212 protein-coding genes, 3 tRNA genes, 4 pseudogenes and 1 riboswitch (2 of these 220 only partly in view) are annotated in these 223,160 nt (G+C 62.3%); of the genes and pseudogenes, 108 read left to right on the top strand and 111 right to left on the bottom strand.

The features are described from left to right. Positions 1-776 carry the 3' end of a DHA2 family efflux MFS transporter permease subunit gene (locus ILFOPFJJ_RS14370; protein WP_173511197.1) on the top strand. The gene continues 886 nt to the left of window position 1, outside the view, so only the last 776 of its 1,662 coding nucleotides appear in the window; its start codon lies off the left edge, out of view; it ends in the stop codon at positions 774-776. Here ILFOPFJJ_RS14370 and ILFOPFJJ_RS14365 read toward each other — a convergent pair. Together ILFOPFJJ_RS14365 and ILFOPFJJ_RS14360 are read right to left on the bottom strand one after the other, a co-directional pair. Beyond that, on the bottom strand, positions 718-1,083 hold the full coding sequence (locus ILFOPFJJ_RS14365) for a nuclear transport factor 2 family protein (RefSeq protein ID WP_173511196.1): 366 nt from the start codon (positions 1,081-1,083) through the stop codon (positions 718-720). The two genes, ILFOPFJJ_RS14370 and ILFOPFJJ_RS14365, sit on opposite strands and share 59 nt — an antisense overlap. 151 nt (positions 1,084-1,234) lie before the next feature. After that, positions 1,235-1,612, bottom strand: coding sequence for a nuclear transport factor 2 family protein (locus ILFOPFJJ_RS14360; protein ID WP_173511195.1), 378 nt, complete (start codon positions 1,610-1,612; stop codon positions 1,235-1,237). Positions 1,613-1,683: 71 nt separating this feature from the next. Here ILFOPFJJ_RS14360 and ILFOPFJJ_RS14355 point away from each other — a divergent pair, with 71 nt between their 5' ends. Continuing rightward, positions 1,684-2,262: a TetR/AcrR family transcriptional regulator gene (locus ILFOPFJJ_RS14355; protein ID WP_173511194.1), complete on the top strand. Its 579-nt coding sequence runs from the start codon at positions 1,684-1,686 to the stop codon at positions 2,260-2,262. A 147-nt stretch (positions 2,263-2,409) separates the two neighbouring features. On the opposite strand, the gene ILFOPFJJ_RS14350 is transcribed toward ILFOPFJJ_RS14355, so the two are convergent. The 4 genes from ILFOPFJJ_RS14350 to ILFOPFJJ_RS14335 form a co-directional block, all read right to left on the bottom strand. Then, positions 2,410-3,072, bottom strand: a complete 663-nt coding sequence (locus tag ILFOPFJJ_RS14350) for a hypothetical protein (protein ID WP_173511193.1) — start codon at positions 3,070-3,072, stop codon at positions 2,410-2,412. A 178-nt stretch (positions 3,073-3,250) separates the two neighbouring features. Continuing rightward, positions 3,251-4,813 carry a glutamine-hydrolyzing GMP synthase gene (guaA, locus tag ILFOPFJJ_RS14345; protein ID WP_173511192.1) on the bottom strand — a complete coding sequence of 521 codons (1,563 nt, stop codon included), beginning with the start codon at positions 4,811-4,813 and terminating at the stop codon, positions 3,251-3,253. A 113-nt stretch (positions 4,814-4,926) separates the two neighbouring features. Beyond that, entirely contained in the window at positions 4,927-5,565 is a 639-nt protein-coding gene (locus tag ILFOPFJJ_RS14340; protein ID WP_173511191.1) for a 5'-methylthioadenosine/S-adenosylhomocysteine nucleosidase, read from the bottom strand. Further along, positions 5,562-6,014: a PaaI family thioesterase gene (locus tag ILFOPFJJ_RS14335; RefSeq protein WP_173511520.1), complete on the bottom strand. Its 453-nt coding sequence runs from the start codon at positions 6,012-6,014 to the stop codon at positions 5,562-5,564. Before ILFOPFJJ_RS14335 ends, ILFOPFJJ_RS14340 begins: the two co-directional genes overlap by 4 nt. A gap of 218 nt (positions 6,015-6,232) precedes the next feature. On the opposite strand from ILFOPFJJ_RS14335, the gene ILFOPFJJ_RS14330 reads away from it, so the two are divergent. After that, complete coding sequence (locus ILFOPFJJ_RS14330; protein WP_173511190.1) at positions 6,233-6,787, top strand: GNAT family N-acetyltransferase; 555 nt, start codon at positions 6,233-6,235, stop codon at positions 6,785-6,787. Here ILFOPFJJ_RS14330 and ILFOPFJJ_RS14325 read toward each other — a convergent pair. From ILFOPFJJ_RS14325 to ILFOPFJJ_RS14280, 10 genes and pseudogenes are all read right to left on the bottom strand, one after another. Then, positions 6,733-7,876, bottom strand: a pseudogene (locus ILFOPFJJ_RS14325) (DUF1513 domain-containing protein). The gene ILFOPFJJ_RS14330 and the pseudogene ILFOPFJJ_RS14325 sit on opposite strands and share 55 nt — an antisense overlap. A 77-nt stretch (positions 7,877-7,953) precedes the next feature. Further along, positions 7,954-8,943, bottom strand: coding sequence for a magnesium transporter CorA family protein (locus ILFOPFJJ_RS14320; protein ID WP_173511188.1), 990 nt, complete (start codon positions 8,941-8,943; stop codon positions 7,954-7,956). 212 nt (positions 8,944-9,155) lie between these two features. Then, complete coding sequence (locus ILFOPFJJ_RS14315; RefSeq protein ID WP_173511187.1) at positions 9,156-10,283, bottom strand: imelysin family protein; 1,128 nt, start codon at positions 10,281-10,283, stop codon at positions 9,156-9,158. Then, complete coding sequence (locus ILFOPFJJ_RS14310) at positions 10,283-12,115, bottom strand: di-heme oxidoreductase family protein (RefSeq protein ID WP_173511186.1); 1,833 nt, start codon at positions 12,113-12,115, stop codon at positions 10,283-10,285. Before ILFOPFJJ_RS14310 ends, ILFOPFJJ_RS14315 begins: the two co-directional genes overlap by 1 nt. Positions 12,116-12,161: 46 nt before the next feature. After that, the gene (locus tag ILFOPFJJ_RS14305; RefSeq protein ID WP_173511185.1) at positions 12,162-13,442 is read right to left on the bottom strand and encodes an imelysin family protein; all 1,281 of its coding nucleotides are present in this window, start codon (positions 13,440-13,442) and stop codon (positions 12,162-12,164) included. Between the two features lie 149 nt (positions 13,443-13,591). Continuing rightward, positions 13,592-14,881, bottom strand: coding sequence for an RsmB/NOP family class I SAM-dependent RNA methyltransferase (locus tag ILFOPFJJ_RS14300; RefSeq protein WP_173511184.1), 1,290 nt, complete (start codon positions 14,879-14,881; stop codon positions 13,592-13,594). A 137-nt stretch (positions 14,882-15,018) separates the two neighbouring features. After that, a complete protein-coding gene (locus tag ILFOPFJJ_RS14295) occupies positions 15,019-15,393 on the bottom strand; it encodes a septal ring lytic transglycosylase RlpA family protein (RefSeq protein ID WP_173511183.1) in 375 nt (124 codons plus the stop codon). Positions 15,394-15,854: 461 nt separating this feature from the next. Then, entirely contained in the window at positions 15,855-16,730 is an 876-nt protein-coding gene (locus tag ILFOPFJJ_RS14290; protein ID WP_173511182.1) for an SDR family oxidoreductase, read from the bottom strand. Then, complete coding sequence (gene queG / locus ILFOPFJJ_RS14285) at positions 16,718-17,890, bottom strand: tRNA epoxyqueuosine(34) reductase QueG (RefSeq protein ID WP_173511181.1); 1,173 nt, start codon at positions 17,888-17,890, stop codon at positions 16,718-16,720. The genes ILFOPFJJ_RS14290 and queG overlap by 13 nt, the downstream gene beginning before the upstream one ends. 10 nt (positions 17,891-17,900) lie before the next feature. Then, positions 17,901-18,593, bottom strand: a complete 693-nt coding sequence (locus tag ILFOPFJJ_RS14280; RefSeq protein ID WP_173511519.1) for a glutathione S-transferase family protein — start codon at positions 18,591-18,593, stop codon at positions 17,901-17,903. A 165-nt stretch (positions 18,594-18,758) separates the two neighbouring features. On the opposite strand from ILFOPFJJ_RS14280, the gene ILFOPFJJ_RS14275 reads away from it, so the two are divergent. Then, entirely contained in the window at positions 18,759-19,565 is an 807-nt protein-coding gene (locus tag ILFOPFJJ_RS14275) for an undecaprenyl-diphosphate phosphatase (protein WP_173511180.1), read from the top strand. A gap of 635 nt (positions 19,566-20,200) precedes the next feature. On the opposite strand, the gene ILFOPFJJ_RS14270 is transcribed toward ILFOPFJJ_RS14275, so the two are convergent. The 6 genes from ILFOPFJJ_RS14270 to dnaN all read right to left on the bottom strand — a co-directional run bounded on the left by ILFOPFJJ_RS14270 (position 20,201) and on the right by dnaN (position 24,983). Next, the gene (locus ILFOPFJJ_RS14270) at positions 20,201-21,181 is read right to left on the bottom strand and encodes a complex I NDUFA9 subunit family protein (RefSeq protein ID WP_173511179.1); all 981 of its coding nucleotides are present in this window, start codon (positions 21,179-21,181) and stop codon (positions 20,201-20,203) included. A 121-nt stretch (positions 21,182-21,302) separates the two neighbouring features. Further along, complete coding sequence (locus ILFOPFJJ_RS14265) at positions 21,303-21,590, bottom strand: DUF1330 domain-containing protein (protein WP_173511178.1); 288 nt, start codon at positions 21,588-21,590, stop codon at positions 21,303-21,305. A gap of 139 nt (positions 21,591-21,729) precedes the next feature. Next, positions 21,730-22,434: an orotidine-5'-phosphate decarboxylase gene (gene pyrF / locus ILFOPFJJ_RS14260; RefSeq protein WP_173511177.1), complete on the bottom strand. Its 705-nt coding sequence runs from the start codon at positions 22,432-22,434 to the stop codon at positions 21,730-21,732. 7 nt (positions 22,435-22,441) lie between these two features. Next, positions 22,442-23,023: a histidine phosphatase family protein gene (locus ILFOPFJJ_RS14255; protein WP_173511176.1), complete on the bottom strand. Its 582-nt coding sequence runs from the start codon at positions 23,021-23,023 to the stop codon at positions 22,442-22,444. 8 nt (positions 23,024-23,031) lie between these two features. Continuing rightward, the gene (pmtA, locus tag ILFOPFJJ_RS14250) at positions 23,032-23,634 is read right to left on the bottom strand and encodes a phospholipid N-methyltransferase PmtA (protein WP_173511175.1); all 603 of its coding nucleotides are present in this window, start codon (positions 23,632-23,634) and stop codon (positions 23,032-23,034) included. Between the two features lie 230 nt (positions 23,635-23,864). Next, positions 23,865-24,983, bottom strand: coding sequence for a DNA polymerase III subunit beta (gene dnaN, locus ILFOPFJJ_RS14245; RefSeq protein WP_173511174.1), 1,119 nt, complete (start codon positions 24,981-24,983; stop codon positions 23,865-23,867). A gap of 251 nt (positions 24,984-25,234) precedes the next feature. On the opposite strand from dnaN, the gene rsmI reads away from it, so the two are divergent. The 9 genes from rsmI to ILFOPFJJ_RS14200 all read left to right on the top strand — a co-directional run bounded on the left by rsmI (position 25,235) and on the right by ILFOPFJJ_RS14200 (position 34,397). Continuing rightward, entirely contained in the window at positions 25,235-26,164 is a 930-nt protein-coding gene (rsmI, locus tag ILFOPFJJ_RS14240; RefSeq protein WP_173511173.1) for a 16S rRNA (cytidine(1402)-2'-O)-methyltransferase, read from the top strand. Then, positions 26,154-26,522 carry a YraN family protein gene (locus ILFOPFJJ_RS14235; protein WP_173511172.1) on the top strand — a complete coding sequence of 123 codons (369 nt, stop codon included), beginning with the start codon at positions 26,154-26,156 and terminating at the stop codon, positions 26,520-26,522. Before rsmI ends, ILFOPFJJ_RS14235 begins: the two co-directional genes overlap by 11 nt. 94 nt (positions 26,523-26,616) lie before the next feature. Next, on the top strand, positions 26,617-27,915 hold the full coding sequence (locus tag ILFOPFJJ_RS14230) for an extracellular solute-binding protein (protein WP_173511171.1): 1,299 nt from the start codon (positions 26,617-26,619) through the stop codon (positions 27,913-27,915). Positions 27,916-27,917: 2 nt separating this feature from the next. Beyond that, on the top strand, positions 27,918-28,958 hold the full coding sequence (locus tag ILFOPFJJ_RS14225) for an ABC transporter permease subunit (RefSeq protein WP_246299613.1): 1,041 nt from the start codon (positions 27,918-27,920) through the stop codon (positions 28,956-28,958). Positions 28,959-28,968: 10 nt separating this feature from the next. Beyond that, positions 28,969-29,811 carry a sn-glycerol-3-phosphate ABC transporter permease UgpE gene (gene ugpE / locus ILFOPFJJ_RS14220; protein ID WP_173511170.1) on the top strand — a complete coding sequence of 281 codons (843 nt, stop codon included), beginning with the start codon at positions 28,969-28,971 and terminating at the stop codon, positions 29,809-29,811. Positions 29,812-29,874: 63 nt separating this feature from the next. Then, positions 29,875-30,993 (top strand): sn-glycerol-3-phosphate import ATP-binding protein UgpC, encoded by a 1,119-nt coding sequence (locus ILFOPFJJ_RS14215; protein WP_173511169.1) that lies wholly within the window; start codon positions 29,875-29,877, stop codon positions 30,991-30,993. After that, the gene (locus ILFOPFJJ_RS14210; RefSeq protein WP_173511168.1) at positions 30,990-31,982 is read left to right on the top strand and encodes an exonuclease/endonuclease/phosphatase family protein; all 993 of its coding nucleotides are present in this window, start codon (positions 30,990-30,992) and stop codon (positions 31,980-31,982) included. Before ILFOPFJJ_RS14215 ends, ILFOPFJJ_RS14210 begins: the two co-directional genes overlap by 4 nt. 240 nt (positions 31,983-32,222) lie before the next feature. Continuing rightward, the gene (locus ILFOPFJJ_RS14205) at positions 32,223-33,755 is read left to right on the top strand and encodes a YifB family Mg chelatase-like AAA ATPase (RefSeq protein ID WP_173511167.1); all 1,533 of its coding nucleotides are present in this window, start codon (positions 32,223-32,225) and stop codon (positions 33,753-33,755) included. A 162-nt stretch (positions 33,756-33,917) separates the two neighbouring features. Next, positions 33,918-34,397, top strand: coding sequence for an SRPBCC family protein (locus tag ILFOPFJJ_RS14200; RefSeq protein ID WP_173511166.1), 480 nt, complete (start codon positions 33,918-33,920; stop codon positions 34,395-34,397). A 60-nt stretch (positions 34,398-34,457) separates the two neighbouring features. Here the strand turns inward: ILFOPFJJ_RS14200 and cysK are convergent, their stop codons facing one another. Next, positions 34,458-35,426: a cysteine synthase A gene (gene cysK, locus ILFOPFJJ_RS14195; RefSeq protein ID WP_173511165.1), complete on the bottom strand. Its 969-nt coding sequence runs from the start codon at positions 35,424-35,426 to the stop codon at positions 34,458-34,460. Between the two features lie 136 nt (positions 35,427-35,562). Beyond that, on the bottom strand, positions 35,563-36,180 hold the full coding sequence (locus tag ILFOPFJJ_RS14190; protein WP_173511164.1) for a LysE family translocator: 618 nt from the start codon (positions 36,178-36,180) through the stop codon (positions 35,563-35,565). A 173-nt stretch (positions 36,181-36,353) separates the two neighbouring features. On the opposite strand from ILFOPFJJ_RS14190, the gene ILFOPFJJ_RS14185 reads away from it, so the two are divergent. Both ILFOPFJJ_RS14185 and ILFOPFJJ_RS14180 read left to right on the top strand, forming a co-directional pair. Then, positions 36,354-36,983 carry a LysE family translocator gene (locus tag ILFOPFJJ_RS14185; RefSeq protein WP_173511163.1) on the top strand — a complete coding sequence of 210 codons (630 nt, stop codon included), beginning with the start codon at positions 36,354-36,356 and terminating at the stop codon, positions 36,981-36,983. Positions 36,984-37,057: 74 nt separating this feature from the next. Further along, positions 37,058-37,789, top strand: coding sequence for a gamma-glutamylcyclotransferase (locus ILFOPFJJ_RS14180; protein ID WP_173511162.1), 732 nt, complete (start codon positions 37,058-37,060; stop codon positions 37,787-37,789). Positions 37,790-37,792: 3 nt separating this feature from the next. On the opposite strand, the gene ILFOPFJJ_RS14175 is transcribed toward ILFOPFJJ_RS14180, so the two are convergent. Beyond that, positions 37,793-38,704: a DMT family transporter gene (locus tag ILFOPFJJ_RS14175; RefSeq protein WP_173511161.1), complete on the bottom strand. Its 912-nt coding sequence runs from the start codon at positions 38,702-38,704 to the stop codon at positions 37,793-37,795. 135 nt (positions 38,705-38,839) lie between these two features. Here ILFOPFJJ_RS14175 and ILFOPFJJ_RS14170 point away from each other — a divergent pair, with 135 nt between their 5' ends. Further along, positions 38,840-39,274, top strand: a complete 435-nt coding sequence (locus tag ILFOPFJJ_RS14170) for an Lrp/AsnC family transcriptional regulator (protein WP_173511160.1) — start codon at positions 38,840-38,842, stop codon at positions 39,272-39,274. A gap of 113 nt (positions 39,275-39,387) precedes the next feature. Here ILFOPFJJ_RS14170 and dut read toward each other — a convergent pair whose 3' ends face one another. After that, on the bottom strand, positions 39,388-39,858 hold the full coding sequence (dut, locus tag ILFOPFJJ_RS14165; RefSeq protein ID WP_173511159.1) for a dUTP diphosphatase: 471 nt from the start codon (positions 39,856-39,858) through the stop codon (positions 39,388-39,390). A 96-nt stretch (positions 39,859-39,954) separates the two neighbouring features. Between dut and ILFOPFJJ_RS14160 the strand changes: the two genes are divergently transcribed. After that, positions 39,955-41,538 carry a peptide chain release factor 3 gene (locus ILFOPFJJ_RS14160; RefSeq protein WP_173511158.1) on the top strand — a complete coding sequence of 528 codons (1,584 nt, stop codon included), beginning with the start codon at positions 39,955-39,957 and terminating at the stop codon, positions 41,536-41,538. A gap of 43 nt (positions 41,539-41,581) precedes the next feature. Here ILFOPFJJ_RS14160 and ILFOPFJJ_RS14155 read toward each other — a convergent pair whose 3' ends face one another. From ILFOPFJJ_RS14155 to ILFOPFJJ_RS14105, 11 genes are all read right to left on the bottom strand, one after another. Then, positions 41,582-41,953 carry a hypothetical protein gene (locus tag ILFOPFJJ_RS14155; RefSeq protein ID WP_173511157.1) on the bottom strand — a complete coding sequence of 124 codons (372 nt, stop codon included), beginning with the start codon at positions 41,951-41,953 and terminating at the stop codon, positions 41,582-41,584. A 91-nt stretch (positions 41,954-42,044) separates the two neighbouring features. Continuing rightward, entirely contained in the window at positions 42,045-42,737 is a 693-nt protein-coding gene (locus tag ILFOPFJJ_RS14150; RefSeq protein ID WP_173511156.1) for a B3/B4 domain-containing protein, read from the bottom strand. A 48-nt stretch (positions 42,738-42,785) separates the two neighbouring features. Then, complete coding sequence (locus ILFOPFJJ_RS14145) at positions 42,786-43,688, bottom strand: DMT family transporter (protein WP_173511155.1); 903 nt, start codon at positions 43,686-43,688, stop codon at positions 42,786-42,788. 189 nt (positions 43,689-43,877) lie between these two features. After that, on the bottom strand, positions 43,878-44,690 hold the full coding sequence (locus ILFOPFJJ_RS14140) for an AraC family transcriptional regulator (protein ID WP_173511154.1): 813 nt from the start codon (positions 44,688-44,690) through the stop codon (positions 43,878-43,880). Between the two features lie 4 nt (positions 44,691-44,694). After that, positions 44,695-45,096: a GFA family protein gene (locus ILFOPFJJ_RS14135; RefSeq protein ID WP_173511153.1), complete on the bottom strand. Its 402-nt coding sequence runs from the start codon at positions 45,094-45,096 to the stop codon at positions 44,695-44,697. Between the two features lie 176 nt (positions 45,097-45,272). After that, entirely contained in the window at positions 45,273-46,073 is an 801-nt protein-coding gene (iolB, locus tag ILFOPFJJ_RS14130; RefSeq protein WP_173511152.1) for a 5-deoxy-glucuronate isomerase, read from the bottom strand. A 182-nt stretch (positions 46,074-46,255) separates the two neighbouring features. After that, positions 46,256-47,155 carry a myo-inosose-2 dehydratase gene (gene iolE, locus ILFOPFJJ_RS14125; protein ID WP_173511151.1) on the bottom strand — a complete coding sequence of 300 codons (900 nt, stop codon included), beginning with the start codon at positions 47,153-47,155 and terminating at the stop codon, positions 46,256-46,258. A 253-nt stretch (positions 47,156-47,408) separates the two neighbouring features. After that, on the bottom strand, positions 47,409-49,262 hold the full coding sequence (gene iolD / locus ILFOPFJJ_RS14120) for a 3D-(3,5/4)-trihydroxycyclohexane-1,2-dione acylhydrolase (decyclizing) (protein ID WP_173511150.1): 1,854 nt from the start codon (positions 49,260-49,262) through the stop codon (positions 47,409-47,411). Positions 49,263-49,330: 68 nt separating this feature from the next. Next, on the bottom strand, positions 49,331-51,283 hold the full coding sequence (locus ILFOPFJJ_RS14115; RefSeq protein WP_173511149.1) for a bifunctional 5-dehydro-2-deoxygluconokinase/5-dehydro-2-deoxyphosphogluconate aldolase: 1,953 nt from the start codon (positions 51,281-51,283) through the stop codon (positions 49,331-49,333). Positions 51,284-51,392: 109 nt separating this feature from the next. Next, positions 51,393-52,253 (bottom strand): MurR/RpiR family transcriptional regulator, encoded by an 861-nt coding sequence (locus ILFOPFJJ_RS14110; protein ID WP_173511148.1) that lies wholly within the window; start codon positions 52,251-52,253, stop codon positions 51,393-51,395. A 260-nt stretch (positions 52,254-52,513) separates the two neighbouring features. Continuing rightward, on the bottom strand, positions 52,514-53,644 hold the full coding sequence (locus tag ILFOPFJJ_RS14105; RefSeq protein ID WP_173511147.1) for a Gfo/Idh/MocA family protein: 1,131 nt from the start codon (positions 53,642-53,644) through the stop codon (positions 52,514-52,516). Positions 53,645-53,905: 261 nt separating this feature from the next. On the opposite strand from ILFOPFJJ_RS14105, the gene ILFOPFJJ_RS14100 reads away from it, so the two are divergent. Then, positions 53,906-54,748 carry a class II glutamine amidotransferase gene (locus ILFOPFJJ_RS14100; RefSeq protein ID WP_246299610.1) on the top strand — a complete coding sequence of 281 codons (843 nt, stop codon included), beginning with the start codon at positions 53,906-53,908 and terminating at the stop codon, positions 54,746-54,748. 12 nt (positions 54,749-54,760) lie between these two features. On the opposite strand, the gene coaBC is transcribed toward ILFOPFJJ_RS14100, so the two are convergent. The 8 genes from coaBC to ubiE form a co-directional block, all read right to left on the bottom strand. Continuing rightward, complete coding sequence (gene coaBC, locus ILFOPFJJ_RS14095) at positions 54,761-55,969, bottom strand: bifunctional phosphopantothenoylcysteine decarboxylase/phosphopantothenate--cysteine ligase CoaBC (protein WP_173511146.1); 1,209 nt, start codon at positions 55,967-55,969, stop codon at positions 54,761-54,763. A gap of 87 nt (positions 55,970-56,056) precedes the next feature. Further along, the gene (locus ILFOPFJJ_RS14090) at positions 56,057-56,527 is read right to left on the bottom strand and encodes a nucleoside deaminase (RefSeq protein ID WP_173511145.1); all 471 of its coding nucleotides are present in this window, start codon (positions 56,525-56,527) and stop codon (positions 56,057-56,059) included. A 14-nt stretch (positions 56,528-56,541) separates the two neighbouring features. Next, positions 56,542-57,135, bottom strand: a complete 594-nt coding sequence (locus ILFOPFJJ_RS14085; protein WP_173511517.1) for an ankyrin repeat domain-containing protein — start codon at positions 57,133-57,135, stop codon at positions 56,542-56,544. Between the two features lie 113 nt (positions 57,136-57,248). Then, positions 57,249-58,028 (bottom strand): SDR family oxidoreductase, encoded by a 780-nt coding sequence (locus ILFOPFJJ_RS14080; protein WP_173511516.1) that lies wholly within the window; start codon positions 58,026-58,028, stop codon positions 57,249-57,251. 186 nt (positions 58,029-58,214) lie between these two features. Continuing rightward, positions 58,215-58,475, bottom strand: a complete 261-nt coding sequence (locus ILFOPFJJ_RS14075; RefSeq protein WP_173511144.1) for a hypothetical protein — start codon at positions 58,473-58,475, stop codon at positions 58,215-58,217. A 150-nt stretch (positions 58,476-58,625) separates the two neighbouring features. Beyond that, the gene (locus ILFOPFJJ_RS14070; protein WP_173511143.1) at positions 58,626-59,129 is read right to left on the bottom strand and encodes a GNAT family N-acetyltransferase; all 504 of its coding nucleotides are present in this window, start codon (positions 59,127-59,129) and stop codon (positions 58,626-58,628) included. A 229-nt stretch (positions 59,130-59,358) separates the two neighbouring features. Further along, positions 59,359-60,933, bottom strand: a complete 1,575-nt coding sequence (gene ubiB / locus ILFOPFJJ_RS14065) for a 2-polyprenylphenol 6-hydroxylase (RefSeq protein WP_173511142.1) — start codon at positions 60,931-60,933, stop codon at positions 59,359-59,361. A 4-nt stretch (positions 60,934-60,937) separates the two neighbouring features. Continuing rightward, entirely contained in the window at positions 60,938-61,714 is a 777-nt protein-coding gene (ubiE, locus tag ILFOPFJJ_RS14060) for a bifunctional demethylmenaquinone methyltransferase/2-methoxy-6-polyprenyl-1,4-benzoquinol methylase UbiE (protein ID WP_173511141.1), read from the bottom strand. A gap of 274 nt (positions 61,715-61,988) precedes the next feature. On the opposite strand from ubiE, the gene mutM reads away from it, so the two are divergent. The 4 genes from mutM (at position 61,989) to dnaA (ending at position 66,613) form a co-directional block, all read left to right on the top strand. Further along, complete coding sequence (gene mutM / locus ILFOPFJJ_RS14055; protein WP_173511140.1) at positions 61,989-62,879, top strand: bifunctional DNA-formamidopyrimidine glycosylase/DNA-(apurinic or apyrimidinic site) lyase; 891 nt, start codon at positions 61,989-61,991, stop codon at positions 62,877-62,879. A gap of 39 nt (positions 62,880-62,918) precedes the next feature. After that, positions 62,919-63,692: an enoyl-CoA hydratase gene (locus ILFOPFJJ_RS14050; RefSeq protein ID WP_173511139.1), complete on the top strand. Its 774-nt coding sequence runs from the start codon at positions 62,919-62,921 to the stop codon at positions 63,690-63,692. Between the two features lie 192 nt (positions 63,693-63,884). Beyond that, the gene (gene rpsT, locus ILFOPFJJ_RS14045; protein WP_173511138.1) at positions 63,885-64,151 is read left to right on the top strand and encodes a 30S ribosomal protein S20; all 267 of its coding nucleotides are present in this window, start codon (positions 63,885-63,887) and stop codon (positions 64,149-64,151) included. Between the two features lie 1,016 nt (positions 64,152-65,167). Further along, positions 65,168-66,613, top strand: a complete 1,446-nt coding sequence (gene dnaA / locus ILFOPFJJ_RS14040) for a chromosomal replication initiator protein DnaA (RefSeq protein ID WP_246299645.1) — start codon at positions 65,168-65,170, stop codon at positions 66,611-66,613. 47 nt (positions 66,614-66,660) lie between these two features. Here the strand turns inward: dnaA and gcvA are convergent, their stop codons facing one another. After that, entirely contained in the window at positions 66,661-67,545 is an 885-nt protein-coding gene (gene gcvA / locus ILFOPFJJ_RS14035; RefSeq protein WP_173511137.1) for a transcriptional regulator GcvA, read from the bottom strand. A 166-nt stretch (positions 67,546-67,711) separates the two neighbouring features. Here gcvA and ILFOPFJJ_RS14030 point away from each other — a divergent pair, with 166 nt between their 5' ends. The 6 genes from ILFOPFJJ_RS14030 to ILFOPFJJ_RS14005 all read left to right on the top strand — a co-directional run bounded on the left by ILFOPFJJ_RS14030 (position 67,712) and on the right by ILFOPFJJ_RS14005 (position 72,745). Beyond that, the gene (locus ILFOPFJJ_RS14030; protein WP_173511514.1) at positions 67,712-68,644 is read left to right on the top strand and encodes a DMT family transporter; all 933 of its coding nucleotides are present in this window, start codon (positions 67,712-67,714) and stop codon (positions 68,642-68,644) included. A gap of 194 nt (positions 68,645-68,838) precedes the next feature. Further along, on the top strand, positions 68,839-69,213 hold the full coding sequence (locus tag ILFOPFJJ_RS14025; protein WP_173511136.1) for a YciI family protein: 375 nt from the start codon (positions 68,839-68,841) through the stop codon (positions 69,211-69,213). Beyond that, complete coding sequence (locus ILFOPFJJ_RS14020) at positions 69,210-70,484, top strand: RNA polymerase sigma factor (protein ID WP_173511135.1); 1,275 nt, start codon at positions 69,210-69,212, stop codon at positions 70,482-70,484. Before ILFOPFJJ_RS14025 ends, ILFOPFJJ_RS14020 begins: the two co-directional genes overlap by 4 nt. 75 nt (positions 70,485-70,559) lie before the next feature. Beyond that, on the top strand, positions 70,560-71,042 hold the full coding sequence (locus ILFOPFJJ_RS14015; protein WP_173511134.1) for an SRPBCC family protein: 483 nt from the start codon (positions 70,560-70,562) through the stop codon (positions 71,040-71,042). A gap of 52 nt (positions 71,043-71,094) precedes the next feature. Next, on the top strand, positions 71,095-71,958 hold the full coding sequence (locus tag ILFOPFJJ_RS14010) for a nuclear transport factor 2 family protein (RefSeq protein ID WP_173511133.1): 864 nt from the start codon (positions 71,095-71,097) through the stop codon (positions 71,956-71,958). Between the two features lie 172 nt (positions 71,959-72,130). Then, on the top strand, positions 72,131-72,745 hold the full coding sequence (locus tag ILFOPFJJ_RS14005; RefSeq protein WP_173511132.1) for a glutathione S-transferase family protein: 615 nt from the start codon (positions 72,131-72,133) through the stop codon (positions 72,743-72,745). 28 nt (positions 72,746-72,773) lie between these two features. Here ILFOPFJJ_RS14005 and hemW read toward each other — a convergent pair whose 3' ends face one another. The 4 genes from hemW to rph are packed head-to-tail and all read right to left on the bottom strand — an operon-like array spanning position 72,774 to position 75,802. Next, a complete protein-coding gene (gene hemW / locus ILFOPFJJ_RS14000) occupies positions 72,774-73,955 on the bottom strand; it encodes a radical SAM family heme chaperone HemW (protein WP_173511131.1) in 1,182 nt (393 codons plus the stop codon). Between the two features lie 12 nt (positions 73,956-73,967). Next, positions 73,968-74,612, bottom strand: coding sequence for an RdgB/HAM1 family non-canonical purine NTP pyrophosphatase (gene rdgB, locus ILFOPFJJ_RS13995; RefSeq protein WP_173511130.1), 645 nt, complete (start codon positions 74,610-74,612; stop codon positions 73,968-73,970). Positions 74,613-74,647: 35 nt separating this feature from the next. Then, positions 74,648-75,067, bottom strand: coding sequence for a VOC family protein (locus tag ILFOPFJJ_RS13990; RefSeq protein ID WP_173511129.1), 420 nt, complete (start codon positions 75,065-75,067; stop codon positions 74,648-74,650). 15 nt (positions 75,068-75,082) lie between these two features. Continuing rightward, positions 75,083-75,802, bottom strand: a complete 720-nt coding sequence (gene rph / locus ILFOPFJJ_RS13985) for a ribonuclease PH (RefSeq protein ID WP_173511128.1) — start codon at positions 75,800-75,802, stop codon at positions 75,083-75,085. Between the two features lie 157 nt (positions 75,803-75,959). Between rph and hrcA the strand changes: the two genes are divergently transcribed. Continuing rightward, positions 75,960-77,039: a heat-inducible transcriptional repressor HrcA gene (gene hrcA / locus ILFOPFJJ_RS13980; protein ID WP_173511127.1), complete on the top strand. Its 1,080-nt coding sequence runs from the start codon at positions 75,960-75,962 to the stop codon at positions 77,037-77,039. 152 nt (positions 77,040-77,191) lie between these two features. Further along, positions 77,192-77,818, top strand: coding sequence for a nucleotide exchange factor GrpE (gene grpE, locus ILFOPFJJ_RS13975; protein WP_173511126.1), 627 nt, complete (start codon positions 77,192-77,194; stop codon positions 77,816-77,818). A gap of 279 nt (positions 77,819-78,097) precedes the next feature. Here the strand turns inward: grpE and ILFOPFJJ_RS13970 are convergent, their stop codons facing one another. Continuing rightward, a complete protein-coding gene (locus ILFOPFJJ_RS13970; RefSeq protein ID WP_173511125.1) occupies positions 78,098-79,333 on the bottom strand; it encodes a D-arabinono-1,4-lactone oxidase in 1,236 nt (411 codons plus the stop codon). Positions 79,334-79,348: 15 nt separating this feature from the next. After that, positions 79,349-80,116 (bottom strand): SDR family NAD(P)-dependent oxidoreductase, encoded by a 768-nt coding sequence (locus tag ILFOPFJJ_RS13965; RefSeq protein WP_173511124.1) that lies wholly within the window; start codon positions 80,114-80,116, stop codon positions 79,349-79,351. 142 nt (positions 80,117-80,258) lie between these two features. Here ILFOPFJJ_RS13965 and ILFOPFJJ_RS13960 point away from each other — a divergent pair, with 142 nt between their 5' ends. Continuing rightward, entirely contained in the window at positions 80,259-81,068 is an 810-nt protein-coding gene (locus ILFOPFJJ_RS13960; RefSeq protein ID WP_173511123.1) for a helix-turn-helix transcriptional regulator, read from the top strand. A gap of 11 nt (positions 81,069-81,079) precedes the next feature. Here the strand turns inward: ILFOPFJJ_RS13960 and ptsN are convergent, their stop codons facing one another. The 6 genes from ptsN to lptC form a co-directional block, all read right to left on the bottom strand. Beyond that, a complete protein-coding gene (ptsN, locus tag ILFOPFJJ_RS13955; protein WP_173511122.1) occupies positions 81,080-81,544 on the bottom strand; it encodes a PTS IIA-like nitrogen regulatory protein PtsN in 465 nt (154 codons plus the stop codon). Between the two features lie 173 nt (positions 81,545-81,717). Further along, complete coding sequence (gene hpf, locus ILFOPFJJ_RS13950; RefSeq protein ID WP_173511513.1) at positions 81,718-82,290, bottom strand: ribosome hibernation-promoting factor, HPF/YfiA family; 573 nt, start codon at positions 82,288-82,290, stop codon at positions 81,718-81,720. A 238-nt stretch (positions 82,291-82,528) separates the two neighbouring features. After that, positions 82,529-84,088, bottom strand: coding sequence for an RNA polymerase factor sigma-54 (gene rpoN / locus ILFOPFJJ_RS13945; RefSeq protein ID WP_173511121.1), 1,560 nt, complete (start codon positions 84,086-84,088; stop codon positions 82,529-82,531). 152 nt (positions 84,089-84,240) lie between these two features. Next, positions 84,241-84,996 (bottom strand): LPS export ABC transporter ATP-binding protein, encoded by a 756-nt coding sequence (lptB, locus tag ILFOPFJJ_RS13940; RefSeq protein ID WP_210267413.1) that lies wholly within the window; start codon positions 84,994-84,996, stop codon positions 84,241-84,243. 69 nt (positions 84,997-85,065) lie between these two features. Then, the gene (locus tag ILFOPFJJ_RS13935) at positions 85,066-85,629 is read right to left on the bottom strand and encodes an LptA/OstA family protein (RefSeq protein WP_173511119.1); all 564 of its coding nucleotides are present in this window, start codon (positions 85,627-85,629) and stop codon (positions 85,066-85,068) included. A 15-nt stretch (positions 85,630-85,644) separates the two neighbouring features. Further along, positions 85,645-86,313: an LPS export ABC transporter periplasmic protein LptC gene (lptC, locus tag ILFOPFJJ_RS13930; protein WP_173511118.1), complete on the bottom strand. Its 669-nt coding sequence runs from the start codon at positions 86,311-86,313 to the stop codon at positions 85,645-85,647. Positions 86,314-86,572: 259 nt separating this feature from the next. On the opposite strand from lptC, the gene sppA reads away from it, so the two are divergent. From sppA to ILFOPFJJ_RS13915, 3 genes are all read left to right on the top strand, one after another. Beyond that, entirely contained in the window at positions 86,573-87,532 is a 960-nt protein-coding gene (gene sppA, locus ILFOPFJJ_RS13925; RefSeq protein ID WP_173511117.1) for a signal peptide peptidase SppA, read from the top strand. Positions 87,533-87,644: 112 nt separating this feature from the next. After that, complete coding sequence (locus ILFOPFJJ_RS13920) at positions 87,645-87,947, top strand: integration host factor subunit beta (RefSeq protein WP_136506735.1); 303 nt, start codon at positions 87,645-87,647, stop codon at positions 87,945-87,947. A gap of 140 nt (positions 87,948-88,087) precedes the next feature. After that, positions 88,088-88,432: a DUF1049 domain-containing protein gene (locus ILFOPFJJ_RS13915; protein ID WP_173511116.1), complete on the top strand. Its 345-nt coding sequence runs from the start codon at positions 88,088-88,090 to the stop codon at positions 88,430-88,432. Positions 88,433-88,512: 80 nt separating this feature from the next. Here ILFOPFJJ_RS13915 and ILFOPFJJ_RS13910 read toward each other — a convergent pair whose 3' ends face one another. Continuing rightward, on the bottom strand, positions 88,513-88,971 hold the full coding sequence (locus ILFOPFJJ_RS13910; protein WP_173511115.1) for an SRPBCC family protein: 459 nt from the start codon (positions 88,969-88,971) through the stop codon (positions 88,513-88,515). Positions 88,972-89,182: 211 nt separating this feature from the next. Here ILFOPFJJ_RS13910 and ILFOPFJJ_RS13905 point away from each other — a divergent pair, with 211 nt between their 5' ends. The 5 genes from ILFOPFJJ_RS13905 (at position 89,183) to olsB (ending at position 94,983) form a co-directional block, all read left to right on the top strand. Then, positions 89,183-90,325 (top strand): class I SAM-dependent methyltransferase, encoded by a 1,143-nt coding sequence (locus ILFOPFJJ_RS13905; protein ID WP_173511114.1) that lies wholly within the window; start codon positions 89,183-89,185, stop codon positions 90,323-90,325. After that, on the top strand, positions 90,322-91,182 hold the full coding sequence (locus ILFOPFJJ_RS13900; protein WP_173511113.1) for a TrmH family RNA methyltransferase: 861 nt from the start codon (positions 90,322-90,324) through the stop codon (positions 91,180-91,182). The genes ILFOPFJJ_RS13905 and ILFOPFJJ_RS13900 overlap by 4 nt, the downstream gene beginning before the upstream one ends. Further along, complete coding sequence (gene lspA / locus ILFOPFJJ_RS13895; protein WP_173511112.1) at positions 91,179-91,670, top strand: signal peptidase II; 492 nt, start codon at positions 91,179-91,181, stop codon at positions 91,668-91,670. The genes ILFOPFJJ_RS13900 and lspA overlap by 4 nt, the downstream gene beginning before the upstream one ends. Before the next feature lie 55 nt (positions 91,671-91,725). Then, positions 91,726-93,966: a hybrid sensor histidine kinase/response regulator gene (locus tag ILFOPFJJ_RS13890; RefSeq protein ID WP_173511111.1), complete on the top strand. Its 2,241-nt coding sequence runs from the start codon at positions 91,726-91,728 to the stop codon at positions 93,964-93,966. 126 nt (positions 93,967-94,092) lie between these two features. After that, complete coding sequence (gene olsB / locus ILFOPFJJ_RS13885; RefSeq protein WP_173511110.1) at positions 94,093-94,983, top strand: l-ornithine N(alpha)-acyltransferase; 891 nt, start codon at positions 94,093-94,095, stop codon at positions 94,981-94,983. A 344-nt stretch (positions 94,984-95,327) separates the two neighbouring features. Here olsB and ILFOPFJJ_RS13880 read toward each other — a convergent pair whose 3' ends face one another. Next, on the bottom strand, positions 95,328-97,613 hold the full coding sequence (locus ILFOPFJJ_RS13880) for an NADP-dependent malic enzyme (RefSeq protein WP_173511109.1): 2,286 nt from the start codon (positions 97,611-97,613) through the stop codon (positions 95,328-95,330). Positions 97,614-97,715: 102 nt separating this feature from the next. Here ILFOPFJJ_RS13880 and mutS point away from each other — a divergent pair, with 102 nt between their 5' ends. From mutS to trmB, 18 genes are all read left to right on the top strand, one after another. Further along, entirely contained in the window at positions 97,716-100,460 is a 2,745-nt protein-coding gene (gene mutS / locus ILFOPFJJ_RS13875; protein ID WP_173511108.1) for a DNA mismatch repair protein MutS, read from the top strand. 324 nt (positions 100,461-100,784) lie between these two features. Next, positions 100,785-103,634 (top strand): [protein-PII] uridylyltransferase, encoded by a 2,850-nt coding sequence (locus ILFOPFJJ_RS13870; protein ID WP_173511107.1) that lies wholly within the window; start codon positions 100,785-100,787, stop codon positions 103,632-103,634. Beyond that, entirely contained in the window at positions 103,631-105,241 is a 1,611-nt protein-coding gene (murJ, locus tag ILFOPFJJ_RS13865; protein ID WP_173511106.1) for a murein biosynthesis integral membrane protein MurJ, read from the top strand. The genes ILFOPFJJ_RS13870 and murJ overlap by 4 nt, the downstream gene beginning before the upstream one ends. Then, entirely contained in the window at positions 105,238-105,630 is a 393-nt protein-coding gene (locus tag ILFOPFJJ_RS13860; RefSeq protein WP_173511105.1) for a VOC family protein, read from the top strand. Before murJ ends, ILFOPFJJ_RS13860 begins: the two co-directional genes overlap by 4 nt. A gap of 104 nt (positions 105,631-105,734) precedes the next feature. Further along, entirely contained in the window at positions 105,735-106,799 is a 1,065-nt protein-coding gene (gene trpS, locus ILFOPFJJ_RS13855) for a tryptophan--tRNA ligase (RefSeq protein ID WP_173511104.1), read from the top strand. Positions 106,800-106,851: 52 nt separating this feature from the next. Then, on the top strand, positions 106,852-107,343 hold the full coding sequence (locus ILFOPFJJ_RS13850) for a universal stress protein (RefSeq protein ID WP_173511103.1): 492 nt from the start codon (positions 106,852-106,854) through the stop codon (positions 107,341-107,343). 197 nt (positions 107,344-107,540) lie between these two features. Next, a complete protein-coding gene (locus ILFOPFJJ_RS13845) occupies positions 107,541-108,107 on the top strand; it encodes a NifU family protein (protein ID WP_173511102.1) in 567 nt (188 codons plus the stop codon). Between the two features lie 100 nt (positions 108,108-108,207). Further along, the gene (tsaB, locus tag ILFOPFJJ_RS13840; RefSeq protein ID WP_173511101.1) at positions 108,208-108,882 is read left to right on the top strand and encodes a tRNA (adenosine(37)-N6)-threonylcarbamoyltransferase complex dimerization subunit type 1 TsaB; all 675 of its coding nucleotides are present in this window, start codon (positions 108,208-108,210) and stop codon (positions 108,880-108,882) included. A gap of 6 nt (positions 108,883-108,888) precedes the next feature. Next, positions 108,889-109,386 (top strand): GNAT family N-acetyltransferase, encoded by a 498-nt coding sequence (locus ILFOPFJJ_RS13835; protein ID WP_173511100.1) that lies wholly within the window; start codon positions 108,889-108,891, stop codon positions 109,384-109,386. Between the two features lie 143 nt (positions 109,387-109,529). Then, positions 109,530-110,354, top strand: a complete 825-nt coding sequence (gene olsA, locus ILFOPFJJ_RS13830) for a lyso-ornithine lipid O-acyltransferase (protein WP_173511099.1) — start codon at positions 109,530-109,532, stop codon at positions 110,352-110,354. A gap of 55 nt (positions 110,355-110,409) precedes the next feature. Continuing rightward, entirely contained in the window at positions 110,410-111,810 is a 1,401-nt protein-coding gene (miaB, locus tag ILFOPFJJ_RS13825; RefSeq protein ID WP_173511098.1) for a tRNA (N6-isopentenyl adenosine(37)-C2)-methylthiotransferase MiaB, read from the top strand. 27 nt (positions 111,811-111,837) lie between these two features. Beyond that, positions 111,838-112,893: a PhoH family protein gene (locus ILFOPFJJ_RS13820; protein WP_173511097.1), complete on the top strand. Its 1,056-nt coding sequence runs from the start codon at positions 111,838-111,840 to the stop codon at positions 112,891-112,893. A gap of 190 nt (positions 112,894-113,083) precedes the next feature. Next, entirely contained in the window at positions 113,084-113,590 is a 507-nt protein-coding gene (ybeY, locus tag ILFOPFJJ_RS13815) for an rRNA maturation RNase YbeY (RefSeq protein ID WP_173511096.1), read from the top strand. A gap of 12 nt (positions 113,591-113,602) precedes the next feature. Continuing rightward, the gene (locus ILFOPFJJ_RS13810; RefSeq protein WP_173511095.1) at positions 113,603-114,769 is read left to right on the top strand and encodes a hemolysin family protein; all 1,167 of its coding nucleotides are present in this window, start codon (positions 113,603-113,605) and stop codon (positions 114,767-114,769) included. A 400-nt stretch (positions 114,770-115,169) separates the two neighbouring features. Beyond that, on the top strand, positions 115,170-116,765 hold the full coding sequence (gene lnt, locus ILFOPFJJ_RS13805) for an apolipoprotein N-acyltransferase (RefSeq protein ID WP_173511094.1): 1,596 nt from the start codon (positions 115,170-115,172) through the stop codon (positions 116,763-116,765). 147 nt (positions 116,766-116,912) lie between these two features. Then, positions 116,913-117,326, top strand: a complete 414-nt coding sequence (locus ILFOPFJJ_RS13800; RefSeq protein WP_173511093.1) for a helix-turn-helix domain-containing protein — start codon at positions 116,913-116,915, stop codon at positions 117,324-117,326. A 287-nt stretch (positions 117,327-117,613) separates the two neighbouring features. Then, positions 117,614-118,897 (top strand): methionine adenosyltransferase, encoded by a 1,284-nt coding sequence (gene metK / locus ILFOPFJJ_RS13795; protein ID WP_173511092.1) that lies wholly within the window; start codon positions 117,614-117,616, stop codon positions 118,895-118,897. 153 nt (positions 118,898-119,050) lie between these two features. Next, on the top strand, positions 119,051-119,749 hold the full coding sequence (trmB, locus tag ILFOPFJJ_RS13790) for a tRNA (guanine(46)-N(7))-methyltransferase TrmB (protein WP_173511091.1): 699 nt from the start codon (positions 119,051-119,053) through the stop codon (positions 119,747-119,749). Between the two features lie 87 nt (positions 119,750-119,836). Here the strand turns inward: trmB and ILFOPFJJ_RS13785 are convergent, their stop codons facing one another. Both ILFOPFJJ_RS13785 and ILFOPFJJ_RS13780 read right to left on the bottom strand, forming a co-directional pair. Continuing rightward, positions 119,837-120,094 carry a BQ00720 family protein gene (locus ILFOPFJJ_RS13785; protein ID WP_136506763.1) on the bottom strand — a complete coding sequence of 86 codons (258 nt, stop codon included), beginning with the start codon at positions 120,092-120,094 and terminating at the stop codon, positions 119,837-119,839. A 47-nt stretch (positions 120,095-120,141) separates the two neighbouring features. Next, a complete protein-coding gene (locus tag ILFOPFJJ_RS13780; protein ID WP_173511090.1) occupies positions 120,142-120,573 on the bottom strand; it encodes an Hsp20 family protein in 432 nt (143 codons plus the stop codon). Between the two features lie 258 nt (positions 120,574-120,831). On the opposite strand from ILFOPFJJ_RS13780, the gene ILFOPFJJ_RS13775 reads away from it, so the two are divergent. Continuing rightward, the gene (locus ILFOPFJJ_RS13775; protein ID WP_173511089.1) at positions 120,832-121,776 is read left to right on the top strand and encodes a nucleoside hydrolase; all 945 of its coding nucleotides are present in this window, start codon (positions 120,832-120,834) and stop codon (positions 121,774-121,776) included. Positions 121,777-121,935: 159 nt separating this feature from the next. Here ILFOPFJJ_RS13775 and ILFOPFJJ_RS13770 read toward each other — a convergent pair whose 3' ends face one another. The 3 genes from ILFOPFJJ_RS13770 to ILFOPFJJ_RS13760 all read right to left on the bottom strand — a co-directional run bounded on the left by ILFOPFJJ_RS13770 (position 121,936) and on the right by ILFOPFJJ_RS13760 (position 126,766). Next, the gene (locus ILFOPFJJ_RS13770) at positions 121,936-124,323 is read right to left on the bottom strand and encodes a methyl-accepting chemotaxis protein (RefSeq protein WP_173511088.1); all 2,388 of its coding nucleotides are present in this window, start codon (positions 124,321-124,323) and stop codon (positions 121,936-121,938) included. A 302-nt stretch (positions 124,324-124,625) separates the two neighbouring features. After that, a complete protein-coding gene (locus ILFOPFJJ_RS13765; protein WP_173511087.1) occupies positions 124,626-125,525 on the bottom strand; it encodes a ribokinase in 900 nt (299 codons plus the stop codon). Positions 125,526-125,575: 50 nt separating this feature from the next. Then, entirely contained in the window at positions 125,576-126,766 is a 1,191-nt protein-coding gene (locus tag ILFOPFJJ_RS13760) for a DNA recombination protein RmuC (RefSeq protein ID WP_173511086.1), read from the bottom strand. Positions 126,767-126,917: 151 nt separating this feature from the next. On the opposite strand from ILFOPFJJ_RS13760, the gene def reads away from it, so the two are divergent. The 3 genes from def to truA all read left to right on the top strand — a co-directional run bounded on the left by def (position 126,918) and on the right by truA (position 129,335). Further along, positions 126,918-127,442 (top strand): peptide deformylase, encoded by a 525-nt coding sequence (gene def / locus ILFOPFJJ_RS13755; protein ID WP_173511512.1) that lies wholly within the window; start codon positions 126,918-126,920, stop codon positions 127,440-127,442. A gap of 217 nt (positions 127,443-127,659) precedes the next feature. After that, a complete protein-coding gene (gene fmt / locus ILFOPFJJ_RS13750) occupies positions 127,660-128,592 on the top strand; it encodes a methionyl-tRNA formyltransferase (protein ID WP_173511085.1) in 933 nt (310 codons plus the stop codon). Next, positions 128,592-129,335: a tRNA pseudouridine(38-40) synthase TruA gene (gene truA / locus ILFOPFJJ_RS13745; protein WP_173511084.1), complete on the top strand. Its 744-nt coding sequence runs from the start codon at positions 128,592-128,594 to the stop codon at positions 129,333-129,335. Before fmt ends, truA begins: the two co-directional genes overlap by 1 nt. Positions 129,336-129,372: 37 nt before the next feature. Here the strand turns inward: truA and ILFOPFJJ_RS13740 are convergent, their stop codons facing one another. The 5 genes from ILFOPFJJ_RS13740 to ILFOPFJJ_RS13720 form a co-directional block, all read right to left on the bottom strand. Next, on the bottom strand, positions 129,373-129,969 hold the full coding sequence (locus ILFOPFJJ_RS13740) for a hypothetical protein (RefSeq protein WP_173511083.1): 597 nt from the start codon (positions 129,967-129,969) through the stop codon (positions 129,373-129,375). After that, positions 129,956-131,149: a succinyl-diaminopimelate desuccinylase gene (gene dapE, locus ILFOPFJJ_RS13735; protein ID WP_173511082.1), complete on the bottom strand. Its 1,194-nt coding sequence runs from the start codon at positions 131,147-131,149 to the stop codon at positions 129,956-129,958. Before dapE ends, ILFOPFJJ_RS13740 begins: the two co-directional genes overlap by 14 nt. A 304-nt stretch (positions 131,150-131,453) precedes the next feature. Beyond that, a complete protein-coding gene (locus ILFOPFJJ_RS13730; RefSeq protein ID WP_173511081.1) occupies positions 131,454-134,639 on the bottom strand; it encodes an efflux RND transporter permease subunit in 3,186 nt (1,061 codons plus the stop codon). A 142-nt stretch (positions 134,640-134,781) separates the two neighbouring features. After that, positions 134,782-135,984: an efflux RND transporter periplasmic adaptor subunit gene (locus ILFOPFJJ_RS13725; protein WP_173511080.1), complete on the bottom strand. Its 1,203-nt coding sequence runs from the start codon at positions 135,982-135,984 to the stop codon at positions 134,782-134,784. A 28-nt stretch (positions 135,985-136,012) separates the two neighbouring features. Further along, the gene (locus ILFOPFJJ_RS13720; RefSeq protein ID WP_173511511.1) at positions 136,013-136,840 is read right to left on the bottom strand and encodes an alpha/beta hydrolase; all 828 of its coding nucleotides are present in this window, start codon (positions 136,838-136,840) and stop codon (positions 136,013-136,015) included. A gap of 139 nt (positions 136,841-136,979) precedes the next feature. Between ILFOPFJJ_RS13720 and ILFOPFJJ_RS13715 the strand changes: the two genes are divergently transcribed. Then, complete coding sequence (locus tag ILFOPFJJ_RS13715) at positions 136,980-137,891, top strand: LysR family transcriptional regulator (RefSeq protein ID WP_173511079.1); 912 nt, start codon at positions 136,980-136,982, stop codon at positions 137,889-137,891. A gap of 32 nt (positions 137,892-137,923) precedes the next feature. On the opposite strand, the gene ILFOPFJJ_RS13710 is transcribed toward ILFOPFJJ_RS13715, so the two are convergent. Beyond that, complete coding sequence (locus tag ILFOPFJJ_RS13710) at positions 137,924-138,319, bottom strand: winged helix-turn-helix transcriptional regulator (protein ID WP_173511078.1); 396 nt, start codon at positions 138,317-138,319, stop codon at positions 137,924-137,926. Positions 138,320-138,408: 89 nt separating this feature from the next. Here ILFOPFJJ_RS13710 and ILFOPFJJ_RS13705 point away from each other — a divergent pair, with 89 nt between their 5' ends. After that, a complete protein-coding gene (locus tag ILFOPFJJ_RS13705) occupies positions 138,409-138,726 on the top strand; it encodes a DMT family transporter (protein WP_173511077.1) in 318 nt (105 codons plus the stop codon). A gap of 93 nt (positions 138,727-138,819) precedes the next feature. Here ILFOPFJJ_RS13705 and ILFOPFJJ_RS13700 read toward each other — a convergent pair whose 3' ends face one another. From ILFOPFJJ_RS13700 to dapD, 4 genes are all read right to left on the bottom strand, one after another. After that, entirely contained in the window at positions 138,820-139,479 is a 660-nt protein-coding gene (locus ILFOPFJJ_RS13700) for a peroxiredoxin (RefSeq protein WP_173511076.1), read from the bottom strand. Positions 139,480-139,802: 323 nt separating this feature from the next. Then, the gene (locus ILFOPFJJ_RS13695) at positions 139,803-141,683 is read right to left on the bottom strand and encodes a DEAD/DEAH box helicase (RefSeq protein ID WP_173511075.1); all 1,881 of its coding nucleotides are present in this window, start codon (positions 141,681-141,683) and stop codon (positions 139,803-139,805) included. Between the two features lie 150 nt (positions 141,684-141,833). Continuing rightward, positions 141,834-142,217, bottom strand: a complete 384-nt coding sequence (locus ILFOPFJJ_RS13690; RefSeq protein WP_173511074.1) for a DUF805 domain-containing protein — start codon at positions 142,215-142,217, stop codon at positions 141,834-141,836. A gap of 4 nt (positions 142,218-142,221) precedes the next feature. Continuing rightward, complete coding sequence (dapD, locus tag ILFOPFJJ_RS13685) at positions 142,222-143,079, bottom strand: 2,3,4,5-tetrahydropyridine-2,6-dicarboxylate N-succinyltransferase (RefSeq protein ID WP_173511073.1); 858 nt, start codon at positions 143,077-143,079, stop codon at positions 142,222-142,224. 305 nt (positions 143,080-143,384) lie between these two features. Between dapD and ILFOPFJJ_RS13680 the strand changes: the two genes are divergently transcribed. Beyond that, positions 143,385-144,284: an LOG family protein gene (locus ILFOPFJJ_RS13680; RefSeq protein WP_173511072.1), complete on the top strand. Its 900-nt coding sequence runs from the start codon at positions 143,385-143,387 to the stop codon at positions 144,282-144,284. 54 nt (positions 144,285-144,338) lie between these two features. Here the strand turns inward: ILFOPFJJ_RS13680 and ILFOPFJJ_RS36475 are convergent, their stop codons facing one another. The 3 genes from ILFOPFJJ_RS36475 to ILFOPFJJ_RS13670 form a co-directional block, all read right to left on the bottom strand. Then, positions 144,339-144,407, bottom strand: a complete 69-nt coding sequence (locus tag ILFOPFJJ_RS36475; protein WP_376741423.1) for a hypothetical protein — start codon at positions 144,405-144,407, stop codon at positions 144,339-144,341. Positions 144,408-144,439: 32 nt separating this feature from the next. Then, positions 144,440-144,853, bottom strand: a complete 414-nt coding sequence (locus ILFOPFJJ_RS13675; RefSeq protein ID WP_173511071.1) for an EF-hand domain-containing protein — start codon at positions 144,851-144,853, stop codon at positions 144,440-144,442. Between the two features lie 191 nt (positions 144,854-145,044). Next, positions 145,045-145,758: a pyrimidine 5'-nucleotidase gene (locus ILFOPFJJ_RS13670; protein WP_173511070.1), complete on the bottom strand. Its 714-nt coding sequence runs from the start codon at positions 145,756-145,758 to the stop codon at positions 145,045-145,047. On the opposite strand from ILFOPFJJ_RS13670, the gene ILFOPFJJ_RS13665 reads away from it, so the two are divergent. The 5 genes and pseudogenes from ILFOPFJJ_RS13665 to ILFOPFJJ_RS36470 form a co-directional block, all read left to right on the top strand. Further along, positions 145,714-146,697: a sterol desaturase family protein gene (locus ILFOPFJJ_RS13665; protein ID WP_246299606.1), complete on the top strand. Its 984-nt coding sequence runs from the start codon at positions 145,714-145,716 to the stop codon at positions 146,695-146,697. The genes ILFOPFJJ_RS13670 and ILFOPFJJ_RS13665 overlap by 45 nt on opposite strands. 61 nt (positions 146,698-146,758) lie before the next feature. Further along, entirely contained in the window at positions 146,759-147,673 is a 915-nt protein-coding gene (locus ILFOPFJJ_RS13660) for an EamA family transporter (protein ID WP_173511069.1), read from the top strand. A 167-nt stretch (positions 147,674-147,840) separates the two neighbouring features. After that, positions 147,841-148,920: a bifunctional transcriptional activator/DNA repair enzyme AdaA gene (locus ILFOPFJJ_RS13655; RefSeq protein WP_173511068.1), complete on the top strand. Its 1,080-nt coding sequence runs from the start codon at positions 147,841-147,843 to the stop codon at positions 148,918-148,920. Beyond that, entirely contained in the window at positions 148,917-149,693 is a 777-nt protein-coding gene (locus ILFOPFJJ_RS13650; protein ID WP_173511067.1) for an isocitrate lyase/PEP mutase family protein, read from the top strand. The genes ILFOPFJJ_RS13655 and ILFOPFJJ_RS13650 overlap by 4 nt, the downstream gene beginning before the upstream one ends. Positions 149,694-149,709: 16 nt before the next feature. Then, a pseudogene (locus tag ILFOPFJJ_RS36470) lies at positions 149,710-149,850 on the top strand (hypothetical protein); the annotation flags it as partial. On the opposite strand, the pseudogene argB reads toward ILFOPFJJ_RS36470, so the two are convergent. Further along, positions 149,802-150,548 (bottom strand): annotated as a pseudogene (gene argB / locus ILFOPFJJ_RS13645) (acetylglutamate kinase); the annotation flags it as partial. The pseudogenes ILFOPFJJ_RS36470 and argB sit on opposite strands and share 49 nt — an antisense overlap. A 232-nt stretch (positions 150,549-150,780) precedes the next feature. Here argB and ILFOPFJJ_RS13640 point away from each other — a divergent pair. From ILFOPFJJ_RS13640 to msrB, 4 genes are all read left to right on the top strand, one after another. Continuing rightward, positions 150,781-151,320 carry a sigma-70 family RNA polymerase sigma factor gene (locus ILFOPFJJ_RS13640; protein WP_173511065.1) on the top strand — a complete coding sequence of 180 codons (540 nt, stop codon included), beginning with the start codon at positions 150,781-150,783 and terminating at the stop codon, positions 151,318-151,320. Next, entirely contained in the window at positions 151,317-152,030 is a 714-nt protein-coding gene (locus tag ILFOPFJJ_RS13635) for an anti-sigma factor (protein WP_173511064.1), read from the top strand. Before ILFOPFJJ_RS13640 ends, ILFOPFJJ_RS13635 begins: the two co-directional genes overlap by 4 nt. 196 nt (positions 152,031-152,226) lie before the next feature. Beyond that, the gene (locus ILFOPFJJ_RS13630; protein ID WP_173511063.1) at positions 152,227-152,784 is read left to right on the top strand and encodes a fasciclin domain-containing protein; all 558 of its coding nucleotides are present in this window, start codon (positions 152,227-152,229) and stop codon (positions 152,782-152,784) included. 167 nt (positions 152,785-152,951) lie between these two features. Then, positions 152,952-153,446: a peptide-methionine (R)-S-oxide reductase MsrB gene (gene msrB, locus ILFOPFJJ_RS13625; protein ID WP_173511062.1), complete on the top strand. Its 495-nt coding sequence runs from the start codon at positions 152,952-152,954 to the stop codon at positions 153,444-153,446. An 80-nt stretch (positions 153,447-153,526) separates the two neighbouring features. Here msrB and ILFOPFJJ_RS13620 read toward each other — a convergent pair whose 3' ends face one another. The 6 genes from ILFOPFJJ_RS13620 to rpmH all read right to left on the bottom strand — a co-directional run bounded on the left by ILFOPFJJ_RS13620 (position 153,527) and on the right by rpmH (position 158,365). After that, on the bottom strand, positions 153,527-154,066 hold the full coding sequence (locus ILFOPFJJ_RS13620) for a DUF1269 domain-containing protein (RefSeq protein WP_173511061.1): 540 nt from the start codon (positions 154,064-154,066) through the stop codon (positions 153,527-153,529). A gap of 140 nt (positions 154,067-154,206) precedes the next feature. Beyond that, on the bottom strand, positions 154,207-154,863 hold the full coding sequence (yihA, locus tag ILFOPFJJ_RS13615; RefSeq protein ID WP_173511060.1) for a ribosome biogenesis GTP-binding protein YihA/YsxC: 657 nt from the start codon (positions 154,861-154,863) through the stop codon (positions 154,207-154,209). 100 nt (positions 154,864-154,963) lie between these two features. Then, positions 154,964-155,878: a DMT family transporter gene (locus ILFOPFJJ_RS13610; protein WP_173511059.1), complete on the bottom strand. Its 915-nt coding sequence runs from the start codon at positions 155,876-155,878 to the stop codon at positions 154,964-154,966. Between the two features lie 154 nt (positions 155,879-156,032). After that, positions 156,033-157,811, bottom strand: a complete 1,779-nt coding sequence (gene yidC, locus ILFOPFJJ_RS13605; protein WP_173511058.1) for a membrane protein insertase YidC — start codon at positions 157,809-157,811, stop codon at positions 156,033-156,035. Continuing rightward, the gene (rnpA, locus tag ILFOPFJJ_RS13600; protein ID WP_173511057.1) at positions 157,811-158,209 is read right to left on the bottom strand and encodes a ribonuclease P protein component; all 399 of its coding nucleotides are present in this window, start codon (positions 158,207-158,209) and stop codon (positions 157,811-157,813) included. Before rnpA ends, yidC begins: the two co-directional genes overlap by 1 nt. Positions 158,210-158,230: 21 nt before the next feature. Continuing rightward, positions 158,231-158,365: a 50S ribosomal protein L34 gene (gene rpmH / locus ILFOPFJJ_RS13595; protein WP_012706673.1), complete on the bottom strand. Its 135-nt coding sequence runs from the start codon at positions 158,363-158,365 to the stop codon at positions 158,231-158,233. A 466-nt stretch (positions 158,366-158,831) separates the two neighbouring features. Between rpmH and ILFOPFJJ_RS13590 the strand changes: the two genes are divergently transcribed. From ILFOPFJJ_RS13590 to ILFOPFJJ_RS13565, 6 genes are all read left to right on the top strand, one after another. After that, on the top strand, positions 158,832-160,823 hold the full coding sequence (locus ILFOPFJJ_RS13590) for a methyl-accepting chemotaxis protein (RefSeq protein ID WP_173511056.1): 1,992 nt from the start codon (positions 158,832-158,834) through the stop codon (positions 160,821-160,823). Positions 160,824-161,052: 229 nt separating this feature from the next. Further along, complete coding sequence (locus tag ILFOPFJJ_RS13585) at positions 161,053-161,850, top strand: TVP38/TMEM64 family protein (protein ID WP_173511055.1); 798 nt, start codon at positions 161,053-161,055, stop codon at positions 161,848-161,850. Between the two features lie 16 nt (positions 161,851-161,866). Beyond that, the gene (locus tag ILFOPFJJ_RS13580; RefSeq protein ID WP_173511054.1) at positions 161,867-163,291 is read left to right on the top strand and encodes a dihydrolipoyl dehydrogenase family protein; all 1,425 of its coding nucleotides are present in this window, start codon (positions 161,867-161,869) and stop codon (positions 163,289-163,291) included. A 24-nt stretch (positions 163,292-163,315) separates the two neighbouring features. Then, entirely contained in the window at positions 163,316-164,797 is a 1,482-nt protein-coding gene (locus ILFOPFJJ_RS13575) for a sensor histidine kinase (RefSeq protein ID WP_173511053.1), read from the top strand. Positions 164,798-164,955: 158 nt separating this feature from the next. Further along, positions 164,956-165,032, top strand: a tRNA-Arg gene (locus ILFOPFJJ_RS13570). A gap of 487 nt (positions 165,033-165,519) precedes the next feature. Beyond that, positions 165,520-166,437 carry an abortive infection family protein gene (locus ILFOPFJJ_RS13565; RefSeq protein ID WP_173511052.1) on the top strand — a complete coding sequence of 306 codons (918 nt, stop codon included), beginning with the start codon at positions 165,520-165,522 and terminating at the stop codon, positions 166,435-166,437. Positions 166,438-166,513: 76 nt separating this feature from the next. Here ILFOPFJJ_RS13565 and ILFOPFJJ_RS13560 read toward each other — a convergent pair whose 3' ends face one another. The 8 genes from ILFOPFJJ_RS13560 to spdA all read right to left on the bottom strand — a co-directional run bounded on the left by ILFOPFJJ_RS13560 (position 166,514) and on the right by spdA (position 175,464). Then, complete coding sequence (locus tag ILFOPFJJ_RS13560; RefSeq protein ID WP_173511051.1) at positions 166,514-166,816, bottom strand: hypothetical protein; 303 nt, start codon at positions 166,814-166,816, stop codon at positions 166,514-166,516. Positions 166,817-166,849: 33 nt separating this feature from the next. After that, complete coding sequence (locus tag ILFOPFJJ_RS13555) at positions 166,850-167,527, bottom strand: methyltransferase family protein (RefSeq protein ID WP_173511050.1); 678 nt, start codon at positions 167,525-167,527, stop codon at positions 166,850-166,852. 398 nt (positions 167,528-167,925) lie between these two features. Then, on the bottom strand, positions 167,926-168,354 hold the full coding sequence (locus ILFOPFJJ_RS13550) for a DUF1810 domain-containing protein (protein WP_173511049.1): 429 nt from the start codon (positions 168,352-168,354) through the stop codon (positions 167,926-167,928). Positions 168,355-168,402: 48 nt separating this feature from the next. Beyond that, on the bottom strand, positions 168,403-169,389 hold the full coding sequence (locus tag ILFOPFJJ_RS13545; RefSeq protein ID WP_173511048.1) for an aldo/keto reductase: 987 nt from the start codon (positions 169,387-169,389) through the stop codon (positions 168,403-168,405). A 65-nt stretch (positions 169,390-169,454) separates the two neighbouring features. Further along, positions 169,455-170,039, bottom strand: coding sequence for an IMPACT family protein (locus ILFOPFJJ_RS13540; RefSeq protein WP_173511047.1), 585 nt, complete (start codon positions 170,037-170,039; stop codon positions 169,455-169,457). A 265-nt stretch (positions 170,040-170,304) separates the two neighbouring features. Continuing rightward, positions 170,305-174,012: a trifunctional transcriptional regulator/proline dehydrogenase/L-glutamate gamma-semialdehyde dehydrogenase gene (gene putA, locus ILFOPFJJ_RS13535; RefSeq protein ID WP_173511046.1), complete on the bottom strand. Its 3,708-nt coding sequence runs from the start codon at positions 174,010-174,012 to the stop codon at positions 170,305-170,307. Positions 174,013-174,302: 290 nt separating this feature from the next. Continuing rightward, positions 174,303-174,617, bottom strand: a complete 315-nt coding sequence (locus tag ILFOPFJJ_RS13530; protein ID WP_173511045.1) for a YkgJ family cysteine cluster protein — start codon at positions 174,615-174,617, stop codon at positions 174,303-174,305. Positions 174,618-174,657: 40 nt separating this feature from the next. After that, on the bottom strand, positions 174,658-175,464 hold the full coding sequence (spdA, locus tag ILFOPFJJ_RS13525) for a 2', 3'cyclic nucleotide phosphodiesterase SpdA (protein WP_173511044.1): 807 nt from the start codon (positions 175,462-175,464) through the stop codon (positions 174,658-174,660). Positions 175,465-175,704: 240 nt separating this feature from the next. Between spdA and ILFOPFJJ_RS13520 the strand changes: the two genes are divergently transcribed. Further along, the gene (locus ILFOPFJJ_RS13520) at positions 175,705-176,739 is read left to right on the top strand and encodes a proline racemase family protein (RefSeq protein ID WP_173511043.1); all 1,035 of its coding nucleotides are present in this window, start codon (positions 175,705-175,707) and stop codon (positions 176,737-176,739) included. A 42-nt stretch (positions 176,740-176,781) separates the two neighbouring features. On the opposite strand, the gene ILFOPFJJ_RS36465 is transcribed toward ILFOPFJJ_RS13520, so the two are convergent. After that, complete coding sequence (locus ILFOPFJJ_RS36465) at positions 176,782-177,096, bottom strand: tetratricopeptide repeat protein (RefSeq protein ID WP_376741422.1); 315 nt, start codon at positions 177,094-177,096, stop codon at positions 176,782-176,784. Then, positions 177,097-177,642: pseudogene (locus ILFOPFJJ_RS36215) on the bottom strand (SEL1-like repeat protein); the annotation flags it as partial. A gap of 218 nt (positions 177,643-177,860) precedes the next feature. Between ILFOPFJJ_RS36215 and ILFOPFJJ_RS13510 the strand changes: the two are divergent. Beyond that, positions 177,861-178,478, top strand: a complete 618-nt coding sequence (locus ILFOPFJJ_RS13510; protein WP_173511041.1) for a FecR domain-containing protein — start codon at positions 177,861-177,863, stop codon at positions 178,476-178,478. Positions 178,479-178,591: 113 nt separating this feature from the next. Here the strand turns inward: ILFOPFJJ_RS13510 and ILFOPFJJ_RS13505 are convergent, their stop codons facing one another. Together ILFOPFJJ_RS13505 and ILFOPFJJ_RS13500 are read right to left on the bottom strand one after the other, a co-directional pair. Then, on the bottom strand, positions 178,592-180,463 hold the full coding sequence (locus ILFOPFJJ_RS13505; protein WP_173511509.1) for a CHASE2 domain-containing protein: 1,872 nt from the start codon (positions 180,461-180,463) through the stop codon (positions 178,592-178,594). Between the two features lie 11 nt (positions 180,464-180,474). Then, positions 180,475-181,179 carry a Crp/Fnr family transcriptional regulator gene (locus ILFOPFJJ_RS13500; protein WP_173511040.1) on the bottom strand — a complete coding sequence of 235 codons (705 nt, stop codon included), beginning with the start codon at positions 181,177-181,179 and terminating at the stop codon, positions 180,475-180,477. A 263-nt stretch (positions 181,180-181,442) separates the two neighbouring features. On the opposite strand from ILFOPFJJ_RS13500, the gene ILFOPFJJ_RS13495 reads away from it, so the two are divergent. Further along, positions 181,443-181,883, top strand: a complete 441-nt coding sequence (locus ILFOPFJJ_RS13495; protein ID WP_173511039.1) for a DoxX family protein — start codon at positions 181,443-181,445, stop codon at positions 181,881-181,883. A 143-nt stretch (positions 181,884-182,026) separates the two neighbouring features. Here ILFOPFJJ_RS13495 and ILFOPFJJ_RS13490 read toward each other — a convergent pair whose 3' ends face one another. After that, complete coding sequence (locus ILFOPFJJ_RS13490) at positions 182,027-182,455, bottom strand: RbsD/FucU family protein (RefSeq protein WP_173511038.1); 429 nt, start codon at positions 182,453-182,455, stop codon at positions 182,027-182,029. Further along, positions 182,455-183,687 (bottom strand): ROK family transcriptional regulator, encoded by a 1,233-nt coding sequence (locus tag ILFOPFJJ_RS13485; protein WP_173511037.1) that lies wholly within the window; start codon positions 183,685-183,687, stop codon positions 182,455-182,457. The genes ILFOPFJJ_RS13490 and ILFOPFJJ_RS13485 overlap by 1 nt, the downstream gene beginning before the upstream one ends. 389 nt (positions 183,688-184,076) lie before the next feature. Here ILFOPFJJ_RS13485 and ILFOPFJJ_RS13480 point away from each other — a divergent pair, with 389 nt between their 5' ends. The 7 genes from ILFOPFJJ_RS13480 (at position 184,077) to ILFOPFJJ_RS13450 (ending at position 190,814) form a co-directional block, all read left to right on the top strand. Further along, positions 184,077-185,102: a sugar ABC transporter substrate-binding protein gene (locus tag ILFOPFJJ_RS13480; protein WP_173511036.1), complete on the top strand. Its 1,026-nt coding sequence runs from the start codon at positions 184,077-184,079 to the stop codon at positions 185,100-185,102. Between the two features lie 197 nt (positions 185,103-185,299). After that, positions 185,300-186,382 (top strand): ABC transporter permease, encoded by a 1,083-nt coding sequence (locus tag ILFOPFJJ_RS13475; protein ID WP_173511035.1) that lies wholly within the window; start codon positions 185,300-185,302, stop codon positions 186,380-186,382. Then, positions 186,382-187,164 carry an ATP-binding cassette domain-containing protein gene (locus tag ILFOPFJJ_RS13470; RefSeq protein ID WP_173511034.1) on the top strand — a complete coding sequence of 261 codons (783 nt, stop codon included), beginning with the start codon at positions 186,382-186,384 and terminating at the stop codon, positions 187,162-187,164. The genes ILFOPFJJ_RS13475 and ILFOPFJJ_RS13470 overlap by 1 nt, the downstream gene beginning before the upstream one ends. Then, a complete protein-coding gene (locus ILFOPFJJ_RS13465; RefSeq protein ID WP_173511033.1) occupies positions 187,161-187,781 on the top strand; it encodes a nucleoside triphosphate hydrolase in 621 nt (206 codons plus the stop codon). The genes ILFOPFJJ_RS13470 and ILFOPFJJ_RS13465 overlap by 4 nt, the downstream gene beginning before the upstream one ends. Before the next feature lie 208 nt (positions 187,782-187,989). Continuing rightward, a complete protein-coding gene (pyrC, locus tag ILFOPFJJ_RS13460) occupies positions 187,990-189,027 on the top strand; it encodes a dihydroorotase (RefSeq protein ID WP_173511032.1) in 1,038 nt (345 codons plus the stop codon). Between the two features lie 81 nt (positions 189,028-189,108). Then, a complete protein-coding gene (locus ILFOPFJJ_RS13455; RefSeq protein WP_173511031.1) occupies positions 189,109-189,807 on the top strand; it encodes an orotate phosphoribosyltransferase in 699 nt (232 codons plus the stop codon). A gap of 80 nt (positions 189,808-189,887) precedes the next feature. Further along, entirely contained in the window at positions 189,888-190,814 is a 927-nt protein-coding gene (locus ILFOPFJJ_RS13450) for a carbohydrate kinase family protein (RefSeq protein WP_173511030.1), read from the top strand. Positions 190,815-190,892: 78 nt separating this feature from the next. On the opposite strand, the gene pgi is transcribed toward ILFOPFJJ_RS13450, so the two are convergent. Together pgi and ILFOPFJJ_RS13440 are read right to left on the bottom strand one after the other, a co-directional pair. Beyond that, a complete protein-coding gene (pgi, locus tag ILFOPFJJ_RS13445) occupies positions 190,893-192,518 on the bottom strand; it encodes a glucose-6-phosphate isomerase (protein WP_173511029.1) in 1,626 nt (541 codons plus the stop codon). Between the two features lie 209 nt (positions 192,519-192,727). Further along, complete coding sequence (locus ILFOPFJJ_RS13440; RefSeq protein ID WP_173511028.1) at positions 192,728-194,428, bottom strand: long-chain fatty acid--CoA ligase; 1,701 nt, start codon at positions 194,426-194,428, stop codon at positions 192,728-192,730. A 347-nt stretch (positions 194,429-194,775) separates the two neighbouring features. On the opposite strand from ILFOPFJJ_RS13440, the gene ILFOPFJJ_RS13435 reads away from it, so the two are divergent. Both ILFOPFJJ_RS13435 and ILFOPFJJ_RS13430 read left to right on the top strand, forming a co-directional pair. Further along, positions 194,776-195,978, top strand: a complete 1,203-nt coding sequence (locus ILFOPFJJ_RS13435; protein WP_173511027.1) for an MFS transporter — start codon at positions 194,776-194,778, stop codon at positions 195,976-195,978. Positions 195,979-196,158: 180 nt separating this feature from the next. After that, positions 196,159-197,337 (top strand): AI-2E family transporter, encoded by a 1,179-nt coding sequence (locus tag ILFOPFJJ_RS13430; protein WP_173511026.1) that lies wholly within the window; start codon positions 196,159-196,161, stop codon positions 197,335-197,337. A 184-nt stretch (positions 197,338-197,521) separates the two neighbouring features. On the opposite strand, the gene ILFOPFJJ_RS13425 is transcribed toward ILFOPFJJ_RS13430, so the two are convergent. Then, positions 197,522-198,187, bottom strand: coding sequence for a phosphoribosyltransferase (locus ILFOPFJJ_RS13425; RefSeq protein WP_173511025.1), 666 nt, complete (start codon positions 198,185-198,187; stop codon positions 197,522-197,524). A gap of 4 nt (positions 198,188-198,191) precedes the next feature. Then, a complete protein-coding gene (locus ILFOPFJJ_RS13420; protein ID WP_173511024.1) occupies positions 198,192-198,851 on the bottom strand; it encodes a dienelactone hydrolase family protein in 660 nt (219 codons plus the stop codon). Between the two features lie 411 nt (positions 198,852-199,262). Here ILFOPFJJ_RS13420 and ILFOPFJJ_RS13415 point away from each other — a divergent pair, with 411 nt between their 5' ends. Further along, positions 199,263-200,066, top strand: a complete 804-nt coding sequence (locus tag ILFOPFJJ_RS13415) for an aldo/keto reductase (protein WP_246299604.1) — start codon at positions 199,263-199,265, stop codon at positions 200,064-200,066. Between the two features lie 47 nt (positions 200,067-200,113). Then, on the top strand, positions 200,114-200,881 hold the full coding sequence (locus ILFOPFJJ_RS13410) for a hypothetical protein (protein WP_173511023.1): 768 nt from the start codon (positions 200,114-200,116) through the stop codon (positions 200,879-200,881). A gap of 125 nt (positions 200,882-201,006) precedes the next feature. Here ILFOPFJJ_RS13410 and ILFOPFJJ_RS13405 read toward each other — a convergent pair. Further along, a tRNA-Thr gene (locus tag ILFOPFJJ_RS13405) sits at positions 201,007-201,082 on the bottom strand. Between the two features lie 75 nt (positions 201,083-201,157). Continuing rightward, a complete protein-coding gene (locus ILFOPFJJ_RS13400) occupies positions 201,158-202,168 on the bottom strand; it encodes an NAD(P)H-dependent flavin oxidoreductase (RefSeq protein WP_173511022.1) in 1,011 nt (336 codons plus the stop codon). Positions 202,169-202,567: 399 nt separating this feature from the next. Here ILFOPFJJ_RS13400 and ILFOPFJJ_RS13395 point away from each other — a divergent pair, with 399 nt between their 5' ends. After that, positions 202,568-203,725, top strand: a complete 1,158-nt coding sequence (locus ILFOPFJJ_RS13395) for a biotin transporter BioY (RefSeq protein ID WP_173511021.1) — start codon at positions 202,568-202,570, stop codon at positions 203,723-203,725. A 21-nt stretch (positions 203,726-203,746) separates the two neighbouring features. Here ILFOPFJJ_RS13395 and ppk2 read toward each other — a convergent pair whose 3' ends face one another. Next, positions 203,747-204,649, bottom strand: a complete 903-nt coding sequence (gene ppk2, locus ILFOPFJJ_RS13390; RefSeq protein WP_173511020.1) for a polyphosphate kinase 2 — start codon at positions 204,647-204,649, stop codon at positions 203,747-203,749. Positions 204,650-204,768: 119 nt separating this feature from the next. On the opposite strand from ppk2, the gene phoR reads away from it, so the two are divergent. The 7 genes from phoR to phoB all read left to right on the top strand — a co-directional run bounded on the left by phoR (position 204,769) and on the right by phoB (position 212,676). Continuing rightward, positions 204,769-206,046 (top strand): phosphate regulon sensor histidine kinase PhoR, encoded by a 1,278-nt coding sequence (gene phoR / locus ILFOPFJJ_RS13385; RefSeq protein ID WP_376741413.1) that lies wholly within the window; start codon positions 204,769-204,771, stop codon positions 206,044-206,046. Positions 206,047-206,240: 194 nt separating this feature from the next. Continuing rightward, positions 206,241-207,275, top strand: coding sequence for a substrate-binding domain-containing protein (locus tag ILFOPFJJ_RS13380; RefSeq protein ID WP_173511018.1), 1,035 nt, complete (start codon positions 206,241-206,243; stop codon positions 207,273-207,275). A 98-nt stretch (positions 207,276-207,373) separates the two neighbouring features. Further along, the gene (gene pstC / locus ILFOPFJJ_RS13375; RefSeq protein ID WP_173511017.1) at positions 207,374-208,858 is read left to right on the top strand and encodes a phosphate ABC transporter permease subunit PstC; all 1,485 of its coding nucleotides are present in this window, start codon (positions 207,374-207,376) and stop codon (positions 208,856-208,858) included. Then, positions 208,855-210,177, top strand: coding sequence for a phosphate ABC transporter permease PstA (gene pstA / locus ILFOPFJJ_RS13370; RefSeq protein ID WP_173511016.1), 1,323 nt, complete (start codon positions 208,855-208,857; stop codon positions 210,175-210,177). Before pstC ends, pstA begins: the two co-directional genes overlap by 4 nt. Before the next feature lie 13 nt (positions 210,178-210,190). Then, entirely contained in the window at positions 210,191-211,006 is an 816-nt protein-coding gene (pstB, locus tag ILFOPFJJ_RS13365) for a phosphate ABC transporter ATP-binding protein PstB (RefSeq protein ID WP_173511015.1), read from the top strand. Positions 211,007-211,073: 67 nt separating this feature from the next. Then, positions 211,074-211,787: a phosphate signaling complex protein PhoU gene (gene phoU, locus ILFOPFJJ_RS13360; protein WP_173511014.1), complete on the top strand. Its 714-nt coding sequence runs from the start codon at positions 211,074-211,076 to the stop codon at positions 211,785-211,787. A gap of 205 nt (positions 211,788-211,992) precedes the next feature. Continuing rightward, entirely contained in the window at positions 211,993-212,676 is a 684-nt protein-coding gene (gene phoB / locus ILFOPFJJ_RS13355) for a phosphate regulon transcriptional regulator PhoB (protein WP_034797168.1), read from the top strand. Between the two features lie 76 nt (positions 212,677-212,752). Here the strand turns inward: phoB and ILFOPFJJ_RS13350 are convergent, their stop codons facing one another. Further along, on the bottom strand, positions 212,753-213,271 hold the full coding sequence (locus ILFOPFJJ_RS13350) for a GcrA family cell cycle regulator (RefSeq protein ID WP_173511013.1): 519 nt from the start codon (positions 213,269-213,271) through the stop codon (positions 212,753-212,755). Between the two features lie 415 nt (positions 213,272-213,686). Here ILFOPFJJ_RS13350 and ILFOPFJJ_RS13345 point away from each other — a divergent pair, with 415 nt between their 5' ends. From ILFOPFJJ_RS13345 to ILFOPFJJ_RS13335, 3 genes are all read left to right on the top strand, one after another. Beyond that, the gene (locus tag ILFOPFJJ_RS13345) at positions 213,687-214,886 is read left to right on the top strand and encodes an aspartate aminotransferase family protein (RefSeq protein WP_173511012.1); all 1,200 of its coding nucleotides are present in this window, start codon (positions 213,687-213,689) and stop codon (positions 214,884-214,886) included. 33 nt (positions 214,887-214,919) lie between these two features. Beyond that, the gene (gene argF, locus ILFOPFJJ_RS13340; RefSeq protein WP_173511011.1) at positions 214,920-215,837 is read left to right on the top strand and encodes an ornithine carbamoyltransferase; all 918 of its coding nucleotides are present in this window, start codon (positions 214,920-214,922) and stop codon (positions 215,835-215,837) included. A 359-nt stretch (positions 215,838-216,196) separates the two neighbouring features. Further along, positions 216,197-217,195 (top strand): Hsp33 family molecular chaperone, encoded by a 999-nt coding sequence (locus ILFOPFJJ_RS13335; protein ID WP_173511010.1) that lies wholly within the window; start codon positions 216,197-216,199, stop codon positions 217,193-217,195. Positions 217,196-217,236: 41 nt separating this feature from the next. On the opposite strand, the gene apaG is transcribed toward ILFOPFJJ_RS13335, so the two are convergent. Next, positions 217,237-217,629 carry a Co2+/Mg2+ efflux facilitator ApaG/CorD gene (gene apaG, locus ILFOPFJJ_RS13330; protein WP_173511009.1) on the bottom strand — a complete coding sequence of 131 codons (393 nt, stop codon included), beginning with the start codon at positions 217,627-217,629 and terminating at the stop codon, positions 217,237-217,239. 109 nt (positions 217,630-217,738) lie between these two features. Here apaG and ILFOPFJJ_RS13325 point away from each other — a divergent pair, with 109 nt between their 5' ends. Continuing rightward, entirely contained in the window at positions 217,739-218,353 is a 615-nt protein-coding gene (locus tag ILFOPFJJ_RS13325) for a CDP-alcohol phosphatidyltransferase family protein (protein WP_173511008.1), read from the top strand. A gap of 103 nt (positions 218,354-218,456) precedes the next feature. Here the strand turns inward: ILFOPFJJ_RS13325 and ILFOPFJJ_RS13320 are convergent, their stop codons facing one another. Beyond that, entirely contained in the window at positions 218,457-219,641 is a 1,185-nt protein-coding gene (locus tag ILFOPFJJ_RS13320) for an O-succinylhomoserine sulfhydrylase (protein WP_173511007.1), read from the bottom strand. Positions 219,642-219,685: 44 nt separating this feature from the next. After that, positions 219,686-219,764, bottom strand: a riboswitch (SAM riboswitch). 74 nt (positions 219,765-219,838) lie between these two features. Here ILFOPFJJ_RS13320 and ILFOPFJJ_RS13315 point away from each other — a divergent pair. The 3 genes from ILFOPFJJ_RS13315 to ILFOPFJJ_RS13305 all read left to right on the top strand — a co-directional run bounded on the left by ILFOPFJJ_RS13315 (position 219,839) and on the right by ILFOPFJJ_RS13305 (position 222,152). Continuing rightward, entirely contained in the window at positions 219,839-220,936 is a 1,098-nt protein-coding gene (locus tag ILFOPFJJ_RS13315; protein ID WP_173511006.1) for a 2'-deoxycytidine 5'-triphosphate deaminase, read from the top strand. A 127-nt stretch (positions 220,937-221,063) separates the two neighbouring features. Continuing rightward, positions 221,064-221,138 (top strand) — tRNA-Gly (locus tag ILFOPFJJ_RS13310). A gap of 162 nt (positions 221,139-221,300) precedes the next feature. Beyond that, positions 221,301-222,152 (top strand): transporter substrate-binding domain-containing protein, encoded by an 852-nt coding sequence (locus ILFOPFJJ_RS13305; RefSeq protein ID WP_173511005.1) that lies wholly within the window; start codon positions 221,301-221,303, stop codon positions 222,150-222,152. Positions 222,153-222,172: 20 nt separating this feature from the next. Here ILFOPFJJ_RS13305 and ILFOPFJJ_RS13300 read toward each other — a convergent pair whose 3' ends face one another. Beyond that, positions 222,173-222,985, bottom strand: coding sequence for a sterol desaturase family protein (locus tag ILFOPFJJ_RS13300; protein ID WP_173511004.1), 813 nt, complete (start codon positions 222,983-222,985; stop codon positions 222,173-222,175). Between the two features lie 131 nt (positions 222,986-223,116). Next, positions 223,117-223,160 carry the final stretch of a tellurite resistance TerB family protein gene (locus ILFOPFJJ_RS13295; protein ID WP_173511003.1) on the bottom strand. It continues 367 nt past the right edge of the window, so only the last 44 of its 411 coding nucleotides appear in the window; its start codon lies off the right edge, out of view — the gene reads right to left on this strand; its stop codon occupies positions 223,117-223,119.

Genomic DNA, 223,160 nt, shown 5'->3' with positions numbered 1-223,160 from the left:
TCCTGATCCCGTCGTTTGCCGTGTCCGTCCTCGCGTTCACGCCCACCGACGCCGGCCAACTGCTGTTGCCAAGTGGCGCGCTTTTTATCGGCTCGCTCCTCGTTGCGGCCTTTCTCGTGCAGGTCCGCCGCGTCCCTCCAGTCGCCACGGTGCCCTTCGGAATCCTGATGATCATGGCTGCGATGTGGATGCTGTCCGGATCGACCAGCGAAAGCGGCGCGGACGACATGATGGCAGCGATCCTGTTGCGCGGCTTCGGTCTTGGATTCCTGTTTCTATCGATCACGCTGATCGCCTTCAGCAACCTCAACAGCCGAAATCTCGCCTCCGGGATAGGTCTCTTCAATACGGGTCGTCAGCTTGGTGGTCTTATCGGGGTCGCCGCACTCCAGACACTGATCGACCATAACGTCGCCGCCAATGTCGCGGTCCTTGGAGCCAACGTCACTGCCGGAGGCCCCGCGGTCGGCGAGCGGCTGACGAAGACGGCAGCCATGCTCGCGGCGCGAGGGTTGGACGCCGCGGCCGCCGGCCGAGCAGCAACGAGCCTGCTCGGCAGGGTCGTCACAGGCCAGTCCACCGTGATCGCGTTCGACACCGCGTTCAACGCAGTCGCCCTGCTCTTCGTCATCGCCGCGCCTGTGCTGGTCGCCATCAAGATCGGACTCTCCCGATATGCGAAAGTGCGCGCTGCGCGGCGCTTGCGTCCCTCGATCCCTATGGTCCCTTTACATATCCCTGTGCTTCGACGATCTTTCCGTCCCGAACGCGCATGACGTTGACGCCTCGAACCCGGTCAGCTTCGCGCTCGCTCCAGCGGAGCTGCCAGCGGATGATCCCGCGGTCCTCGCAGGCCCAAATCTCCTCCGCTTCAAAAGCAAGGTCCGCGGAGGATGCGATTCCCTTCCAGAAGTTGAGGCATGCCTCACGTCCTTCGTAACGCGCTCCATCCGGAGCGGGCGCCGTATTCTCGAGAGCGCAGCCCTCGCCAATCAGGTCGTCGAGGTCTTCGGGGCGGTGCGCCTCAAAGGCGCTGTTGAAGCGTTCCATGATTTCGCGGGTGACTTTGCTATCAGCGGTCATTTTCCCACCACATTGAGCCATGGTGCCGCCGTTGATCCCGAGCGTGTGGCCGGTGATGAACGAGGCTCCGGTTGAACAAAAGAAAGACGGTGCTTGCAACTCACACTTGCCTTGTCATCCGTGCCGCGGATGACGCAGCCACATGCAGCGGTCACTCAGGCAGGGGAGCCGACTGACCGGGTGTTTTGGCATAAGCCAAAGCCTCCACGATCCGGCCGTTATGGACACGGATCAGGCTGACGCCGCGGATCGAGCCACCGTCGCCGAAATGGAAGCGCCAGCGGATGTTGGCGCGGTCGCCCATCACAAAGGTGTCTTCCACCTCGAAGTGGTTGACGCGGTCGGCCGCCATGCCCTGCCAGAACGCCAGATTCACATCGTAGCCTTCGTAGCGGGTGCCTTCCGGCGCCGGCTGGATCGACTCCATGACGCAATCCGGCGCGACCAGGTCTTCGAGGAGCGCAGGATTGTGCTCCTGAAACGCCTGGTTAAACCGGCGGATGATTTCGGATGTTTCTCTCGATCGCATGATGCCCTCCTATATACAGACAGGTCTGTCTTCTTCTTGTAATATACAGACCTGTCTGTTAGAGGCAAGCGATGAAAGAAAAAAAGTCTCATAGCCGCCCTGACGATAGTCCCGCGCGTCGCCGCTTGCTCGACACAGCGACCCGGCTTTTTTACGAGGGGGGCATCCATGCCGTGGGCATCGACCGCATTATTGCGGAGGCCGGCGTGGCAAAGGCGACGTTCTACAAGCATTTTCCGTCGAAGGAAGAACTCGTCGTCGCCTATATCGAGGAGCAGGACAGGCTCGGGCGGGCAGCAGTGGCAGCGCTGCCGAAGCAGCCTCCACGGGAAATGATCGCGGCTATCATGGGGCGCATCAGCGAGGCCGTGGTCGCGGGGGGCTGGCGGGGGTGTCCGTTCCTCAACGCGGCGGCGGAATATCCAGACCCGACCAGCCCTGTGCGGCAGGCGATTGATGCGCGCCGCTCATGGTATCACGACAGCCTCCGCGACCTTCTTGCCGCGGATGGCGATCCAGTTCCTTCGGTCACGGCCTCCCTCCTCGTCGCCGTATCGGACGGCTTGCTGGAAAGCGCCTATCTGGATGATCCCGAAAGCATCCCCGCCCTTGTCCGCGAGGCGGTGGCCCGACTGCTGAACCGCCGTTGAGTCGCAGTCCGGCTATAAAACTTTTCGACGGTTGAGGTGCAGAGCGCGAATGGCTGCTTCCCGATGAGGGATCGCGAAAAGCCGTCGCGGCCAGGACGTTGGAGCGATCCGGCAACGTCGCCAGCGTGGCGCGCATCCCGGAGCCGTTCAACCTTCCAGAATGTGATCCGCCAGGCTGTAGCAGTGGCTCGCCTGGTAGGCGTTCCGACCTCGGTTCATGTGCGTCAGATTGAAAGTCCGAATGGCGCGCAACACGCGGCCGGTCGCGAGGAATTTGCGGATAGAGCCCGAGGCCCGCACATTGATGCCAAAAATGTCCTCGCCGCGCGGGAAGAAATAACCGACGTCTTCTGGCGTCGTGACGCAGTGCTCGAGAAAGGGCTCGTCCACGTGGCCCTGCGCGGGTGACTGGTCCATCGTGAAATCCGAAAGATGCACCAGGAATCTGGCACGGATGCCCTCGCCGTCCGCATAGAGCGTGAAAAGCTCCATCCAGCTCGCATTAACGCGGACAAGCGGCTTGTCGGAGGTCGACGGCAGACAAGAAACTGACCAGTAGTGACGCTCGGTCTTGCGCGGGATAGGGATGCAGTTTTGGCCGTAGAGCCTCAGAATCTCCAGAACTTCTTGTGCTTGCGGGTGACGAAGCAGCTTTTGAAACCGCGCGACGTACTTGAACCGCTGTTCTAGGGACTCCGAACGCTCGTCGGCGTCGTGCAGGTTCGTCTTGCCTTCTATCCAATTGCGCTGCTGCTCAAGATCCAGAAATTGCCGCAGACCAGTGGTGCTGCGGCGAGGAGTCGTGCTCATGTCAGGTGCATCCGATCGTCCTCCCGCGAAGTGCCGTCCCCGACACGATGCGACTTGTGACCCTTCGCTAGATTGACTCTATGCCCGTCGATAGGTGCCGATAGGAAGCACTTTATTTTATATCAGCACGTTGTGGCGTGCTCTGGCGCAGAACCGGATACGGCCGGACAGGCCTGAATCACTCCCACTCGATCGTGCCCGGCGGCTTAGACGTCACGTCGTAGACGACGCGGTTGATGCCGCGGACCTCGTTGATGATGCGGGTTGCCGCGCGGCCGAGGAATTCCATGTCGTAGTGGTAGAAATCCGCGGTCATGCCGTCGACCGAGGTTACGGCGCGGAGCGCACAGACGAATTCGTAGGTGCGCCCGTCGCCCATGACGCCGACCGTCTGCACCGGCAGGAGTACGGCAAAGGCCTGCCAGATGGCGTCGTAGAGGCCGGCCTTGCGGATTTCGTCGAGATAGATCGCGTCTGCCTCGCGCAGGATCTCGAGCTTCTCGCGGGTGATGCCGCCGGGGCAGCGGATCGCAAGGCCTGGCCCGGGGAAGGGGTGGCGGCCGATGAAGCTGTCCGGCAGGCCGAGTTCGCGGCCGAGCACGCGCACCTCGTCCTTGAAGAGTTCGCGCAGCGGCTCGACGAGCTGCATGTTCATGCGCTCCGGCAGGCCGCCGACATTGTGGTGCGACTTGATCGTCACCGACGGGCCGCCGGTGAAGGAAACGCTTTCGATCACATCAGGATAGAGCGTGCCCTGCGCGAGGAAATCGGCACCGCCGAGTTTCTTCGCCTCTTCCTCGAAGACCTCGATGAAGAGACGGCCGATGATCTTGCGCTTGGTCTCCGGATCGCTGACGCCTTCGAGCTCGCCGATGAAGCGGTCGGAGGCATCGACGTGGAGGAGGTGGAGGTTGTAATGCTCCTTGAACATGGCGACGACGTTCGCCGCCTCGTCCTTGCGCATGAGGCCATGGTCGACGAGGATGCAGGTAAGCTGGTCGCCGACCGCTTCGTGAATGAGAAGCGCAGCGACGGAGGAATCGACGCCGCCCGAAAGCGCGCAGATCACCTTCTTGTCGCCCACCTGCTCACGGATCGCCTCGACCGCCTTGGCGCGATAGGCCGACATGGTCCAGTCGCTCTTGATGCCGGCGATTTTGTGCACGAAATTCGCGATCAGCTTGGCGCCATCAGGCGTGTGGACCACTTCCGGGTGGAACTGCACCGCGTAATATTTGCGCTTCTCGTCGGCGATGAAGGCGAAAGGAGCGTTGGACGAGGTCGCGACCACCTCGAAGCCCTGCGGGATCGCGGTGACGCGGTCGCCATGCGACATCCAGACCTGGTGGCGCGAGTCGACCGACCAGACACCGTCGAAGAGGGCGCATTCCTTCTCGACTTCCAGGAAGGCGCGGCCGAATTCGCGGTGATGGCCGCCTTCCACCTTGCCGCCGAGCTGCGCGCACATGGTCTGCTGGCCATAGCAGATGCCGAAGACCGGCAGGCCGCTGTCGAAGATGACCGACGGCGCGCGGGGGGAGCCGATCTCGAGCGTCGAGGCCGGGCTGCCCGACAGGATCACCGCTTTCGGTTTCAGGCGCTTGAAACCCTCCTCGGCCGACTGGAACGGGACGATCTCACCATAGACGCCGGATTCACGCACGCGCCGGGCGATAAGCTGGGTCACCTGGCTGCCGAAGTCGATGATGAGGACGGTATCGGGATGGGCTGTCTGGGTCATGTCGGGCCTTCAAACGAGCTGGGGTCAGGTCCTGCCCCTTAATCATGGCGAGCCTTTAATCAAAGCCCGGGATCAGTGCAACGATTACATTGCACCCCGACAATTTAGGGCCTTCAGAGCCTGATTTCACCGGTTTCCATTGCCGCTTCCAGCCTGTCGATCGCCGCGGCCAGCTTCTCGTCGATCACGTGCAGATATTCGGTCCAGTCGTCGACGTGCTTGAGTTCAGCCTTTCCGTCTGAAATGCCGCGCAGCCCGATCAGCGGCCGGCCGAAGGATTGGCAGGCACGCAGGACCGCGAAGGTCTCCATCTCGACCATGTCGGCGTCTATCCCGTCATAGGTCTTTCCCGAGACGATATTGGCGCCGGTCGAAAGCCGCGCCTCCCTTACGCCCGGAATGCGTAGGGGCAGGTCGACGACGGCGGGCAGATCGAGGAACGGCGTTGCCCCCTTCTCGAAACCCAGCACGGACGCGTCCATGTCGCGATAGCCGACTGAGGTCGCCTGGTAGACTTCGGTCTGTTCGAGCGTGGCGGACCCCGCCGAGCCCAGCGAAACGACGAGATCGGGCAGATTATTGCCGCCATCGAGCCTGGCGAGCGTCCGCGTCAATGTGACGGCGGCTTCGACCGGGCCGACGCCAGTCATCAGCGGTGCAATCCGGGCGCGCAGACTTGGCCCATATTCCGCGTCGACCGCCATCACGTAGAGGATCTTCCTGCCGGCCACGGACTTCAGTTCAAAGCTCATCCCTCGATCCCCTCGCGTCCGCGCACCACCATCATGGTGCCCGTCATCGATGCGATCAGCTTTGCCGGACCGTCCGGGCGTATGGCATAGCCCCGCCCATCCGAAACGATGATTGTCGTGCCAGGCTTCGTCACCTCGCCGCGGAAAAGAAAGCGGTCGCCGCGGCCGGGCGACAGAAGGTTCACCTTGAATTCGATCGTCAACAGCGATGCGTCGGGGTCGATCAGCGAATAGGCCGCATAGGTGCCGGCGGCGTCAAGCGCGGCAGAAATCACCCCGGCATGCAGCAGGCCGTGTTGCTGCGTGAGCTTGCCGTCGAAGGGCAATTCGATCTCTACCGTTCCCTGTTCGATGCGCGTCAACTCCGCGCCGATGGTGTGCATCGCCGCCTGGCGGTTGAAGCTTTCCCGGATGCGGGCGTGAAAATCATGCGGCTCGCTGTCGTCGATCAATAGAAGAAGCCTTTCCGAGGGCGGGGCCGACTGCCCGCTTCGCCCGACAGTGGCACGCGGGCGGAAGCAGGACAAGCATGAGCGACGCGGAAAATCGGCGCGCTGGGCAACCGCCGGCGCCAGCTTTCGCGCTTCAACCGCATCGGGGCAAAAGATGCGCAAATTGGGACCGGCGCTTGCTTTCGCGAACCCCTGCTGATCCATATATGTCTACAATGAGGAACATCAGACGCATTGAAATCCGACCGGCCGTCCGCGACGATGTCCTGATGATGGCGTCAGTGCTCGTCGAAACCTGGCGGTCGACGTTTCGCGGGCTCATTTCCGATGCGTATCTCGATGCGATGACAGTCGAGGATCAGGCGATCCGGCATGCGCGCCGGATGCGCGCCGCAGGCGTTTTCCACACCGTCGCAGTCGACATGGCCACCAAGAAGGTCATCGGCCTGGCGAGCTACGGGCGGGCGCGTTCGATGCCGCCGGCCTTCGATCGGGAACTCTATACGCTCTATCTCCTGGAGGAGTTCCAGGGTGCCGGCATCGGCTCTGCGCTCGTGCGCACGATTGCCGGGCATTGCCGGGACACGGGCGCCTCGTCGCTTTTTGCCTGGGTGCTGGCCGACAATCCGAACCGCGCTTTTTATGAACGGCTCGGTGCCCGCGTCGTCGGTCGAGGGCGCGTCAGCGTCGGCGGAGAAATCTACGATCAGGTCGCCTATCGCTGGGACGATCTCACAGCGCTTTCCGGCGCCGGGAATGCCGCGATGTGATCGCGGCTATCCCAATCTGACGATATGCTGGTCCCAGGCAACGGCGCTTTTGCGCTCCTTGAAGCGCCCGTCATACGAGGAAACGGCGAATCCGTGCGCGGCCGCGGCGACGCCTGCGGCCTCGGCGATGACTTCTTGCTTCAAAACGGAGCCCGTCCGGGCATCGAGCGTAACGGCGACATTGCCTTTCGGGGAAGTCAGGCCGATGAGCCCTTCGCGGCGGTTGACGGCGATTGCGCCGACATAGTTCGCGAGCGCTTCGGTCGTCCGCTCGGGGAGGGTGAGGAAGGCCAGGTCTTCGCCCGGGGAAAAGTGGCCGACGAGCGGTGGCAGCTCGTTGCGCGCCCCTTCGTACTGGCAGGCGAACCAGATTTTTCCCTCGGCATCGATGTCCACGTGCCGGGTCGAAAGCCGGCTAAGCTCCTTCGGCAGCACGTGCCTTTCGATGAGCGCGCCCGTGAGGGTGTCGACGAGCGTGAGACTCGGCTCCATTTGATCGAGGTTGAGCTTGGTGCGTCCGAAGGCCGGATGGGTCTCTATGCCGCCATTGGCGACCGCGAGCGTCCTCCGGTCGGCGGCAAGCGTCATGTCATGCGGTCCGATGCCATAGGTCGGAAATTCTCCGATCCGGGCAAATCCCTTGGTCCCGTCGTAGACGCCGACCATGCCGCGATTGGCGGAAAAGTCGTTCTCGGTGGCGTAAAGCAAGCGCCCGTCGGCGGAAAAACAGCCGTGGCCAAAGAAATGCCGACCCTCGGCGGCGGTGATGACGACCGGCTCGGCCGTGCCGCCCGGCGAAAAGATCACGGCATAGGTACCCGGCCGGCGGGCAAAGGCGACTGCCCGGCGGCTTTCCGGAGAGAACGTCATGCCGTGAGCACGCGCCGGCAGCAGCGTCCGGTCGACGATTTCGCCCTCTTCCGTGAGCGTCGCGACACCGTAGCTGCCGTCCGGGTCCATGAAGGCCGAAGCGAAGACGGCATCCGCGCGTTCGAGCGCAAAGACAGCACGCGGGGCAAGCGTCGCCACCCAGGCGGCACCTGCCATTTTGATGAAGCTGCGTCGGTCGATGAGGCTTTTCGCGTTCATGCGCGTCTTGTCGTAAACGGGACGATGGCGGCGATGATGCTGCCGCCGATCCCCATTGGGTGTAACAGATAATCGCGTTACAGCCAGCCCCGGCGTTTGAAATAGAGAAAGGGCAGCAAAGCCGAAAGCACCATCATGGATAGTGCGTAGGGGTAGCCGAGCTGCCATTTCAACTCCGGCATCACGTCGAAATTCATGCCGTAGATCGAGGCGACCAGCGTCGGCGGCAGGAACACGACAGCAGCCACCGAGAAGATCTTAATGATCTGGTTCTGTTCGAGATTTATGAGTCCGAGCGTCGCGTCGAGCAGGAAATTGATCTTGTTCGAGAGAAACAGCGCGTGATCACCGAGTGAAGTCGCGTCGCGCTGGATCAGCTTGACCCGCTGACGGCTCTCCTTTGCCGCCTTACGCTGACCATTTCCCTCGATCGCGACGTGATAGGCGACGAGCCTGCCGACGCTGACCAGGCTTTCGCGAATGATCGTCAACAGGTCGCCCTTCTGACCGATCTGCTCGATCAGCGATTGCAGGTCGCGCGTCTTCTTGGTGGCGCTGGCGTTCGACTTTCGGAAGACTTCGCGCGAGATCGCATCGACCTCGTTGCCGGCGCGCTCCAGTGCGTCCGCCGTGCGGTCGATCATCGCCTCGAGCAGTCCGAGCATCACGAGTTCGCCGGTTTCGCACGCCGCTCCGTTCGGCTTCTGGATCCGGTTGGCGTAGACCTGAAACGACTTCGGATCGGCGTGACGTACCGTGACGAGACTCGTTCCCTTGAGAATGAACGTCACCGGCACTTTGGCCGGATAGTCGCTGTCGAGTTTCGCCGCCGCGGTCATCGTCATGAACTCGGCGCCGTCTTCCTGATAGAGGCGATCGGAAAGTTCGATTTCCTGCATCTCGTCCCGTGTAGGGATCGCGATTGCCAGCCTGTCCTCGACGAGCCGCGTCTCCTCGGCGGAAGGATTGAAGAGGTCGAACCAGATCACCGGCTCCGGCGAAGCCAGACCGTTGAGGAGATCGACGAGCACGAGATGGCTGTTCTGGCTTTTGTAGATGCGCAGCATTTGGGGCTCCATGGGGCCAAGTCGTCCGACCGCCCGAAGCCCTGATCAATCAGGACCGGACGGCCGTGAGCATGAAGGCTCGACTTCGACTGTCGGGGTTCATTTCCGGTTGATCCTTATGGTGAAACATGCCCGAAGACGGACACGGAATGCCCTTTGCGCCCAAAGGGCCGACTTGTCAACCTGAGCGCCCGACAGCTCTCTGAAACCGGTCAATCGCCGTCGGCGAACGAAAAGCCGGCTCCAAGTCCGATCGCGCCGCCGAAGTCCCGGTTCAGCCTGTCGAGCAGGTCGGCCGTGTTGAGCGCGATGAAATCGAGCGTGGCCCGCTGTTTTCCGTCGGCAAGGGCCGCATCGATCGGACCATCGATGCGGTCCGCTGCGTCGATCAATGACTTGAACAGGAAGTTTACCGAGCCGGCGATCGAGCGGCTGTCGGCGGGAAGCAGGCTTTCCATCCCGGCCGTGTTGAAGAGCATCTGCAGCGCCCGGAGATTCACCGAGATCGATGGCATCGTATTTTCCGAGCGCCAGTAGATGGCGAGCTTCGGACGACCCTCGTCCCGCTTCCCGTCGATTGCCCCAGCATAAAAGGGTCGCAGCCGCTGGTCCTTCACCATCTCGACGCTGTGGACCAGGACGCCGAGCAGCTCGGTCGCGGCCTCCTTGTTGTCGCGGAAGAGCGGATTGCCGGGTCCGGGTTTCTTCCAGGCCGCCTGTATACCGTCCGGTTTTTCCCATGCGGCAAGCAATTCGCCGGCGATCGCCTTCAGGTTCTGCGATATCGCGTGGCCGTAACGGCAGCGGAAATCGCCGTTCTTCCCGGCGAGCACCTCGGCTCCGGTGCCGTAAAGGACGTATTCAAGCGCGCCGAGCCCCTGCACCGCGACGCTCTTTGTCTTGAGGCGGCCCGGTTCCGTTGCTGTCTCGTCGCCCTTGGCAAGAATGGCCTGTACCTGCTTGAGGCCGGTACTCTTGCGATCGGGATAGAACAGGAACCGCTCGAACCGGTTCTGCTCCAGCGCCGGCCCCAGGCGGACGATTTCGATCGCCGACCATTTCCGAACGACGCCGGAAAAAGCTGCTCGCGTCGTCTCGAGCGCTGGCTCGGACGGGGCGCGGCAAAGCATCGACGTTGCTTCGACGAGGAGGGCCGTTGAGTGCGATAGGTCGCGATAGCCGGGAATGACGAAGTCGTCCACGGCCTTCGCCATGACGCCCGGCAGGGCAGCCTCGTCAAGCACACGCGGCGAGAGCGCGGTTCCCTCCTGCGCTGCCGCCGGCATGGTGGCGTGCGCCATGAGGAGAAGGCCGAGTGCCAGGAAATGCCAAAGGCGCATCAGAGGGACTCCAGGAATGTGATCAGGGCTTCACGGTCTTCCTTCGGCAGGCTGGCAAAGCCGTTCCGTGCCTTTTCTGCTTCACCGCCGTGCCAAAGAATGGCCTCGGTTAGATTGCGGGCGCGGCCATCGTGGAGGAAGTAGGTGTGGCCGCTGACGGTTTGCGTCAATCCGATCCCCCAGAGCGGCGGCGTGCGCCACTCGCGGCCATCGGCGACGCCGACTTGCTGGCCGTCTGCGAGACCTTCACCCATGTCGTGCAGCAGGAAATCCGAATAGGGCCAGATCAACTGGAACGCCTGCTCCTTGTGCGGCGCATCGCGCCGGGTCACGAATTTCGGCGTATGGCAAGCCGTGCAGCCGGATTCGTAGAAGAGCTGCTTTCCCTTAAGCGTTTCCGGGAAGCTTGCCTTGCGGCGGGCGGGCACGGCCAGATTGGAGGCATAGAAGGTCACGAGACCAAGCACCGGCTCGGGTGCCTCGACGGGACCGAGCCGTTCTTGAACGCCGACGGGGAGCGCGAGGCAGTCGGTCTGCGCGTCGGTGCAATCGCCATGGCTGCGGTCGTTGTCCGGGCTGGAAATGCCGATGTCGATGGCGAAGGCATCGGCGGCCTGGCGGCGCAGCGACGCGCTCTGCGCCTTCCAGCCGAAGCGACCCAGCACCATGGCTCCGGTTTTGGCGTCGCGGAGCAGGGCGGGCCGCCCGCTGATGCCGTCCCCGTCGCGGTCGTCGGCATCTGCACGCGCCAGAATATTGGCCTCGTGGATCGCTTCGATCAGTCCGAGACCGATCATCGGCGAGGCGACGCGCGGTGAGAGCGTCGTCGCCGGATCGAGCGGACCATAGGCAAGGTCCGCGACCGCGTAATGTGGTTTGCGCAGGGAAACGCGTTCGCCGCCCGCAAGCGTCACCTGCGCTTCCGTGTAGCCGATGGTGACGCGCCCTTCGGCTGCGATCCCTGGCACGGCACTGTCCTGAAGCTGCGTGCCGTAGACAGGATCGGGAAAATTGAGAGTGGCATGGGACGCGATCGCCTGCCGTTCGGCGTCGTCGCGCGGTGCACGGGCAAGGCGATAAAACATCGAGGTTGCGTCCGACATTCCTTCCGGCGGCCGGCCGCGCCCATCGCGGGGATGACAGCTCTCGCAGGCGCGGGCGTTGTAGAGCGGGCCGAGTCCGTCGGAGGCCTGCGTAGACGAGGGCGACGAAACCCAGAGCTTCTCGAATAGCGCCTTGCCGAGCTTGAAGTTCTGCTCGTCTTCGAAGGCCAGGTTCGCCGAGAATTGGGAGAACGCCTTCCGGTCGATCGGCGCAATCGTTGTTGTGGCGCCGGCGGAAAGGGCCTCGAACTGTTCGGCCTTGGAGAAATCCGTCGTCGGCTGGGTGACGATCAGCACACGCTCGCGGTCGCGCTCGGAAAGGTCTTGGCGTTCGGGGCGAGACGAGATCTGATTGTCTGCTACCTGCCCGGCGCTACACCCCCCTCTGCCCTGCCGGGCATCTCCCCCACAAGGAGGGAGATCGGCCAGCGGCGATGCCTCGCTCACCCGATTACTCGCGGCTTGTATCGTTGAATGCGACCACCCCGGCACTTGTGCACTCGCCGTCAGGCAATGCTTTGCCTGCGGCCAATCTCCCCCCTTGTGGGGGAGATGCCCGGCAGGGCAGAGGGGGGTATCGACTCCGCCTTTCCCGATTTCAGCCGTTGCAATCCGTTGGAATTCCGCATTGACGGCGAGGCCGGGACCGTCGCCCGTCGTCGCTGCGGTTGCGGTGACGCTGATGAGCGCGGCAAGCGGCAGCGCTAGGAGGCGGGAGGTCACATGCATTGGACTTGGGCCGGGCCGCACCTTTCGGAGCGGCCCGCCTTTTCGCTTATTGGAAGACGGCGCCAGGATTATCCAGGCTGTCGGAACCTTCAAGCTCGATCGTGCCGAGGTCGAGCGATGCAATGACGCGTTCGACGGTCTTCGCCTGCGCGACGAGGCCATCGATCGCTGCCTGCACGGTGGCATTGCCCTCGGCGTTGCCTTCGCCGATCATCTGGTCGTAGGCCTCGACCGTTTCGGCACGCTTGGCCATCGCCTGCATCTTTTCGACGGCGGCGGCGAGATTGTCCTTCATTTCCTTGTCGAGGGTCGCGTCCTTTGCGGCAACGAGTTCGGAAAGCGAGGGGCCGGTCAGCTTCGTGCCGTCGACACGGGTATATTCGCCGGTATAGGCGGACTGGATGCCGATCGCGTCATGGAGATGCGAGTTGTGCGTGTTGTCCGAGAAGCAATCGTGTTCTTCTTCCGGATCATGCAGCAATAGGCCGAGCTTCATGCGCTCGCCGGCGAGTTCCCCGTAGGAAAGCGAGCCCATGCCGGTGAGAATGGCGGCAAGGCCAGCCTTCGGATCGGCCTCGACTGCCTTGGTGGCAGCCCCGTCCGGCGTCCAGTTGGCGACCATCTCCTTGAGGTCCGCGACGAGCAGGCTGGAGGCCGCCTTCAGGTAGGCGGCGCGGCGATCGCAGCTGCCGTTCGTGCAGGTTTTGGTGTCGAAGTCGGTATAGGAGCGGTTGCCGGCGCCAGCGCCAGTGCCGTTCAGGTCCTGTCCCCAGAGCAGGAATTCGATCGCGTGGTAGCCAGTCGCGACGTTCGCCTCAATGCCGCCTGCTTCCTGCAGCGTCCCGGACAGGAATTCCGGGGTAATATTCGTCGCGTCGACATCCTTGCCGTCGATCTTGATCGTCTTGTTGGCGATCACGTTGGCGACGAAGAGAGCGTTCTCGTCGCTTTCGGTGCCGTAGCTCGCATCGACATAGTCGATCAGGCCCTCGTCGAGCGGCCAGGCGTTCACCTTGCCTTCCCACTCATCGACGATCGTATTGCCGAAACGGTAGACCTCGGTTTCCTGATAGGGGTTACGCGCCTTGAGCCAAGCTTCGCGCGCGGCCTTCACGGTGTCTTCGCTCGGGCCTGCGATCAGCGCGTCGACCGCCTTGTCGAGTGCTTCGGCCGTCGTCAGCGCGTCCCGGTATTTGGCATGTGCAACGGCAGCATAGTGCTTGACGACCGCGGCGGCGTCGGTGGCGGCATTCGCCGGGTGCAGCGCCAGCGCCGATGTGGCCGTCATGAGCGCTAGCGCGGCGGCGCGGATGAAATTCTTGGTCATGACCCTCTCCTTTGCTTCTTCCAGGGCCGCGAGCAAGGTCTCTCCGGGCCCCCCTAAAGCGAACTTTTCATGGACCAAAAGTAAACTTGTGTCAAAGTGTATAGTTTAGAATGTTTTCAATCTGCCACTTCTCCGGGCGCAGCCCGTAACTATGCCTTGCGGCCCATAAGGCAGAAGAAGAAGCCGTCGGTTCCGGTCGAAGCGGGTGTCAGCGTGACCGTCTTCATGTCGGCGGACCACGGCTGCGGCTTGTCGGTGCCGAAGAGTGTTGCCCATGTGTCGGCGGCCGAGAGGATTTCGAATTCCGGGTTGTCCTCGCAGAAACCATAGACCTGCGACTCGTTCTCCTCGGGAAGCACCGAACAGGTCACGTAAACCAGATGGCCGCCCGGGCGGACGAACTGGGCGGCGCTTGCGAGCGCTTCCTCCTGCTGCGCCAACCTCTCCTCTAGGTTCTTTTGCGTGAGGCGCCATTTCGTGTCCGGGCGGCGTCGCCACGTACCGGTGCCGGTGCAGGGCGCATCGACAAGCACGCGATCGAAGCGCCCCGCAAGCGGCGCCAAGGCCTCCGCCGATTCGTGCACCTGCACATTGCGGGTGCCGGCGCGCTTCAGCCGTTCGATGATCGGCGCCAGCCGCTTGCGATCGGTGTCATAGGCATGGACCTGGCCCTTGTTGTTCATCGCCGCCGACATGGCGAGCGTCTTGCCGCCGCCGCCGGCGCAGTAGTCGAGCACCTGCTCGCCTTCGTGCGGGAAGACGAGATCGGCAACGATCTGCGAGCCCTCGTCCTGGACCTCGAACCAGCCCTTCTGGAACGAGATTTCCGCCGTCACGTTCGGCAGCCGCGAAGCGCCTTCGCCGGCCGGAATGCGCACGCCGTGGCGCGCAATCGTTGCGGGCTCGGCGCCGCTCCGCTCGAGTGCCTTCAGGACCTTCTCACGGCTCGCCTTCAGCGTGTTGACGCGCAGGTCGAGCGTCGGCCGGCCAGCAAGCGCCTGGGCTTCCGCGAGCCAGTTCTCAGAAAAGTTCTCCTCGAAGGAAGCCTGCGTCCATTCCGGAATGTCCGCCTGCACGTGGAGGGGCGCGTCTTCGAGCCGGCGCTCGGCAAAGGCGTTCATCATCCCCGCCGAAGGGGACTCCGGCGCGAACTTGTCGTCGGCGAGCTCCGCCGCAAGCGTATCCGTGGTAAAGCCCCACTGCCGGTACATGACCGCATGGCCAAGCGCTGTCGCGCTGTCGCTATCCATCAGATAGGCGTGGGAGAGTTTCATCCGCAGCGCATCGTAGACGATGTTGCCGATGGCCGCGCGGTCGCCCGATCCGGCGAAGCGGTGGGAAAGACCCCAGTCCTTGAGTGCGTCGGCGACGGGACGCTTCCGCTTCTCTATATCGTCAAGAACCTCGATGGCCCCGGCGAGTCTTCCGCCCAATCGCATCTTCGATGAACTCCTTTTCCGCCGTGGTAGCGGCGATGGGGTCGAAGAGCAAGACGGAAGCGGCATAAATACGGGAGACCGACAGTTCCCGTAAGCAAATCCGCCCGGTGCGAGAATCGGGCGGAAGTATTGGCGGATCACGAATTGATGACGCGGTAACAGATACTGGCGGTTCCGGACCGGATCATGCCGATCTGCGAAGCGGCGGCTTTGGAGAGATCGATCACCCGGCCGCGAATGAAGGGACCGCGATCGTTGATGCGAACGACGACGGTCTTGCCGTTCCGCTTGTTGGTGACCTGGACCTTGGTGCCGAACTTGAGGCTGCGGTGAGCGGCGGTGAGGCGGGCGGCATTCATTCTTTCGCCGGACGCAGTCTTGGATGAGAGGGCATACCAGGATGCACCGCCGCAAGCGGACCCTGCTGCCTGACTATCGGATACCGAGACCAACCCCATCCCGGCGGTGAATAGCACTGCTGCGGCAGCAGTCTTGATTTTCGCTGGTTTCAAGCGAGACCCCCACGGTTTGAAAGTTTAGTTAATTTTCCCTGCTGATCGAGCTAATTGGGGTGAATAATGGCAAAAACGTGCTTCAACCGTTAACGCTCGATTAGGATTTATTAAAAAAGGGCCAGAATTTAAAATCGAAGATTGTTTGAATTAGTTTAAATCGTTGCGCGAAGTTCTTTGGAATCAGGGATTCAACCTCGTTGGAGGCTCCGTGCGGCGTGCAGACTCCTCCTTGCGGAAAAAAATCATTAAAAATTTCGATCAGTATGATTTTTCGTGATTCTCGTTCGTGGAAATCTCGGAACTATCGCGTAAGTTGTACAAAGAGGCGAAGTATAGACCGAACATGGGCAAGCTTTGGGCAGTCAAGCATATGTCGGGTTCACCGTTACTACCGGATGATCTGGAGACATGCTTTCGTCCGGACGGCGGTATTCTGATCGCGTGAATTGTGGCGGAGTCTACTTGCCGCGCCAGGTGCCGGTTTCCCACAACTGTGCAAGCGAAACGCGATAGTTGGGGAAGGCGAATTCGAACCCGGCCCCGCGAAGGCGTGCATTCGAAACGCGCTTGTTCTCGCCGTAGAAGGAGCGCGCCATCGGCGACAGTTCGGCGGTCTCGAAAGGAGTTTCCGGCGGCGGCTCGACGCCCATCAGCCGGGCGGCCTCCGCAACGACGTCCTGTGGCGGGGCGGGTTCGTCGTCGGTGACGTTGAAGATGCCGCCCATGCCGCGGCTGGCGAGAAAGGCGGCAGCCGATCCGATGTCTTCGACCCGGATGCGGTTGAACACCTGGTTGGGCTTTACCAGCCGGCGCGCCGTGCCTTCGGCGAGGTTGCGAAAGGCATTGCGGCCCGGTCCATAAATGCCGGCAAGGCGCAGGACCGCGACGGGAATGTGACGCTCGGCCCCATAGGCGAGCCAGGCATTCTCGGCCTCTATCCGTTCGACCGAACGCTGCGAAACCGGTTTGCAGGGTGTCTCCTCCGTCACCCAGGCTCCCTTGTGGTCGCCATAGACGCCAACGGTGGAAAGATAGCCGACCCAGCGAAGATTCGGCAGACGTTCGGGCAACGGCGTGCCGCCGGCGCGGAACATCGGGTCGCCCTCGCGGCCGGGGGCAATCGACTGGATGAGGTGGGTTGTCTGGTGCATGGCGTCCGCGAGTTCGGCGGAAATCGCGGTTCCATCGAAAAGGATGGGGCGGATGCCGGTTTGCGCAAGCCCGGGGAGCCTTTCGGGTGAGCGGGTGGTGCCGGTCAGGGATTGTGCGGCAGGAGCCACCGCTTTCGCGATCGCCGTGCCGGAATAGCCGGCGCCAAGAATCAGGACATGCATCGGCTTACTCCTGCCATTTGCCATTCCGAAAGTACGTCGTTGTCGGTTTCAGGCCCGCACTCTCTAGCGAAGGCGGCGAGTTCGTTGCGCGGCATCAGCCGCGAAAGCGCCCAGACAGCCATTGCCCTGACCGCCGGGGAAGCATCGCTCGCCAGCGCCTTGCAGCGTGGTATCAGGCTTTTTTCGCCGGAATTGCCGGCCGCGATCAAGGCATTTCTGACGAAGCGGTCGCGTCCGATGCGTTTCACCGGTGAGCCGGAGAAGAAGGCGCGGAACGCCGCATCGTCCAAGGTCAGCAGGAAATTCAGTTCCGGCTCCTTCAAGTCGTCGCGCGCTTTGAGCTTCATCTCAGAGGCCGAGCGCGCGAACTTGTTCCACGGACAGGCCGCGAGACAGTCGTCGCAGCCATAGATCCGATTGCCGATCAGCGGACGGAGCTCGGGCTCGATCGGACCCTTGTGCTCGATCGTCAGGTAGGAAATGCAGCGCCGCGCGTCGATCCGGTAGGGTGCCGGAAAGGCGCCGGTCGGGCAGGCGTCGAGACAGGCCCGGCAGGAGCCGCAATAGTCGCGTTCGGGTTCGTCTAGGTCGAGTTCGGCCGTCGTGAAAAGACTGCCGAGAAACAGCCACGAACCGTATTCGCGGCTGACAAGATTGGTGTGTTTTCCCTGCCAGCCGATGCCGGCTTTCTCTGCGAGCGGCTTTTCCATGACAGGGGCCGTATCGACGAAGACCTTCACGTCCTCGCGGGCGCGGGCGGCAAACCGCGTCGCGATCTCCTTGAGCCGCCCCTTGACGACATCGTGGTAGTCGCGGTTCTGCGCATAGACGGAAATCGCCCCGCGGTCCCGCTTATCAAGGATCGCGCGCGGATCGTCCTCCGGACCGTAGTTCATTCCGAACATGACGATCGAGCGGACGTCGCTCCACAGCACGCGCGGATCGGACCGGCGTTCGGCGGTTTCCTCGAGCCAATCCATGGTGCCATGAGCGCCTTCGGCCAGGAACTGTTTCAGTCGCGCCGGCGCCTGCGGAATGGCGTCCGGTCGCGTGATGCGACAGATATCGAAGCCCTTGTCCGCCGCCTCGCTCTTCAGAAGCGCAGTTAGTGTGCTGCGTTTCCTGCCCTGGTTCTCCGCTCTTGCAGCGTCGCCAGGCATTGCCTTGTCCTCAGAAGTCGAGGTCCGCATAGTGCGAGACCGGTGTGACGCCGCGCACCCGCTCGCCGAGCAGCGGGCGGAACGACGGACGGGATTTCAATCTTTGGTACCACTCCTTGGCCGTCGGCGCTTCGGACCAGTCGATCTCGCCGAGGTAATCGAGCACGGAGATGGCCGCCGCCGCTGCGAGATCGGCATAGGAGATGCGGTCGCCCGCAAGCCACGGACGCGATCCGGCGAGCCAGGAGAGATATTTCATGTGTTGACGAATATTGGCGCGCGACGTGCGCAGGATTTTCGAATCCGGTGCGCCGCCGCCCTGATCCGGGGTCATCTGCAGCTTGAAGATGCGTTCGCGCACCAGCGGACGCGTCACATCGGCCTCCATCTTCTGCAGGAACCATTCGGTGAGCCGGCGAATCTCCGCCCGCTGGAACGGATCTTCGGCAAGCAGCCGGCGATCGCGCTTCAGAATGCCGTTGGTTTCGTCCAGATATTCCGAAATGATCGTCGCGCCGCAGAGTGCTCGCATGCTGTCGTCCACATAGACTGGCAGCGTGCCCGCTGGATTGAGGGCCAGAAAGTCCCGCCGATTTTCCCAGGGCTGCTCTTCGCTCAGCTCGGTCTGGTAGCCGTATTCGGAGAGAATCAGGCGGACGAACCGTGAGGCGGAGGACATGGGGTGATGATACAGTGTCGGCATCGAGGATCGCGCTTCGTAGATCTGTTTTTCCGGGAGCGTCAGCATCGCGGCACATGTCTCTGGCCACGGCTTGTCATAAAAACGAGCTATAGGTAGTTCAGGTGGCAAACACAAGCGAATCGACCTTCTCCTCCCAAATCCCAACATGTCAGGAGCATCTTATTAATGGCGGATCAATCGATCATCAGCGCGCTCGTCCTCGGGCTTGTCGAGGGACTGACCGAGTTCATCCCCGTATCGTCGACGGCGCACGTCCTTCTTGCCGGCCACTTCCTTGGTTTCAGGTCACCCGGAAATACGTTTGCCGTTCTCATCCAGCTCGGCGCCATCCTGGCGATCCTGCTGGTTTATTTCCAGCGGCTGCTCAAGATCGCGTTGGCCCTGCCGACGAATGCTATCGCCCGTCGCTTCGTGCTTTCGGTGCTCATCGCCTTTCTTCCGGCAGCCGTGATCGGCGCCGCGGCCCACGGCTTCATCAAGTCGGTGCTTTTTGAAACACCGATGCTGATCTGCATCGTATTGATCGTCGGCGGGCTCGTCCTCTATGCGATCGACCAGCTCCCGCTGAAGCCGCGCTACACCGACGTGATGGAGTATCCGCCGTCACTCGCCTTCAAGATCGGCCTCTTTCAGTGCCTTGCGATGATTCCTGGCACGTCGCGTTCCGGGGCGACGATTGCCGGTGCTCTGCTGATGGGGACCGACAAGCGTTCTGCGGCGGAGTTCTCCTTCTTTCTCGCCATGCCGACCATGGTCGGGGCCTTCGCCATCGACCTCTACAAGAACCGCGATGCGCTGTCCTTCGAGGACGTAACGCTGATCGCCGTCGGGTTCATTGCCGCCTTCGTCGCAGGCGTGTTCGTCGTGCGCTCGCTGCTCGATTTCGTCTCGCACCGCGGCTTCACGCCTTTCGCGATCTGGCGGATCATCGTCGGGGTCGCGGGCCTGATTGGTTTGTGGCTTCTTGGATAGCTGCTGCATGTGTCCTTAAATCGTAGCCGATTTAAGGACACATGCAGCAATTCAAAGTGCTGCAGCGTCCTCTGGGCGTCTGATAGGACGCGCGGCGCTGTAGAAACATAAAGCCGCATGCGCTCCTTTCGAAACGCATGCGGCTCCCTGGCCCCCGCCAAAACTCAGATATCAACCGCCGCGGCGTTGTCCGTCTTTAGGAGGACGGCTACGCTTCACGCGACAGGTGCCGGCTTACTCGCCGGAAAACTCGATCGACGCCGTCGTGCATGGGTCGACGCCATAGGCGGGCGCGCATCCCTTGCTGCTGCTTGCCACGGTGCTCGGAGCCATGAATGAGCCAGCCAGAATGATCATTGCCGCAGACGCAAAAAAGATTGCGATCGACTTGCCCATGGGACGTTATGCCTTTCGAGTGTGATGTTGGCACCGACTGCGCTCGCCGAGCGATGTGGCGCGAGCGGTGTTTATTCGCTGGACATGTCATGATCAATATCAGGGCATGCTGAATCTGCGGTAAACGATATTCGTGTTTTCGACTGCGGCAGAACTGCAACAATGCTGCGTCATTGCCACAAGCAAAAACCGCCGGCAGGGCCGGCGGTCATAAAGAGAAAATCCGGAGGCGACAGGTGTCAGGCCGCGCGTCCGCCGCGTGTATACTGCCCATGCGGGCGATAGCGCACCAGATAGCTCGGCAGGATCGAATCGAGCATCGTCGGCTTGATCCCGATTCCGGCGAGCGTGCGTCCCTCAGCTTCGGCCTGCGCAGAGACCACATTGTCGGATTTGAGCAACACCACTTGATCGGCGGTGAGCGGCGGCGTGATGAACGGCACCAGCGAAGCGACGCTGCCGAGCAGCGAAGCGATGCTGAAAGGTATCGACACGAGATGGCGCTTGCGGTCGATCGTCTTCAGCATGAGCTCGAGACAGTCGCGGAACGACAGAACTTGCGGTCCGCCGAGCTCGTAGATCTTGCCTTTCTCGATCTTGCCGTCGACGGCACGGGCCACGGCCTCGGCAACGTCGGTCACATAGACCGGCTGGAATTTCGTATGACCGCCGCCTACCAGCGGCAGGACCGGCGAAAGCCGCGCCATTTCGGCGAACTTGTTGAAGAAGCCGTCCTCGGGTCCGAAAATGATCGACGGGCGCAGGATGATCGCGTCCGGAACCGTTTCGAGGATCGCTGCCTCGGCCCGGCCCTTGGTCCGGGCATAGCTCGATTCCGACTTGGCATCGGCACCGATCGCCGAGATGTGCGTCAGCGTGGCCCCGGCTGCCCGCGCGGCTTCGGCGACTGCGCGCGCTCCGAAATCCTGGACCGCGTCGAACGTGTTGCGGCCGCTCTCGAACAGGACGCCGACGCAGTTGATCACATGGTCGGCGCCTTCGACGGCGCGGTCGACCGATTTGCGGTAGCGCAGATTGGCCTGGACGAAGGAAATCTGGCCGACATTGCCGAGCGGCTGGAGATGGCCGGCAAGGTCCGGCCGGCGGACCGCCACACGAATGCGATAGCCGCGCTTGGCGAGCGCGCGCACCACATGACGGCCGACAAATCCGGATCCGCCGAAAATCGTCACCAGCGGCGGAAGGTTGGACAAGGTCATGGGAAACGCACTCCTGATCTCATATGGAAGAATTGCTTGCTACATAGCCCAAGCGGCGGGCGAGGTGAAGGCCAATCCCACGTCGCCGCGCGAGCACTTTCGTGGTGCCTTCTGATAGGGTTCAGACCCCTTCCACTACCACCATTTCGGCGTCGGCCACTTCCTGGCGGATCGCGGCGGCGATCTGGTATTCCGGCGAGTTGTAGCAGTCGACGGCGGCCTGGAGGGAAGGGAATTCGATGACGACGTTGCGGGAGCGAACGGCGCCTTCCAGCCGATGGAAGTTGCCTCCGCGCGCGAGGAATATTGCGCCGTATTTCTCGAAGGCCGGCTTTGCCGCCGCCACGTAGTCCTTGTAGCGCTCGGCGTCCCGTATATCGACCCGAGCGATCCAATATCCCTTGGCCATGATAAACTCCTCGTCTTTCGGTAGAGTACACAGACGGGGTCGTTACTTCCGGCAATTCGCGGTCAACGTCAAGCGCGCCCCGTTGCTCAGGGGCGGAAGCTCGTAAAATAGCTGGAGGTGCTTTCTTCGCCGAGGCGGATCAGCCGGAAAGCGCGCTCTCCATTTCGGTGAGGATCGCACGGGCGGCCGTCAGCGGTTCTGCAGCCTGGACGATCGGCCGTCCAACGACGAGATGGCTCGATCCCGCGCGAAGCGCGTCAGCTGGCGTCATCACCCGCTTCTGGTCGCCCTTGTCGGCGCCCGCGGGGCGGATGCCGGGGGTGACGAGCGCCATCTCCGCTGCGATGATCTTGCGCACCGCGGCGGCCTCCTCGGCGGAGCAGACGATCCCGCCCATTCCCGCGGCACGGGCCTGTTCCGCCCGGCGCAGCACCAGCGTATGCGGATCGTATTCGTAGCCGGCATCGATGACGTCCTGCTCGTCCATCGAGGTGAGGACCGTAACGCCGAGCAGGCAGAGGCCGGATCCGCGCGCCGCCTCGACGGCCGCCTTCATCGCTTTTGGGTAGGCGTGCAGCGTCAGCATCGACATGCCCATCTTCGCGATGTTCTCGACGCCCTTCGCCACGGTGTTGTCGATGTCGAGCAGCTTCATGTCGAGAAAGACCTTCTTGCCGCTCGCGGCGAGATCCCGCGCGAATTCGAGCCCGCCGGCGAAGGCAAGCTGATAGCCGATCTTGTAGAAGGCGACATCGTCGCCAAGCGCCGAGACGATCTTCTCCGCCTCGGCAATCGTCGGAATATCAAGGCCAACGATCAGCCGGTCGCGCGCGCTCATGGTCATGTCGAGATCACCCCTGCCAGAATTCCATCGGCGTCCAGTCGCATGTGACGGCGCGATCCGCAAGACGAAATGCAAAGAGGTTGCCGCCGCCCGCGGGCTGGTCGGCATCGCGCGCGATCGCCGTGCCTGTCATGCGGCATTTGAGCAGGGTCCCGACGCCGCCATGCCCGACGAAGGCGATCGGAACCGCGGGATCGTGGCGATCGAGAATATAGGAAACCGCGTCCCAGATGCGCGTCTGGGCATCGATTGCCCGCTCCCAACCCTTGAAGCTTTCGTTCGGATGGGCAAAAAACCAGTCGGCCGCCTTTTCGAACTCCTCCGGCGGCAGGAAGCCTGTTGCCGAGCGGTCGTTCTCGCCCATCTCTTCGTCGGTCTCGACCGGGACACCTGCCGCCTGCGCCAATATGGCGGCGGTCTCCATGGCTTTCGTCTCATGGCTGGATACGATCCGCCCGAGCGACCGGACCCACGGGTTCGCGGCCGTTACGCGGGCGCGATCCCTGCCGAGGTCGGACAATCCCCATTTCGGCACGGCCATCGCGGGGTCGATCCGGACCTGCGGGTGGGTCAGGTAAACGCCGAACACGCCGTGCCTCAATGCGCTTTGCGATAGACCCAAAGCTGCGCGGGCGGAATGTTGCGGACGACAAAGTCGAGATGCTGGATGCTGTAGCGGTCGGGCATGGCGACGACCGGCGACAGAGGGCCATAGGAAATCTGCACGACAGGCCGGCCAACAGGGATCCGCGAAAGCAGGTCCTCGATAAGCTCGACGCGGCGGTGCATCGGGAAGTTCAGGAGCGGCACTGCGGACACGACGCTGTCGAACTGCTGGTCCTTCATTGATCCGAGCGTATGCTCGAGATCGAAGGCGTCGCCATTGACGAAACGCACGCCGGCGAAATGCGCCTTCAGTTGATGGTAGAATTCGGTCGAATATTCCACCGACACCAGTTTTTCCGGTGCGATCCCGCGCTCCAGGATCGCCTTGGTGATCACGCCGGTTCCCGGTCCGAGTTCAAGCACCGGCAGTCCCGAGCGGGGATTGACCACGCTTGCCATCCGTCGCGCCGTGATCGAGGATGTCGGCAGGATAGCTCCGACGGCGCGGGTGTTGCTCATCCAGCCCTTGAAGAAGCGGATTTCCTCGTCGAACTTCCGGCCGAACTTTTCCTTCACCTTCAAGCGCAAGCTCATCGAATCCCCTCGAAAAATCATTCTCATTTCGGTCGACCGCGGCCCATGCTGTGTTCTGATTCGCCGGGTCGCGCAACTGCATGGGGCATAATGTGCTCCCATCTGCGGCAAAAACAAGTCTGTCCGCGTCTAAAAGCGATGGCTTATCAACAAGGCGCGACCACAGGTTTCATGAAAAACCCGCCGGCCAAGGGGCGGCGGGTCAGCGTTTCGAGAGCGCGATCGAACCGTCACACACGCATCGGCATGAGAACGTAGAGCGCGTCCTCGGCGGCAAGATCGCGCACAAGTGTCGGCGAACCGGGATCGGCGAGCATGAAGACCGCGTCGTTGCCGGTAAGTTGGGCGGTGATGTCGAGCAGGTATTTGGCGTTGAAGCCGATTTCCAGGGGGTCGTTTTCGTAGCCGACCGGCAGCTCTTCCGTCGCGCTGCCCGAATCCGGGTTGTTGACCGTCAGCGTCATCTGTCCGTCGGCGAGCGCGAGCTTCACTGCGCGGCCGCGCTCGGACGAAATCGTCGAGACGCGATCGACGGCCTGGGCAAAGGACTGGCAATCGACCCGCAGTTCCTTCTCGTTGTTGGCCGGGATCACCCGCTGGTAGTCGGGGAACGTGCCGTCGATCAGCTTCGAAGTCATGACGATCGAGCCGATCGTCAGGCGGATCTTCGCGTCCGAGACCTCGACAGTCACGACGATGTCGGGATTGTCGAGCAGCTTCTGCAGTTCGCTTACGGTCTTGCGCGGAATGATGATGCCCGGCATGCCTTCGGAGCCGGCCGGGGCTTCGACATCGGCCCGCGCCAGGCGGTGGCCGTCGGTCGCAACCGCGCGCAGCTTCAATTGTCCCTTGTTCTCGACGGTGTGCACGAAGATGCCGTTGAGGTAGTAGCGGGTCTCCTCCGTCGAGATCGCGAACTGTGTCCGGTCGATCAGCATCTTGAGATCCGTCGCCTTCAGGCGGAACGAATGCGAGAAGCTCCCGGCCGTCAGATCCGGGAAATCCGATTGCGGCAGGCACTGCAGCGAAAACTTCGAGCGCCCGGAGGCGACCGTCATTGCCGTGCCTTCGGCATTGGTCGCAAGCAGCACCTCCGCTCCGTCCGGCAGCTTGCGAACGATGTCGTAGAGGAGATGCGCCGGAACGGTGGTGGCGCCCGCCTGTTCCACCTGTGCCGGTGTCGCCTCGGTGATCTCGAGATCGAGGTCGGTCGCCTTCATTTCAAGGCTCGCTCCGTCCGAGCGCAACAGCACGTTCGAGAGGATCGGGATCGTGTTTCGCCGTTCGACGACGCGGTGAACATGGTTCAGCGATTTCAGGAGATTGGACCGCTCGAGAGTAATGCGCATGGGATGCTACCGCTTTCAACCGTTGCCCGGCGGGCGAACCCGCCGCAGCGTCAACTGCGAGTGCTCCGGCCGATCGGCCGGAAGGATGTGGACGGGCAAAATGGCAGAAAGAGAGCCGCAAAAGCAAGGGGTTTCACGGGCTCTTCCCCAACGTGGGAGCTTGCCGTCGCAACGCACCCTTGCCCTGCCCCCTCTGCTCACTCATAAAGGGCTGAACTGATAAGCCAAATGTCGTGATCGGGACCAGGGAGTTGGACAAGCATCAATCGCCTCAAGCGGGGGAGAAAGAAGGGCAGCGCGGCTATCGGCTGCACAATGCGAGCATTCCCGCCCGTCCGCTGGAGCCGGCGCTCTATCTCGTCGCGACGCCGATCGGCAATCTCGCCGACATCACGCTTCGAGCGCTGGAGACGCTTGCCGGCGCCGACGTTCTCGCCTGCGAGGACACGCGCGTGACCCGCGTGCTGCTCGACCGCTACGGCATCGTCAATCGTCCGTTCGCTTACCATGAGCACAATGCCGAAGAGGCCGGTCCGCGGCTGCTGGCGGCGCTCGGCGAGGGGAAATCGGTGGCGCTCGTCTCCGATGCCGGGACGCCGCTCGTCTCCGATCCCGGCTATCGCCTGGCGCAACTGGCAATCGAGGCCCGCCACCGGGTCGTGCCGATCCCGGGGGCATCGGCTCCCCTTGCGGCCCTTGTCGGCTCCGGCCTCCCGAGCGACGCCTTCCTGTTTTCCGGCTTCCTGCCGACCAAGGACAAAGCGAAGCGCGACCGTCTCGGCGAACTCGCCACCGTGCCGGCGACACTATTGTTCTTCGAGTCGCCGCATAGGATCGCTGCGACGCTGGCCGTGGCAGCCGATGTTCTCGGCCCGGAAAGGAAGGCGGCCGTCTGCCGCGAGCTAACCAAGGCGTTCGAGGAGTTCCGCCGCGGCACCCTCGGGGAGCTCAGCGCCTTCTACGCCGAGGGGGCGAACGTTAAGGGCGAAATCGTTCTGGTCGTCGGTCCGCCGGATGCGAAGCCGGTTCCCAAGGAAGCGGATGTGGATGCCCTGTTGGGCGCCCTTGCACGGGACATGCCGATGGGCAAGGCGGCGACGGAAGCCGCCCACCGGACCGGACTGCCGCGCAAGGAACTCTATGACCGGCTTCTCGCTCTCAAGGAACGCGATGAGGGTTGAGCGACCGGACAGCCGCAAGCTGAAGGCCCTGAAGCGCGGTCACTTCGCCGAATACCGCGCGGCGCTCTGCCTGATGCTCAAAGGCTATCGCATCGTCGCAATGCGTTACCGCACCAGGCTCGGCGAGATCGACATCATCGCCCGTCGCGGCGATCTTGTCGCCTGCGTCGAAGTGAAGGCTCGCCGCGGCTTCGACGAGGCGGTCTTCGCGGTCTCCGATACGGCGCAACGGCGCATCAGGGCTGCAAGCGATATCTGGCTGTCCCGGCAGGCGGATTTTCATCGTCTCTCCGTCCGCTACGATATCGTCGCGGTCACTCCCTGGCGCTGGCCGCGGCATTTGCCGGACGCCTTTTGAATTTGTAATCGTCAAGACATAAAAGCGTTACCGGCCTGTCACGGAAGGTCACTAGTCCACAGCCATCCGCAAACGGTGGAGAGGACAGGAGACCATGTTCAAGAGAATTTCGCTTGCAGCCGTTACTTTCGCATTTTCCGCAACGACATCGCTCGCCGCGACCAACATCACCTGGTGGCACGGCATGGCCGGCCGCAACGGCGAGGTCATCAACGAGGTCGCGCAGAAATTCAACGAATCCCAGAGCGCCTGCGCCCTGACGCCGGTCAGCAAGGGCACCTACGAGGAAGCGCTCGCTTCCGGTATCGCCGCTTTCCGCTCGGGCGAGCAGCCGAACATCCTGCAGGTCTTCGACGCGGGTGCCGCGACCATCATCAATGCCAAGGGCGCCGTCATCCCGGCGGAGGACCTGATCACCAAGGCCGGCTACGCCTTTGATCGCAACGCCTTCATCGACGGCGTGCGCTACTTCTACGCCGACAGCGAGGGCAAGTTCGTCGGCATGCCGTTCAACTCTTCGGCGCCGATCATGTATATCAACGACGAGGCGCTGAAGAAAGCCGGCGTCGAAGCTCCGAAGACCTGGGAAGATTTCGAGGCAGTCGCTCCGAAGCTGAAGGAAGCCGGTTATATCCCGCTCGTCCAGTCGCAGCTTACCTGGCAGTTCACCGAGAACTTCTTCTCGCGCAACAACATCCAGTTCGCGACCAACAACAACGGCTACGACAGCGTCGCCGACACCGAGCTGAAGGTCACCGACCCGAACCTGCAGATGATGTTCGAGAAGCTCAGGGCCTGGAAGGACGAGGGTTACTTCGCCTTCTACGGCGCCGGCTGGAACGACAACCAGAAGGTTTTCGAGGAAGGCAAGGCTGCCCTCTGGATCGGCTCGTCCGGCTCCTTCGGCGGCTTGACGAAGACGGCGCAGATGCCGTTCTCGGCGACCTTTCTGCCCTATTGGGGCTCGATCGAGGGCGCCGGCACCAACTCCTTCATCGGCGGTGCCGCGCTCTTTGCCATGTCCGGCAAGTCGGACGAGGAAAACAAGTGCGTCGCCGACTTCTTCCAGTTCCTGACGTCGCCGGAAATCCAGTATTTCTATCATAAGTCCACCGGCTACGTGGCGATCACCAAGGCAGCCTACGAGCTTGCCCAGAAGGATGGCTACTACAAGGAAAAGCCCGTTGCCGAAGTCGGCATCAAGCAGCTTCTCCTGCCGGCCGGTGAATGGTCGAAGGGCTATCGCCTCGGCTTCTACCCGCAGATTCGCGAGATCATGGAGCGCGAGTACGGCCGCATCTTCTCCGGCGAAACGACCGTCAAGGACGCCTTCGAGACGATCGAGAAAGAAGGCAACGAACTGCTCGCCCGCTTCGCCAAGACGGCAGGCTGATCATGAGCCACGCCGGCCCCTCATCCTGGCCCTCTCCCCATGCGCGGGGAGAGGTGAGTGCAACGGACGATGGAACGTTGCGTCTCTCCGCAAAGGCGGGGAGAAGGTGGCCGGCGGGCTGGACGGCGGGATCGTCCGGCGATCGAAGCGATCAGGCAGGGGCGAAGCGCGTTCAGTTCTCATCGCCCCTTCTGCCCTATCTCTTCCTCGCGCCGCAGCTCGCGATCATCTTCATCTTCTTCTATTGGCCATCCGCGCAGGCGATACAGTCTTCCTTCTACCTGGAAGACCCCTTCGGTTTCGGATCCACTTTCGTCGGCATGAGCAACTATGCGGACGTGCTGAAGTCGAACGAATATCTCGGTATCGCGCGCTTCACGGCGATCTTCACGGTTCTGGTGACGTTTTTCGCGTTGTCGATCGGCCTGCTGCTCGCCGTCAAGGCGGATGGCGTCATCCGCGGCAATAGCGGCTATAAGACATTGCTGATCTGGGTCTATGCCATCGCGCCGCCTGTTGCCGGCCTGATCGGTATGATGTTCTTCGACCAGCACATCGGTCCGATCGTCAAGCTCGCGGCCTGGTTCGGATGGGACATCAAGGTGGGGCTCGATTATTTCGACACGGCCTTCGCCATGATCGTCGTTTCCGTATGGAAGCAGATCCCCTACAACTTCATCTTCTTCCTTTCCGGACTGCAGGGCATTCCCGTCTCCGTGCGCGAGGCGGCAGCGCTCGACTGCCGTTCCGGCACGCGCCGCTTCTGGACGGTCGTGCTGCCCTTGCTCGCGCCGACGGCGTTCTTCCTGCTGATCATCAACGTCACCTATGCGCTGTTCGATACGTTCGGCGTCATCGACGTCATGGTGAAGGACAAGGCTGCAAACAACCCCATCACCCTTGTCTACAAGGTCTATATGGACGGCTTCCGCGGCAATGATCTCGGCGGTTCCTCCGCCCAGTCGGTGATCCTGATGGTCGTCGTCTTCGCGCTCACCATCTTCCAGTTCCGCTTCATCGAGCGGCGTGTCCATTACAACTGAGGTAACGGCCATGCACCGCACGAAAATCCTCGATCACGTCATCCTTCTTATCGGCGTCTTCATCATGGTCGCGCCGGTCGTCGTCGCGTTCATGACCTCGACCCATGAGGCCGCCGATATCCACAGCAACGGTCTGAGCCTCACCTGGGGCGGCCATTTCGCAGAGACTTACGAGGCCGTGCTGACGCGCGAGGGCGGCTTCACCGGCAAGATCACCGGGTTCAACATGATGCTGAACTCGATGATCCTCGGCCTCGGCTTCGCCGCCGGCAAGATCGTGCTATCGATGCTGGCCGCCTATGCGATTGTCTATTTCCGCTTTCCGCTGGCGACGGTTGCCTTCTGGATCATCTTCACCACGCTGCTTTTGCCGCTCGAAGTTCGCATTCTCCCCTCCTACGAGGTGATGAACGCATTGAAACTGACGAACACCTATACGGGCCTGATCGTGCCGCTGCTCGCGTCGGCGACCGGCACCTTCTATTTCCGCCAGTTTTTCAAGTCGGTTCCCGACGAGTTGCTCGAAGCGGCGCGCATCGACGGTGCCGGGCCGTTCAAGTTCTTCATCGATGTTCTGGTGCCGCTGTCGCGCACGATGATGGCGGCCATCTTCATCATCATGTTCGTCTATGGCTGGAACCAGTATCTCTGGCCGACGCTGATGACGACGGACGAGGGCTTCTTCACGCTCGTGCGCGGCATCAAGCAGATCCTGCTCGTCTGGGTCGGCTCCAACATTCCTGACTACAACGAGGCCTTTGCCCTGGCGATCCTCGCGATGCTGCCGCCGGTGATGATCGTCGTCATCTTCCAGCGCTGGTTTATCAAGGGCCTGACCGAAAGCGACAAGTAGAGCGGACCGAGGATGCGGGCTTCTCGCAGCCCTCAGCAGCGAATTTATCAACGGAGGCAACCCATGGCGGCGATCGATATCGCAGAGGTCTCGAAAATCTACGCCGGCGGCGTCGAGGCGGTGAAATCCGTCTCGATCGACATCGCCGACGGCGAGTTCATCGTGCTCGTCGGTCCGTCCGGCTGCGGCAAGTCGACCTTGTTGCGCATGGTCGCAGGCCTCGAGACGATCTCGAAGGGCACCGTGAAGATCGGCACCCGGATCATCAACGATGTCGATCCCGCCGAACGCGACATCGCCATGGTCTTCCAGAACTATGCGCTCTATCCGCACATGACGGTGTACGAAAATCTCGCCTACGGTTTGAAGAACCGGAAGACGCCGAAGACCGAGATCGAGGCAAGGGTTGCCGAGGCTGCGCGCATGCTCGAGATCGCGCCTTATCTCGATCGCAAGCCGCGCGCGCTTTCCGGAGGGCAACGCCAGCGCGTCGCCATGGGCCGGGCGATCGTGCGCAAGCCGGCGGCCTTCCTTTTCGATGAGCCGCTGTCGAACCTCGATGCCAAGCTCCGGGTCTCCATGCGCGGCGAGATCAAGCGATTGCAGAAGCGCCTCGGCACCACTTCGCTCTACGTCACCCACGACCAGCTCGAGGCGATGACACTCGCCGATCGCCTCGTCGTGTTGAACGGTGGCCGGATCGAACAGGTCGGCCGGCCGCTGGACGTCTATCATGCGCCGGCTTCGACCTTCGTTGCGAGCTTCATCGGCTCACCGGCGATGAACCTGGTCAAAGGCGTTCTCGAGGGCGCGCGGCTGCAGATCGGCACGCAGTCGATCGACCTCGGGTATCGGGCGCCGGCGGACGGATCGGTAACCGTGGGCTTGCGCGCGGAGGACCTGCGTCTCGCGGGTGTTGGCGAGCCGGCCTTGCTCTTCCGGGTCGACTATGTCGAGGAACTGGGCGCGCAGCGCCTCGTCCACGGCGCAATCGACGACCATTCTGTCACCGTCGCGCTTGCGCCGGAGACGCCACTTTCGGACAGTTTTGCCGTTGCCATCGCGCCGGAGCGCTTGCATTTCTTCTCGTCCGAGACCGGCAGGAGGCTCGGAGAACCGAAAGCGGCAACGGGCATCGTACAGGCCAAGACGCGAACCGTGAACATGGAGCCAGCATTGTGATTGATACGACCTCAGCAGCGCTCGCCGTTTCCTCGCTGGAGACGCGCGCCGGTTTTGCCCGGATCGAGCGCAGCATTGCCGCCCATGACGCCGTCATGGAAAGCCTTGAGGAAATGAACACGCTTGAGATCGGCGGTGCGCCGCCCGCCCGCGAGCCGCTCGCCTTTCCCTTCACCGTCGCGGCCTGGAACCTCGAACGCTGCCTGTTCCCCGAGGAAAGTGCTGCGCATCTTGACGCCACCGGCGCGTCGCTCGTTCTGCTTTCGGAGATGGACAACGGCATGGCGCGTACCGGCCAGCGGCACCCGACCGCCGAAATCGCCGTGGCGCTCGGCATGCAATACGCCTACGGCGTCGAATTCATCGAACTGGGATTGGGGTCCGATACCGAGCGCGAATTCTGCAAGGACGACTTCAACGAGAAGGGCTTCCACGGCAATGCGCTGATGGCGGCCGCTCCGCTCAACCGCCCGTTCATGTTGCGGCTCTGGGGCGAGAGGCTGTGGTTCATGGACGGCGGCGATCAACCGCGGGTCGGCGAGCGCCTTGCCATCGGCGCCGTGATCGAGACCCGGGCGGGCCCTTTCGTCGCCATTTCCACCCATCTCGAAAGCGCAACCACGGCCGCCTATCGCGAGAGGCAGGTCAAGGAACTGATCGACGCGCTGGACGCGAACTTTCCGGAGCTTCCTATCCTGATCGGCGGCGATCTCAATACCGGGAATCATATCGGCGGCGATTTCGAAGCCGAGGGCCTGTTTGCGATGAGCGCCGAGCGCGGCTTCACGCGCCACGGCGGCCCAATCGACGGCATGACGACGCGGCCGAGCCTCATCACCCGTTGGCCGAAGCGTGCAATGAAGCTCGACTGGTTTCTTGCGCGTGGTCTGAAGATTGGCAAAAGCCACATCGTTCCTTCACTCGATTCTTCGGGCCGCCCGCTGTCCGACCATGATCTCATCACCTGTGTCGTCGAAGGTTTCGAGTAGCGCGGGAGGTCTGTGCCTGTAGCGGTCCGGCCCGACGGAGCACGCAGAGCGTTTCATTCGGAAAGTGGTTCACGCATTTGTTCTATCATTGTTCTTGTTTTTGAGCGCACTCCGTGCAAGATTTGGTGCTGCAACCGGGGGCGGTTGTGGCGGCGCGAGGGCTGCCGTGACTGGAGCGGGATGAGAAAAAGTGTGATGCGGTTTTTCCGCGCACATCCCGCTCTGACTTTAGGGGACATCATGGTCGCGCGTGTCAGCACGGTTGCATTCCAGGGCATCGAAGGCGTTCCGGTCGACGTACAGGTGATGGTCGCACCTGGTAAGGTCGGCATGCAGATAGTCGGGCTGCCCGACAAGGCGGTTGCCGAAAGCCGGGAGCGAGTCCAGGCGGCGCTGCACGCATCGGGCCTGGCGCTGCCGGCAAAGCGGGTCACGGTCAATCTGGCGCCAGCCGACCTTCCGAAGGAGGGCAGTCATTTCGATCTCGCCATTGCGCTTGGCCTGATGGCGGCGCTGGATGCCATTCCGGCCGATGCGTTGAGCGGCTACGTCGTCATCGGCGAACTCAATCTCGACGGCACCATTGCGGCCGTCGCCGGCGCTCTGCCCGCCGCGATCGGCGCCAACGCGCTCGGCAAGGGCCTGATCTGCCCGGCGGAAAGCGGGCCGGAAGCGGCTTGGGCCGGATCGGAGATCGACATTCTCGCACCGCGCAGCCTGATCGCCATCGCCAATCATTTCCGCGGCACGCAGGTGCTGTCGCGTCCCGAGCCGGCCATTCGCGCCGCTGCCGCCAACCTGCCCGATCTTGGCGACATCAAGGGCCAGGAGAGCGCCAAGCGGGCGCTGGAGGTGGCAGCCGCCGGCAACCACAATCTGCTTATGGTCGGCCCGCCCGGGTCCGGCAAGTCGATGCTTGCCGCGCGCCTGCCCTCCATTCTCCCGCCACTCTCGCCTGCTGAACTGCTCGAAGTCTCGATGGTTCATTCGATCGCAGGGCAGCTGCCGGGCGGCAAACTTTCCGATCGCCGGCCGTTCCGCGCGCCGCACCATTCGGCCACCATGGCGGCCTTGATCGGCGGCGGGTTGCGGGCAAAACCCGGCGAGGCTTCGCTCGCCCATCATGGCGTGCTCTTTCTCGACGAGTTTCCGGAGTTTTCGCCGCAGGTTCTCGATGCGCTGCGCCAGCCGCTCGAAACCTCGGAATGCATCATCGCGCGTGCCAATCACCGCGTCAGCTATCCGGCGGCGATCCAGCTCGTAGCGGCGATGAACCCGTGCCGTTGCGGCATGGCGGGTGAACCCGGGCGCAGTTGCGCCCGCGGCCCGCGCTGCATGGCCGACTACCAGGCGCGGATTTCCGGCCCCTTGATGGACCGCATCGACATCCGCATCGACGTGCCGGCCGTCAGCGCCGCCGACCTTATCCGCCCCGTCACAGCCGAACCGAGTGCAGCCGTTGCCAAGCGCGTCGCCCGCGCCCGCGCGCTGCAGGCGGACCGCTTCGCGGCTCTTGGTCATCCGGAACTCACGAGCAATGCTCGCTGTTCGACGACGATGATCGAGAAGATCGCCGAACCGGACGCGGCGGGCCTGCAGCTCTTGCGGGATGCGGCGGAAAAGCTCAAGTTTTCGGCGCGCGGCTATCATCGAGTGCTGAAAGTGGCGCGCACGCTTGCCGACCTCGATGAGGCGCCGACGGTCGGCAGGATCCACCTTGCCGAGGCGATTTCCTATCGCGTCGCCGGAGAGCGGCTGCCTGTTGCGGCCTAGCTCCGCGGCCCTACTGCCTGGTTCCTGAAATCGGAGCCGATTTGAGGGCAAAATCATGCAGCAATGCATCGTGCTGTGGCGACCGTCGCGCCTTTGAAGGGACGCGGCGGACGCTGGGCGTTTCCTTGTCGGCAACGCGTTGCGACAGAGCGAGGGTCAATGATGGTGGATGAATCGGCCAGGGGACGAACGGACACCGCTTCGCGGGTCGTCAAGGCCTCGCCGCTAGCCATCTATCGGGCGCTGCTCGATCCTGCCGCCGTTGCCGTTTGGCTGCCGCCCGACGGCATGCAGGGCGAGATCGAAAGGTTCGAGCCGCGAGAAGGCGGAGTCTACCGCATGGCGCTCATCTATGAGGAGCCGAACCGCGCGCCACGCGGCAAGACTTCGGCGGCAAACGATATTGTCGAAGGGCGCTTCGTGCAATTGATCCCCGGCAAACGCGTGGTGCAGCAGGCGGAGTTTGAGTCCAACGAACCGGCATTTGCCGGCACGATGACGATTACCTGGACGCTTTCAGCCGTTCCGGATGGCACTGTGGTGACCGTGACTTGTGAGAACGTTCCCGAAGGTATCTCGCAGCAAGATCATGACGCGGGCCTCGGCTCGACGCTTGCCAACCTCGCGGCCTTCACGGAGTAAGAAAAAGGGGGCGCACGGTGGCGCCCCTCCTGAGAGTTCTTCGGAGCGAGCTGCCGCGCGCTATCCGCCAAGCCCTTCGAACAGGACGGTCGAAAGATAGCGTTCGGCAAAGGAAGGAATAATGACGACGATGTTCTTGCCGGCGTTTTCCTCGCGTTGCCCGACCTCGATCGCGGCCTGGAGCGCGGCGCCGGCGGAAATGCCGACCGGAACGCCTTCGAGCCTTGCAACGAGGCGTGCGGCCTCGACGGCTTCGCCCGCGTTCACGGTCACGACCTCGTCATAGACGCCCGTGTCGAGGATTGCCGGCGCGAAACCGGCGCCGATTCCCTGGATCTTGTGCGGTCCGGGATCGCCGCCGGAGAGAACCGGGGATTCCTCCGGCTCGACGGCGATCACCTTGATGGAGGGCTTGCGCGCCTTCAGCACCTGGCCGGCGCCGGTGATCGTGCCGCCCGTGCCGATGCCCGAGACGAGGATGTCGACGCCGCCTTCGGTGTCGTTCCAGATTTCCTCTGCCGTCGTCTTGCGGTGGATCTCCGGATTTGCCGGATTTTCGAACTGCTGCGGGATGATCGCGTCGGGAAGCGTCTCGGTGAGTTCCTGCGCCTTGGCGATCGCACCCTTCATCCCCTTGGCGCCTTCCGTCAGGACCAGCTCCGCGCCAAGCAGGTAGAGCATCTTGCGCCGTTCGACCGACATCGTTTCGGGCATGGTGAGGATCAGCTTATAGCCCTTGGCGGCTGCGACGAAGGCGAGCGCGATGCCGGTGTTGCCCGAAGTCGGTTCGATGAGCGTCGTGCGACCGGGTACGATTTTGCCCTGTGCCTCGAGCGACTCGATCATCGAAACGCCGATGCGGTCCTTGACCGAGGCGATCGGATTGAAGAATTCGAGCTTGGCGAGAAGGTTTGCCTTTACGCCCTTCTCTTTTGCCAGCTTGTCGAGGCGTACGATGGGAGTGTCGCCGATCGTTTCGGTGATCGAGGAAAAGACGCGGCCGCGGCCGGGCTTACGCGTTTCGGACATGTGTTTCTCCCTTCAGTTGAAATCGTTGCCGCGAGAATACGGGCAATGACTGGGTCATTCCAGGGCGAGATGGGCTTCGAAGCCCGCCAGCCGGAGGAAAAAGCGTCTGCGCGGCGGCCGGCGGAGAAATCTTTTTTCAAGTCGCGCGGGTAGCGATGTAGGCGGCCGTTCCGGCAAGAATGCCGGCGGCCGCGCGGTTCAATGCCCTGAGCGCCTTCGGCTGCTTCAGAAGCGAGCGCGCGCGGGCCGCGAGCAGCATGTAGGGCAGCAGCACGGCGAGAAGGACAAGGAAGGTCGCCGCCAGCAGCAGGCCGTAATCCTCGGGACCGATTGCCGCGAGATCGATCAGCGTCGGTACCAGCGCCACATAGAACAGCATGGTCTTGGGATTGCCGAGCGTCACCATCAGTCCCGACAGGAAGGACATCGTCGCGCTTGCCGATTTCCGCGCCTGTATATCCTGCGGCAGAAGGCCGGCGGTCCAGAGTTTCCAGGCGATATAGCCGAGATAGAGCGCGCCAGCGATCTTCACGATGAGAAAGGCCGTGGTGAAGGTCTGCGCGACGAAGGCGAGCCCCAACACCACGGCAGTCAGATAGGCCATGTCGCCGAGGATCAGCCCGAGGCCCATGAAGAAGGTTTCGCGAAAGCCGGATCCGAGCGCCCGCGCAACAAGCGCGGTCACGCCAGGACCGGGAATGATTGCCGCAATGAAGAGGGCGCCGCTATAGGCAAGAAGGGCTGCGAGCGTCATGAAGCGTCTCCGAACATGCTCCTGCATTGTCTACAGCAGCGCGCGGAAAAGCGAAATCCGCGCGGGCGAAGTTTCGCGGTTAGATTGTCAGGGTGACAGCAATTGCGTTGTCCGGTGCAAGGAGATCATGAGAGTGTCCCGGCGACAGTCATGACACTCGTTCGGAGCGCAATGTGCCGGAAGTTCAGAGCCTTATCGCCTTTGCCCTGATTGCCCTCGGCATGGTGCTGACACCCGGACCGAACATGATCTATCTGATCTCCCGCTCCATCTGCCAGGGATCGGCGGCGGGTCTCGTCTCGCTCGGCGGCGTGGCGCTTGGTTTCGTCTTTTACATGGTCTTTGCCGCGCTCGGCATCACCGCATTGCTGCTGGCGGTTCCTTTCGCCTATGACGCGCTGCGTTTCGCCGGCGCGCTCTATCTGCTCTATCTTGCCTGGCAAGCTGTGAGGCCCGGCGGCCGCTCGCCCTTCCAGGTGCGCGACCTGCCGAGGGACGGACCCCGCAAACTCTTCCTGATGGGGCTTGTCACCAACCTGCTCAATCCGAAGGTGGCGGTGCTCTACCTTTCGCTGCTGCCGCAATTCATCCGCCCCGAGGGTGATGTCCTCCTCCAGTCGCTCGTGTTTGGCAGTCTGCAGATCATGATCAGCGTCACCGTTAACGCCTTGATCGCGGTGACGGCGGGCTCGATCGCCGCCTTCCTTGCCGGACGCCCGCTCTTCATGCTCGTGCAGCGCTGGCTGATGAGCACCGTGCTTGCGAGCCTTGCCGTCAGCATGGCGGCGGAGGCGCGCAGATAAAGCGAGACGTTCAGGCCGAACTTGCATCCAGGCCCCCGGTGCGCGATCTTCTCGGCTTGGCGGAGACGATGATAATGTCCGGCAAACCAACATCACTCAGCTTGACCCCGGCGCACGTCGCCCAGGTTCACCGGGCGATTGCCGACGGCGGCCCCGGGCCGGGCGCAGTTCTCCACAGCGACGCGGACTACGGCGAATGGGTGGGGCGGATGATAAAGAGCCACCCATCTCCGGGTACGCCAATAATGCTCTTCGCCTATGGATCGTTGATCTGGAGACCGGAGATCGAGCATGTCGGCGAAACGGTAGGCGTTGCCCGGGGCTGGCATCGTTCCTTTTGCTTCCGAATGATCCGCTTCCGGGGAACACCCGAACAGCCGGGCCTCATGATGGCGCTCGATCGCGGCGGGCAGTGTCGGGGTGTCCTCTACGAACTGCCGGATGACGACATCGAAGGTCAATTTGCAAAACTCTTCCGGCGCGAATTTACCTATAAACCGCCCAACAGCATGCCCCGCTGGATCAAGGTTGAGACCGCGTCGGGCCCGGTGTCGGCCCTGGCCTTCGTCATGAATCGCGCCTCGCCGCTCTATGCCGGGAGTCTCTCGCTCGAAGCCGTCGCGGAGGTGCTGGCTTGCGCATGCGGCCATGTCGGCTCAGGCGCGGAATATCTGCTCAACACCGTGACGCATCTCGAGGCCAGGGGCATCCGGGACCGTAATCTGTGGCGCCTGCAGGCGCTCGTCGCAGAGTGCATCGAGCGCAACAGTAGAGCAGTGCACGCGAACGAGGTAGCGAGTGCCTGACGATCAGGCGCTCGGTCTGATTGCGCGCTTGAAAAGCGGGATCGACCGAACGCTCCAGCCGAGATTCATGCCGGCCGCGGCCAGGAGGATTGCCGCCGAACCGGCGATCTGTATCGCCTGCAATTCGTGTCCGAAAGCCACGCGGTCGACGAGGATCGCGGCGATCGGATAGATGAAGGAGAGCACACCCGTCATGTGCGTCGGGAGACGCTGGATCGCTCCATAGAGCAGGATATACATGATGCCGGTATGAACGACGCCGACGGTGACGAGCAGCGTCCATTGCCACTCGTCCTGCGGCAATGGCGCGGAGAGCGCGAAGGGCGCCAGCATGATCGCCCCGGTGATCACCTGGATAAGCGCGATCAGATGCGGCGGCGTGCCCTTGAGGAGCTTGGTGAGGAGCGCGGCGATCGCGTAGAAGAACGCCGCTCCGATCGAAAGCGCGATACCCGCAAGATAGTGCTCGGCATCGAAGCCGCCGCCCGGTTTCGCGGAGACGATCGCGATCATTCCCGCGAAGGAAACCGAAAGCCAGAAAAGCTTATTCACGGTGATCCGCTCGCCAAGAAAAAGCGCGCCAAGTCCAAGCAGCATGAAGGGCTGCGTGTTGTAGACCATCGTCGCAATCGAGATCGATGCCCGCGAATAGGCGGCAAAGAGCAGGAGCCAGTTGACGACGATCGCGACACCGCCGAGTGCTGCAAGGAAGACGACGCGCGGCTTCAGGTGGCGAAAGTCGATGAGCCCGAGCATCGCGGCCAGCGCAATCAGCGTCAGCGCCCCGAACACGCAACGCCAGAAAACGACGCCCGTGACCGGCTGGCCGGACATCAGCACGAACCAGCCGATTGTCCCCGAGATCAGCATTGCCGCCGTCATCTCCACACTTCCGCGCTTCAGTTCTCCGTCCATGACTGGTCTCCTTTTCTGATCGCACAACAATAATCGGCTGTTGGGTGATTTTATATGGAGACAAGAAGGAAGATGGACTATGATGCCTAATTATGAAAGGCAAAGCTGCCGCTTTGTCTTATTGAGGACGACTTGATGCTGGATGATGTCGATTGCCGTATTCTCGAGATTCTCGCAGCGAATGCCCGCGTGTCGCTGAAGGAACTGGCGCAAGAGGCGGGCCTCTCCTCGCCGAGCGCCGCCGACAGGCTGCGCAAGCTCGAGGACCGCGGCGTGATCAATGGCTTCACCGTCTCCGTCAATCCGGCGCAACTTGGCTATCCGCTGCAGGCGGTCGTGCGCGTTCGGCCGCTGCCAGGCATGCTGCACATCGTCGAAAAGCTCATTCAGGAAACGCCGGAGATTGTCGAATGCGACAAGATTACCGGTGACGATTGCTTCATCGCCAAGATGCTCGTGCGGGATATGGAAGAGCTCGACACGATCCTCGACCGCATTGCCGAACGGGCGCAGACCAATACCTCGATCGTCAAGTCGACGCCAGTCAAGCGCCGGCTGCCGCCGCTTTAGATTCTTGCTTTATGCATGTCGTTGTCCCAATCCGCTCAACGCTTTTGGCGACATTGCAAATAGTTGGAGCGGGATGCGGGCGGAAAACCGCCCACACTTTTCCTCATCCCCCTCTACTTGGACCCGGTCGAGCCGAAGCCGCCGGCGCCGCGTGCTGTCGCGCTCGCACCGCCCGCCTCGCGGATCGCCACTTGCGTCACCGGTGCGATCACCATCTGGGCGATGCGCATGCCGCGCTCGATGACGAAGTCCTCCACGCCAAGATTGATGAGCAGCACCTTCACCTCGCCGCGATAATCGCTGTCGATGGTTCCCGGCGTGTTGAGGCAGGTGATACCGTGCTTGAAGGCAAGGCCCGAGCGCGGCCGTACTTGGCCTTCATAGCCCGCCGGAATTTCGAAGATGAATCCTGTCGGCACCAGCACCCGACCGCCCGGCGTGATCGTCACAGGCTCGCTCGACGGAACGGCCGCGCGCAAATCCATGCCCGCGGCACCGGCCGTCTCATAGGCCGGCAGGTCGAGACCCTGCGCATGCGGCAGGCGGACAAGGGTGAGGGCAGGGTGGTTTTCAAGTGCGTGCATGGTCATTCCGTCATAAGCGCCAGCGGTCTTGCCGCAGTCAATTGCATATTGGTCTGCGAGCCTGTAAAGACGCCGCAACTCACAGGATACTAGAATATGGCCGAAAGCATTGCCGAGGCGGTTTCCCGCCGCCGCACATTTGCGATCATTTCGCACCCGGACGCCGGGAAAACGACGCTAACCGAAAAGCTCCTTCTCTTCGGTGGCGCGATCCAGCTCGCCGGCGAGGTCAAGGCCAAGAAAGACCGCATCCAGACCCGCTCGGACTGGATGAAGATCGAGCGCGAACGCGGCATTTCCGTCGTCACCTCGGTGATGACCTTCGAATACGACGACACGGTCTTCAATCTGCTCGACACGCCCGGTCACGAGGACTTTGCGGACGACACCTACCGGACGCTGACGGCGGTGGATGCGGCCGTCATGGTGATCGACGCCGCCAAGGGTATCGAGCCGCGCACGCTGAAACTCTTCGAGGTTTGCCGCCTGCGCGACATTCCGATCATCACCTTCGTCAACAAGATGGACCGCGAGAGCCGTGATCCTTTCGAGATCCTCGATGAGGTCGAGCACAAGCTGGCTCTCGACTGCGCGCCGGTCACTTGGCCGATCGGCCGCTCGAAGACCTTCTGCGGCACGTATCACCTCGCCACCAACGAGGTGCGCGGCGCCGACACGCAGGAACGGCTGACCAAGGTCAACGATCCGGAAATGGCTTCTCATCGCCTGCCGGAAAACGAGCGTGACGCCTTCATCGAGGAAACGATGCTGGCGATCGAGGCCTGCAAGCCGTTCGACCACAAGGCCTTCCTCGAAGGCCATCTGACGCCGGTGTTCTTCGGCTCGGCGCTTCGGAATTTTGGCGTGCGCGACCTCATCAATGCGTTGAGCGCATTCGCGCCGCCGCCGCGCGCCCAGGTCGCCGATATCCGCACCGTCGAGGCGACGGACGAGAAGATGACGGCCTTCGTCTTCAAGATCCAGGCGAACATGGACCCGAACCATCGTGACCGCATCGCCTTCGTCCGCGTCTGCTCGGGCAAGCTCGAGCGCGGCATGAAGGCACGGCTCTCGCGCACCGGCAAGCAGATGGGGCTGACCGCCCCGCAGTTCTTCTTCGCCTCGCAGCGCCAGCTCGCCGATACGGCCTTTGCCGGCGATGTCGTCGGCATCCCCAACCACGGCACGCTCCGGATCGGCGATACGCTCACCGAGGGTGAGCCGCTCGTCTTCCAAGGTGTGCCGAACTTTGCGCCGGAAATTCTCCGCCGCGTCCGGCTCGAGGATGCGATGAAGGCGAAAAAGCTGAAGGAAGCGCTGCAGCAGATGGCGGAAGAGGGCGTCGTGCAGCTCTTCTCGCCGGAAGACGGCTCGCCGGCGATCGTCGGCGTCGTCGGCGCACTGCAGCTCGACGTTCTGAAGGAGCGGCTGCAGGCGGAATACGGCCTTCCGGTCTCCTTCGAAATGTCGCGCTTTTCCGTCTGCCGCTGGGTTTCCGCCGATCATCCGAGCGAACTCGACAAGTTCATCACTGCCCGTCGCGGCGATATCGCCCGCGATCTCGACGGCGATCCGGTATTCCTGGCGCAGGACGGCTTCTCGCTGCGCTACGAGGCGGAACGCTATCCGGCGATCAGGATGGTGGCGATCAAGGAGTATCACGTCGCCAAGGCGGCGTGATCGTTCAACGCGAAGATCATAGCCGGCGCCCGCACAGCGCCGGCTATGACGGCGTCATCCGGAGTGCCAGGATCAGCTGAGCGACACGGATGGTGATCAACACGTAGACGACCACCAGCAGCAACTGCAGGGCGACGTGACGCTTGATCTTCCCAAGCCGATGAAGTCCGTCCGCGAAGTTGAGGAAAAACAGCGCAATCCCGGTCGAGAAGACGAAGTAGCCGGCGACCGGGATACTCAACAGCCCCTTCGCATCGATGATGTCGGGATGCTCGACGGCATGCAGGCCGGCCGCGATGACCAGGGTCGCGACAACCAGATTGCGGACGTGGCGAAAGATTTCCTCGAGCCCGCCCCGATCGAGAAGCGCGTGCTTGAGGCTCAGGAACCATGGTGTGGCGCGTTCGTCGGACATGGTAGGTCAATCCCGAGTTGCGATTCGGCCGGATGATATTGGAGCCGAATTTGCGCCGTCAAAGGATTTTGGCCAAATCTCGCGCGCGGCCTCAAATATCGAAGCGCGGCGACGAGCGACCCAATATCGCGCTTCGTGGATTGACGATCCAGGCGGCGGCTATAGCTCCAGCAAGTTCATCGACGAGCCGGCTCACGTCGGTCTCAGCGCGCGCATGCAGCGCTTCGGCGACGACGAGCACGGTCGTCGTCTCGTCACCGACCGCCGAATAGCCGCTCTGGCGGTTGGTCCAGCGGCGCGCATGCGCTCGCCCTTCCTCGTCCGCGAAGATCGCTTCGTGCTGTTCGGGATGTTCGGTTTCTCCGGAAAACGTGGTGTAGATCTCGCTGCCGGAGGCGTAACGAACCTCGAGATGACCGGCCACTCTGGAGAGATCGAAAACTGCGATCGGAATGGCGAATGCAAGCGATGCCGCGTTGCAAAGGTCGATCAGCGGGTGGATCCGTGGCAGGCACCCGTCCTTGCGGAACCGCCGGAGCAGCGCCTCGGAGGCGGAGCGGTATTGCGTCGGCTTCAAGCCCATAAGCGAGAAAGCGCGTCGCCAGGCCTGGATCTCCGGAAATTCACCCTCAGCGCTTGCTGCGAGCCGTGCTTTCGCCGCGGCCTCGAAACCGGCAATGTGCGCATCGATGGAGATGTCTCGGTGGATACCTTCGGCGTGAAGAATTCCGGCGGAAAGTCCGGGAAAATCCCTCCAGATGTCGCTTGCATGGCGGAAATACATTGTTGCTGCCTCTCTGGTGTGAACGGTGTTTTGGGAATGCAGTTTGCCTCAGCCGGCCTCAGAGCGGCTTCGACGGGTGTTCGGCAGCCGAAACCCCAGGCTGAGGACGGCGGCGAGAACGCAAGCGATGCCGATCAGTTGATTGGCGGAAATCGGCTCTCCGAGCATGGCAAAGGCAAGGAAAACGGCCGAGACAGGGGCAAGCGCCGTGAACACAGAGGCCTCCGTGCCGCTCACTTTCGCCAACCCAGCGTACCAGAGCAGGAAGCCACCGACTGTCGGGACAAGCGCGTAGTAGGCGACCGCGGTGATCGATTGCGTGGTTATCGCAGCTGCCTGTGGGATTTCGAGCAGGGCAATCGGTGCCGAGACGGCGACGCCCAGACCGGCCATCAGCGTCGACAAGGCGAGGGGCGAAATCGCCGTTGTCAGGCGCTTGTTGATGAGGATGAAGAGGCCTTCGCAGACGACGGCGCCAAAGACCAGAATGTTGCCGAGGAGCGAATGCGTGCCACCGCTATCTGCGCGGAAGACGATCGAAAGGACGCCTGCTGCGGCGAGGGCGATCGCCAGCAGGATGGAACGATCCGGCCGTTCGCCGAGAAGCACAATGGCAATCGCTGCCGAAACGATGGGCAGCGTACCGATGATGACGCCGGCATCGGCTGCGGGTGTCAGTCGCAGGCCGGAGATCAGCAGCGTCGTATAGCCGACGCTGCCGGCGCCTGCCTGGACCAACAGGATGAGCCATTCGCGCCCTTGCAGCCTCGGCCATTCCGTCGCCGTCGCGCGCATCAGCACGAGGAAGAGCGGAAAGGCAAGCGCGAAACGCAAGGCCGTGGCCGTGAACGGCGGCAGCCCGGACGCTATGACCTTGCTTGCGATAACCGTGCTGCCGACGAGTGCCATCGCGAGCGACAGATAGATATAACCCTGAAATTGCTTCGACATGACCGCCAATCCTAATTCTCGGAGGCGGCAGAAAAATACGATCCGGGCTTTGCGGTCTTGAACGGAATTGCAGGCGCAAGACAACGATGATTTTGGGTCGAATCGACCCAAAATCATGAACGTGATCGATTATAATTAGTTAGAGCGGGATGCGGGCGGAAAACCGCGCACACTTTTCCTCATCCCGCTCTAGCCCAAGGCTGTGGCATAGGCGCCAGGCGAGACACCGTAGGCGCGTACGAAGACGCGTGTCATATGACTCTGGTCGGCAAAGCCTCCGGCGATCGCCGCCTCTGCGAGCGGCGTGCCTTCAGCAATCAGGCGCCGGACTATGTCGATACGACGCTGCATCAGATAGGCGTGCGGCGTGAGGCCTGTCGCCCGGGCAAAGCCGCGCACAATCTGGAACCGGCTGAGGCCGCTGGCACGCGCCAGGTCCGCGAGCGTGACGGAGGCCAGCGGGTCATCATCGATCAAGCTGCGCGCCGTGGCGATCGACGCCGGCACTCTCGCCGGAGCGTCCGGCGGCGGGACGGGGTGCATCGCTTCAGCGAGGACGGTCAGGACGAGTTCGTCCCAGCGAACGATCTGATCGTCGCTTTCCACTGTCGCCGCGAGCGCGAAGATTTCGCGGAAACGAGCGGCAAGCGCCGCGTTCCGGATGACCGGGTTGGCAAACTGGCAGCATCGTCGGCTGCCTTCGCTGATATCGCTGACGGCGGCTTCGACAATGGCCGGCTCGAAATAGAGCATTCGCCACGAGCGGCCGCCATCGCCGATCGGTGCGCCGTCATGGACTTCGCCGGGATTGACTGTGATGACATCGCCGCATACGGCTTCGACCAGTCCGCGCCCGCTCAGGGACTTCTGCGCCCCTTGATGGATGAGCCCGATGCCGAACTGCTCATGGCTATGGCGCGGAAAGCTATGGCGCGTCGCCGCCTCGACCGCATCCACACCGGCGATCCTGCGGCGCAGAATTTTGAATTGGCCTCTCGTCATCCCTCTAGTCACGCGGCTCGCCCGGCAGCTTGCTGACGTCAATCCAGGGCAGGGCGGACGAGCACCAGATCTGCGACCGCGGCGCAAGCTGGCGCCGTTGGTTAATCGTGCCGAGACGGATGCCGATTTCCTCGGCGTCCTCATCCGTCCCTGTCGTATAGATCGGCGAGCCGCATTGCGGACAGAAGAATTGCAGCCGCTTCCGCCCGTTCTCGGCGATCTTGACGTAGAGTTTCGGCTCGGCGCCCGTCAGACGGAAGGACGCCCGCGGCGTGCTCGCGGTGACGCGATAGGCCGAGCCTGTCAGTTGCTGGCAATCGGTGCAATGGCAGATCGACACGTCGTCCGGGTCGATCTCCGCCTCATAGGTGACATGGCCGCAATGGCATTGACCATCGATCCGCATTGGCCGCTCCTCGCACGATTTTCGCTACTGCATGTATCCTTAAATCGTAGCCGATTTAAGGATAAAAACATGCAGTAATTCAAAGTGCTACAGCGTCCTTTGCGCGTCTGATAAGACGCGCGGCGCTGTAGAGGCTTACGATAGACCAGCCGTATCAAACGTCCAGAGACGTTTCCTCAGATGCCGGTGAACAGCCACTCGTGTTCCTTGGCGTTGTGGAACTTCCATATCCGCTTCGGGCCTGCCATGACGTTCAAATAATAGACGTCGTAACCGTGGACGGCGGCGACCGGGTGATAGCCCTTCGGAACGAGTGTCACGTCGCCGTCTTCCACTGCCATGGTTTCGTCGAGGGAGCGATCGTCGGTGTAGACGCGCTGCATCGCAAAGCCCTGCGGCGGGTTGAGGCGATGGTAATAGGTTTCCTCGAGATAGCTTTCGACCGGCAGGTTATCCTGATCGTGCTTGTGCGGCGGGTAGGACGAGGTGTGCCCGCCGGGCGTGATCACCTCGACGACGAGCAGCGACTGCGCCGACCTGTCGTCCTCCGGCATGATGTTGGTGACATAGCGGGTATTGGTGCCCTTGCCGCGCGTCATCTGCGGGTGCGTGCCGGGACGGATGACCTTGGCCTTGAAGCCTTCGCCGCCGGGTGCGGAGCAGATGGCAAGGTCGAGATCGGTGGTCGCCACAGCCTGCCACTTGCTGCCTTTCGGCACATAGACGGCATAAGGCTGCCCCTCGAAGGGCGTCATGCGCTCGCCGAGTTCACCGAAGTCTTCGCCGTCGACGGAAATCGTCGCTTTGCCGCTGACGAGGACGAGGCAGAGTTCCTTCTCACCGGCTTCGCCCGCCGTCCTTTCGCCGGGCTTCAACCGGTTGAGCGCGAAACCGACATAGGTCCAGCCGGCGCTCTCGGGCGTGATCTCCTGCATCAGCCCGGATTGTGCCTTCGGTTTGACGAGCAGTTTGGACATGTGACGGTCTCCTGTTGTTCGATCGGGGCGGCTCGGCGCTTAAGCCCCTCACCCTAGCCCTCTCCCCGCAGGCGGGGAGAGGGGACTTAAGAGGGCGCGGCATACCCCTTCTCCCCGCCTGCGGGGAGAAGGTGCCGGAAGGCAGATGAGGGGCGTTACCTGTCAAGCCGGATGAAGGAGGCTTACTTATCCAGCCCCGCTTCCTTCGCGAAAGCCTTCAACGATTTCAGCCCGAGCGACTGATATTCGAACGGATTGCGCACGGCAGAATCCTGCTCTGCCTCGATCACCAGCCAACCATTATAGCCGTGTTCGGCTGCGATTTTCAGCACGGGGAGGAAGTCCACGCCGCCTTCGACGTCGCCCGGTACGGTAAAGACGCCGCGGCGCACGCCCTCGAGGAAGGAGAGGCCCTGGCTTTCCACTTCCTCGCGGATCGCCGGACGGACATTCTTGCAATGGATATGGCGAACGCGGTGCATGTATTTCCGCGCGACTTCCGCCGGATCGGAGCCGCCGAACCAGGCGTGGCCGGTGTCGAGCAGCAGCTTCGTCGCAGGCCCCGTATGCTGCATCAGGAGATCGATCTCCTCGCCGGTCTGCACGATCGTGCCCATGTGATGGTGATAGACGAGATCAATGCCCTGGTCGGCGCAATACTGAGCGATCGCTTCGAGATCGGCGCCGAACTTCTTCCACTGGTCCGCGGGCAGCACCGGCTTGTCGTTGGCTACGGACTTCGAATCGTCGCCGTGAATGGCGTTGGAGGTTTCGCAGACGATCGCCACCTTGCAGCCGTTGTGCTTCAGGAGGTCGAGATGCGGCTGGATCGCCTTCGTCTCGGCTTCGACATCGTGCGTCAGAAGATTGGTGGAGTGCCAGCCGGAAACGAAGACGAGTTCGTAGGAGGCGAGCTTCTGCTTCAGCGCTTCCGGATCGGACGGCATCTTGTGGCCCTTCTCGATGCCGTCGAAGCCGATCTTCTGGCAATCGGAAAGGCAATCCTCGAGCGTCAGATGCGCGCCGATCGAATGGTCGTCGTCATTGCTCCAGGCAATCGGGTTGGTTCCGTAGCGGATCATGTCTTTCACTTCCTATTCGTCGTCTGCTTGAAGCCGATGCTTCGTTATCGTTTGGCACGCAAGGCCCCTCATCCGGCTGTCGCCACCTTCTCCCCGTGAGGACGGGGAGAAGGGACTCGCGGCGCCGACTTTGTCCCCTCTCCCCGCTTGCGGGGAGAGGGCTAGGGTGAGGGGGCCGCTAAACTTCTTTCGCCGTGTGGCCCAGGCACAAAAAGCGCCCGCGCAAAAAAAACGCGAGCGCCATTTGTGGCGATCAGCCGAAACGCTGCGATTGGAGCGCCTTCTCATACCCCTCGCGGGCAGCCGTCACCTGGCTGCGCTCCGACACTTCGGGAACGGCGACATCCCACCAGTGTCCGCCCGCCTCGGTGGTGATCAGTGGATCGGTGTCGATGACGATCACGCTCGTGCGCTGCACTTGCGCCGTTTCGGCGAGTGCGGCTTCAAGTTCCGGGATCGAAGCGACCTTGCGGGTGACGGCGCCCATAGCCCCGGCATGAGCGGCAAAATCGATGCCCGGCAGCATCACGTGATGCGTGTCCTTCAACAGGTTGTTGAAGTTGGCACCACCCGTTGCCATCTGCAGCCGGTTGATGCAGCCATAGCCGGCATTGTCGAGGAGCACGACCGTGATCTTGGCGCCGAGCATGATCGAGGAGGCGATCTCGGAGTTCAGCATCATGTAGCTGCCGTCGCCGACCATGACGATCACGTCGCTGTCGGGCTTGGCAAGCTTGACGCCGAGGCCGCCGGCCACCTCGTAGCCCATGGTCGAGAAGCCGTATTCCATATGATAGCTGCCGGGTGCGTCCGCCTGCCATAACTTGTGCAGTTCGCCCGGCAGGCCGCCGGCGGCGCAAACGAGCGTCGTCTTCTTGCCGCCACGGGCGCGCTGGACGGCACCGATCACCTGGGCATCGGAGGGGAGCGTCGCATTGGTGGTGGCCGTCGCCTTGTCGGCTGCCTCCAGCCACGCGGTCTTTTCGGCCTTGGCCTTCTCGGTCCAGGCGCTGTCGGCCTTGTACCCGCCGAGGCCACCGGAGATCCGGTTGAGGCCGGCCCGCGCATCGGCGATCAGCGGCAGGCCGTTGTGCTTGCCGGCGTCAAAAGGCTGGACGTTGAGGCCGATGATCTTCAGCCCATGGTTCTTGAAGAGAGCCCAGGAGCCGGTGGTGAAATCCTGGAGCCGCGAGCCGACGGCGAGCACAACATCGGCCTCCTCGGCGAGCGCGTTGGAGGCGGAGGTGCCCGTGACGCCGACCGATCCCATGTTGAGCGGGTGCATGTGCGGCAGCGAGGACTTGCCGGCCTGGGTTTCGACCACGGGAATACCGTGCTTTTCGGCGAAGTTCGCCAATTCCGCGCTCGCTTCCGAATAAAGCACGCCGCCGCCGGCGACGATGATCGGCTTCTTCGCGGCCTTGAGGGTAGCGATCGCCGTGGCCAGTTCGTCGAGATCGGGCTCGATCCGCCGGGGTACCCATACCTTCTCGTCGAAGAAGGATTCCGGATAGTCATAGGCTTCCGCCTGGACGTCCTGGCAGAGCGAGAGCGTGACCGGACCGCAATCGGCCGGGTCGGTCAAAACCTGCATGGCGCGGCGGAGCGCCGATATGATCTGTTCGGGCCGGGTGATGCGGTCGAAATAGCGCGAGACGGGGCGGAAGCAGTCGTTTGCCGAGATCGTGCCGTCTCCGAAACTTTCCACCTGCTGCAGCACCGGATCGGGCCGGCGATTGGCGAAGACGTCGCCGGGCAGAAGAAGAACCGGCAGCCGGTTGACATGGGCGAGCGCCGCCGACGTCACCATGTTGAGCGCGCCCGGACCGATCGAGGTCGTGCAGGCCATGAAGCGGCGGCGGAAGTTCGCCTTGGCAAACGCGATCGCCGCATTCGCCATGCCCTGCTCGTTCTGAGCGCGGTAGGTCGGCAACGTTTCCCTGATGGAGTAAAGCGCCTCGCCGACGCCGGCGACGTTGCCGTGGCCGAAGATCGCGAAGACGCCGCCGAAGATCGGCACGCGCTTGCCGTCGATGATCGTCATCTGTCTGGTCAGGAACCGCGCCACGGCCTGGGCCATGGTGAGGCGCACGGTTTTCTGGCTCATCGTCTGTTTCCTCCTCGCGAGCGAAATTCTTGCTTCGCCCTTTCCGCTGCATTGTCGCCCGCGCGATCCTATGCAGCCTTTGTTTCACCCAGTTGCAGCCAGAGATCCACCAGCGCCTTGAACCGTGCCGCCATGTCGGCGATCGCCTGCTCGTCGGTCATGCTGCCGGCAAGCCAGGCCTTGCTCGCGTCGGCGAAGATCGTCCGGCCGACCGCGAAGCCCTTGACCGTCTTCGACGTCCGGGCGGCGGCAAAGCCATCCTTCAGCACCTCGTAGGGCGCCTCGAGGCCAAGCAGGACGACGCCGCGGCAGAGCGGGTCGCGCGTTTCGATCACGGCATCGATCGCCGCCCAGGCGCCGCGGCTCGCCTGTGGCTCCAGCTTCCACCAATCGGGCTTCAAACCCGCATCGTAGAGTTCGGTGAGCGCCCGCGGAATGGTCAGATCGTCAAGCGTTCCGTGTTTGCCGGCAATGATTTCAATCAATATCTCGCGCCCGACCTTGCGCCCCGCCTCGAAGGCGGAGCGAAGCTTGGCGATCTGCGCGGCCTTTAGCTCAATCGGATCATCGGGGTGGAAGAACGAGAGCACCTTGATGCAATGATCGACAGGCCAGTCGATGAGGCGGCTGCCGAGGTCCTGGCTGAACTCGAACTGCAGCGGTCGCGAGCCGGGAAGCTCGATCGGCTTGGCGATCCAGAAATCGCGGTAGGCGCCGGCAGCATAGAGCGCGTCGCGGCCGTATTTGTCGTCTATCAGCATGCCGAAGCCGGTGCGGCCGGCGGCGACCTGGGCCGCAGCCTTGACCGCAAGCACCTTGAAGGCGGGGATGCGCGCCAGCAATTCCGGCTTGCCTTCCGCGATGTCTTCAAGCTGGCTGCGGTGATCGATGGCAAGCGCCATCAAAAGCGGGATATCGCGGCGGCGGGTCGTCGCCCAATGGACGTGGTTGATCGCCTCGTCCTTGCGGAGCGCTTTTTCCTTGCTGCCGTTTTCGAGGAAGAATGTGAGTTCGGTCCAGGTCGGGATTTCCGGCGCGCAGAGGAGACGCGACACCGCGAAGGCGCCGCAGGCATTGGCCCAGGTGGCAGACGTCGCATGCGGTTCGCCGGTCAGCCAGCCGCGCAGGAAGCCGGACATGAAGGCGTCACCCGCGCCGAGCACGTTGTAAACCTCTATCGGAAAGCCCTTGCCGACGATGCCGTCTTCGAGATTGTCCGAGATCGGTCCGTCATAGACGATGCAGCCCATCGGGCCGCGTTTCAGCACGATCGTGGCTTCAGACAGCAAGCGGATAGTCTTGAGAGCCTTGAGCAGATCGCTTTCGCCGGAGGCGATCAGAACCTCTTCCTCCGTGCCGACGATGAGGTCGCAGTCGGCGAGAACAGTCTTCAGGTGGGCGGAGACCCGATCGGAGGCGATATAGCGGGTTTCGCCGGCGTCGTGGCCCGCAAGGCCCCAGAGATTGGGGCGATAGTCGATGTCGAAGACGACCTTCGCGCCGCTCTCCTTGGCAATGCGTATCGCCTTGCGCTGGGCGGCATCGGTATTCGGCTTGGAGAAATGCGTCCCCGAAACGAGAACCGCGCGCGCGGAACGGATGAAATCTTCCGCGACATCGTCCTCGCAGAGCGCGTTGTCGGCGCAATTGTCGCGATAGAAAAGCAGCGGGAAGGACTTTTCGTTTTCGACGGCAAGGATCGCGAGTGCGGTCAAACGCTCAGGATCCGTCACGATGCCGCGGGTCTCGACACCCTCGCGTTGAAGCTGTTCGCGGATGAAACGGCCCATCTGCTCGTCGCCGACACGCGTCAGCAGTGCCGATTTCAGCCCGAGGCGCGCGGTGCCGACCGAGATGTTGCAGGGGCAGCCGCCGACCGATTTGGCAAAGCTTGCCACGTCCTCGAGCCGTGTGCCGATCTGCTGGCCGTATAGATCGACCGAGGCCCGGCCGATCGTGATGAGGTCGAGGGGTTTGGCTCCCTTTGCCGACGGGCTTTGGGGCGATGGACTCTGGCTCACTGCTTCCTCCCCGCGGACGCCGCGTCGGCGCCGACAATTATGATTATGTCATGGGCGATGAGGTTATGAAACATAAGTTCCGTCGTTTCGTCAATATGGAATTTTCATTCTATTGGCCGCCGCCGTCCGCCATTCGCTGCCGCTTCTCGGCGATCGCCACCGTCAGTGCCATCGCAAAGGCCATGCTTGCGGAAAGCGAGCGGAAGCCGGCGTGATCGGCTTCGACCAGCTCGAACCAGACCTTCGACGATTCCGCGAGCGGCGAGAAAGCCGAGTCGGTGAGCGATATGACCGGCACCTTGCGGTTGGCGAGGAAACGCGCCTGGCTCGCGCTTTCCGAGGCGTAGGGCGAAAAGCTGACAGCGAAAGCCGCGTCCTGCCTGTTCGCCATCGCCAGCATGTCGTCGTCGATGCCGGCCGCCGTCCCGACATGCTGGTATTTCACCTTCAGCTTGCCGAAGGCGTAGGCCATGTAGCTGGAAATCGGATAGGAGCGGCGTTTGGCGATGAGATAGATCGTATCGGCCTTGGCGAGGATATCGACCGCGCGCTCGAAGGCCTCCGGGTCAACGGACGTGGCGACATTGTCCAGCGATCGATGGGCGGCGGCGACGAAGCCGTTGAAGATCGAGCCGCTTTCGAGCTTGCTGTGTTCGTTCTGGCTCAGCGCTTTCAACCGCTCTTCGTAGCCGGGCGTGCGTTCCCGCAGTCTCGCGCGAAAAATCTGCTGCAGGCTCGAAAACCCCTCGAAACCGAAATGCTGCGCAAAGCGCACGAGCGTCGACGGCTGGACGTCGGCGGACGTCGCGATGCTTGCCGCCGTGCCGAAGGCGATCTCGTCCGGATTGTCGAGCGAATAGGCGGCGACCTGCTTCAGCCGCTTCGGCAGTTGCGCCTTGCGTTCGAGAATGACGGCCTTCAGCGCCTCGAAATCCTGAGGGACGTCCATGGTCGTCTCCGGCGTTGGCATCGTTCAGAATCTCCAGACTCGTCTGTTTCGTTGCCTCATTCTATTCGATTGATTGCGGTCGCGGTAGAATGGATGTTCCATTTTTCCGTTCTTTGCTTCGGGCGGTTTTCGGCCCTTCATCCGGCCTGCCGGCCACCTTCTCCCCGCAAGCGGGGCGAAGGAGATCGCGGAAAGCGCCGGCGCAAAGTCCCTCTCCCCGCTTGCAGGGAGAGGGCAGGGTGAGGGGCATATTCCTGAGCGTTCCCCAGGTCTCGACACCCTCAGCCGATTTCGACCCATTCGTTGGTCCGGGCCGATTGGTAGGTCGCCGACAGCACCTTCTGCACCTCGTAACCCTCGCGGAAATCGGTCGAAGGCTTGCCGCCCTTGGCGATCGCGTCAAGAAATTCGTGCACCTCGATCGCCTTCAGATCGTTGAAGCCAATCTGGTGGCCCGGAGCTACGCAGAAGGCGCCGTAGGGCGGGTGCTCGGGTCCGGCCCAGATCGTGCGGAAGCCGCGGCTGCGGATGTCGTCGCTCGCATAATAGACCTTGATCTCGTTCAGCCGCTCCTGTGTGAAGACAATGCTGCCCTTCGATCCGTAGATTTCGAAGTCATGCTGCATCTTGCGGCCGGTGGCGATCCAGCTTGCCTCGAAACTGCCGGTCGCGCCGCTCTCGAATCGCACGAAGGCGCGGGTGATATCGTCCACTTCGACGGCACGCGTTTCGGCAGCGCCCAGCGAGACCGGGCGCTCAGGGATTTGGACGACGGTTTCCGCAAGAACCGACCTGATCGGCCCGACAAGATGGCGCATGGAGGCGATGATGTGGCTGCCGATATCGGCGAGCGCGCCGCCGCCGCTCCGCGGGTCGAGCCGCCAGCCCCACGGAACATTTGCATCCGCCATGAAATCCTCGGCATGAATGCCGCGCATCGAGCGGATTTCGCCGATCTCCCCACTTTCGATGATGTCCTTGGCGAGAAAGATCAGTGGGTTCTTGAGGTAGTTGAAGCCGACTTGGGTGACGATGCCGGCGTTCTCTGCCGCTGCCACCATTTCCGCGCAGTCGATGACCGTCGGCGCCAGAGGCTTTTCGCAATAGACATGTTTGCCATGGGCGATGGCGGCAAGGGCCATTTCCTTGTGCAGAAGGTTCGGCGTGGTGATGTCGATGATGTCGATGTCCGGATCGGTCAACAGGTCCCGCCAGTCCGCCGTTGCCTTGCGGAAACCGAGGCGCCCGCGCGCGGCCTCGGCGCTGTCCTGTGTCACGTCCGCGACAGAAACCAGATCCAGTTCGAAGGGAAGATCGAAAACCCGCGCTGCAATTGTGAAGCCGAGGGCGTGGGCCTTGCCCATGAAACCCGTGCCGATCAGGCCGACGCCCAGTTTGCGTTTGCCGCCCATGCCATTCCTCCCGGCCAAAAGCCCCATTGCGTTCGGTGGAAATGAAATGAAATGTGCGAATGTTGTCAATATGGAATATTTGTTCGAAACCAGGGGTTCCGGCACGACGATGTGCCGCGAATGACAGCACCGGACCGGCGAATCGCCTACGAACGACGGGCACAGGGGTGAATTTGTTAACGCATTTTTACCATGTTCCATTGGAACATCGCCGATGGTTAACGAATCGCTTCGAAAGAGCCGAACCGGAGTGACGGAAGCATGTGCCGTTGGGCAGCCTATCGCGGAGAGCCGCTCTATCTCGAGGAACTCGTAACCTCTCCTGCGCACTCGCTGATAGAACAGTCTCATTGTGCCACGCGCGCAAAGACGGCGACCAACGGCGACGGTTTCGGCATTGCCTGGTACGGCGATCGTCCGGAACCCGGCCGGTACCGTGACGTCCTTCCGGCCTGGTCTGACTGCAATCTGAGGAGCATCGCGCGGCAGATCCGCTCGCCGCTATTTCTCGCCCACGTCCGTGCGGCGACCGGCGGCGGCACGCGCCGCGACAATTGCCATCCCTTTGTCTTCGGACGCTGGTCCTTCATGCACAACGGCCAAATCGGCGATTTCGAGCAATTGCGCCGGCCTATGGAGAGCATGCTCGACAATGATCTCTATGCGGCGCGCACCGGCACGACGGATTCGGAACTGCTCTTCCTTCTCGCGTTGCAGTTCGGTCTCGACCGCGACCCGCTTGGTGCGATCGCCGAGGCGCTCGCCTTCGTCGAACGGCTTGCCGACCATCTGGGCCGCCCGCCGCTCGTCCGCTTCACGGCCGCCTTGTCCGATGGTCGGAACCTTTACGCGGTACGTTACGCCACCGACTGGAACGCACCGACGCTCTACGCGGCGCCGATGGGCGCCAGCGGCGGCTATTGTCTCGTCTCCGAACCGCTCAACGACGACGACAATGCCTGGGTCGAGATTCCGGACGGCGCAGCCGTCATCGTCGGCGAAAACGGTGTCGACGTGCGGCTTTTCGGTACTGCCGAGATCGAGGCACGGGAATGTCCGGTAGCGGATGTGCCACCTGGCGCTGCGGCGCAGCAGTCGATTTGATCTCGCGACCGGCTATTGCGAAAGCGCGTCGGCAATGCGCGCTGCAAGCTTTGCCGCCACGTCTTCCTTGTCCATGTCCGGCCAATCTTCGACGCCGTTGCGGCCGATCAACTTCACGCGGTTGCGATTGCCGCCCATGATGCCGGTCGCGGGCGAGACATCGTTCGCGAGAATGTAATCGGCGCCTTTCCGTTCCAGCTTGGCGCGGCCGTTGTCGGCAACATTTTCCGTTTCGGCGGCAAAGCCGATCACCAGCTTTGGCCGTGAGGGGTGATGGCCGATCGTTTTAAGAATATCGGGGTTCTCCGCAAGCTGGAGCGGAGGAGGGGCTTCACCCGGTTTCTTCTTGATCTTGTTGCCGGCGGCAGAGGCAACGCGCCAGTCCGCGACCGCCGCGACCATGACGGCAACATCGGCCGGGAGCGCGGCAAGTACCGCATCGCGCATTTCTTCGGCGCGCTCGATATGGACCACGCGAACGCCTGCGGGATCGGGGATCGTCACCGGACCGGAGACAAGCGTGACCTCCGCTCCGAGCTTCGCGAGTGCCGCGGCGATCGCATGCCCCTGCTTGCCGGACGAGCGGTTGGCGATGTAACGCACCGGGTCGATCGGCTCATGCGTCGGCCCGGAGGTGACGATGGCCTTCCGCCCCGCTAAAGATTTTTCCCCACCGTTCACCAGTTGCTCGACCGCCGCCACGATCTCGAGCGGTTCGGCCATCCGGCCTTCGCCTGCTTCACCGCCCTCGGCCATTTCGCCCGTGGCGGGGCCGACGAAATGAACCCCGTCGCCGGCCAGGGTTCTGCGATTGCGACGCGTTGCCGGATGCGCCCACATTTTCGGATTCATCGCCGGCGCGAGCAGAATGGGCCGATCGGTCGCGAGAAGGATGGTGGAGGCGAGGTCGTTGGCGTGACCGTTCGCCAGTTTGGCCATCAGATCGGCGGTTGTCGGGGCAACGACGACGAGATCGCATTCGCGCGCCAGCCGGATATGGCCGACATCCTGTTCGTCCTCGCGCGAGAACAAGTCGGTGAAGACATGCGAGGCGGAAAGGGCACCGACGGCCAGCGGCGTGACGAACTCCTGCGCAGCCGCCGTCATCACCGGCCGGACCTCGGCGCCGCGCTCGCGCAGACGACGAATGAGATCCAGGCTCTTGTATGCGGCGATGCCGCCGGAAATGATCAGAAGTATGCGTTTGCCGGAAAGTGTCATTCCGCTTCGGCTCTCAGCCGCTCCTTGTTCTTTAATCGCGAACCTACCCGACGGGCCTGCCGCACGCAATTGGAGCCGGTGCAGCGGCTAACTTGTCTGTTGCCGCCTCTGCCACTCGTCGTAAAGCGGCACCGCATCTTGCGCTTCTAGCGGTATATGGCGAAACCACATCGCCTGTTCCGTGATCGGCTTGGCGAGCTCCGCGTAGATCGCCGAGGTCGACAGTCCGTAAGGCTGCGCTTGCGTATTCGAATGGGCGTAGGCGATCTCGTTGATACCGGCCATGCGCATTGCGGCAAGACACATTGGGCATGGCTGACCGCTGGCGTAGACGGCGCAGCCCTCAAGCCGCAGCGACTGAAGAGCCCTGGCTGCAGCACGCAGCGCATTGAGTTCCGCATGCGAGGTCGGATCGCCCGTCTGACCCATCTCGTTGACGCCGGTCGCGATCACCTCGCCATTTTTGACCACGACGGCGCCGAAGGGGCGGCCGCCGTTTTCCATATTGCTGCGTGCGAGCGACAAGGCCTCGCGTAGAAAGCGTTGTTCCTCTGACATGATTCCCTCCGGTATCAGTGGGCGCCGGCGGCGACTAGAAAGTGTTCGATATCGCCGAAGCCGCGCGCCCGGGCATGGGCGAGGGGCGGGACGCCTTCGCCGTCGGCAAGATTGACGTCAGTGCCGGCATCGATCAGCAGCTTGACGATTTGCGCATGCTTGTGACCGCCGCTACCGAGGATGATCGCTTCAAGGAGCGCCGTCCAGCCGAGGCGATTGACATGGTCGACAGCGACGCCGGCCTCGATCAGGGTCTTCACCGTTTCGACATGACCGCGTTCGGCCGCGGGAATGAGGGCGGTGCCGCCGTAGCGGTTGGTGCTCTTGAGATCGGCCCCATGCGCGAGCGTCATCTTCAGGATTTCGAGATGGCCGCGCGCGCCGGCATAAAGGTAGGGGCTGTCGTCGATATGGTCCTTGGCGTTGACGTCAGCACCGGCCTCGATGAGGACTCGGGCGGCCTCGACGTTGTTTTCATGCGTGGCGACGAGCAGCGCCGTGGCGCCTGTGTCGTCCCGCGCATCGGTCGTGGCGCCCCGCTCAAGCAGGGCACTGATTTCGATGGCGTCGCCCAGCCGCGCTGCGGCGATCAGTTCTTTCTCCAGCATGGCGGCTCCAGCGATTTCCACATTCAACAGAAACAGGATGGCGACGAGCAATCGCCGCCGCAATGCCTGCCCAGGCTTCATTCGCTCAAGTGACATGCTGGCCCGCCAGCAACTCAAAGCATCGACCGGCTGAGACCGCCGTCGACTGGCAGTGCGATACCGGTGACATAGGCGGCCTGCCGGCTCGCGAGAAAGGCGGCGGCCGCGCCGAATTCGGCGGGCGTGCCGTAACGCCCGATCGGGATTTCGGACTGGCTGCGCGCCGCGACCGTTTCGATGCTGACCCCTTCACTTTCCGCGTCCATGCGGTCGAAGGACAGCGTGCGATCGGTCGCAAGCCGCCCCGGCAACAGCATGTTGACGGTGACGCCGTCCGCCGCGACCTCGCCCGCGAGCGTCTTCATCCAACCGGCAAGCGCACTGCGCAAGGCGTTGGAGGCGCTGAGCCCCGGTATCGGTTCGCGGATGCTGGTCGAGGCGACGGCGATGATGCGGCCGAAGCGCCGCTCGCGCATGGCCGGCAGCAGGCGGTGCGTGATGCGCATGCCGGCGAGCACCATCGCCTCGAATTGTCTTCGCCAGAAATCGGGATCGATATCGGCCGCAAGCGTCGGCGGCGGGCCGCCGCCGTTCAGGACCAGAATGTCGACCGGGCCGAATTCAGCGCTCAGCCGATCCAGAAAGGGGTCGATCGTTTCGGGTTTGGCAAGATCGAGGGCAAAGCCGGCTGCGGCTGGATGGATCTCGGCGGCGATCTTGCCGCTCGCATGCATGTCCCTGCCGGTGAGCGCGACGGCAACACCTTCGGCGGCAAGCGCTTCGGCGATACCGCGCCCAAGTCCCTTGCTGCCGCCGAGCACGAGAGCCTGTTTGCCTTCGATACCGAGATCCATGATCCAGTCCTCCACCATTCATCGCTACTCGTGCTGTTGGAGCGCGCCCGAGCGACGTCGTCAATGGGCAGGGGAAGGAAAAATGGCGCGGCAAGGTCGGTGCCCGGCAGACCAACGATTCCACAAGCAATTCAGAAAAACCCGGCCGCAAGCGACCGGGTTTGCTCATCATCCGGTTTTACCGGGTTAGCGACAGATCCGGACTCGTCTGATGTAGAAGTTGCCAAAACGGTCGTGGCGCTTCACTTTCCTGATAAAGCAATAGGGTTCGTAATAGTCGCTGTAATAGGGACCGTCGTAATAGCTGCCGGCGAAGCCGACGCGGCCGCTCCAACCGTGATGGTAATGGCCGTTGCCGAAGCCGATCGAGAAGCCGCCGGCTTCGGAAGGGGCGGCAAGGGAAATGGTGGTAACCGCGACGGCGGCTGCGATGATGATCTTGCGCATGACGTCCTCTCCTCCGAGTTCGGGATGACCTTCGTCATCCATGGCGGAACGATCGCATCACGAATGCATATTCGCAGTTTCGAATGGAACATGTGCTCGAAAGGCGACGGGAGCCCCTGCGGAGGTGTCCTCGCAGAGAACCGCTTGCCGTCACGCGCGAAGGCGCGCCATGACCAACACGTCGGCGAGCGCGCCGTCCCGTCTCGCCCAGGATTTCAGCACGCCCTCGGTTACGAAACCCGCCTGGCGGTAGAGCGCGATCGCAGCTTCGTTGTCAGTGAAGACCGTCAACTCGATGCGAGAAATGCCGAGCCAGCGGTCGGCCGCATCGATCAGCGCGTCGAGCAGGGCCTTGCCGATCCCCCTCCGCCGGTAGTCGTCATGGACGCTCATGCCGAGATCCGCCGCATGCTGCCGTCGTCCGCTGTGACGATGCAGGCCGGCGAGCCCGACGATGCGCCCGTCGAGTTCCGCGACGATGAGCATGTCAGATTCGGTGAGATTTTCGAGCCATTTTCGCGTCCGTTCGGGCGGTGCGAAGGGCAGCCGCAATGTGCCGGCGCGAACGCCGGGCTGGTCGCGTAAGGCGGCGAGCGCCTCCCAGTCGGAGACGGAGGCGGCGCGAATGCGGATTTCGGGCGGAGCGGTGGTCATCGTTTCCTCTCATCGGATGTGGGACCGAGGAAACAGAGCCGAACCCTGCTCGCCTCGGCAGGGTTGGCGTGGAGACAGGCTGCTTAGCGCAACAGGTTCCCCGCACACCCTGAGGTCTGCGTGGTCACCATCATCACGAGCGCAAAACGACTGTCCATGGCCGGATGCTACTTCAGGATGCGAAGAAGCGGAAGTGATTTCGGCAGACAAGCGATGGATTCTATGCCGATCAGGTAAGCAGCCAGGCAAGATAGAGGAGCGTCGCCGCGATGATCCAGAGCGCGATGCGGCCGGAGCGCGTATGGCGCGCCTCGGCCTTGCCGATCGCCTCTGCGGTCTCGGCATCGAAGCGCAGGCCGTCTTCGCTCATCGCCATAATATCCGCCGAGAAGCGCTCCGTCCTAGCGGCAATATCGGGGATCGCCTCGGCTAGCCTGAACGCCGCGTGGAGACCGTCGCGGACGTCTGCGACGATGCGCTTCGGCCCGAGATTGTCCCGGATCCATTTGCCGACGACCGGTTCCGACGCTTTCCACATGTTGAACCGCGGATTGAGAGTACGGGCAACGCCTTCGACGACCACCATGGTCTTCTGCAGCATGACGAGCTCCGGGCGCGTCTGCATGTCGAAAAGCTCGGTGACTTCGAATAGTAGCGTCAAGAGTTTTGCCATCGAGATGGTCTCGGCCGGCTGGCCATGGATTGGCTCGCCGATCGCGCGAATGGCCTGGGCGAAGCTCGCGGCATCATGGTGCGAGGGAACGTAGCCGGCCTCGAAATGCACGTCGGCGACGCGCTGATAATCGCGCATGATGAAGCCGTAGAGGATTTCGGCGAGAAAGCGGCGTTCCTTCTTGCCGAGCCTCCCGACGATGCCCATGTCGACGGCGACGATGTGACCGGCATTGTCGACGAACAGATTGCCCTGGTGCATGTCCGCGTGGAAAAACCCGTCGCGCAGCGTGTGCCGGAGAAAGGACTGGATGAGCGTTTCGGCGAGCTTGTTGAGGTCGTGGCCGGCCCGCTTCAGACCTTCGATGTCCGACATCTTCACGCCGTCGATCCATTCCATGGTCACGACGTCGCGGCCTGTGCGCTCCCAGTCGACCTTGGGCACGCGAAAACCGGAATCTTCCTTGGTGTTCTCGCCGAGTTCGGAAAGCGCCGCGGCCTCGAGTCTGAGGTCCATTTCGACCTTGGTCGTCTGCTCGATCGTCTTCGTCACCTCGACCGGCTTCAGCCGGCGCGTATAGGGAAGGAACCGCTCCTGCATGCGGGAGACCAGGTACATGGCTTCGATGTCGGCGGCGAAGCGTTGTCGCACACCCGGACGGATGACCTTGACGGCGACCTGTTCGCGACGGCCGTCGCGCATGACGACGGCGGTATGGACCTGCGCGATCGAGGCGGCCGCCATCGGCTCGGAAAATTCGACGAAGAGCTCATCGACGGAGCGGCCGAGCGATCCTTCGATCGCGGCCCTGGCCTCGCTCTGTGGAAACGTCGCCATGCGGTCCTGCAAAAGCGACAGGTCGGCGGCAAGCTCCGCGCCGACGACATCCGGGCGTGTCGCCAGGAACTGGCCGATCTTGACATAAGATGGACCGAGCCGTTCGACGGCGCGGGCAAGCCGTCCGCTGCGCGCTTCGAACCGGGCCCTGCGGCGAGCAAGCAATCCGGCGAGCCTCTGCACGAAACGCGCGAGCGGAGGAAGGTGTTCGGAAGGGACCGCCGAAAAGGCGTCCTCGCGCGCAAGGACCCAGCCGATCCGCACAAGACGGAAATATGCTCCAGGCGTGCTCATGTGGTCAGATTTTCCAGCCGGAATGAAGTGCCGCGATGCCGCCGGTATAATTGGTGAAGCTGACACGCGAAAAGCCCGCATCCTTGATCATCGCGGCGAAATCGCGCTGGTTCGGAAACTTCCTGATCGATTCGACCAGATACTGGTAGGGAGCGTCGTCGCCCGTGATCAGCTTGCCGAATTTCGGAATCGCGTTGAACGACCAGGCGTCATAGAACCGGTCGAGCAGCGGCATGTCGACCTCGGAAAACTCGAGCACCAGCAGCCGTCCGCCGCGCTTCAGGACGCGGTGGGCCTCCTTGAGCGCCACGTCGATGCGCGGCACATTGCGGATGCCGAAGGCGATCGTGTAGGCGTCGAAGGAGTTCGCCGCGAAGGGCAGGTCCTCGGCATTGGCCTCGACGAAGTCGAGATTGGCCGACAGCCCCTTCTTCCTTGCCCGCTCGGCCCCGACGGCGAGCATCGATCCGTTGATGTCGAGCACGGTCGCATGCGCGTGACGCGCGGAGGCCTCGACGATGCGAAAGGCAATGTCGCCGGTGCCGCCGGCCACGTCGAGCACCCGATAGCCCTCCCGGCGCGGCGGATTGAGCGCCGCGATCATCGCGTCCTTCCAGACACGATGGAGCCCGGCCGACATCACGTCGTTCATGATGTCGTAGCGCTTGGCGACCTTGTGGAAGACATCGTTGACGAGCGGCTGCTTCTCGCCTGCGCCGACTTCGCGGAAACCGAAGGAGGTTTCCATGCCGCCATTGGCCGATACGCGCTCATCCGTCATACGAAAAACTCCACTTCAACCAAATTTGCCGGCACCATAGCGAAATCACCTTGTCCGCGCTATCTCAGCGGTGAGGATGCGGCTGCGGCATAGCGCATCCCTACTGCATGTTTCCTTAAATCGCATCCGATTTAAGGATAAAAACATGCGGCAATTTAAAGTGCTGCAGCGTCCTTTGCGCGTCTGATAGGTGCGCGGCGCTGTATAGGACAACAATGCCGTCAAGGGAATGGCGTGCACGACCGGTGCGCGAGCCGAAGAGGGAAGACGAACAATGCCGGAATTGCCCGAGGTCGAGACGGTCAGGCGGGGACTCGCGCCGACCATGGAAGGGGCGCTTCTCGTGCGGGCCGAACTGCGCAGGCCGGACCTGCGCTTTCCCTTTCCCGACAATTTTTCCGCTTCCGTTGCGGGGCGCCGCATCGTCTCCCTGTCGCGCCGTGCCAAATATCTGATGATTGATCTCGAAGGCGGCGACGTGATCATCGCGCATCTCGGCATGTCCGGTTCATTCCGGGTCGAGGCCGGCACGGATGCCGACACACCGGGCAGGTTCCATCATCCGCGCGGCAAGGACGAGAAGCACGACCACGTAATCTTTCATCTGAGCGGCCAGTCCGGACCCGCGCGGGTGATCTACAACGACCCGCGCCGCTTCGGCTTCATGGACCTCGCCCGGCGCGACGGGATCGCCGATCACGTCTTCTTCCGCGACCTCGGCCAGGAGCCGACCGGAAATGCGCTCGATGCCGCCTATCTTGCCCAGCGCTTTGCGGGCAAGGCGCAGCCGCTCAAGGCGGCGCTCCTGGATCAGAAGATCATTGCCGGTCTCGGCAATATCTATGTTTGCGAGGCGCTGTGGCGGTCGGGCCTGTCGCCCTCCCGTCCGGCCGGCTCGCTGGTGGACAAGCGCGGGCGCGCAAGGCAGGGGCTGGTGACGCTGACAGAGGCGATCCGTCAGGTGATCGCCGAAGCCATCGCCGCCGGCGGTTCCTCCTTGAAGGATCACATCCAGACGGACGGCTCGCTCGGTTACTTTCAGCATTCCTTTTCGGTCTATGATCGCGAAGGCGAGGCTTGCCGCAAGCCGGACTGCGGCGGTACCGTCGCCCGCATCGTTCATGCCGGGCGTTCGACCTTCTATTGCCCGCGCTGCCAGAAATAGGGCGCTCGACCGGGCGCATCCGAACGGAGGAGATCAAGAATGAGTTACGAGACGTTGCTGGTCGAAACACGCGAACGCGTGGGCCTGATCACGCTCAACCGCCCGCAGGCGCTGAACGCGCTGAATTCGACCGTGATGCGGGAGCTCGATGCCGCATTGAAGGCCTTCGACGCCGACAAGGACATCGGCGCGATCGTGCTGACCGGCTCGGAGCGCGCCTTCGCGGCCGGTGCCGACATCAAGGAGATGCAGGCGCTCGATTTCGTCGATTCCTATCTTGGCGACTTTCTGGGCGACTGGGAGCGGATCGCCAGCGCCCGCAAGCCGGTGATTGCCGCCGTTTCCGGCTTTGCGCTCGGCGGTGGCTGCGAGCTTGCGATGATGTGCGACATCATCATTGCGTCGGAGACGGCGAAGTTCGGGCAGCCCGAGATTACCCTCGGCGTCATTCCGGGCATGGGCGGTTCGCAGCGCCTCACCCGCGCCGTCGGCAAAGCGAAAGCGATGGATCTGGTGCTGACCGGCCGGATGATGGATGCGGCGGAAGCCGAACGGTCGGGACTCGTTTCGCGTGTGGTGGCGCCCGAAAAACTGATGGAAGAAGCATTGGCCGCCGCCGAAAAGATTGCTGGCTTCTCGCTGCCGGCGGTCGTTATGGCCAAGGAGGCGGTCAACCGCTCGCTTGAGGTTACCTTGGCCGAAGGCCTGCGCTTTGAACGGCGGCTTTTCCAGTCGCTTTTTGCAACCGAGGATCAGAAGGAGGGGATGGCTGCCTTCGTCGGAAAGCGCAAGGCAGACTTCCGGCATAAGTGAAGCGGATACCGCACAGTTTTCTCAAATTTGCGCGTTGACGAGAGGGCGGTTTCCAGCTATACGCCGCCCTCAGCTTGGAACGCCGCAACCCGAGGCTTTCCGATAATGCTCCCGAATTGCTTTGGATGACAGGTCGCAGTGACCCGGCACGGCGAAGGCGGAGTTCATGTCAGTTTTCGAAGAGAGGCATCAATGGCCAATACAACTTCGGCGAAAAAGGCGACCCGCAAGATCGCACGCCGCACCGCAGTGAACAAGGCCCGTCGTTCGCGCGTCCGCAACTTCATCCGCAAGGTTGAAGAAGCCATCGCTGCCGGCGATCAGGCAGTCGCAGCCGCAGCCCTCAAGGCAGCGCAGCCGGAGCTGATGCGCGCCGCCACCAAGGGTGTGCTGCATGCCAACACGGCATCGCGCAAGGTTTCCCGCTTGGCACAGCGCGTGAAGGGCCTTTCGGCCTAACCCGGCTAAATAAAAATCTGTTGATGAAAAGCCCGGTCCTTGCGCCGGGCTTTTCGGATTCATACTTCTGTCACCGCGATGGTGAAGCGCCGTGTTTTTGCGTGTGTCATTGCGATGACAAATTTTTAGAAACAATTTCAATGGCTTACGCGAGGTCTTCGCGCCGGTGTCGCCGGAGATCGGGGACAGGCCGGGTCCGAAGCGAGTCAAGCGAATTTTTATTTTTTTTCTTTTTCGCCAGCTAAGCAAGCGCGAGAAAATCAAAACCCTTGATTCAAAAGCGATTCTTGATGGACTCAGAATGCGGCAAGCAAAAGGCGGCAAGAGAGTCAACCGGGGGCGTTTAACGATGGGTAAAATTCGCGATTGATCTTGCCGGTCGATCCTGCCTAAATGCCTCCCACAGGGGACACAGACCATATCTGTAAAGGGAAGTGCAGGGCCATTTCGATGAGGTGGCCTCGAGCTTTCTGTTCCCTGTGGCGGGGTCACTCCACGTCGTTCAATCAAACAAGTCAAGATAGAGAAACCGGGCCGATCCTTCGTTCCGGGACGAGGATCTTTCGTCTTGTGGTTGAGGGAATGGCTGGGACGCTCTAAGGAGGACGCCTGTGAGGCGTCCAGGCAGAAGGAGGCAGTCGGGCTGTCCGCTTCGTACGAGGGTGCGGCGCAGCCGGTAACGAGGAATGCGATTTTGCGCGGCTTGAAAGCGGCCGGGTGGAATCGGTAAAGGCGAGGCGCGAGGGGACATTCGCTTGCGAAAGCGGGCGGGTGAGCGCAACGCGCACCGAAGCGGGATATGAGGAGCCCGCTTTCGGTGTGACAGGAGCGTTCGTCGGACGCGGCATGGCTTGAAGGCAGCCGTGGCAGACGGACATAAGAGATGAGGCCGGCAGCAATGACGGCATCGGAGCATGATTTTGGAAGGCGGCAACATGCAGATGAATTTGGCGACGGCAGCTGACGCAGGTCAGGCCGGAAGCAATCAGTCTCAGGCGGCGGGGGAAAAACACGACATGCGGCATGACGCACTTTTTGAGCGCGTAAGTCAGCGTTTGAAAGCACAAGTCGGTCCGGATGTCTTCGCAAGCTGGTTTGGACGTCTCAAGCTCCATTCGATTTCCAAGAGCGTTGTACGTCTTTCGGTGCCCACGACGTTCCTGAAGTCTTGGATCAACAACCGATATCTCGATCTCATCACCAACCTGTTTCAGCAGGAAGACGGCGAAATCCTGAAGGTGGAAATCCTTGTACGCACCGCGACCCGCGGCGCGCGTCCGGTTGCCCACGAAGAAGCGATGCCGGCGGCAAGTGAAACGGTTCCGACGACCCCGGCACGACGTCCGGCAGCGGCCCAGTCGATTGCCTCGGTCGCCGCGGCGGCCGTGGCAACCGTGCAGAGACCGGCCCAGGCGCCGCTTTTCGGGTCGCCGCTCGACCAGCGCTACAATTTCGACAGTTTCGTCGAAGGCTCGTCGAACCGCGTGGCGCTCGCCGCCGCGCGTACGATCGCCGAAGCCGGTGCCGGCGCCGTGCGTTTCAATCCGCTTTTCATCCATTCGAGCGTTGGCCTCGGTAAGACGCATCTCTTGCAGGCGATCGCGATCGCCGCACTGCAGAGCGCCCGGGCGCCACGCGTCGTCTATCTGACGGCCGAATACTTCATGTGGCGCTTCGCGACCGCAATTCGCGACAACGACGCGCTGTCCCTCAAGGAATCGCTGCGCAATATCGATCTTCTGGTGATCGACGACATGCAGTTCCTGCAAGGTAAGTCGATCCAGCACGAATTCTGCCATCTCTTGAACATGCTGCTCGACTCCGCCAAGCAGGTCGTGGTCGCTGCCGACCGCGCGCCGTGGGAACTGGAATCGCTCGACAGCCGTGTTCGCTCGCGGCTTCAGGGCGGTGTCGCGATCGAGATGGAAGGTCCGGATTACGAGATGCGGCTGGAGATGCTGAAGCGGCGGCTCGAGGCCGCACGCCAGGACGATGCATCGCTCGATATCCCGACCGATATCCTGTGCCACGTTGCGCGCAATGTCACGGCCAGCGGCCGCGAGCTGGAGGGCGCTTTCAACCAGCTGCTCTTCCGCCGTTCCTTCGAGCCTCAGCTCTCGATCGAGCGCGTCGACGAACTGCTTGGCCATCTCGTCAACGCCGGTGAACCGCGGCGCGTCCGCATCGAGGACATCCAGCGCGTCGTCGCCAAGCACTACAATGTTTCGCGCCAGGAGCTGGTGTCGAACCGACGCACGCGGGTCATCGTCAAGCCGCGCCAGATCGCCATGTATCTGTCGAAGACGCTGACGCCGCGCTCGTTCCCCGAAATCGGCCGACGCTTCGGCGGTCGCGATCATACGACGGTGCTGCATGCCGTGCGCAAAATCGAGGAGTTGATCGCGGCGGATACGAAGCTCAGCCACGAGATCGAACTGCTGAAGCGGCTGATCAACGAATAAAGCAGAATATTCATTTATTTGAAAAGCCCGGCTGCGTGTCGGGCTTTTTAGCTTTTGCCGACCTGATCGAGAATCCATCTGCGAAAACCTGCCACAGCCGTCCGATCGAGCGCTGGCGCTGGATAGACAAGATAATAGGCGAGGTTCGTCGCAACGCCGCAGGCGAATGGTGCAACAAGCGCGCCTTCCCGAAGTTCGCGCGCGACCAGCGAAAGCCGCACCAGGGCGACGCCGTCGCCCGCCCTTGCCGCTTCGATCGCGCCGTTGCTGTTGATGAAAACCGGCCCTCGTGTGCTCTGAACCTCGCTCGCCCCGACGGCGTCGAGCCACAGCCGCCAATCCTGTCTTTGTACGTCGTGCAGAAGGACGTGGTTGCGAAGGTCGGCCGGCTCTGCGAGCGGGCGCGACCGCATCAGCGCCGGGCTCAGCACCGGGACGAGCTCGTCATCGAGCAGGCGTTCGCTCGCAAGACCCGGATATTGCCCAAAACCATGGCGGATCGCGACATCGACCGCATCCCTGTCGAAGTCCGTCAGCCGGTTCGAGGCATTGAGACGCACGTCGATACCCGGCATGTTCTTCTCGAAATCGTCGAGACGTGGCACGAGCCACTGGGCGGCGAAAGTCGGCGTGCAACTGATCGTCAGCACCGGCGCCCGGTTGCGGGCGGCAAGGTCTTCGGTCGCCTCGCGGATCATCCGAAAGGCGCGCCTCAGCGTCGCGAAATAGGCATTTCCCTCATCGGTCAGCACAAGCTGCCGCGGGCGGCGCTCGAACAGTTTCACCGCAAGTGCAGTCTCCAGCTCGCGCACCTGCAGGCTCACGGCGCCCGGCGTCACGTTGAGCTCGCGGGCGGCCAACGTCACGCTCAGATTGCGCGCGGCCGCTTCGAAGGCGCGCAGTGCCGACAGCGAAGGGAGCGGCGTTTCCATGATTTAGCTAAACTCAATCATTTCCAGAAAATTGTTCGCTTGGGAAAGTATAACATCTTGTGTGATAAACAAATATGGGAAAGCGCTAGGGCTCCCTGCCTGAAAACATCGGGAAAACTAAATCATGAAGGGAAATGTCATGAGCAGTTCGGCAGGTGCGAGGGTCATGGGTGCGCGGGAATGGGGCATGCTCATCGCCTTGTCCGTGCTGTGGGGCGGGTCGTTCTTCTTCATCGGCATTGCGGTGAAAGCGCTGCCGCCCTTCACCATCGTCGCGCTGCGCGTGACGCTTGCGGCCGCGGCCCTTCTGCTTTTCATCCGCGCTCTTGGGCTCGCGCTGCCGCGCCGGCGCGAGGTATGGCTCGCATTCTTCGGCATGGGACTGCTCAACAACCTCGTTCCCTTTTCGCTGATCGTCTGGGGACAGACGCACATTGCCAGCGGTCTTGCCTCCATTCTCAACGCCACCACGCCGCTTTTCGGCGTTGTCGTTGCCCATCTGCTGACGGATGACGAGAAAATGACCGCGAACAAGCTGACCGGCGTTCTGATCGGTTTCTTCGGTGTCGCGGTGATGATCGGTCCGGCAGCAATTGGTGGCCTCGGCTCGAACGTGCTCGCGCAACTTGCCGTGCTCGGTGCCGCATTTTCCTATTCGCTCGCAAGCGTTTTTGCTCGCCGTTTCAAGCGCATGGGCGTCGCGCCGCTTCTGACGGCGACCGGGCAGGTCAGTGCCTCGAGCTTGATGCTCGTGCCGCTCGCCCTGATCGCCGACCGGCCTTGGACGCTTGCCTTTCCCGGGCTCGACGTCTGGGCCGCACTTCTCGGCATCGCCTTGATCTCGACCGCGCTCGCCTATGTCTTGTTTTTCCGCATCCTCGAAACGTCCGGCGCGACCAATCTGATGCTGGTGACCTTCCTCATCCCCGTCAGTGCCATCTTGCTCGGTGCGGCGTTTCTTGGGGAACGACTCGAGCCCAAGCATTTCCTTGGCATGACCCTGATCGCAGCAGGGCTCGCGGCGATCGACGGCCGGCTACTGAAGCGGTTGCGGACACTGCCGGCGCAGCGGAAGCTCAGCGGCGAGAGGAAGATCTAGCCCACCAGTTCGCACCGGTAAAATTGGCGACCAATGCGTTGATGGCTTGCTCCTGTCGGAAGCCATCAGCACCGCCGCTTCCGCGATACCGGCAGGAGCCTGCCCCCACAGCGGATACTTGCGTGTTTTTTTCGCCCCGCTTGTCGGCTATCTCTAGCGTCGTTCGTCTTGAGATCAGAGCGGGAGAGTTCTCGATGCTTTACGCGGTGTTTTGCTACAATTCGGAAGATGTTACCGGGACCTGGACCAAGGAGCAGGACGGCAAGGTCATGCGCGACATGGCCGCCGTCGAGAAGAAATATGCGGAGGCCGGCAAGCTTGGCCCGGTCGCCCGTCTCCTGCCGACGACCGCGGCGACGACGCTGCGCCACGGCGGCGGCGAACCGATCGTGATCGACGGTCCTTTTGCCGAGACGAAGGAACAACTGCTCGGGTTCTTCATCGTCGACTGCGCCTCGCTGGAGGAGGCCATCGCCTTTTCGCGCGAACTCGGCGAGGTCAATCCCAGCCCCGGCGCCTATGAGATCCGTCCCCTCGCCATCTACAAGCCAAGTGAGCTTCCCTCATGACAGACACCGCCTGGATCGATCTCGCTCTGGTTTCCGCCCGGCCGCAGGCGATGGGTGCACTTCTGCGCTATTTCCGCAACCTCGACATGGCCGAGGAAGCCTTCCAGGAGGCCTGTATCCGGGCATTGAAAGCCTGGCCGAGAAGCGGCCCGCCGCGGGATCCCGCCGCCTGGCTGATCTTCGTCGGCCGCAACAGCGGCATCGACAAGGTGCGGCGGCAGGCGCGCGAGACGGCGCTGCCCCCGGAGGAATTGCTTTCCGATCTGGAAGACCGGGAGGATGAACTCGCCGACCGCCTCGACGGGTCGCATTATCGCGACGACATCCTGCGGCTGCTCTTCGTCTGCAGCAATCCGGCCCTGCCGGCGACCCAGCAGATCGCGCTGGCGCTCCGGGTCGTCTCCGGCCTCTCGGTCAAGCAGATCGCGCGTGCCTTCCTCGTCAGCGAAGCGGCAATGGAGCAGCGCATTACCCGAGCCAAGGCGCGTGTCGCTGCAGCGGGCATTCCCTTCGAGACGCCAGATGCCGCCGATCGCGCGGAACGGCTCGCAGCCGTCGCGACAATGATCTATCTCGTCTTCAACGAGGGCTATTCGGCGATGAATGGTCCGGAGGGCGTGTCCGCCGATCTATGCGACGAGGCCATCCGGCTCTCCCGGCTCCTCCTCAGACTGTTTCCGGGCGAACCGGAAATCATGGGGCTGACAGCGCTGCTTCTTCTCCAGCATTCGCGCGCCAGGGCGCGCTTCGATGCAGAGGGCGCCATCGTTCTGCTCGAGGACCAGGACCGCCGCCTGTGGAACAGGGAAATGATCACCGAGGCGCTCGCGATGATCGACAAGGCCATGCGCCACCGGCGTCCCGGTCCCTACCAGGTTCAGGCGGCAATCGCGGCGCTGCACGCCCGCGCCGCGCGTCCCGAACTGACCGACTGGGAGGAAATCGACCTGCTCTATCAGACGCTCGAACGTCTGCAACCGTCGCCCGTGGTCACTCTCAACCGTGCCGTTGCAGTGTCGAAGCGCGAGGGGCCCGAAGCAGCGCTGGCGCTTGTGGAGCCCCTTGGCGACAGGCTCGCCGGCTATTTCTACTATCACGGCTTGCGCGGGGGCCTGCTCAAGCAGATGGGTCGCGCGGGCGAGGCGCGCATTGCGTTCGACCGCGCCATTGCGCTTGCGACCAACGGCGCAGAGGCCGCCTATATCCGTATGCAGCTCGACCATCTTGCTGCGGAAACGGCCTCCTCCGCGCTCGTCGAAGAAAAACAATAAATTATCGGCTGCCGCTGTCGGAACCTGATTTCTCCGTTCGTCCTTGGACTGAAACCACCACGGAGGAATTTGGAAATGACAGGAACGACCGACATGAAGCCCACCGACGACCGCGAACTGGTGCTGACCCGGCTGATCGATGCGCCACGCGAAAAAGTCTACCGTGCCTGGACCGAGGCCGATCTCTTGAAACAGTGGTTCGCGCCTCTGCCGTGGACGACGCCGAATGCCGAGCTCGACGTCAGGCCCGGGGGCTCAAACCGCATCGTCATGCGCTCGCCGGAAGGCCAGGATTTTCCGAATTTCGGCGTCTATCTGGAAGTCGTGCCGAATGAGAAGCTCGTCGTCACCGACGCTTTTACCGAAGCCTGGAAACCCTCCGAGAAGCCGTTCATGACAGTCATCCTGACCTTCGAGGATGAAGGCGGCAAGACCCGTTACACCGCTAGGGTCCGCCATTGGACCACTGCCGACCGGGAGGCTCACGAGAAAATGGGCTTTCACCAGGGATGGGGTCAATGCGCCGATCAGCTTGCCACCCTCACGGCGAAGCTCTGACTGTTACCTGAGGCAATTCCGGCCGCTTTTCGCACCGAAAAGGAGATGAACAATGTCTGTCAACGAGAACAGAACTGCCGCCATCGCCGAGATTCGCTCGGTGATCGAGGATTGGGCAAGCGCCATGCGCGAGAAAGACGCGGGTCGCGTGCTTGCCCACGGCACAGAAGATTGCCTCGTCTATTCGCTGGCGCCGCCGCTGAAGGAAACGGCGGCGGGGGCCGAGGGCCTCGAACAGTGGTTCTCGACTTGGAAGGGGCCGCTCGGCTACCGGTTTCAGGAGCTGGAGATCTCGGCAGGCGGCGACGTGGCTTTCGCGACGGCGCTCACCCATCTCTCCGGCGAGAAATTGGACGGCGAAAAGGCGGCGCTATGGTTTCGCCAGACGCTGGGTTTGAGACGTACGGAGAGGGGATGGAAGATCGCGCACCAGCACGAGTCCGTGCCCTTCTACATGGACGGAAGCCTCAAGGCCGCAATCGATCTCGAACCGACGTCGGAGGTCGATTGGCAGGCGCCGTCGCCCCCGCCGATGGCCGGCGTCATCGCCTATCTCGGCGTTCAGGACGCGAATGCGACGGCGGAATTCTACGGCCGTGCCTTCGGTGCCAAGGAGGTGGATCGCAAATACGCCGAGGACGGCAAACGCCTCATCCACTGCCATCTGACGATCAACGGCGGTGCACTGATGCTGAGCGATCCGTTCCCGGAATACGGTTGCCCCTGGAAGCCGCAGGACGGCGTCGTTCTGCATCTCGTCGTCGATGATGCGGATTTCTGGTGGAAGCGTGCCGTCGCTGCGGGTGCGGAGGTGACGATGCCGTTGGCGGTGGCCTTCTGGGGCGACTATTACGGCCAGCTCCGCGATCCGTTCGGCGTCCTTTGGGCGATCGTTGCTCCGGTTAAAAAGAACTGAACGCACCGCTGCCTGACGCTTCATGTCCGGCGACCGGGGCAGGTTGCGGGGTCGGGGGTGATCCTGGCCTCGCACGAAACAAACTTGCACAGCGGCCGCCGGAACAGAGCGCAATTCTCACAGTCCATGCACTATCCTTGCGGGCAAGTTCACGAACCCACCGCGAGGTAACATGATCCTCTACTACCAAACCCATTCTCCCTTCGCCCGAAAGGCGCTCGTCTTCGCCCACGAAGCCGGAATCGCGGACCGGCTGGAAGTCATTCATCACGAAACCAGCCCGACGCAACGCAATGAGCGAGTCTACGCCGAGAACCCGCTCGGAAAGGTTCCCGTATTGCTTCGCGCAGACTACCCGGCGATCTTCGATTCTGACGTGATATGCGCCTATCTGGACACGCTTCACGGCGGCAGGAGGCTCATTCCGGAAGGAGGCGAGGCCCGCTGGCAGGCCCTGGTTCTGCAGTCGGTCGCGCAGGGGCTGGCTCAGACGGGGATCAGTCTCCGTTGGGAGACTGTCCGACGGCCGGAGCAGTTGCGCTACGCGGCACTTCGTGATGGTTATGCCGAGAAAATCGAGGCGACCTATGATTGGCTGGAAACCACGCTGGACGCGATGGCCCCGCTCCACGTCGGCCACATCGCACTGGCGACGGCTCTTTCCTGGATGGAGTTCCGCAACTTGCCGTCGTTTCGCGCGCGACCGCAAATAACACGATGGTTCGACGAATTCGAGCAAAGGCCTTCGATGTTGGCGACGCCGCTCTTCGGCGAAACGCATGATTGACCGCGGCCGGATTTCGGGATCGGTCGTTTCAGCAGGCGAGGTCGGCAACCACCGCGTCGAGGATCAGCATGCCGGCCGGCGTGCAGCGCAGCCGTGAATTGCCGAGCCGTTCGATGAAGCCGTGATCGATCAGGAACTGTTCACGGTCCGGATCGGGGTCGCGGCCGGAAAGGCTCTGCCAGCGCGCCAGGTCGACGCCTTCCTTGAGCCGGAGGCCCATCAGCAGGAGTTCGTCGGCCTGAGCTTCCTGATCGAGCAACTCGCGTTCGATCATGCCGTGGCCATGCTGTTCGACCAGGCGAAGCCATTCTTCGGGCTTGCGTTCCGTCGCGGTCGCGACCTTGGCGCCGTCGATCGTCAGGCGCCCATGCGCGCCGGGGCCGATGCCCGCATAGTCGCCGTAACGCCAATAGGTGAGATTATGCCGGCTCTCGGCGCCGGGCCGTGCATGATTGGACACTTCATAGGCCGGCATGCCGATCGATGCCGTGATCTCCTGCGTCGCCTCGTAGAGCACCGCGGACTGCTCGCCGTCGGGCACGACAAGTTTGCCGGCCTTGTGCAGCCCGTAGAAGGGCGTGCCTTCCTCGATCGTCAACTGGTAGAGCGAGAGATGATCGACTGCGTAGGAGACGGCCTCCTTCAGCTCGCGCTCCCAGTCCTCGACGGTCTGGTTCGGACGGGCATAGATCAAGTCGAAGGACATGCGCGGGAAGATCTCGCGCGCCAGCCGGATCGCCTTTAGCGCATCCTCGACATTGTGCAGCCGCCCCAGGAATTTCAGGTCACGGTCGTTGAGTGCCTGGACGCCGAGCGAGACGCGGTTAACGCCGGCAGCACGATAGCCATGGAAGCGCGTCGCCTCGACGCTCGACGGATTGGCCTCCATGGTGATCTCAATGCCATCAGGGACGTGCCACTGATTGGCAATCCCGTTCAGGATGGCTTCGACCGTCGCCGGATCCATTAGCGACGGCGTGCCGCCGCCCATGAAAATGCTGGTGACCGTTCGCGGGCCAGAGAGCTCGCGGGCCTCGGCCATTTCCCGGAGGAAGGCAGCGACGAAGCGCGGCTGGTCCACGGGCTGATGGCGGACATGGCTGTTGAAGTCGCAATAGGGGCATTTGGCCGCGCAAAACGGCCAGTGCACATAAACCCCGAAGCCGGGGTCCATGCCGTCACCGATCGCCGATAGCGGGGTCAAACGCATTGTCTTCGTCTTTCAGGCGCCGAGGCAGGTTTCGGCGAACAGCTTGAAGGCGCGGGCGCGGTGTGAAAGAGCCTGGCTGTCGCCGGGCTTCCAGCCGTGCTTCTCTTCCGCGCTCATCTCGCCAAAGGTGGTGTCGTAGCCCTTCGGTTGAAAGACCGGGTCATAGCCGAAACCGCTCGTTCCACGCGGCGGCCAGACGACTCGGCCTTCGACCTCGCCTCGAAAGAGCTCGACATGGCCGTCCGGCCAGGCAAGGCAGAGCACGGAGACGAAGCGGGCGGTTCGGCTCTCGGGCGTCACCGCGCCCTTCTCCTTGAGCGCCTTTTCCACCTTTTCCATCGCCATGGCAAAGTCGCGGCTGCCGTCTTCGCGCTCGGCCCAGTTCGCCGTGTAGACGCCCGGGGCGCCATCGAGGGCATCGATCACGAGACCGGAATCGTCCGAAAGCGCCGGCAGGCCGGAGGCTCTGGCGGAGGCGAGCGCCTTGATCGTTGCGTTTTCCTCGAACGTCGTGCCGGTTTCCTCCGGCTCGACGAAATTGAGATCGGCGGCCGACTTCGCCTCGAAGCCGAGCGGGCCGATCAGGTCGCGGATTTCGCGGATCTTGCCGGCATTGTGGCTCGCGACGACGAGCGTCTTGTCATCCAGTTTGCGCATTCTGCTCTGTTCCGTTCAGGCGGCTGCAGCCGCGTTCAATCGATCGCCCAAAGGCCGGGCTCGGCGCATTCCAGGCTGTTGCCGGCCGGATCGCGGAAGTAGAAGGAGCGGGCGCCGTTTGGCCAGCGGATATCCGCTTCGATCGGTACGCCCGCGGCTTCGAGCTTCTCCTCCCAGGCGTCGAGTGCCTGCGCGGCGACCCGGAAGCACATGTGCCCCTTGCCCGTCGTGCCGTGCGGCGGCACGGGGAGCGCTGCCCCGGCCGGTGGCGGCTTTATTGTCTCGGCCGGGTTAAAGATCAGGAGTATGCCGGCGCCGCAGCGGAAGAACACGTGCCGATTGCCGGCGCGGGTGATCTGCTGCAAGCCGAGCAACTCGCCATAGAAGGCCTCGGCGCGATCGAGATCCTCCGCGTAAAGCGCAGTTTCGAGAATGCCTTCCAGCGCCGGGGTCAAATCTCGTCCTTTCGATCAGCCGGCGATTGCCTGCTTCTGCAGTGCAATGAGTTCGGCAATGCCGTTCTTGGCAAGTGTCATCAGGCTTGCGAATTCTTCTTCCGTGAAGGGCTTGCCTTCGGCCGTTCCCTGGATCTCGACGAGGCCGCCATTGCCGGTCATGACGAAATTGGCGTCGGTCTCGGCGGCGGAGTCTTCGAGATAGTCGAGATCGATCACCGCCTGATTGGCGAAGATGCCGCAGGAAATGGCAGCGACATGATCCTTGAGCACGCGTTCGACCTTGACCATGTTGCGCGCCTCCATCCACTTCAGACAGTCGTAGAGTGCGATCCAGGCGCCGGTGATCGAGGCCGTGCGGGTGCCGCCGTCCGCCTGGATGACGTCACAATCGATCGAGATCTGGCGTTCGCCGAGCGCCGGCAGATCGACGACAGCGCGGAGCGACCGTCCGATCAGCCGCTGGATTTCCTGTGTGCGGCCGCTCTGCTTGCCGCTCGCCGCCTCACGCTTCATCCGCTCGCCGGTTGCACGCGGCAGCATGCCGTATTCCGCGGTGACCCATCCTTTGCCGCCATTGCGCAACCAGGCGGGGACCTTCTCTTCGAGGCTTGCCGTGCACAGCACATGCGTGTCGCCGAAGCGCACGAGGCATGAACCTTCTGCATGCTTGGAAAAGTGGCGCTCGAAGGAAACCTTGCGCATTTGGTCGGTTTTTCTGCCGGATGGCCGCATCGTCATCTCCTATCTTGTCTGTTGAGCCTTCTAGAGCATGGCGAACGCAAAGGGAACCGGCTGATATCGGCTGGGGGGATCGATTTTTCCCTTTTGCTATCTCCGGCTCGGACCACTATATTTCAGCAGGATACGAACGATTGTTGCACGGAGTGACATGGTACTGCGCAATTCCGGAGCGAAGGAGATCGCGGCGGCGCTGGATGAGCGTTCCGGTGAAATCTTTCGCCGCATTGTGGAGACCTACCTCGAGAGCGGCGAGCCGCTCGGTTCGCGCAATCTTTCGCGGCTCCTGCCGATGTCGCTCTCGCCCGCTTCCGTGCGCAATGTCATGAGCGATCTCGAACATCTCGGCCTCATCTATTCGCCCCATGTCAGCGCGGGCCGTCTGCCGACCCAGACCGGTTTGCGCTTCTTCGTCGACGCTTTCATGCAGGTCGGCAACCTTTCGGCGGAGGAGCGTGCCTCGATCGAACGCCAGTTCCGCCGCGGCGATCGGGATCAGCCGGTGGAGAGCCTGCTCACCGAGGCGAGCCAGATGCTTTCGGGCATGTCCCGCGGTGCGGGTCTCGTCATCACCACCAAGAGTGATCCGGTGCTGAAGCACGTCGAGTTCATCCGCCTGGCGCCGACCAAGGCGCTTGCCGTCCTCGTCGGCGAACATGACCAGGTCGAGAACCGCATCATCGAGCTCCCGGCGGGGGTCACGAGCGCGCAACTGACCGAGGCCGCCAATTTCTTGAATGCGCATCTTGGCGGGCAAACCATTGCCGAGGTGCGCGCGCAACTGCAGAAGCTCAAAGCGACCGTGCGCGGCGAACTCGATGTCCTGTCGCAGGATCTCGTCGAACGCGGGCTGGCGATCTGGTCCGGCAGCGAAGGTGATGAAAAGCCGACGCGCCTTATCGTTCGCGGTCGCGCCAACCTGCTCGAGGGGCTGGAAGGGGGCGAGGACATCGACCGCCTTCGCATGCTTTTCGATGACCTCGAAAAGAAGGACAGCCTGATCGAGCTTCTCGACCTCGCCGAAAGCGGCCCCGGTGTGCGCATTTTCATCGGGTCGGAAAACAAACTCTTTTCGCTCTCCGGCTCGTCGCTGATCGTCGCACCCTATCGCGATGGGGATGATCGCATCGTCGGCGCGGTCGGTGTTATTGGCCCGACTCGGCTCAACTATTCACGCATCGTCCCGATGGTCGATTACACCGCGCAGCTGATGTCGCGCCTGTCGCGTTGAGGCGGCAATTCCGGGCTAGCGGCATTCCACCCTTGATTTTTCGACGTCAAACCTCGATATCGGCTTCAAATCCAGACAACACCAGGTCGAGCGAGGCGATTTGCTTTTGCTTGGCGATGCCGAAGATACAGAAAGACATTCCGGAGAACGTCATGACCGACGACACGAACAAACACGGACCCGAGGCGACTGCGGCAGAAGAACCTGTAAAAACCGCTGCGCCCGAGGCTGCGGAAGGACAGGAGGTCGAGGCTCCTGCGGCCGCGCCGGATCCGCTGGAGCTCGCCAGAGCGGAGAATGCTGAATTGCGCGACAAATATCTGCGCCTCGCGGCCGAGATGGACAATCTGCGTCGACGCACCGAACGTGACGTCAAGGATGCCAAGGCCTATTCGGTCGCCGGTTTCGCGCGCGACATGCTGGCCGTGTCCGACAACCTGCGCCGCGCCCTCGAGGCTATCCCGCCCGAGGCGAAAGAAGCCGGCGAGGCGGGTTTCAACGCCCTGATCGAAGGCGTGGAGATGACCGAGCGCTCGATGCTTGCAGCTCTGGAACGTCATGGTGTGAAGAAGCTCGAGCCGGTCGGTCAGAAGTTCGATCCGAATTTCCATCAGGCAATGTTCGAAGTTCCGAATGCCGACGTACCGAACAACACGGTCGTCCAGGTCATTCAGGCCGGCTACGTCATCGGCGAGCGCGTGCTGCGTCCGGCGATGGTCGGCGTTTCCAAGGGCGGTCCCAAGGCTGCCGCGACCGAAAACGGAACGCCGTCGGCCTGACGTCGCCCCTCCCAGCGCCGTGCATTCGCTGAGAGCGCTTGCAGCGGATTTGGGACCAGCACCCAACAAAGACTTGAATGCGTAAAAGGGCGACGGGACTGCCCCTCACCCTAGCCCTCTCCCCGCAGGCGGGGAGAGGGGACTTAAGAGCGTGCGGCATCGTCCCTTCGCCCCGCTTGCGGGGAGAAGGTGCCGGTAGGCGGATGAGGGGCCGCGCGGAGATCCTTGTTTTTATACATGTCGTTGACCCAAATTGCCGCACGCCTTTGACCGATCGGCTCAGGCAAAGAGCTGCCGGAGGTGATCGTTGAGGAAGCGGCCTTCGGGATCGACCCGGGCCCGGAGCGCCCGAAAGTCGCCGGCGCGCGGATAGAGCGCCGTCACATCCTCGGCGCCGAGGAAGTGCAGTTTGCCCCAATGCGGGCGCGAGCCGTACTGGCGAAGGATCGTGTCGACGTCCTTCAGGTATTCCCAGTAGTCGGTGCCGGGTTCACCCGAGACCGACAGCGTGATCGAATCCTGCTCATAGAACGGGCTGATCCAGCCGGAATCGCCTGCCGTGAAGCGATACTCGATCGGATAGATGCAGGTCGGATGCTTTTCGAGCATCAGCTTGCGCACCGCCCGAACGGCATCCTTGCCTTGGGCGACCGGGACCGCATATTCGAGTTCGTGAAAGTTGGGTACGTATTCGATCGGGTAGATCTCCGACGAATAGGCAATCTTCTCGAATGCCTGCTCCATCGGCGGACGGTCGGTGATGTCGATCACCTTCATCTCGCAGACATCGGAGGTCTTGCCGGTCGTCGACACCGACGACGTGTCCGGTAGGCAGTAGCAATGTCGGCTTTCGGGCACAGGGCACCAGAAGAAACCGAAATGGCGGTGCTTGGCGGCGAGTTCGTCGTGCTGCTCCATGCATTCGTCGAAGTCGCAGCGCCATAGTTTTTCATGGAGATTGTAGGCGTCCATGGCCTGCAGGGTGATCTCCGAGATCACCCCAAGCATGCCGACGGAGACGCGCGCCGCTTCCAACAGGTCCGGTGTACTCTCGTCGACGACGAGAATGCTGCCGTCGGGCTGGACGAGGCGCATGCCGACGATCTGCGAGGCCATGTTGCCGAGCTTGGCGCCGGTGCCATGCGTCCCAGTCGTCAGCGCACCGGCAAGGGCCTGGCTGTCGATGTCGCCCTGGTTGATGAGTGAAAGCCCGCTCGATTTCAGTACCTTGCCAAGCTGGTTGATCGTCGTTCCCGCTCTGACGGCGACGCGCTTGCGCTCTTGGTCGATGCCGACGACGCCCTGCATGCCGGAGAGCGTGAGCAGCAGTCCGCTCGTCGCGACCACCGGCGTGAACGAATGGCCCGATCCGGCGCAACGTACATTGAGACCAAGGACCGTTGCCTCCCGGACCATCTCGGAGAGCGCGGCTTCGCTTTCCGGCGCACCCTTGTGGCGCACGATGCATGATTGGTTTCCGACCCAGTTGCGCCAGTGGCCGCCCGTCTGCAGCATTCCTTGTCTCCCCTCTCAGACTGCCGTAAAGCAATTGTCGACGAACAGATGCGTGCCGTTGACGAAGCTTGCCTCGTCGCTTGCCAGGAACAGCGCGGCATTGGCGACCTCCATCGGGTCGCACATCCGTCCCTGCTGGGCGGCGATCGCCGCCTCGGAGACGTCGACGCCGTATTTGCTCAGACCCGCGATCTCGCGCTTGCCATGGTCGGTCGCGATGAAGCCGGGGCAGACGGCGTTGCAGCGGATGCCCCGGTCGCGGAATTCGACAGCGATCGCGCGGGCAAACATGTGGCAAGCCCCCTTGGTGGTATCATAAAGCACCTCCATGGGCGTCGCGGCGACGGCGGAAATGGACGAGGTGCAGATGATGCTGCCGCCGCCTGCCTTGAGCATCCCGGGGAGTACCGCCTTGGTCATCAGGAACATGCTGCGCACATTCACCGCCATCAGCCGATCCCACTCCTCCTCTTCCGTTTCAAGGAATGGGCCAACCGCAAGAATGCCGGCATGGTTGAAGAGCACTGTGATCGGGCCGAAGGCGGTCTCGACGGCATTGACCGCAGCGCTCACCTCGGCGGACACCGAAACGTCGGCGGCGGCGAAGATGGCCTCGCCGCCCTCGGCACGAATGGCGGCCGCAACCTCTTGGCCCTTGCTCTTCGGCAGGTCGACGATGCCGACCTTGGCGCCCTCGCGGGCAAAGAGCTGTGAGGCTGCCAATCCGCATCCGCCGGCGCCGCCGCTGATGAGCGCAACCTTCCCAGAAAGCCTGCCTGTCATCACGCTTCCCCTTCCGCCCGCCTGAGGCCAAAAAGCCCACTGCATGCAGCAGGCGATTATCGCATGTTTCGGGAATTATTGTTGACGAAGCAGGGGCTGTCGATATCCCATGGGGGATACGGCGAAGGGGAACGCTCACGCGATGCTTGCAAGGGAATCGGCAGACATTTCCGCGATGATCAAGTTTATCGGCACGCCGGATTTCGGCGCCTCGCTCGACGCCATGCTGCGCGCGATTGCCCCCTTCGACCTGTCGGTCGTTTTTGCCTTTCCATACGACACACGCCCGATCCTGCTCTACGATGGCTACACGCATGGCGTCTCGCCGCGAGCGTTGAAGGCCTATCTTGGCGGCGCCTATCTGCTCGACCCGTTCTACGTCGCCTGCAACAACGGCCAGCCGGCAGGTTTGTGGCGGATGAGGGAGCTCGCGCCCGACCGGTTCTTCCAGTCGAACTTTTCATCGTCGAGCGAGGTCCATCCCTGCGTGTCGATGGAGTCCGGATCCCTGATCGAGGAGGTGGGCTTCGTCGTCCCGCTCGAGGAGGCAATGCGGGCGACCTATTCGCTGATGCGCTGCCGCGATGGTGCACCGTTCAGCGACCAGGAACTGGAGCGGCTGCGGCTCTACGAACCGATCGTGCGCGAGGCGATCCGGTCCAACTGGCGCCAAAGGGATATGGCGGCCGCGATCGCGAACGGACACGGACCGGATGTCCTGGAGGGTGCTTTCGAGAGTCTCTGCGCCGACCGGCTTACCAAGCAGCAGCGCGCGATCGTCCGGCTGATCCTGCGTGGCCACAGCAATCGTTCGATCGGCACGGCGATGAATATCGCCGAAGGCACGGTTCGTATCCACCGCAAGAACATCTATCGTCGTCTCGGCATTTCGGGCCAAGGCGCTTTGTTCCGGATTTTCATCGATCATTTGAACCGCCGTCAGCCTTATTGACGGCGGCCATTTCATGCCGCGTGCGAAGTCGTGTCGTCGTTGAGCAGCGTGTAGATCGCACTGGCGGAATCGCTCGCCCTGATCTTCGCGACCATGTCGTGGTCACGCAGAACGCGGGCAATGCGCGACAGAGCCTTCAGATGATCGGCACCGGCGCCTTCGGGTGCCAGCAGCAGGAAGACAAGGTCGACCGGCTGGTCGTCAAGCGCCTCGAAGTCGACGGGCGTATCCAGTCGCGCGAAGATCCCGATGATCGAAGAAAGATTGTTGAGCTTTCCATGAGGAATGGCGATGCCGTTGCCGACCCCGGTGGAGCCGAGCCGTTCCCGCTGCAGAATGACATCGAAGATGTCGCGCTCCGGAAGTCCGGTGAGTTTGGATGCTTTTGCCGCCAATTCCTGAAGGAGTTGTTTTTTCGAGTTGGCCCTCATGGCCGGGATAATTGCATTTTGATGCAGCAAACCTGCCAATGCCATTCTTTTGTCCTCGTTCGCCGGTTAGAGCCTGACAACATCATCACAAATGTGTCTTGATGGCTCTACCCATCTTTATATTGGCGGTTACCATGCACAGAAAAGTCGGGCTTTTCCGGCTGTCCGCGTACTGAGCGGCGGGGAATGCCGGCTTTCCCGACATTCCCCTCTTCCACTCATGCCTTGATATTGGCGGCGTCGATCCAGCCAATATTTCCGTCGTTGCGCCGATAGACGATGTTCAGGTCTTCCTTGCCGGGGCTGCGGAACATCAGCACCGGTTCGTCCGTCATGTCGAGTGCCATGACGGCGCTCGCGACGGACATAGTCCTCAACTGTTTCGTGCTTTCGGCAACGATCGTCGGTGCATAATCCTCCGGAACCTCTTCGTCCTGGTCGGGCACCGAGTCCATCACCGTGTAGGCCACTTCAGTGGCATTCTGGCCATTGCCGTTGTGGTGATCCTTGAGCTTACGCTTGTAGCGCCGGAGCCGTTTTTCAATCCGTTCCGAGGCCGCATCAAAGGCCGCCTGCGGCTCATTCGCCTGACCATTCGCCTGCAATACCACGCCCGTGTCGAGATGAAGCTTGCAGTCGGCGCTGAAGCGCGATCCAGACTTTTCCACAGTGACCTGGCTTGAATATCCTCCATCGAAGTATTTGGTAACGGCTTGCTCGATCTGTTCCCCGATGCGGGAGCGGAACGAATCGCCGATTTCCATATGTTTGCCGGATACACGCACACTCATGGAGTTTCCTCTCTCGTTCGTGATTTGCGTATCCAGTCTATTCCAAGCGCCTTCGTCATCCAAGCTTTTCACGCAAGGGCGGCGCATCTGCGCCGCGGAGCCGGCCGCTCGGAACCGCCGAAGTGGAGTAGGGTCTTCGGCGATTGCGGCGCGCTCATATCCCTTGTGTCGCAGGGAGTCAATTGCGAGTCGCAAAAAAATCGGCTGGCGCCGTTGCGCAGCGGTCAAAAGGGCGTGCTCAGAAGCCTGCCGCCTTGGCAAGCGCTCGCTTCTCGCGCCGCCGCTGGACCGAGGAGGGGATATTCATCGCCTCGCGATATTTGGCGACGGTGCGGCGGGCTATGTCGACGCCGGTCTGCTTGAGCATATCGACGATGTCGTCGTCGGAAAGCACTGCGTCCGCGCTCTCCTGCTGGATCATCGTGCGGATGCGGTGGCGAACGGATTCCGCCGAGTGGGCGTCGCCGTTCTCGTTCGAGCCGATCGAGACGGTGAAGAAGTACTTCAGCTCGAAAAGCCCGCGCGGTGTCAGCATGTACTTGTTCGAAGTGACGCGGCTGACCGTCGATTCATGCATCTTGATCGCATCCGCGACGATCCTGAGATTGAGCGGGCGCAGGTGATCGACGCCGTTGACGAGAAAGGCGTCCTGCTGGCGGACGATTTCGCTTGCGACCTTCATGATCGTCCGGGCCCGCTGGTCGAGGCTGCGCGTCAGCCAGTTGGCATTTTGCATGCATTCGCTGAGGAAGGCCTGGTCGGCGCTGTTCTTCTGGGTCCCCCGCGAGATCTCGGCGAAATAGTCGTGGTTGACGAGCACCCGGGGCAGGGCGTCGGGATTGAGCGCGATCAGCCAGGCTCCATCAGGCGCGGCACGCACGATCACGTCCGGAACGATGGACTCAGTGACACTCGTCTCGAAGCTGGTGCCGGGTTTCGGATCGAGCTGGCGGATTTCGGCTAGCATGTCGACCAGATCTTCCTCGTCAACGCCGCAGATCTTCTTGAGACTTGCGAAGTCGCGGCGCGCCAGGAGCTCGAGATTGGCGATCAACGCCTCCATCGCCGGATCGAGACGGTCGCGCGCGCGCAACTGTATGGCGAGGCATTCGCTGAGCGTGCGCGCGAAGACCCCCGGGGGGTCGAACTGCTGCAGGTTGAGAAGCACGCGCATCACGTCTTCGTTGGTCGCGCCGAGCCTGGCGGCCATCTCGGTGAGGTCCGCGTGGAGATAGCCGGCCTCGTCGAGCTGGTCGATGAGGTGCTGAGCGATAAGCCGGTCGCCGGGAGCACTCAGCGCGAGCGGCAGTTGTTCCAGGAGAACGTCCCTCAGGCTTTTCCGGCCGGCGACAAAATCATCGAGATCATATCCCTCGCCGTTGTCGCCTTCGCCGCCTCCGGGCATCGACTTCCATTGGCCGAGCAGTTCCGGTGCATCGGCGCGTTGCGGCGGTGTGTCGTCCGGGAAGACATTGGCGAAATCGGCGTCGAGCTGGTCGCTGAGCCTCTCGCCCGCGCTTGATGTCGCACTATCGTAGACGTCGCTCTGGCCGGCAGCCTCGTCCGACCCCGCTTCGCCGGACGCCGGCGAGGGGTCCTCGCGGGCGGAGCGATCCTGGGCGGTGATCATCTCGTCGCCGCTTTGAAATTCGAGCAGCGGGTTTTTTTCGACTTCCTGGGCGATGAACTGATTAAGCTCCAGATGGGTCATCTGAAGCAGCTGGATCGACTGCATCAGTTGCGGCGTCATGACCAGCGACTGAGACTGGCGCAGATATAGGCTGGCGGACAAGGCCATGCTGACGCGTAACTCCCATCATGTCTCCGAAGGCCGTGTCTCCAGATGGTCTTCGAGAGGCCTTTTTATTAGTTGGCCCAAAAATTGCTTATTAAGGAGTTTTGGTCAAGCGCGGTCGCGGGCGGATGCGGCGGATTCGCCCGCAATGTCGCCTAAAGGCTGAAATTATCGCCGAGATAGAGCCGACGGACATCTGGGTTGGTGACGATGTCGTTGGCGCGGCCGTGCGTGAGGACTTCGCCGGCATGGATGATGTAGGCCCGGTCGATGAGACCGAGCGTCTCGCGTACATTGTGGTCGGTGATGAGGACACCAATGCCGCGCGAGGTCAGATGGCGCACGAGCGCCTGGATATCGGCGACCGAGATCGGATCGACGCCCGCGAACGGCTCGTCGAGCAGCATGAAGGTCGGATCGGTGGCGAGCGCCCGCGCGATTTCCAGACGCCGCCGCTCGCCGCCGGAAAGCGCGATGGCAGGCGATTTGCGCAGGTGCGTGATCGAAAATTCGCCGAGCAGGTCGTTGAGCTTGCTTTCGCGGCGATCGGCGTTCTTGTCGTGGACCTCCAGCACCGCGCGGATGTTTTCCTCGACCGTCAGACCGCGGAAGATCGAGGCCTCCTGCGGCAGATAGCCAACACCGAGGCGGGCCCGCCGGTACATCGGCATCGTCGTGACGTCGTTGCCGTTGATCTCGATCGAGCCTTCGTCGACCGGCACCAGGCCGGTGATCATATAGAAGCAGGTCGTCTTGCCGGCACCGTTCGGGCCGAGCAGGCCGACCGCCTCTCCGCGACGCACGACGAGCGAGACGCCGTTGACGACGCAGCGCGAACGGTAGGATTTCGTCAAGCCGCGGGCGATCAGCGTGCCGTCATAGCGCGCCTTGTCGACCGTATGGACGGCCATGGCGCCCGCCGACGGCTTCTTGACCCGTTTGCGTTTGTGAAGAAAAGGAATCTGCACGAGCGGTCTACGTCAGTTCTGCTTGCGGGACTGCGGGTCAAGTTGAATCTGCACGCGGCCGCCGCAGGCCTCAAGCTGTGCTTCGCCCGTATCCATCTGTACGTTCAATTGGCAGCCGACGAAGACGTTGTTGCCTTCCGACAGCACCACCTTCTCGCCCTTGAGCACGATCGTCTGCTCGGTCATGTTGACAAGGCCGCTGTCGCCCGTTGCCTGCTGTGCTCCAGAGCTGAGGAACACCTTGTTAGTGACTTCGATCCGGTCGATATCGGCATTGCCGCTTGTCACCGTCGCGCCGCTTTCCGTCTTGTAGAAGACAGTCATGCTGCCGGCCTGCAGCGTGGTCGTGCCCTGGACGACCTTCACGTTGCCAGTGAAGATCGCCTTGCTCTCGGGATCCTTGATCTCGAGCTTGTCGCTCTCGATCTGGATCGGCTTGTCGTTCGAGAGCTGAAGGCCCCTCATCCGGCTGGAGGTGGCCTGGGCCGAAGCACTGGAAACAATCATCAAGGCGCCGAGTCCGGCAATGACCAGGCTCGCTGAAATTCTCAAAAAAACGGCAGGGTTGACCGACATGGGTGCCACCAGGTCCTATTTTGCGTTCTTGCGGATGGTGCTGGGGTCGACATTGACCCTCACCATGCCCTCAAATGTTACAATACGTCCCTTATCTGTCATTCGCAGCGTCTGCGCAATGATCGATCCGCCCTTCATGCTAATCGCGATCGGGCGCTTCGTTTCCATCTCGCCGGCATTGATGTCCAGATAGGCCGATTGGAAATCGGCGTTGACGCCATTATTCATGGAAATCGTGAACGGTGCGTTCATGTCGAGCGTGTTGGCGCCGCGATCGTAGATGCCACTGGCCGCGTCGACCGTCGCAATCAACGTTTCGTTCACCGGCATTTCGGCGTGAATTGTTTCGAGCGTGATGAGGTCCGGGTTGGCGATATCCTGAAGCGCGCGCTGGGCCTTCATGGAATAGCTGATGTCTTGCTTGTTGCGACCGGAAATCGCAGGATTCTGCATGACGATCTTGCCGTCCTCGATCGTTGCCGTCTCAAGCTGCAGCTCTTCCGGCAGGAAGGCGCGCACGAAGGATACGGCCACGAAGATCATGGCGATGACGCTGGCGGCGAGCGGCAACACGACCTTGAGGCGTTTCACCAGCGCAGAGTGCCGCGCTGCCGAAGCGTAGGCATCGGAAGAGCTCGTGCCCGAATCGGCGAAGATTCCGGGAAATCGTGCTTCGTTCAGCATGGAGAGGCCTGTCGGTTCCCTTGGGTCTCGGCGAATCCGGAGGACCCGCATTTACATACAATGGCGTAAGTCACGGCAAATATGGTTATTTTCTTACTGTCCGGCAATGGAGCGGCAAAAACTTTGAAAGGCTGCGAAAAAACCGGTCGCGGCTTTCAACTGCCGTCAACCGCCGCTATCTAGTTATCCGCGGCTCGCGCAAATAGCATGTTCCATTGGAAACTGACAGGACCTCGAGCCAGGAAAACGGGAGAAACCCATGGACGAACTCGCCATAGCCGACCGCCGCAGCCTGCGCCGCAAGGTGAGCTTCTGGCGCTGGGCGGCGGCCATCATTCTCGTGGGCGTGGGCTTCGTGCTGTTTGCCTTCTCGGGTTGGGGGGAGGTGACCGGGCGCGCGCGCCACCACATTGCGCGGGTGGCCGTCTCCGGCTTGATCCAGGATGACCGGGAACTGGTCGAGCGGCTGGAACGCATCGCCGACAACGATTCCGTCAGGGCGCTCATCGTGACGATCTCGTCGCCGGGCGGCACCACCTATGGCGGTGAGGTCATCTACAAGGCGATCCGCAAGGTCGCTGCGAAGAAGCCGGTCGTTTCGGACGTCCGCACGCTCGCCGCCTCGGCCGGCTACATGATCGCGCTTGCCGGCGACCATATCGTCGCCGGAGAGACCTCCATCACCGGCTCGATCGGGGTGATCTTCCAGTACCCGCAGGTCAAAACCCTGATGGACAAGCTCGGCGTGTCGCTCGAATCGATAAAATCGCGACCGCTCAAGGCCGAGCCCTCTCCTTTCCATCCGCCGAGCGATGAGGCGAGGGCGATGATCCAGACGATGATCGATGACAGTTACGGCTGGTTCGTCGATCTGGTGGCCGAACGGCGCAAGCTCGCACGGCCGGACGCGCTCGCGCTTGCCGATGGCCGCATCTTTACCGGGCGACAGGCGCTGAAGGACAAGCTGATCGACACCCTTGGTGGCGATGACGAGATCAGGGCATTCCTTGCTGCCCGCAAGGTGTCGAAAGACCTTCCGGTGGTGGACTGGGAAGCACCGCGCGGAACGTTGCCTTTGGGTCTCGGCGCGATCGTCTCCGAGTGGATCAAGGCTTTGGGATATGACGCTTTTCCGGCAATGAAGGGCCTCGAAAAAATCGGCGGCGAGAAGTTGTTTCTTGACGGTCTTGTTTCGGTTTGGCAGGTTGATGCGCAATAGGAGAAGGCCGCATATGTTGCCCTGAGCCAGAGGCTCTTTTGGCTCAGAGGGAGCGTTATGACGCCTGAAGCCACGAAACAGATAGAACAAGTAAAAAATCAAGGGGGCGACAGTGATCAAGTCAGAACTGGTGCAGATTGTGGCCGCACGCAATCCGCATCTCTACCACCGCGACGTCGAAAATATCGTCAATGCGGTTCTTGATGAGATCACGGATGCCCTGGCGGCCGGAAATCGCGTCGAATTGCGCGGCTTCGGTGCCTTCTCGGTCAAGAACAGGCCGTCGCGCTCGGGCCGCAATCCACGCACGGGCGATTCCGTCTTCGTCGAGGAGAAATGGGTGCCCTTCTTCAAGACGGGCAAGGAACTGCGCGAGCGGCTCAACCCCGGCATGAACGGCAACGACGACGACTAGACCGCGATGATCTTCGATCGATGGAGCAAGTGCGTTCTTTCCGGCGTACGAGAAAGGCTCCATACCCTTGAACCTGCGCGTCGTGCCTTGCGAAAATCGTTCCGATTTTTTCGGACCGATGCGACAGCTGGAGCGGATGCATGCTCAAGAAACTGATCAATATCGTTATACTGGTGCCGCTGGGCGTCATCCTCATCGTACTGAGCGTTGCCAATCGTCAGGCGGTAACCCTGGCGTTCAACCCGTTCAATCCGGCCGACAGCGTGCTTGCGGTATCGGCCCCCTTTTTCGTCTTCCTTTTTCTCGCCGTTATCGTCGGGCTGATCCTTGGAGCCGGGGTGACCTGGCTCAGCCAGGGAAAATACCGTCGTCGCGCCCGGAACGAGGCCAACGAGGCACTGAAGTGGCATCGTGAGGCGGAAAAGCAGCGCAGCCAGGCGGAAAAGCTGGCATCGCAGCCAACCTTGGCTGCGCCGCAGAACTGAACTGTCGCGCCGTATATTGCGCGTGATCGCCTCGCTACAGCGAACCTTGTGTGCCTAAAGGGACGCGCGGCGGTAGTTGCTCAGCTCGCCGCTTCAGCCGCGCCGCTGACCGCCAGGTTGAAATCCGCGAAGAACTGCTGCGCGAGTTTCTTCGACGTCGAATCGATCAGGCGCGACCCGAGCTGGGCGAGTTTGCCGCCGACCTCTGCCTTGACGTTATAGCGCAGCACCGTTTCGTCGCCCTCTTCGGCAAGGGTGACATCCGCACCGCCCTTGGCAAAACCGGCAATACCGCCCTTGCCCTCGCCCGATATCGTGTAGCTTTGAGGCGGATTGAGTTTGGAAAGGGCGACATTGCCATTGAAAGTCGCGGAAACGGGCCCGATCTTGACCTTGACCACGGCCGTCAGTTCCGTCGGCGATTTCATCTCGAGCGACTGACAGCCCGGAATGCATCGCCTCAGAATTTCCGGATCGTTCAGGTATTGCCAAACTGCGTCGCGCCGTGCCGCGATACGTTCTTCGCCGGTCATGTCCATGCCTGTTCCTCCCGTCCTCTTCCTGGCTTCGATCTTGGCAAATCGGAAACGGCTTTGCCAAGAGCACCGGCAGTGCTATTTGCACGGTTTAAGCGTATCGCCCGCCCGCAAATGAATGTGAAGGGCATGTTGGATGCGGCTTGTTCGCGAGTGGCCTCCGGTTCACGAGCGAGTGGGCCGAGTGGTTTGATTGAAGTCCAAGGATCAGCGCGTGAAAGAAAAAGATCGGCGGTCGAAGAACGCCTCGGTCACGGCGGCGAAGGGCCGGGGCGCAGAGGCGCGTGGCGGCCATCATGAGCAAAGGCTCCCGCCGGTGAAGGGGGCGGGGTTCAAGGCCAAGAGCGGCGGACCGCCCTTGAAAACGGCGCCGGAGAAAGGCGAACGGCGGCGATCCGTCCAGGAGGCGCTCCCTGGGCGCGTCATCCGGCACAGAACGGGCGACAAGCCGGCCGAGACGGTGCCGCTTATTCTCGAAACGGCTGCGACGGCAGGCTACCATCTGATCGACAGCGGCGACGGTGAGAAGCTCGAACAATATGGACCCTACCGCATCGTTCGTCCCGAGGCGCAGGCGCTGTGGCCGAAGGCGCTGGCGGCGTCGGTCTGGGAGAAGGCCGATGCCGTCTTCACCGGCGATACCGACGAAGACGGCATGGGGCGCTGGCGGTTTCCGCGCGAGGTACTGGGCGAAACCTGGCCGATGCAGCTTCTCGACACCGACTTCCTCGGCCGTTTCACCTCATTCCGCCATGTCGGCGTCTTCCCGGAGCAGCTTGCCCATTGGTCCTGGGTAAAGGATCAGGTGGCGGCGGCCGGCCGGCCGCTTAAGCTTCTCAATCTCTTCGGTTACACCGGCGTCGCCTCCCTGATTGCCGCCAAGGCGGGCGCGGAGGTGACGCATGTCGACGCTTCCAAGAAGGCGATCGGCTGGGCGCGGGAAAACCAGACGCTGGCGCGCGCCGATAAGCTGCCGATCCGCTGGATCTGCGACGACGCGATGAAGTTCATCCAGCGCGAGGAACGGCGCGGCAGCCGCTATGACATCCTCCTCGCCGACCCGCCCAAGTTCGGCCGCGGCCCAAACGGCGAGGTTTGGCAGCTCTTCGACCACCTGGCGGCAATGCTGGACATCTGCCGCGAGATCCTGTCGCCCGAGGCGCGCGGGCTCGTGCTGACCGCCTATTCGATCCGAGCGAGCTTCTATTCGATTCACGAACTCATGCGCGAGACGATGCGCGGGCGCGGTGGCCGGGTGGAATCGGGCGAACTCATCATCCGCGAGGGCGGTCTCGACGGCAAGGAGCCGGGGCGGGCGCTTTCCACTTCCCTCTTCAGCCGCTGGGTACCCAAATGAACACTGACAGAAGCGATCACGGCACGCCGCGCGTCGGCCACGTGAAGGAGGTGACCAGCCTCACCAACCCGATCGTCAGGGACATTCGCTCGCTCGCGCAGAAGAAGCATCGCGACGAGACGCGTTCCTTCATGGCGGAGGGTCTGAAGCTGGTAATCGATGCGCTCGATCTCGGCTGGAAGATCAAGATCCTCGTCTATGCCAACGCGGCGAAGGGCAAGCCGCAGGTCGATCAGGTCGCGGCGAAGACCGTCGTAAAGGGGGGCTTGGTCCTGGAGGTCAGCGAGAAGGTGCTTTCGACGATCACCCGGCGCGACAATCCGCAGATGGTGGTCGGCATCTTCGAGCAGCGCTATCGCGCGCTGAGGGATGTCCGGCCGGAGGCGGGCGAGACCTATGTGGCGCTCGACCGCGTGCGTGATCCGGGCAACCTCGGCACCATCATCCGTACGGCTGATGCGGCCGGCGCCTCCGGCGTCATCCTGCTGGGCGAGACCACCGACCCCTTTTCGCTCGAAACCGTGCGGGCGACCATGGGCTCCGTCTTCGCCATGCCCGTCGCGCGCGCCAGCGTCGAGGAGTTCATAAAATGGCAGAAAGCCGCCGGCGTGAGGGTTGTGGCAACGCATCTGGCAGGCTCGGTCGATTACCGGACGATCGACTACAAGTCGAAGCCGGTCGTCCTGCTGATGGGCAACGAACAGGCGGGCCTGCCCGAGGAGCTTGCCCGCGAAGCCGGCGCACTCGCCCGCATTCCACAGGCGGGCCGGGCGGATTCGCTCAATCTCGCGATCGCCACCGGGATCATGCTGTTCGAGGCGCGCCGCCACCTCTTGTCGTTGGATGCCGGCGCATGATTGAGCGGCAGGTTCTGTTTTCGAGGCCGCTGCCGATTGCGGCCTTCATTCTGGTGGCGATCGTTGCCGACCAGATCATCAAATATCTGGTCGAGGCGCTGCTGCCCTTCCAGCAGGCGGTCCCGGTCATTCCGATGCTCGCCCTTTACCGTACCTATAACTACGGCGTTGCCTTCTCCATGCTTTCGGGGATGGAGGACTGGTTCATCGTCGGCATGCGGCTGGCGGTCGTCGGCTTCGTGCTCTGGCTTTGGCGCCGCACGCCAAAGGATCGGTTCTTCGCCCATCTCGGCTACGCGATGATCATCGCAGGCGCATTGGGCAATCTCGTCGACCGGCTGATCTTCGGCTACGTCATCGATTATATCCTGTTCCACACGGCCAGCTGGTCCTTTGCAGTTTTCAACCTTGCGGACAGCTTCATCACCGTCGGCGCCGGCTCGATCATCCTCGACGAGCTGCTGCTGGCGAAAAGGCGCGATCGCTAAAACTTTAGAAACGGGCTGAAGGCATTCGGAAGGCTTGCCGTGCTAATTCCATCGCATGGGCAAGGCGTCACGACTTGAGCAGGGGATCGATTCCGGTTTCGGCACGGGAACACGTGCGGACCGGGCTGCACCGTTGGCGCCCGATGCCAGAGCATATTGGCCGGCGCGCTTCGCCTGCGCTATCGCAGGCATTATCGCTGCGGTGATCCTCGTTGCTGCGGGCGCGGCGAACGGCCTTCCGTTGTTTTCGGCAATTGTTGCGGCCGGCGGCCTTGCGGGAGCGTTCCTGCTCCTCGCCGACGGCGTCGACACCTCCGCGGGGCAAAAGGGAACGTTGCGTGAGACCGTCTGCGACGAAGACTGGCAGCGCTTCGAAACCTCGGCCCTGCTCTCGACAATCCATGATGGGCTTGGCGATCTTGCGATCATGCGCGGCATGGACGGCAAGATCGTGTACGCCAACACCGTTTTTCACGAGGTCTGCGCCCGCACCGACGTCCGCGGATTGACCTGTGCGGCGCTGGGGCTGAGCTTCGAGCCGAAGCTCGAGCCCAACCATTATCTTGTGCGTATCGCCACGCCAACGGGAATCCGGCTTTACGACTGGCATGACGTGATCGCCCGCGAGCCGGCAACCGGCAGGCTGATGCGTCACAGCATCGCCCGCGACGTCACCGAGGAGGCGCGCGCTGCGCGGGAACGGGAGGAAGCCCGCCGCCGCGCCGAGGAGACAAGTCAGGCGAAATCGCGGCTGCTTGCCACCGTCAGCCATGAGATCCGCACGCCGCTCTCCGGCATTCTGGGCATGAGCCACCTGCTCGGCCAGACCCAATTGTCGGCCGAGCAGAAAAGCTATCTCGCCGGCATGCAGCAATCCGGCCATGCATTGGTTCAATTGGTCGAGGACCTGATCGACTTTTCCTCGCTTTCGGCCGGGCGGTTTCAGTTGCGCCCGTCGCAGCAGGACTTGCGCCTCGTCATCGAGAGCGTGGTGGAGATGCTGGCCCATCGCGCCCATGAAAAAAGCATAGAGATCGCAGCCACCGTTGCAGCCGACGTGCCAGCGTCCGTGGTGCTCGATGCAGCACGTCTCAGGCAAGTGCTCTTCAACGTGGTCGGCAACGCCGTCAAGTTCACCGAGGCCGGCGGCGTCCTCGTTACAGCGGATGTTACTGACGGCTGCGTGCGAATCCGGATCGACGACACCGGCCCCGGCATGTCGGCCGACGAACTCGGGCGCGTGTTCGAGGAATTCGAGCAGGCCGGAGACGATAGCCAGCGCGCCAAGGGAACCGGCCTCGGTCTGGCGATTTCCCGCAGGATCATGGAAGCCTTCGGCGGCAGCCTGACCGCGTCCAGCGCCTCCGGCCAGGGAAGTCGCTTCGAAGTCCGGTTTCCGTTGCGGGGCGCCAATCCGCCGGCCTCCGCCGCTAGGCACGGCGCGCTATCTGGCGCGCATGTGCTGGTTCTGGCTCCCGAGGGGCCGGTCTCGACCGCGCTCGCGACGACGGTTGCTACCCTTGGTGGCGCATGTCATCGCGCGCCGACGCTTGCCGCCGCCGAAGCCATCGTCGCGGCCGTGTTGTCGAACGACCTGCCGCTGACCGATATCATCGTTGACCATCGCCACGCGGAGCAGTTCCGCCGTCTCCTTTCGCGCCGGCCGGCAATCGCCGGACTGAAGCTGCGTCGGACCTATCTCATCAACCCCGAGGAGCGCACCGCTCATCCGGTAAACCAGATCGACGGCTATGAGGCATGGCTCATCCGCCCCTTGCGCGAAAAGTCGCTGGTCGAGGTTCTGCTCGGGCGACTGAAGGGTATCGAGAAGCGGGATGCGATCAACGACAACCGGCCGATCCTTCGGGAGGCGTCGACGACGGGCGAGGCGAGCGACCAAGGCGCTCACGACATCCTCCTTGCCGAGGACGATCCGGTCAATGCGCTCATCCTGCGGACGGCACTTCGTCGGGCGGGCTATCTGGTGCGCCACGTCGGAGACTTCACCAGCCTTGAACGCGAATTGCACGCCGCCGGCGAGATTGCCGGCAAGGGGCCGCGCCTGATCCTTACCGACCTCAATATGCCGGGCGGCGATGGTCTGGCGATGCTGAAGCGCCTGCGCGAACAGGAAGCGTCCGGCCATCGCCCCCGGGTGCCAGTCCTCGTCTTGACGTCGGATGTGCGCGGCGATCTGCACGAAATCCTGCTTGCTGCCGGAGCGGACTTGGTGTTGCCGAAGCCGCCGGAGCCGGGCCGCCTCGCGGCCGAAATCGCACGCCTTCTCGAAGCGTGACGAGCGCGCGACCAGCGTTCCCGTGATCCCCTCCGTGCCGGGGTTGTAAGCCGCCTCGGTGTCACTATCTTGTTGCAGAAACGTGGTTTAAGCCCGGCAGGCATAGGCGATTCGGGATAACACGGAATGACGATCGAATTTCTGGATTCGGCGAACGTGGTTGACACTTCACAGGCTTGCATCCGCAAGACGATTGCGACCCCGGCAACCGAGGTTCTTGGGCGGATCGGCAATCTCGAGACGCGACTCGCCCGCTCTGCCGCCGAGATCGATGCTGCGCAGGCGGTACGCTATAAGGTCTTTGTCGAGGAGATGAAGGCACAGGTGGGTCCGGACGCCGAGCGGCGCAAGCGCGACGTCGACAGCTGGGACTCGATTTGCGACCATCTGCTGGTTCTGGATACGTCGATCGAAGGCGACCCGGAGGACCAGATCGTCGGCACATACCGCCTGTTGCGGCAGGATGTCGCCGAGCGGGCCGGCGGCTTCTACTCGGCCTCGGAGTTTGCGATCGCGGAGTTGCTTCAGCGCCATCCGGGCAAGCGCTTCATGGAACTCGGCCGCTCCTGCGTGCTGCCCGACTACAGGACGAAGCGCACGGTCGAACTGCTCTGGCAGGGCAATTGGGCTTACGCGCTGAAGCATGGTGTCGACGCGATGTTCGGATGCGGCTCGTTCCCGGGCGTTGTGCCGGAAGAGCACGCATTGGCGCTTTCCTTCCTGTACCACAATGTTTGCGTTAAGGGTGAGTGGGCAGTTTCAGCGCGGCCCGAGCTTTATCGGACCATGGACCTGATGCCCTCGGAAGCGATTAATCCCAAGAAGGCGCTTTCCGCCCTTCCGCCGCTGATCAAGGGCTATATGCGGCTCGGCGCGATGGTTGGCGATGGCGCTGTCGTCGATCACGCTTTCCGCACGACGGACGTGCTGATCGTGTTGCCGATCAGCAATATTTCCGGCCGCTACCTCAACTACTACGGAGCAGATGCCGGACGGTTCTCTTCGACGGTATCCTGAGCGGTCCCCGCAGTATTAACCAGTTATTAAGGATATGTTTGACTTTCTTCCCTGAAAAGAAGAAGTGTATCTCCACGGTTGGTCTGAATTTCATGACGAAGGAGTGTAAAAAACAAAGGGAAAGATAGGCAATGCGCCAAGAGGGTGGCGTATATTGCAATCAATTTCCTCTTATTTTTATAACCTAAGTGATAGATCTGCCATAACGTATTGAGCCCACTTCCTTTGCCGGGGAAGTGGGCTCTTGTTTTACTGGTGACCTGTGTGCCATTGCTGCACGGTCTTGCCAAACAATGTTCGCAACCGATGCAGTACTGTCCCGAAACGGCGCATCGTTGCCCGGTTCAGGTCCCGGCATTGTAGGCCGCGATTGCCGCCATGTTGACGATGTCCGAATCCTTTGCCGACATGGATGCGATCTGCACGGATTTATCCAGGCCGACGAGCAGCGGGCCGATAACGGTCGAGCCGCCGAGTTCCTGGAGCATCTTGGTCGAGATCGAGGCAGAGTGGAACGCCGGCATGACCAGTACGTTGGCGGTGCCGGAAAGCCGGCAGAACGGATATTGCTCCATCACGCGCTGATTGAGCGCGACGTCGGCGGCCATTTCGCCATCATATTCGAAATCGACGCGACGCTTGTCGAGAATCTTCACCGCTTCGCGCACCCTTTCGGAGCGTTCGCCCGAGGGGTGGCCGAAGGTCGAATAGGCGAGCAACGCGACTCGCGGTACATAGCCGAGCCGCTTGGCGAGCCCCGCCGCTTCCTCCGCGATGTCGGCCAGTTCCTCGGACGAAGGCATGTCGTGCACGGCCGTATCGGCGACGAGTACCGTCCGACCTCGGCAAAGGGCGATCGAGACGCCGATAACGCGATGCCCGGGCTTGGCGTCAATGCAGCGGCGCACGTCCTGAAGCGCCGTGGAATAATTGCGCGTCAACCCGGTCACCATTCCGTCCGCATCGCCGAGCGCCACCATGCAGGCGGCGAAGTGGTTGCGGTCGTTGTTGATCAGTCGCTGTACGTCGCGGAAGAGGTAACCCTTGCGCTGGAGCCGGGCGTAGAGGAAATCGGTATAGGCGCCGACGCGTTTGGAGAGGCGTGCGTTGACGATCTGGATGCCGGCGCGGTTGAGGTCGATGCCTTCCCGTTCCGCCGTTTCGCGCATTTGCTCCTCGCGTCCGAGCAGGATGGCAGTGCCGAGCTGCTGATTGGCATAGGCGATTGCCGAGCGCATCATCTGCACCTCTTCGCCTTCGGCAAAGACGATGCGCTTCGGCTGGCGGCGGACGCGTTCGAAGATGCGCTGCAGCGTCGAGGCGATCGGGTCGCGCCGCGCCGAAAGCTGCTGCGCATAGTCTGCAAGATCGGTTATCGGCTTGCGCGCCACGCCCGTTTCCATGGCCGCCTTTGCGACCGCTATCGGTATGGCCGAAATGAGACGCGGATCGAAGGGAACGGGAATGATGTATTGCGGTCCGAAGCGCGGCCGGTTGCCCTGGTAGGCGGCGGCGACATCGTCGGGCACGTCCTCTTTCGCAAGGCTAGCAAGCGCTTCCGCCGCGGCGATCTTCATCGCGTCGTTGATCGTCGAGGCGCGCACGTCGAGGGCGCCGCGGAAGATATAGGGGAAACCAAGAACATTGTTGACCTGGTTCGGGTAGTCGGACCGACCGGTCGCGACGATCGCGTCGTCGCGGATGCGGGCGACTTCCTCCGGCGTGATTTCGGGATCCGGATTGGCCATGGCGAAGATGATCGGTTTCGGCGCCATGGAAAGCACCATCTCCGTCGAAAGCGCGCCCTTTGCCGACAGCCCGAAGAACACGTCCGCGCCCTCCAGTGCTTCGGTCAGGGTCCGGCGGTCGGTATCGACCGCGTGCGCCGATTTCCACTGGTTCATGCCATCCGTCCGGCCCTTGTAGATCACGCCCTTGGTATCGCAGAGAATGACGTTTTCCCCATTGAAACCCATCGCCTTGATGAGCTCGATACAGGCGATCGCCGCAGCGCCCGCGCCGTTACAGACGAGCCTGGTCGTTTTGAAGTCACGCCCGGTCAGCGCCAGCGCATTGATGAGGCCCGCGGCGGCGATGATCGCGGTGCCGTGCTGGTCGTCATGGAACACGGGAATGTCCATAACCTCGCGCAACCGCTGCTCGATGATGAAACAGTCCGGCGCCCTGATATCCTCGAGATTGATGCCCCCGAAAGATGGGCCGAGAAAGCGCACGCAGTTAACGAATTCGTCGACATTCTCCGTATCGACTTCGAGATCGATCGAATCGACATCCGCAAATCGCTTGAACAGGACCGACTTGCCCTCCATGACCGGCTTCGAGGCAAGCGCACCGAGATTGCCGAGGCCGAGGATCGCCGTGCCGTTGGAAATCACCGCGACCATGTTGCCGCGCGTCGTGTAGTCGTAGGCGGTTGCCGGGTCTTCGGCGATCGCCTTCACGGGCACGGCGACGCCGGGCGAGTAGGCGAGCGACAGGTCGCGTTGCGTCGCCATCGCCTTTGTCGGGGCGATCTCCAGTTTTCCGGGCCGACCTTGGGAGTGGAAATCGAGCGCTTCCTGGGCGGTGACGCTTGTCATCGTGCGGTCGGTCTTGTCGGTAGCCGGCATGTTTCCTCAACCTCCTGTGGGCGACCGCCGAGGTCAGCCTCTTTGTTATTGTCGTCTATAAATGCTTGCGGATAGTGTGACATCTCTTTTTTTGGAACAATCATGAATTTCGTGACAGACCCATCGAGCCGCACGGGCGATGTCCTTTCCGTGTCCGATCTGGCAAGCGAGGAGAGCCGCTCCACCGCGACGCCGATGATGGAGCAGTACATCGAGATCAAGGCGAACAATCCGGATTCGCTGCTGTTCTACCGGATGGGCGACTTCTACGAGCTGTTCTTTCAGGATGCGGTCGAAGCATCGCGCGCGCTCGGGATCACGCTGACGAAGCGCGGCCAGCACTTGGGCCAGGAGATTCCGATGTGCGGCGTGCCGGTCCACGCGGCCGACGACTATCTGCAGAAGCTGATCGCCCTCGGTTTCCGGGTCGCCGTCTGCGAGCAGGTCGAAGATCCGGCCGAAGCGAGGAAGCGTGGCGGCAAGTCGGTCGTGCGCCGCGACGTCGTCCGGCTGGTGACACCGGGAACGATCACCGAGGACAAGCTGCTTTCGCCGGCCGAGTCGAACTATCTTATGGCGCTCGCCCGCATCCGCAGCGGCACGGAACCTGCCTATGCGCTCGCCTGGATCGACATATCGACCGGCATTTTCCGCCTGGCCGAGACGGCCGAAGGCCGTTTGCTCGCCGATATATTGCGCATCGAGCCGCGTGAATTGGTCCTGCCGGATACCGTCTTTCACGATCCGGAGCTCCGACCGGTATTCGACGTGCTCGGCCGGGTCGCGGTGCCGCAGCCGGCGGTGCTGTTCGACAGCGCGACGGCGGAAGGCCGCATCGCCCGTTACTACGGCGTGAAGACTCTTGACGGCTTCGGCAGCTTTTCGCGCGCCGAGCTCGCGGCCGCCTCGGCGGCGATCTCCTACGTTGAGAAGACCCAGCTCGCCGAACGCCCTGCTCTCGGGATCCCCGAGCGGGAAAGCGTTGCCTCGACGCTCTTCATCGATCCGGCGACCCGCGCCAACCTCGAACTGGTCAAGACGCTTTCCGGTGCGCGCGAGGGAACGTTGCTCAGAGCCCTTGACCGAACGGTGACGAGCGGCGGCGCACGGCTACTCGCGGAGCGGCTGATGTCGCCGCTGACCGATCCCGATCGGATCAACACGCGGCTCGATTCCATCGAGGTCATTGCCGACCAGCCGAGTTTTGCGATGGATCTGCGCGATGCCTTGCGGCGCGCGCCCGACATGCCGCGGGCTCTGTCGCGGCTGGCGCTCGGCCGTGGCGGCCCGCGCGATCTGGGCGCGATCCAGGCCGGACTTCGGGCTGCGGCAACAATATCGGCGCTGCTGTCTCGCGGCAGCCTATCGGCAGAACTGACCGAGGCACATGCCGCGATCGACGCATTGCCGGAAGCGTTGCTGGCGAGGCTCGAGTCGATGCTCGCGGAAGAACTGCCGCTATCGAAGCGCGACGGCGGCTTCGTGCGCGAAGGAGCGCGTGGCGAACTCGACGAGATGCGAGCGTTGCGTGACCAGTCGCGTCGGGTGATTGCGGGCCTGCAACTGCAATATTGCGAGGAAACCGGGATCAAATCGCTGAAAATCAAGCACAACAACGTGCTTGGTTATTTCATCGAGGTGACGGCGGGAAATGCCGGCGCTATGACCGACACCGACGCAGGGCGCGCACGCTTCATTCACCGCCAGACCATGGCGAATGCCATGCGGTTCACGACGACAGAGCTTGCGGAGCTCGAAACCAAGATCGCCAATGCCGCCGACCGCGCCCTTGCGATCGAACTCGAAGCATTTGAGGCGATGGCGGGCGAGATTGTTGCGCATGCCGAAGCGATCAAGGCTGCCGCGCTGGCGCTCGCAACCCTTGACGTCTCGACCGGCTTGGCGGTTCTTGCCGAAGAGCAGAATTATGCGCGCCCGGTCGTTGACCGCTCGCGGACGTTCGCGATCGACGGTGGCCGGCACCCCGTCGTCGAACAGGCGCTCCGGCGTCAGGCGGCCAATGCCTTCGTTGCCAATGGTTGCGACCTGTCGCCTCCGGATGGTCACGAGGGCGGAGCGATCTGGCTGCTCACCGGCCCGAACATGGGCGGTAAATCGACCTTCCTGCGCCAGAATGCGCTGATTGCGATCATGGCGCAGATGGGATCGTTCGTCCCGGCGGCGTCGGCGCATATCGGCACCGTCGACCGGCTTTTTTCGCGTGTCGGCGCATCGGACGATCTCGCCCGCGGCCGTTCGACCTTCATGGTCGAGATGGTCGAGACGGCGGCGATCCTCAATCAGGCGACGGACCGCTCGCTGGTGATTCTCGACGAGATCGGCCGCGGCACGGCGACCTTCGACGGCCTGTCGATTGCCTGGGCCGCGGTCGAGCACCTGCACGAGGTCAATCGTTGCCGCGGGCTCTTCGCCACCCACTTCCACGAGTTGACGGTGCTTTCCGAAAAGCTTGGCCGCCTCTCGAACGCGACGATGCGGGTCAAGGAGTGGGACGGCGACGTGATCTTCCTGCACGAGGTCGGCCCCGGTGCCGCCGACCGGTCCTACGGGATCCAGGTCGCCCGGCTTGCGGGCCTGCCTGCGTCGGTCGTCGCGCGGGCCAAGGACGTGCTCGCCAAGCTCGAGGACGCAGACCGCAAGAACCCGGCAAGCCAGCTGATCGACGACCTGCCGCTTTTCCAGGTGGCGATACGGCGCGAGGAATCGACGAGAGCCGGGCCTTCGAAGGTCGAGGAAGCGCTGAAGGCGCTCAATCCCGACGACATGACGCCGCGTGACGCCCTTGACGCGCTCTACTCGCTGAAGAAACAACTTGGCGCCCGCTGATCTTCCTTGAGGGCGGCATTGACCGGTTGTTGCATGCTGCGCCGATTTTTCCTGTTATTTGAAGGACAGAAAGGCTATACAGCGCCGCGCGTCTTTCTACAGCGCCGTGCGTCTTCAGACGCACAAAGGTCGCTGTAGCACTTTGAGTTGCTGCATGTTTTTATCCTTAAATCGCTCCGATTTAAGGAAGCATGCAGTGGGCGCGCAAAGGACGTGGCATTTTGAAATGCTGCATGTTTCCCGCCGGTCCACGGCGACATGCAGGAGCGCTGGCAGATGCAGCGGATTACACAACCAGTCGGACAGGACGCCCCTCGGCACTTCATGGCCAGACACGAAACTTCCTTTCCCGAAATTCTCGATGTTGCGGCGCTGCGAGCAAAATGCAGCTTCATCGCCTCTGCTCACGCGGAGCAGCGAGAACCGATGCGCCAGGCCCTGCTCGCCGCTTTCAAGCAGGCCAATCTCGCGGGACGCGCCAAGGTGCGCGAACTGCTTGCGGCCGATGGTGCCGGGATCAAATGCGCCGAACGCATCTCCTGGCTCCAGGACCAGCTCATCGCCCTTCTGCATGATTTCGTGCTGAACGAGGTTTTCGACGCGGCGAAAGCACCGCCGGCGTCTCGCATTGCGGTGACCGCCGTTGGCGGCTATGGACGCGGAACGCTTGCCCCGGGGTCGGATATCGACCTCCTGTTCCTGCTGCCCGCGAAAAAAGCGGTTTGGGCCGAGCCGGCGATCGAGTTCATGCTCTACATCCTCTGGGACCTGGGCTTCAAGGTCGGCCATGCGACGCGGACGATCGAGGAGTGCATCCGGCTGTCGCGCGCCGACATGACGATCCGCACGGCGATCCTCGAATGCCGCTACATCTGCGGTTCCGAGGCGCTGGCAAGCGAGCTCGAGACGCGCTTCGACCACGAGATCGTCCGCAATACGGGCCCCGATTTCATCGCCGCCAAACTTGCCGAGCGTGACCAGCGCCATCGCAAGGCGGGCGATACCCGCTATCTCGTCGAACCGAACATCAAGGAAGGCAAAGGCGGGCTCCGCGATCTGCACACGCTGTTCTGGATTGCCAAGTATTTCTACCGCGTCAAGGACTCTGCCGATCTCGTCAAGCTCGGCGTCCTGTCGCGACAGGAGTACAAGCTTTTCCAGAAGTCGGAGGATTTCCTCTGGGCGGTGCGCTGCCACATGCATTTCCTCACAGGAAAGGCGGAGGAGCGGCTGTCCTTCGACATTCAGCGCGAGATCGCCGAGGCCTTGGGCTATCACGATCACCCCGGCCTCTCGGCAGTCGAGCGCTTCATGAAGCACTATTTCCTCGTCGCCAAGGACGTGGGTGATTTGACGCGCATTTTCTGCGCCGCGCTGGAGGACCAGCAGGCGAAGGACGCACCGGGGATCTCGGGTGTCATCAGCCGTTTCAGGCATCGCACCCGCAAGATTGCCGGGACGCTCGACTTCGTCGACGATGGCGGACGCATCGCGCTTTCGAGCCCCGATGTCTTCAAGCGCGATCCGGTAAACCTTCTGCGGTTCTTTCATGTCGCCGACATCAACGAGCTGGAATTCCATCCGGCCGCGCTGAAGCAGGTGACCCGCTCGCTGAGCCTGATCACACCGCAGTTGCGGGAAGACGAGGAAGCCAACAGGCTGTTCCTCTCGATCCTGACGTCGCGGCGCAATCCGGAGCTGATCCTGAGGCGCATGAACGAGTCGGGTGTCCTCGGCCGCTTCATTCCCGATTTCGGCAAGATCGTCTCGATGATGCAGTTCAACATGTATCATCACTATACGGTGGATGAGCATCTGCTGCGCACGGTCGATATCCTCTCGCGTGTCGAGCGCGGCATCGAGGAGGAGGCGCACCCGCTTTCGGCGACGCTGATGCCGGGAATCGAGGATCGCGAGGCCCTTTATGTCGCCGTGTTGCTGCACGACATCGCCAAGGGCCGACCGGAGGATCATTCGATTGCCGGTGCCAAGGTGGCCCGCAAGCTCTGCCCGCGTTTGGGGCTTTCGCCGAAGCAGACCGAAACCGTGGTCTGGCTGGTCGAGGAGCACCTCACCATGTCGATGGTGGCCCAGACCCGCGATCTCAACGACCGCAAGACCATCGTCGATTTCGCCGAGCGGGTGCAGTCTCTCGACCGCCTGAAAATGCTGCTCATCCTGACGGTCTGCGACATCCGGGCGGTTGGGCCCGGCGTCTGGAACGGCTGGAAGGGACAGCTGCTGCGCACGCTCTATTATGAGACCGAGCTTCTGCTCTCCGGCGGCTTCTCGGAACTGTCGCGAAAGGAGCGGGCAAAACATGCGGCCCACATGCTGGGGGAGGCGCTGACCGATTGGCCCGAGGCGGACCGAGAGGCATACGTGCGGCTGCATTACCAGCCTTATCTTCTTTCGGTGGCGCTTGAGGATCAGGTCCGGCACGCGAAGTTCATTCGCGATGCGGACCGGGCCGGCGAAACGCTCGCGACCATGGTGCGCACGCATCAATTCCATGCGATCACCGAAATCACCGTGCTTTCCCCGGACCATCCGCGCCTGCTGACGGTCATTGCCGGGGCCTGCGCCGCGGCAGGCGCCAACATTGTCGACGCGCAGATCTTCACGACGTCGGACGGACGGGCGCTGGACACGATTCTCGTCAACCGGGAATTTCCGGTCGACGAGGACGAAACGCGCCGGGCCGCAAGCATCGGCAAGCTGATCGAGGACGTGCTTTCCGGCCGCAAGCGGTTGCCGGAGGTGATCGCAAGCCGCACGCGGGTGAAGAAGCGCAGCAAGGCCTTCACTGTCACGCCGGAAGTGACGATCAGCAATTCGCTCTCGAACAAGTTTACCGTGATCGAGGTCGAGGGACTCGACCGGCCCGGCCTGCTTTCCGAAGTCACGGCGGTGCTTTCCGACCTCTCGCTCGATATTGCCTCGGCCCATATCACGACCTTCGGCGAGAAGGTTATCGACACTTTCTACGTGACCGATCTGGTCGGCTCCAAAATCACCAGCGAGAACCGGCAGACGAATATTGCGGCGCGCCTCAAGGCAGTGTTGGCCGACGAAGTGGACGAGGCTCGCGACCGCATGCCCTCGGGCATTATCGCACCGGCGCATGCGCCACGTGCATCACATGGTTCCAAAGCGACAAAAGCCGAAACATGAGCCTCGTCAAGAAATTTGCCACCGTCGGCGGCGCGACGCTCGGAAGCCGCATCTTCGGCTTCGTCCGCGAAACCTTCATGGCGGCGGCGCTCGGCACCGGACCGGTTGCCGACGCCTTCAACACCGCCTTCCGGCTGCCCAACACCTTCCGTCGGCTCTTTGCCGAAGGCGCCTTCAACTCGGCCTTCGTGCCCCTTTTTGCCAAGGAGATCGAAGCGCGCGGCATGGATGGCGCGCGTCGCTTTTCGGAAGAGGTTTTCGGTGTGCTCTTCACCGTCCTCCTGTTCCTGACCATCGCCATGGAGCTGGCGATGCCGTTCATCGTCAGGGAGTTGATAGCCCCGGGCTTTGCCGACGATCCGGCGAAATTTGCAAGCACCGTATCCTTCGCGACGATCATGTTCCCCTATCTCGCCTGCATGTCGCTGGCGGCGATGATGGCTGGCATGCTGAACTCGCTGCACCGCTACTTCGCCGCCGCGATCGCGCCGGTGTTTCTGAACGTCATCCTGATCGGCGTTCTTGCCTATGCCTGGTATGGCGGCCATGACGCGGTTGCCGTCGGCTATGGTCTTTCCTGGGGCGTCCTGGCTGCAGGTCTGGTGCAACTCGCGATCGTCTGGTTCGCCGTACGGAATGCCGGTATCCGGATCGGGCTTCGCCGTCCGCGGCTGACGGCGAATGTCAGGCGGCTTCTCGTGTTGGCGCTGCCGGCGGCGATCACCGGCGGCATCACCCAGATCAATCTGTTGATCAACACCAATATCGCTTCGGCAAAGGCGGGCGCCGTGTCGTCGCTCGTCTATGCCGACCGCATCTACCAGCTTCCGCTCGGCGTCGTCGGCATCGCCGTCGCGACCGTGTTGCTGCCGGAACTTTCACGGGCGCTGCGCGCCGGCAATCTCAACGAAGCCTCCAACCTGCAGAACCGCTCCGTCGAGTTCACGATGTTCCTGACGCTGCCGGCCGCCGCCGCGCTGCTTGTCATGTCGGAACCGATCGTCCGGCTGCTCTTCGAACGTGGCAAGTTTTCACCGGAATCGACCGTCGTGGTCGGCCATATCCTGGCGATCTACGGTCTCGGCCTGCCGGCCTTCGTGCTGATCAAGGCCTTCATTCCGGGTTTCTTCGCACGCGAGGATACGCGCACGCCGATGATCTTCGCCGCGATTTCGGTGGCAGTGAACGTGTCACTGGCATTGACGCTGTTTCCGACGCTCGCCGCGAGTGGCATCGCCACCGCCGAGATCGTCGCCGGCTGGGTGAACGCCATACTGTTGTTCGCAACCCTCGTCTGGCGAGGCCATTGGGGTCGCGACATTCCGCTCCTGACCCGCATTCCGCGCCTGGTAATCGCCGCGGCGATCATGGCGGTCGCGCTGCATTTTGCAGTCCAGTGGCTGGCGTTTCCGCTTTCGTCCGCTGCGCCGCTCCTGACGCGCGCTCTAACCCTCTGCGGCCTGGTGGCTGCGGCAATGGTGATCTATTTCGCCTTCGCCTTCGGTCTTGGCGGCGCAAGCCTCGGCATGATCCGCCGCAGTCTGCGGCGCAGGGGCGCTAGCGGTCCGGTCGAAGCTGCGGCGAGCCAGGAGCCCGATGCGTCATGAAGCAGACGATCGCCCGCGTCGCCATCGTCGTACCGGACTACGATGACGGCATCGCCTTCTATTGCGGCAAGCTCGGTTTCGACCTGATCGAGGATACAGAGCTTGGCGACGGCAAGCGCTGGGTGCTCGTCCGCCCGAAAGGCGCTGCGGAGACGGCCCTGCTTCTCGCCAAGGCCGAGGGTGAGCGGCAACGGGCTGCGATCGGCAACCAGACCGGCGGCCGGGTCGGTTTCTTCCTGTTCACCGACGACTTCGCCCGCGATCACGCGGCGATGGTCGCCACCGGCGTCGAATTCCGCGAGGCACCGCGCCACGAGACCTACGGTTCCGTCGCGGTGTTTACCGATCCGTTCGGCAATCCTTGGGATCTGCTGCAGCCGGCGTCGTGATCCTTTGCGCGCCCGCACCCCCTTGATTGCGCTTGGGCTGCCGTGCATAAGCGCGGCGGATATCAACTGGAGACGGGCCCTCCACAAGCCCGATTGAGGACGACATGAACGAATTCAAGCCGCTCGTATTTTCCGGCGTACAACCGACCGGCAACCTGCATCTCGGCAACTATCTCGGCGCGATCCGCAAGTTCGTGGCTCTGCAGGAGAACAACGACTGCATCTATTGCGTCGTCGACCTGCACTCGATCACGGCGCAGCTCGTGCACGAGGATCTGCCGGGCCAGATCCGCTCGATCGCGGCCGCCTTTATCGCCTCCGGCATCGACCCGGAAAAGCATATCGTCTTCAATCAGTCGGCGGTGCCGCAGCACGCCGAGCTTGCCTGGATCTTCAACTGCGTCGCCCGCATAGGCTGGATGAACCGGATGACCCAGTTCAAGGACAAGGCCGGCAAGGATCGCGAAAACGCCTCGCTCGGCCTGCTTGCCTATCCGAGCCTGATGGCGGCGGACATTCTCGTCTACCGCGCCACGCATGTTCCGGTCGGCGACGACCAGAAACAGCACCTGGAGCTGACACGCGACATCGCCCAGAAGTTCAACATCGACTTCATGGAGCATATCCGGACGCGCGGCTACGGCGTTGACATCCTCGTCGGCGAAGAGCCGATCCATGCCTATTTCCCGCCGGTGGAGCCGTTGATCGGCGGGCCGGCGCCGCGTGTCATGTCGTTGCGCGACGGCACGAAGAAGATGTCGAAATCGGATCCCTCGGATCTGTCGCGCATCAATCTGATGGATGATGCCGATACGATCTCGAAGAAGATCCGCAAGGCCAAGACTGATCCCGACGCGCTTCCGAGCGAAGCCGGCGGCCTCGCAGGCCGTCCGGAGGCGGAAAACCTCGTCGGTATCTATGCGGCGCTTTCGGACAAGACGAAGGATGAGGTCCTCGCCGAGTTCGGCGGCCAGCAGTTCTCGGTCTTCAAGCCGGCTCTGGTCGATCTTGCCGTAACCGTGCTGTCGCCGATCACGGGCGAGATGCGTCGTCTGATGGACGATACGGCACACATCGACGCGATCCTGAGGCGTGGCGGCGAACGGGCGCGGGCGCGGGCCGAAAAGACGATGCGCGAGGTTCGCGAAATCATCGGATTTTTGCAGTAGCACGCAAAAATGAGACCTTGCGGGCGGCGAGCGGCGATGTAATGTTCGCCGCATGGTTTCCACCCGACTCTCACGACTGGAAGGTCATCGCCGCAAGTTCATGGCGGTGATCGACGATACGCCCGAATGCGGCCGCGCCGTGCATTATGCCGGCATGCGCGCGAAGAACTCCAATGGCGGCCTGGTGCTGCTCTATGTGATCGCCGATGGCGACTTCCAGCAATGGCTGGGGGTCGAGGAGATCATGCGGGCGGAAGCACGTGAAGAGGCCGAGGCGACGCTGGCCAAGGTGGCGCAGACGGTGCGCGAAACGATCGGCATCGAGCCGGAGATCGTCATTCGCGAAGGGATCGCCACGGAGCAGATCCACGCGGTGATCGAGGAGGACCGGGACATTGCCATCTTGGTGCTTGCGGCGGGATCGGCCAAGGAAGGGCCGGGACCGCTGGTGTCGTCCATAGCCGGAAAAGCTGCGGCCTTTCCGATTCCCGTGACCGTCATCCCCGATTTGCTGACGGACGAGGAAATAGACGCGCTGAGCTAGAGTAACGGTTTTCCGTCCGGATTTGCGTCGTTTCCAAGTCGGAAAGAAGCGGTCCTCCGCACGCTTCCTACCTCTCGATCATGACAGTCCAAGGTGCGACTGGATGCGCTCTTGCGGGGCCGCGACGAAGCACCTATATTTTTGAACAATTCTAAAGAGCCGGTCGAGAATCGACTTCCGGCGAAACGGAGAGAAAGATGTTCATCCAGACGGAAGCCACGCCGAATCCGGCCACGCTCAAGTTCTTGCCGGGCAAGGTGGTGATGGAGAACGGCACGGCCGAATTCCGGAGCGAGGACGAGGCCCGTGCAGGATCGCCTTTGGCGGCCCGGCTCTTCTCGATTCCGGGCGTAACCGGTGTCTATTTCGGTTACGACTTCATCACGGTCAGCAAGGAAGCGCAGGAGTGGCAGCACCTGAAGCCCGCCATCCTCGGCTCGATCATGGAACATTTCATGTCCGGGCAGCCGGTCATGTCCGGTGCCGGCCGCGCCGAGGAGACGGACCAGGAAGGCGAGTTCTTCGACGAGGGCGACGAGGCGATCGTTGCCACGATCAAGGAATTGCTTGAAACCCGCGTTCGCCCGGCGGTTGCCCAGGACGGTGGTGACATCACCTTCCGCGGCTTCAAGGACGGCACCGTGTTCCTGAACATGAAAGGGGCCTGCGCCGGTTGCCCGTCGTCGACCGCGACGTTGAGGCACGGTGTCCAAAACCTGCTGCGCCACTTCGTTCCGGAAGTCGAAGCAGTCGAATCCGTCTGATCCGGCCCGTCCCGACGTCGTCCGTCACGAGAGCGGGTGCAAGGGGCGCTTCGCGCCGGTTCTGGGCGCGAAGCAATGGAGGGAGGCCATTGCGGCTGAAATGTTAGTGCTTGCAATCGATACATCCGGCACCGGTTGCGCCGCCGCTGTCTACGACAGCGCGGCCGCCGAGGTTCTGGCGCGCGCCGGCGCGAACATCGGACGCGGTCACGCCGAGCGTCTGATGGAGTTCGTCGACGAGGCACTGCTCGCCGCCGACAGGCAGCTTTCAGAAATCGACCGCATTGCGGTCACCGTCGGTCCCGGATCCTTCACCGGCATTCGTGTCGGCGTTGCTGCCGCGCGTGGCCTCGCGCTCGCCCTCGGCAAGCCGGCGGTCGGGATCACGACGCTCGAGGTCGCCGCCGAAAATGCAAGGCTGACGACACCCGGCCAGGCGGTTCTCGTCGTCATCGATGCGAAGCGGGACGAAGTCTATGCCCAGCTTTTCGACGCCCTCGGCAGAGCAAGGGACGAGCCCGAAGTTCTGTCGGTGACGGAGGCGCGCGAGCGGTTTTCAGGCCTCGAAGGAACCGTTTGCGGTTCCGGCGCTTCCCTCGTCCGCCCTTTCCCCGTTTCCGACGTGCCTGCAGATGGGGTGCCGGACGATATCGACATTGCTGTCGTTGCCCGGCTGGGTGCCGGAGCCGATCCAGCCTCGGCCAAGCCGAAACCGCTTTACTTGCGCGGACCGGATGCGAAACCCCAGGCGGGTTTCGCCGTAACCCGAGCCTAGACCAAGATGAGTTTGACCGATTATTTCACCCGTCGAACGGAGTTCGATATCTTCCCGCTCGAGGAGGGCGATCTCGCCGCTGCCGCTGAGCTGCATCGGCAACGGTTCGCATCACCTTGGAGCGACGGCGAAATTCACGCGCTGTTGTCGCAGGATACGGTCTTCGGTTTCGTGGCGCGCCAGACAAACGGTGCTTTCCGCCCCGCCCTCGGCGGTTTTGTACTCTCACGCGCCGTGGCCGGCGAAGCCGAAATCCTGACCATCGGCGTGGACCCGCGGTTCACACGGTCCGGCCTGGGCTGGCGACTGATGCAGGCGGCCATGCGCGAGGCGCTCGTCAAAGGATCCGACGCGCTTTTCCTCGAAGTCGATGAAACCAACCAGGCCGCGCTCGGTCTCTATCAGAAGCTCGGCTTCCTTAAGGTCGGCGAACGCCGGGCCTACTATCAGGGGGCTGCAGGCGCGCGCACGGCCGCGCTTGTCATGCGACTCGATCTTCGCTAGTCCGATTCACGACATGGTCGGGTGCGCATTCCCTTCTGGAATGCGCACGGCTGCGTTTCAAAAACAGTGGGCGCTCTGGCAGTTCGACTGGCGGCGCCGAGTGATGCGGATTGTAAGATGAGCGGCTTGGAAAGCCTTCGCAGATGATCAATTGGGTCCGCGTCGCCCTGTGCGGCATCCTGCTTGTGCTGATCTCGCTCGTACTGATGCCGGTGCAGATCTTTTGCCTGTGGCTGGACCTGAAGCCGCGGCGGTGGCTGCCGCGGTTCTGGCATCGTGTGGCATGCCTGTTGCTCGGGCTTCGCGTTCGCGTTCACGGTGAGCCCGAACGCCGTCGCCCGCTGCTGCTCAGCGCCAATCACGTGTCCTGGAAGGACATTCTGGTGCTGTCTTCCGTGGCCGACGTCGTCTTCGTCGCCAAATCCGAGGTGAAGACCTGGCCCGTCTTTGGCCTTCTCGCCCGTTTGCAGGCCTCCATATTCGTCGAGCGCGACCAGAAGCGCACGACGGGCAATCAGGTGAACGAGATCGGCCGAAGGCTCGCCGATGGCGAAATCGTCGTGCTCTTCCCGGAAGGCACGACGTCCGACGGCAACCGCCTGCTGGACATCAAGACGTCGCTGTTCGGAGCAGCGGCCTCCGCCGTTCCACATTCGCCGACCGGGGTGGTCCATGTCCAGCCTCTGGCCATTTCCTACACCGGCATCCATGGCATGCCCATGGGGCGCTACAACCGGCCGATCGCCGCATGGCCGGGCGACACCGGCCTGCTGCCGCATCTTTTTGGCGTGCTGAGGGAAGGCGCGCTGGACGTGGATGTCGATTTCGGCGAGGCGGTGGACTATGACCGCCATGCCAACCGGAAGGACGTGAGCCGCACGATCGAGCAGCGCATTCGCAGCATGCTGTCGGATCGTCTGAGGGGGCGGCCGAGGGTAGACCGGGACGTCGCGCCCGTCGAACCGTAGTGAGCCGCGCCAAAAATGCTTCAACTTTGGGCCGCCATGCACTAAAGAACGCCGCATGACCCAGGAAACAGCTCTTCTGTCGAAAACGCCGGTGCCGGGCGAGGAACATGCACCTTCGCGCAAGGTCTTCGTCAAGACCTATGGCTGCCAGATGAACGTCTACGATTCCGACCGCATGTCGGATGCGCTCTCGCGCGACGGTTATGTTTCGACGGACGTTCTCGAGGAGGCCGATTTCGTCCTGCTCAATACCTGCCATATCCGCGAGAAGGCGGCTGAAAAGGTCTATTCCGAGCTTGGCCGGCTGCGCGAGCTGAAGAAGGAGAAGGCGCGCGAGGGCCGCGAAATGGTCATCGGCGTCGCGGGCTGCGTCGCGCAGGCCGAAGGCGACGAAATCCTTCGCCGTGCGCCAGCGGTCGACCTCGTCATCGGACCGCAGACCTATCACCGTCTGCCGGAAGCGCTAAAGCGCGCACGAGGGGGCGAGCGCGTCGTCGAAACGGATTATGCGATCGAGGATAAGTTTGAACACCTGCCGGCGCCGGACAAGGCGAAGACCCGCGCCCGCGGCGTCACCGCCTTCCTGACGGTGCAGGAAGGATGCGACAAATTCTGCACCTTCTGCGTGGTGCCCTATACGCGCGGATCGGAAGTATCGCGACCGGTGGCGCAGATCGTTGCTGAGGCCGAAAGGCTGGTCGAAAGCGGGGTGCGCGAAATCACCCTGCTTGGGCAGAACGTCAATGCCTGGCACGGAGCCGGACCGGACGACCGCGACTGGGGCCTGGGCGATCTCCTCATCCGCCTTGCGGAGATCGAAGGTCTCGCGCGCCTGCGCTATACGACCAGTCATCCGCGCGACATGGACGACAGCCTGATAGAGGCGCATCGGTCGATGACCAAGCTGATGCCTTACCTGCATTTGCCGGTCCAGTCGGGGTCGGATCGCATCCTGAAGGCGATGAACCGGCGTCACACCGCCGCCGAATACCTCGCCTTGATAGATCGCATCCGCACCGCCCAGCCCGACCTTGCCCTCTCGGGCGATTTCATCGTAGGCTTCCCCGGTGAGACCGACGAAGACTTCGAGGATACCATGCGTCTCGTGGAGGCGGTGGGTTATGCACAGGCATTTTCCTTCAAGTATTCGACCCGTCCGGGCACGCCGGGGGCCGAGCTCAAGGATCAGGTTCCTGAGGACGTGAAGGCCAAGCGACTGGAAAGATTGCAGACTTTGCTTATCAAGCAGCAGCGCGACTTCGCCCAGGCATGCGTGGGACGGGAGATCGACCTGCTTTTGGAAAAAACCGGCCGCATGCCCGGCCAGCTCGTCGGTCGTTCGCCGTGGCTGCAGCCTGTGAATGTTGATGCAAAAGCATCGCAAATCGGTGACATTGTCAGAGTACGAATCATCAAAGCCGGGCCCAACAGCCTTTTCGCCGAGATGATCGGATAAGGGACCGAGAGCGAGGAGCCTAACCGCTTGAATGGACACGAATTGATTTCTTCATCATCGCGCCAGTCCAAAACATCTGCGACAGACGCCAATCACTTCGTGCTCACTTTCGAGAACAACCGCTTTGCCAGCGAACTTTTCGGCCAATTCGACCAGAACCTGAAGCTGCTCGAAGAGCGCCTGCGCATCGACGCCAGGCCGCGCGGAAATTCCGTCGCCATTTCGGGCGATGTGGTGGCGACAAACCAGGCGCGGCGCGCTCTCGACTATCTCTACGGAAGATTGCAGAGTGGCGGATCGATCGATACGTCCGACGTCGAAGGCGCGATCCGTATGGCGGTCGCTGCCGACGACCAGTTGCAGTTGCCGACAATGGAACGCAAAGCCAAGTTGACGATGGCGCAGATTTCGACGCGCAAAAAGACCATCGCTGCGCGCACGCCGATGCAGGATGCCTATATCCGTGCGCTCGAGCGGTCCGAGCTCGTCTTCGGCGTCGGGCCGGCCGGTACCGGCAAGACCTATCTTGCCGTCGCCCATGCGGCTCAGTTGCTCGAGCGTGGCGCAGTCGATCGCATCATCCTTTCGCGGCCGGCCGTCGAAGCCGGCGAACGCCTGGGCTTCCTGCCGGGCGACATGAAGGAAAAGGTCGATCCTTATCTCAGGCCGCTTTACGACGCGCTTTACGACATGATGCCGGGCGATAAGGTCGAGCGGGCGATCACCGCCGGCGTGATTGAGATCGCGCCGCTCGCCTTCATGCGTGGGCGAACGCTCGCCAATGCCGCCGTCATTCTCGATGAGGCCCAGAACACGACATCGATGCAGATGAAGATGTTCCTGACGCGTCTCGGCGAAAACGGCCGGATGATCGTCACCGGCGATCCCAGCCAGGTCGACCTGCCGCGCGGTGTCAAATCGGGCCTCGTGGAGGCGCTGCAAATTCTCCATGGCGTGGAGGGCGTTTCGGTGATCCGCTTCAAGGATGTCGATGTCGTCCGCCATCCGATGGTGGCGAGGATCGTCAGGGCCTATGAAAGCCACACGGCGGTTCACGACGAAAGCGAGCAGAGCGATCGCTAGTCCTGATTATCGCGTGATTTGTCCGAAAACCGGGTTCCACTTTTCGGATCACGCTTTAGAGCGGGATGAGGAGAAGTGAATGCGGTTTTCCGCCCGCATCCCGCTCTGTTTGTTGGAATCGATCACGTTTATGATTTTTGGGTCGAATCGACCCAAAATCATCGTGATCTAACGGCGGTTCGTTGCAAACATGACAGCCTTGGATATCCAGATCAGCGTCGAGGAAGGGGACTGGCCGTCGGAGGACGAGCTGCAGTCCTTCTCGGCGCGCATTCTCGAGGCGGCGGCGGATTTCCTCGTGAGCGAGGAAAAGCAGCCCTTTCCGCCGGATCCGCCGGAACTCTCTTTGATCTTCACCGATGATGTGTCGATGCAGGCAATCAATGCCGAATGGCGAGGCCAGGACAAGCCGACCAATGTGCTGTCTTTTCCCGCTTTTCCCGTGACCCCGGGCAAGATGCCGGGGCCGATGCTCGGCGATATCATCGTTGCCTATGAAACGCTGAAGCGCGAAGCGGCCGAACTGGAGAAGCCGTTTGACACGCATCTGACGCACCTTCTCGTCCATGGATTCCTGCACCTTTTCGGGTATGATCATCTGGAAGACGACGAGGCGGAAAGAATGGAAGGCCTGGAGACTCGCATTTTGGCGCGTCTTGGCCTATCTGATCCATACGGGGACAGATCCCCGGATTGATAGTTTGGAACGATGAGCGACATCAACACACAGCCGGCCGCTGTTGCGGCCGAGGAAGCGGAAGCTTCCGGAGAAGCCGAGGCGGGCAGTAGTAGTACCGCCGCCCCCCGACAGGAGGGCAGCAAATCCACAACCTCCTTCTGGAGCCGCGCCGCGCGCCTCCTGCGCGGGGCAAGCCCGTCGAGCCTGCGCGAAGATCTCGCCGACGCATTGATGACGGACGCGGACAGCAACGCCGCGTTCTCGCCCGAAGAACGGGCGATGCTCAACAACATCCTGCGTTTCCGCGAGGTTCGCGTCGAAGACGTGATGGTGCCGCGCGCCGATATCGAGGCCGTGGACCAGAGCATCACGATCGGCGAACTCATGGTCATCTTCGAGGAGTCGGGGCGCTCGCGCATGCCGGTCTACAACGAGGGCCTGGATGATCCGCGCGGCATGGTGCATATCCGCGACCTTCTCGCCTATGTGACCAAGCAGGCCCGCAACCGGCGGCGCAACGGCAAGGCGCAGCCCATGGCCTCGGCCGAGAGGACGGAAAAGGCGCCGCGTCAACAGAGGGCGGGTTTTGACCTCTCTCGCGTCGATCTTGGAAAAACGGTCGAGGAGGCCGGCATCGTTCGCCAGCTCCTGTTCGTGCCGCCGTCCATGCTGGCTTCGGATCTGATGCAGCGGATGCAGGCCGCGCGCATCCAGATGGCCCTCGTCATCGATGAGTATGGCGGCACGGACGGTCTCGTGTCGCTGGAGGACATCGTCGAGATGGTCGTCGGCGATATCGAAGACGAGCATGACGATGAGGAGGTCATGTTCGCGCGCACCACGGATGATATCTTCGTCGCCGATGCCCGCGTCGAGCTAGAGGAGATCGCCGAAGCGATCGGCCCGGATTTCGATGTGCGCGAACAGATCGAAGACGTCGACACGCTGGGCGGGCTGGTGTTCGCTTCGCTCGGGCGCATCCCGGTTCGCGGCGAGGTGGTCCAGGCCATCCCCGGTTTCGAATTTCAGATCCTCGATGCCGACCCCCGGCGCGTCAAACGCGTGCGCATCATGCGCAAGCGGCCGCTCGCCCGCCGCCGGGTGGTGAAGGCAGAGAAGGAGATGCCATCTGAAACGCCGCCGGCCGGTCGCGACACCGAGGTCCGTGCCGGACCACCGCCGACATCCGAGCAATAGCAGTTCCGGCGGTCGCGGCGTGCCGCCGTCCCATCCCGGCTGTAAAGCAATTCCCGGAAAAGTGTGCAGCGGTTTTCCGTCCGGCCTTGCATAGGTTCGGTTAGATCATTTCACTGTTTCATTGAAACAATGCAATAATCTGCAACGCCGCGCGTCTTATCAGACGCGCAAAGGACGCTGTAGCATTTTGAATTGCTGCTTTTTTTGTCCTTGAATCGACAACGACTTAAGGAAACATGCAGTAATATCGGCGTCAAAATCGCTCTCGATTTTTGCCGCGATGCTGTGCTGTGCAACGCCTGGACGGGGGACAAGCAGCCGCTTTTTTGGAACACTGCCGCCGATTGATTCGGTCGTTTTTCCTGCGCAGGATCGCGGTCCTGCGCCTATTGGAGGCTGTATGAGTAGGCTGGCAGGCAGGATTATGCTCCTCTCCGGAGTGTCGAGGGTGTTCATCGCCTTCCTCGCGGGGCTCTTGACGGTTCTCACCCAACCACCGTTCGGTATCTTCGCGGCCGCTTTCGTCTCATTTCCCGTCCTCGTCTGGCTGATCGACGGCGCACCGGGCGATCCTGAACGGGGGCTGCTCGGACGGCTTTGGCCGGCCCTGTCGATCGGCTGGAGCTTCGGGTTCGGCTATTTCCTTGGCGGCCTCTGGTGGCTTGGCAACGCCCTGTTGATCGAGGCGGATCTCTTTGCCTGGGCCCTGCCGCTCGCCGTTGTCGGTCTGCCTGCCGTTCTCGCGCTCTTCTATGCCTTTGCAGTCGCATTGGCGCGTTGCATCTGGTCCGACGGCATGGGCAGGATAGCCGCGCTTGCATTCGGCTTCGGCATCGCGGAATGGCTCCGCGGGTTTCTCTTCACCGGCTTTCCCTGGAATGCCATCGGCTATGCCCTGATGCCGATGCCACTGATGATGCAATCGGCGAGCGTCGTAAACCTTGCGACGATCAACATGGTCGCTGTCTTCGTGTTTGCGGCCCCCGCTCTCATCGCCACAGGAAAGGGTGCGCGTGCAGGCCTCGCAGTCGCCGTGGTGCTCTTTGCCGCGCACCTCGCCTTCGGCTTCTATCGACTTGCCCAGCCGGCGCCTCAACCGTTAACGCCTGAGCTGACCGTGCGCCTCGTTCAGCCGGTGGTCGATCAGGCGATGAAGCTGGACGACAGGGAACGCGCGTCGGTCTTCGAGGAGCATCTCGCTCTCACGACCGTGCCGGGGCAGGACGGGGGCAAACGCCCGGACATCATCGTTTGGCCGGAAACTTCGATCCCGTTCATACTGACGGACAACCCGGACGCGCTCGCCCGTATCGCAGAGATCCTGGAGGAGGGGCAAGTCCTTATCGCCGGTGCCGTTCGCGTCGAGGATGCCGGGGCGGGCCTGCCGCGGCGCTTTTACAATTCGATCTACGCGATTGATGATCGCGGCCAGATCATCGGCGCCGCCGACAAGGTTCACCTCGTCCCCTTCGGCGAATATCTGCCGTTCGAGGATGTTCTTGCCTCCTGGGGGCTGAGCGCTGTCGCCGCCTCGATGCCTGGCGGCTTTTCGCCTGCCCAGACCCGCACGCTTCTCACGCTGCCGGGCGGCAGGACGGCTTATCCGCTTATCTGCTACGAAGCGATCTTCTCCGATGAGATCGAGGGCAACGCCCGGCTTGCCGATATCCTGCTCAACATTACCAACGACGCCTGGTTCGGCGACACACCTGGCCCGCGCCAGCATTTCCATCAGGCGCGGCTTCGCACAGTCGAGACCGGCACACCGATGATCAGGGCGGCCAACAACGGTATATCAGCAATTGTTGATGCACGTGGTGTTTTAGTGGTAGGATTGGGATACAATTACAAGGGGGTCACAGACACAATTCTGCCGGGAAAAATGCTTAGTGTAACCGATGCCGCTACGCGCGGTCGGATTTTCTGGTTGGCAGCCGGAATGCTCTTTCTGGTTGCAGCATTTTCGCGCACTGGTTTTAATATTAGGAAGAATTGACCTAAAACCCCTAAAATTGCATAGTGACCAGATCCATCAACCTTCACCTGCGAGTGGAGCTCTTGTTTTGCCGATATGGTTGCGACAGGGCGCTCTGTTCGATGCCAGGTTGCAGGTACCCGAAACAGCGTGTTTAGGAACGCGGACATGATTGAAAACAAGAAGAAGCCGAACCCGATCGACATTCATGTCGGTAGCAGGATTCGCCTCCGCCGGACGATGCTGGGTATGAGCCAGGAAAAACTCGGTGAAGCCCTGGGGATTACCTTCCAGCAGATCCAGAAATACGAGAAGGGAACAAACCGCGTCGGCGCCAGCCGCTTGCAGAACATTTCCTCCATTCTCAATGTCCCGGTGTCGTTCTTCTTCGAGGATGCTCCGGGCGAGGGCGCCGCCTCCGGCATGGCCGAGGCCTCCAGCTCAAACTATGTGGTTGATTTCCTGTCGTCCTCCGAGGGCCTCCAACTCAACCGTGCCTTCGTCAAGATTTCCGACCCGAAGGTGCGCCGGAAACTGGTGGACCTGGTGAAGGCGCTGGCCGCCGAGGCGGAAAGCGAATAGCCGGGGCATTTCACCGATCTAAAAGCAAAGCGGCCCGAGTGCCGCTTTTTTTGTGCGGTCCACCGCTACGGCCAGCGCGTCTCATCAGACGCTCAAATCACGCTGCAGCATCTTGAGCCTCCGCATGTTTCAGCCCTTGAATCGGCTACCGTTTGAGGAAGCATGCAGCGGCTGAATTCAGGTTGTAATATCGATATAAAGATATATTTATGTCGTTGTTCGCTTGTTTTTCGACCGCAAAACCACTAACACGTTCGCACCGCTTTTTCATTGAGGGGACTTCCCGCATGCGCGCAAACTACCTGTTCACGAGTGAATCCGTAGCCGAAGGTCATCCGGATAAGGTGTGTGACCGTATTTCCGACGAGATCGTCGATCTGGTCTACCGCGAGGCGGCGAAAACCGGCGTCGATCCTTGGGGTGTGCGCATTGCCTGTGAGACGCTGGCGACGACGAACCGCGTCGTGATCGCCGGCGAAGTCCGCCTGCCGCCGAGCCTGCTGAAGAAGGACAAGAACGGCAACGAGGTCATCAATCCGTCGAAGTTCAAGTCGGCCGCCCGCAAGGCGATCCGCGACATCGGTTATGAGCAGGACGGTTTCCACTGGAAGACGGCGAAGATCGACGTGCTCCTGCACTTCCAGTCCGCTCATATCGCGCAAGGCGTTGACAACGCTTCCGACAAGCAGGGCGAGGAAGGTGCCGGCGACCAAGGCATCATGTTCGGCTACGCCTGCCGTGAGACGTCCGAGCTGATGCCGGCGCCGCTTTATTACTCACACCGCATCCTGCAGACGCTCGCTGCTGCCCGCAAGAAGGGCGAAGGCGAAGTCGCCAAGCTCGGCCCGGACGCCAAGAGCCAGGTGACCGTGCGCTATGTCGACGGCAAGCCGAGGGAAGTTACCTCGATCGTGCTTTCGACGCAGCATCTCGACGACAGCTGGGATTCCGCCAAGGTCCGCTCCGTTGTCGAGCCGTATATCCGCGAAGCGCTTGCCGATCTGAAGATCTCCGACGATTGCACCTGGTACATCAACCCGACCGGCAAGTTCGTCATCGGCGGACCGGACGGTGACGCTGGCCTCACCGGCCGCAAGATCATCGTCGACACCTATGGCGGCGCAGCGCCGCATGGCGGTGGCGCCTTCTCGGGCAAGGACACGACCAAGGTCGACCGCTCGGCCGCCTATGCCGCGCGCTATCTGGCGAAGAACGTCGTTGCCGCCGGCCTTTCCGACCGCTGCACGATCCAGCTCGCCTACGCCATCGGTGTCGCCCAGCCGCTGTCGATCTATGTCGATCTGCATGGCACCGGCAAGGTCTCGGAAGACCAGGTCGAAAGCGCCATCCGCAAGACGATGGACCTTTCGCCGACGGGCATCCGGCGTCACCTCGACCTCAACAAGCCGATCTACGCCAAAACCGCCGCCTACGGCCATTTCGGCCGCAAGGCCGGCCGCGATGGTTCGTTCTCCTGGGAAAAGCTCGATCTGGTGAAGCCGCTGAAGGAAGCGATCGATCTCGACGCCGCAGCTTTCTCCGAACAGCGAGCGCCGGGTCGCGCTGCATAACGCCGCAGTCGACGCGGCCTTGGACGAGGTCGCAGGCGTCGAAAAAATATTGCAATGGCCGGGTGCGCTGCTATTCAGGCGTACCATATTGCAGGATCAAGAGCGGATGCTCCGGACTGGAGTGTCCGCTTTGCTCTTTGAAGGAAGATCGTGATGACTGAACCGCGCCGCGCCAGAGCCACGGAGGCATTCTTTGGCCGCCGCAAGGGCAAGCCCTTGCGTGAACGCCAGGCAGCCCATCTCGAGCATCTGCTGCCCTCACTGCGGCTCGATCTCGCGCAGCACGCGCCGGCCGAACTCACGACACTCTTTCCGCAGCCGGTGAAGCGCATTCGCCTGGAAATCGGTTTCGGAGGTGGGGAGCATCTCGTTCACCGTGCCGCCGAGGATCCTGCAACCGGTTTCATCGGCGTCGAGCCTTTCGTCAACTCGATGGCGAAGCTGCTCGGACAGATCGAAGCGCGAGAGCTCGCGAATGTCCGGCTGTATGACGACGACGCAACGCAGGTGCTGGACTGGCTGCCGGACGCTTCCGTCGACTACATCGACCTGCTCTATCCCGATCCCTGGCCGAAGCGGAAGCATTGGAAGCGGCGCTTCGTTTCCAAGGTCAACTTGGATCGCTTCGCCCGCATCCTGAAGCCCGGCGGCCTCTTCTGCTTCGCCTCCGACATCGACACCTATGTCAATTGGACGCTCATCCATTGCCGCGATCACGCAGCCTTCGAGTGGACGGCGGAGAAAGCAGCAGATTGGCTCACGCCTTTCGCAGGTTGGCCGAGCACGCGCTACGAGGCCAAGGCGCGCCGCGAGGGGCGGAGTTCCGCCTATCTCACCTTTCGCCGTGTCTAGGACTTGCTATGTTTTCCCCTCACCCTACCCCTCTCTCGCAGGAGAGGCCGGATGAGGGGCCAAATTCAGGTGATTCGCTTCAGCCGCTCAATGAAGGCTGACGGTGCGAAGATCGTCCTCGGCCGCTTTGAAGAAGGTGCTGGACCGGTTGTCGGTCAAAAGGATCGGCGTGCCGTCGGCGCCGAACAAGGCCCACAGGTCGATTCCGGGTCCCATCTCGGGTGCTTCCGGGAAACAACGGGAGACCTCCTCCGAACGCATCTTGCGGATATAGCCGACTTCGCCCTCGCCAAGATGTGCAAGGTCGTTTTTCGACAGCGATGTGTTGATGGCTTTCAGTCCCATGGTGACACTCCGTGGTCGCCGGGTAGGGGAAAATCCCGCCGGTTATCCTACTCTGGGACGGAAATGTTAATTTTCTTTACCATACGAACCGGTTCGGGCCGCACGAGGTCCACCGAGAGGAGACCATTGCGCAGTTCGGCGCCGAGAACCCTCATGCCGTCGGCGAGAACAAAGGTGCGCTGGAACTGCCGGGCGGCAATGCCGCGATGCAGGTAGTCCCGTTCGCCGACATCGACCTGGCGGCCGCGAATCACCAATTGGTTTTCTTCCGTCGTGACGTCCAGGTCCTCTTCGGAGAAACCGGCGACCGCGAGCGTTATCCGCAACCGTTCCGGCGCATCGGAAGATGCGTCGCCGCGAATGCGCTCGATGTTATAGGGTGGATACCCGTCGTTGCCCTTGGCGATGCGCTCAAGGGTCTTTTCCATGGTGTCGAAGCCCAGCAGAAGCGGGCTGGTAAAGGGCGTAATCCTGCTCATTTCCCAAGTCCTTGCAGCTCAAGCGACCATCATGCGGACCTGCCAAGCAGCATCCACGCTGCAATATGGTAGCTGTGCGCAACGAGTGCAAGCCGCTTGCCTAGGCTGCGCGCGCAAATCATAGTTCGCTGCGCCAAATCAGAGCGGGAAGGTAAATGTGAGCGGTTTTCCGTCCGAATCCTGCTTCAATGTCGTAGAATCGGCCACGTTCGCGGATTAACGAGATCCGGATTATCGTGAGCCAGGAGGGTGGAGAAAGTGTCGAACGCAAGAAAGATAATCATAGACACCGATCCCGGGCAGGACGATGCAGCCGCCATCATGCTCGCCCTCGGCAGTCCAGAGGAGATCGACCTTCTGGGCATCACCACTGTCGCGGGTAACGTTCCGCTTTCGCTGACAGCCCGGAACGCGCGCATCGTTTGCGAGCTTTGCAACAGGACCGATGTGAAGGTGTACGCGGGCGCCGAGCGCCCGGTCGCGCGACCTCTGGTGACAGCCGAGCATGTCCACGGCAAGACAGGGCTCGACGGTCCGGTGTTGGCAGAGCCGACGATGCCGCTGCAGGAGCTGCACGCCGTCGACTTCATCATCGAGACCCTGCTCGCCGAGGATGCGGGCACGGTTACGCTCTGCACGCTCGGCCCCTTGACCAACATCGCGCTTGCCCTGACGAAGGCGCCGGAAATCGCGCCGCGGATAAGTGAACTCGTGATGATGGGTGGAGGGTTCTTCGAGGGCGGCAACATCACGCCGGCGGCGGAATTCAACATTTATGTCGATCCGGAGGCTGCCGAAATCGTCTTCCGCTCGGGCATCCCGATCGTGATGATGCCGCTCGACGTGACGCACCGCGTCCTGACCCACAAGGCCCGGGTCCAGAAGATCCGCGAGATCGGCAGTCCCGCGGCGATCGCGATGGCCGAAATGCTGGAGTTCTTCGAACGCTTCGACATCGAAAAATATGGGACGGACGGTGGTCCGCTGCATGATCCGACGGTGGTCGCCTATCTGCTGCGGCCGGAACTGTTCACCGGGCGCGACTGCAATGTCGAGATCGAGACGACGTCCGCCCTGACGGCCGGCATGACCGTCGTCGACTGGTGGCAGGTGACCGGCCGCGAGCACAATGCCAAGGTGATGCGCCACATCGACGATCAGGGCTTTTTCGATCTCCTGACGGACCGCCTGGCGCGCATCTGACGGGCACATGGCGGCGCAGCCAAGATCAATTACTCCTGCAATGAACACGGCTCCTCTCGGGCGCCGTCTTGCTCTTCGTTCTAGACGAAGTCTTTGAAAGGACGCAATTCCGGGCGGAAAACCGTTACACACTTTTCCTGGAATTGCTTTATCGTGGGCTCAGAACTCTTCCCAATTGTCCTGGGCGAGCGCGTTGGCGCCGGACGTGTGCGCAATGACGCGCTGTGTCGATGCCGAGTAGCCGCTGCGCGGTTGCGCCGGGCGGCTGTCCTTGGCGGCAGCCGAAGGAGAGGCGGGACGCTCGGCCTCGCGCATCCGTTCGGCTGCACCACGCAGCATCTCGGAAGAAGACTGGGCGGGCGCCTGCTGAGCGACCCGGAAACGGGAAACCAGCGTGCTCAGTGCGCCGGCTTCGTCGTTCAACGCCATGCTGGCGGCCGTGGTTTCTTCGACCATCGCGGCGTTTTGCTGGGTCACCTGATCCATCTGGTTAACGGCCGAGTTGATCTCCTTCAGGCCGACCGCCTGTTCCGAGGCGGAACTTGAGATCTGGCGGATCAGACCGTTGATCTGCACCACCTGCTCGGCGATCTTCTCGAGCGCACTGCCCGCCTTTCCGACGAGATCCACGCCTTCACGGACCTGGCCCGCGGAGGTGTTGATCAGCGCCTTGATCTCCTTCGCAGCATTTGCCGAGCGCTGGGCGAGTTCGCGGACCTCCTGGGCGACGACCGCAAATCCCTTGCCGGCGTCGCCGGCGCGGGCAGCCTCGACGCCCGCGTTGAGCGCCAGAAGATTTGTCTGGAAGGCGATCTCATCAATGACGCCAATGATCCGGCTGACTTCGTGCGAGGATTGCTCGATGCCCTGCATGGCGGCGATCGCCTTCTGCACGACCTCGCCCGACTGCTCGGCGTCGCTGCTCGCCACCTCGACCGATTTTGCCGCGACTTTGGCATTCTCGGCGCTGGCGTGCACCTGCGAAGTGAGCTGGTCGAGGGCGGCCGCGGTTTCTTCAAGGCTCGCGGCCTGCTGTTCGGTCCGGTGCGACAGGTCGTTGGCCGCATTGCTGATTTCGGAGGTGCCGCTGCCGATGTTGACGACCGAATGGTTGACGGTCCGGATGGTCTCCTCGAGGCTCTCCATCGTCGCGTTGAAGTCACGCTTCAGCTGCGCGTATTCACCGGGGAATTCGTCGGTGATGCGGAAGGCGAGGTCACCGGCCGACAGATGCGACAGGCCCTTGCCGAGTCGGGCAACGATGTCGCGCTGGAGGGCGCTGCTCTCGGCGCGCTCGGTTTCCGAGCGGCTGCGCTGCAGTTCCGCCTGTTCGCGCTCGTGGCGGGCTTCCCCTTCGAGACGCCTGGTGTCGGCGAGCTGATGGCGGAAGCCTTCGAGCGCCTTGGCGACCGAACCGGTTTCGTCGGAGCGCTCCTGGCCAGCGATCGGTTTTGTGTAGTCACCGTTGCTGAGCGTCTGAACGTCGCTCACGAGGCCGGCGAGCGGTTTCTGCACGAAGCCGCGAACGGCGAAATAGAGACCGACGAGCACGGCACCAAGGACGACGAGGCCGCCGACGATCATCATGTAGGTCTGGTCGCGGACCGGCGCGTTGATCGCTGCGCGCGGCACATCGACGAGCACCACCCAGTTGGCGTTCACGTTCGGCAGTTTGAAGGGATAGACGACACGATCGAAGGGTTCGTTTCCGTCATAGGCGAGATTCCTGATCGTGCCTGACGTCGCCGATGACAGGGCATTCTTGACGACATCGGCACCTTCGCCTTCATAGTCCTTCATCAGCAGATCGGGGATCGGCGAAACAAGCCATTTGCCGCTCTGCGAAAGCAGATAGACTCGGCCCGAGCCGAAAGGCTTGAGCTTTGCTAGGTCATCGGCGAGAGCGGCGAGCGAAATGTCGACGCCCGCGACGCCGATCAGCTTGCCGTCGGACATCACCGGATAGGCGATCGAGCTCATCGTGGTCGGGACGTCGGTTCCTTCCGCAAGGTAGGGCTGGGTGATCGCGCCCTTGCCGCTCTTGGCGGCCAGGCTGTACCACTCGGCGGCGTAATCCGCCTTGAAGGTCGAGAATTGCGCTTCGCCGTTGCGGTTCTTCGACCAGTAGGGCGTGAAGACGCCTTGCTCGTTGCCGCCGAGTTCCTTGTTGTTGACGACGTCTTCCTGGCGCCCGTCATAGGCCTTCGCTTCTTCGGCGAACCAGCTGCCGAAGGCAAAGCTGTGCTGCTCGAGATTGGCCTTCAAGAGATTGATCGCACCGACGCGATCGGTCGATTTTCCGGCGTGGCCCCGGCCAAGCACGCCGGACATGGTGCGTGCTGCGGCAGCGAGTTCGCCGACGCTTCCCGCAATGTCGGAAGCGATGGCTCTCGCTTCGGCTTGGGCTCCGTCGAAGACCAGTGTCTCGACGCGATCCTGTGTCTGGGAGATGAGAACGAAATTCGAGGCGAGCAGCACGAGTGCGATCGTACCGCCTGTCACAGCGATCAGTTTGGTCGCCAGTGATTTGGCTTGGAACTTGAACATGAAATCCTCACATACTGAGAGGTCCGCGGGCTTGCTGCCCACGGCGTGACGCATTCCGAATTGTGGGGTGAAACTCCATCATGGAGCGCCAGATGCCAACCGGCACGAAGGAGGCGGTCAAACCTGATCGCGGTCGACCTTCTCATGCATCTGAATAGAGGATCAAATCTTAAGATCCGGCCAACACCGAAGCTTGAATCATGGTCGCGAACGCAAATTCGGCGGTCTGAGTTTAACCGGCGCGACATGGGCTGTCGGGTTTGCGAAGCGGGCGCATATGGGCCGCAAAAAGGGCGCGCCGCTCAGAGTCGAGCCGCGACCTCGGTTGCCAGCGGTATTGCCGGTTGCGCGCCAGGCTTGAGGCAGGCGAGCGATCCGGCGACCGCCGCCTGCCGCAGCGCGTCGGCGAAGGCCAGTCCCGCATCGAGCCCTGCGGCAAGATAGCCGCAGAAGGTGTCGCCGGCGCCGACGGTGTCGACCGGTTCGACGGTCAAACCCTTGGCGCGGTGAACGGCACCATCGTGAATGGCGATCACGCCTTCGGCGCCGAGCGTCACGATCACGGTCTGCCCGGTCTCTTGGTGGAGTTGTTTCATCGCCGCCTCGCGCGCAGCGGCGTCGATGCCGCTTCTGCCGGCCAGCAGCTCGAATTCGGTTTCGTTGGCGATCACGGTGTCTGCTATGCGGCCGAGGCGGGCGGCCTCCGGCGTCAGCGGCGCAATGTTGATGATGGAGCGGATGTCACGACGTTTGGCCTCCGCAAGCGCCTTCTCGACGGTGGCCTCCGGAATTTCAAGCTGCAGCATCAATGTGTCGCCGGCTGACATAGTTTCGAGCGCCGTCATTGCGTCGCTCTCGCTCACCGTCGCATTGGCGCTGGCGACGACGACGATGACGTTTTCGCCATCGCCGCCTACGATGATATGCGCCGTTCCGGTCGGGGCATCGACCGTCTTTGTAAGACTGAGATCGGCGCCAGCCTCTTTGAGCAGCGCCAGAGCGCCTTCGGCGAAACTGTCGGAGCCAACGGCGCCGGCCATGCGCACCGATGCGCCGGCACGACGAGCGGCTAGCGCCTGGTTCGCGCCCTTGCCGCCGGCGGCGGTCGAGAAGCCGGTTCCGGCGACGGTCTCGCCGGGCTTCGGCAGGCGCGCGGTGGTGGCGATCAGGTCCATGTTGATGGACCCAAGGACAGTGATCATATGGAGCTTCCCGTCGGATTATTGATTTTCGCGAAGAGTGCCCGACCGCGTCAGTCCTCGTCAACCACCCGCAGCTTCAATTGCCCCATCCGGTTGTCCATCGGCCGACCGTTCTTGTCGCCCTGCCCGGGTTCGGCCTCCGCCGCAAGTTCCAGGGCTTCGATCTTGGCGCCGCGCCGGGTGAGCTTGTCTGATGATATGAGGATATCGTCGACGTCCTTCTGGGTCATCGCGAAATGGCCCTGAAGCTTGCGCACACGTTCGTCGAGGCGCGAAAGGTCCTCCATCAGGCGCACGACTTCGCCCTGGATCAGGTGCGCCTGCTCGCGCATGCGGGCATCCTTCAGGATTGCCTGGATCACCTGGATCGACAAAAGCAGAAGCGACGGCGAGACGATGACGATGCGCTGGCGATGCGCCTTCTGCACGATCGCCTCAAAGTGCTCGTGGATCTCGGCGAAGATCGATTCGGAGGGAACGAAGAGGAAGGCCGTGTCCTGCGTTTCTCCCGGCAAAAGGTATTTGCCGGCGATATCGCGGATATGCACCTCCATGTCGCGGCGGAAGGCCTGCGCCGCCTGCTGCCGCCGTTCGGCCGTCGCAGCGTCGCGCATGGCGTTCCAGGCTTCGAGCGGAAACTTTGCATCGATGACCAGCGGCGGCTGGCCATTCGGCATGCGGATGGTGCAGTCCGGACGCGCGCTGTTGGAGAGCGTCGCCTGAAAGGCGAAGGCGCCCACCGGCAGCCCGTCGGCAACGATCGCTTCCATGCGCGACTGGCCGAAGGCCCCGCGCGTCTGCTTGTTTGCCAGAATGCTCTGCAGCCCGGCCATGTCCTTGGCCAACGACTGTATGTTGTTCTGGGCGTTGTCGATCACGGCGAGCCGCTCCTGCAGGCGGCGGAGGTTTTCGTGCGTCGCTTTCGTCTGCTCGCTGATCGAAGTGCCGATCCGGTGCGTCATCCCGTCGATGCGCTGGCTGAGGGACTGGTTGAGTTCCGCCTGGCGCGTGCCGAAAACTTCGGTCATGGCGGCGATCCGGCCCTGCAATTCCGTCTGCGCGGCAAGGAGCGTTGCCATCTGCTCGTCTCGCTCGTCGGCGCGGGCCGACCGCGCGCGGCGCGCAAGCATGAGGCTCGCGAGCATCATGAGAACGGCGGCCGTGACGAGATGACCGGCTGTAACGGGCAGGGCGCCGATGAGAAACAGGGGCTGGTCGAAGGAAAAGGATATGGGCTCCATGGCGGCAGCCTAACAGATTCGCGCCCGAAGACCAGATCAAAACAAGAACAAACATGTCGCGGCTTTCGCAAGCAGCAAGCGGCGGTTTGTGCGATCTTTGCCGGAGGCAATGTTCTTGCGCGCAAGCGGAAAGATCGGCTATGGGATCAGCATGACGATCAAGCCGCTAATCATTCTTCCCGATCCGGTTCTGCGCCAGGTGTCCAAGCCGGTGGAGACCGTCGACGACGACATCCGTCGCCTGGCCGACGACATGCTGGAAACCATGTACGATGCGCCGGGCATCGGCCTTGCCGCAATCCAGATCGGCGTACCGAAGCGCCTCCTGGTTCTCGACGTGTCGAAGGAAGACGAGGAGAAGAGCCCGCTCGTTTTCATCAATCCAAAAATCGTCAGGTCCTCCGATGAGCGCTCGGTCTACGAGGAAGGCTGCCTGTCGATCCCGGACTACTACGCGGAGGTGGAACGCCCGGCCGCAATCACCGTCGAATATCTCGATCGCCAAGGCAAGGAGAAGACGGTCGAGGCGGACGGCTTGCTTGCCACCTGCCTGCAGCACGAGATCGATCACCTGAACGGTGTTCTGTTCATCGACCATATCTCCAAGCTCAAACGGGATATGGTGATCCGCAAGTTCACCAAGGCAGCCAAGACACGCGGCGCCAAGGCGATCTGACATCTACTGCATGAGTCCTCAACCGCAATCGGTTTGAGGACAAAATGCTACAGCGACGTTTGCGCGTCTGATAAGACGCGCGGCGCCGTAGAGCGGGATGAGGAAAGCTGTGCGCGGTTTTCCGCCCGCATCCTGCTCTCACTATTCGCGGGAGCGCCTGCGCGTCGGCGCCAAAATCGTGGGCGCAGCCTGATTTCGAGAGACGGAGTTTGCCGCCTTGCCGCTTCGCATCATCTTCATGGGAACGCCGGAATTCTCGGTACCGACACTTGTCGCGCTGGCCGCAGGCCATGAGATCGTAGCCGTCTACACGCAGCCGCCGCGTCCCGGCGGACGGCGCGGTCTCGACCTGCAGAAATCGCCTGTCCATCAGGCGGCAGAACTTCTCGGCGTTCCGGTTCTGACCCCGCTGAATTTCAAGAATGCGGCCGATCGTGAAGCCTTCCGCAAGTTCAATGCCGATGTCGCCGTCGTTGTCGCCTATGGCCTGCTCCTGCCCGAGGAAATCCTCTCGGGAACGAGGCACGGCTGCTACAACGGACATGCGTCGCTCCTGCCGCGCTGGCGGGGCGCAGCGCCCATCCAGCGCGCGATCATGGCCGGTGACCACGAGACCGGCATGATGGTGATGAAGATGGACAAGGGGCTCGATACCGGTCCGGTCGCGCTCACCAAGGCTGTCGTGATCGGCGAGACGATGACCGCCGGCGAACTGCACGACAAGCTGATGCAGGTTGGAGCGACTTTGATGAAAGAGGCGATGGCCAAGCTCGAAGCGGGCGATTTGCCGCTGACGCCGCAGCCGGAAGTGGGCGCAGTCTATGCCGCCAAGATCAGCAAGGCCGAGACCCGCATCGATTTCACCAAGCCGGCGAGCGAAGTGCACAACCATATTCGCGGCCTTTCGCCTTTTCCCGGCGCCTGGTTCGAGCTGACGATCGGCGGGAAACTTGAACGGATAAAGGTGCTGCATTCCGAAAAGGCCAAGGGAACCGGCGCGCCGGGCACGGTATTGGACGAGGCGTTGACCATCGCCTGCGGCGACGGCGCGGTCCGGCCGACCCGGTTGCAGAAGGCCGGCGGCAAGCCGCTCGAGGTCGCCGAGTTCCTGCGCGGAACGCCTGTCGCGGCCGGCACGAGGATCGCCTGATGCCGCGCTATCGCCTGACCGTCGAATATGACGGCTCCGATTATGTCGGCTGGCAGCGCCAGGAAAACGGTCCCTCCGTCCAGGGTGCGATCGAGAAAGCGATCCTGTCGCTGACCGGCGAGACGGTCTCCGTCCGTGGCGCGGGACGCACTGATTCCGGCGTTCACGCCATGGGGCAGGTGGCGCATGCCGATCTCACACGCCAATGGAAGACGCACACGCTGCGCAACGCGCTCAATGCCCATCTGACGCTTGCCGGCGAGCGTGTCTCGATTCTCGACGCGCTTGAAGCGCCACCGGAGTTCGACGCCCGCTTCTCGGCGCTTCGCCGCCACTATCTCTATCGCATCATCTCCCGCCGCTCGCCGCTGGCGCTTGAGGCACGGCGTGCCTGGTGGGTGCCGAAGACGCTCGACCATGAGGCGATGCATGAGGCGGCGCAGCGGCTGGTCGGCTACCACGACTTCACCACCTTCCGCTCCGCCCACTGTCAGGCAACGAGCCCGTTGCGCACGCTCGACCGGCTGGACGTGACGCGAACGGGAGATCTCATCGAGATCCGCGCGACGGCCCAGAGCTTTCTGCACAATCAGATTCGCTCCTTCGCCGGCTCGCTGAAGCTGGTCGGCGAAGGCAAGTGGACGCCGGACGATCTGCAGGCTGCGCTCGAAGCGCGCAACCGGAAGGCCTGCGGGCCAGTTGCCCCGCCCGACGGCCTCTATTTCATGCAGGTGGATTATTGATCGTCGTCAGGCGCGGTCTTTGATGCCTCGCGTTTCGCTAGCCTGGAACAAGACCAAAGAAACGCTGCAGGAACTCGCCGATCATGACCGACGGCAGCAGGAATAGCGCCGTCAGCGCGGCCGCGAGCAAGGTCTGGTCGCCGGTGACCGTGCGCAGAAGCCGGAAGAGCAAGCCGACGCTCGCGACCAGCAGCAGCAGCCAGATCAGGCTTGTCAGTCCCTCGCTGCCCGGAATCACCAGACGGATCGCCGCCGGTAGCGCCATGGCGTAGGAGAGCGGCACCGAGAGCCAATTGGTAGTGACGATCACGGGCACCACGAAAAAGGCAAATCCCAGCGGCCGCGACAGGATCACGATCAGGATGATCGGCAGGAGCCAACTGGCAAGATCTATGACAAGCAGCTTCAGGATGAAGCCGAAGCCGATCGTCGTGCCGGCCGGCATCGCCGAAAGGTAATAAAGCCGCCAGGAGGCCCAGGTCACGGCGATCGCCGGCAGGGACCAGAGGATCGCTGCGAACGAGCGCCACAGGCCGCTCTCGCTGATGTCCAGCCAGCGGAACCCCTCGCGGTCGCCGCGGATGAGCAGCCAAAGCCCCTTGATATAGGCGAGGACCTCCTCAAGCAGCGGCATGACCGAACCAGCGGGCGATGAAGGTTTCGTAGATCTCGGTCAGGGTTTCGAGATCGGCGACGGCAACGCGCTCATCGACCATATGCATCGTCTGCCCGACAAGGCCGAATTCGACGACGGGGCAGTAGTCCTTGATGAAGCGCGCATCCGAGGTGCCGCCGGTGGTCGAGAGCTTCGGCTGGCGTCCCACGACGGCCTCGACCGCGCCGGAAAGCGAATCGATCAGGGCGTTGTTGCGCGTGAGGAATACGTGGCTCGGACGCTCGTTCCAGACGATGTCGTAACGGACCGGCGCACGGCCCGGCCTGAGCTTGTCGATCGCCGCGGCACGATCGAGCCGCGCGGTGATCTCCGCCATGAGGCTTTCGGCGGTCCATTTGTCGTTGAAGCGAATGTTGAAGCTGGCGCTCGCCTTCGCCGGGATGACGTTGACGGCCGGATTGCCGACATCGATGGTCGTGACCTCGAGATTCGAGGGCTGGAAGCTCTCGGTGCCGCCGTCGAAAGGCGGCTCCATCAATGCCTCCGTGAGTTGCAGGATGCCGCGCACCGGATTGTCGGCGAGATGCGGATAGGCCGCATGTCCCTGGACGCCGTGAACGGTGATGCGGCCGGAGAGCGAACCGCGCCGGCCGATCTTGATCATGTCGCCAAGCGCATCGGGATTGGTCGGCTCGCCGACGAGACAGGCATCCCAGCGCTCGCCTTTCGCCGCCGCCCACTGAAGAAGCTTCACCGTGCCGTTGATGGCCGGGCCTTCCTCGTCACCGGTGATGAGAAACGAGATCGAACCTTTCGGCGCTCCATGCTTCTCGATGTGGCGGGCAACGGCCGCCACGAAGCAGGCAATGCCGCCCTTCATGTCGACGGCGCCACGCCCATACATTTGGCCGCCGGCAATCGCCGCGGAGAAGGGGGGATGCGTCCAGGCGGCTTCGTCGCCGACCGGCACGACGTCGGTATGGCCGGCGAACATCAAATGCGGGCCGTCGCTTCCCAGCCGGGCGTAGAGATTCTCGATGTCCGGCGTTCCGGCTTCGTTTGCTGTCACTCGGTCGACCCGGAACCCGAGCGGAGTCAGCATTGCCTCCAGCGCGGTCAACGCGCCGCCTTCGGCGGGGGTGACGGATGGGCAGCGAATAAGCGTGGAAAGATTGGTGATCGGATCGGTGGAGGTCATCTATCGGAAGCCATCTGCGCGGCACGCAGGCCTGTGAGGTCGGAGGCTGCTGGTTTATCCGATCGAGTGCCGGCTGTCACGCGCGATGGCGGCGCTACAGCCCGCGCTACGATTCAAGGAACGTGCAGTAGGCTCCCAGCGCAATTCCAGGAAAAAGCGTGTAGCGGTTTTCCGTCCGGAATTGCGCTGTTTCAAAGGGCCAGATCATTTCGCTGCTGTGAAACAATGAAATGATCTAACGTGAGCGGGCCGGACGATTTCTCGTCCGGCCCGCTTGAGGCGCCATCGGGCAGGGGACTCCCGTTCACTCGGCGGGGGCGAGATGCGGCGCTTCGATGTGTGCTCCCGAGTGCTTCAGCGGCCGCTCGCCGGCGAGCTTGCGGATCAGCACGTAGAAGACCGGCGTCATGAAGATGCCGAAGGCGGTAACGCCGATCATGCCGGCAAAGACGGCGACGCCCATGGCCGAGCGCATTTCCGCACCGGCACCGGTAGAGGTGACGAGCGGCACGACGCCCATGATGAAGGCCATCGAGGTCATCAGGATCGGCCTGAGGCGCAGCCGGCTGGCCTCGATCGCCGCGCTCACCGCGCTGCTGCCGGAAAGTTCGAGTTCGCGGGCGAACTCGACAATCAGGATCGCGTTCTTGGCGGAGAGGCCGACGAGCACGATCAATCCGATCTGCGTGAAGACGTTGTTGTCTCCGCCCGTCAGCCAGACGCCCATCAGTGCGGCCATGATGCCCATCGGCACGATCAGCACGATCGCGATCGGCAACGTCAGGCTCTCATACTGGGCCGCCAACACGAGATAGACGAGCAGCAGCGCCAGCGGGAAGACCAGGATGCCCGAGTTGCCGGCGAGGATCTGCTGGTAGGTCAGATCCGTCCATTCGAAGCCGATGCCGGGCGGCAGCGTCTCGGCGGCGATCCTTTCAATCGCGGCCTGCGCCTGGCCGGAGGAGTAGCCGGGCGCCGGACCGCCGTTGATGTCGGCCGACAGGAAGCCGTTGTACCGGATCGCCCGTTCCGCGCCGACGGTCTGCTCGACTTTCAAGAGCGCCGAAAGCGGGATCATTTCGCCCGACTGCGACCGAACCTTCAGCCGGCCGATATCGTCGGCATGGCTGCGGTAGCTCGCGTCGGCCTGGATGCGCACGCTGTAGGTCCGGCCGAAGGCGTTGAAGTCGTTGACATAGAGTGACCCTAGATAGATTTGCAGCGTCTCGAATACCTCGGTCACGGACACGCCGAGCTGGCGCGCCTTCACACGATCGAGATCGGCAAAAAGCTGCGGCACGTTGATCTGGTAGCTCGAGTAGAGGCCAGCCAGTTCCGGTGCCTGAGCGGCCTTGGCGAGAAAGGCCTTTGCCGCCTCGTCGAGGGTCCGATAGCCAAGCCCGTTCCGGTCTTCGATCTGGAGCTTGAAGCCGCCGGTCGTGCCGAGGCCCTGGACGGGCGGCGGGGGGAACATAGCGATGAAGGCGTCCTGGATAGCTCCGAACTCCTGGTTCAGTTGCATGGCGATAGCGCCGCCCGAAAGCTCGGGTGTCTTACGCTCTTCGAAGGGCTTCAGCGCCACGAAGACGATGCCGGAGTTGGACGAGTTGGTGAAGCCGTTGATTGAAAGGCCCGGGAAGGCGATGGCGTTCTCGACGCCCGGGTGCTTCAACGCGATGTCGCTCATGCGGCGGATTACGTCTTCCGACCGGTCGAGCGTCGCTGCGTCCGGCAGTTGGGCAAAGCCGATCAGGTACTGCTTGTCCTGCGCCGGCACGAAGCCGCCGGGAACGGCCCGGAACAAGACGAAGGTGACGCCGAGAAGCACCACATAGACGCCCATGATCAGCGACTTGCGGGAGAGAATCCCGCCCACGCCGCGGCCATAGGCCTCGGAGCTGCGGCCGAAGAAGCGGTTGAAGCCGCGGAAGAACCAGCCGAAGAGCTTGTCCATTGCGCGTGTAAGCCAATCCTTCGGCGCGTGGTGGTCACGCAACAACAGCGCCGCCAGTGCCGGCGAAAGCGTCAGTGAGTTGAAGGCGGAGATCACCGTCGAGATCGCAATGGTGAGAGCGAACTGGCGGTAGAACTGTCCCGTCAGTCCGGTGATGAAGGCGAGCGGCACGAAGACGGCGACCAGCACCAGCGCGATCGCGATGATCGGACCGGACACCTCCGACATGGCGCGGTAGGTCGCCTGCACGGGCGACAGTCCCTGCGCAATGTTGCGCTCGACGTTTTCGACGACGACGATCGCGTCATCGACGACGATGCCGATTGCCAGCACCAGGCCAAAGAGGCTGAGCGCGTTGATCGAGAAGCCGAAGACATACATCACTGCAAAGGTGCCCACGATCGAGACCGGTACGGCGACGAGCGGAATGATCGAGGCGCGCCAGGTTTGCAGGAAGATGATGACGACGAGGACGACGAGGGCGATCGCTTCGAGCAGCGTATGAATGACGGACTCGATCGAGGCGCGCACGAACTGGGTCGTGTCGTAGACGATCTCGTAATCCACGCCCTCGGGCATGGTCAGCTTCAGCTCGGCCATGGCCTTGTGCACGTTTTCCGAAATCTGGATGGCATTGGAGCCCGGCGCCTGGAAGACGCCCATGCCGACGGCGGCCTTGTTGTCGAGGAGCGAGCGGAGCGAGTAGTCCGCAGCGCCCATTTCGACGCGTGCGACGTCGCCGAGACGCGTGACCTCGCCACCCTCTCCGGATTTGACGACGATGTCGGCGAAATCCTCCGGCGTCTGCAGACGTCCCTGTGCGTTGACGGAAAGCTGCAGGTCGAGTCCCGGGACCGAAGGCGAGGCACCGATGACGCCGGCGGCCGCCTGCACGTTCTGCTGGCGGATGGCGTTTGCGACATCGCCTGCGGCCAGCCCCCGTTCGGCGGCTTTCTGCGGGTCGATCCAGACGCGCATCGAATAGTCGCCGCCGCCGAAGATCTGCACCTGGCCGACGCCATCGATGCGGGCAAGGCGGTCCTTGACGTTGAGGACGCCGTAGTTGCGCAGATAGTTGATGTCGTATTGACCGTTGGGCGAGAGGAGATGGACAACGAGCGTCAGGTCCGGCGAGCTCTTGACGGTCGTCACGCCGAGACGGCGCACCTCTTCCGGCAGGCGCGGCTCGGCCTGCGAGACGCGGTTCTGCACGAGCTGCTGGGCCTGGTCAGGATCGGTGCCGAGTTCGAAGGTGACGGTCAACGTCATCAAACCATCGGCGGTCGCCTGGCTCTGCATGTAGAGCATGCCTTCGACACCGTTGATCTGCTCCTCGAGCGGCGTCGCGACCGTTTCGGCGATCACCGATGGGTTGGCGCCGGGATACTGGGCGCGCACGACGATCTGCGGCGGCACGACCTCCGGATATTCCGAGATCGGCAGACCGGTCATGCCGATCAGGCCCGCGACGAAGATGAGCACTGAGAGAACGCCCGCGAAGACCGGGCGGTCGACGAAAAAGCGTGAGAAGTTCATAACAATTCCCCTTGGGATGACTTCGGGCAAGAACCAGGCATCCGCGGCGAGAATGCTCACCGCGAGCGTGGAAGCATGCACTTTGATGTTCGGTCGGGCGCCGCCGCGCGTCCCCTCGAGAGAGGCGAGGCGGCGCGTTCAACTATCGCTTGGCGATCGAAGCGGTCGCTTCCTCGGCCGGCTGCGGGGCAACGAGGACGCCCGGTCGGACGCGCTGCAGCCCATTGACGACGATGCTCTCGCCCGGCTTCAGCCCGGCTTCGACGATCCGAAGACCATCGGCGGTCGGTCCGAGTGTTACCTGGCGGTATTCGACCTTGTTGTCGGCGCCGACGACCAGCACAAACTTCTTGTCCTGGTCCGAGCCGATGGCACGGTCGCTGATCACCAGCTTTTCCGCGGGAGCCGGATCGCCGATGCGGATGCGGACGAACTGTCCCGGAATCAGCCTGCTGTCGGCGTTGTTGAGCGCCGCCCGCACGCGGATGGTGCCGGTTGCAGCATCGACTTCGTTGTTGATGAGCTGGATGTGGCCACTGATCGGCGTTCCCTCGTCGGCGGCGGTGCCGATCTGCACGGGGATGCTCTCGATCGCGCTGCCGGCCGCCGAAGCGGAGAGCTTGGCGAGAGCCGCCGCGACCACTTCCTCGCTGACGTTGAAGCTCGCATAGATCGGGTCGATCGAGACGAGCGTGGTCAGGACCGGCGAGGCGGAGCCGGCGGCGACCAGGTTGCCGGCCGTCACCTCAAGCCTGCCGACGCGGCCGGAGATCGGTGCGCGGACTTCCGTATATTGCAGGTCCAGCCGGGCGGAACGCAGCGCCGCCTTTGCCGAGCGGACATTCGCCCGAGCCTCGTCGAAGACGCTTAAGCGCTGGTCGACTCCACTTTGCGGTATCGCGCTCGTGGTGACCAGCTTGCGGCCGCGCTCGAGCTCCGTTTTCGCGAGCGCCACCCGCGCCTCGGCCGCGGCGACCTGAGCCTCCGCACGCTCGACGGCGGCGGCATAAGGTTCTGGGTCGATGGTTACGAGAAGGTCTCCCTTCTCCACCAGTGCGCCTTCACGGAAATGCGATTTGAGAATGGCGCCGCCAACGCGGGGACGCACCTCAACGCGCTCGATCGCTTCGAGCCGTCCGGAAAAGCTCTCCCAGGTCGTGATCCGCCGGGATTCCGCCTTCGCAACCGAAACGGGGACGGCGGGCGGCGCCGCGGCTGTTTCAGTCGCGGCGTCAGCCTTGTACCGATAGGGCACGCCGAAGAACACGGCGGTTCCCCCGGCGATGGACAATAGGATGCTCAGGCCGGCGCCCCAAAGGACCCGGCGGGTAACGGTCGACGTCATGTTTTCTCCTTGCCGGTTGGGAGCCGGCCTAGTTCGTTTTCATCTGCGAGTTTGGCTTCGCCCCTGCATCCTGGAAGAAGCGGGAGAAAATGCCGGATATGGTCTGTTCCTGCGCGGGCCAGTTTTCCTGCGACAAGGTGTTGGCAGGCAGCCAGGTGGCGCCCCCCGGCAGGACGTGCATTTTCACCGGGACGCCGGCCTGGCGAAGTCGCTCCGCATAGGCCTCCGTTTCGTCATGCATGGGACATTGCTCGCTGGTGATGACGAGGGCTGGAACGAGCCCCTGCAATCGCGTGCAATACCCGGGGGCCGCGTAGGGGTGGGTCAGCCCGCTGCGTTCACCGAGATAGCGTTGCCAGCCCTCGGCGATGGACTGCACCGAACTCTGCGGACAGAATTTGCGGAACGACGCCGTCGCCATGCAGGGATCGAGCAGGGGCGACAGCAGGATCTGCCCCTTGAGGTCCGAGAGAAACTGGTCGCGTGCCATCAGGGCCAGGCCGGCCGCGAGATTTCCGCCCGCTTCCTCCCCGGCAACGAACAGCATCGACTTCTTGTGCGCGAACTGCGGACAGCGGCTGCGCATCGACGACAGCATGGCGTATGAAGCCTCGAGCGCTGCCGGGAACGGGCTGAGGCACGCCGAAGGATATTCCGGCGAAATGACCACGGCCCCAGCGGCGGCAAGCGCGCTCGCAACTTTCTCGCCGGCCGCGACCGATTCCCCGACGAAGGACCCGCCGTGAAAATGAAGCACGACCGGAGGTGGAACGAGCAACGACGCGCCTCGGTAGACGCGCGCGCGGCACGCCCCGTGGGCCGTCTGCATCGTCTCTTCCGTAAAATGCGTGTTCATCTCTCTTGTCTCTGCCATAGGACAATCCCTAGATGAGGGACAGCCCGCGATGTTTGCAGCATAACATTGTCTTTCGTCTGGAATAGTCGGCGGGTTCTGATTACACTATTCGGTATTTCGAACAATTCGGTTATTGAAAATGGACCAGCTCACGGCCATGCGCGCCTTTCTTCGAGTGGTGGAGACCGGCAATTTTACCCGGGCATCCGTATCGCTCAACATGCCGAAGGCGACGGTGACCAACCTCATCCAGGGGTTGGAAGCGCACCTAAGCACCAAATTGCTCAACCGCACGACGCGGCGCGTTCTGGTGACGCCCGACGGCGCACTCTATTACGAACGAGCGGCCCGCCTTGTTTCCGATCTCGACGAACTCGACGGCAGCCTGTCGAGCGCGCAGAGCCTGCCGAAGGGGCGGTTGCGGGTCGAAATGGCGAGTGCGATCGCCAACCTCGTTATCCTTCCCGCGCTGCCCGAGTTCCACAAGAAATATCCCGACATCCAGATCGATCTCGGCGTTTCGGATCGGACGATCGACTATGTCGCCGAAAACGTCGATTGCGCGATCCGCGTGGGCACGCTGACCGACCAGTCGCTGATCGCCAGGCGCATTACGGAAATGAGCTTCATCGCCTGTGCGTCACCGGCCTATCTCGATCGCCATTCGACGCCGCAGCATCCGGCCGACCTCGAGAGGAATTGCTACGTCGTCGGTTACTTCCGGCCGCAGACCGGGCAGCCGATGCCGATTCATTTCAAGCGAGGAAATGAGGAGATCGAGGTCAAGGGCCGTTACGCTGTCGCGGCAAACGAAGCGACGACCTATCTTGCCGCCGCGCGGGCAGGGCTCGGAGTCGTCCAGGCACCACGCTTTATGGTGCGCGACGATCTGCAATCCGGTGCGATGAGGCCGGTGCTCGCCGATTGGCAGATCGAACCGGCGCCGATCTATCTCGTCTATCCACCCAACCGGCATTTGAGCAGCCGGCTGCGGGTTTTCGCTGATTGGGCGGTGAAGGTGATCGCACAGTCGCAGATGGATGGCGAGTAGACCGAGCGAAGCTTGACGCGGTGTCCCGCAGCTCAATCGCGGCGTTCCGCGTCATAGCGCTCGCGCGCTGCGTCGAGTTCTCCGAAATGGGTTTCGGCCCAGCGGTCCAGAACGACAAGCGTATCGCTCAGCGACCGCCCGACCGCGCTCAGGCGGTATTCGACGTGCGGCGGCACGGTCTGTTTGTCGTCCCGGATCACAAGCCCGTTGCGCTCCAGTTCTTTGAGCGTCTGCGTCAGCATCTTCTGCGACACATCGCCGAGCTTGCGCATCAGCGCGGCATTGCGCATCGGCCCCTCATCCAGGGCGGAGATGATCAGCATCGCCCATTTGCTGGCGACAAGCTCCAGCGCGTGGCGCGATGAGCAGGTCGGGTCGAAGACGCTCGGCGTCGAAGCCGCGGATTTCTTTGCCGAATCTAAAGACATTTTGATAGTTACCAAAAGGTGCGTAATTGCCCTTAGGTGCCTATCCTACCAGATTGGGTCCAGAGTTGAAAATCCGGATGGAGATAACAATGGCATGGATCACTCTGCTGGCGGCGAGCGCCGTCGAAATCGCCATGGGCCTTGCGCTGAAATATGCCGAAGGCTGGACGCGGCTCGTTCCAAGCATCATCGGTGTCGCGGCGGCACTCGCCAGCGTTTACCTCCTGACGATCGCGATGCGGGAGCTGCCGGCCGGCACCGCCTATGCCGCCTGGACCGGCATCGGATCCGTGGGCATCACTGTGCTCGGCATCGTGCTTTTCGGCGACCCGGTGTCCTGGCTTCGCCTCGTCTGCATCGCGATGATCATCGTTGCCGTGGCAGGGCTGCGGTTTCTGGAGGCCTGAGCACGGACGGACCGGCCTTCAAAAAACCGACGGCCCATGAATGCCGCGTGGGCGCTTCATGGGCCGCATATTCGGATGCCTGAGCCGCTGACGTTATGCGGTCGGCTGTTTCGTCTTCCGGAGATAGGGCAGGACCGTATCGAAGGAGCCGAAGCGCTGGATCGCGTCCTCGTTGGACACCGCCGCGGTGATGATGACGTCCTCGCCCTGCTGCCAGTTCGCCGGCGTCGCCACCTGGTGCTTGGCGGTCAACTGGATCGAATCGATAGCGCGCAGGATCTCGTTGAAGTTGCGGCCGGTCGTCATCGGGTAGGTGAGGATCAGCTTGATCTTCTTGTCCGGGCCGATGACATAGACAGACCGAACGGTCGCATTGTCGGCCGGTGTGCGGCCCTCCGCCGTATCACCGGCGTCGGCCGGCAACATGTCATAGAGCTTGGCTACCTTGAGGTCCCGGTCGCCGATCAGCGGATACTCGACGTCGAAGCCGGTTGCGACCTTGATGTCGTTCTTCCATTTGCTGTGGCTTTCGACGGGATCGACGGAGATGCCGATGATCTTGACGCCACGCTTGCGGAATTCGCTTTCGATTCCCGCCATGGCGCCAAGTTCCGTGGTGCAGACGGGCGTGAAATTCTTCGGATGGGAGAAGAGAACGGCCCAGCCGTCGCCGATCCATTCATGGAAATTGATCGTGCCCTGGGTGGTCTCGGCGGTGAAGTCGGGGGCTGTCTGGTTGATACGGAGGCTCATGGTCTGCTCCTTTGCGGCTGTGCATTTGTTTTGCGCAGAATAGCGCAATCGTGGCGCTTTTCGAGGAGGAAACGTGCTGGAACGACCCTCAAAGAGAATGTCAGCGGCGTGATATGCATGTTTTGGAGAAAAACATCTCTGAGGCACACGCAGTGCTGGTATTCATCGAACCATGTTCGAAGAGACGCAGGTACTTTCGCGCCGCGCAATGCGCTCCCATAGGGCTCCGCAGTCTCCCGGCCAGCGTTCGCGCGCCGCGTTCCCGCCCAGGCAGGAATGCAACGCGCATCAACGAAGGTATCAGGCCGGCTATCTAGGGCTGCCTAGTGCTGCCGGTTCTTGGCGTTGGCGCGTTTCGCCTTGGGCTTGAACCCGCCCGCGTCCTTTTGCGCTTCGGGCTTGCCCTTCTTGCTCCGGGGCTTTTCGTCCCGTTTTTCAAGACGTGCATCCTGGCTAAAGGGCTGCTTCTTTTCGAACTTGCGCTTCGGCTTGAAGTCCTCGCGTGCAGCGTCAGGCGACTGCTTCTTCGCGAAAGCGGTTTTCTCCGGTCGCGGCTGGGAGAGATCCGGGGTGCCCGGGAGCGCCTTGACGCGAATGCCCCTTTCCAGTGTGCGGTTCGGACCGATCGCCGAAAGGAAGCGTTCGGCGCCTTCGGCCGTCAACTCGACATAGGTCTCCTCCGGCTGCATCCGGATCGCGCCGATGTCGCGCTTCGAAAGTTTGCCGTGACGGCAGAGCATCGGGATCAGCCAGCGCGGCTCGGCGTTCTGCTTGCGGCCGACAGAGAGCGAAAACCACCTGCCGTCGGTGAAGTCGGCGCGCGGTGCGTCGAAATCGTCGCGCGGTATGGCGGCAGCATCGCGCGGACTCTTCCTGCGGTCGTCGCCGAACGAGACATTGGCGAGGTCTTCCGGCGCCGAGCGATCGGAGCGGAATTGCCGCACAAAGGCCGCCGCCAGCTTCTCTGCACCGTGGCGGTCGATCAGGGCGCGCACGATCGCCTGCTCGTCCTCGCGAAGTGGTTCGTCGAATGCCGGATCGGCGACGATGCGCTCATCGTCGCGGCTCGTAACCTCGTCCGCCGACGGAGGTTTCGCCCAGGTCGCGGTGATGCGCGCATTTTCCAGAAGCCTTTCGGCCTTGCGGCGCGCATTGACGGGAACGATCAGCGCGCTAACGCCCTTCTGGCCCGCCCGCCCCGTGCGTCCGCTTCGATGCAGCAAGGTCTCGGGATTGGTCGGCAGATCGGCGTGGATTACCAGTTCCAGGCCCGGCAGGTCGATGCCGCGTGCCGCCACGTCGGTCGCGATGCAGACACGGGCGCGGCCGTCGCGCATGGCCTGCAGCGCGTGGGTACGTTCGTTCTGGCTGAGTTCGCCTGAGAGCGCCACCACCGAGAAGCCGCGATTGTTGAAGCGGGCCGTCAGGTGATTGACCGCGGCGCGGGTCGAACAGAAGACGATCGCGTTCCGCGCCTCGTAATAGCGAAGCACGTTGATGATCGCGTTTTCCCGGTCGCTCGGGGCGACGACCAGCGAACGATATTCGATATCGCCATGCTGTTTCTGTTCGGATGCGGTGCTGATGCGGACGGCATCGCGCTGATAGTTCTTGGCAAGCGTCGCGATCGAGCGCGGGACGGTGGCCGAGAACATCAGCGTGCGGCGGTCGGCCGGCGCCGTTTCGAGAATGAATTCCAGATCCTCGCGGAAGCCGAGGTCCAGCATTTCGTCTGCCTCGTCCAGAACCACGGCGCGTAGTGCCGATATGTCGAGCGAATCCCGGCGGATATGGTCGCAGAGCCGCCCCGGCGTGCCGACGACGATATGGGCGCCCCGTTCGAGCGCACGCTTCTCGTTGCGCATATCCATGCCGCCGACGCAGGAGGCGATGGTGGCGCCTGCCACTTCATAGAGCCATTCGAGTTCGCGCTTGACCTGCAGCGCCAGTTCGCGCGTGGGGGCGATGACGAGGGCAAGCGGAGCGCCCGCCGCGCTAAAACGCTGCGTATCCTCCAGCAGCGTCGGGGCCAGCGCCAGTCCGAATGCCACGGTCTTGCCGGAACCGGTCTGGGCGGAAACCAGCGCGTCGGCGCCATCGAGCGCCGGATCGAGCATCGCCTTCTGCACTGGCGTCAGTTCGTTGTAACCGCGTTTTGCCAACGCCTCGGCGATCGCGGGCGCGATCCCTTCGAACTCAGTCATATCTTGTCTTTCGGATTTCGGTCTTCACGCCGACGGACGAGCGGACATGGGATCAGGTCGTCATCAGGCGATTGCCGCGGCCAACACGTCGCGGGCCTGTTCATGGCGCGCTACATACGCGGCAGAAACGCTAATGTACAGGCGGAATCTTTACCGCCTCGGACCGTTGCTAGGGCCGCCGAAGTCGTTCTCGCTCTTCGCGCCCGGCCACAGGCAGAGCGCGATGAAGACGATCGGGCTCAGCACGGGAATGAAGAGGCAGAGAGCAAGCGGGCCCGGATAACCGATGTCATGCAGGCGCTTGATCGCCAGCATGGCGATGGAGACGGTCGAAAGGACGCCTGAGACGACGAGCGCCAGTGTCCAGAGCGCCAATGCCGTGTCCTCGTTTTCGTATTTCAGCATCTGCATGAGGAAGACGCCGCCGACGAAGAACCAGAAGAGCCAGGACAGGAAGAAGGGCAGGCGGCCGATGCGGCCGGAGGGGCTGAAGAACAGCCAGGTCATGCTCGGCTGCCGCCCCTCCTCGGCCATGACGTCAGTCTCTGAGCAATTCGTTGATGCCGGTCTTGGCGCGCGTCTTCTCGTCGACGCGCTTGACGATGACCGCGCAATAGAGGTTCGGGGCAGGCTGGCCGTTTGCCATGGTCGAGCTCGACGGCATCGAGCCTGCGACGACGACGGAATAGGGCGGCACTTCGCCGTATGTCACTTCGCCCGTCGCGCGGTCGACGATCTTGGTCGACTTGCCGATGAAGACGCCCATGCCGAGGACCGAACCCTCGCGGACGATGCAGCCCTCGACGACCTCCGAGCGCGCGCCGATGAAGCAATTGTCCTCGATGATCGTCGGCCCCGCCTGCATCGGCTCCAGCACGCCGCCGATGCCGACGCCGCCTGAAAGGTGCACGTGCTTGCCGATCTGGGCGCAGGAGCCGACGGTCGCCCAGGTGTCGACCATCGTGCCTTCGCCGACATAAGCGCCGAGATTGACGAACGACGGCATCAGGATCGCGTTCGGCGCGATATAGGCCGAGCGGCGGACGACGCAGTTCGGCACGGCGCGGAACCCGGCCTTCTCGAATTCGTTGACGCTCCAGCCGTCGAACTTGGAGGCAACCTTGTCCCACCAGACCGCCTCGCCGGGCCCGCCTCTGACGAGTTCCATCGGGTTCAGCCGGAAGGAGAGAAGAACGGCCTTCTTCAGCCATTGATTGACGGCCCAGGTGCCGTCCTCGCCGCGCTCGGCGACGCGTACCTTGCCGCTGTCGAGCAGGTTCAGCGCCGCTTCGACGGCTTCGCGGACCGCGCCGCGAGTTCCGGTGTTGACGGCTTCGCGATCGTCGAAGGCGGTCTCGATGGTCTGCGACAGGGAGGCGAGGTCGTGGGTCGTCATCGGAATTCCTTATGTTCGGCGTTGTCGTGCAAGCTCTACTGCATAATTACTTAAATCGGAACCGATTTGAGGACAAAGTTATGCAGCAATTCAAAGTGCTACAGCGACCTCACGCGTTTCGATGACGCGTTGCGCTGTAGAGGCATAAATCTGAAAAGTTGAAGCGCTTTTGGCTCCGACCTCTCAGCAGGACTTGGCAAACTTCCGTGTTTCCGGCAGTAGGGACGCCTCTATGACCGAGGAAACACGACAGGGCGCGTCCGGACGAGATGCCGTCTGTTCGAAACGCGACGGGAAGATGAAATATGGCACGTATGAAGAAGCGCAATCTGCGCCGTAAGGATGGGGTCTGGGATCCGCTGGCAGACAGCGCGCAGAGCAGGCTGCGTGCCTCGACCGTGCCGCTGACGCCGCAGTCGGCCTCGCCGACCTATCGTCTCGCCTATGTCGACGATGATTTTCTCTGCCGCGAGGAACTGCGGCCGGTGCGTCTGCAGCTCGAGCTCCTGAAGACGGAGATGATGCTCGAGGAGCGGGGGATCAATTCGACCGTGGTGATGTTCGGCGGCGCGCGCATCCCGGAGCCGGGCGGTGAGGCTTGGGCGGCCAAGAACGATACGCAGCGCAAGAACCTCGAAGCGGCATCGATCTACTACGACGAGGCTCGCAAATTCGCGCGGATCTGCTCGGAGCAGTCCGCAAAGCTCGGCCACAAGGAATATGTCATCGTCACCGGCGGTGGTCCGGGGGTGATGGAGGCGGGAAACCGCGGCGCGGCGGACGCCGGCGCCCCTTCGATCGGGCTCAACATCGTCCTGCCGCACGAGCAGGCGCCAAACCGCTTCGTGACGCCGGAGCTCTCGTTCAATTTCCACTATTTCGCCATTCGCAAGATGCACTTCCTGCTGCGCGCGAAGGCGGTCACGGTGTTTCCGGGCGGCTTCGGTACGCTCGACGAATTGTTCGAAACGCTGACCCTGATGCAGACGGGCCGTCTGGCCCTGGTGCCGCTTATCCTCTTCGGTGAAAAGTTCTGGCGCACCATCATCAACTTCGAGGCATTGGCCGAGTTCGGCACGATCGCGCCGAACGACGTCGATCTCGTGCATTTCGTCGAGACCGCGGAAGAGGCCTGGGAGATCATTGCCGGCTTCTACGAAACGGTCGACCCGCGGTCGATCCCGATGGCATCGGGCCGACGCTAGCCTAGATGGGCCGTCTCGCCCTTCCTCGGTCCGGAGAGGGCGAGACGAGTCGCCTCACACCTTTCTGGTAAAATCGGCGGCGTCGATCAAGCCGTCGCCGTTCCGGTCGCGGCGCTTGAACATCCTCTCCGCGGCACCTGCCACTTCCGTTGCGCTCAGCGATCCGTTGCCGTCGGCATCGACGCGGGCGAAAGCGCGCGGCCGCATGCCTGGCAGCATGGCGGGGCGCATCTCCCGGAGCTTGGCGATCGCCTCTTCGCGCTCGTCTTGGCCCGGGCTTCGCGCCAGGTCTTGCGCGCCTCGCGAAATGCCTGGCGCTTTGCCTCCATCTCCTCGCGGCTGATCTCACCATTGCCATTGGCGTCGAAGCTCTTGAAATTGGCCGAGATCCGCGCCTGGAGTTCCTGGAGCGAAACCTTGGAATCGCCGCTTGTGTCGAGAGGCTTGATCATGCGCTCGGCGCGCTGTTCGGGCGTGAGCTTAGCCTTTGCGGCAAACGAAGGTGCCGAAAGTCCGGTCGCTGCCACCGCGAGGACGGTGGCGCCGAGAATGAAAGTCCTGCTGCGCATCATGCTTCCTTTCGATCAGTTATCCTGACTGAAGGATAGGCACGCGCGACGCCGGCACCAGTTAAACTTTGGTAATTTAAGTCTCTACAGCGCCGCGCGTCGTATGATCGCTGCATGTTTTCATCCTTCCTACGATTTAAGGAAACATGCAGTACGGAAAAGCGGTTTTTCCTTGGTTGAATTGTGTTGCGTCAGGCCGGCGCCACAACCCGCCGCAGGAACCCCGCCAGATCCTCGGTGACGTAGTCGATCTGTTCGTCGGCGTCGCTCGATGTCTCCCACGCTTCGGCGAATTCGTATTCGAGATTTTGCGGCACGAGCAGCACCGTCTTCATCCCGAGTGCCTTCGGGACCAGGAGGTTGCGCGGCAGATCCTCGAACATCACCGCGTTGCGGGTGTCGACGCGGTGAAGGCCCATGAACTTGTCGTAGGTATCGCCCGCGGGCTTCGGGATGAAATTGGCGGCGACGATGTCGAAGATATCGTCGAAATGGTCGAGAATACCGAGCGCGCGCGCCGTCATCTCAGCATGGTGGACGCTGCCATTGGTAAAGATGAACTTGCGGCCAGGCAGCGCCTTGATCGCCTCGCCGAGCGCGGGATCGGCCGGAACCACGCTGTAGTCGATCGCATGCGCCCTCTGCAGGAAGTCGTTCGGATCGACGCCGTGATGGATCATCAGCCCCTGCAGGGTCGTGCCGTGATCGCGATAATATTCCTTCTGCAGTTTCTTCGCTTCCGCCGGCTCGAGCGACAGGAGATCGGCGACATAGGCCGTCATGTTGCGGTCGATCTGCGCGAAGAGATTGACGTGGTGCGGATAGAGCGTGTTGTCGAGGTCGAAGACCCAGTCTGTGACATGGGCGAACTCGGCATGGGTCGGGAGGCGGTCGAGCTTTTTCATGGCCGGGTTATGACATGGGTATGGGCGGCGGCAAACGAGAAAATGCGCCCCGGGCTGTCCTGCCGACGCACACATTCCACTTTGAATTGCCAAAACGGCATGGCATCTTGCGGCTGGCGCGGTTTTGGCTCGGGGCTGCAGGTGCCAATGTCGGACGAACTGTTCTATCTACTGTTTCTGTTCGGATTCTACGCTACGACTGTCGTTACCTATTTCGCCCTTGGCCACGGCCCGACCTGGGTCAACGACCGCAATCCTGAGCGAAAGATTCAGAAGGGACGCGGTTCCGACAAGCGCCGCAAGGCGGAAATCCGCCAGAGCCTGGCGTCGATGTTCAGCGCCAGTCTGCCGCTGGCAATCGGCCTGTACGCCCAGCAGAAGGGCTGGGCGCCGGCGCCCTGGGCCTTTAACTGGTGGGCGGCGGTGCCGCTCTTTATCCTGTGCCTGTTCCTCTACGATAGCTGGTTCTATTTCATGCACCGGCTGCTGCACACCAAATGGCTCTACCCCCTGCACGCACTCCATCATAAAAGTATCGCACCGACGATCTGGAGCACCTATTCGGAGGATGTTTTCGACAACTTTCTATTGCAGGGTTTTTCAGCCGTCATCGTTTTCGCCGTTCCGTTTCCGCCGACGATTCTCATCGGCCAAAGACTGTTCGAACATTTCAACGGCATGTTCGGGCACTGTGGATTCGAGTATTTCGCCTCATCGACAGCACGTTATCCGTCCCCCCTGTTGTGCACGACCTTCCATGATCAGCATCATTCGGGGTTCCGGTACAATTACGGCAACTATTTCTCGTTCTGGGATCGCGTGCTGGGCACAATCTCGCCGAACTACGACCATCGCGTGAAGACATTCGAGCAGGAGGGGCCGGCGCTCAAATTCAATCAGGCCATTTACCCGCCGGAAGTTCAGGAAAAGCCGGACTGAAGCACCGGTGACTGTACGGAGTTCTTGGCAATGTCCGGACCTGCGTGCTAGCTCGCATCCCATGGAAACCTGGGTCCTCATCACCATCACCGCGGCCTTCCTTCAGAACGTCCGCTCCGCCATGCAGAAGCACCTGAAGGGCGTCATGGGCACCACCGGCGCGACCTTCGTGCGCTTCGGCTTCGGCCTGCCGTTCGCGCTCTTCTATCTCGTGGTCCTCTGGCGTTTCGCCGGGCATCCCCTGCCGGTTCCGAACGCCACGTTTTTTCAATGGGCAGTTGTCGGCGGGCTGGCGCAGATCGCTGCGACCTTCCTGCTCGTCCATCTCTTCTCCTTTCGCAACTTTGCCGTCGGTACGGCTTATTCTCGCACCGAACCGGCGCAGGCAGCCCTCTTCGGCCTGATCTTCCTGGGCGAGAAAGCGAGCCAGGGCGCGCTGGTTGCTATTGCCATTTCGGTGGTCGGCGTCATGCTTATTTCCGTTGCCCGCACCACGCTCAGCACACGGTCTTTGCTGACCTCGGTTTTCAGCCGCACCGCCGCGATAGGCCTCATGTCCGGCACGTTCTTCGGGCTCTCGGCCGTTTCCTATCGATCCGCCTCGCTGGCGCTTGCGCCTAGCCTGCCTGCGCCGGATTACATGATGCAGGCGAGTTTCACGCTCGGCTTCGTCATCCTGCTGCAGACGGTCGTGATGCTCGTCTGGATCGTCGTCCGCGAGCCGGAGGAGTTGCAACGCATCGGTGCGGCATGGAGGCCAGCCTTCGTCGTCGGCTTTGTCGGCGCCTCGGCGTCGTTCGGCTGGTTCATGGCGATGACCTTGCAGCAGGCGGCGATCGTCAAGGTGGTGGCGCAGGTCGAAATGCTCTTCACCTTCGCCTCGTCCTTCTTCGTCTTCCGCGAGTGGATCAACCGCCTCGAATTGCTCGGCTGCCTGTTGATCGTGCTCGGCGTCGTGATGCTGATCGTTCTCTAGAGCGCCGTGCGTTCAAATGAACGCACAAAGGACGCTCGAGCACTTTGATTCTAGAGCATCTTATCCGCTTTCGGTGGTTCCACCTGAAAGCGGGATGCTCTAGGGCGCCCGAAATAAACGCCCGAATTTCGGCGGACGAGCCGTCCGTCGGGTGCTACAACGGCGCCATGCTTTTCGATCTGCCGAACGACGATATCCTTTACGACGCGCTTCTGGCCCGAAGCGCGGATTACGAGGGCCAGGCCTTCGTCTGCGTCAAGAGCACCGGCATCTTCTGCCGGCTCTCCTGTCCTGCCCGCAAGCCGAAGCGGGAAAACACGCTGTTTTTCGACAGCATCGCCGCCTGCATCAATTCCGGTTTCCGCCCCTGCGAGCGATGTCGCCCGCTGGGCCAGCCTTCTGAGAAGGAGCCGCTGGTCAACGACCTTCTGAAACTGCTCGATCGATCTCCGGACCGTCGCTGGACGGAGGACGATCTTGTCCTGCACGGGTTCGATCCATCGACCGTGCGTCGCGCCTTCAAGCGGGCGTTTGGGGTTACCTTCCTCGACCTCGCTCGTCAGCGGCGGGTGGGCGAGGCCGCCCGTCAGCTTTCGGCCGGCGCAAGCGTTATTGAAGCACAGATCGATGCCGGTTATGACTCGCCGAGCGGCTTTCGTACCGCTTTCGCGAAGCTGATAGGGGAGGTGCCCGCCATGTCGCAGGGTCGCCAGTTGCTATTTGCCTATACGATTGAAACGCCGCTCGGGCCAATGATAGCGGTCGCAGACAAGACGCATCTTCATCTGCTCGAATTCCACGACCGCAAGGCCCTGCAAACCGAAATGGAAAGCCTGAAGCGCAAGACGCGGTCCGCGGTCGCACGGGGCAGGACGCCGCCGATCGACCAGATCGAGGCGGAACTGAATGCCTATTTTTCCGGAGAATCAGGCAATTTCCGCACGCCTCTGGCGCTCGACGGGAGCGCCTTCGAGCGACAGGTCTGGGCAAAGCTTTTGGAAATACCGTTGGGCGAGACGCGATCCTACAGCGATATCGCGCGGGAGGTCGCCACGCTCCAGGCGGTGCGGGCAGTCGCCAAGGCAAATGGCGCCAACCGCATCGCGATCGTCATCCCTTGCCACCGTTGCATCGGCGCGGACGGATCGCTGACCGGCTACGGCGGCGGTCTTCGGCGAAAGCAATGGCTGTTGCGGCACGAAGGAAAAATGAAACCCGTTGGATTGTTTGCGGAGGATGTCGGATGAATCAACAGGAAAAGGCGCTTGCCTTTGCAGCGCTGCATCGCAAGGGCGACCCGGTCGTTCTGTACAATATCTGGGATGCGGGCAGCGCCCGTTGCGTGGCCGAAGCCGGTGCAAAGGCGCTTGCCACCGGAAGCTGGTCGGTCGCGGCGGCGCAGGGCTTTGGCGACGGCGAAAAGATACCGCTCGCGCTCCTTCTCGAAATCGTTCGGCTGATCGTCGGCGCGACGGATCTGCCTCTTTCGGTCGACTTCGAAGGCGCCTATGCGGAGGACGCGGCCCAGGGGGCGGCGAATGCCGCTCAGTTGCTCGATGCCGGCGCGATCGGCATCAATTTCGAGGACCAGGTGGTCGGCAAGGGCGGTGTCCATGCCATCGAAAAGCAGGCCTCACGCATCCGAGCTATCCGCGAGATGGCGGAGCGTCGCGGCATAGCGCTGTTCATCAATGCTCGCACCGATCTTTTCCTTCAGGAGAGTGATGCAGCACGCCATGCAGGGCTGCTCGACGAGGCAATCGCGCGCGGCAAAGCCTATGCCGAGGCCGGCGCCAGTGGTTTCTTCGTGCCGGGATTGGCCGATGCGGGCCTGGTAGGCAGGATTTGTGCGGCCTCGCCGCTGCCGGTGAACGCGATGATGAAGCCGGGCGCGCCGGACCTCGCCACGCTCGCGGCGGCAGGGGTCGGCCGGGTCAGCTACGGGCCGTTCCCCTATCGCGCCATGATCGAGCGGTTGCGTGCCGAGGCCGAGAAGATCTACCAGAGCGCCGTCAGGTAACCTTCACGGCGCTCTTATGGCAGATCACGGCACGATCAGCGTGCCGGCGCCGTGCTCGGTGAAGATCTCGAGCAGGACCGAATGGGCGGTCTTGCCGTTGAGAATGACCACGCCCTGCACACCAGCCTTGATAGCGTCGATGCAGGTTTCGACCTTCGGGATCATGCCGCCGGAAATCGTGCCGTCGGCGATCAGCGCGCGCGCCTGCGCCACCGACAGTTCCTTGATCAATTCGCCCTGCTTGTTGAGCACGCCCGGAACGTCGGTGAGGAAGAGCAGGCGGGTCGCGTTGAGCGCACCGGCGATGGCGCCGGCGAAGGTGTCGGCGTTGATATTGTAGGTGTGGCCGTCGCGGCCGGGCGCCACCGGTGCAATCACCGGAATCATCTCCGAGCGAGCGAGCAGGTCGATCAGGGTGCGGTCCACCTCGACCACGTCGCCGACGAAGCCGAGATCGAGAACGCGTTCGATATTGGAGTCGGGGTCGCGAATGGTCTTCTTCGCCTTTTCGGCGAAGACCATGTTGCCGTCCTTGCCGCATAGGCCGATCGCCCATTCTCCAGTCTGGTTGATGAGGGCGACGATTTCCTTGTTGATCGACCCGGCAAGCACCATCTCGACGATCTCGACGGTCTTCTCGTCGGTAACGCGCAAGCCGCCTTCGAATTTCGATTCGATACCCATCTTTGTCAGCATGGCGCCGATCTGCGGCCCGCCCCCATGCACGACGATCGGGTTGACACCGGACTGCTTCAGAAGCGCGATATCGCTGGCGAACGCGCGCCCAAGTTCCGGGTTGCCCATGGCATGGCCGCCATATTTGACGACGATCGTCTTGTTCTCGTAACGCTGCATGTAGGGCAGCGCTTGTGTGAGCAGGCGTGCCTGGATTTCACTTTCTGATGCGGACATGGCGGATCCTCGAAAATATCGGGTGCTGTTTAGAGCCTTTCATGGCGAAAACGCAAGTTCCGAAAGGATGGAATGATCGGCGGGCAACATAAAGCGGTAATGACACTCCTGCTGGTTCTGGCGGTCTCTCTACCCTACTATGGTGATGCTTTGATGCCGTGAGGGGCGCAATCGCATGGCTGATGAGGAGATCTCCGCGCTGCTCGGCCGCGTGGCCCTGAGAGACCGCGATGCCTTTGTGGCGCTCTATCGCCAGACGAGTCCGAAACTTTTCGGCGTTTGTCTCCGTATTCTCAAGGATCGCAGCGAAGCGGAAGAAGCGCTACAGGAAATCTACGTCAAGGTATGGCAACGCGCCGACCGTTTCGCGACCGGGCAGGCAAGCCCGATGTCCTGGCTCACGGCAATCGCACGCAACCATGCGATCGACCTCATCCGAGCGCGAAAACCCGTCGCAAACGCGATTGACGAGGCCTATGATTTGGCTGATCCTGCTCCAGATCCGGAACGATCGGCTGCACTCCGGTCAGAAGGCAGGCGGATCGACGCCTGCATGGAGGAGCTCGAGAAGGATCGCGCCGAGGCGGTGCGCCGAGCCTATGTCGAAGGATTGAGCTACCAGGAACTGGCCGAGATGTTCGCGGTACCGCTCAATACGATGCGGACCTGGTTGAGACGCAGCCTCCTGAAGCTGAGAGAGTGCATGGAGCGATGACGACGCAGAATCCCGAGAGCGGAGATTTTCGCCGCGACGAAGTGATCGCCGGGGAATATGTGCTCGGCGTTCTGTCGGCGGAGGACCGCCGCAAGGTCGAGGCGCGCATGGCATCGGACCGGAATTTCGCCGCCATGGTCGATCGCTGGCAACACAATCTCGCCTCCTTCGACGATGCCTATGAAGCGGTTAGGCCGCCAGCCCATGTGCTTGCTGCCGTGGAGCGCAGCATTTATCCGCCTGCGCCGGCGGCCGCTCCTCCGGTCGGCTTCTGGAACTCGCTTCTTCTCTGGCGCAGCCTCGCCATCGCTTCGCTTGCTGCCGTCGCGATGATGGGCGCGTCGATGGCTGGCCTCTTCAGCGGGCCGCAAAGCCAGCCGCTGGTGGCGGAGCTTTCCGGCGAAGGCAATACCATCAATCTCGTTGCCCGTTTCGACAGAACATCCGGCAGCCTGAAGCTGACGCCGGTGGCGGCGCGGCAGGCGGAAGAGAAGTCTCTCGAACTCTGGCTGATCGAGGGCAGCAATCCGGCGATCTCACTGGGAGTACTGCCCCAGTCCGGCGAAGGCGAACTCCTGGTGTCGTCCGAAATGCGGACGAAGTTCATCGAGGACGCGACCCTTGCCGTCAGCGTCGAGCCGCTCGGCGGCTCGCCGACCGGCTCACCCACGGGTCCCGTCATTGCCTCCGGCAAGGCTCGCCATCTCTAGGCGGGCGCCGGCGCCTGCAGCGCCTCCAGCAAAAAAGTCGTCATCTTTTCATACGGATAGAAGCAGAGCGCGCCGCCTGAAACTCTTTCTCCGCGCCTCCCGTTGCTTGTCAATGTTCCCTGGGAGGAACAGCAATCGCCCGAGCGGACACTTTCAAGGTGGTCTCAGCGGGCAAGCGCAACAGGAAGGAAGAGAGATGTTCAGGTTTGTGATCCGTTCGGCACTCGTCGCCTCCATGCTCACGACAGGTGCGGTCGTCGCCTACGCCGAGAACCCGATGGTCGGCGGTGCGCCGATGTATGCCGAGAAGAATATCGTCGAAAATGCCATCAACTCGAAGGACCACACGACGCTGGTTGCGGCCGTCAAGGCGGCAGGTCTCGTCGAGACCCTGCAGGGCAAGGGACCCTTTACCGTCTTCGCACCGACGAACGCGGCCTTCGAGGCCCTGCCGGCCGGCACGGTCGACACGCTGCTGAAGCCTGAGAACAAGGACAAGCTTACGACCGTTCTGACCTGCCATGTCGTTGCCGCTGACGCGATGTCGGCGACGATCGCCGAGATGATCAAGGACGATGGCGGGGAACACGACGTCAAGACGATCGGCGGTTGCATCCTGAAGGCCAAGACCGACGGCGGCAAGATCGGACTGACTGATGAAACCGGCGGCACGGCCTGGGTAACGATCGCCGACGTGAAACAGTCGAACGGCGTCATTCACGTCATCAACAAGGTGCTGCTGCCGAAAGGTTGACAATCGCGGGCGGCGGGTCGCGACCCGCCGCCCGGGCGACCCGCGCTCTGCTGCGTGGCGACTCTCTCACGGCGGTTTGATGGGCTTTGTTTTGTCCCGCTTCCGTCGGTCCGCTAGTCTAGAACGCGAGCATCAACGGCGAATGCGTCTTTGGACGGGAGGCTCTCATGACGAACCGTCGCAATTTCCTGATGGCGGGCGCCGCGCTCGCCGCATGGACGGTCGCCCGTGGCTTTGCGCCTGCCGCGCGTGCGGCCAACAGTGAAACTTTCGAGGTCGCAAAGACGGACGAGGAGTGGCGAGCGATCCTGACAGCGGAGCAATACAGCATCCTGCGGCAGGAGGACACGGAACGGCCCTTCACGAGCGCGCTCAACAACGAGAAACGCAAGGGGATTTTCCACTGCGCGGGATGTGACCTGGCGCTTTATTCCTCCGATGCCAAATACGACAGCGGCACCGGTTGGCCGAGCTTTTGGCAATCGCTCCCGGGCGCGGTCGGCACACGCGAGGACAATTCCCTATTCATGACAAGGACCGAATGCCACTGCCGCCGCTGCGGCGGGCATCTCGGCCACATTTTTGACGACGGTCCGCCGCCGTCCGGTAAGCGGCACTGCATCAACGGGCTGGCGCTCAAATTTGCGCCAGCCGCCGCGTGACCAGCGGCTGGTGCGTGTGACGGTGACGCGCAGGGCCGACGCGTATGATGCGCCGTTAGGGAACGACGAAGAGCAAACGCTTAAAACGTGCCCGCCTGCGGCGAAGGTGTCTGCACGTCGGAGAGTGCGGCCTGGAGCTTCTGCTCCTGCTCGGGCGAGAGCGACGTTTTCAGCACACGGCCCCGCAGCCCCGAAAATTCGGCGAGCACCTTTTCCGGTTGCACCTTGCGCACCAGAATGAAGAGCGCCGAGGAACTGTTCGGGATCGTGCTGCCGAGCGACTTGATGAAGTCGTCATCGATGCCGTAGTCGGTGAGCGAGCCGGAAAGCGCCCCGGCGCCGGCACCGAGTGCGCCACCGATCGCGAAGCCTGCGAGCGGATTGAGGAAAAGCAGGCCGACGAGGCCACCCCAGAGCGAACCCGAAAGAAGGCCCGAGGTCGCACCGACAGCAGTGAGATTTAGGCCCTGCTTCAGATGCACCTTGCCTTCGCCATCGCGCACGACGACGACAGCATCTTCGAGATCGACCAGATATTCCTTGCTCAGGCTGTTCAGCTTCAAGAGAACCCTGTCGGCCTCTTCCATCGAATCGAATCCCACGACAATCAGATCGGACATGTCTCTCTCCTGGATCTTGGCCCGGCCGGCGAAAAGGATGCCGCCGCTCGCAGAGATAGAGCGCTTTGCCTGTCGGGGTAGTGACGAAGATCAAGGACTTTGTCGTCGGATATGCTGGTCTGCGGGTAGACGCGCCGGTCTCAGCGCGTGACCGCGAGATCGATCGCGGCGCGCAGTTCCTCGATACCGACACCCTTTTCCGACGAGGTCGACAACACCTCCGGAAAGGCGGCCGGGCGTTTCTTGATCTTCTCGATCGTTTCGGCGATCAGCCGAGGCACGCCCGCCGCCTTGATCTTGTCGGTCTTGGTGAGCACGATCTGATAGGAAACGGCAGCCTTGTCGAGCAGCGCGAGCACTTCTTCGTCGTTCTTCTTGATGCCGTGACGGGCGTCGATCAGCACGTAGACACGCTTCAGCGTCGAGCGGCCGCGCAGATAGTCGAAGACGAGTTTGGTCCAGGCGTCGACCTGCTCCTTGGGTGCCTGGGCGTAGCCGTAACCAGGCATGTCGACGAGCGCCATCGGCGGCAGGTCGCCGGCCTCGCCGGAATAGCCGTCCGGCACGAAATAGTTGAGCTCCTGGGTGCGGCCTGGCGTGTTCGACGTACGCGCAAGGCCCTTCTGTCCGACAAGGGCGTTGATCAGTGACGATTTGCCGACGTTCGAGCGGCCGGCAAAGGCGATCTCCAGCGGACCCTCGGGCGGCAGGAACTTCATGGCCGGAACGCCGCGGATAAAGATCCACGGGCGGCCGAAAGCGGAGGAATCGTTCCGGTTTTTCTTCTTCTCGGTCATCGCTCGATTTTTCCTCGTTGCCCGGTCGGCTTCAATGTTTTGATCCGACTTGTCAAGCATCGGCCGGCTTTGCACTGGCTTCACGGCTATATGGAAAGCCTCAGCGCAGCAACCGGCGCTGCCGCCAGAGTTCGATAGCGAGATAGGCAAAAAGGGCAAAGAGGACGATCGACCCGCCGACAATGGTGCTTGCGCGGGGAATTTCGTCGTGGATGACGGCGACCCAGAGAGGTGCGAGCACGGTTTCGACCGTGCCAAGCAATGCTGCGAGTGCCGAAGGAAGCAGCCTCGCGCCAGTGACGAATAGGGCGAGGCCGAGGCCGAAATTCAGCGCCCCGAAAGCGACGAGGATTCCGAGTTCGGCCGCAGTGACGGCAAAGCCCGAGGCCTGTGTTGCCGCGATCATGGCGGCAATGAGTGTGCCGAGACAGGCCGCCGGCGTCATGCGGACATCGGCATAGCGGCGGGTGACGACCGTTGCGCAGGCGAAGGCGAATGCGATCAGCAGGGCAAGCGCATCCCCGACCGGTGAGACCGCGCCGGTAATCGAACCGGAAACCATTACCAGGACGCCGGCGATGACCGCGGCGATTGCCAGCCAGGTGAGCGATGAGACGGTTTCGCGGAATACGACCCGGCCGATGAGGGTCGCGATGAGCGGCACGCCCGCTTGAACGAGCAGGATGTTGGCGACGGTCGTGTAGGCAAGTGCGAGCACGAAACTCGTGGATGCCGTCGCGAAGCAGCAACCGACGGCTACGCCCGGCCAGCCCATGTCGCGGAAGAGCCGCATCATGTTCGAGGCGCCGTCGCGGACCAGCATGAACCCGAGCAGAAATAGCGCGGCGAAGATCGACCGCCAGAAGACGACGATCCAACTGTCGTCGATTTCGAGAAAACGCGCCAGCATGCCGCCGAAGCTCCACACGATCGCCGAGCCGAGAACGAGCGCGATGCCGGTTGCGCGGCTTTGCACCGGCACGGCGGATTTCGGCAGTACGGTCGGTTGCGACATGAACGGCTTCCGGATCGGAACTGGCAGACGATAGATTGCTTTCTGGTTGCAGGCGCGGGCGTTCGCGACAGGCGGTTGTCGCAAAGCGGAATGGGGAAAGAAAAAGCCCCGGATCTTTCGACCCAGGGCTTTGAAGCGGAGTGATGTCCGGCGGCTATTCCGCCGGTTTGGGTTTCTTCGTGAACAGGGATTTGAGGTTCTCGATAAGCTCGATCTTCACGCCCTGACGCTTCATGATGATCGACTGCTGGATGATCGACAGCGTGTTGTTCCAGGCCCAGTAGATGACGAGGCCGGCCGGGAAGGACGCCAGCATGAAGGTGAAGACCACTGGCATCCACGTGAATAGCATTGCTTGCGTCGGATCCGGCGGTGTCGGGTTCATCCGCATCTGCAGGAACATGGTGATGCCCATGATGATCGGCCAGACGCCGAGATGCAGGAAGAGGGGGACGTCGAAAGGCAGAAGTCCGAACAGGTTGAAGATCGTTGTCGGATCGGGTGCCGACAGGTCCTGGATCCAGCCGAAGAACGGCGCATGGCGCATCTCGATGGTGACGTAGATCACCTTGTAGAGCGCGAAGAACACCGGAATCTGCAGGAGAATCGGCCAGCAGCCAGCCAGCGGATTGATCTTCTCTTCCTTGTAGAGCTGCATCATCGCCTGCTGCAGGCCCATGCGGTCGTCACCGAATTTCTTCTTCAGTTCCTCCATTTTCGGCTGAACTTTCTTCATGTTCGCCATCGACGCATATTGCTTGTTGGCGAGCGGGAAGAAGAGAAGCTTGACGACGATCGTGGTGATCAGGATCGCTATGCCGAAATTGCCGAACAGCCGATAGAAGTAGTCCATCATTTTGAACATCGGCTTGGTGATGAAGTAGAACCAGCCCCAGTCGATCATCAGGTCGAATTGCGGGATGGAATAGGCAGCCTCGTAATTGTCGATGACCGGCACTTCCTTGGCGCCCGCAAAGACCAGGTTCTTCACCTCTGAAGTCTGGCCCGGAGCGATCGTCACAGCATCCGCCTTGTAGTCGCTCTGGTAGCGCGCGCGGCCATCGGTGAAATGGGAGAAACGGGTGTCGAAGGCCGTTGCCTGCGGCGGAACGATCGCCGCCGCCCAGTACTTGTCGGTGATGCCGAGCCAGCCGCCGGTGGCCTTGCCGGGCTCGACCGACTTCTCGTCCTCGATCTTCGAATAGCCGTATTCCTGCAGGCCGTTGTCGCCGGCCACGCCGATGAAACCCTCATGCAGTACGTAGATGCTCGGGGTCGTCGGCTTGTTGAAGCGCGTTACGCGGCCGTAGGAGGAGAGCGAAACCGGCTCTGCGGCGCCGTTCTTGATGCTGTCGACGACCTGGAACATGTAACGGTCGTCGACGGAAATCGTCCGGGTGAAGGTGATGCCCTTGTCGTTGGTGTAGGTCAGCGTCACCGGCGTGGATGCGGTCAGCTTGTCGCCACCGGAAAGCGTCCACACGGTCTGCGGACCGGGCACGGTTCCGGTCGCGTCGTTGCCGACATAGCCGAGTTCGGTGAAATAGCCGTCGGCGGTTTCCGCCGGGCTGAAGAGGGTAATGACCGGGCTCTGCGGATTGACCGTCTCATGGTAGCCCTTGAGCTTCAGGTCGTCGAAACGCGCGCCGGTCAGGTTGATGGATCCCGCAAGCGCCGGCGTGTCGATTTCAACGCGTGCAGACTTGGCGACGGCCTGGTCGCGGCTTTCGCCCGGAACGGCGCCACTGGGCAGCGCCTGCCCCGGAGTCGCCTGCTGCGTGCCGTCCTGGGGTTGAGCCTGTTGTGCCTGCTGGGCCTGTTCCGCAGCGATGCGGTCCTTTTCGATCCTCGGATTGACATAGAAAAATTGCCAAGCGACGAGGATCAGCACGGACAGTGCAATCGCGACGAAATAATTGCGGTTGTTTTCCATCATGGTTTCCTGGAACCGGCCGAAGGCCGCTTCTGTTTCGGCTTGTTTTCGATGCGATCGCAAAGCGCCCGGGTCAATGCGTCGAAGGGGGCATGCAGCAGATCGCGTCGGGCGACAATCACATAGTCGTGTCCGGGTTTCATTGCAAACCCGGCTGAAAGCCGCACTGCTTCTTTGAGGCGTCGGCGCATTCGGTTGCGCTCTACGGCATTGCCGTGCTTCTTGGTAACGGTGAAGCCGACGCGGGCGTCACCTTCCATATCCTTGCGGTCGAGCACTTCGAGGAGAAATAGCGGGCCTTTGCGGCTTTCTCCAGCTCTGACGGCCAAGAACTGCGGACGGCTTTTCAGCCGCCCGACAGTCGTTTTGTCTTTATCTGACGTCATATGCCCGGACATGAGGTTTCGGGCAAACTCGGCTTAAGCCGAGAGACGCTTGCGGCCACGAGCCCGGCGGGCTGCGAGGACCTTCTGGCCACCCTTGGTGGACATGCGTGCACGGAACCCGTGACGGCGCTTGCGAACAAGCTTGGACGGTTGGTAGGTACGCTTCATTTATTTAAATACCGCGGTGTGCGGCCCTTCTTGGGTTTGCAAAGTGCAAGAGCGTTTACGTAACCGGGCACAGCTCCGCCTTGCGGGCAGGATGGTTTGACCGGACGTGCGCGGCTTATAAGGACAAATGTCCGGCAAAGTCAATTCCCGACCTCCGCGATCATCCGACGCCGGGCCTGACAGCGGTTCCCTTGGCGCGCGGCGCTTGTTGCATGATTCCTTGAATCGGTCGACTTAAGGACAAAATCATGCAGCCACTCAAAGTTCTACAGCGACCCTTACGCGTCTGATGAGACGCGCGGCGCCGTAGTGCAGATCGATGAATAAAAACCTAATCCAGCCTCGCCAGATGTTGGCCGGACCGGTGATGGTTTTCGTTAACCACGCGCATTTTAGCATTCCCTTTGTGTGTGCAGCGAGCACCGCGCACCAAGGGGCGACGTCTGCGGGCGTTGGGGGGACAGGAATGAAAATTCGCGGGAAAATATACTTGATCGTCGGCATCATGAGTCTGCTGGCGATCGCCATTACCGGCATGTCTTTGCTGATCGTGTCGCAATACAACGACAAGCTTCATCAATTCCAGAACGCATCCGACCGGGCGTTCAAGGGCGAGCGGCTCAATCGTCTGGTGACCGGCGTCGTCATGGAATCGCGCGGCATCTACGCCGCACCGACAATCGAAAAAGCAAAGCCCTTCGCCGAGGGCCTCCTCAAGAATCTCGACAAGATCGACGCGCTGCTCGAAGACTGGCGTCCGCTGGTTCCCGCCGACAACCTCTCGTCCTTCGATGCACTGGCGAAGCGCGCCGACGAGTTCAAGACCTTCCGCACCGAGACGGCCCGTCTCGGCCGAGAGGTTTCGCCGCAGGCTGCCAACGAGCAGGGCAACAACGACGCCAATCGCGCCAACCGCAAGGCTTTCCAGGCCGAGATAGACGTGGTCGTGGATGCCAATCTGGAATCGCTTCAGGCGATCACGGAAGAGATCGCGGCTTTTGAACGCTCGGTTGTTCTGATCGTGCTCGGGATCGCCGGCCTCGGGCTGGTCGCCGGCATCGGTACGGCCTTCTATATCGGCACCAACCAGCTCAGCCGGCCGATCCTCGACCTGACGGGCACCATGAAGCAGCTTGCCGGGGGCGATCTGTCGGTCGATGTGCCCTTCGCCGGGCGCAGGGACGAGATCGGCGACATGGCTGCCGCCGTCGCCGTCTTCAAGCAGAACGGGCTTGCGGTGCGCGAACTCAACGCCCAGGAAGCGGCATTGCGGGAAAAGAGCGCCGATCTCCAGTCGAGCATCGGCATCGTCGTCTCAGCGGCTGCCGCGGGCGATTTTACCAAGCGCATCGGCAAGGACTACGGCAACGACGACCTCAACCGTTTTGCCGCGAGCGTCAATGAACTCGTCGGCGGCGTCGACAGTGGGATTTCCGAAACACGGCGAGTAATCGCAAGCCTTGCAGCCGGCGACTTGACGCAGAGCATGAACGGCCAGTTCCAGGGCGCCTTCGCGGAACTGCAAAGGAACGTCAACGACACGCTCACCACCTTGCAGAAAACCTTGCGCGAGGTTCGCACGACGACGGACTCGATCAATGGCAACGCATCCGAACTGCGCTCGGCGGCGGACGACCTGTCGAAGCGCACGGAGCAGCAGGCCGCCTCGCTCGAGGAGACCTCGGCGGCGCTCGACGAGATCACCGCCGCGGTTCGCAGCTCGACAGAGAGGGCGCAGGAAGCATCGGTCATGGTCACTGAGGCAAAGGAAAGCGCAGCCGAATCCGCTTCCGTCGTCCGTAGCGCGGTCGAGGCCATGGGCCGTATCGAGCAGGCTTCAAGCGAGATCGGCCAGATCACCAACGTCATCGATGAAATCGCCTTCCAGACCAACCTTTTGGCGCTCAATGCGGGCGTCGAGGCGGCGCGCGCGGGTGACGCCGGCAAGGGCTTCGCAGTCGTTGCACAGGAGGTCCGCGAACTCGCCCAGCGGGCGGCCAGCGCTGCCAAGGACATCAAGACGCTCATTTCCAAGTCGGGCAGCGAAGTGGCGACCGGAGTCAAGCTCGTGCAGGCGACCGGGTCCGCGCTCGGCGAGATCGAAACGCGCGTTCTGAAGATCAACGACCATATCCATTCGATCGCGACCGCCGCGCGCGAGCAGTCGACAGGGCTTGCCGAGGTCAGCACTGCCGTCAACCAGATGGACCAGGTGACGCAGCGCAATGCCGCGATGGTCGAAGAGGCGAACGCCGCGACGCACAAGCTTTCGGCCGAAACCGGCAACCTTGCGAACCTGATCGCCTATTTCAAGGTCGACCGGGATGCCGGAGTGGTTGCACCGGCAAGGGAAACAAGTCGTCCCGTCGCATCGCCCGCCCGGCGGATGATTGGCAGCGTGGCCCGAGCCTTCGGCGGCGGTTCCGCCGCTGTACGGGACGATTGGGAGGAGTTTTGAGCCTCTCGCATCCGATGTCATGATATTCTCGCGGGAAGCCTCGGCGTTTACCGCGAGAAATAGTCTGTGGTGCAACGATCCTTGCCGGATCGTGCTATGCCCTTTCACGGCAACGTGAGTTGTCAGGGCGAGCCGTTCACGTTGACGTTTGACGGCGCGACCATTCGTTATTGGTTCCGGGTCCGGATTCCCTCTAACTCAAGGGTAGATCTCGCCGAAAGCAAGTCGCATGAGCCATGGTGCCAGAAACGGGGCAGAAGATGCAGCCCTGAACCCTTCGTCAGGGCGGAGCGGCGCTGGACATGCGGCGCATCGTTCGCCATGGCGGTTCGTGCCATTCGCTCTTCTGCTCGTCGGTGGTGTCGCTTGTTACGCGTTTGGCCTGCCGCAATATCTTTCGTTGACGGCGCTCGTCCACCACCGCGAGACCCTCAGTGCCTATGTCGATGCCTACCCGCTTCGAGCGGGCGCAGCTTTCTTTGTGGTCTATGTCGCAGTGGTCGTCTTTTCGATCCCGGCTGCGTCGGTGCTGACCATATTCTCCGGATTCCTGTTCGGCTGTATCACCGGCGCAGCCATGGCAATCGTCGCGGCGACGCTCGGATCCTGCCTTCTGTTCCTTGCCGCGCGCGGGGTCCTCGGGGACCTCCTGCGCCCGCGCGCCGGTCGCTTCCTGGATCGGCTCGCGGATGGGTTCCGGCGCAATGCGTTCCTTTATCTCCTGATCTTGCGGCTGGCGCCGATTTTTCCCTTCTTCATAGTCAACATTGCGCCCGCATTCTTTGATGTGAGGCTGCGCACTTTCGCGGCAGCAACGCTGATCGGCATCGTGCCGGGCACGTTCGCCTATGCTTGGCTCGGCCGCAGCCTCGACGACGTGATCGCCCGCTCGGCCGCGTCCGGAGGCGAGCTTACGCTTTCGGATTTTGCGACGAGGGACATTTCGCTCGGGCTCGCGGCGCTTGCGCTCATCGCGGCATTGCCTCTCGTGTTCAAGCTAATACAGTCACGCCGCAAGACGGTGTGACGGGGCGGAAGGCGGCGTGGCGAAAATCCTCAATCCGGATATCTGCGTGATCGGCGGCGGTGCGGCAGGCCTGTCCGTGGCTGCGGGTGCCGCGGCCTTCGGCGTGCCGGTCGTCCTTGTCGAGCGCGGCCGAATGGGCGGGGATTGCCTGAACTTTGGCTGCGTGCCGTCGAAGGCGCTGATTGCGGCCGCGAAACATGCACAGGCGATCCGAGCAGCAGGCGAATTCGGCATCGCCGCAGGCGAACCGGTCGTCGACTACGAGCGATTGCAGGCGCGGGTCCACGCGGTCATCGGCGCAATCGCGCCGCATGATTCCGCAGAGCGGTTCGAGAGCCTTGGCGTGAAGGTCATCGCCGACACGGCCCGGTTTGTCGACGACAGGACGGTCGCGACCGGCGACCATATCATCCGGGCGCGGCGCTTCGTGATCGCCATCGGTTCGTCGCCGGCCATTCCCGCAATCCCGGGGCTGGCGGAGGCGCCGTACCTTACCAATGAGACACTCTTCGATCTGAAGCGGCTGCCGGAACACCTCGTCATTGTCGGCGCCGGACCGGTCGGAATGGAGATGGCGCAGGCATATCGCAGGATCGGGGCGCGCGTGACGGTCGTCGAGGCCGGCAAGGCGCTTTCGAGCGGCGATCCGGAACTGGCAGCGATCGTCCTGGAGGCGATCCGCGCCGAGGGCACCGTGCTTCACGAGCAAACCGCCATCCTATCGGTCGAGCGGCAGGCGGACGGCGTCCGGCTGCTTTGCGAGAATGCGCAAGGGCGTTTCGCCGTCGATGGCAGCGATCTTTTGCTGGCCGCGGGCCGCGTCCCCAACCATGCTTCTCTCGACCTCGGCGCCGCCGGTATTCGCCACGATGCGAAGGGGATCGCCGTTGGAGCAGATCTGCGAACGAGCAATCGTCGCGTCTATGCCATCGGCGACGCCACAGGCGGCCTGCAATTCACCCATGTTGCGAGCTACCATGCGCGGCTCGTGCTGCAGCAGATCCTGTTCCGAATGCCGGCGCGCGAAGAGCGCGACATTGTTCCGAGGGTGACGTTTACCGATCCGGAGCTTGCGCAGGTCGGCCTTGGCGAGGCAGAGGCGCGGGAAAAGTTCGGCCGGATCGACGTCGTCCGCTGGGATTTTTCTGCAAATGATCGCGCCCGCACCGACGGCCTCGACCGGGGGCTGATCAAGATCACGGTCGGCCGGCGCGGTCGGATCATCGGGGCGGCGATCGCCGGTGCCGGTGCCGGCGAAATGATCAACGGCTTTGCATTCGCCATCGCCAATCGGCTGACGCTCAAGCATTTTCGCGGCTATGTGGCGCCCTATCCCACCTTGTCCGAGATTGGAAAACAGGCATCGATCTCCTATTATGCCCCCGTGGCGCGAAATCCGCTTGTTCGATCCGTGATCGGAATGCTGCGGTATTTTGGCTGAGTTTGCAGGGAATGTTCTAGGTTTATGGTGGAAGACGCGCGTCCGGCCAATGCGAGTGCGAAGCCCCGAGCGGCCGTCGGGTTTCTTCGCGGCCTCTCCGGCAAGTTGCTGCTTTTGACGGTGGCTTTCGTCATGCTCGCGGAAGTTCTGATCTTTGTGCCATCGGTCGCCAATATGCGGATCCGTTGGCTTCAGGATCGGCTGAATACCGTGGCCGCCGCGGCCGTCGCCGTCGACGGACTGCAGAATGTCGAGCTTCCGCGGGCCGTGCAACGCGACACGCTGATGGCGACGGGAACCAAGGCCATCGTCATTCGCCGCAAGGATGCGTCGCGGATGATCGCCAGCGTCGACATGCCTCCGGCGATCGACGGGGAATACGACATCGCCAACTTTACCCCCGTGGGCGCGATACGCGACGCATTCGATACGCTGCTGTTCGGCGGCAGCCGGATCGTGCGGGTTTATGGTCCGCTCGGCGAAAGCGATGCGACAATCGAGCTGGTGATGAAGGATGCCGGCTTGCGCAAGGCGATGCTCGTCTATTCGCGCAACGTCTTCCTTCTGTCGATCGTGATTTCGCTGATCACGGCGGCACTGATCTTTCTCGCCATCAATCGCATGCTGATCGTGCCGATCAGGCGGATGACGGCGAGCATGCAGGAGTTCGCCGACGAGCCGTCCAACCCGGAGCGCCTCCTCGTTTCGCCGGAAGGCAGGGATGAACTGGCGGTCGCCGGTCAGCATCTCGCGAGCATGCAGCGCGAACTGCAGAAAACCCTGAAGCAACAGAAAAGCCTCGCCGAACTCGGCCTCGCCGTTTCGAAGATCAACCATGACATGCGCAACATCCTCTCGTCCGCGCAGCTCATTTCCGACCGGCTCGCCGACGTCGATGATCCGGTGGTGAAACGCTTCGCGCCCACGCTCTTGAGAACGATCGACCGCGCCGTCGGTTATACGCAGGAGGTGCTCTCCTACGGGCGCACGGCTGAGGCAGAGCCGCACCGTCGCTTTGTCGCCCTGCGCCCACTCGTCGAGGATGTTGCCGAACTCCTGGCGATCGACCGCCAGAGCGGCATCGATTTCGAGATCCAGATTCGGGACGACGTCGTCGTCGATGCGGACAGCGAGCAGCTTTTTCGCGTCGTGCACAATCTCTGCCGCAATGCCGTACAGGCGCTGACGCAACACGAGCCGGAGGACGGCCGCGCCAAGATGGTTTCCGTTTCCGCCATCCGAACGGGGAGCGTGGTTGCGATTTCGGTGGACGATACCGGGCCGGGCATGCCGGCCAAGGCGCGCGAAAACCTGTTTGCCGCCTTCCGCGGCTCGGCGCGCTCCGGCGGCACGGGGCTCGGCCTTGCCATTGCTCGCGAACTGGTGCTTGCCCATGGCGGGACGATAGCGCTCGTGGAAAAGCCGACGCCCGGCACGCTGTTCCGCATCGAACTGCCGGATCGCCCGGTGCCGTTGGACGCCTTCCGTTCGAAGGCGCGGCCCTGACATTCCGCCACGAGGTCCTCGCTGAACCCCGATCGCCCTCTCCGACGCGTTATCCACGGTTGTCGCAAAAATGAAATTTTTTGCCGAAAGGCGCTTGCAATCGCCGAAAGGACCCAGTAGAGGATCGCCACGCAAGCGGTTCTCACCGCTTCAGGCAAGCACCCGTAGCTCAGCTGGATAGAGCACCAGACTACGAATCTGGGGGTCAGGAGTTCGAATCTCTTCGGGTGCGCCATTTTTCCTTAATAATCTCAATAAGTTATCCGACACGCTGAGTGTCCCCTGAGGCTAATGCAAGGGATCGACAGGGAAGATGTAATGACCCTGTAATGACAATTCGATTGTCTGCCCGTCAGACTCGGAGTTGGTCTTTGGGGCGGATAGAGCTTCCTGTATGTCATGGACGGCTGAAAGCCTTGATGCACCTCTGGTGCTAGACGACATAAAGATTCGCCGCTTTGATCCTTTATTGCTCACTGACGAAAGATAATTTCCTCATTCCCTGCTTCGAAGCCTGAGGGGGTACAGGGGGGATAGCCCCCGTGGCCGGGGTAGTGAATGACACCCTGAAAATTTCTCGGGAAAATTCCGTCATTTCAGACGAAGGCTAATCAACCTTGAGAAGAATCATGTTCTGATACCCTCATGACGGTTCATGGGACCCCTGAGGGGAACTACGTTCCGTATCAACTTGAGGAAGTGGTTAGACTGGCAGGTACCTGATGGCAGTGTTCGAGACCTACTCTAAGAGGCAGAAGCGTTTGAGTGGAGACGCTCCAGATGTATTTACTTACGATCTTAACATACGTCTCAAGAACCAGGTCGTGCACATCCTAAATGACGTACTTGGAAATGGCGGTTACTCCGCCACGGATGAAGCATATAGAACAATAGTGGAAATCCTGAGGAGAGAGTTCGGGGAACTCAATCTTGTCTATGGCGACCGGCGAACGTTTAGATCAGAGTTCATGGACTTCTTCATAGTCAGTAGTGATAACAATAGATGTCTGGATGCACTCGATATCGCATTCCGATACATTGACGTCATAGTACGAAAAGATGACCATATACACGCTTACGGCGAGGGAAAGACTAAAGCGGACGAAGCGATTGACGAGCTAAACATTCGCTTCAAAGAACATGCGATTGGGTTTCAATTCGTTGACGGGAAGATCATTCGTGTGGACTCGGAGTTGATCCACCAAGAAGCCGTTAAGCCAGCCCTGAGGCTCCTGAATACCAAACAGTATGCTGGTGCTCACGAGGAGTTCATAAACGCTTACGAGCATTACAAAGCAGGGAAGAACAAGGAAGCCCTGAACGATTGCCTGAAGGCTTTTGAAAGCACGATGAAGGCGATTTGTGACAAGCGAGGGTGGACCTACCAGACAGGGGATACAGCGAAGAGACTTATCGATATCTGCTTTGCTAACGGTTTGATCCCGTCATTCTGGCAACAGCAATTCAACTCGCTGAGAAGTCTCCTAGAAAGCAGCATTCCGACTGGACGAAACAAGCTCAGTGGACATGGCCAAGGGGCAACACCTCAGACTGTCCCCGATTACCTGACTGCTTACATGCTTCATATGACGGCTTCGACTCTGGTCTTCCTGACGACCGCTGAGAAAGAGCTATCTTGAGAATTCCCTTGGGGATCGGGCGGCGGGGCTTAAGCTAAATTTCAAGTAGGGGTTTCTCAGTTGCGCTCCTGTCTCCCTAAGGAAGTTCTTTGATTTTCTTCTGGAAGTAGCTTTGTGCGCCCTTGCCTCGGGCTTTCACCAATTCAATACCGTTCTTCTTGAGGGCATCCTTGAAGTCATCCCGATTGATGAGTCTCGCAAAGTTCCCCTTATCCGGCATCCCGATTGCACTCATGACCTCAGAGGAAGTCGCCTTGCCCCCAGAGGAGAGGATGAAATCTAACGCCTCATTGGCTTTCCCTGTGACCTCCTTCTCAATCGATTGCCAATCGAAGACAGGAGACCCCGGAAGGACCTTCTTAATCCCGTCGATTGTCATTCCCAGTTTGGGGATGAAGGTTAAATCCCGTCATTACCAGACGTAGGGGATCAGGCGATAGCGCACGCGCGCTGCATAGGCGTCGTATCCCGCAAGACCGGTCCGGAGCTCCTTTTCCTCGATGCCGATGCGCATGGCAAGCAAGGCGATGAGCACGAGCACCGCCCCGAGCCCCCACCAGGAGCCGAGGAGCAGCGAGGTGCCCGCGACGAAGATAAGGGCGCCGGCGTAGAGGGGATGGCGGACGTAGCTGTATGGTCCCGTGGTAACCACCCTTTGCGCTCGCTCCCTCTGGATCTTCACGACGGGTGCCGCGAAGCTGTTTTCCCTGAACGTCCGGTAGTCGAACCAGATCGAAAACAAGAGCGCCGAGCCGCCGAGGACCTGTACCCACTCGGGAACCGACGACCAACCGAACCGCACGGCGTCGAGTGCCATGAATGCAAATGCGCCGAGCAGGAACAGAAGGATGACGGTGGTCAGCACCTTGTCCGCAAAAGGTTGCCCTTTCTGAATAGGTGCCGACAGCCTTTCCTTGAGCAGTGCGGGATCATGCCGGGCGAGCGACAGTCCGGCGATCAGGGAGAGCGCCAGCATCGCCGCGAGGAAGACCCACGCGGCCGGCCACTCGAGCGTTCCGGCGGAGGCAAAGAGCACCACTCCAATGATTGCGAACCAAATGAGGGTCTGCAGGGTCAGCATGGCGATCATGGGCAAGCTCCACACGATCTGACGAGGATAATTATACAGATAGTAATTCCACCACCGATCGCAACCTCTCCGTCGCTGCGCGTTTTTCTGATTGTGCAAGCGATCGAAGCTCGTCTTCGCGCGTTTAGCTTGGCAGCGTGACCATTTGTCGACTTCGGAAGACACGCAGGCGTCACCGCATTTCACGGTGTTGTGTGCGGGCGCGCCTACAAGTCCGGTGATCCGGATCCCATATGAAGTTGTGTGCTTCCCGACGTCATCCGTGGGAGGATTTTATGTATCGCTATATGATGAAGGAACTGATGCTGATCATTGTCGGGCTGGCGGCCTTCGCGACATTGCTCCTGTTTGTTCTTTCCCAGATGCCGGTCACGTCTCCGTAGTGACGGATTAGGAATTCAGTCCCGGTTGAGGATTTCGAGCGTCCTCGGATCTCTCAGGCCGTCAAAATAGCGCTCGAGCGCCCGTGCGAAGGCGCCGACCGTCGGGGCGGCTCTCTCGAAGAGCGTCATGGACGAGCGAAACTTGAGATCGTCCGGTCGGCCGAAAATCTCGAGTGCGGATCGCCCCTGAAGAGTGTTCACCGCTTCCGTGCATTCGAGAATGCGGTGACCAAGCAGCGGGTGCCGCAGATAGGCGCGCGCCTCATCGAGGTTGGCAAGGGCATAGTATTGCGCCGTCGGCGATTGGCCGAGGCCTGCGATCTGCGGAAAGATGAACCACATCCAGTGGGTTCGCTTGGCGCCGGCGGCGAGTTCCGCCAGTGCGCTGCGGTACGTGCTTTCCTGCGCTTTCACGAAGCGCTCCAGATCGAAGGCCTCTTGCATCGGTGCCTTCCTTCCGAGGCCCCGCGTCTTCTGCGGAGCGTCAGTTTCCTACCATCTGTGATGAACATGAACCTTGATCAGCCGCTCGTAAAGCGCGACGATCGCGGCCATTGTCTTGTCGTCAAGCGCTGGCAGCGCGCTCGCCGCGGCGTTCGACTGCGCCTGCGCCTCGTTGCGGGCACCGGGAATGACGACGGAAACAGCCGGCTGCTCCAGAATCCAGCGAAGGGCAAACTGGGCCATCGGGACATTTTCCGGCACCAGCGCGCGCAGTTCATCCACCGCTTCGAGCGCGACGTCGAAAGGCACGCCGGCGAAGGTTTCTCCGACATCGAAGGCTTCTCCGTGGCGGTTGAAATTGCGGTGGTCGTCAGCCGCGAAAACCGTGCCCTTTCCGATCTTGCCTGAAAGCAGGCCGGAGGCGAGCGGAACGCGCACGATGACGCCGACATTCTTCTTTCGCGCCTCGGCGAAGAAGAGTTCCTGCGGACGCTGCCGGAAGATGTTGTAGATGATCTGAACCGTGGCGACGCCCGGATACTCGATCGCCTTCAGGGCCTCCTCAACCTTTTCGACCGAGACACCATAGTGGCGGATCTTGCCCTTGGCCACCAACCGGTCGAGGGCGCCGAAGACGTCCGGGCGGTAATAGACATCCGTCGGCGGGCAGTGCAGTTGCACGAGATCCACTGTTTCGACGCCGATGTTCTTCAGGCTGCGGTCGATGAAGGCCTCGATATTGGCGGCCGTATAGCCGCCGGCGACGTGCGGGTTGAGCCGACGGCCGGCCTTGGTGGCGACAAAGGGGCGGTCTCCGCCGCGCTCCTTCAGCACCGTAGAAATGATCTTTTCCGAACGGCCGTCGCCATAGACGTCGGCCGTGTCGACGAAGGTGACGCCGCTATCGAGCGCGGCGTGAAGCGCGCGCTTGCCGTCTTCTTCACTGACGTCGCCCCAGGCGCCGCCGATCTGCCAGGCGCCAAAGCCGATTTCCGAGATCGTTGCACCCGTTCGCCCCAAAACTCTCGTTTTCATTTCGATGTCCTCGTCGTGTTCTGCGTCGGCGTGACTTCTATGCTGGTTGTGTTTCGCATGGAAGTTCAGTCTTCGAGCGAGACGGTCGCCTTGCCGCGACTGAGATCGGTGACGAGTGCGAGGACCTCCGCCGCGATGTCCCGCCGCATCTCGGCCGTCAGGACCGCCCCTGTATCCGTGAATGTTTCTCCGGCGAGCACTACGCCGCGCGCCGTCAGCCGTGCCTTGATCAGCGCAAGATCGGCAAAGTCGCAGACGATCGTGGCGCGCTGCGTGTCGACGAGTTCGACCTTTTCAGCAGACCGAAGGCACAGCGCCGCAGTGCCGCCATAGGCGCGGATCAGCCCGCCGCTTCCAAGCAGGACGCCGCCGAACCATCGGGTGACGACGACCGCGACCCGATCGAGCGACTGGCCGTCGATTGCCGCGAGGATCGGCTTGCCCGCCGTGCCGCTCGGCTCGCCATCGTCACTGAAGCGATAGCTCTGACCAAGCCGCCAGGCCCAGCAATTGTGATTGGCGGTGGGGTCGGAATGCGCCGCGAGAAAGGCCTTTGCCGATTGCTCGTCCTCGATCGGGCCGGCGATCGCGAGGAACCGGCTTTTCTTGATGTCCTGTGTCGAGGTCTCGATGCGCTGGAGGGTGAACATCCGCTGCTTCCGTTCTTTGGAATGCAGATAGCGGATTGGGGAAGGGTGTGCCAGCGGGCAAAGTGACGGGTGTGGCCGCCCCTCATACCGCTGCCCCGGCTCCCTTCTCCCCGCATGCGGGGAGAAGGGAGCCGGGGCACCGCCTCGTCCCCAAAGTCGCTGCGAGTGATGCCTCGGCGTGCGGCCCATCCCCTCTCCCCGCGTGCGGGGAGAGGGGATGGGTGAGGGGCAAATCAGGCGCAGATCGAGAACGCCGACGTTGCGCTCACCCGATCGCCATAAGGCTGGCATTGCCGCCGGCGGCCGCAGTGTTGATCGAGGTTGAAACCTCTTCGAGCAGCCAGTTCAGGCAATAGGCGTCGGGATTGCGGGCGATCTCCTCACTCGACGCGGCCTGGACGAGCACCAGCGGACCCGGGAGCGCGGCGATCGCCTTGTTGACGTCGCGGATGCGCTCGGCGTCGCCCTCGACAAGAGCGCCGGCGAAGGGGCCGTCGGCCGCCCAGTCCTTCGACCAGGAGACGCGGAGGGAGACACTCTGCGGAAGGCCCTTAAGCGAGGGCTGCAGTCCCGAGGCGGCGTCGATGACGACGCTGTTGCCGGTCGCGAGCGCCGCGGCGAGCTGATGGTAGAGACCCGCCTCGGTCTGCGGCACGAGCAGGATCCGACCGCGTGGGTGCAGCGCGTAAAGATTCCGCTCGCCGACCGGACCTGGCAGCTCCAGCTCCAGCCCGAGGGCTGAACTGCTGCCGGCGTTGCGTGCCGCTTCTGCTTCGGCCCTCGCACCGCGGCCGTCGAGCCACTTGGCGAAGTCGAGGAGGGCAGGGTCCGTGTGCACCGAGCTGTGCTGCGGCGGCACCGGTGCGGTCGTCACCAGCCGGCCGAGATAGAGCGGGCCGCCAGCCTTCGGACCGGTGCCGGAAAGGCCGCGCCCGCCGAAGGGTTGCACGCCGACGACGGCACCGATGATGTTGCGGTTCACATAGAGGTTGCCGGCCTTCACGCGGCTGGTCACATGCGCGATCGTCTCGTCAAGGCGCGTGTGGAGGCCGAAGGTCAGGCCGTAGCCGGTGGCGTTGACGTCGTCGACCAGCCGATCGAGATCGTCACGGTGGTAACGGATGACGTGCAGCACCGGTCCGAAGACCTCACGCTTGAGATCGGAGAGTTTCTGAAGCTCGATGATCGTCGGCGGCACGAAGGTGCCCAGATCCGTCTCGCTCGCAAGACCGATCTGCTCCACCTTGCGGCCAAGCCCGCGCATCGCGTCGATGTGCTTTTCGATGATGCCCTTCGCCTCGGCGGTGATAACCGGGCCGACGTCGACGGCAAGACGGTCGGTGCGGCCGATGTTCAGTTCGTGCAGGGCACCCTTCAGCATCGTGAGGGTGCGATCGGCAATGTCCTCCTGGAGGCAGAGCACACGCAGCGCCGAGCAGCGCTGACCGGCGCTGTCGAAGGCCGATGCGATCACGTCGGCGACGACCTGCTCGGCAAGGGCGGAGGAGTCGACGATCATCGCGTTCTGGCCGCCGGTCTCGGCGATCAGCGGGATCGGCCGTCCGGCAGGCGAAAGCCGGTCGGCGAGTTGCGCCTGAATGAGCCGCGCGACCTCCGTCGAGCCGGTGAACATCACCCCTGCAATCTCCGGTGCGGCGACCAGCGCCGCGCCGACGCGGCCGTCACCGGGCAGGAGCTGCAGCACATTGGCCGGAATGCCCGCTTCATGCAGAAGGCGCACGCCTTCGGCCGCGATCAACGGCGTTTCCTCCGCCGGCTTGGCAAGCACCGGATTGCCCGCGACGAGTGCGGCGGCGATCTGACCGGTGAAGATCGCCAGCGGGAAATTCCATGGACTGATGCAGACGATCGGGCCCAGCGGTCTGTGGGCCGGGCCGAGCGTGCGGCGGGTCTGCTCAGCGTAGTAGCGCAGGAAATCGATTGCCTCGCGCACCTCGGCGATCGAATTCGGCAGCGACTTGCCGGCTTCGCGGGCGATCAGCCCAAGCAGCGTCTGCATGCGCGCTTGCATCAGATCGGCTGCGCGGTCAAGGCAGGCGGCCCTTTCGGTCGGGGCAACGGCGGCCCACGCTTCGGCGGCCTCGCGAGCGAGACGCGCCGCGCGCTTGGCATCCTCGTCCGACGTTTCCGTCACCGAGCCAACGATGTCGCGATGGTCGCCGGGATTGAAGACGGGGCGCGTTTCGCCCGAGGCCGCGCCGGTCGCGAGCTGCGGCACGGAGGTCCAGGCGGTTGCGGCGCTCGCCTTCAATGCCTCGGTCAGCGATGCGAGATTGGCCTCATTCGAGAGATCGACGCCGGCGGAATTGGTGCGAGCCTCTCCGAAGAGCTTGGCCGGCAACGCGATCTGATCGTGCTTCGCTCCCATGACCGGCATGGAACGGACGATCTCGACCGGATCGGCAATGAGCTCGTCGACGGAGACCTTCGGATCGGCAATGCGGTTGACGAAGGAGGAGTTTGCGCCATTCTCGAGCAGGCGGCGGACGAGATAGGCAAGCAGCGTTTCATGCGTGCCGACCGGCGCATAGATGCGGCACGGGCGGTCGAGATTGTTGCGGCCGACGACCTCGTCGTAGAGCGGCTCGCCCATGCCGTGCAGGCACTGGAACTCATATTTACCAATCTGAAAATCCTTGCCGGCCATGTGGTAGATGGTGGCGAGCGTCTGTGCGTTGTGGGTGGCAAACTGCGGAAAGATCACGTCGGTTGCCGAAAGCAGCTTGCGGGCGCAGGCGACATAGGAAACGTCGGTGTGGATCTTGCGGGTGAAGACAGGGAAATCCTCAAGCCCGTCGAGCTGCGCGCGCTTGATTTCGGCGTCCCAATAGGCGCCCTTGACCAGTCGAACCATGATGCGTCGGCCCGAGCGGCGTGCCAGATCGATGATGAAATCCAGGACGAAGGGGCAGCGCTTGCCATAGGCCTGCACGACGAAGCCCATGCCGTTCCAGCCGGAGAGCTCGGAGTCGAGGCAAAGCTCTTCGAGGAGATCGAGCGACAGCTCCAGGCGGTCGGCTTCCTCGGCGTCGATGTTGAGGCCGATGTCATATTTCTTGGCGATGAGCGCGAGCGCCTTCACCTTTGGCAACAGTTCGCCCATGACCCGCGCGGCCTGGGCGCGCGAATAGCGCGGATGGAGTGCCGACAGCTTGATCGAAATGCCAGGACCTTCATAGATGCCGCGCCCCGCGGAAGCCCTGCCGATCGCATGGATCGCGGCTTCATAGTCCTTGTAATAGCGTTCCGCGTCGGCGGCCGTCGTCGCCGCCTCGCCAAGCATGTCGTAGGAATAGCGGAAGCCCTTCTGTTCGAGCGCGCGCGAGCGGCGCAGCGCCTCGTCGATCGTCTCGCCGGTGACGAACTGCTCGCCCATCATCCGCATCGCCATGTCGACGCCGCGGCGGATCACCGGTTCGCCGCACCGGGCGATGAGCCGCGTCAGCGCCGCGGCAAGGCTGCGGTCGTTGACGGTCGAGGTCAGCTTGCCGGTGACGACGAGACCCCAGGTCGCGGCGTTGACGAAGAGCGAACGGCCGCCGCCCAGATGCGACTTCCAGTCGCCATCGGAGATCTTGTCGCGGATCAGCGCGTCGCGGGTCGCCGTATCGGGAATGCGCAGCAGCGCTTCCGCAAGGCACATCAGCGCGACGCCCTCCTGGCTCGACAGCGAATATTCGTGCACGAGCCCTTCCACGCCCGAGCCTTTGTGCTTGGCGCGGAGCGCCTCGATCAGCTTGCGGGCGGTTTTAGCGGCGGCGTCGCGGGTTTCCTTGGGCAGCGTCGCCGCCTCAATGAGCGCCGGCAGGCATTCCGGTTCCGGGCGGCGGTATGCGGCCGTGATCGCCTGACGAAGCGTGGTTTGCGGCCGGATCGGCGACGCGAAGTCGGCAAAAGGCGCGGGCGCTGCGTCCGTAGCTGGGGGGGATTTTTGAAGCTTGGTCTGGCTCATCGAACGCGGTCCTCCACGGAGCGGTAACAGGCGTCTGGCGCCTCTGATTTCGTGGGCAGAAAATACGCCTGACGCAGCCGAACATCCATCCGGCAAATTGGGGCATTCTCGGAATGTTTAGCTACCCCGTCGGCCGCAAACGGAGGAACATGCGGAGTGTCGCAGCGAGTGCCGGATGATCCCTACTGCACGTTATCCTTAAATCGTAGCCGATTTAAGGATAAAAACACGCAGCAATTCAAAGTGCTACAGCGTCCTTTGCGCGTCTGATAAGACGCGTGGCGCTGTAGTCAGGCGGCAGCGCCGAAATGCCGTGCACGCGCCATCAGGCATTCGTCGTCACCCGGCATGCAGGTCCGGCACACGATCGGTCGCACCGCGTAGATCTTGCAAGCGACGAAACGTCCAAGCGTGCCGTCAAGCGCCGTGCAGCGATCGTTCTCGCAACGCATGCCGCCGAGGTCGGCAGCGACATATTCCGCCGGAATGCGATCGAGCTCTTCGTCGGTTTCCAGCGAAAAGCGCGGCCAATCGGCCGAATAGGCACAACAGGCGCCGCAACTCTGGCAGTCGAAATCTGGGCTGGATGAAACGGAATGGCTCATGGCCCAGCCTAACACGAAGGCGGTGGCGTCGAAATGGCTGTTACGCCATCGCCGCATCGCGCCGGGCAATTTCGTAGTCTTCCGTGTGGACGAGGACGCCGTCATCCGTGACCAGAACGATGCCATAGGCTGCCGGTTCGTCGACGGAGAGCGAAGCGTCCGGCGTATCGAAGGGCATGGGCTGCTGATGAACCGGGCTCTTGAAGATCGAGAACGGAATGCCGCGGCTCGAGCCGCTGATCGTGCGATGAACATGGCCGGCGATGATGTGGCGCACATTGCCGTGGCGCTCCGCGAGGGCATAGAATTCCTGCCCGTTGATCAGGCGGATCATGTCGATGCCGGTGAAGCCGGTCACATGCGGAGGGTGGTGCATGAAGATCAGCACCGGCCGGTCGCCGGCCTCGCCGAGTTGCCGATCGAGCCACGCAAGGCGTCGTTCGCAAAGGTGGCCAGCATGGCTCACGGGGTAGTCGTAGGGCGGCGCAAACAGCGTGTCGAGCAGAATGGCGCGGCAATCGGCGAAATCGATCGCCTGCTGGACGAAGCCGTTCTCGTCTGTTGTTGCGTCGGAAAAAACATCCAGGAAAACCTCGCGCCGGTCGTGATTGCCAATCATCATCGCCGCCGGCGGGACGAGGTCGCCAACGAGCGCCTTCAGCCGTTCGTAGGACGGGCGGTCGGCCCGGTGCGTGAGGTCCCCGGCAAAAATCACGCAGTCCGTATCGGCATGATAGCGGTTGACGTGAGCGATCCCGTTGGCGAGTCGCCGATAGGGATCGAGCCCGATGATCGTCATGCCTTCGGGAACCATGTGCAGGTCGGTGAAGATGATGAACTTCGTCATGCGCGTTCCAGTGATGCTCCCGTTTTTCACGCTCCCGCGCGGGCGCGCGGCCGTCAAGCGGCATCTTTGGGTGAATGAACAGTGGGCGACGCGGGGCTGCAACCCGGCTACGTCGTCGTCCGTCTTGCGGTCGAAACGCGGAGGCTGTATGCATCGTTACCGGGTCTGATATATCAGACGAGCGCCGGCACCGGATTGAATGCGGTAAACGTCGGCAGACGCGATATCCGGAGATACTTCATGAGATGGAAGCGCACGATCCAGTTGCTGGATGTTCATTGCGAGGGCGAGATCGGCAAGGTGGCGATCGGCGGCGTGCCGAAGATCCCGGGAAACACGGTCGCCGAACAGCTGAACCACATCAATACGGTCGACGACAACCTGCGCCGGTTCCTCTGCCTTGAGCCGCGTTCCGGATCGATCGGCTCGGTCAACCTGCTCGTGCCGCCGAAGCGGCCGGAAGCGGATGCCGGCTTCATCATCCTCCAGGCGGATCAGGCCCATGCCATGTCCGGATCCAATTCGATCTGCGTGACGACCGCGCTGCTCGAATCCGGCATGATAGAGATGAAGGAGCCGGAAACCGTCGTGATTCTCGACACTGCAGCTGGCCTCGTCAAGGCGACCGCCACCTGCCGCGACGGACGGTGCGAAAGGGTGAAGCTCACCATGGTGCCCTCCTTCGTGCAGGAGCTGGACGTCGAGATCGAGACGCCGGAATGGGGCCGCATCAAGCTGGATCTCTGTTTCGGCGGCGTTTTCTACGCGCTGGTCGACGTACGCCAGATCGGCACGACGATCGAAAAGGCGAACGCGCGGCGGATCGTCGAAGCCGGCATGCTGCTCAAGGACCTCGTCAACCGCACGATCCCGGTCGTCCATCCCGAGATACCCGAAATCAGCGGCGTCGCCTATGTGATGTTCCGGGACACCGAGGCGGATGGAACGGTCCGAACCTGCACGACGATGTGGCCGGGCCGTGTCGATCGCTCTCCTTGCGGCACCGGCAGTTCAGCAAACCTTGCGACGCTGCATGCGCGCGGCCAAGTGAAGCCCGGCGACATCCTGAAATCCCGATCGATCATCGGTTCGGAGTTCGAGGTGGGGCTCGAAGGCGTTACGACGGTCGCCGGCAGGCCGGCAATCATTCCGACCATCTCAGGTCGGGGATGGACCTTCGGCCTCCATCAGGTGGCGCTCGATCCGTTCGATCCGCTCGCCGAAGGTTTCGCGCTAACCGATACCTGGGGGCCGCAGGCGGGCGAGATCCGTTGAGACCCGATCCCGCGGCGCTGTAACCGCGCGGAAATGGTTTCGTCATTTGCGCCGGTCCATCTTTGCCACCATAGCGGCGTGAAGGACGCTGCCCGTGGCGATCGGGTCGAGCTTTTGCTGACCAAACGGATCGCCGCGGTCGGCCGCCTGCCTGAACAGTTCCTGTGCGACGGCGGGATTGCGCCGCACGCCTTCACCGCTTTCGAACATCAAGCCCAGATTGACCATGGCATCGACATTGCCGCGCCGGGCGGCGAGACCGTAGAATTTTGCCGCCCCAAGATTGTCTTCCGGCACGGCCGTGCCTTCATCCAGCATTACCGCCAGGTTGAACGCGGCGACGTCGTCGCCGGCCAGCGACGCTCGTTCGAACCAGCGGATTGCCAGTGTCCCGTCGGTGACGGTGCCGACGCCGTCGCGATAGGCGACACCGAGATTGTAGGCGGCGAGGATGTTCCCGGCCGCCGCCGCCTGCTGATAGAGGCTAAATGCCATCTCCGCTTCGCCGGCCTCGGCGAGCAGGGCACCGTAATTCACCCTGGCCAGCGCATGGCCGTTGTGCGCGGCTTCCTCCAGAATTCGGCGCGACTGTATTTTCTGCCCAGCCCTGTCTAGAACGCGCGCGAGCTGGAACTGCACCCGCGCGTTGCCATTCTGGTTATAGGCCTCGCGGCAAGCAGAAAGCGCGATGCCGATCCGGATGTCCTCAGTGTCGACTGCCGGGAACGATCTGTTTCGTTCCAGGTCGAATTCGCTGCCCGCTTCCCGGTCGCATTGTTCGGCGGCAGTCAGATCGGCGGCACGCGCGGCGGGAAGCGCGATCGTAGCAAATGAAAGGAGCGTGATGACCGCCAGCTGAAAAACATTGGCGATGCGAACGCTCTGATTGATCCGGTTGTCCATCATGGTCTCCCTCGTACAGCCTCAATCCTAGGGCCGTCGCGATGCGACACCTGTTCCTCGGGAAACAGCAATGATCCCGGCCGGACGGAGAGTGTCTGGGTGAGGATCCGCGCCGGCCAAAGACGAGATGCGTCTTGCATCGCCGATGCGTGCGGTTATCCTCGGAGGCGCCGGAGGCTCGAACAGGGAGCGTTGCGAGAGGGCAGCGGGCAAGGCCGATGCGGCAGATACATGTGAAAAGGCGAGTTTTTGTTGGCGGCCTGATGCTGGCGGCCATGGCCGGCCGATTGGGGAATGCGGCCACCAATTCGGTGGTCGGCAAGGCGGAGAAGATTCGCGGCAACGTTCGCCGTCGGCAGGGAGAGGACGAGGCGCGGTTGGCTGTCGGCGGCTCCGTCCTCGACAACGACTATGTCCTGACGAGCACCAACAGCTTTGCCGATCTCGCGCTCAGCGAGACGCGCATCCTGCTCGGCCCGCAGACGGAACTCCTGATCGACAGTTTCATCGCCGAGCAGGGCGGCACGCTCGAGCTCGGTCTCGGCCGGATGGTCTTCGACCGGCCGGAAGGGCTTTCCAAGGTGGACGTGGCGGTGCGCACGGCTTTCGGGATGATCGGCGTGCGGGGCACGAAGTTCTTCTGCGGGCCGAGCCGGGCGGCCTTTGCCGTCTTCGTGGAGCGCGGGGCCGTGTCCGTCGAGGGTGGTGGTGTGACGCGCACGGTTACTGCCGGCCAGGGCGTCGACTTCGACCGGCCCGGTGCCGCACCCTCGGAACCGACGAATTGGGGGCAGGCCCGCATCCGGCAAGCCTATGCGAGCGTCGGGTTGCCGTAAAGCAATTCTAGGAAAAGTGTGGAACGGTTTTCCGTCCGGAATTGCGTGGTTTCAAGGAGTTAGAGGATTTCACTGGTTCAAGGAAGCTATGAAATCCCCTAACAGCCCCGCTCTCATTTCGCCTGGGATGGCAGGTCAGCGACCGTGAAAAGTTCCATCGGTCCGAAGCCGCGGATATCGTGGCGTCCAAGCGCCCGAAGCGGCGTGCCCGTTTGCGCCGCGGCCGCCGGTCCGATGCAGATTGCCGTTCCAAGGAATTTGTTCGCGTCCTGAAGCCTGGCGGCCAGGTTAACCGCGTTGCCATGCGCGGTGTAGTCGAGCTTGCCTCCGGCGCCCACCTCGCCGAGGATCGCGGGGCCGGTTTCGACGCCGATCCGGGTCCTGCCGAAACCGTTTTCTGCAAATTGCGGCCGCTGACGCATCTCTTCGGTCAATGCGTGGATCGCCACGGCGCATTCGATCGCCTTGTTGACGTGATCGTCGAGGTCCTCCGGAGCGTTGAAAAGCGCATGCACCGCGTCGCCGGCCACCTTGTCGACCATGCCGCCATGGCGGGAGACAAGCGCGTTCACTTCCGCGAAATAGATGTCGAGCAAAGCCACGAGTTCGCGAGGGCCGAGCTTGTGGGCGAGCGTCGAGAACCCCTCGATATCGGTGAAGAGCGCGGTGACGATGCGCTCCTCGCCGGCCACGCGTCCGGCATTCGGCTGGTCTATGTAGCGCGCCACGACGGACTGGGGCAGATATTGCGAAAATTTCTGCCGGGCGATCGCCTCCGCACGGCGTACGTGGGCTAGTTGCAGCGCACTCGTTACGACGAGCACTGAAACCAGCGCTGCCCCGATACCGACTGCATCGACGAGCCAGCCTGTTGCCGCGTAAATCGCGCCGGCGCTGGCAACGACAAAGAGCAGCGCGAGGAGGCCGAGGGCGAGTGTCGCGTGCGGCCGAAGTCGGATCGCGCCAAAGGCTGCGATCGTGCCGGCTGCCAGGCTGAACAAGGCTTCGGCGAATGGCAGCCCGTCATGCCGATAGGGAACGAAGCCGGTCATGACGGCGTTGGCGATGTCGGCGTGGATCTGTACCGAAGGCTCGAGCGGCATCGAGGCGCTGGGTCTCAGCCCGCCGAGGCTCGGCATGCTGCTGCCGATAAAGACCAGTTTGCCCGCGAGACGGCTTCTGTCGACCGTGTTTGCCATGATGTCGGCGGCCGAGAGCGTCCGCGCGGCAATCGCACCTTCCGAGCTTGCCACGAAACGCAGGTTGCCCGCCGAGTCGAGGGGGATGATTGCATGATCGAGCCGTAGCCAGGCAGGTTCGCCGCCGAGCACCGGGGTGCTGCTCCCGGCCGCGAGCCTTCCCGCTTCGATCCCGAGCGCCGGATAGGCGTCGTTGCCGAGGATCGCAAAAGCCTGCGCCCGCCGCACGCGAGCGTCCTCGTCGCCGACGAGAAAGCCGGCAGTGGCCGCCTTGGACCGGTCCATGAATTCCGGGCAGGATGTTTCTGCCCCCTCGATGAACCAGAGGTCGGGAACGGCAAGCCTGCGTCGCAGGGCGAGCGGAGGAACGGGGCGCGGATGCTCCAAGGCACGGTCGGCGGCGAGAAAGCCCAGAACGACGGGTGCATTTGCAATCGCGGAAGCAAGCGCGATGTTGCCGGCGGAGTCGGGCTCGCATTCGGTACTGAAGACGAAGTCGACCGCAATCGCCTTTGCTCCCGCCGTGGAGAGCCGCAATATCAGCGCGGCCGTGGCCGCCCGGTCCCAGTTTCCGGAGCCGAGCGCTTCATGGGCCTTGCGGTCGATATCGACCACGGTGATGTCCGGCGACCGCGGCGAGGTCACCCACTGCGTGAGATTGTCGAAGAAAAGTTCGCGTGGGGTTTTGAAAACGGTTTCGCCATAGAGATAGAGAAGCAGCGCCGCCGCCAGGCTTGCGATGATCCCGCCGAAGAGCGGGGTGACGCGATAGTGGCGGCGTTGCACGCTCAACCGACCTAGCCCTCCTCGGGATCGGCGACGCTCAGCAGTTTATCTACATTACAGCAAATGATGCCGTCCGCGCGCTTCAGCGCACCGCATTCCTCGAGCGACAGAATGGCGCGATTCACCTTTGGCCGGCTCGCGCCGAGAATGGCGGCGATATCGGTCTGGCTTAAGGTCAGGCGCAGATTGGCGCTGCTCGGAAGCTCTTGGCCGTGGATCTGTTTGAGCGTTGCAAGAAAGAAGCGGGCAACGCGGGCATGGAGGTCATAGAGCGCAATCGTTTCCAGCCGCTCCGTCGTATCGCGGAGCTGCGCGCAGAGAAAGCGGATCACCGCTTCGGCGATCTGTGGCCTATGGGTGATGAGATCGAGAAAGGCCTTCTTGCCGATCACGTAGCCTTCGGCTGCGGTGACCGCCGTCGCATCGGCCGACCGCGGCTGTCCGTCGAGCAAGGCCATTTCTCCGAAGAGCGAACCTGCCTCGTGCTGGCGCAGCATCAGTTCGCGGCCCTGCGGCGTGAACAGCGAAAGCTTGATGCGGCCGGACACCACGACGACCATGTAGTTGCCGTCGTCGCCGCGCTGGAAGATGACGGTGCCCGCGGGCCATTTTCGGTACGTGGCGATGCCGGCGAGTTCCGTCAGCGTCTCCTTGTCGAACTCCTCGAAAATCGGAAAGGATCGCCAGAAGGCGGGACTCCTGTTGACTTCGGTCATGAGATCTCCCCATACGCGTCCCCTTACAACGCGTTGAAATTCTTCGCCCAGTCCTTCCGTCGTTGCAACATAAAAAGAGCTGTATGGAAGGCGTTGGCGGCCGTGGGAAGCGGTCGGCAGGGGCGTGCTTTCAAAGCATCGGTTGACGATAAATCGTATCTGTCTCCCGATTGTGAACGATCTGTCGCCGGTTGTGCGGCTAGATGTTTTTGAAAATGCTGATATTTCTCCCTCTAACAAATTTCCAATCAGGAGCCTCGCGCATGTCTCAGAATGTCATCGTCCTTATTGGGCGCATCCTCCTTTCGATCATCTTCATCATGTCGGGTTTCGGCAAGCTGACCGATCCGACGGCAACCGCCGGCATGATCACCGGCGCCGGATGGCCGGCCGCAACCGCGCTCGCCTATCTCGCCGGCCTGTTTGAACTCGTTGCCGGTCTCGCCGTCCTCGTCGGCTTCCAGACGCGCATTGCGTCCTACCTGCTCGCCGCATTCTGCCTGGTCACCGGTTTCGTCTTCCATGGCGGCCCCATCAACGTTCCGGACTTTCCGCCGGCTGCCAACGGCCTGCTGACGGTCTTCAACCAGATCATGATGATGAAGAACATCACGATCGCCGGTGCTTTCCTCGTGCTCGCCGCCTTCGGTCCGGGCGCCCTTTCGGTCGACGCCCGCACTGGAAAGGTCCTCGCCACCGCATAAGGCGTGAGGGAAAGTTTCCGACAAGCCCGAAAAACCCGCCGGCCGCTCCGGCGGGTTTTTGCATTGTGGCGTGAGTTAGAGCAATTCCAGGAAAATGCGTAACGGTTTCCGTCCGGAATTGTGTCGTTCCAGAGAAAACGAACCTAGGGGTAAATGACGCCCTTGCGCAAAATGACGTTGCCGTAGAGGCGCGGCTCGCTGGTCTGCACCACCGTGTGTGCCGCCTTTACGCGCGGATAGAAATCGGCGCCTAACAGCGGCACGACGTTGCGTGTCGGCTCATGCTTGCCGCAGCATTCGATGATTTCGCGATGCACCGGGTCGAGCGCATGCTTGTCCTGTTTGACAGTGGCGCGGAAGATCGCCTCGGGTACGAAATCGTCGATCGGCAGGACACTCAGGATCGCATCGAGCACCGGGATGAGGCCATGTCCGTCGAGACGAACCAGGCGACGCGCGTGCTCCTCGCCCGGATAATTGCCGTCGACGAGCGCGATCTCGTCGCCATGACCCATTGCTCTCAACGCCGAGAGAAGTTCCGGGCCGAGCAGTGGGTTTATTCCTTTCAGCATCAACTAAGCTCCTTGAAAAGGACATTGGTGTCCAAGAGATAGCGGGAAAACAGCGGGAGGCTTGCCCCGCCGATCGCCCGGGCGTGGCTTCCGACCGCGCCTTCAACGAGATCCGGAACCGTCACGCCCTGCAGGTCGAGCGTTTGCAGCGCCCGGCGCGTCGCCGCAAGGATGCGCGCCCGAACCCAGGGCGGGAAACCACCATCGATGACTGCCGCCGAGAAATCGATGATCGAGGCGGCGGAGACCACGGCTTGGGCAAGGGCCGCCGCCGTGTCCTGGATCCAGATTTCCAGCGGTTCGCCGAAGTCGATCCAGTCGTCTGCGGAATACCAGAGCGGCTGCGGATCGATGCCGCGCTCGCGCAGCAGGTTTTCAAGCACGAAGACCGAAGCGATCTTCAGCAATTGCGTGGATTTGCCATCCTTGCCCGAGACCGGCAACGGGCCGACAGCTCCGGCGGTCCCGGTCCGTCCGGAAAAGAGGGCGGAGTTGAGGACGATGCCGCCGCCGATGAACGAGCCGATATAGAAATAGACGAAATCGGGGTAACTCGAGCCGACGCCGAAGGCGAGCTCCGCTCCGCAGGCACTCGTTCCGTCGTTCTGGAGAAAGACCGCATGGGGTACCCGCGCGGCAACGGCCGCCTGCAGGTTCGTATCACGCCACCGATCCATCTCCTCCCGCGGCGCGCCGACTTCCTCGGCCCAGTTCCAGAGTTCGAACGGGGTCGCAATGCCGACGCCGGCGATGCGCGCGCGCTGCTCGGGCGCGAGTTGCCGCTCGAGCTTTTCGATGCCGCCGACGATGAAGGTGACGAGATCCTGGGGCAGCGGATAGGTGTGGATCTGATGCAGATGCAGCCGGATATTGCCGACGAAATCCATCAGCACCAGGTCGGCGCTGCGGCGGCCGATCTTGACGCCGAACGAGTAGACCGCATCCGGATTGAGGCGCATCGGGATCGAGGGCTGGCCGACGCGGCCACGTACCGGGGCGCCGCGGATCAAGAGGCCATCGCGCTCAAGCGCGCGCATGATGACGGAGACGGTCTGCGCGGAAAGGCCGGAGCGTCGGGCGATATCCGCCTTCGACAGGCTGCCGTGGCGGCGGACCAGCGACATGACGAGCCGTTCGTTATAGGCGCGCACGCGTGTCTGGTTCGCTCCGCCGCTTGGGTCGACCACATCCGGTTGCGTCGATCCCCCGCGGGAATCGTGTGTTATCGACATGCCACCGTCTCCTCCCGTTGGCACATTGCATGATTCCTTAAATCGGGAACCGATTTGAGGGAAAATCACGCTGCAAATTCAAAGTTCTACAGCGATCCTTGCGCGTCTGAGCGGATGCGAGGCGCTGTAGATGCTCGCTTGGCGCGAATCTGTTGTTTCCACTTCAGGTCGATCTGTCAATTTGCCGGACGGTCCGGGGTTCCTCCAAGCTCGTCCCGAGCCTAAGAATGCCACAACGGAATAATAATTCAATTTGATTTATTTATTGACACCCAGAAAGTTTGGTGTTTGACTTACCTTCGGAAGCGCCGTCCGCAGGAGGAGAATGCTGCGGCGACGAAGCCCGAAGCCGGGATGCCGGCACGTTTTTCAATCCTTGGGAGGATTACATGAAGAAAACTGTTCTTTCCGCTGCCTTTGCGGCACTGGCGCTCGGAGTTGCCTTCGCTTCGCCGTCGCAGGCCGCCGACGTTTCGGCCTGCCTCATTACCAAGACCGACACCAATCCCTTTTTCGTGAAGATGAAGGAAGGCGCCACCGCCAAGGCCCAGGAACTCGGCATGACGCTGAAGTCCTACGCAGGCAAGATCGACGGTGATTCCGAAAGCCAGGTCGCGGCAATCGAGACCTGCATTGCCGATGGTGCCAAGGGCATCCTGCTGACGGCGTCCGACACCAAGGGCATCGTGCCGCAGGTGCAGAAGGCTCGTGAGGCCGGCTTGCTTGTCATCGCGCTCGACACCCCCCTCGAGCCGCTCGATGCCGCTGACGCGACCTTCGCGACGGACAATCTGCTCGCCGGCAAGCTGATCGGCCAGTGGGCGGCCGCGACGCTGGGCGACGCCGCCAAGGATGCCAAGGTCGCCTTCCTCGACCTGACACCTTCGCAGCCGACCGTGGACGTGTTGCGCGACCAGGGCTTCATGATCGGTTTCGGCATCGACCCGAAGGACCCGAACAAGATCGGTGACGAGGACGACCCGCGCATCGTTGGCCACGACGTCACCAATGGCAACGAAGAGGGTGGTCGCACCGCCATGGAGAACCTCCTCCAGAAGGATCCGACCATCAACGTCGTGCATACGATCAACGAGCCGGCCGCCGCTGGTGCCTATGAGGCGCTGAAAGCCGTCGGCCGCGAAAAGGATGTGCTGATCGTTTCAGTCGATGGTGGCTGCCCGGGCGTCAAGAACGTCGCCGACGGCGTCATCGGCGCGACGTCGCAGCAATATCCGCTGATGATGGCCGCGCTCGGCATCGAGGCGATCAAGAAATTCGCAGACACCGGCGAAAAGCCGAAGCCGACCGAGGGCAAGGACTTCGTCGACACCGGCGTTTCGCTCGTCACCGACAAGCCGGTTTCAGGCGTCGAGTCGATCGACACCAAGGTCGGCACGGATAAGTGCTGGGGTTAATTACCTCGGCGATCCGGTGACCATGTACAGGGAAGGGCGGCCCCGGCCGCCCTTCGCATAAGCGCCGAGATCTTTGACATGGCGCGGAAAACCTGCGCAGTTTTTAGAGATTGCTGAAACTCGCCGAAATCATCGGCGGGGCCGCATCCGGCAGCAATGCACCCCCCTTGGGAGTGGGGTTCACGGGAGGAGTCTCCATGGGCGAGCCAAACACAGCCGCACAATCATCCCAGGAATTCGAAAAGGTCCTGGTCAACAGTTCGACGGAGGTGGCGTCCTTCGATACACACGACAAGACGCCGCTTCAGAAGCTGCAGCATTTCCTTCATTCAAGTCCGGCCGCCGTACCGTTGATCGTGCTGGTTCTGTCGCTGATCGCCTTCGGCGCCATCCTCGGCGGCAAGTTCTTTTCCGCCTTCACGATGACGCTCATCCTGCAGCAGGTGGCGATCGTCGGCATCGTAGGTGCCGCGCAGACGCTCGTCATCCTGACGGCGGGCATCGATCTCTCGGTCGGCGCCATGATGGTGCTGTCATCGGTGATCATGGGGCAGTTCACCTTCCGCTACGGCCTGCCACCAACACTATCCGTTCTCTGCGGTCTCGGCATCGGGGCGCTCTGCGGCTTCATCAATGGCACGCTCGTTGCGCGCATGAAGCTGCCGCCCTTCATCGTCACGCTCGGCATGTGGCAGATCGTGCTCGCCTCCAACTTCCTCTATTCCGCCAACGAGACGATCCGCGCCCAGGATATCTCCAACAACGCGCCGATCCTGCAGTTCTTCGGTCAGAATTTCCGCATCGGCAACGCCGTCTTCACCTACGGCGTCGTCGCCATGGTGCTTCTCGTGGCCCTGCTCTGGTATGTGCTCAACCGCACAGCCTGGGGACGCTATGTCTACGCGGTCGGCGACGACCCCGAGGCGGCCAAGCTCGCCGGCGTCAATGTCAAGGGTATGCTCGTCACCATCTACACGCTCTCGGGTCTCATCTGCGCGCTTGCCGGCTGGGCCCTGATCGGCCGTATCGGATCGGTCTCGCCGACGGCAGGCCAGTTCGCGAATATCGAATCGATTACCGCCGTGGTGATCGGCGGCATCTCGCTCTTCGGCGGTCGCGGCTCCATTCTCGGCATGCTCTTCGGCGCATTGATCGTCGGCGTCTTCTCGCTCGGACTTCGCCTCATGGGCACGGATCCGCAATGGACCTATCTCTTGATCGGCTTGCTGATCATCCTCGCCGTTGCAATCGACCAGTGGATCAGAAAGGTAGCAGCCTGATGGCACAGGAACCCATTCTCACCGCCCGCGGTCTCGTCAAGCGCTACGGTCGCGTGACCGCTCTCGACCACGCCGATTTCGATCTCTACCCGGGCGAAATCCTGGCCGTGATCGGCGACAACGGCGCCGGCAAATCCACGATGATCAAGGCGATCTCCGGCGCCATCACCCCTGACGAGGGCGAGATCCGGCTCGAGGGCCAGCCGATCCATTTCCGCTCGCCGATGGAAGCCAGGAAGGCCGGTATCGAGACGGTCTATCAGAATCTCGCCCTGTCTCCGGCGCTATCGATCGCCGACAACATGTTCCTCGGCCGAGAGATCCGCAAGCCCGGCATCATGGGCAAGTGGTTCCGCTCGCTGGACCGTGCGGCCATGGAAAAACAAGCGCGGGCAAAGCTCTCTGAACTCGGCCTGATGACGATCCAGAACATCAACCAGGCGGTGGAGACCCTGTCGGGTGGCCAGCGCCAGGGGGTCGCCGTCGCCCGCGCCGCCGCCTTCGGTTCCAAAGTGGTGATCATGGACGAACCGACGGCGGCGCTCGGCGTCAAGGAAAGCCGGCGGGTGCTGGAACTGATCCTCGACGTTCGCCGCCGCGGTCTGCCGATCGTGTTGATCTCGCACAACATGCCGCACGTCTTCGAGGTGGCGGACCGGATCCATATCCACCGCCTCGGCCGGCGGCTCTGCGTCATCAATCCGAAGGACTATACCATGTCGGATGCGGTGGCCTTCATGACCGGTGCCAAGGCGCCGCCTGGAGAGGTTCTTGCCGCATGAACCTGCATGCCCTGAGGGATGAGATCCTCCAGCGGGCGGCCGGCGCCGCCCGTTTCATCGTTGCCATAGCCGGTCCACCGGGTGCCGGCAAATCGACGCTCGCTGAAGTGCTTGCCGAGGCTCTAGCGGAAGCCGGCGAGAAGGCGGCGGTACTGCCGATGGACGGCTTCCACATGGACAATGCCGTTCTCGAAGAAAAGGGACTGCTTGCCCTCAAGGGCGCGCCCGAAACCTTCGACTTCAGGTCGTTTCTTTCGACGCTCGCTGCCGTTAGCGCCAACGACGGCGAAGTCCTCGTGCCGATCTTCGACCGCTCGCGCGAGCTGGCAATCGCCTCTGCGCGGGTGATCGCGCCGGAAACGCGCATCGTTCTCGTCGAAGGCAACTATCTGATGCTCGACGAAGCGCCGTGGAACAGACTAGAAGGGGCCTTCGACCTTTCGATTTTCATCGATCCCGGCCTCGATATGGTCGAGCAGCGATTGCTGAAACGCTGGTACGATCACGGCTATGACGACGAGACCGCGAGGATGAAGGCGTTCGGCAACGACATCCCGAATGCCCGTCGCGTTATAGGCAACCGCCGGCCGGCCAGCCTCGTCATCCGGGATTTCTGAGGGATGGGCTCGGAGCGGGATGAGGAAAAGTGTGCGCGGTTTTCCGCACGCATCCCGCTCTGCACTTTTCGAATCACCATTGTGTTTTGCGGCGCAATGATGATATCGAGGCGCGGTTTCACCACATGAAGTCCCGTTCATCGAGCGCATCGACCGGCCAGCGCGCCGCTCGCGCCGATCGGACGCGAGCATCGGGAGAACGCTGACCATGCAAGACCTCGTTATCCGCCGCCCGGACGATTGGCACCTTCACCTGCGCGACGGCGGCATGCTGCGCGGCGTGATCGCGGACACGAGCCGCCACTTTGCCCGCGCCATCATCATGCCTAATCTGGTGCCGCCGGTCGTGACCACCGCCGATGCGGCCGCCTATCGCGAGCGCATTCTCGCCGCCGTTCCCACGGAGCATCGGTTCGAGCCGTTGATGACGCTCTATCTGACCGAAGGCACCGACCCGGACGACGTCGAGACCGGCCACAGGCGTGGCCTCGTCAAGGCGGTCAAGCTCTATCCGGCAGGAGCGACGACCAACTCGCACAGCGGCGTTCGCGACATCGAGAAAGCGATGCCGGTGCTGGAGCGCATGGCCGAGATAGGTTTGCCGCTCTGCGTCCATGGCGAGGTGACGACCGCCGATGTCGACATCTTCGACCGCGAAGCGGTGTTCATCGAAACCGTGCTCGACCCGCTCCGCCGGCGCCTGCCCGAGCTTCGGGTCACTATGGAGCACGTAACGACCAAGGATGGTGTCGACTACATCAACGCGTCCAAAGCCAATCTCGCCGGCTCGATCACGACCCACCATCTGATCATCAATCGCAATGCCATCCTCGTCGGCGGTATCAAGCCGCATTACTACTGCCTGCCGGTCGCCAAGCGCGAGAAGCACCGCCTGGCGCTGCGCGCGGCGGCGACGTCCGGAGATGCACGCTTCTTTCTTGGCACCGATTCCGCGCCCCACGTCGATCCGCTGAAGGAATGTGCCTGCGGTTGCGCCGGCATCTATACATCGATCAACACCATGAGCTGCCTTGCCCATGTCTTCGAAGAGGAGGGGGCGCTCGATCGTCTGGAGGCCTTCGCATCGTTGAATGGTCCCTCCTGGTACGGCCTGCCGGTGAACGAGGAAACGATCACGCTGCGCAAGCAGGAACAGCCGGTCCGCTATCCGGCCAAGGTTGAGACCGAGGCCGGCCCGGTCACCGTTTTCGATCCGATGTTCCCGCTTTATTGGGCCGTCGTCTGATTGACGAGGGTTGTTTTGCCGCGTGACTGAATCCGAAAACCGGTTCCCGCTTTTCGGGGTCACGCCAGGAAGGAGAGATTGATGTTTTCCAACGCGTTCACCGACAAGGCGGTGATGGCTGAGCTGGTCGCGAAAATGCTCTGGGAGATCAAGGCGGTGCATTTTCGTGCCGACGAGCCTTACAAGCTGTCCTCCGGCATGGCGAGCCCTGTCTACATCGACTGCCGTAAGCTGATCTCTCATCCGCGCATCCGCTCCGCGGTGATGGATTTCGCCGCCGCGACGATCCTCCGCGAGGCCGGTTTCGAGCAGTTCGACGTGGTCGCCGGCGGCGAGACGGCCGGCATCCCCTTCGCCGCCATGCTTGCCGAGCGCCTCGGCCTGCCGATGATCTATGTGCGCAAGGCGCCGAAGGGCCATGGCCGCAATGCCCAGATCGAGGGTCATATGCCGGAAGGCGCGCGTGTTCTGGTCATCGAGGATCTGACGACCGCCGGCGGTTCGATGTTCAAGTTCATCGATGCGATCCGCGCGGCCGGCGGTGTGGTCGACCACGGCATCGCGCTCTTCTACTACGACATCTTCCCGGAAGCGCGGGCGGACATGAAATCGAAGGGGGTCGACCTGCACTTCATCGCGACGTGGCGCAACGTATTGGCGGTTGCCCGCGAGCAGGCGCTGTTCGACGAGAAGACGCTGAACGAGGTCGAAGCGTTTCTCAACGCTCCGCTCGCCTGGTCCGGTCGCAACGGCGGCGTCAGCGCGCTTGCGGCCCAGTGAGCTTTCGCTGGCTTTGGCGAGAGATCTGATTTAAATCGATTGAATAATCGAAGGAATGGTCGTTAAGGGAGGAAATGCCGATGATCGTTTGTTGCGGGGAAGCCTTGATCGACATGCTGCCGCGCGACACGGCGGCCGGGGAGAGCGCCTTTGCGCCCTATGCCGGCGGAGCGATCTTCAATACCGCCATTGCGCTCGGGCGGCTCGGCATCCCGACCGGCTTCTTCACCGGCCTTTCCGACGACATGTTCGGCGATATCCTGCGCGTTACACTGAAAGCCGCGAATGTCGATTTCGGCCCTTGCGCGATCCTTCCGCTCCACACGACGCTTGCATTCGTGAAGCTCGTCAATGGTCACGCGAGCTACGCCTTCTTCGACGAGAACACCGCCGGACGGATGATCACCAAGGATCATCTCCCGGCGCTCGGCGAATTCTGCGAGGCACTGCATTTCGGTGCGATCAGCCTCATTCCCGAACCGTGCGGCTCGACTTACGAAGCCTTGATGATGCGCGAGCACGAAAAGCGCGTGATCTCCTTCGACCCGAACATCCGTCCCGGCTTCATCAAGGATCGCGAGGCGCATCTCGGCCGCATGAACCGCATGGCGGCGATGTCGGACATCATCAAGTTTTCCGATGAGGACCTCGCCTGGTTCGGCATGGAAGGCAGCCATGACGAGCTTGCTGCCGAATGGCTGAAGCGCGGCCCCAAGCTGGTGCTGATCACCAAGGGTGCCGATGGCGCGGTTGGCTATACCAGGAACCACAAGGTCGAAGTCGCCGGTGAACGGGTGACGGTCGTCGATACGGTCGGTGCCGGAGATACTTTTGATGCCGGCGTGCTGGCGTCGTTGAAGCTCAACAACCTGCTGACCAAGAACAACGTGGCAAATCTCAGCGACGCCGCAGTCCGTCAGGCTTTGGCGCTCGGCGCCAAGGCCGCGGCCGTTACCGTCTCGCGCGCCGGCGCAAATCCGCCGTGGCAATACGAAATCGGGCTGTGAGCTTTTCCGGGGCGTCCCGCCTCTCGGCGCGGATACCTGAAAGCTGAAGGGGCGCCATCGCTGGCGCCCTTTTGTTGCTCAACGCGCGGCCTTCAGCAAGGCTGCGACAAGACCGGCGGTCGATGAATCGTGGCCTTCGGCGCTTTCCTTGCCTTCGACCACCGGCAGCAATCCGGTGGCCAATTCCTTACCGAGCTCGACGCCCCATTGGTCGAAGGAATTGATGTTGAAGAGCGCACCTTCGACGAACACGCGATGTTCGTAGAGGGCGATCAGGCGACCGAGCGCGAAGGGATCGAGCTGGTCGTAGACGAAGGTGAGAGACGGCCGGTTTCCGGTGAAGACCCGATGCGGGGCGATCTTGTCGGCCTTGGCGTCATCCATTCCCTTCGACGTGAGCTGCGCCTTGGCTTCGGCAAGCGTGCGGCCCTTCATCAAGGCTTCCGACTGCGCCAGGCAATTTGCCATCAGCAACTGGTGCTGGTGACGCAGGTCCTTTTCGTGGCCATTGCCAGCGATCATGAATTCGGCCGGGATGATGTCGGTGCCCTGGTGGATCAGCTGGTAGAAGGCGTGCTGGCCGTTGGTGCCCGGTTCGCCCCAGACGACGGGGCCGGTCGAGAATTCGACCGGTGTGCTATCCATCGTGACGCCCTTGCCGTTCGATTCCATGTCGAGCTGCTGCAGATAGGCTGGGAAGCGCGCAAGGCGCTGGTCGTAGGGCAGGATCGCGCGCGACGGATAGCCGAGCACGTTGCGATGATAGAAGCCGATCAGGCCGAGCAGCATCGGAATGTTCTGACGCAGCGGCGCTGTGCGAAAATGCTTATCGATCGCGTGGCCGCCGTCGAGGAAGCTTCCGAAATTTTCCTTGCCGATCGCGATCATCAGCGGCAGGCCGATCGCCGACCAGATCGAATAGCGCCCACCGACCCAGTCCCAGAAGCCGAAGACGCGTGCCTGATCGATGCCGAAGGCGGCAACCTTGTCGAGCGCGGTGGAGACGGCAGCGAAGTGATGCCCGACCGCCGCTTCGCCGAGCTTGTCGGCGATGAAGGCGCGGGCAGTTGCCGCATTGGTCATCGTCTCGATCGTGGTGAAGGTCTTCGAGGCAACGATGAAGAGCGCGGTTTCCGGATCGACGAGCTTCAACGTGTCGGCGATATGCGCGCCGTCGATGTTGGAAACGAAATGCAGCCGTGGACCGTCGTGGAAGGGGCTGAGCGCCAGCGTCGCCATCACTGGGCCGAGGTCGGAGCCGCCGATGCCGATATTGATGACGTCGGTGATCTCCTTGCCGGTGGCGCCCTTCAAAGCGCCCGAACGGACGCCGTCGGCAAAGGCACCCATCGCGTCGAGTACCGCGTTGACGTCGGGCATCACGTCCTTGCCGTCAGCGAGGACCGGTCGGTTGCTGCGGTTCCTGAGCGCCGTGTGCAGCACGGCGCGGCCCTCGGTCATGTTGATGATATCGCCGCGGAACATGGCGTCCCGCTTCTCTTCTACCTTCGCCGCCTTTGCGAGCGCTTCGAGCCCATCGAGAATCCGGTCGTTCACCGCGCATTTCGAATAATCGAAGAGTAGGTCGTCGAGCGTCGTGCTGAAGCGGGAGAAGCGGTTCGGGTCGGCCGCGAAGGCGGCGCGAATGTCGGTTGCATTGGTCTCGCGTGCAGTGGCTTTCAGGTGTTCGACAAGCGCTTTCATCGCAGGCTCCTTGCATCGGAAATTGGCTGCGATAGCTAGTCGGTTTGTTTGCGGTAAATCAAGGGCATGTGTGCGCTGCAGCGAAAAAAGGCCGTGCGCGAGGGCCTTCGCTGCGTCGCGCGCGATGAGGCCCCTTGCCGCCTGCCGGACCTTCTCCCCGCGAGCGGGCAGAAGGTTAGGATGAGGAGCAATCAGGGCCGACGCTGCTGCTACCCGCGCAAATCCTTGCGCAGGATCTTGCCGACATTCGACTTCGGCAACTCGGTGCGAAATTCCACGTGTCTCGGCCGCTTATAGTTGGTGAGGTTGGCGGCGCAGTGGCGCTTGACCTCCGCCTCGGTGAGATCGGGATCCTTCCGTACGACGAAGAGCTTCACGGCCTCGCCCGAATGCGGATCGGGGATGCCGATGGCGGCACATTCGAGGATGCCCGGGTGGGTTATCGCGACTTCCTCGATCTCGTTCGGGAAGACGTTGAAGCCGGAAACGAGAATCATGTCCTTCTTGCGGTCGACGATTTTCGTCAGCCCCTCGGAGTTCATGAAACCGATGTCGCCGGTGCGGAAAAAGCCGTCCGGCGAGATCGCTCTCGCCGTCTCGTCCGGCCGTTGCCAGTAGCCGGCCATGACCTGCGGGCCACGGATGCAGATTTCGCCGATGTCGCCGACGGGCAGCGTGTTGCCGTCCTCGTCCCGAATCTCGACCTCGGTGGAGGGGAGCGGCATGCCGATCGTGCCGGTGAAATCGCCTGTATCGAGCCGGTTGGCGGTGGCGACCGGGGAGGTCTCGGAAAGCCCGTAGCCTTCATGGATCGGGCAGCCGGTCATCGCCAGCCAACGCTCGGCGACCGGCCGCTGCACGGCCATGCCGCCACCAAAGGTCAGCACCAGCGACGAAAAGTCGAGCTTCTTGAATTCGGCGTTGTTCATCAGCGCGTTGAACAGCGTGTTAAGGCCGGGGAAGATGTTCGTCCGGTACTTGCCGAGTTCCTTGACGAAGGCGGGAATGTCGCGCGGGTTGGGGATGAGAATGTTGTTGCCGCCCGTCGAGAGGCCCATCAGCGAATTCACCGTCAGCGCGAAGATATGATAGAGCGGCAGCGCGCACATGAAGGTGAGGTTTTCCGGGCGCGCCTTGCGCCGGAAGGCGGTTTCCAGCCACAGCTCCATCTGCGCCATGTTGGACAAAAGGTTGGAATGGGTGAGGGTGGCGCCCTTGGAGACGCCGGTGGTGCCGCCGGTATATTGCAGGAAGGCCACATCGGACGGCGCCAGATGGGGTTTCGTGAGGCTCAGTTTCGCACCCTTGGCAAGTGCGGTCTTGAAGGAGATATGTCCCGGAATCGACCAGTCGGGCACGAGTTTCTTGACGCGCCGCACGACGAGATTGACGATTGCTCCCTTGACGCCGAGCATGTCGCCCATGCTGGCGACCACCACATGTTTGACGGCCGTACGGGCGACGACCTGCTCGACTGTGTGGGCGAAGTTCTCGAGCACGAAGATCGCCTTGGCGCCGGCATCGACGAGCTGGTGCTCGAGCTCGCGCGGCGTATAAAGCGGATTGACGTTGACCACCGTCAGGCCTGCACGAAGGATGCCGTAGACGATGACCGGATTCTGCAGGATGTTCGGTAGCATCACTGCGACGCGATCACCCTTGGCCAGGCCGAGCGATTGCAGCCACGCGCCGATCGCGGCCGAATGCGTGTTGAGAGCGGCGAAGGTGAGCGACTTGCCCATGCAGGTGAAGGCCGGGCGCCAGGAATATTGCGCCACCGCATGATCGAAGAACTCGCCGATCGAGCGGTAGGGCAACGGGCCGATTTCGGCCGGCACGCCTGGCGGATAGGACTTGAGCCAGATTTTCCCTGTATTGGAACCCGCCTGCTGCGCGCTTGCTTCCGCCATGATCTCTCTCCCTCTGGTCGCCAGTGACCGGCCGTGCTCACGGCGAAGAAAAATCCCTCCCGACCTTCCTCTCCGTCGAAGATGAAGCTTTTACAGCGTCTCTTCAAGCCGTGAATCCGCTTATATGACTTTGACGTAAACGTCAACAATGGCGGCGACTTGATGCACCGGCAGAACGCACGAGATTTTGATATGCGCCGCAGCATAAATCCTTGCGGCAGCTGGCAAACAATTTATATTGCACCGCAATAAACCTCCCTGCGGCATCGTCGGTGCCGACGCCGTTCGCGGCATTTCCAGATATCGATTTTCGAGCAGCGGTTGAAGTGCCGCAGCAAGGCTGTTCCATGTCCGACGACGTCCTCCCCTCCACAGCTGTCATGCCACGCAGCAGGGTGTCGGCGGCAGAAATCGCGCTCGCAGTAGGCGGGTTCGGTATCGGCACCGGCGAATTTGCGATCATGGGTCTGCTGCCTCAGGTCGCCGAAGATGTCGTCGTTTCGGTACCGGAAGCCGGCGCCGTGATCAGCGCCTATGCGTTGGGTGTGGTGGTCGGTGCGCCGTTGATTGCCGTTCTTGGCGCCCGCTTCGCCCGCTTTCACGTTCTTCTCGTCCTGATGGCACTGTTCGCTCTTGGCAATTTTGCAAGCGCCGCGGCCCCGGATTTCCACACGCTGATCGCGGCGCGGTTCCTCGTCGGGCTGCCCCACGGCGCCTATTTCGGTGTTGCGGCGCTCGTCGCTGCCGGCCTCGCCGCGCCCAACCAGCGGGCGCGGGCGATCGGCCGGGTGATGATGGGGCTGACGATCGCCACGCTTTTCGGCACACCGCTCGCCGCGTGGTTTGGCCAGGCGCTTGGCTGGAGGACCGCCTTTGCCCTCGTCGGCGGCATCAGCCTGCTGACCATGGTCCTGAGCTGGCTCCACGTGCCGCGGGACAGGGGTGACCCTCAGGCAACGCCGCTTCGGGAACTCGGCGCGCTCGGAAGGTTGCAGGTCTGGCTGCTGCTCGGCATTTGCGCCGTCGGCTGCGGCGGCATGTTCGCGGTCTTCAGCTACATCACGCCGGCGCTGACGGAAGTCGCAGGCGTCTCCCTTGCGAATGTGCCGATCATGCTGTCCGTATTCGGGGCTGGCATGATACTCGGCAACATCGTCGGCTCGCGGCTCGCCGACTGGTCGTTGCTGCCGGCGATCGGCATTGCGATCGCCTTCAACATCTTCGCCTACATCCTGTTCTATTTCACCATGACGAACCAGTGGATGGCGATCGTCAACGTGCTGTTCATCGGCGGCGGTTTCGCCGTCGTGCCCGGCGTGCAGACGCGTCTGCTGGACGTGGCGGGCAAGGCGCAGACGCTGGCCGCAGCCCTCAGCCACTCCGCCTTCAACCTCGCAAACGCGCTCGGCGCCTGGCTCGGCGGTGTATCGATCGCAGCAGGCTACGGCTGGACCTCGACGGGGCTGGTCGGTGCTGTTCTCGGTCTTGCCGGTTTTGCCATCTCCTTCGTCTCGGTTCTTGTCGACCGCAGAGGGCGGCAGGCAGCATAAGTTTACGAAGAGACCGAATTTTCGCGCGACGATCTTGAGTACGCCTAAATTTTTCTGTCATGTCCCGCCGCTAACGTCCGCGACCATCCCCTATCCATCGGAAACTGAGTGTCGACGCAGCAGATGGGCTGGCAAGGTCCGGGGTTTCATGTAAGGTTTCTAAAAGACGGAGGATGACAGGTGCAATTGGGCAATCGTGAGCGAGAAAACCTTCCCGCGGAGCCGAGGCTCTTCGGGCAGCCGGCCCATTCACGCTCTGCCCTTGTCCTGCCGATCTCGGCTGCCCGCTGGCTGCTCGTCCTCGTACTGTTGGCAGGCGTCTATTTCTTCCATGGCTTCGTGGTGCCGGTGCTCGCCGCCGTCGTCATAGGCTTCGCGAGCTGGCCGATTTACCGTCGGCTGCTCCAGGCGGTCGACGGCAACCGCACGCTGGCGGCAACGATCGCCATCGTCGCCGTGGTCGCCTTCATCGTGGTGCCGATTTCGATCACCGCGGTCTATGCGGTGGACGAAGTGCGCGATTGGCTCGTCTGGGCGGTCGAAACCAATGCCAACGGGGCGCCGGTTCCCGCCTGGCTGACGACCATACCGGCGGCCGGCAGTTGGCTCGGAGAGCAATGGGTCAAATATGTCGGCCATCCGGGTGCCCTGGGCGAACTGGTGCAGCTCGTCAGCGGCTCCAACATCGGCAATATCTATCGCGGCGTGCTCGTGATCGGCGCGTCCGCCTTCCAATCCTTCCTGACGCTGCTCTTCATGCTGATCACGCTGTTCTTCGTCTATCGCGACGGCCAGTCCTTTTCGAAGCAGCTCGACCATCTCGGCGAGCGGATTTTTCCGATGCGCTGGGAGCGTCTGTCCCGAGTGGTGCCGCTGACGATCAGTTCGACGGTGACCGGCATGGGCATCATTGCAATCGGCGAAGGCATCGTTCTCGGCGTCGCTTACTGGCTGGCCGGTGTCCCGTCGCCGGTGACGCTCGGTATCATTACCGGCATCATGGCAATGGTGCCCGGCGGCGCACCCCTCTGCTTCACGCTGGTGTCGATCTATCTCGTGGCGAGCGGCTCGCCGGTGCAGGGGGTCGCGCTCTTTACCTGGGGCACGACAGAGCTGTTCATCGTCGACAAGACGCTCAGGCCGAAACTCGTCGGCGGACCGATCAAGTTGCCTTTCCTGCCTACCTTCTTCGGTCTGATCGGCGGCGTGAAGACAATGGGCTTCCTCGGTCTGTTCGTCGGCCCCGTGCTCATGGCGCTCCTCGTCGCCATCTGGCGGGAATGGCTGCACGAAGTGACCACGCAGCCCGAGCCGCCGGCCGTCAACCAAATCTCGCGGGGCGATGTGTCGGTGAAGTGACCGTTGCCGCAGGTCGCGACTCAGACGAACGATCGACAATCAGCCGAGCGAAATACCGACAGTCGCCCTCGTCCCTCGTCTACGCAGTGCGTTGCCGGAGCGCCCGGCGGGCGTCGCCAAGGGCTGAGGGGCCGCAGCGATGACGCCTTCGGCGCGGGCGTGACGATCGGCCGTTACTAGTTGCTCAAGCCTCGCCTTCGCGAGCCTCTTCGAGCAGCCGAACGACCTCTTCGTCCGATGTCTGGTCGAAGTCGATATAGTGGATGCCGACAGCCCGGAACGGATCCGGTGTTTGCAGACAGATGACTTCGTCGGCCTCCGCTTCGAGTTGCTCGAGGGCCTCGCCGGCTGCGACCGGAACAGCAAGAATGATCTTGCCGGTTCCCGCTTTGCGCAACGCCTTCAATGCGACCTTGACAGTGCCGCCGGTCGCGACGCCATCGTCCACGACGATCACCGTGCGGCCCTCGGTTGGTGTCGGAGGTCGATTTCCTTGATAGATCTCGCGCCGCCGCTCGATCTCGGCGAGTTGGCGGCGGCTTTCGGCCTCGATGTAGGCAGCCGAAGGATTGACGATGCGCATCGCCTCCTCGTTGTAGACGAATTGCGGATCATTGCCGTCCACCACAGCGCCGATGCCGTATTCGGAATGTCCAGGCGCGCCGATTTTGCGCACCAGAACCAATTCGAGCGGTGCGTGCAAGGCCTTGGCTATCTCGAAAGCCACGGGCACGCCGCCGCGCGGCAATGCCAGGATCAACGGCTCCGACTGGGCATGTTTCGCCAGAACGTCCGCGAGTTGCCGTCCCGCATCCCGGCGATCTACAAATTTCCGCGGGGGATAATCCATGATCTCATGTCCTTCCTGGAGTGCTGCCGAGATGGATCAGGAACCAGTCTGTCGCATGCCGGATCACCTGATCCATCGTGCCGGGCTCCTCGAACAGATGGCCCGCGCCATCGATGATGATGAGCCGCTTCTCGCAGGCGAGCGCGTCGAAGGCGCGTTCGTTCATGTCGATCACCGGCCCGTCGAGGCTTCCGACGAGGAGGAGGGTGGGGGCGCGAACCTCCGGCAGAACCTGCATGGCAAGATCGGGGCGGCCACCGCGTGATACGACCGCGCCTACGTCCGGCTCGGCGTAAGCTGCCTGCAGCGCCGCGCCGGCCCCCGTGCTCGCGCCGAAGTAGCCGACCGGCAGATGCGACGCCTCGGAAACCTCGGAGACCCAACGCTTTGCGGCGACGAGCCGATCAGCGAGGAGATCGATGTCGAAGACGTTGCGCCGGTCCTGTTCTTCGTCCGGTCGCAGGAGATCAACGAGAAGTGTCGCCAACCCCGCTTCCCGCAGTGCCGCCGCGACGCGATTGTTGCGAGGGCTGAAGCGCCCGCTTCCACTGCCATGGGCAAAGATCACGAGGCCACTCGCGCCGGAAGGGACGCCGAGAAAAGCCTCGATCCCCGGGGGCTCGATTCTTACGGATTGTACATCATCGGGTGTCGAGAAGGCCATTTGCTCACTCTCACAGCCGCAGCACGCGTTCTGGTGTCGTTTCGTCGCTAGATCCTGTTCGACCACCCCGATCCGGTATCCCCTGCCGGAGCATCCCGTGTGTTGGAGCGTCCTTTGTACATTCATTTGAACGCACGGCGCTCTCGGGGCATCGTCCCGGCCTCCCTCAGGAGTTGACGCACGTCGTCGAATCCCACGCCTTTCCAACCGCCCGCGGTCTTGTGCTCCAATCCGCGCAGAGGTCGATTGTTCCCCACTTCGATCCTGATAACCGTCCCATGAGCGGCTGACTGGCGCTTGCCGCCTCTGCCGAACCGCGCCGGTCCGGAGACGACCGCCCGGAACACTTTTCCTGAGCAGGTGTTTGGCGTGTGAGCGCGGCGCGGCGCGTGATGGACAAAGGCGCAAATCATGAACCCGAAGACTGAGATAATGCTGCACACCGGAAACAGGATGCCTGTTCTGGGGCTCGGCACATGGCAACTGACGGACGACACGGCCGAGACGATCGCAACTGCCTTGAAGCTGGGCTATCGAATGATCGACACGTCCGGAGATTACGGGACCCAGCCCGGCATCGCAGACGGCATCAACAGGAGCGGCATCGAACGCGCCGACTTCTACCTGGTCACGAAAGTCGAGGAAGTGGACGACGCCTATCAAGCGACGCGCAAAAATCTCGACGAATTGCAGCTGGACTATGCCGATCTCATGCTCATACACCGTCCGCCGCGAACAGGAGCGGGGGAAGATCTGTGGCGAGGCCTGATCCGGGCGAAAGAGGACGGCCTTGCGAAAGACATCGGCGTCAGCAACTTCTCGATTGACCTCATGGATGCGTTGATAGATGCGACGGGCGAGGTGCCAACGGTCAATCAGATCGAGTGGAGCCCGTTCGGGCACAGCGATGACATGCTGCGTTATGCGAAGGAAAAGCAGATCGTCATCCAGGCATACAGCCCCCTCACGCGCACCAAACGGCTGCGGGACGAGACTCTCACGAAGATTGCCGCGAAATACGGCAAATCGCCGACGCAAGTGCTGGTCCGATGGAACCTGCAGCGCGGGACAGTTCCCATTCCCAAAGCCAACCAGCGGCAACATCTGGAAGAGAACATCGATGTGTTTGATTTCGATCTCGGCGAAGGCGACCTGAAAACCCTTGATGGCCTGAACGAGCGCTACTCGTCGCTGGGAACGCTTCCCTATAGCTGAGCATCAAGTCCGCTTGGCGAAGGACAGAGCATCAGGAGCAACAATCGATGGCTGAACCCGGGCAGGAGCGCGAAACGGTCGTTCTGGAAGAGGGCGATATCTTCTTTCTGTATCGACCCCGGGTGGAGGAAGAGCATCCCTCGAGTATCGGTGACGTGCAACGGTTCGAGATGGTGCTCCGTCCGCACGGCGGCGAGAAGGTCCGGCTCCTGGTTGTCGGGCGAAAGCGACTGCCCGAAGCCGAGCGGCACGAACGCCACTGGGGTTTTGTGGAGGCGATAAGGCATTCGGCCAAGGACATTGAGAAAGAGCTTCGCGAGCGACGCTATGACACGGGCACACGGGGCGAGCGTCGGCAGCCGGCCGCGCGTCCCGCCGGGGAGGGCGTGTACGCAATCACGCTCGAAGACGGACAGATGCATCTCTCCTACGCGCTTGAGCTTCCCGAAAAACCCGGCGAGGTGCAGAAGGCCTTCAGGATCGCGCCGGAGGCGAGCTACGCGCTGTCGATCAAGAATCCGGAGAAGGGCAAGCCCGTCAATGCCGGGCTGCGCGAGGAGGATGAGGCCGACTATCCGGAGAAGCTGCAGGAGGAATTCAGAGGCCGGCGTTTTGCGCGCGAGGACATTCGCCTCCTCGATTTCGAGGGCGCGGAGTTCATCCTGATCGGGGCACGTTCAAATCCCGAGTCCGAATATGGTCTCGATCTCGGCGCAGAGCACGAGAACTATAAGCACGCGGAAACCATCCGCCGGCTGCGCATGGTCAAGTCCCGCCATCCGGTCAAGCCATTGCTTGAGGGCGGCTGGGCCTGAGCGGTCGGCATGCTCCTTGCCTGCCGTTCCGCGTCGGATCATCGTCGGTGTGGCTCACGAGTCGGCAACTGGCGCGCGCTTGCTTGCTCGACGCAGGGCATTTCATGCTAAATATTTGGAATTAGTGGTGCCGCTTACGTGACTCGAACACGTGACCCCATCATTACGAATGATGTGCTCTACCGACTGAGCTAAAGCGGCCCTGATGGTTCCGCGGATGGCCGCGGAACGAAGTGTGAGGCGCTGATAAACGCAAAGCGCCAAGATTTCAAGCCATCAGTTTCGAGAACTTGAAAATTCCTTGGCCGCATGAACATCGCGACGGGCACCGAGCCCGAGCCGGGTTCGCGCCGCGTCATATTCCCGTTCCAGCCGGTCGACGAGCTCAGCCACCGTGCCGATCTCGCGGACGGCGCCGATGCCTTGGCCGCAGCCCCAGATGTCCTTCCAGGCCTTGGCGCCTTCGGCGGCGCTGCCGAAGTCCATCTTCGACGGGTCCGCTTCCGGCAGCTTGTCTGGATCCATGCCGGCTGCGCTGATCGAGGGCTTGAGATAGTTGCCGTGAATGCCGGTGAAATAGTTGGAATAAACGATGTCGGCGGCGCTGCTGTCGACGATCATCTGCTTGTAGGCATCACTGGCGCGCGCCTCTTCGGTGGCGATGAAGGAGGAGCCGATATAGGCCATGTCCGCGCCCATTGCCTGCGCGGCGAGGATGGCGCCGCCGGTGGCGATTGCGCCGGAAAGCAGGAGCGGTCCGTCGAACCATGCGCGGATCTCCTGGATGAGCGCGAAAGGCGAGAGCGTTCCGGCATGGCCGCCGGCCCCGGCCGCCACCGCGATCAGGCCGTCGGCACCCTTGCGGATTGCCGAATTGGCGTGGCGGTTGTTGATGACGTCATGGAGCACGATGCCGCCATAGGAATGGATCGCTGCGTTTACTTCCGGCACCGCACCGAGCGACGAGATGACGATCGGCACCTTGTATTTGACGCAGAGCATCAGGTCTTGCTCGAGCCTGGCATTCGACTTGTGTACGATCTGGTTGACCGCGAATGGCGCTGCCGGCCGGTCGGGATGCTTGGCCTTGTGGTCGGCGAGCGTCTCGGTGATCTCCGCAAGCCACTCGTCCAGCTGCGATTGTGGACGAGCATTGAGGGCGGGAAAGGAACCGATGACGCCGGCTTTGCACTGCGCGATCGTCAGCCGGGGATGCGAGACGATGAAGAGCGGCGCGCCGACCACCGGCAGTCTCGTTGTTCCGGAAAGAATTGGCGGCAAAGGCATCAGGCTTCTCCATCCCTCATTGTTTGACGTTTGCGTAAACGTCAAACCAGATAACAGCAAACCGACGGACTTGCAAAGAGACGCATTTTACCCGTCGATCAGGTCCTCGTTCGATTTTCAACGCGGAAGTCCCTGGTGGTCTTACGGGCGGACTTGCAGATTCCGAAAGCAACGGTTACCCAATCGTTAATAAAACCAATGTCGTGGATCGGGAAGGGAACCATCCTCTCCTCCCAAGGATGGGAATACCCGCTTGGCCACGCCGCGCCGCTGCAGCGTCGCGTGTCTCGTTAGACGCGCAAAAGGTCGCTGTGGTGCTTTGAATTGCTGCATGTTTCCTTAAATCGGTACGATCTAGGGAAACATGCGGCAGGGCTTCGTTGTGCAGAAGGATTTGATGTGAGCGGACTCGAAACTGCGATCAGGAATGCACTGGAACGTTCCGACCGGACCAATGCGGAAATCCGCGCACGCATCTATCAGTCGGCCCGTCAGGCGCTGGAAAACGGACTGAAGAAGCAGCAGATCGAAGACCCGGATTTGATTGCGAAACAACGCCACCGGCTCGAAGCGGTCATTCATGCGATCGAGACCGAAGAACGCGCTGCGTTGCGGCGTGCCGCTGCGCCACCGGTCGTCAGCCTCGGTGAAGCAGGCGAGCGGGCGGCGCCGAATACGGCGGCTGCGGACCTTTCCGTTTCTGCCCGCCGCGAGCAGGCTCCCGGCGGACAAGGACGTGCGGCGCAAGGCGAAAGCGACCTCGGCGCCCTGCGCGCTGATCGCGACGACTCGCTCGCCTCGGGGCGGCCCGTCGCTACACCCGCATCTCCGCCGCCAGGCGGCAAGACGGCGCCCGCTGCACCTGATTTGGGCGCTGCCGACAAGCGCCCCCGCAAGCGCCGGCGCGGGCGCTTGCTTTCCTTCGCCATGGTCCTGGCAACGCTCGCGGCGGCAGCCGGCGCTGCTGTCTGGTGGATCCAGACCAACGACCTGCTGAAATCTCCGGCCGAGCGCGACACCAATGTCGCCAATCCGCCTGCCACGGTGGAATCGGAAGATTTCGAAGGCGCAGCACGGCTTCAGAACCTCGGCGCACAGGAAGGCTTCTCCGGCGATTGGGTCGAGGTTTTCACCGCGGCGAACGCCGCCGCCATCAAGCCTGGCGCGCGCGCCACCGTCGAGCCTTTGAACGACGAGGGCGGAGAGCGCGTGCGCGTGACGTCGGCGGTCGCCGGCAAGGATGGAGATCTCGTCTTCGAAATTCCCGCGGATATCCTCGAGCGGCTCCCGGGCAAATCATCGACACTGGCGCTCACGGTCCAGGCCGCGCCCGGCAAGACGGCGGAATTTTCCGTCGAATGCGACTTTTCTTCGCTCGGCGCTTGTGGCCGCCACCGGTTCACGGTGCATGACGAACGCCTCGACATGCTTTTCAAGGTTTCGTTCGAGCGGAGCCCCGCGCCAAGCGGCCCCGGCAGGCTCGTGCTCAATAGCGACGTCAGCGGAGCGGGCAACAGCCTGGATATTTTTGCGATCCGCGTTCTGCCGGGCCAGTGACGCGGTCAGGCGCTTCGCGGATCATTTCAGGAACCCCGGTCCGGAACCGACGATCTTGTCGTCGATCTCGCCGATAGCCGCCTTGTCCTTGCCGTCGTAATCCAGATTCTTGAGTATGTGGCGGATCAGGTTGATCCGGGCTCGGCGCTTGTCGTTGCCGCGGATGACAGTCCAGGGTGCATGGTCCGTGTGCGTCTCCTTGAGCATCCGGTCGCGCTTTTCGGTATAGTCGTCCCACTTGTTCAGTGCCGCGATGTCCATCGGCGACAGCTTCCAGATCTTCAGCGGATCATGCCGGCGGTCGTGGAAACGCTTCAATTGCATCTCCCGGCCGATATTGAGCCAGAACTTGAAGAGCTGGATGCCCTCGTCGGCGATCATCTTCTCGAAGCGGGGCGCCTGTTTGAGAAAATGCTCGTACTGCTCGGGCGTGCAGAAACCCATGACCGGTTCCACGCCGGCGCGGTTGTACCAGGAGCGATCGAAGAGTACGAATTCGCCGGCGGTCGGAAAAGTCGCCACGTAACGCTGGAAATACCATTGGCCGCGTTCGGTCTCGGTCGGCTTGGTAAGTGCGACGATGCGAGCGGAACGAGGGTTCATATAGGCCATTGTCGCGTGGATGGCGCCGCCCTTGCCGGCCGCGTCGCGCCCTTCGAAAACGGCCATCACGCGCTTGCCGGTAGCCTGCATCCAGAACTGGACCTTGACGAGTTCGATCTGAAGTTTCGTCAACGTTTCTTCGTACTCGTCCTCGTCGAGCTTCTTCTTGTAGGGGTAGTCGTCGGAAGAGAAGGCCTCGTCGTCGATCCATTTTGGCAGTTCAGGATTGTCGATATCGAAGATGCGGGACTTGCCGCCGATCCGCAATTCGACCGCCCGGCTCTCCGGTCTGGACTGGGCTGCCGCCGTTTCTGCCGCCATCTGCTCTGCCTCCCGCTGACGCTCGATTTCTTTGAAAGAGGCCATAATTGCGTTGCGGATTCAAGCATGTCGTGAAAATCATGTCATGAAGCAGCGCTATCTCTCTGCCTTCCCGGTGCATGATCAGGAGGGCGCAATTGAGTCATGAGGATGTTGTGTTGGACAATGCAAGGGTGCTCTGGCGGACCCTGCTGCCGAAGCTGAAGGCGGAACGGTGGGTTCTCGGCCTTTCGGTCTTGCTGGCCGTTCTCGCTACGCTCGCCGGTATTCATATCCTTGCCGTATTGCCGTTCTGGATCGTGCTTGCCGCGGCGCTGCTCAATCGCAGCGTGCCGTCCGTGCAGCCGGCTCCGGTAAGCGCCGTTGCGACCGAAAAGGGAAGGGACCCGCTGGTCCCGGCGCTGAACGCGCTCGACATGCCCGTGCTCGTCGTCGCGGCGGATGAAACCGTGCTCTTTCAGAACATTGCTGCCGAAAAGGCGTTCGGCACGATTCCCCCGAATAGCGACCTTTCCGCACGCGTCCGTTCGCCCGGCATTCTCGATATGGTTCGCGAGACCATCGCCACCGGTAAGATCAATCAGATCGAACACACCGAGAGGCTGCCGTCGGATGCTGTTTATGTCGTCAGGGTCGCACCCGCCGAGATTGAAGCCGATGCTTCGAGCCGGCGCATCTTCCTGCTGACCTATCGCGACATTTCGCAAGTGCGCCGCATCGACCGGATGCGCTCCGATTTCGTCGCCAATGCCAGCCATGAACTGCGCACGCCACTCGCCTCGCTGCGCGGCTTCATCGAAACGCTGCAGGGTCCGGCGCGCAACGACCTGAAGGCACAGGAGAGATTCTTCGGCATCATGCACGAGCAGGTCACCCGCATGAGCCGCCTCGTCGACGACCTCCTGTCGCTCTCCAGGCTCGAACTGAAGTCACATCTTGCCCCCGAGGACATGGTCGACCTGGCGCCGCTGCTCGGGCATGTGCGCGACAGCCTGCTGCCGCTCGCAACCGAGCTTGACGTCACGATCTCGCTCGATGTTCCTGATGCGCCGGTTTTTGTCCCGGGAGATCGCGACGAATTGATCGAGGTCTTCGAGAACCTGATCGAGAACGCGTGCAAGTACGGACAGGAAGGCAAGAAGGTGGACGTCCGGCTGACCGGAGATGAGGGCAAGCAGGCCGAGGTGACCGTCGAGGATTACGGGCGAGGCATTCCGGCCGAGCACGTACCGCGAATTACCGAACGTTTTTATCGCGTTAACGTGGAGGCGAGCCGCTCGAAAAAAGGCACCGGCCTGGGGCTCGCCATCGTCAAGCATATCCTCACGCGCCACCGTGCCCGTCTCCTAATTCATTCGGAGGTCGGGAAGGGTACGATCTTCACGGTCCGCTTCTGACACAAAACGTCGCCGGTTCATCGCGGATGTCGAAATTACGAAGCTTCTTCAATGACATAGACTGTCATAAATGTTTCACCGAATTGACATAAAAGGTGTGACCATCGGCGGCTAACTAGGGGCGGCCGATCATACGGCGAAGAGAGCGCTGGAACTGAAGCGCACCAACACAAGCCCATTCCGGGAGAACATCTATGAAAGCTCTTAAACTCACTGTAGCGGCGCTGGTCGCCTCCGCCGCGTTCGCGGGCACCGCAGCGGCTCGCGACCAGGTTCAGGTCGCTGGCTCGTCGACCGTTCTTCCCTACGCAAAGATCGTCGCCGAAACCTTCGGTGAGACCTTCCCCGACTTCAAGACGCCGGTTGTCGAGTCCGGCGGCTCGTCTGCCGGCCTCAAGGAATTCTGCAAGGGCGTCGGCGAAGACACGATCGATGTCGCCAACTCCTCGCGCAAGATCAAGGACAGCGAAATCGAAGCCTGCAAGGCTGCCGGCGTGACCGAGATCCAGGAAGTCAAGATCGGTTATGACGGCATCGTCTTCGCGACCGATGCTGGCAACGCCGACCTCGCCCTGAAGCCGGAGCATCTCTACAAGGCACTCGCAGCTGAAGTCGTCGTCGACGGCAAGCTCGTTGCCAACCCGTACAAGAAGTGGTCGGAAGTCGACGCTTCGCTTCCGGACGCCGAAATCGCTGCCTTCATCCCAGGCCAGAAGCACGGCACGCGCGAAGTCTTCGAGGAGAAGATCCTCGCTGAAGGCTGCAAGGAAGCCGGCGCCCAGGACGTCATCAAGGCAGCCGTCAGCGATGCCAAGGAACAGCTCGCCAAGTGCGTTGCAGTTCGCAAGGACGGCATGGCTGTCGACATCGACGGCGACTACACCGAAACGCTCGCCCGTATCGCTTCCAACAAGAGCGGCATCGGCGTATTCGGCCTTTCGTTCTACGAGAACAACGCCGACAAGCTGAAGGTCGCGACCGTCAACGGCGTCGTTCCCTCGACGGAAACGATCGCTTCGGGCGAATACCCAGTTTCCCGTCCGCTGTTCTTCTACGTCAAGAAGGCCCATATGGGCGTTGTTCCCGGCCTCAAGGAATACGTCGAATTCTTCATCGACGACCAGATGATCGGCCCGGACAGCCCGCTCGCCGAATACGGCCTCGTTTCTGCTCCGGACGCCGAGCGTGAAGAAATACGCAAGGCTTTCGAAGCCGGCAACATGCTCTAATTAAAGACACGCCCCGGCGCGACCTGGTGTCGCGTCGGGGCATGCGTTCATTTGATTTTGCCGGCGGCCATGGCGGTCTTTGCCGGGGAGACGTGCTGATGAGTACTTCGCTCCTTCTTTTGATCATAGTTTTGATTGGTTTCATTGCCTATTTTGCCGGCCGTGCGCGCTCGCTCGCGCAGTCCGGCGGTAAATTCGCGGACCTGCACTCCTTGCCCGGCTATCATGGCAGCTACGTCGCCATCTGGGCGATGCTGCCGGCGGCACTTGTGCTTGCCACCTGGCTGATCGCATCGCCGCTTTACATCGATTCCAGTGTCCGTTCGGCTCTTCCCGAGGCGGTAAAGAGCCAGGGCGCTGCAACGGTTCAGCTCGCACTCGGTCAGGTGAAATCGGTTGCCGGCGGCCTCGTTCGCCTGGACGCGTCTGAACTCGCCGCGCTTGAAAATGGTTCGGCCAACCTGCGCGAAACGCTTGCCGCCAAGGGCGTAGCGCTGGCGGGAGAAGGCGAACCGTACATGATTGGGGCAGCACAGCAGTTCAACGCCATGCGGACCTACAGTCGCTGGCTGATGAGCGCGGTCGTGCTGTTCGTTGCCGTTGCTGGCGGTGTGTATGCCATCCGCAACATCAGCACCCGCTTCCGCGCCCGCAATCGGGTGGAGCGCGTAATGCTCGCTTCGCTGATCGTTGCGTCCTCGATTGCCATTCTCACCACCATCGGTATCGTCGCTTCGATGTTGTCGGAGGCGGGCCGGTTCTTCAGCATGGTATCGCCCGCCGAGTTCTTCTTCGGCACGGTGTGGGACCCCCGTTTCGCGGCCGCCGGCAGCGGCGGCGCATCGGGCCAGTTCGGCCTCCTGCCGCTTCTCGGAGGCACGCTCTATATCGCCTTAGTCGCCATGCTGTTTGCAGTGCCCATTGGTCTCTTCGCGGCGATATACATGGCAGAATACGCAAGCCCGCGGCTGCGTTCGACGGCGAAGCCGCTCCTTGAAGTGCTCGCCGGCATCCCGACGATCGTCTACGGCTTCTTTGCGCTCGTCACGGTCGGACCGTTCCTGCGCGATATCTCGACGCAACTGAACGGCCTCCTCACCGGCAACTACCAGAACTTCATCCAGGCGCAGAGCGTACTGACGGCTGGCATCGTCATGGGCATCATGCTGATCCCCTTCGTATCGTCGCTCTCCGATGACATCATCACGCAGGTTCCGCGTGCATTGCGCGACGGCTCGCTCGGACTTGGGGCAACGCGTTCAGAGACGGTGAAGAAGGTCATCCTGCCCGCCGCACTGCCCGGCATTGTCGGTGCGCTGCTCCTGACGGCATCACGCGCGGTTGGCGAGACGATGATCGTCGTGCTTGCAGCGGGGGTGGCGGCGCGCATGCAACTGACGCCTTTCGAGCCGATGACGACGGTCACGGTGAAGATCGTTCACCAGCTGACGGGTGACCTGGAATTCACGTCGCCCCAGACGCTGGTCGCCTTCGCGCTCGGCATCACGCTCTTCGTCATCACGCTCTGCCTCAACATCTACGCGCTCTATATCGTGCGCAAATATCGGGAACAGTACGAATGACCGACCTTGCTTCGCCGACGGTAAGGGTCTCGACCCGTCCTGCCGAAACCCGCCGCGATATCGGTATCAAGCGCCGCTATGCTGCCGAGCGCCGTTTCCGGGCCTATGGCATCAGCGCCATCGTCCTCGGTCTGTTCTTCCTCGCGGTCCTCGTCTCGACGGTCGTTTCGAAGGGCTACACTGCATTCCTGCAGACGACGATCACGCTGCCGATCGAGTTTTCCGAAAAGGTCATCGATCCTAAAAACGAGCGCGCGACCGACGCCAAGCAGCTGATGACGGCAAACTATCCGTTGCTCGTTCGCGATGCGCTTGTGAAGCAACTCGGGCTCGACGCGACGAAGCGGCCTCTGGTCAAGCAGGCGACCGATATGATCTCCGCCAGCGCACGCACGCAGCTGCGCAACATCGTCGTCGCGGATCCGTCGATCATCGGCAAAACGGTGCCGGTGACGCTGCTTGCCGAAGCGAACATCGATTCCGCTTTCAAGGGCCAGATCGACCTGTCGGTCGCTGAAACCAACCGCAAGGTCAAGGACCGGCAGGTTGCGTGGATGAACGAGCTCGCCGATGCGGGCATACTCAAGACGAGCTTCAACACGGGTATCTTCACATTCGGCGCATCGAGCCGTCCGGAAGCGGCGGGCGTTGGCGTTGCCCTGATCGGCTCTCTCTACATGATGCTGATCGTTCTGGTTCTGTCGCTGCCGATCGGCGTGGCCGCCTCGATCTATCTCGAGGAGTTCGCACCAAAGAACCGGCTTACCGACCTGATCGAAGTCAACATCAACAACCTCGCGGCCGTACCGTCGATCGTCTACGGCCTTCTCGGCCTCGCCGTGTTTATAAATTTCGCCGGCATGCCGCGTTCGGCCGCGCTCGTAGGCGGTTTCGTGCTGACGCTGATGACGCTGCCGACGATCATCATCGCCACGCGGGCGGCTCTCAAGGCCGTTCCACCGTCGATCCGTTCCGCCGCGCTCGGTCTCGGCGCATCGAAGATGCAAACGATTTTCCATCACGTGTTGCCGCTTGCCATGCCTGGCATCCTGACCGGAACGATCATCGGCCTTGCGCACGCCCTCGGCGAAACCGCGCCGCTCTTGTTGATCGGCATGGTCGCCTTCGTGGTTGATTTTCCGGGATCGCCGCTGGAGCCGTCCACGGCCCTGCCCGTGCAGATCTATATGTGGGCGAACGAGGCGGAGCGCGCCTTTGTCGAGCGGACGTCCGGGGCGATCATCATTCTCTTGATCTTCCTGGTCTTCATGAACCTGGGCGCAATTCTCTTGCGGCGTCGCTTTGAGCGCCGCTGGTAGTGGGGTAAGGACTATGAACATGATGTCGGAAGCTGCAGTGGAAAAGGCTCTGGACCTGAAAATGAACACGGTGCCCTACAAGATGATCGGCAAGGATGTGTCGGTCTATTACGGCGAGAAGCGCGCGCTCTTCGACGTCAATCTCAACATCCGTGAAAACACCGTGACAGCCCTGATCGGTCCATCGGGCTGCGGCAAGTCGACGTTCCTGCGCACCTTGAACCGCATGAACGATACGATCGAGAATTGCCGGGTGACCGGCAAGATCACGCTCGACGAGGACGATATTTACGATCCGAGCATCGACGTCGTGGAGCTGCGCGCCCGTGTCGGCATGGTGTTCCAGAAGCCGAACCCGTTCCCGAAATCGATCTACGAGAACGTCGCCTACGGTCCTCGTATTCATGGTCTCGCCCGAACGAAAGCGGAATTCGATGAGGTCGTCGAAACGAGCCTGCAAAAGGCTGGCCTTTTCAATGAGGTCAAAGATCGGCTGCAAGAGCCGGGCACCGGCCTCTCCGGCGGCCAGCAGCAGCGCCTCTGCATCGCGCGTGCCGTTGCGGTCAGCCCCGAAGTGATCCTGATGGACGAGCCCTGCTCGGCGCTCGATCCGATCGCCACCGCGAAAGTCGAGGAGCTCATTCACGAGCTGCGTGCGAATTTCACGATCGTCATCGTGACCCATTCGATGCAGCAGGCCGCGCGTGTGTCGCAACGCACCGCCATGTTCCACCTCGGCAATCTCGTCGAGGAGAACGACACCGACAAGATGTTCACCAATCCGGATGACCAGCGCACGCAGGACTACATTATGGGTCGGTTCGGCTAAAGTGGTTTCCAACCCTTACGATCGATGAAGGTCCGTCCAGAACAGCGCGCGCCTTGAGGAAACGAAAATGACTCATGCACACATAATGTCCGCCTTCGACGAGGAGTTGAAGTATCTCACGCGCCGGATCTCCGAGATGGGCGGGCTTGCCGAGCAGATGGTGGCGGACTCTGTCCGGGCGCTGGTGAACTCGGATCTGGCCTTGGCGCAGAAGGTGATTTCGGACGACGCGATCCTCGACGACGCCGAGCGTCAGATCGGCGAGAAGGCGATCGTCACCATCGCCAAGCGTCAGCCAATGGCGTCGGATCTCCGCGAGATCATGGGGTCGATCCGGATTGCCGCCGATTTGGAGCGTGTCGGCGACCTCGGCAAGAATACCGCCAAACGCGTGATCGCGGTCGCCGGATCCGGCATTCCGCGCAAGCTCGCGCGTGGCCTGGAGCATCTTGCGGAGCTGGCCTTGGTCCAGCTCAAGGAAGTGCTCGACGTCTATGCCTCCCGTTCGCCGGAAAAGGCGAACAGCATCCGCGAGCGCGATGAAGAGATCGACGCGATCTACACGTCGCTTTTCCGCGAGTTGCTGACCTATATGATGGAAGATCCGCGCAACATCACGCCGTGCACGCATCTTCTCTTCTGCGCCAAGAACATCGAGCGTATCGGCGACCATGCGACCAACATCGCCGAAACGATCTATTACATGGCGACGGGTGCTCAGCCGCAAGGCGAACGGCCGAAGGACGACACGACGTCGTCGCTGGGCTCCGTGACGGACTAGAGCAATTCCAGGACAACGGTTTTTCGTCCGGAGTTGCGTCGTTCAGAGATTTAGGTCGTTTCACTGTTTCAATGAAACGACCTAGGGCGCCCGATACCCGCATGCGCAGGTGCATGCGTTAATCTTGTCCCGGTCGCGAGTATTCGCGCCCGTATTGTGCCGCGGTGGCATGACGGCACCCGCGCGTGGGAAGGAGCATGACCGAATGTTGCCGAAGATCGCTGTTGTCGAGGACGAGGAGGCGCTGAGCGTCCTCCTGCGCTACAATCTCGAGGCCGAAGGATTCGACGTCGATACGATCCTGCGTGGAGACGAGGCTGAAATCCGCCTTCAGGAGCGGTTGCCCGATCTGTTGATCCTCGACTGGATGCTGCCCGGGGTGTCCGGCATCGAACTTTGCCGCCGGCTGCGGCAGAGGCCGGAAACGGAGCGCCTGCCCATTATCATGCTGACTGCGCGCGGCGAGGAAAGCGAGCGGGTTCGTGGTCTCGCCACCGGCGCGGACGACTATGTCGTAAAGCCGTTCTCTACGCCGGAACTGATGGCAAGGGTGAAGGCGATGCTGCGGCGCGCCAAGCCCGAGGTACTTTCGACGCTCTTGCGCTGCGGCGACATCGAGCTCGATCGCGAGACGCACCGGGTCCACAGGCGCAGCCGCGAGGTTCGGCTCGGACCGACGGAGTTCCGGCTGCTGGAGTTCCTGATGTCCTCTCCGGGGCGCGTCTTCTCCCGTTCACAGCTTCTCGACGGCGTGTGGGGCCATGACATCTATGTCGACGAACGCACCGTGGACGTGCATGTCGGCCGTCTGCGCAAGGCGCTGAACTTTTCGAACATGCCCGATGTTATTCGCACCGTGCGCGGTGCCGGCTATTCACTTGAAAGCTGAAGGCCGCTGTTGTCCGCTTTCTGCAGACATAAAAGGGGCCCTTGGGCCCCTTTTCATTTGCGTTCGCAAGAACCGATCAGCGCATCCGCCGGCGCTCGCCGGAAGGCTGATAGGCGAGCCGCGTGTGATAGCTGCAATAGGGTGACGATTCCGGCGAGTCATTGCCGCAGAAATGGAACTCTTCCTTCAAAGGGTCGCCGATCGGCCACTTGCAGGTGCGCTCGCTGAGCTCCGTCAGGCCGAGGCGGCGGGACATCGGAACGACGACGTTGGGTGCGTGTTCAAGGTCCTGATCCGCGACGAGATCTACTTCGATCTCTTCCTTGAGCACCGTGGCACCAGCGGTGCGGGTGACGGTGCGGGTTGTGACACGCGCGGCGTAATTCGGCGCGCGGGGAGCGGAAGTGGTGCGCTTCGGGCGTGCGGCAGTGGTTGTGCCGCCGGCCTTGGCCCGCCCCGGCAGGCTCAGCCGGTGAACCTTGCCGATGACGGCATTACGGCTGACGCCACCCAGTTGTGCCGCGATCTGGCTGGCGCTCAGGCCTTCCGACCACAGCTTCTTCAGTTTCTCCACCCGCTCGTCAGTCCAGTTCATTCTGCACTCTCCGTTCTCGGCGTTGGATGGCAGAATCCATCACCATGCTCCGGAAAAACTCCGGAGCTGCAACGCGATAACTCTTTTGGTGACTAGGTCCGCCGCATGCGTCTAGTAATTGAATATTAACCTACTGGCAGGGTGACTCCGTGGCAAGAGTCGCGGGAATCGCGCCGAATCGATTTCGGGGTTTTCCCCAACTTGCTCGCTGGCCGTTGCATTTTTGCAAGCCCTCGCCGGACGTTTTTTCGCGCGTCGGAATCTACGCCTTCAGGTCCGTTGCAAGCCTTGGTTTTGTTGACATTGCAGTGCGAAATAGGAATAGTGCCTGCGCCGCCGAAAGGCGGCATTTTTGATTTTTATCGGATGCGATCAACCGATACCGATGCCAACAGGACGGAAGGAGAAGTTCGCCATGGCCGCAACAACGCCGCTCTACGACACCTATATGCGCGCGCCGTTGCGTTTCGAGCGAGGCGAGGGCGTCTGGCTTATTGCCGAAGACGGCTCGCGCTATCTCGATTTTGCCGCCGGCGTCGCCGTGAACTCGCTTGGCCATGCACATCCGCACCTCGTCGAGGCGCTGAAGGCGCAGGCGGACAAGGTCTGGCATCTTTCCAACCTCTACGAGGTTCCCGGGCAGGAAAGCCTGGCCCGCCGGCTGACCGCCGTGACCTTCGCGGACCGCGTGTTCTTCACCAATTCGGGTGCGGAAGCGCTCGAATGCGCGATCAAGACTGCGCGCCGCTATCATTTCGCCAAAGGGCATCCGGAAAAGTTCCATATCATCACCTTCGAAGGCGCCTTCCATGGCCGCACGATAGCGACGATCGCGGCCGGCGGCCAACAGAAGTACATCGAGGGTTTCGGGCCAAAGGCGCCAGGCTTCTATCAGGTTCCTTTCGGCGACCTCGCTGCGGTCAAGGATGCGATCAATGACGAGACGGCGGCGATCCTGATCGAACCGATCCAGGGCGAGGGCGGCATTCGCCTGGCCAGCAAGGAATTTCTGCAGGAGTTGCGGGCGCTTTGCGACGAGTTCGGCCTGCTGCTGATCCTCGACGAGGTTCAGTGCGGCGTCGGGCGGACTGGCAAGCTCTTCGCCCATGAATGGGCCGGCATCCGGCCCGACATCATGGCGGTCGCGAAGGGCATCGGCGGCGGCTTTCCTCTGGGCGCGTGCCTTTCGACCGAAGAAGCGGCCGCTGGCATGGTCACGGGGACGCACGGATCGACCTATGGCGGCAATCCGCTGGCAATGGCGGTCGGCAACGCGGTCCTCGACGTTGTTCTCGCCGACGGCTTCCTGGACCAGCTGCGCGACGTCGCTCTCGTTTTCCGGCAGGGGCTTGCGTCGCTCAAGGACCGTTCTCCGGATGTGATCGAGGAAATCCGCGGGGACGGACTGATGCTCGGGATCAAGGCAAAGGTGCCCTCGGCCGATCTGTTGAAAGCAATCCGCGCGGAGAAGCTGCTTGTAGTTCCGGCCGGCGAAAACGTGCTGCGCCTGTTGCCGCCGTTGATCACCACTGCCGCCGAAGCCCGAGAAGGGCTCGCAAGGCTTGAGCGTGCCGCCGAAGCGGTCAGAAGCAACAGCGGCAATGCGGCGGCCTGAACGGCCTGACTTTCACGACAGGAATTTTGAGTGATGACCGGTACCAGACACTTTCTCGATCTTTCGGCGATGACGGCTGCCGACTTGAGGACGATCATTGACGACGCCCGCGTTCGCAAGACGGCGACCAAAGCGGGCACCGCTGAACGGCCGCTTGCCGGCAAGGTGCTCGCGATGATTTTCGAGAAGCCCTCCACCCGCACGCGCATCTCCTTTGACGTCGGCATGCGCCAGCTCGGTGGCGAGACGCTGTTTCTTTCCGGAACCGAAATGCAGCTTGGCCGGGCCGAAACGATCGGCGATACGGCAAAGGTTCTTTCGCGCTATGTCGACGCCATCATGATCCGCACGACAAATCATCGCCGGCTGTTGGAACTTGCCGAACACGCTACGGTGCCGGTCATCAATGGATTGACCGATGATACGCATCCCTGCCAGATCATGGCAGATATCATGACGTTCGAGGAGCATCGCGGGCCCGTCAAGGGCAAGACGATCGCCTGGGCGGGCGATGGCAACAACGTGCTCCATTCGCTGGTCGAAGGCTCGGCGCGTTTCGGATATCGCATGAACATGGCGGTGCCGCTCGGTTCCGAGCCGCAGGACAAGTTCCTCAACTGGGCGCGCAGCAATGGCGGTGAGATCCTGCTTTGCCATGAGGCCGAGGAGGCCGTCGCGGGAGCCAATTGCGTCGTCACCGACACCTGGGTATCGATGAACCAGGAGCACCGCGCCCGCGGCCACAATGTTTTCCAGCCCTACCAGGTCAATGGGGCATTGATGAAGCACGCCGCGCCGGACGCACTGTTCATGCACTGCCTGCCGGCGCACCGTGGCGAAGAGGTGACGGACGAGGTCATCGACGGCCCACAATCGGTTGTTTTCGACGAGGCGGAGAACCGGTTGCATGCACAGAAATCGATCCTTGCCTGGTGCATGGGCGTCGTCTGACGAGCGCGGTACCCGTCTTTTGACGGCATTCCGCCCTGATCCGAAGACCCGGTCGTTTGGGGTGGTCCTGGAATGGCCGGTTCGGGACCGTCGGAGACCGGAAGCCTGTGGAACCGGGGTGCCTATTGAATTTTCCGCGCTGAAACACAATTTACGCGGCATGAGGCCGGCTCCGGTCATGCTGCCGGATAGTGGCCGCCAATCAGTCATTGTGCATTGTGAGCGCGTGCCGCGCACCGTCGGAATGCACGTGCCTTCTGGACAAATCCGATCGCGACAGGGTCAAATGAAATAACGGGCAGGCTGCGCCGGGGTATCTATGTCCCCACGCACCTCGCCCGCCATGCAAGGAGCAAGATATGACAGAAACAGCGCGGGGGCTTGGCGAGTTCGATTTTGCCGGCGACGACCATGTCGTGCCCTTCCAGGTCGAGGGGCTCGACGTGCGCGGGCGCGCCGTGCAGCTCGGCCCTATGCTCGATGCCATCCTGGAGCGGCACAGTTATCCGCTGCCGGTGGCGCGGCTGGTCGCAGAGACGGTGGTGCTGACGGTACTGCTCGGCACGTCGCTGAAGTTCGAGGGCAAGCTGATCGTTCAGACTCAGGGCGACGGTCCGGTCGATCTCGTCGTGGCGGACTTTTCCACGCCGGACCGGGTCCGGGCCTACGCCCGTTACAGCCAGGAGGCCCTGGCCGCCGCGGAGGAGGGGGGGCGCACGCAGCCCCACGAACTCCTTGGCAGGGGCGTTCTTGCCTTCACCATCGACCAGGGCGCCCACATGCAGCGCTACCAGGGTATTGTCGAACTCGACGGTGCAACGCTCGAGGAAATCGCCGGTGTCTATTTCCGCCAGTCGGAGCAGATCCCGACCAAGGTGCGTCTTGGTGTCGCCGAGCTTCTCGATCGCGACGAAAACGGCAAGCCGCGGCACCGCTGGCGCGCCGGCGGCATGGTCGCCCAGTTCCTGCCGGACGCCCCCGAACGCATGCGCCAGCCGGACCTTCCGGGCGGCGACGGCGACGAGGGGGAGGAGACGTTCCACCTCTTTGAGGAAGATGATCTCTGGTCGGAGGCGAAGGTGATGGTCGAGACGATCGACACCGACGAGCTGACCGACCCGACCGTCGGAACGGAAAGGCTGCTCTATCGGCTGTTCCACGAACGCGGGGTCCGTGTCTATCAGCCGCAAGCGGTCTATGATCGCTGCAGCTGCTCGCGCGAGAAGATCCGCGGGGTGTTGGCGGGGCTCGACAGCGATGACATCGAAAGCAGCATCGAAGACGGCGTGATCAAGGTGACGTGCGAGTTCTGCTCCACCACCTATCGTTTCGAGGCGAGCGAGGTGCGTCCCCAGTGATGTGCCTTAGCTGATGCGTTTTGGCTACCGGGGCCGCACTCTCAGTTGAGGGTGCGCACGAGCCCGGGTGAATCGAGCGAGAAGGCGGGGATCGCCACATTGAATGTCTCCCCGTCTTCGGCCTCCATGCTGTAGTGGCCGAACATGACGCCGGAGGGGGTATCCAGTGGGCAACCGGAGGAATATTCGTAAGTGTCGCCGGGGTTGAGCAGAGGCTGCTCGCCGATCACGCCGGGGCCGCTCACTTCGTCCACCTGGCCGTTCTCGTCGGTAATGTGCCAGTAACGAGTCATCAGGCGAACCGAGATGTCGGAGTGGTTCGATATCACGATGCGGTAACCCCAGACATAGCGGCTATCGTCCGGATCCGACTGCTCTTCCAGATAATACGGTTCAACCGTGACCTCGATGTCGCGAGTCAGGGCACGATACATGTGCACACCCTATGCCAAATCTATTCGGGTATTTTACTGCAATATGGTTTCGGCAAGAATAACAGCAAGATTGCACAAGTCCCATTCAAATTAGACGGAGCCGAAATCCATGCTGGACGGTGCGGTGCGCAGGCGGCTTGATCCACTCCTTGACGGATTGGGCGTCGTTCTCGTGAAGCGGGGCGTAAAAGCCGACGCTATCACGATTTTCGGCCTCGGCCTCGGACTGCTGGCGGCCGGCCTCATCGGACATGGGTTCTATCTCGCCGGCGCCGTCATGATCCTGCTCAGCCGGTTGTGCGACGGTCTCGACGGGGCGATCGCACGCGCCAGCCGCAGCACGGATTTCGGCGGCTTTCTCGATATCGTCCTCGACTTTGCGTTCTACGGCGCGATACCGCTCGCCTTCATCGTCGCGGATCCGGTCGTGAACGGCCTTGCTGGCGCGTTTCTGCTTTTCTCTTTTTATGTCAACGGATCGACCTTTCTCGCCTATGCGACCATCGCCGAGAAGCGAGCAATGACGACCAGCGTGCGCGGGGCAAAGTCGCTCTATTTCACGACCGGCCTCGCCGAGGCGACCGAAACCATTATCGTCTTCCTGGCCTTCTGCCTGTTTCCCGGCTGGTTCCCGCTGCTCGCATCCTTGTTCGCGATCGTCTGTCTTTACACGGCCGTGTCGCGCATCGTTCTTGCCCGCCTCAGTTTCCCCGAGCCGCGATAAAAAACCGCCCGTGCGCGCGGGCGGTTCGGAGCAGTTCCAGGAAGCGTGCATAGCGGTTTTCCGCCCGGAATTGCGTCGTTTCAAAGAGTTGGATGCGGCTTGATCAGGCCTTCACGCCTTTCAAAGCACGGGCGAAATCCTCGATGAGATCCTCGCTGTCCTCGATGCCGGCGGAGAAGCGCACGGTGCCGGCGGAGATGCCGAGTTCGGCGCGTGCCTCGTCCGTCAGGTTCTTGTGCGTGGTCGTCGCCGGGTGGGTGATCAGGCTCTTGGAATCGCCGAGATTGTTGGAAATGCGGGTGATTTCCAACGCGTTCTGGAGAGCGAAGGCCGCGTCCTTGCCGCCCTTGAGTTCGAAGGCGACCAGCGTCGAACCGCCGCTCATCTGCTTGGCGATGATGTCCGCCTGCGGATGGTCCTTGCGGCCGGGATAGATGACGCGCGCGACTTGCGGCTGTTCTGCCAGGAAATCGGCAAGCCGGCGGGCGCTCTCGGTCTGCTGCTTCACACGCAGAGGAAGCGTCTCGACGCCCTTGAGCAGGGTCCAGGCATTGAACGGCGACATCGCAGGGCCGGTATGGCGGAAATAGTCGTGCAGGTTCTCGTCGATCCATTCCTTGCTGGAAAGCACGACGCCGCCGAGGCAACGGCCCTGGCCGTCAATGTGCTTGGTGGCGGAGTAGACGACCACATGGGCGCCGAGTTCCAGCGGCTTCTGGAAGAGGGGCGTGGCGAACACGTTGTCGACGACCAGCTTGGCGCCGATTTGATCGGCAAGCTTCGCGACGCCGGCGATGTCGATCACTTCGAGCGTCGGGTTGGTCGGGCTTTCGAGGAAGAAGACCTTGGTGTTGGGGCGAACCGCCTTCTCCCAGTTTGCGAGATCGCGGCCATCCACCAGCGTGCACTCGACGCCGTATTTGGGGGCGAGCGTTTCCACGACCCACCGGCAGGAGCCGAACAGTGCGCGCGCGGCCACGATATGGTCGCCGGCTTTTACCTGGCAGAGGATCGCCGCGGAAACAGCCGCCATGCCCGACGCGGTGGCGCGGGCGTCTTCGGCCCCTTCGAGCATGCACATGCGCTTTTCGAACATGTCGTTGGTCGGACTGCCGTAGCGTGCGTAGATGAAGCCGTCGGTCTCGCCCTTGAAACGGGCTTCCGCCGCTTCGGAGGTTTCGTAGACGAAACCCTGTGTCAGAAAGATCGCCTCGGAGGTCTCGCCGTACTGCGAGCGGAGGGTCCCTCCGTGGACGAGTTGGGTTGCCGGGCGCCAGGTCTTGCTCATGCGACAATCACTTTCAAAACAAAAAAACCGGCCGCGAAAACGGGCCGGTTTGACACCCGGCCTTTTTAGCTACTTGTTTAACGTGGCTGCAAGCCGACCGGCCAAATCACCACGGGATAAAGCTCCAATACTGCGTGGGCGTGCTTGCGTCAATTCCCGGAGTTTGGTTTTGTCTGGCAACTGGAGTGAGGATCGGAATGGCTCGCGAGACAGGAATTTTGGCCGACCGCGCAATCGCCGCGTTGTTCGCCACGAGGCGCTTGAAAAGCGAGAGACCGCTGGATGACGACCAGATCCAGCCGGCGAGTCTCGACCTGCGTCTCGGCGCCAGGGCATTTCGCGTCAGGGCAAGCTTCATGCCCGGTCCTGCCCATCTCGTTGCCGACAAGCTTGACCGCCTGAAACTGCATGTCATCGACCTCAGCGAGGGCGCAGTGCTCGAAACCGGCTGCGTCTATATCGTGCCGCTGATGGAGAGCCTCGCCCTGCCGGAGAACATGTCGGCCTCCGCCAATCCGAAGAGCTCGACCGGCCGCCTCGATATCTTCACCCGCGTCATCACCGACAGGGCGCAGGAATTCGACAAGATCCCGGCGGGCTACAGTGGCCCGCTCTATCTGGAAATCAGCCCACGCACCTTTCCGATCGTCGTCAGGCGCGGTTCACGCCTGTCGCAGATCCGCTTCCGCGTCGGCCAGTCGATGCTCTCCGAACAGGAGTTGCAGGCGCTGCATGAAAGCGACGTGCTGGTAGCCAGCGAGCGGCCCAATGTCACCGGCGGCGGCATTGCGCTCTCGATCGATCTCAAGGGCACCGGCCCGGACGGCCTGATCGGCTACCGCGGCAAGCACCACACCTCGGTGGTCGATGTCGACAAGAAGGCCGAGCACCCGGTCTTCGACTTCTGGGAGCCGCTTTACAGCCGAGGCCGTGACGACCTGATCCTCGATCCGGACGAATTCTATATTCTCGTCTCTCGCGAAGCCGTTCACGTGCCGCCGCTCTACGCAGCCGAGATGACGCCCTTCGATCCGCTCGTCGGCGAATTCCGCGTCCACTATGCCGGCTTCTTCGATCCGGGCTTCGGCCACGCTTCCGCCGGCGGCAGCGGCAGCCGGGCGGTGCTCGAGGTGCGCAGCCACGAAGTGCCGTTCATTCTCGAGCATGGCCAGATCGTCGGTCGCCTCGTCTACGAGCACATGATGGAGCGGCCGGAAGGTCTCTATGGTCTAGACCTCGGCTCGAACTATCAGGCGCAGGGCCTGAAGCTTTCCAAGCATTTTCGCGCCGAGTGAGCCCACGGCATGTTCCGTTGAACAGGGCCGATTGAAGAAAAACATGCGGCAATCCGCGTCTGATAAGACGCGCGGCGCTGTAAGCGCTTGACAGATCGCGGCCGTTGATGAAATTTCCGCTTCTGTCGCGGGTGTAGTTCAGTGGTAGAACGCCAGCTTCCCAAGCTTGATGTCGTCGGTTCGATCCCGATCACCCGCTCCACTTTTCCTGTGGTTTTCCGACAATACCGATCGAACCGCCTTCGTGGCGCGTGCCCGTCTCGTGGAGGTTCCTGTAGCCAGCCGGGCAACATCTCGATAATCTTTCGAAAAATCAAACCGAATCCGCGTGTTCCCGGGCCGCGGCTCCAAGAATCGGATCGCAATGACGCGTGTTCTGAGTCTACGAATTTGCGTAACATTGGCGCTTTGCGCCCTGCTCGTCGTCAAACCGGTGCTTGCGCAGCCACGGGACCTACCGCTGCTTTTCGACGCCCGCGAACGTATCGCCCGGCCGGACCTTACCGGACTTGCACGGCTTCGCTTTCTGACCACGGTCGATTTCCCGCCGTTCAACTTCATTGACCAATCGGGCAAGCTTTCCGGTTTCCACGTTGACCTCGCGCGCGAAATCTGCCGGGAACTGCTGATCGAAGACAAGTGCCAGATCCAGGCCGTGACCTACGCTGAGCTCATCCCGGCGCTTGAGCAGGGTCAGGGGGAGGCTGTCGCGGCGGGCATTGCGGTTAGCCCGGATCTGCGCCAGCGTTTCGCCTTCTCCAGGGCTTTCATGCAGTTGCCGGCCCGCTTTGCGGTCAACACGAAGGCCGAAGAGCCCGTGGCAAGCGCGGCCGAGCTTGAAAGCAAGCCCGTCGGTGTCGTGTCCGGTACAACGCATGAGGCGATGCTCAAGGCCTTCTTTCCGAAAATCGAGCCCAAGACCTTTCCTGACCGGAACGCAATGCTCTCCGCGTTGCAGCAAGGCGGGGTTGCGGCGGTCTTTTCCGATGGCATGCAACTCTCGTTCTGGGTTTCGGGCAGCATTGCCGGCGGATGCTGCGCCTTGCTTGACGGCGCCTATTTTTCGCAGCACTTCCTGGGGGAAGGGTTGACGATCATGAACCGCAAGGCCGAGCCGGCCTTGACGCAGGCGATCGATCACGCGCTGCTGGCGCTGTCGCGCAACGGCAGGCTCGAGGAGATTTATCTGCGCTATTTCCCGAACGGTATCTACTGAGCAGAGCCGCCCGTCTCAACCTAATTACGCCGGAACGGCAGCATGAGCGACCAGACGAGCTTGGTCGGCTCCTCGCGTCCGTACGCCTTGAGGCCGGTCTCGATCGCATCGCCGCCGCTCGCAGGTTGCGCGACATAGGTCGAGAACAGCCGGTCCCAGATGGAAAAGTTGAAGCCGTAGTTCGAATCCGTTTCAATTCTCTCGACGGAGTGATGGATGCGATGCATATCGGGCGTGACGATGAAGCGCCGCAATATGCTGTCGGCCCGATGGGGCAGGCGCAGATTGGCATGGTTGAACATGGCGCCGGCGTTGAGGACGATTTCGAACAGCAGCACGGATAACGCGGGGGCGCCGAGCGCGATGATGACCGCAGCCTTCCAGACCATCGAGAGAAGAATTTCCAATGGATGGAAGCGGAGCGCCGTCGTCAGGTCGACGCCCGGATCGGCATGGTGGACGCGATGGATGCGCCAAAGGATCGGCAGCTTGTGCGACGCGACATGCTCCAGCCAGACAGCAAAATCCAGCGCCACGAAGGCGATGAGACCGGCAATGAGAGGCGGAACGCCGAGTGCGGGCAGCGCTCCGTATCCGCGTGCGTCAGCCCATAGCGCAACACCTGTGGCCGCAGCCGGAAAGGCTACACGCAGCAACAGCGAAGAAAGAAGGAGGATCGAGAGATTCGTCGCCCAACGGCGGGCCTTCAGCGCTTTCATGAGTTCCGGTCGCTCGAGGCGCGGATGAGAAAGTTCGAAAAGCGCGAGCAGGGTGAAGGCGGCGCCAAAGGCGACCAGCCGCCACAGGGGTTCCGCAATACCGAAAAGCAGCATCTGTCAGGACCTCATCGACGAGGTTGCGCTCCACTTGCGCCGACCATCGGGCAGCCTTCCATCCGCATTCTTGTGTCTCAGCTTACGAGAATGGAGGGCGCAAGACACGCTGCCATGGCCGCGGTCGCCGGTTATTTCCGGAAGCGCGCGATGGCGCCGCGTTCGATTGCGGCGC

Origin of the sequence: Sinorhizobium psoraleae, from assembly GCF_013283645.1 — a bacterium.
Classification (GTDB): Bacteria; Pseudomonadota; Alphaproteobacteria; order Rhizobiales; family Rhizobiaceae; genus Sinorhizobium; species Sinorhizobium psoraleae.
The sequence above is the reverse complement of the archived record's forward strand: the minus strand, read 5'-3'. Positions and strand labels throughout refer to the sequence as shown.

Coding starts and splice junctions, on each gene's coding strand:
- ILFOPFJJ_RS14365 (WP_173511196.1), bottom strand. CDS start 1,083: ATGACCGCTGATAGCAAAGTCACCCGCGAAATCATGGAACGCTTCAAC.
- ILFOPFJJ_RS14360 (WP_173511195.1), bottom strand. CDS start 1,612: ATGCGATCGAGAGAAACATCCGAAATCATCCGCCGGTTTAACCAGGCG.
- ILFOPFJJ_RS14355 (WP_173511194.1), top strand. CDS start 1,684: ATGAAAGAAAAAAAGTCTCATAGCCGCCCTGACGATAGTCCCGCGCGT.
- ILFOPFJJ_RS14350 (WP_173511193.1), bottom strand. CDS start 3,072: ATGAGCACGACTCCTCGCCGCAGCACCACTGGTCTGCGGCAATTTCTG.
- guaA (WP_173511192.1), bottom strand. CDS start 4,813: ATGACCCAGACAGCCCATCCCGATACCGTCCTCATCATCGACTTCGGC.
- ILFOPFJJ_RS14340 (WP_173511191.1), bottom strand. CDS start 5,565: ATGAGCTTTGAACTGAAGTCCGTGGCCGGCAGGAAGATCCTCTACGTG.
- ILFOPFJJ_RS14330 (WP_173511190.1), top strand. CDS start 6,233: ATGAGGAACATCAGACGCATTGAAATCCGACCGGCCGTCCGCGACGAT.
- ILFOPFJJ_RS14320 (WP_173511188.1), bottom strand. CDS start 8,943: ATGCTGCGCATCTACAAAAGCCAGAACAGCCATCTCGTGCTCGTCGAT.
- ILFOPFJJ_RS14315 (WP_173511187.1), bottom strand. CDS start 10,283: ATGCGCCTTTGGCATTTCCTGGCACTCGGCCTTCTCCTCATGGCGCAC.
- ILFOPFJJ_RS14310 (WP_173511186.1), bottom strand. CDS start 12,115: ATGCATGTGACCTCCCGCCTCCTAGCGCTGCCGCTTGCCGCGCTCATC.
- ILFOPFJJ_RS14305 (WP_173511185.1), bottom strand. CDS start 13,442: ATGACCAAGAATTTCATCCGCGCCGCCGCGCTAGCGCTCATGACGGCC.
- ILFOPFJJ_RS14300 (WP_173511184.1), bottom strand. CDS start 14,881: ATGCGATTGGGCGGAAGACTCGCCGGGGCCATCGAGGTTCTTGACGAT.
- ILFOPFJJ_RS14290 (WP_173511182.1), bottom strand. CDS start 16,730: ATGCATGTCCTGATTCTTGGCGCCGGCTATTCCGGCACGGCGATCGCG.
- queG (WP_173511181.1), bottom strand. CDS start 17,890: ATGCCTGGCGACGCTGCAAGAGCGGAGAACCAGGGCAGGAAACGCAGC.
- ILFOPFJJ_RS14280 (WP_173511519.1), bottom strand. CDS start 18,593: ATGCCGACACTGTATCATCACCCCATGTCCTCCGCCTCACGGTTCGTC.
- ILFOPFJJ_RS14275 (WP_173511180.1), top strand. CDS start 18,759: ATGGCGGATCAATCGATCATCAGCGCGCTCGTCCTCGGGCTTGTCGAG.
- ILFOPFJJ_RS14270 (WP_173511179.1), bottom strand. CDS start 21,181: ATGACCTTGTCCAACCTTCCGCCGCTGGTGACGATTTTCGGCGGATCC.
- ILFOPFJJ_RS14265 (WP_173511178.1), bottom strand. CDS start 21,590: ATGGCCAAGGGATATTGGATCGCTCGGGTCGATATACGGGACGCCGAG.
- pyrF (WP_173511177.1), bottom strand. CDS start 22,434: ATGACCATGAGCGCGCGCGACCGGCTGATCGTTGGCCTTGATATTCCG.
- pmtA (WP_173511175.1), bottom strand. CDS start 23,634: ATGAGCTTGCGCTTGAAGGTGAAGGAAAAGTTCGGCCGGAAGTTCGAC.
- dnaN (WP_173511174.1), bottom strand. CDS start 24,983: ATGCGCATTACTCTCGAGCGGTCCAATCTCCTGAAATCGCTGAACCAT.
- ILFOPFJJ_RS14235 (WP_173511172.1), top strand. CDS start 26,154: ATGAGGGTTGAGCGACCGGACAGCCGCAAGCTGAAGGCCCTGAAGCGC.
- ILFOPFJJ_RS14230 (WP_173511171.1), top strand. CDS start 26,617: ATGTTCAAGAGAATTTCGCTTGCAGCCGTTACTTTCGCATTTTCCGCA.
- ILFOPFJJ_RS14225 (WP_246299613.1), top strand. CDS start 27,918: ATGAGCCACGCCGGCCCCTCATCCTGGCCCTCTCCCCATGCGCGGGGA.
- ugpE (WP_173511170.1), top strand. CDS start 28,969: ATGCACCGCACGAAAATCCTCGATCACGTCATCCTTCTTATCGGCGTC.
- ILFOPFJJ_RS14215 (WP_173511169.1), top strand. CDS start 29,875: ATGGCGGCGATCGATATCGCAGAGGTCTCGAAAATCTACGCCGGCGGC.
- ILFOPFJJ_RS14205 (WP_173511167.1), top strand. CDS start 32,223: ATGGTCGCGCGTGTCAGCACGGTTGCATTCCAGGGCATCGAAGGCGTT.
- ILFOPFJJ_RS14200 (WP_173511166.1), top strand. CDS start 33,918: ATGGTGGATGAATCGGCCAGGGGACGAACGGACACCGCTTCGCGGGTC.
- cysK (WP_173511165.1), bottom strand. CDS start 35,426: ATGTCCGAAACGCGTAAGCCCGGCCGCGGCCGCGTCTTTTCCTCGATC.
- ILFOPFJJ_RS14190 (WP_173511164.1), bottom strand. CDS start 36,180: ATGACGCTCGCAGCCCTTCTTGCCTATAGCGGCGCCCTCTTCATTGCG.
- ILFOPFJJ_RS14180 (WP_173511162.1), top strand. CDS start 37,058: ATGTCCGGCAAACCAACATCACTCAGCTTGACCCCGGCGCACGTCGCC.
- ILFOPFJJ_RS14175 (WP_173511161.1), bottom strand. CDS start 38,704: ATGGACGGAGAACTGAAGCGCGGAAGTGTGGAGATGACGGCGGCAATG.
- ILFOPFJJ_RS14170 (WP_173511160.1), top strand. CDS start 38,840: ATGCTGGATGATGTCGATTGCCGTATTCTCGAGATTCTCGCAGCGAAT.
- dut (WP_173511159.1), bottom strand. CDS start 39,858: ATGCACGCACTTGAAAACCACCCTGCCCTCACCCTTGTCCGCCTGCCG.
- ILFOPFJJ_RS14160 (WP_173511158.1), top strand. CDS start 39,955: ATGGCCGAAAGCATTGCCGAGGCGGTTTCCCGCCGCCGCACATTTGCG.
- ILFOPFJJ_RS14155 (WP_173511157.1), bottom strand. CDS start 41,953: ATGTCCGACGAACGCGCCACACCATGGTTCCTGAGCCTCAAGCACGCG.
- ILFOPFJJ_RS14150 (WP_173511156.1), bottom strand. CDS start 42,737: ATGTATTTCCGCCATGCAAGCGACATCTGGAGGGATTTTCCCGGACTT.
- ILFOPFJJ_RS14145 (WP_173511155.1), bottom strand. CDS start 43,688: ATGTCGAAGCAATTTCAGGGTTATATCTATCTGTCGCTCGCGATGGCA.
- ILFOPFJJ_RS14140 (WP_173511154.1), bottom strand. CDS start 44,690: ATGACGAGAGGCCAATTCAAAATTCTGCGCCGCAGGATCGCCGGTGTG.
- ILFOPFJJ_RS14135 (WP_173511153.1), bottom strand. CDS start 45,096: ATGCGGATCGATGGTCAATGCCATTGCGGCCATGTCACCTATGAGGCG.
- iolB (WP_173511152.1), bottom strand. CDS start 46,073: ATGTCCAAACTGCTCGTCAAACCGAAGGCACAATCCGGGCTGATGCAG.
- iolE (WP_173511151.1), bottom strand. CDS start 47,155: ATGATCCGCTACGGAACCAACCCGATTGCCTGGAGCAATGACGACGAC.
- iolD (WP_173511150.1), bottom strand. CDS start 49,262: ATGAGCCAGAAAACCGTGCGCCTCACCATGGCCCAGGCCGTGGCGCGG.
- ILFOPFJJ_RS14110 (WP_173511148.1), bottom strand. CDS start 52,253: ATGCCAACGCCGGAGACGACCATGGACGTCCCTCAGGATTTCGAGGCG.
- ILFOPFJJ_RS14105 (WP_173511147.1), bottom strand. CDS start 53,644: ATGGGCGGCAAACGCAAACTGGGCGTCGGCCTGATCGGCACGGGTTTC.
- ILFOPFJJ_RS14100 (WP_246299610.1), top strand. CDS start 53,906: ATGTGCCGTTGGGCAGCCTATCGCGGAGAGCCGCTCTATCTCGAGGAA.
- coaBC (WP_173511146.1), bottom strand. CDS start 55,969: ATGACACTTTCCGGCAAACGCATACTTCTGATCATTTCCGGCGGCATC.
- ILFOPFJJ_RS14090 (WP_173511145.1), bottom strand. CDS start 56,527: ATGTCAGAGGAACAACGCTTTCTACGCGAGGCCTTGTCGCTCGCACGC.
- ILFOPFJJ_RS14085 (WP_173511517.1), bottom strand. CDS start 57,135: ATGCTGGAGAAAGAACTGATCGCCGCAGCGCGGCTGGGCGACGCCATC.
- ILFOPFJJ_RS14080 (WP_173511516.1), bottom strand. CDS start 58,028: ATGGATCTCGGTATCGAAGGCAAACAGGCTCTCGTGCTCGGCGGCAGC.
- ILFOPFJJ_RS14075 (WP_173511144.1), bottom strand. CDS start 58,475: ATGCGCAAGATCATCATCGCAGCCGCCGTCGCGGTTACCACCATTTCC.
- ILFOPFJJ_RS14070 (WP_173511143.1), bottom strand. CDS start 59,129: ATGACCACCGCTCCGCCCGAAATCCGCATTCGCGCCGCCTCCGTCTCC.
- ubiB (WP_173511142.1), bottom strand. CDS start 60,933: ATGAGCACGCCTGGAGCATATTTCCGTCTTGTGCGGATCGGCTGGGTC.
- ubiE (WP_173511141.1), bottom strand. CDS start 61,714: ATGACGGATGAGCGCGTATCGGCCAATGGCGGCATGGAAACCTCCTTC.
- mutM (WP_173511140.1), top strand. CDS start 61,989: ATGCCGGAATTGCCCGAGGTCGAGACGGTCAGGCGGGGACTCGCGCCG.
- ILFOPFJJ_RS14050 (WP_173511139.1), top strand. CDS start 62,919: ATGAGTTACGAGACGTTGCTGGTCGAAACACGCGAACGCGTGGGCCTG.
- rpsT (WP_173511138.1), top strand. CDS start 63,885: ATGGCCAATACAACTTCGGCGAAAAAGGCGACCCGCAAGATCGCACGC.
- dnaA (WP_246299645.1), top strand. CDS start 65,168: ATGCGGCATGACGCACTTTTTGAGCGCGTAAGTCAGCGTTTGAAAGCA.
- gcvA (WP_173511137.1), bottom strand. CDS start 67,545: ATGGAAACGCCGCTCCCTTCGCTGTCGGCACTGCGCGCCTTCGAAGCG.
- ILFOPFJJ_RS14030 (WP_173511514.1), top strand. CDS start 67,712: ATGGGTGCGCGGGAATGGGGCATGCTCATCGCCTTGTCCGTGCTGTGG.
- ILFOPFJJ_RS14025 (WP_173511136.1), top strand. CDS start 68,839: ATGCTTTACGCGGTGTTTTGCTACAATTCGGAAGATGTTACCGGGACC.
- ILFOPFJJ_RS14020 (WP_173511135.1), top strand. CDS start 69,210: ATGACAGACACCGCCTGGATCGATCTCGCTCTGGTTTCCGCCCGGCCG.
- ILFOPFJJ_RS14015 (WP_173511134.1), top strand. CDS start 70,560: ATGACAGGAACGACCGACATGAAGCCCACCGACGACCGCGAACTGGTG.
- ILFOPFJJ_RS14010 (WP_173511133.1), top strand. CDS start 71,095: ATGTCTGTCAACGAGAACAGAACTGCCGCCATCGCCGAGATTCGCTCG.
- ILFOPFJJ_RS14005 (WP_173511132.1), top strand. CDS start 72,131: ATGATCCTCTACTACCAAACCCATTCTCCCTTCGCCCGAAAGGCGCTC.
- hemW (WP_173511131.1), bottom strand. CDS start 73,955: ATGCGTTTGACCCCGCTATCGGCGATCGGTGACGGCATGGACCCCGGC.
- rdgB (WP_173511130.1), bottom strand. CDS start 74,612: ATGCGCAAACTGGATGACAAGACGCTCGTCGTCGCGAGCCACAATGCC.
- rph (WP_173511128.1), bottom strand. CDS start 75,802: ATGCGGCCATCCGGCAGAAAAACCGACCAAATGCGCAAGGTTTCCTTC.
- hrcA (WP_173511127.1), top strand. CDS start 75,960: ATGGTACTGCGCAATTCCGGAGCGAAGGAGATCGCGGCGGCGCTGGAT.
- grpE (WP_173511126.1), top strand. CDS start 77,192: ATGACCGACGACACGAACAAACACGGACCCGAGGCGACTGCGGCAGAA.
- ILFOPFJJ_RS13970 (WP_173511125.1), bottom strand. CDS start 79,333: ATGCTGCAGACGGGCGGCCACTGGCGCAACTGGGTCGGAAACCAATCA.
- ILFOPFJJ_RS13965 (WP_173511124.1), bottom strand. CDS start 80,116: ATGACAGGCAGGCTTTCTGGGAAGGTTGCGCTCATCAGCGGCGGCGCC.
- ILFOPFJJ_RS13960 (WP_173511123.1), top strand. CDS start 80,259: ATGCTTGCAAGGGAATCGGCAGACATTTCCGCGATGATCAAGTTTATC.
- ptsN (WP_173511122.1), bottom strand. CDS start 81,544: ATGGCATTGGCAGGTTTGCTGCATCAAAATGCAATTATCCCGGCCATG.
- hpf (WP_173511513.1), bottom strand. CDS start 82,290: ATGAGTGTGCGTGTATCCGGCAAACATATGGAAATCGGCGATTCGTTC.
- rpoN (WP_173511121.1), bottom strand. CDS start 84,088: ATGGCCTTGTCCGCCAGCCTATATCTGCGCCAGTCTCAGTCGCTGGTC.
- lptB (WP_210267413.1), bottom strand. CDS start 84,996: ATGGCCGTCCATACGGTCGACAAGGCGCGCTATGACGGCACGCTGATC.
- ILFOPFJJ_RS13935 (WP_173511119.1), bottom strand. CDS start 85,629: ATGTCGGTCAACCCTGCCGTTTTTTTGAGAATTTCAGCGAGCCTGGTC.
- lptC (WP_173511118.1), bottom strand. CDS start 86,313: ATGCTGAACGAAGCACGATTTCCCGGAATCTTCGCCGATTCGGGCACG.
- sppA (WP_173511117.1), top strand. CDS start 86,573: ATGGACGAACTCGCCATAGCCGACCGCCGCAGCCTGCGCCGCAAGGTG.
- ILFOPFJJ_RS13915 (WP_173511116.1), top strand. CDS start 88,088: ATGCTCAAGAAACTGATCAATATCGTTATACTGGTGCCGCTGGGCGTC.
- ILFOPFJJ_RS13910 (WP_173511115.1), bottom strand. CDS start 88,971: ATGGACATGACCGGCGAAGAACGTATCGCGGCACGGCGCGACGCAGTT.
- ILFOPFJJ_RS13900 (WP_173511113.1), top strand. CDS start 90,322: ATGAACACTGACAGAAGCGATCACGGCACGCCGCGCGTCGGCCACGTG.
- lspA (WP_173511112.1), top strand. CDS start 91,179: ATGATTGAGCGGCAGGTTCTGTTTTCGAGGCCGCTGCCGATTGCGGCC.
- ILFOPFJJ_RS13890 (WP_173511111.1), top strand. CDS start 91,726: ATGGGCAAGGCGTCACGACTTGAGCAGGGGATCGATTCCGGTTTCGGC.
- olsB (WP_173511110.1), top strand. CDS start 94,093: ATGACGATCGAATTTCTGGATTCGGCGAACGTGGTTGACACTTCACAG.
- ILFOPFJJ_RS13880 (WP_173511109.1), bottom strand. CDS start 97,613: ATGCCGGCTACCGACAAGACCGACCGCACGATGACAAGCGTCACCGCC.
- mutS (WP_173511108.1), top strand. CDS start 97,716: ATGAATTTCGTGACAGACCCATCGAGCCGCACGGGCGATGTCCTTTCC.
- ILFOPFJJ_RS13870 (WP_173511107.1), top strand. CDS start 100,785: ATGGCCAGACACGAAACTTCCTTTCCCGAAATTCTCGATGTTGCGGCG.
- murJ (WP_173511106.1), top strand. CDS start 103,631: ATGAGCCTCGTCAAGAAATTTGCCACCGTCGGCGGCGCGACGCTCGGA.
- ILFOPFJJ_RS13860 (WP_173511105.1), top strand. CDS start 105,238: ATGAAGCAGACGATCGCCCGCGTCGCCATCGTCGTACCGGACTACGAT.
- trpS (WP_173511104.1), top strand. CDS start 105,735: ATGAACGAATTCAAGCCGCTCGTATTTTCCGGCGTACAACCGACCGGC.
- ILFOPFJJ_RS13850 (WP_173511103.1), top strand. CDS start 106,852: ATGGTTTCCACCCGACTCTCACGACTGGAAGGTCATCGCCGCAAGTTC.
- ILFOPFJJ_RS13845 (WP_173511102.1), top strand. CDS start 107,541: ATGTTCATCCAGACGGAAGCCACGCCGAATCCGGCCACGCTCAAGTTC.
- tsaB (WP_173511101.1), top strand. CDS start 108,208: ATGTTAGTGCTTGCAATCGATACATCCGGCACCGGTTGCGCCGCCGCT.
- ILFOPFJJ_RS13835 (WP_173511100.1), top strand. CDS start 108,889: ATGAGTTTGACCGATTATTTCACCCGTCGAACGGAGTTCGATATCTTC.
- olsA (WP_173511099.1), top strand. CDS start 109,530: ATGATCAATTGGGTCCGCGTCGCCCTGTGCGGCATCCTGCTTGTGCTG.
- miaB (WP_173511098.1), top strand. CDS start 110,410: ATGACCCAGGAAACAGCTCTTCTGTCGAAAACGCCGGTGCCGGGCGAG.
- ybeY (WP_173511096.1), top strand. CDS start 113,084: ATGACAGCCTTGGATATCCAGATCAGCGTCGAGGAAGGGGACTGGCCG.
- ILFOPFJJ_RS13810 (WP_173511095.1), top strand. CDS start 113,603: ATGAGCGACATCAACACACAGCCGGCCGCTGTTGCGGCCGAGGAAGCG.
- lnt (WP_173511094.1), top strand. CDS start 115,170: ATGAGTAGGCTGGCAGGCAGGATTATGCTCCTCTCCGGAGTGTCGAGG.
- ILFOPFJJ_RS13800 (WP_173511093.1), top strand. CDS start 116,913: ATGATTGAAAACAAGAAGAAGCCGAACCCGATCGACATTCATGTCGGT.
- metK (WP_173511092.1), top strand. CDS start 117,614: ATGCGCGCAAACTACCTGTTCACGAGTGAATCCGTAGCCGAAGGTCAT.
- trmB (WP_173511091.1), top strand. CDS start 119,051: ATGACTGAACCGCGCCGCGCCAGAGCCACGGAGGCATTCTTTGGCCGC.
- ILFOPFJJ_RS13785 (WP_136506763.1), bottom strand. CDS start 120,094: ATGGGACTGAAAGCCATCAACACATCGCTGTCGAAAAACGACCTTGCA.
- ILFOPFJJ_RS13780 (WP_173511090.1), bottom strand. CDS start 120,573: ATGAGCAGGATTACGCCCTTTACCAGCCCGCTTCTGCTGGGCTTCGAC.
- ILFOPFJJ_RS13770 (WP_173511088.1), bottom strand. CDS start 124,323: ATGTTCAAGTTCCAAGCCAAATCACTGGCGACCAAACTGATCGCTGTG.
- ILFOPFJJ_RS13765 (WP_173511087.1), bottom strand. CDS start 125,525: ATGATCACTGTCCTTGGGTCCATCAACATGGACCTGATCGCCACCACC.
- ILFOPFJJ_RS13760 (WP_173511086.1), bottom strand. CDS start 126,766: ATGGAGCCCATATCCTTTTCCTTCGACCAGCCCCTGTTTCTCATCGGC.
- def (WP_173511512.1), top strand. CDS start 126,918: ATGACGATCAAGCCGCTAATCATTCTTCCCGATCCGGTTCTGCGCCAG.
- truA (WP_173511084.1), top strand. CDS start 128,592: ATGCCGCGCTATCGCCTGACCGTCGAATATGACGGCTCCGATTATGTC.
- ILFOPFJJ_RS13740 (WP_173511083.1), bottom strand. CDS start 129,969: ATGCCGCTGCTTGAGGAGGTCCTCGCCTATATCAAGGGGCTTTGGCTG.
- dapE (WP_173511082.1), bottom strand. CDS start 131,149: ATGACCTCCACCGATCCGATCACCAATCTTTCCACGCTTATTCGCTGC.
- ILFOPFJJ_RS13730 (WP_173511081.1), bottom strand. CDS start 134,639: ATGAACTTCTCACGCTTTTTCGTCGACCGCCCGGTCTTCGCGGGCGTT.
- ILFOPFJJ_RS13725 (WP_173511080.1), bottom strand. CDS start 135,984: ATGACGTCGACCGTTACCCGCCGGGTCCTTTGGGGCGCCGGCCTGAGC.
- ILFOPFJJ_RS13720 (WP_173511511.1), bottom strand. CDS start 136,840: ATGAACACGCATTTTACGGAAGAGACGATGCAGACGGCCCACGGGGCG.
- ILFOPFJJ_RS13715 (WP_173511079.1), top strand. CDS start 136,980: ATGGACCAGCTCACGGCCATGCGCGCCTTTCTTCGAGTGGTGGAGACC.
- ILFOPFJJ_RS13710 (WP_173511078.1), bottom strand. CDS start 138,319: ATGTCTTTAGATTCGGCAAAGAAATCCGCGGCTTCGACGCCGAGCGTC.
- ILFOPFJJ_RS13705 (WP_173511077.1), top strand. CDS start 138,409: ATGGCATGGATCACTCTGCTGGCGGCGAGCGCCGTCGAAATCGCCATG.
- ILFOPFJJ_RS13700 (WP_173511076.1), bottom strand. CDS start 139,479: ATGAGCCTCCGTATCAACCAGACAGCCCCCGACTTCACCGCCGAGACC.
- ILFOPFJJ_RS13695 (WP_173511075.1), bottom strand. CDS start 141,683: ATGACTGAGTTCGAAGGGATCGCGCCCGCGATCGCCGAGGCGTTGGCA.
- ILFOPFJJ_RS13690 (WP_173511074.1), bottom strand. CDS start 142,217: ATGGCCGAGGAGGGGCGGCAGCCGAGCATGACCTGGCTGTTCTTCAGC.
- dapD (WP_173511073.1), bottom strand. CDS start 143,079: ATGACGACCCACGACCTCGCCTCCCTGTCGCAGACCATCGAGACCGCC.
- ILFOPFJJ_RS13680 (WP_173511072.1), top strand. CDS start 143,385: ATGGCACGTATGAAGAAGCGCAATCTGCGCCGTAAGGATGGGGTCTGG.
- ILFOPFJJ_RS13675 (WP_173511071.1), bottom strand. CDS start 144,853: ATGCGCAGCAGGACTTTCATTCTCGGCGCCACCGTCCTCGCGGTGGCA.
- ILFOPFJJ_RS13665 (WP_246299606.1), top strand. CDS start 145,714: ATGGGCGAACTCGGCATGGGTCGGGAGGCGGTCGAGCTTTTTCATGGC.
- ILFOPFJJ_RS13670 (WP_173511070.1), bottom strand. CDS start 145,758: ATGAAAAAGCTCGACCGCCTCCCGACCCATGCCGAGTTCGCCCATGTC.
- ILFOPFJJ_RS13660 (WP_173511069.1), top strand. CDS start 146,759: ATGGAAACCTGGGTCCTCATCACCATCACCGCGGCCTTCCTTCAGAAC.
- ILFOPFJJ_RS13655 (WP_173511068.1), top strand. CDS start 147,841: ATGCTTTTCGATCTGCCGAACGACGATATCCTTTACGACGCGCTTCTG.
- ILFOPFJJ_RS13650 (WP_173511067.1), top strand. CDS start 148,917: ATGAATCAACAGGAAAAGGCGCTTGCCTTTGCAGCGCTGCATCGCAAG.
- ILFOPFJJ_RS13640 (WP_173511065.1), top strand. CDS start 150,781: ATGGCTGATGAGGAGATCTCCGCGCTGCTCGGCCGCGTGGCCCTGAGA.
- ILFOPFJJ_RS13635 (WP_173511064.1), top strand. CDS start 151,317: ATGACGACGCAGAATCCCGAGAGCGGAGATTTTCGCCGCGACGAAGTG.
- ILFOPFJJ_RS13630 (WP_173511063.1), top strand. CDS start 152,227: ATGTTCAGGTTTGTGATCCGTTCGGCACTCGTCGCCTCCATGCTCACG.
- msrB (WP_173511062.1), top strand. CDS start 152,952: ATGACGAACCGTCGCAATTTCCTGATGGCGGGCGCCGCGCTCGCCGCA.
- ILFOPFJJ_RS13620 (WP_173511061.1), bottom strand. CDS start 154,066: ATGTCCGATCTGATTGTCGTGGGATTCGATTCGATGGAAGAGGCCGAC.
- yihA (WP_173511060.1), bottom strand. CDS start 154,863: ATGACCGAGAAGAAGAAAAACCGGAACGATTCCTCCGCTTTCGGCCGC.
- ILFOPFJJ_RS13610 (WP_173511059.1), bottom strand. CDS start 155,878: ATGTCGCAACCGACCGTACTGCCGAAATCCGCCGTGCCGGTGCAAAGC.
- yidC (WP_173511058.1), bottom strand. CDS start 157,811: ATGGAAAACAACCGCAATTATTTCGTCGCGATTGCACTGTCCGTGCTG.
- rnpA (WP_173511057.1), bottom strand. CDS start 158,209: ATGTCCGGGCATATGACGTCAGATAAAGACAAAACGACTGTCGGGCGG.
- rpmH (WP_012706673.1), bottom strand. CDS start 158,365: ATGAAGCGTACCTACCAACCGTCCAAGCTTGTTCGCAAGCGCCGTCAC.
- ILFOPFJJ_RS13590 (WP_173511056.1), top strand. CDS start 158,832: ATGAAAATTCGCGGGAAAATATACTTGATCGTCGGCATCATGAGTCTG.
- ILFOPFJJ_RS13585 (WP_173511055.1), top strand. CDS start 161,053: ATGAGCCATGGTGCCAGAAACGGGGCAGAAGATGCAGCCCTGAACCCT.
- ILFOPFJJ_RS13575 (WP_173511053.1), top strand. CDS start 163,316: ATGGTGGAAGACGCGCGTCCGGCCAATGCGAGTGCGAAGCCCCGAGCG.
- ILFOPFJJ_RS13565 (WP_173511052.1), top strand. CDS start 165,520: ATGGCAGTGTTCGAGACCTACTCTAAGAGGCAGAAGCGTTTGAGTGGA.
- ILFOPFJJ_RS13560 (WP_173511051.1), bottom strand. CDS start 166,816: ATGACAATCGACGGGATTAAGAAGGTCCTTCCGGGGTCTCCTGTCTTC.
- ILFOPFJJ_RS13555 (WP_173511050.1), bottom strand. CDS start 167,527: ATGATCGCCATGCTGACCCTGCAGACCCTCATTTGGTTCGCAATCATT.
- ILFOPFJJ_RS13550 (WP_173511049.1), bottom strand. CDS start 168,354: ATGCAAGAGGCCTTCGATCTGGAGCGCTTCGTGAAAGCGCAGGAAAGC.
- ILFOPFJJ_RS13545 (WP_173511048.1), bottom strand. CDS start 169,389: ATGAAAACGAGAGTTTTGGGGCGAACGGGTGCAACGATCTCGGAAATC.
- ILFOPFJJ_RS13540 (WP_173511047.1), bottom strand. CDS start 170,039: ATGTTCACCCTCCAGCGCATCGAGACCTCGACACAGGACATCAAGAAA.
- putA (WP_173511046.1), bottom strand. CDS start 174,012: ATGAGCCAGACCAAGCTTCAAAAATCCCCCCCAGCTACGGACGCAGCG.
- ILFOPFJJ_RS13530 (WP_173511045.1), bottom strand. CDS start 174,617: ATGAGCCATTCCGTTTCATCCAGCCCAGATTTCGACTGCCAGAGTTGC.
- spdA (WP_173511044.1), bottom strand. CDS start 175,464: ATGACGAAGTTCATCATCTTCACCGACCTGCACATGGTTCCCGAAGGC.
- ILFOPFJJ_RS13520 (WP_173511043.1), top strand. CDS start 175,705: ATGAGATGGAAGCGCACGATCCAGTTGCTGGATGTTCATTGCGAGGGC.
- ILFOPFJJ_RS13510 (WP_173511041.1), top strand. CDS start 177,861: ATGCGGCAGATACATGTGAAAAGGCGAGTTTTTGTTGGCGGCCTGATG.
- ILFOPFJJ_RS13500 (WP_173511040.1), bottom strand. CDS start 181,179: ATGACCGAAGTCAACAGGAGTCCCGCCTTCTGGCGATCCTTTCCGATT.
- ILFOPFJJ_RS13495 (WP_173511039.1), top strand. CDS start 181,443: ATGTCTCAGAATGTCATCGTCCTTATTGGGCGCATCCTCCTTTCGATC.
- ILFOPFJJ_RS13490 (WP_173511038.1), bottom strand. CDS start 182,455: ATGCTGAAAGGAATAAACCCACTGCTCGGCCCGGAACTTCTCTCGGCG.
- ILFOPFJJ_RS13485 (WP_173511037.1), bottom strand. CDS start 183,687: ATGTCGATAACACACGATTCCCGCGGGGGATCGACGCAACCGGATGTG.
- ILFOPFJJ_RS13480 (WP_173511036.1), top strand. CDS start 184,077: ATGAAGAAAACTGTTCTTTCCGCTGCCTTTGCGGCACTGGCGCTCGGA.
- ILFOPFJJ_RS13475 (WP_173511035.1), top strand. CDS start 185,300: ATGGGCGAGCCAAACACAGCCGCACAATCATCCCAGGAATTCGAAAAG.
- ILFOPFJJ_RS13470 (WP_173511034.1), top strand. CDS start 186,382: ATGGCACAGGAACCCATTCTCACCGCCCGCGGTCTCGTCAAGCGCTAC.
- ILFOPFJJ_RS13465 (WP_173511033.1), top strand. CDS start 187,161: ATGAACCTGCATGCCCTGAGGGATGAGATCCTCCAGCGGGCGGCCGGC.
- pyrC (WP_173511032.1), top strand. CDS start 187,990: ATGCAAGACCTCGTTATCCGCCGCCCGGACGATTGGCACCTTCACCTG.
- ILFOPFJJ_RS13455 (WP_173511031.1), top strand. CDS start 189,109: ATGTTTTCCAACGCGTTCACCGACAAGGCGGTGATGGCTGAGCTGGTC.
- ILFOPFJJ_RS13450 (WP_173511030.1), top strand. CDS start 189,888: ATGATCGTTTGTTGCGGGGAAGCCTTGATCGACATGCTGCCGCGCGAC.
- pgi (WP_173511029.1), bottom strand. CDS start 192,518: ATGAAAGCGCTTGTCGAACACCTGAAAGCCACTGCACGCGAGACCAAT.
- ILFOPFJJ_RS13440 (WP_173511028.1), bottom strand. CDS start 194,428: ATGGCGGAAGCAAGCGCGCAGCAGGCGGGTTCCAATACAGGGAAAATC.
- ILFOPFJJ_RS13435 (WP_173511027.1), top strand. CDS start 194,776: ATGTCCGACGACGTCCTCCCCTCCACAGCTGTCATGCCACGCAGCAGG.
- ILFOPFJJ_RS13425 (WP_173511025.1), bottom strand. CDS start 198,187: ATGGATTATCCCCCGCGGAAATTTGTAGATCGCCGGGATGCGGGACGG.
- ILFOPFJJ_RS13420 (WP_173511024.1), bottom strand. CDS start 198,851: ATGGCCTTCTCGACACCCGATGATGTACAATCCGTAAGAATCGAGCCC.
- ILFOPFJJ_RS13415 (WP_246299604.1), top strand. CDS start 199,263: ATGAACCCGAAGACTGAGATAATGCTGCACACCGGAAACAGGATGCCT.
- ILFOPFJJ_RS13410 (WP_173511023.1), top strand. CDS start 200,114: ATGGCTGAACCCGGGCAGGAGCGCGAAACGGTCGTTCTGGAAGAGGGC.
- ILFOPFJJ_RS13400 (WP_173511022.1), bottom strand. CDS start 202,168: ATGCCTTTGCCGCCAATTCTTTCCGGAACAACGAGACTGCCGGTGGTC.
- ppk2 (WP_173511020.1), bottom strand. CDS start 204,649: ATGGCGGCAGAAACGGCGGCAGCCCAGTCCAGACCGGAGAGCCGGGCG.
- phoR (WP_376741413.1), top strand. CDS start 204,769: ATGATCAGGAGGGCGCAATTGAGTCATGAGGATGTTGTGTTGGACAAT.
- ILFOPFJJ_RS13380 (WP_173511018.1), top strand. CDS start 206,241: ATGAAAGCTCTTAAACTCACTGTAGCGGCGCTGGTCGCCTCCGCCGCG.
- pstC (WP_173511017.1), top strand. CDS start 207,374: ATGAGTACTTCGCTCCTTCTTTTGATCATAGTTTTGATTGGTTTCATT.
- pstA (WP_173511016.1), top strand. CDS start 208,855: ATGACCGACCTTGCTTCGCCGACGGTAAGGGTCTCGACCCGTCCTGCC.
- pstB (WP_173511015.1), top strand. CDS start 210,191: ATGAACATGATGTCGGAAGCTGCAGTGGAAAAGGCTCTGGACCTGAAA.
- phoU (WP_173511014.1), top strand. CDS start 211,074: ATGACTCATGCACACATAATGTCCGCCTTCGACGAGGAGTTGAAGTAT.
- phoB (WP_034797168.1), top strand. CDS start 211,993: ATGTTGCCGAAGATCGCTGTTGTCGAGGACGAGGAGGCGCTGAGCGTC.
- ILFOPFJJ_RS13350 (WP_173511013.1), bottom strand. CDS start 213,271: ATGAACTGGACTGACGAGCGGGTGGAGAAACTGAAGAAGCTGTGGTCG.
- ILFOPFJJ_RS13345 (WP_173511012.1), top strand. CDS start 213,687: ATGGCCGCAACAACGCCGCTCTACGACACCTATATGCGCGCGCCGTTG.
- argF (WP_173511011.1), top strand. CDS start 214,920: ATGACCGGTACCAGACACTTTCTCGATCTTTCGGCGATGACGGCTGCC.
- ILFOPFJJ_RS13335 (WP_173511010.1), top strand. CDS start 216,197: ATGACAGAAACAGCGCGGGGGCTTGGCGAGTTCGATTTTGCCGGCGAC.
- apaG (WP_173511009.1), bottom strand. CDS start 217,629: ATGTATCGTGCCCTGACTCGCGACATCGAGGTCACGGTTGAACCGTAT.
- ILFOPFJJ_RS13325 (WP_173511008.1), top strand. CDS start 217,739: ATGCTGGACGGTGCGGTGCGCAGGCGGCTTGATCCACTCCTTGACGGA.
- ILFOPFJJ_RS13320 (WP_173511007.1), bottom strand. CDS start 219,641: ATGAGCAAGACCTGGCGCCCGGCAACCCAACTCGTCCACGGAGGGACC.
- ILFOPFJJ_RS13315 (WP_173511006.1), top strand. CDS start 219,839: ATGGCTCGCGAGACAGGAATTTTGGCCGACCGCGCAATCGCCGCGTTG.
- ILFOPFJJ_RS13305 (WP_173511005.1), top strand. CDS start 221,301: ATGACGCGTGTTCTGAGTCTACGAATTTGCGTAACATTGGCGCTTTGC.
- ILFOPFJJ_RS13300 (WP_173511004.1), bottom strand. CDS start 222,985: ATGCTGCTTTTCGGTATTGCGGAACCCCTGTGGCGGCTGGTCGCCTTT.